This is a genomic window from Pelomonas sp. SE-A7, from assembly GCF_030345705.1.
Taxonomy (GTDB): Bacteria; Pseudomonadota; Gammaproteobacteria; order Burkholderiales; family Burkholderiaceae_C; genus JAUASW01.
Genome location: NZ_JAUASW010000001.1, coordinates 1585643 through 1815816, shown reverse-complemented (window position 1 = coordinate 1815816; position 230174 = coordinate 1585643). Strand labels below are relative to the sequence as shown.

Sequence of the window (230174 nt, the reverse complement as noted above, 5' to 3'; positions counted from 1 at the left end):
ACAAGCTGATGACGATGGGCAACTGGCTGGTGAGCTGCTTGAGTTCAACCGCCAATGGGCAACCCGGCGAAGCCTTCTTTGCCGTTGCGCCGGATGGCACCAAGTATTGGTTCAACTATCTTGTCTATGCCCAAGCTGACACGCTGCAAAAGCCACTATGGAGCGTCTCTCCGGGCTTGAGTTCGTCGACGGCCGACGTGGCGTCGGGTGTCGGCGCGCCGCCAGTAACGCCGCATCTTGTCGGCGACCTTGATTTTCTTGATCGCCGATACGCAGCCATGTTGGTAACGCGAATCGAAGATCGATTCGGGAACTGGGTGAGCTATAGCTACTCGCAAGGACGCGTGACGAGTATCGACGCCAGCGACGGCCGTCACGTGGGCTTTGTGTTCGATGGATCGGGTCGCATCAGCGCGGTAACGGCGGGAACAGGCAACTCGGCACGAACCTGGGCATACAGCTATGCCGGTACCACCCAGGGAACTGCGGCGCTGACGGTCAGTCGGCCAGATGGATCGAGTTGGTGGTACCAAATTCCGATCCTGACGGCTTCCTCGCTGAACGTTCAGTCAGATCCGACCAGCAGCTGCACTTTATCGGCCTACGACTACGACCAGTTCACCGAAGGCAGCATTGTTTCTCCAGCGGGAGCCACGATGACGCTGCGCTTCAATCGCAAACGCTTCGCCCGCTCGTTTGTGCACAAGCAATGCTGGGGTGGAGTGCCCGGTCGGCCCGAGACCGGCTACGCCTTGTATCCACGCGAGTGGTATGCCTGGGCGCTGGACAAGCGCACCATCACAGGGTCCGGGCTGAGCTCGATGAGCTGGACCTATGCCTACGCGCCGCCTGTGTCGAGTTGGTACCAGGATTGCTCGACGCCGAGCAGTTGCGCGAGCACCGTCTGGACAGAGGTCACGAACCCACAGGGGCATCGCCACCGGTCCACCTTCAGCAACAAGTTCGACGAGACAGAAAACAAGCTCCTGCGCGAAGAGATCTATTCGGACACCGGGCAGTTGCTTCGCTCCATCGACCATGGCTATGCCACGGTTGCTGCAGGTGCGCCGAATCCATTCCCCTGGCCGCTGTGGGTCGGCGATGACAAACAAACGCGTGTCAATCCTTTGACTCGAGGTCGCTGGACTCCAAGCAAGCAAACGGTGACTACTCAGGACGGGGTTACTTTCACTCGCACGGTCAATGCGTTCGACAGCTACGCACGGCCAACCAGCGTCACGCGCGCCAGTTCGCTGGGGTACAGCCGCACCGAAATCACCGGCTATGCCGATAGACCCGCCCTGTGGGTGATGGGGCAGCTGGAGAGCACCAGCGTAGGCAGCCTGGTGCCGGTGCTCAATACCTACGAAGCCAGCACGGCCAATCTGCTCAGCACCAAGAGCTTCGGCGTCACGCAAGCCAGCTACGCCTGGAACTCCGACGGTACCCTGGCCAGTCGAACCGACGGGGCCGGGCGCAGCACAACGTTCTCCAACTGGTATCGCGGCTTGCCTAGGTCAATCACCTACCCGACCGGAGCTGCCGAAAGCGCAACGGTCAATGAGCATGGCTGGATCACCAGTGTTACCGACGCCGCCAACTACACGACCAGCTATGGCTACGACGCGCTGGGGCGTCTGACCAGCGTTGTGCCACCCGGCAGTTTCAACACAACGGCATTGAGCTTCAGCGCGGTGGCAGATGCGGAGTACGGCCTGGCGGCCGGACATTGGCGCCAGACCGTCACCCAAGGCCATGCCGTCACCAAGACCTATTTCGATGCGCTCTGGCGCCCGGTGATGACCAGGAGCTACGACGCGAGCAATGAGTCGGCCAGCCGCAAGGTTGCCACCAAGCAGTACGACGCCGACGGTCGTATCCGCTTTCAGAGCTATCCGGCGACTGACATTTCCACCTATGACAGCTTGGTCAATGGGGTGCAGACCAGCTACGACGGATTGGGGAGGACGACAAGCACGACGGCTTCGAGCGAACTGGGAGCGCTGGTCACGAGCACCAGCTACCTGTCGGGATTCCAGACCCAGCAGACCAATCCACGAGGCAAGCTCTCCACTCAGGGCTTCTGGGTGCTGGACGATCCCTCAGGTGCGAAGTTGGCCAGTATCTCTGCGCCGGCGGGCGTGACCATCAGCATCACCCGAGACAGTTTCGGCAAGCCTACGGCGATTGCTCGTTCTGGCACCTACGCCGGCTACAGCAGCAATGTGACGCGACGCTATGTCTACGACTCCGGGCAGCGCCTTTGCAAGACCATTGAGCCCGAAGTTGGATCCACGGTGCAGACCTATGACGCCGCTGGGAACCTTGCCTGGAAAGCTCCGGGACAGAGCTTGCCTGGTACTGCTAATTGCGACGACACGTCAGTCGCTGCGGCCGCCAAGATTAGCTATGGCTATGACAACCTGAATCGCCTCACCAGCGTCAGCTACGGGGACGGCAGCCCCGGTGTCACCCGCAGCTACACCGCAGACGGGTTGCTGCAGAGCATCGCCAGCAACGGCAGCGCATGGACCTACGGATACAACGCGCTGCGCAAGCTCAGCTCCGAGAGCCTGAGCTATGGAGGGCAGACCTACGCCTTTGCGTGGAGCTACGACACACAAGGCAATCTGAGTTCGCTCAGCTATCCCAATGGCAGCACGGTCGCCTACAGCCCCAACGCCTTGGGTGAGGCGCAGGCTGTCTCCGGCCACGCGAGCGGCATCAGCTACCACCCGAATGGCGCCGTGGCTGGATACACCCTCGCCAATGGCGTGGTGCACAGCCTTTCGCTGAACGCTCGCGGCCTGCCGCTCGTCAACAAGCATTCGGGAGTGGTGCAGGATCAGTACACCTACGACGCCAATGGCAATGTCACCGGCATCACAGACCAGTTCGACGGCAGCTTCAGTCGAAGCATGAGCTATGACGACCTGGACCGGCTTAGCGGTACCAGCGCTCCCGGTGTGTGGGGCACGGCGACCTACGCCTACGACACGGTGGACAACCTCAGGTCTGCTGTCGTAGGGGCGCGGGCCAGCACCTTCAACTTCACTTCAAGCAATCAACTGGCCAGCGTCACGACCAATGGCGCGACGACGAGCTACGGCTTCGACGCGCGCGGCAATCTGCTCAGCAAGGGCGGGCAGAGTTTTGGTTTTGATCTGGGCAACCGGCTGACCAGTTCCAGTCTGGGAGGCAGCTACGTCTACGACGGTCATGGCCGTCGAATCAAGGTGGTGAGCAGCGATGGATCAACTCGCTTGCAGATGTACAGCCAGCAGGGCCAATTGCTGTGGGCCACCAGCACCGGCGGTGGCCGGCCGACGAGCACGACAGCGTATATCTACCTTGCTGGCAAACAGATTGCCGAAGTGAACAGCGTGGCCGGCACTCAGTACGTACACGCCGATGCTCTAGGCAGCCCAGTTGCTCGCACCAATGCCGCCCGCACCGTGCTCAACCGTCTCCGGTTCGAGCCCTTTGGCTACGTCGCCGCAGGGACCAAACCAAGTCCTGCTACCAGCGTCATCGGATTCACAGGGCATGTTCAGGATGCGGAGACGGATCTCGTGTACATGCAGCAGCGGTACTACGATCCGATTGCCGGACGGTTCCTCAGTGTTGATCCGGTCGTGACCAACGCGAACTCTGGGAAGAGCTTCGGGCGATATCACTACGCGAATAACAATCCGTATCGGTATGTCGATGACGATGGGCGTGATGCAGTCGGGTTCTTGGTCAAGTTGCTTGATAACGGCGGAAAGATCTTTCTTAAGAAGGTCGATAAGGCCGAAGCTGTAGCGGCCAGAAGGTCCGGTCAAAATGTGCAGGCTGCGACCAAGTCTGACGCCAAGCAAATTGAAATCGCGGCCCGGAATGGGGACAAAGGAGGGGTCATGCAGCACAAGGGGCACGAACTCAAGGATGGCTCGACCGGGGATCCTCATTTCCAGACGGAAGGAGTGGAGGGGCACACGTTCTGGGGCAGTCAGTCGGGTGCTGTATTGCCTGAGCTGTTGGAAGCGTTGCTTATTCCGATCCTTGCCACGCCTACTTCCTTGGCTCCCGGGACACTCTATGGCCCTGGTACCCCATACAAGAATCAGCAGGAGTACGACAAGGCCATGAAAGAGAAGGAAGAGAAGCGCAAGCCAGATGAAGAAAAGAAGCCAAAGCCTGAAGATCAAAAGTAGTGGCTGGATATGACTTGGTTCATGATTCGCATGGAGGGGGAAGGTCTGAAAACGGAGATGCCCGGCGAACTGCCGGTGCTCTGGGGGCTGATCAAGGTTAAGAAGACGATCTCTATTGCTGGGTTCTATGCCACTCGGTATGTAGAGGCCGAAGATGCTGATACTGCGATTGAGCTGGTTCGGACTTCCATCAAGAATGACTTGGCAGAGGCATTGGCGAATAGTGGTGGTTCGAGGGACGGCCTTGTGCTCAAGGTGGATGGCATTGAGACTGTCGCGCCCCAGGACGTCGATGCCAATGCGAAGGGCTTTACCTTCTTTAAGGAGTAACTGACCACGCCCGTGGTCAGCCTCTTGAGTAAAGCTGCCCCGCAATGCGTTGCAAGCCCGCTCGACCCCTTGCGTGGTTGAGCGGGCTTCAGGCAAACTCCGCCTCGCAAAGACAACGAGCTGACGTTTAACTCAGCACACCCCTACGGACCACTGGGGCCCATTGCGGCACTGGTGACTCTGACCAAATGCCGAGCGACCTTCGTGGTCAACCGGCACCGCCGCACCAGTTGATGGTGCGGCCTCTCAACAAGCCCTCGCCAGAGGCGGTCTGACCCGGACGATGCTCCGGGCCTGACGGCAACGCCGGGACAGGTGTGTCCGCAAGGACCAGCCTGCTTCGTCGCTTAGCCGCCAGAGCCGCCGGCTGCGCCGTGGGCTTCTCAATCCGAACCGCTTCGCCGTCGCGCGAGCCGTGCTGACCTGCATGGCCTCGCCGCGCCCGGCCGAGCGCGTTCGTCCCAACGCGCCTTGCGCGCACTTCAGCCCTCGCGCTGACACGGGCTCTGCCGTGGTCCGCGAACCCCTCGGGGTTCGTGCGTTCGCGCGCCGCAGCTCCTGCCTCTCAACCAGACCACGGCCGGCCCCTTGAGGCCCATTCGGCGCTGCCCCTCCAAAGGCGCCTTGGCCGCCGCATGCGCGCTTCTCGCTGCGGCACCGAACAACCCAACAACCGAAGGAATCGAACTTGAACCACTTGCACCACCTCACCCGTCCCAGCGCTGCGGCTTCTCTGCCGCAGGCCTTGCTCGCCACGACCTGGCGGGTCTCGCAAAAGGCATTGGAGAACGACACACCCGACGCAGCCTGCGGCCGCTGGCGGTCGTGTCGAAGACGTAGTCATAGGCCCAGACCATGTTGGCCTTGAAGGGCGTGTGCATGCGCGGCCGCACGGAGGCAATGCGCTTGCGAGGCCGTTTCCTGGGCACCAGCAGGCCCGCCTGTCGCCACAGGCGATGCGTGCGCGACCAACTCAACTCGAAGCCCTTGCGGCGCAGGAACACGCGGATGCGCCGGTAGCCGTAGCGCGGATACAGCGCAGAGAGTTCCTTCATGGCCTCGATCACCGGCGCATCCTTGGCCGGCAGGCGCGGCTCGTAGCTCGGTGTGGAGCGCGGCATGCCGATCAGCCCGCAAGCCCGGCGCAGACTCAGGCCTCGCTCGCGAGCGAAGGCGACCTGAGCACGTCGAGCAAGCGGGCTCACCATTTTTTTGCGTTGATTTCCTTCAGGATCGCGTTGTCCAGCGTGGCCTCGGCCAGCAGCTTCTTGAGCCAGCTGTTCTCCAACTCGAGCGCCTTGAGCTGCTTGACGTCCGCGACTTCAAGCTGGCCGAAGTGCTTGCGCCAGGCGTAGATCGTGGGCTCGCTGACCTTGTGCTTCTTGGCGGCCTCGGCCACCGTGGTGCGGTCCGCTTCGCGCAGGATCGCGACCATCTGCTCTTCCGTGAATCGACACTTCTTCATGGGCTCCTCGTCGGATGGAGCCATCTACTCTTGGAATCAGTGTCTCGAAGAATCCGGGCAGGTCACAACCGGCACCGCCGCACCAGTTGATGGTGCGGCCTATCAACAAGCCTTCGCTAGAGGTGGTCTGACCCTGCCATAGTGCCGGCCCTGACGGCAACGCCGGGACAGGTGCGTCCGCAAGGACCAGCCCCTTCCTCCGCTTAGCCGCCAGTGCCGCCGGCTGCGCCGTGGGCTTCTCAATCCGAACCGCATCGCCGTCGCGCGAGCCGTGCTGACTTAACTGCATGGCCTCGCAGCGCCCAGCCGAGCGTGTTCGTCCCAACGCGTCTTGCTTGCGCTGAAGTCCTCGCCCTTACGCTGGAACCGCCACGGTTCTAGTCTCGTGCTTGCTGCCGGCGGCTATTCAAAAGCCTTCGACTCACCCAGAACTGGCGCCACCCGGTCCTTGTCCGCCAGCAGCGGAGCCACACCGACATCCGGCCACTGGATGCCGATCGCCGGATCATCCCAGCGCACCGCCCCCTCGCTTTGCGGCGAGTAGAAGTCGGTGGTCTTGTAGAGGAAGTCGGCCGATTCGCTCAGCACCAGGAAGCCATGGGCAAAGCCCGGCGGTATCCACATCTGCCGGTGGTTGTCGGCGCTGAGCTCGAAGCCCACCCATTGGCCGAAGCGCGGGCTGGAGCGGCGCAGGTCCACGGCCACGTCGAACACCGCGCCGCTGACCACGCGAACCAGCTTGCCCTGCGCATGGGGCGGCAGCTGGAAGTGCAGGCCGCGCAGCACGCCGCGGCTGGAGCGCGAATGGTTGTCCTGCACAAAGGGCAGGGAGTTGCCTGTGGCGGCATTGAAGGCCTGCTCGTTCCAGCTTTCGGTGAAGAAGCCGCGGGCATCGCCGAACACGCGCGGCTCGATGAGAAAGACCTCGGGCAGGGCAGTCGGTGTGGCTTTGAGGCTCATGGTGCTCTCGGGACTCGTTCAGAACGCGCGCTTCTCGTCCAGCAGGCGCAGCAGGTACTGGCCGTAGCCGTTCTTGGCCAGCGGGCGTGCCAGTGCTTCCAGCTGGCTTGCGTCTATCCAGCCCGAGCGGAAGGCCACCTCCTCGGGACAGGCGACCTTGAGGCCCTGGCGCTTTTCCAGCGTGGCGATGAACTGGCTGGCCTCCAGCAGGCTGTCGTGCGTGCCCGTGTCCAGCCAGGCATAGCCGCGACCCATGATCTCGACCTGCAACTGGTCCTGGCTCAGGTAGCGGGCGTTGACGTCGGTGATCTCCAGCTCGCCGCGGGCGCTGGGCTTGATCGAGGCGGCGATGTCGCAGACCTGCTCGTCATAGAAGTAGAGGCCGGTCACCGCGTAATTGCTCTTGGGCTGCTTGGGCTTTTCTTCGATGGACAGGGCCTGCTGCCGGGCATCGAACTCGACCACGCCATAACGTTCCGGATCGGTGACGTGGTAGGCGAACACCGTCGCGCCGGTGGTCGTGGCGGCGGCATGGCCCAGCAGGCCCTGGAAATCATGGCCATAGAAGATGTTGTCGCCCAGCACCAGGGCCGAGGGCGCACCACCAATGAAATCCTTGCCGAGGATGAAGGCCTGGGCCAGGCCGTCCGGGCTGGGCTGCACGCAATAGCTGATGTTCAAACCCCAGCGCGAGCCGTCGCCCAGCAGGGCCTCGAAGCGCGGCGTGTCCTGCGGCGTGCTGATCAGGAGGATGTCGCGGATGCCGGCCAGCATCAGGGTGCTGAGCGGGTAATAGACCATGGGCTTGTCGTACACCGGCAGCAGCTGCTTGCTCATGGCCAGCGTGGCCGGATGCAGCCGGGTGCCGGAGCCGCCGGCCAGGATGATGCCCTTGCGTGCCTTGCTAGTCATGGCCTGGGTCCTTCAGGGGTGGATTTCGTTGAGCATGCGCTCGACCCCCAGCTGCCAGTACGGCAGCTTGAGGCCGAAGGCGGCCTGCAGTCGGTCGGTCGAGAGCCGCGAGTTGAGCGGGCGGCGGGCCGGCGTCGGGTACTCGCTGGTGGGGATGGCCAGCACCTGGTCGGCCGCCACCTTGATAGGCAGGCCGCGGGCGCGGGCCCATTCGATGACGAAGCAGGCGTACGCATGCCAGCTGGTCTCGCCGCCGGCCACCGCGTGGTAGGTGCCGGCCAGCTCGGGCTGGTCCAGCGTGGCACGGATCATGTGGGCGCTCAGGTCGGCCAGCAGATCGGCGCCGGTGGGTGCGCCGATCTGGTCGGCGATCACCTTCAGCTGCTCGCGCTCAGTGGCCAGGCGCAGCATGGTCTTGGCGAAGTTGCCGCCGCGGGCCGCATAGACCCAGCTGGTGCGCAGGATCAGGTGGCGGCAGCGGCTGGCCCGGATGCCGGCCTCGCCGGCGGCCTTGCCGGCGCCGTAGACGCTCAGGGGACCAATGGCCGAATACTCGTCGCGCGGCGCGCTGCCGCTGCCGTCGAACACGTAGTCGCTGCTGTAATGGACCAGCAGGGCGCCCAGCTGCTGGGCCGCCGAGGCGATCACGCCGACCGAGGCGGCATTGATCTGCTGGGCGATGGCCGGCTCGGACTCGGCCTTGTCCACCGCGGTATAGGCCGCGGCATTGACGATGACTTGCGGCGCCTCGCGCAGGACGCGCGCATGCAGCGACTCGGCATCGGCCAGGTCGCCGCCCTGGTCGCGCCGGTCCAGCGCCACCAGGTTGCCCAGCGGCGCCAGCGCGCGCTGCAGCTCCCAACCGAGCTGGCCGTTCTTGCCGAGCAGCAGAATCTTCATCGATCAGCCGTATTGCTTGCTGAGCCACTCGCGGTAGGAGCCGCTCTGCACATGGGCCACCCAGTCCGGGTTGTCCAGGTACCACTGCACCGTCTTGCGGATGCCGGTCTCGAAAGTCTCGGCCGGGCGCCAGCCCAGTTCGCGCTCGATCTTGCGGGCGTCGATGGCGTAGCGGCGGTCGTGGCCGGGCCTGTCCTTGACGTAGGTGATCAGGCGCTCGTAGGGGCCTTCGCTCGAAGGGCGCAGTTCGTCCAGCAGGCGGCACACCGTCTTGACGATGGCTATGTTGGCCATCTCGTTCCAGCCGCCCACGTTGTAGACCTCGCCGACCCGGCCACCGGCCAGCACGGCGCGGATCGCGGCCGCATGGTCCTTGACGTAGAGCCAGTCGCGGATCTGCTGGCCGTCGCCGTAGACCGGCAGTGGCTTGCCCGCGAGGGCGTTGACGATCATCAGCGGGATCAGCTTCTCGGGGAAGTGATAAGGCCCGTAGTTGTTCGAGCAGTTGGTGGTCAGCACCGGCAGGCCGTAGGTGTGGTGCCAGGCGCGCACCAGGTGGTCGCTGGCGGCCTTGCTGGCCGAGTAGGGACTGTTGGGCTCGTAGGCGTTGGTCTCGGCGAACGGCGGGTCGTCCTTCTTCAAGGAGCCGTAGACCTCGTCGGTCGAGACATGGTGGAAGCGGAAGCCCTGCTGGCCGGCTTGGTCCAGGCCGTTCCAGTAGGCGCGGGCCGCTTCCAGCAGCGTGAACGTGCCTTCCACATTGGTCTTGACGAAGGCGCCGGGGCCGTGGATGGACCGGTCCACATGGCTCTCGGCCGCGAAGTGGACGATGGCGCGGGGCTGGTGCTCGGCCAGCAGCTTGTCGACCAGGGCGCGGTCGCAAATGTCGCCTTGCACGAAGACATGGCGGGCATCGCCCTGCAGCGCCTGCAGGTTCTCGGGGTTGCCGGCATAGGTCAGCACGTCCAGGTTGACGACGGGTTCGTCGCTCTGGGCCAGCCAGTCCAGGACGAAGTTGCTGCCGATGAAGCCGGCGCCGCCGGTGACGAGGATGCTCATGGTGACTTCTCAGCTGCGGCCATAGGTGTCGTCGAAGCGGACGATGTCGTCTTCGCCGAGGTAGGTGCCGGACTGCACCTCGATGATTTCCAGCGGCACCTTGCCGGGGTTGCGCAGCCGGTGCTTCTGGCCCAGCGGGATGTAGGTGCTCTGGTTCTCGCTGATCAGCAAGATCTGGTCGCCGTTGGTGACCTCGGCCGTGCCCGAGACCACGATCCAGTGCTCGGCGCGGTGGTGGTGCATCTGCAGGCTCAGCGAGGCACCGGGCTTGACCATGATGCGCTTGACCTGGAAGCGTTCACCGTGGTCGATGCTGTCGTACCAACCCCAGGGGCGGTGGACCTTGCGTGGCAAGTCCAGCTCGCCGCGGTTCTGTGCATGCAGCTGGCCGACGATGGCCTTGACCTCCTGGCTGCGCGAGCGGTCGGTGACCAGCACCGCATCCGGCGTCTCGACCACGACCACGTCTTCCAGACCGACCACGCTGACCAGGCGGCTGGTCGCATGGACGAAGGTGTTGCGGCTCTGCTTGACGATGGCGTCGCCCACCGAGGCATTGCCCTCGGCGTCCTTGTCGGCCACCAGCCAGACCGCCTCCCAGGCGCCCAGGTCGTTCCAGCCGGCCGACAGGCTCACCATGCGGAGCAGGAAGGCGCTGCCGGGGCAGCGCTCCATCACGGCGTAGTCGATGGACTCGCTGGGCACGGCGGCGAACTGGGCCTTGCCGGGGCGGATGAACTTGGCGTCGGTGCTGCGGGCGGTCCAGGCGGCGCGGGTGGCTTCGAGGATGTCCGGACGGAACTGGCCCAGGGCCGCCAGCCAGGTGCTGGCGCGCAGCACGAACATGCCGGCGTTCCAGCTGTAGTCGCCGCTGTCCAGGTACTTCTGGGCGGTGGCGGCATCAGGCTTCTCGACGAAGGCGGCAACCTTGAGTCCGCTGCCGTCGGCCTCGGCGCGGATGTAGCCGTAGCCGGTCTCGGGCCGCTCGGGCTTGATGCCCAAGATGACGATGGCACCGCCGGCGGCTTCGCGCACCGCCTGCTGCATCGCGGCCTTGAAGGCGGCCGGGTCGGTCAGGGTCTGGTCGGCCGGCGTCACCACCAGCACCGGATCGTCACCGCCTTCGACGGCGGCCAGCGCGGCCAGGGTCACGGCCGGTGCGGTGTTGCGGCCGCAGGGCTCCAAGAGGGCGGCGCCGGGCTCGATGCCGGTCTCGCGCAGCTGGTCCAGCAGCAGGAAGCGGTGCTCCTCATTGCCGACGATCAGTGGCGCCGTGGTGGCGATGTCGGCAGCGCCCAGGTCGGCCAGGCGGCGGGCGGCCTGCTGGAACAGGCTCTCGTTGCCCGACAGCACCAGGAACTGCTTGGGATAGCCGGCGCGCGACAGCGGCCACAGCCGCGTGCCGCTGCCGCCGGCCATGATGACCGGCTGGACCTGGATCGTTTTGACGTTCTTGTCGCTGCTCATGCTCGTCCTATTGTGGGCAGGCGTAGGGCGTTCAATCGCCGGAAAAGCTTTGCCGGCACCTGCCGTCAAAAGCCCTCTTCAGAACCCCTCCGGGTTCTGGCTCTGCCAGCGCCAGCTGTCGCTGCACATGGTCTGGAGGTCGCGGCTGGCGCGCCAGCCCAGCTTGTCGGCGGCCAGCTGCGGGTCGGCCCAGCAGGCGGCCACGTCGCCGGCGCGGCGCGGCGCAAATTCGAAGGGCACGGGCTTGCCGCTGGCCGCCTCGTAGGCGCGCACCACGTCCAGCACGCTGTAGCCCTGGCCGGTGCCCAGGTTGACCGTGATCGACTCATGGCCGCCGAGCAGGAAGCGCAGCGCCGCCACATGGCCCTCGGCCAGGTCGACCACGTGGATGTAGTCGCGCACGCCGGTGCCGTCGGGCGTGTCGTAGTCGTTGCCGAAGACCTTCAGCACGTCCCGGCGGCCCACGGCGACCTGGGCCACGTAGGGCATCAGGTTGTTCGGGATGCCACGCGGGTCCTCGCCGATCTCGCCGCTCTCGTGGGCACCGACCGGGTTGAAGTAGCGCAGGCAGGCGGTCTGCCAGCGCGGGTCGGCGGCGCCAATGTCGCGCAGGATGGTCTCGCCTATCAGCTTGGTCTGGCCGTAGGGGTTGACCGCCGACACCGGCGCGTCCTCGCGCAGCGGCAACTGCTCCGGCGTGCCGTAGACCGTGGCGCTGGAGCTGAAGACGATGCGGCGGCAGCCATGCGAGGCCATGGTCTCGCAGATGGTCAGCAGGCCGCCGAGGTTGTTGCGGTAGTAGTCCAGCGGCTTCTCGGTCGATTCGCCCACGGCCTTGTAGGCGGCGAAATGGACCACGGCCTCGAAGGCATGCTTGGCGAACAGCGCCTGCATGGCCTCGGCATCGCCGACGTCCGCGCATTCGAACTGCGGCTGTTGGTCGGACAACTGGGCGATGCGCGGCAGCACGGCCGGCGAGCTGTTGGAGAAGTCGTCCACGCCGACCACGTCGAAGCCCGCAGCCAGCAGGGCCAGCCAGGTGTGGGAGCCGATGTAGCCGGTGGCGCCAGTCAGGAGGATCTTGGGGTTGCTGCTCATGGGGATGATGCTCGTTGGCGCCCGGGGTGCCCCGGGAGGCTTGCGCGCGGATTCTCTCTCAGCGGCGCTGCCTCGCCGGGGCCTATCTGTGGCAAATCCCCGTCCCGGCGGGCTGCCTACAATGCCCCGATGCCTTTTGATCAATGGTCCCAAGCCCTGGCCCCTGCCGTGCAGGAGCGCCTGGTTCTGCTCATCAACCATGTGCTGTCGCGCGAAAGCGTGGCCACCGAGCGCCTCAAGCCGCAGTCGGGCCGCAGCCTGGTGATCAGCCTCGGCGGCTGGCCGTCGCTGCTGCCCGCGGCGCCCGACCTGGCCCTGCAGGTCACGCCGGCCGGCCTTTTCGAGCGGCTGGATGCGGTGCCGGCCCAGCCCGACCTGCGGGTCGAGCTGGACGCCAGCAATCCGGCCGCCATGGCCCTGGGCGCGTTCAGCGGCGTCAAGCCGCGTGTCACCGTTCAGGGTGACGCGGCCCTGGCCGGCGAGGTCAACTGGCTGATGGCCAATCTGCGCTGGGATATCGCCGACGACCTGGCCAGCCTGGTCGGTCCGCTGGCGGCCCAGCAACTGGCGCGCTTCGGCCAGGCCGCTACTGCGGCACTGAGCCAGCTGGCCGGCGTGGCACAAGGCGCTGCCGGCTTCGGGGCCCGCAAGAACCCATGAGGTACCTGGCCCGGCTGCTGGTCATCGCCTGGACCCTCCGGCGCTTCGGCCTGGACGAGCTGGCCCTGGCGGCCTTCAGCGGCCGGCGCATGCGCTGGCTGCACCGCATCGTGTCCTTCGGCCGCCGCTGGAACGAGCCGCGCGGCGTGCGCCTGCGCCTGGCGCTGGAGCGGCTGGGGCCTATCTTCGTCAAGTTCGGCCAGGTGCTGTCGACCCGGCGCGACCTGCTGCCGGCCGACATCGCCGGCGAGCTGGCCAAGCTGCAGGACAGCGTGCCGCCCTTCGACGCCGCCCGTTCGCGGGCCCTGATCGAACAGGCCTTCGGCCGCCGCATCGAGGAGCTGTTCGCCAGCTTCGAGGACCAGCCGGTGGCCAGCGCTTCCATCGCCCAGGTGCATTTCGCGGTGCTCAAGGACGGCCGCGAGGTGGCGGTCAAGGTGCTGCGGCCCGGCATGCTGGACGTGATCGAGGACGACCTGGCGCTGATGCGGACGCTGGCCGGCTGGGTCGAGCGGCTCTCGGCCGACGGCCGTCGCCTGAAGCCGCGCGAGGTCGTGGCCGAGTTCGACACCTACCTGCACGACGAGCTGGACCTGGTGCGCGAGGCCGCCAATGCCGCCCAGCTGCGCCGCAACATGGACGACCTGCAGCTGGTCATGGTGCCCGAGATGATCTGGGAGCTCTGCACCCAGGACGTCATCGTGATGGAGCGCATGGTCGGCGTGCCGATCTCGCAGATGCAGCGCCTCAGGGAGGCCGGCATCGACATCAAGAAGCTGGCCCGCGATGGCGTCACCATCTTCTTCACCCAGGTGTTCCGTGACGGCTTCTTCCATGCCGACATGCACCCGGGCAACATCCAGGTCAGCCTGGCGCCGGAGACCTTCGGCCGCTACATCGCGCTGGACTTCGGCATCATCGGCACGCTCAGCGAGAACGACAAGGACTACCTGGCGCAGAACTTCGTGGCCTTCTTCCAGCGCGACTACAAGCGCGTGGCCGAGCTGCACATCGAGTCGGGCTGGGTGCCGGCCGACACCCGGGTCGACGAGCTGGAAAGCGCGGTGCGCGCCGTCTGCGAGCCGCACTTCGACCGGCCGCTGAAGGACATCTCGCTGGGCCAGGTGCTGATGCGCCTGTTCCAGGCCTCGCGCCGCTTCAACGTCGAGATCCAGCCCCAGCTGGTGCTGCTGCAGAAGACGCTGCTGAACATCGAGGGCCTGGGCCGCCAGCTCGACCCCGAGCTGGACCTCTGGGCCACGGCCAAGCCCTTCCTGGAGCGCTGGATGGACGAGCAGATCGGCTGGCGCGCCCTGGTCAGCCAGCTGAAGAAGGAAGCGCCGCGCTTTGCCCAGTTCCTGCCCGAGCTGCCGCGGCTGCTGCACGAATCGCTGAAGCGCCAGGCCGGGCCACAGGACGGCGAACTGCTGCGGGCGCTCTTGCTGGAGCAGCGCCGCACCAACCGGCTGCTGCAGACCCTGGTCCTCGTCGGCCTGGGTTTCGTGCTGGGCCTGGTGGCGATGCGGGTCTTCAGCACCCTCTGATTCGAGGGCTGCCCGCCACTGGAGGGCCGCGCGCTTTGCCGCTAGGCTGGCGCCATGCCTGCCCTCCGCATGCTGATCCTGTGGCTAGGCCTGGTCCTTGGCGCGTGGGCAGGTCCGGGCCTGCAGACCCTGCGCTTCGAGCACCTGCAGCCCGAGCAACTGGGCGCGGGCGGCCCTATGCAATGCGCGGTGCAGGACCGGCTGGGCCAGATGTGGCTGGGCACCAGCTCCGGCCTGGTCCGCTACGACGGCCGGCGCGGCAAGCTGTTTCGCAATGACGCGCGCAATGCCAGCTCGCTGAGCCATTCCTGGGTCCAGGCGCTGATGTGGCAGGACGAGCGCGTGCTGCTGGTGGCCACGGCCGATGGCCTCAATGTCTTCGACACCTACACCGAGGCCAACGAGCGCGTGGCGCTGCCGGGTCAGCGGCGCGTGGCCCATCGCGGCCTGCGCGGCTTGCAGCCGGCCACGGAAGGCAAGATCTGGACCCGGACCTACTTCGAGCTGCTGCTGTACGAGCCCAGGCAGCGGCAGTTCACGCCGGTGCCGCTGGAAGGCTTGCAGAAGTTTGGCGGCGAAGCCGGTGCATACCTGGTCGGCCTGGAGTCCGATGGCCAGGGCGGCGTCTGGCTGGTGGCCGGCATCGAGCTGATTCATGTCGATCATCAGGGCCGGATCAGCCAGCGCTGGCCGCTGGCCAGGCCGCCCAAGGGCAGGACCGACGTGGAGGTCATGAGTGTGGACAAGCAAGGCCGGGCCTGGGTTGGTGGCGGGGGCTGGCTGCAATTGATCGACCTGCGTGACGGCCGGCAATTGCCGCTGCCTGAGAACCTGGACCTGGCCGGCAAGTCGGTCCATGCCGTGATGGCCGACGACGAGGACACGGTCTGGATAGGCACCGGCAGCCAAGGTCTGTGGCGCGTGCCTCGCGGCAGTGCGAAGGCGGAGCAGTTCCGCAACCATCCGGCGCAGCCCCGGAGCCTGGTCGCCGATTCGGTCTCGGGCCTTTTCCAGGATCGCAGCGGCGTGCTCTGGGTTGGCAGCTGGAGCGGCCAGGTTTCGCTGGCGGATCTGCGCCAGAAGGGCTGGCGCAGCTACTCCCAGGTGTTCAGCGAGCCCGACACCCTGCCCGACTTCAGCGTGCATGCCATCGAGGTCGAGGATGACAACCATGTCTGGGTCGCTACCTATGGCGGCGGCGTGCTGCGCCTGACCCTGGACACCGGCCAGGCCCAGGCGCTGGACAGCGGTGACCTGCCGCTGGGCTATGCGCAGGCGCTGAGCTGGCAGCCGGGCCGGGGCTTGTGGATTGGTGCCGACACCGGCGCGTACTTGCTACCCGTGGGTGAAACCCGGGTGCGCCTGGCGCCGCTGGGCGAATGGACCGGCAAGCTGAAGGCCGTGCGTCGGGTGAAGCTGGACGGCGCGGGCCAGCTGTGGCTGGGCGGCCGCCATGGCGTCCTCAAGGTGGCGGCCAATGGCGAGGTGCAGGCTTTGCCGGTGCAGGTCGAAGGCGGCAAGGCGACGTTGAGCGAATCCGCCGTGACCGCCTTGCTGCCCGATCGCGAGGGCCGCCTGTGGGTGGGCACCGACCGGGGCTTGCGCCTGCTGGCGGGCGAGCACTTCGTCCAGCCCTTGCTGGCCGACATACCCGGCCTGGACCTCGACCTGTTGAAGGTGCTGGCCTTGGCCCAGGACCGACGGGGCCGGCTCTGGATGGGGACCGAGTTCGGCTTGTTCGAGCTGGTCGCGGCCGCTGGCGGGCGCTGGCGGGCGCGGGCCGTCACCGAGGTGCTGGGCTTGCCGGCTGGCGGGGTCAGCAACCTGCTGGTCGACCAGGACGACGGCCTGTGGTTCGCCAGCGCGGCCGGCCTGGTGCGGCTGGATGCCGAGCGCCGGCAGGCCCGGCATTACGACGGCCTGGCACGGCGCCTGCTGGGTGGCATTCAGGTGCGTGCAGCGGCGCTGGGGTCCCAGGGCCGGCTGTTCTTCGGACAGTCCGGCGTGATCCAGTTCAACCCGGCGGCCTACAGCAGCAATGCGGTGCCGCCGCAGGTGCTGCTGTCCGACCTGCAGGTCTACAACCGCTCGCTGCGCGATGCGAGGCCCGAGGACAAGCCCGACAGCAGCGACCCCTCGGCCCAGAGCCTGGCCGATGTGGGCGTGCAGGGCGTGCTGGAGCGGGCTCAGGCCGTACGGCTCAGCCATCGCGAGGGCATGGTGAGCTTCGACCTGCGGGCCCAGCATTTCTACAGCCCCGGCCAGGTCCGCTACGCCTGGAAGCTGGAAGGCTTCGACCAGCGCTGGATAGAAGGCCGGCCCGGCCAGGGCCTGGCCACTTACACCAACCTGGATGCCGGCAATTTCCGGCTGATGGCCAAGGCGGCCAACCCGGACGGAGTCTGGGGCGAGCCGCGCCAGCTGCTGGAGGTCGAGGTGCTGCCGCCGTGGTGGAAGTCGGCCTGGTTCCGTGGCCTGGTGGGCTTGCTGCTGCTGGCCGGCCTGGTCAGCGCCTGGCAGCTGCGGCTGCGCGGGCTGAAGCGGGAGCAGCTGCGGCTGGAATCCGAAGTGGCGCGGCGCACGGCGGAGGTGCAGGCCCAGCGCCAGCAAATCGCCACGCTCAGCGAGATCGGCCGCGAGCTGACCGCGTCGCTGGACATGGCGGCGATCCAGAACGCGCTGTTCAAGCATGTGGCATCGCTGATGCCGGCCACCACCTTCGGCGTGGGCCTGGTCAATCGGGAGGAGGGCGTGGTGGAGTTCGACTTCATGATCCATCGCGGCCAGGCGATCAAGCCCTACCGCCGCAGCCTTGACGCGGCCGAGCAGCCGGCGGCCCGTTGCGTGCGAGAAGGCCGGCCCCTGCTGATTGGCGAGTTCGAACAGGACATCCGGCTGCTGGATGCCGCGGTGCGCGAGCGTCCGGGCCAGCAGGTCGAGCTGGCCGACGGCAGCAGCGTGCCCAGCGTTGCGCGCTCGGCGATCTATGTGCCCTTGCAGATCAAGGGCGAGACCATGGGCGTGCTGGTCGTGCTGAGCGATCAGGCGCATGCCTTCGACAAGACCCATCTGGACATGCTGCAGACCCTGGGCGCCTACACGGCCGTGGCGCTGGACAACGCCGATGCGTACCACGCGCTGCAGGAGGCGCAGCACCAGCTGGTGGAGCAGCGCAAGCTGGCGGCCATGGGGCATCTGGTGGCGGGCGTGGCGCATGAGCTCAACACGCCGCTGGGCAATGGTCTGCTGGCGGCCAGCACCTTGTTCGAGGATGCCCGCAAGCTGACGCGGGTGCTCAACGAGGGCCAGCTGCGCCGTGCCGACCTGCAGCACTTCGAGCGCTCGCTCGATGCCGGCGAAGAGCTGCTGCTGCGCAGCCTGCACAAGGCCAGCGACCTGGTGAGCAGCTTCAAGCAGCTGGCGGTCGACCCGGTCGACCAGCAGCGCAGTCGCTTCGAGCTGGCGAGTCTGGCCGAGGAGCTGAAAAGCCTGCACCTGGGCGTGCTGGCCGAGAGGGGGCATCGACTACAGCTGGAGGTGCCAGACGGACTGATGCTGGACAGCTATCCGTCCGCCCTGCACCAGGTGCTGAAGCAGTGGCTGGACAACGCGATCGAGCATGGGTTTGGCGACCGCCGTGACGGCCTGTTGCGCCTGGTGGCCGAGCCGCTGGGCGCCGAGCGGCTGCGGCTGCGGCTTGAGGACGATGGCGCCGGCATTGCGCCCGAGGTCATAGGTCGGGTGTTCGATCCCTTCTTCACCACCCGCTTCGGCCGCGGCAGCAACGGCCTGGGCCTGCACCTGGTCTACACCCTGGTCAACTCTTTGTTGGGCGGACAGGTCACGGTCACCAGCGAGCCGGGACAAGGGGCGGTCTTCGAGATACTCTTGCCCCTGGTCGCGCCACGACGCGATTGATACAAGACAAATAACCTTGACGGGGAGCGTCGGTTTCTTGGTCTGGACCCATGCGGCCCTTGCGCTTCCTATTGCTTTGCTGGCTATTTCTTGGCTTGCAGGCACAGGCCGGACCTGGCATGCAAAGCCTGCGCTTCGAGCTCCTCGGCAACGAGAGGCTGGATTCGGCCGGCGTGCTGATCTGCGCGCTGCAGGACGACCTGGGCCAGATGTGGCTGGGCACGACCGGGGGCCTGGTCCGCTACGACGGGCGCCGCGGCTGGCGCTTTCCCCACAATCCGCGGGATCCCGGCTCGCTGAGCCACTCCTGGGTGCAGAGCCTGCTCTGGCAGGACGATGGCCGCCTGCTGGTCGCCACGGTGGATGGGCTCAATCTGTTCGACCCGCGCTCCGAAACCAACGAGCGCCTGGCCTGGCCTGAGGAGCGCCGTCTGCCCGAGCGCTCGGTCAGGCAGCTGCAGCCGGCCGGGCCGGGTCGGGTCTGGGTGCAGACGCCCTGGCAACTGCTGCAGTACGAGATGGCGACACGCCGCTTCACAGCCGTGCCGCTGGAAGGCCTCAATGCCTGGCCCAGGGTGGGCAAGCCGAGGCTTGAGGCCATGCAGTCCGACGGCAAGGGCGGCGTGTGGCTGGTGGCGGGCGCCGACCTCACCCATCTCGACGCCACGGGGCGAGTGCTGCAGCGCTGGCCCCTGGCGGCGCCGCCCACCGGCCAAGCCTGGGTGTCCAGCATGGTCCTCGACAAACGGGGGCGGGCCTGGCTGGGCGGCCCCGGCTGGCTGCGCGTGCTCGACCTGGGTGACGGCCGCGAGCTCGACCTGCCGCAGCGTCTGGGCCTGCCGCAGCGGACCATCCATGCGTTGGGGCTGGACGACGAGGGCTCGATCTGGATAGGCACGGGTGGTGCCGGCGCCTGGCGGGTGAAGCCGGGTGGCGAGAGTGCCGAGGCGTTTCGCAACCACCCGGCCATCGCCACCAGCCTGAACAACGACACGGTCTCGGCCTTCTTCCAGGACCGCAGCGGTGTGCTGTGGATAGGCACCTGGGTCTCCCAGATCTCGCTGGTCGACCTGCGTCAGGGCGGCATGCGCCACTATGCCCGCGTGTTCAGCGAGGCCGACACCTTGCCCAGCAACTTCGTGTTCGGCATGGACCTCGACGATGACCGCCACCTCTGGCTGGGGACCTATGGCAAGGGGGTGGTGCGGCTCGACCTGGAAACGGGCACCGCCGAGCAACCGGATGCCGGCGACCTGCAGGTCGGCTATGTGCAGACGCTGAAGAACGAGCCGGGGCGCGGACTCTGGATTGGCGCCGACACCGGGCTGTACTGGCTGCCCGAAGGCACGCGCAAGATCCGGCCCGCGGCGCTGGGCGAGGCGACCAGCAAGCTCAAGCCCATCGTGAGCCTGGTGCTGGATCCGGCCGGCCGGCTCTGGATAGGGGCCAGCCACGGCATCCATGTGCGGGAGCGCGACGGCCAGGTCCGCGTGCTGCCCAGCCAGGTCGAGGGTGCCAAGGCCACGCTGAGCGAATCCGAGCTGATGTCCATGCTGGTCGATGCCCAGGGCCGGCTGTGGGTCGGCACCAATCGCGGCCTGCGGCTCCTGCAGGGCGAGCGCTTCATCCAGCCGCTGCTGCGCGACGAGGGCGGCCTGGACCTGGAAACCCTGGTCGTCACCTCGCTGAAGCAGGACCGTGGGGGCCGGCTGTGGATGGCCAGCAGTGCCGGCCTGTTCTCGCTGGAGCCGGCCGGGGAGCGCTGGAAGCTGCGGCCATGGAGCGACCTGCCGGGCCAGCCGCCCGGCCGCGTCAGCTACATGCAGCTGGGCCATGACGATGCTTTGTGGTTCGTGAGCACGGGCGGCATCGTCCGCATGGACCCCGAGCGGCGCGAGGTGCAGCGTTTCGGCGGCACGGCCCTGCGCTTCCTGCCGGGCCATTCCGGCCGCGCCTCAGCGCTCGGGGCCGATGGGCGCATCTACTTCGGCCAGCCGGGCGTGCTGGAGATCGACCTGCCGGCGTTCCGACGCAACAGCGCGGCGCCGTCGGTCCTGCTCTCCGACCTGCAGGTCTACAACCGCTCGCTGCGCGAAGCGGACCCGGGTGCCGCGCCGGACGAGGCCGACCCTTCGGCCCGGGTGCTGGCCGACGTGGGCGTGCAAGGCGTGCTGGAGCGGGCCACCAAGCTACGGCTCAGCCATCGCGAAGCCATGGTCAGCTTCGACCTGCGGGCCCAGCATTTCTACGGCAACGCCCAGCTGCGCTATGCCTGGAAGCTGGACGGCTTCGACAAGCGCTGGATCGAGGGCCGGCCGGGCCAGGGCCTGGCGACCTACACCAACCTGGATGCCGGCCACTACCGCTTGCTGGCCAAGGCGGCCAATCCCGATGGCGTCTGGAGCGAGCCGAGGGAGCTGATCGCCGTCGAGGTGCTACCTCCTTGGTGGCGCGCCCCCTGGTTCCGCGCCTTGCTGGCGGTATCGCTGGTCGCCTCGGTCGCGCTGGCCTGGCAGCTGCGGCTGCGCCGGCTCAAGCGCATCCAGCGCGAGCTGGAGGCCGAGGTGGCCAACCGCACCCGGCAGATCGCCACGCTGAGCGAGATCGGCCGCGAGCTGACCGCCTCACTGGACCTGGCGGCCATCCGGCGGGCACTGTTCGAGCATGTGGAGTCGTTGATGCCGGCCACGGTGTTCGGTGTGGGCCTGGTGAACCGGGAAGAGCGGGTGGTGGAGTTCGACTTCATGGTCGAGCGGGGCAAGGCCTTCAAGCCCTACCGGCGCAGCCTGGACGCGCCCGAGCAGCCGGCGGCTCGCTGCGTGGCCACGGGCGAGGCCTTCATATTGCGCGAGTTCGGGCATGACAACCGCGATGTCGATGCTGGCGTGCGCGCCCATGAAGGCCAGCGGCTGCAGCTGGTGGACGGCAGCGAGCCCGCCCAATCGCGTTCAGCGCTCTATGTGCCGTTGAAGATCAAGGGCGAGGTGATTGGCATCCTGAGCGTGCTCAGCGAGCAGCCGGACGCCTACACGCAGACGCATCTGGACATGCTGCAGACCCTGGGCGCCTACACGGCCGTGGCGCTGGACAACGCCGATGCCTACCGGGCGTTGCAGGCGGCGCAGAGCCAGTTGGTCGAGCAGCGAAAGCTGGCCTCGCTGGGCCACCTGGTGGCCGGCGTCGCCCATGAGCTGAACACACCCCTGGGCAACGGCCTGCTGGCGGCGACCACGCTGTGCGAGGACGCCAACCGCCTGGTCGATGGCCTGGCCCAGGGCCAGTTGCGCCGCTCGGAGCTGGAGGGCTTCCGTGAATCGCTGGCCCTGGGCGGCGAGTTGCTGTTGCGCAGCCTGGAGACGGCCAGCCGCCTGGTGGCGAGCTTCAAGCAGCTGGCGGTGGACCAGGCCAGCGAGCAGCGCCGACGCTTCGATCTGGCCGGTCTGGCCGAGGAATTCAAGCAGGCCCGTGTCAGCGGACTGTCCGAATTTGGTCATTCCTTGGAGCTGGTCGTACCGCCGGGACTGGTGCTGGACAGCTTCCCTGGAGGGCTGCGCCAGGTGCTGGAACAGCTGCTGGACAACGCCGTCGAACATGGTCTTGCCGGCCGGCGCGGCGGCCATCTTCGCCTGAGTGCCGAGCCGCTGGGGGCCGAGCGAATCCGCCTGCGCTTTTCGGACGACGGCCAGGGCATGGCCCCCGATGTCATAGGGCGGGTCTTCGATCCCTTCTTCACCACCCGCTTCGGCCGCGGCAGCAACGGCCTGGGCCTGCACCTGGCCTATACCCTGGTGCATTCCATGCTGGGTGGCCAGATCAGCGTGAGCAGCGAACCTGGACAGGGGTCGGTGTTCGAGATCCAGATGCCGCGCGAGGCACCCCGCCGCGATTGAGGGGCTGTGCCGGATTCGCCACTGGAGCAGATGCTGCTTTCTCGCTAGGCTGCGGGCATGCCGTGGTTCCGCCAGCTGTCCTTCCTGCTCTGCTTCTGCGTCCTGCAGGCAGCCCAGGCGGGGTCAGGTCTGCAGAGCCTGCGCTTCGAACGGCTGGGTCCGGATCAGCTGGGCGTCCAGACCTCGGTGGTGGCGGCGCAGCAAGACGCGCGCGGCCTGGTCTGGCTGGGTACGACGGACGGGCTGCTGCGCTACGACGGACGCGCAGGAAAGCTGTTTGCACCAGAGCCTGCCGATCCCAAGACGCTGCGCAATGCCTATGCCCGAACCCTGGTGCTGCTGCCCGGCGAACGCTTGCTGGTGGGCACCGACCTGGGTGTCGACGAGTTCGACCTCAGGACCGAGGTGGCCCGCCACATCGAGATGCCCGAGCCGCGGAGCGGCCGCGGCGCCCGGGTGCTGCGCATGCAGGCGGGCCGGGCCGGCAAGGTCTGGGTACAGCGCAGCAGCGACCTGATGCTGTACGACACCGAGAGCCGCCGGCTCGACCCGGTGGTCTTGCGCGGACTGCAGCCGCTGCGCGCGGGCGAGAGCCCGACGCTGTCCAGCGTGCTGGCCGACGGGCAGGGCGGCGTGTGGCTGGTGGGTGGGCGCGAACTGCTCCACGTGGATGCCGAGCGCGAACTCGTGCAGCGCTGGCCGCTGGGATACTTTGGCGGGCAGGAGGGCGTTCGCAGCCTGGTGGTCGATGCGGCCGGGCGGGCCTGGGTCGGCAGCAACCTCGGCGTGCGGGTGATGGACACGCGCAGCGGCGAAGTGCTGCCGCTGCCCGATCAACTGGGCCTGCCCCGGGCGCCCCTGCACGCCTCGCTGCTCGACAGCAAGGGCACGCTGTGGCTGGGTTTCGGCGACGCGGGGCTCTGGCGCTGGCCGGCCGGCGAGGCCAAGATGCAGGCCCATCGCCACCATCCGGCGCTGCGCGACAGCCTGGCGCAGAACTCGGTGTCTCTGCTGTTCGAGGACCGCAGTGGCGTGATCTGGGCCGGCCACTGGGGCGCCGGCGTGTCGGTGGTCGATCCGCGCAGTGGCGGCTTCCGCAGCTATCGCTCGGTGGTCGGCGATCCTGACAGCCTGGCCAGCGACGGCCTGATGGCGGTTCAGCAGGAGGGCGCCAGCCACGCCTGGGTCGCCAGCTATGGCCAGGGCCTGGACCGGCTCAACCTGGTGGACGGCACGGCCGAGCATGTGCCGGCCAGCCAGCTGCCCATGCGCTATCTGAAGGCCCTGCTGCTGCAGCGGGACCGACTCTGGATAGGCGGCGATGGTGGCCTTTACCTGATGGAGCTGCCGGGCCGCCAGATCCGCCGCATCGACCTGCACGAGACCGCCGGGCCCGGCACGTCCATCGCCTCGCTGCTGGCCGACCGCCAGGGCCGGATCTGGGTTGCCAGTGCCGGCGGCATCTACCGCATCGAGGCCGAGGGCCAGGTCAAGCGCTACCGGGCAGGCAAGAACGGCAGCCTGAGCAACGAGGTGATCGACCACCTGCTGGAGGACCGCGAGGGCCGACTCTGGGCCGGCAGCAAGGCCGGCCTGCAGCTCTACGACCCCGACCTCGATGCCTTCGTGCAGCCGGTGCAGGCCAGCAGCGATGTCATCAAGCCCGGCGAGCTGCCGGTGCTGATGCTGCGCCAGGACCTGGCCGGCCGCCTCTGGATCGGTTCGGCCGTGGGCCTGTACGAGCTGGAGCCGGCGCCGCAGAACCGCTGGCAGCTGCGCTCCTGGCGCGGCCTGGCCGGCATGCCGCGCGGCTGGATACACAGCCTGGAGAACGCGCCCGACGGCGCCCTGTGGTTCGCCAGCGCCGACGGACTGAGCCGGCTGGACCCTGAGCGCCGCAGCCTGCGCCACTATGCGGCGCGGCGCGGCTATTTCGCCGGTGAATTCGCCCAGGGCGGCAGCCAGGCCCTGGACGACGGCAGCCTGCTGTTTTCCGGGGCCGGCCTGCTGCGCTTCAATCCTTCGCAGCTGCAGGACAACCCGCATCCTCCGTCGGTGGTGCTGGCCGACATCCGCATCTTCAACCGCTCGCTGGCCGACAAGCCGACCGACCTGCCGGTGCGCTCGGAGGCGGCCAGCAGCCTGGAGGCACTGGGCATCCAGGGGCCGCTGGCCCAGGCCGGCGCGGTGCGGCTCAGCCATCACGAGACCATGGTCAGCTTCGACCTGCGGGCCCAGCATTTCTACAGCCCGCGCCTGATCCAGTACGCCTGGCGGCTGGAAGGCTTCGATGCCGACTGGATACTCGGCCCGCCGGGCGAGGGCCTGGCCACCTACACCAATCTGGACCCGGGCCGCTACCGGCTGATGGCCAAGGCGGCCAACCCGGACGGCGCCTGGGGCGAGGCGCGCCAGCTGGTCGAGGTGGAGGTGCTGCCGCCCTGGTGGCGCTCCTACGGGTTCCGCGGCCTGCTGGTGGTTCTGCTGCTGCTGACGCCAGCCCTGGTCTGGCAGCTGCGGCTGCGGCGCCTGCAAATGGCCAAGCGGGAGCTGGAGAGCGAGGTCGGCCGCCGCACGGCCGAGGTGCAGGCCCAGCGCCAGCAGATCGCCACGCTGAGCGAGATCGGCCGCGACCTGACCGCCTCGCTGGACCTGGAGCGCATCCAGCGCGCCCTGCTGGAGCATGTGGAAACGCTGATGCCGGCGACGGTGTTCGGCATCGGCCTGGTGGACCGCGAGCGGCGCGTGGTCGATTTCGACTTCATGATCGAGCGCGGCCTGGCCTACCGGCCCTATCAGCGCAGCCTGGACGTGGTGGAGCAGCCGGCGGCCCGCTGCGTGGCCAGCGGCGAGGCGATGCTGGTGCGGGAGTTCGCGCATGACAACCGCCTGCTCGATGAGGGGGTGCGGGGCAGCGAGGGCGAGCGGCTGCTGCTGTCCGACGGCAGCGAGCCCACGCAGGCCCGTTCGGCCCTGTACGTGCCACTCAAGGTCAAGGGCGAGGTGATAGGCATCCTCAGCGTGCTCAGCGACCAGCCGGATGCCTACGACCAGACCCACCTGGACATGCTGCAGACCCTGGGCGCCTATGCCGCTGTGGCCCTGGACAACGCCGAGGCCTACCGCCAGCTCAAGCAGGCCCAGCAGCGCCTCGCGGCCCAGGAAAAGCTGGCCTCGCTGGGCTCCCTGGTGGCCGGCGTGGCCCATGAGATGAACACACCCATTGGCAACAGCCTGCTGGCTGCCAGCACCTTGCGCGACGATGCACGGCGCCTGGCCGAGAGCGCCAGCAGCGGCCAGCTGCGGCGCTCGGACCTGCAGACATTTTGCGAGCAGGCCGCGTTCGGCACCGAGCTGCTGCTGCGCAGCCTGCATGCGGCGGCCGGCCTGATCAGCAGCTTCAAGCAGCTGGCCGTGGACCAGGCGGCCGAGCAGCGCCGCCAGTTCGAGCTGGCGGGCGTCTGCGTGGAGGTCAAGCTCAGCCTGGCCAACCGCATGCACAAGGGGGGGCACGAGCTGCTGCTCGACGTGCCGGAGCATCTGGAGCTGGACAGCTTCCCCGGTCCGCTGGGCCAGGTGCTGAGCAATCTGGTGCTGAACTCGCTGATCCACGGCTTCGACGGCCGTCAGGGCGGCCGCATGCGGCTGCAGGCCGAGGCGCTGGGCGCCGACCGCATCCGGCTGCGCTTCAGCGACGACGGCTCGGGCATTGCGCCGGCCCACCTGGGGCGGGTGTTCGACCCCTTCTTCACCACCCGCATGGGCTCGGGCAGCAATGGCCTGGGCCTGCACCTGAGCTACACCATCGTCAGCTCGCTGCTGGGCGGCCAGTTCACGGTGAGCAGCGAGCCGGGGCAGGGCGCGGTGTTCGAGATCCTGCTGCCGCGCGTGGCGCCCTAGGGCACCCAGAGCCTGGGCCGCGGGGATTTCCCGAGGGCAGCCGGGCCGCAGCGCTCAACGATAATGCGCGCCGTCGTCACCCCGCCTCCGGCCCGCTTCCCTGGGCACCAGACAATGAACATCACGCTGATCGTCTTCGTCGTGCTCTACCTGCTGGGCACCCTGGCCCTGGGTGTCTGGGCCGGTACCCGCATCAAGAACACCAGCGACTTCGCCATCGCCGGCCGCAGCCTGCCGCTGATCATGGTGATCACCACCACCTTCGCCACCTGGTTCGGGGCCGAGACGGTGATGGGTATACCGGCCAAGTTCGTGCAGGGCGGCCTGAATGCCATCGTGGAAGACCCGTTCGGCGCCGGCACCTGCCTGATCCTGGTCGGCGCCTTCTTCGCCACCAAGCTGTACCGCCAGAACCTGCTGACCATCGGCGACTTCTACCGTCAGCGCTACGGCAAGGGCATCGAGGTGTTCTGCTCGTCGGCCATCATCCTGAGTTATCTGGGTTGGGTGGCTGCCCAGATCACCGCCCTGGGCCTGGTGTTCTCGGTGCTGACGCAAGGCGCCATGTCCGAGGAGATGGGCATGATCGTCGGCACGCTGGCCGTGCTGATCTATGTGGTCATCGGCGGCTTCCTGGCCGTGGCCTGGACCGACTTCATCCAGATGATCGTCCTGGTCATCGGCCTGTCGGTCATCGCCTGGTTCTCGGCCGACCTGGCCGGTGGCGCCGGCAAGGTGGTCGAGCTGGCCCAGAGCAAGGAGCTGTTCAAGTTCCTGCCCGAACCCAAGTTCACCGACATGGCCATGTTCATCGGCGCGGCCGTGACCATGATGCTGGGCTCCATCCCGCAGCAGGACGTGTTCCAGCGCGTGATGTCGGCCAAGGACGAGAAGACCGCCCGCAACGGCGCCATGATCGGCGGCCTCAGCTACATCCTGTTCGCCGCCGTGCCCATGTTCATCGTGGCCAGTGCCGTAGTGGTGATGGGCCAGCAGGCGCTGGACATCGCCAAGGACGACTACCAGAAGCTGCTGCCGACCTTCGTGCTGACCAAGATGCCGCTGGTGATGCAGATCCTGTTCTTCGGCGCGCTGCTGTCGGCCATCAAGAGCACCTCGTCGGCCACGCTGCTGGCACCGTCGACCAGCTTCGTCGAGAACATCCTGAAGAACCTGCGGCCCCGCATGGGCGACAAGCAGCAGCTGCTGGCCATGCGCGTGACCATCGTGATCTTCGCCGGCCTGGTGCTGGCCTATGCCATCGCGATGAAGGGCACCTCGATCTACGAGCTGGTCTCCTCGGCCTACCAGATCACCCTGGTCGGCGCCTTCGTGCCCCTGGTGTTCGGTCTCTACTGGAGCCGTGCGACCACCCAGGGCGCGATCTTCTCGCTGGCCGCTGGCATCGGTGTCTGGATCGCCTTCCTGCCCCAGGTCAGCACCTGGGGCGAGCTGTTCCCGGGCCAGCTGGCCGGCCTGCTGGCGGCCATCGTGGCGATGCTGCTTGGCTCGCTGGGCCCGCAGTGGCTGAAGAACCGCCATGAGCACAAGCGGCACGTCGCAGGGCTTCCGGATTGAGACCCCTCGGCCAAGGTGTACCTTGGCCGGTCCCCCGAGGGGACGACAATGCAGGCCGGCCGGACCGTCCTGCATTGTCACGACGGGCCGGCTTGGGAGCGGCCCGGCGCTCGGCCCGGAGGCCTCCCCTATAATTTCGCCTTTTGTTTCAAGGCCTTAGAAGCTCCATGCCGATCTACGCCTACCGCTGCGATGCCTGTGGCCATGCCAAGGACGTGCTGCAGAAAATGTCCGACGCACCGCTGAGCACCTGCCCGGCCTGCGGAGCCGAGTCCTTCTCCAAGCAGATCACCGCCGCCGGCTTCCAGCTCAAGGGCTCGGGCTGGTATGCCACCGACTTCAAGGGCGGCTCGTCCAGCGGCACGGCCTCCGCGGCCCCGGCGGCTGCACCGGCCGAAGCAGCGGCTCCGGCTGCGGCTCCTGCGGCCTGCGGCGGCTCCTGCGCCTGCCACTGATTCAAGAACCGACAAGGCCGCCGTGCGCAAATACCTGATCACCGGACTGCTGGCCTGGCTGCCGTTGGGCGTGACCATCTGGGTGCTGCTGTCGGCGCTCAGCATCGTCAATGGCGTGTTCGGCCTGATGCTCAAGGCCTCCAAGGCCGTCCTGCCCCAGGCCGTCGCTCCCCATGTGGACGAGCTGGCCAACATCCCCGGTCTGGGCCCGCTGATTCTCCTGCTGCTGGTCACGCTGACCGGCGTGCTGGTGGCCAACATCTTCGGTCAATGGCTGCTGGGGCAGTGGGACAAGCTGCTCTACAAGATTCCCATCGTCAAGTCGATCTACAGCTCGGTGAAGCAGGTGTCGGACACCCTGTTCTCGAGCAGCGGCAATGCCTTCCGCGAAGCCGTGCTGGTGCAGTACCCGCATGCCGGCTCCTGGACCATAGGCTTTGTCACCGGCGCGCCGTCCAAGGCCGCGGCGGAGCATTTCGAGGAAGAGCATGTCAGCGTCTACGTGCCGACCACGCCCAACCCGACCTCGGGCTTCTTCCTGATGATGCCCAAGGCCGCGATGCGGCCGCTCGGCATGAGCGTGGACGAGGCGCTCAAGCACATCATCTCCATGGGTGTGGTGGCCCCGGCCAGCGAGACCCAGCAACATCCGCATCCGGGCGAGCCCAATCAGCCCGCCCCATCGAATCCGCGGGGCTGAGCGAACCGAAGCAACGAATCCCGCAAACGCTCAGTCCTGAGGGCTTTCAAAGCAGCCCGCCGCGCCCCGAACGACAAGTCTTGTGGACCCGACTGCCGTGGTCCTTTCCCGAATCTGGAGTGAATCAATCATGCGTACCTGCTATGCCGGCCAAGTCAGCGAGAAGCTGCTCGACCAGACCGTGACCCTGATGGGCTGGGCCCATCGCCGCCGCGACCATGGCGGCGTGATCTTCATCGACCTGCGCGACCGCGAAGGCCTGGTGCAAATCGTCTGCGACCCGGACCGCGCCGAGATGTTCAAGGTGGCCGAGGGCGTGCGCAACGAGTTCTGCCTGAAGATCGTCGGCAAGGTCCGCGCCCGTCCGGCCGGCACCGAGAACAGCAACCTGGTCAGCGGCAAGATCGAGGTGCTGTGCCATGAGATCGAGGTGCTGAACCCCTCGGTCACGCCGCCGTTCCAGCTGGACGACGAGAACCTGTCGGAGACGACGCGCCTGACGCACCGCGTGCTGGACCTGCGCCGTCCCTACATGCAGAACAACCTGATGCTGCGCTACCGCGTGGCCATGGAAGTGCGCAAGTTCCTGGACGAGCAGGGCTTCGTCGACATCGAGACCCCGATGCTGACCAAGAGCACGCCGGAAGGCGCGCGCGACTACCTGGTGCCGAGCCGCGTGCACGATGGCATGTTCTTCGCGCTGCCGCAGTCGCCCCAGCTGTTCAAGCAGCTCTTGATGGTGGCCGGCTTCGACCGCTACTACCAGATCACCAAGTGCTTCCGCGACGAGGACCTGCGCGCCGACCGCCAGCCCGAGTTCACCCAGATCGATATCGAGACCTCGTTCCTGACGGAAGAGGAAATCCGCTCGATGTTCGAAGGCATGATCCGCCACGTCTTCCAGAAGGCCCTGAACGTGGATCTGGGCGAGTACCCGGTGATGAAATACTCGGAAGCCATGCACCGCTTCGGCTCCGACAAGCCCGACCTGCGCGTCAAGCTGGAGTTCACCGAGCTGACCGACGTGATGGCCGACGTGGACTTCAAGGTCTTCTCGGGCCCGGCCACGACGCCTGGTGGCCGCGTGGTCGCCCTGCGCGTGCCCGGCGGCGCCGGCATGAGCCGTGGCGAGATCGACTCCTACACCGAGTTCGTCAAGATCTACGGCGCCAAGGGCCTGGCCTGGATCAAGGTCAACGAGCTGGCCAAGGGCCGCGAAGGCCTGCAGTCGCCCATCGTCAAGAACCTGCATGACGCCGCCGTCAACGAGATCCTGAAGCGCACCGGTGCCCAGGACGGCGACCTGCTGTTCTTCGGCGCCGACAAGGCCAAGGTGGTCAACGACGCCATCGGCGGCCTGCGCCTGAAGGTCGGCCACAGCGAGTTCGGCAAGACCTCGGGCCTGTTCAACGACGTCTGGGCGCCGCTGTGGGTGGTGGACTTCCCGATGTTCGAGCATGACGAGGAGAACAACCGCTGGGCGGCCGTTCACCATCCGTTCACGGCACCGAAGGACGGCCACGAGGACCTGATGACCAGCGACCCGGGCAAGTGCATTGCCAAGGCCTACGACATGGTGCTGAACGGCTGGGAACTGGGCGGCGGTTCGGTGCGTATCCACCGCGCCGAGGTGCAGGCCAAGGTCTTCGAGGCCCTGAACATCAGCCCCGAAGAGCAGCGCATCAAGTTCGGCTTCCTGCTGGACGCCCTGCAGTACGGCGCGCCCCCGCACGGCGGCCTGGCCTTCGGCCTGGACCGCATCGTCACCATGATGACCAAGGCCGAGTCCATCCGCGACGTGATCGCCTTCCCCAAGACCCAGCGCGCCCAGTGCCTGCTGACCGGCGCTCCGAGCAATGTGGACGAGAAGCAGCTGCGCGAGCTGCACATCCGCCTGCGCAACCCCGGTGCGGCCGCTGCCCAGTAAGCAGCCGGGCTGACGACCGGAACAAGGGCGCCTGCGGGCGCCCTTGTCGTTGATGGTGCCGCCTTCGCTATGCTTGCGGCCATTCATCTTCCCCAGACAGGCAGGACCGAGGGCATGAACAGCAGTACAAGGGCGCGCAGCAAACGGGACAGCACACGCTGGGAGCGCGTGCTGATGCGCCATCCGGGCTGGGCCTTGCAGCGGCTGCGCCCGCAGATCCATGCCGCCGACCCGCAGCTGGGCCGGGCCGCCCTGCAGGGCGTGTTCTTCGTGCTGGAACGCTGGGGGCGCGCGGCCGAGCTGCAGGCCGAGCTTCAACAGGCGCTGCAGGATGCACGCTCCCAGCGCGCATTGCCCGAGGCGGCCGATCTGAGCGAGGCCCTGGGCCGGCTGCATTACCAGCGCGGCGACTATGTGCAGGCCTGCCAGGCCTGGAGCCAGAGCCTGGACTGGGGGGCCGACGACAGCCGCGCCGCCTGCCTGGCCCGCATAGGCCTCACCCACCTCTGCTACGCGCTGGGCGACTGGGCCCGCGGCGGCCGCGTGCTGGATCTGGCCGAGCGCCATTACCCGCGCCTGGCCACCGACGCCTACCTGCATGCCAAGGTCGCCCTGAACCGCGCGGTCTCGCTGCGCGCCACACAGGGCCCGCAGGCGGCCTTGCCGCTGCTGGATGAAGCCCTGGCTGCGGCCCGGGCTGTCGGTCATAGGGACTACGAGGCCGAGGCGACCTGGCACCGCGCCCGCTGCGCCCGCGACAGCGGCGAGGCGGCCGAGGCCTTGCAGCTGGCCCAGCAAGGTCAGGCCCTGGCCCAGCGCTGCGGCTACCGCTGGCTGCAGGCGCAGACGCTGATGCTGCAGGCCGAGTTGCAAAGCGGCGATGCGGCCCTGGCGGCGGCCGGCTCGGTGCTGAGCCTGGCCGAGGCCTTGCAATCGCGCTCGCTGCAGGCCCAGGCCCATGGCCGCCTGGCCGAGCTGATGCAGGCGCAAGGCGAGTTCGGCCCCAGCTGGTACCACGCCCAGCAGCGCCAGCAGCTGGAAGGCACCTTGAGCCAGACCGAGCTGCCGGGTCTGCTGGAGGCGCTGATCCGCTTCGACGAGGAACTGCCACCCGGCACGCCGGTCCCGGCCGGGGAACTGGCCGGCCTGCTGCGCCGCGCGCTGGGCGAGCTCGACGGACTGACCCGCCATGTGCGCGGCCTGCCCAGCAGCGAGGTCCATGCCTCCACCCAGGCCGAGCTGCTGCGCACCGCCTCGCGGGTCGAGCACCTGCTCCAGCAAGGCCTTCAGCAGATGGCGTCTTGACTACAGATACCGCTATGCTTCCCGGCATGACGGTAGCTGAGCGTCCGAACTACAAGATTCCCGAGTCGGTCCTGGTCGTGATCCACACGCCGGACCTGCAGGTGCTGATGCTCGAACGGGCCGACCGGCCCGGCTACTGGCAGAGCGTCACCGGCTCGCTGGACGCGCCCGACGAACCGCTGGAGGCCACGGCCCGGCGCGAGGTCTTCGAGGAGACCGGCATAGCTGGCGGCGAGCTGCTGGACTGGCAACTGTCCAATATCTACGAGATCTACCCGGTCTGGCGCCACCGCTATGCGCCGGGCGTGACCCAGAACACCGAGCATGTGTTCGGCCTGCGCGTGCCCTCGGTGCAGGCGGTGCAGCTGGCGCCGCGCGAGCATCTGCAGTACCGCTGGCTGCCCTGGCGCGAGGCAGCCGACCTGTGCTTCTCGCCGTCCAATGCCGAGGCCGTGCTGCAACTGCCCCGCTTCGCAGCCACCGGAGACTAGCGATGAGGCGACCGCATTTCCGCCCGTCTCAGCTGAGTGCGCCCACCAGCATCCTGAGCCCGCATCTGCGCGTCGCCACGTACAACATCCACAAGGGCGTGCGCGGCTTCGGCCGGGCCAAGCGGCTGGAGATCCACAACCTGGGCCTGGGCGTCGAGGCGCTGGACGCCGACCTGGTGTTCCTGCAGGAGGTGAGGCATTTCCACCATGCCGAGGCCCGACAGTTCCAGCGCACCTGGTTCGGCTGGCCCGACCAGGGCCAGGCCGACTTCCTGGCACCCGAGGGCTACGAGGTGGCCTACCGCACGAACGCCGTGACCAAGCATGGCGAGCACGGCAATGCCCTGCTGTCGCGCTGGCCGCTGGGCGAGGTCGGCCACCATGATGTGTCGGACCATCGCTTCGAGCAGCGTGGCCTGCTGCATGTGCCCCTGGTCTGGAACGGCATCGAGGTCCACGCCATCGTGGCCCACCTGGGCCTGATCCACGCCAGCCGCATGCGCCAGGTCGAGCGCCTGGCTGCCTACATCGCCACCGAGGTGCCGCCGCAGCTGCCCCTTGTGGTGGCCGGGGACTTCAATGACTGGGGCGAAAAGCTTGACGTACCGATGCGCGCGGCCGGCCTGCACCGGGCCGTGCCGCCCGACGGCCGCAAACCGCCGGCCACCTTCCCGTCGATAGTGCCGGTGTTCACGCTGGACCGCATCTACATGCGCGGCCTGCACTGCGTGTCCATGCAGGTGCCGCGCGGCCAGGCCTGGCGGCGCATGTCCGACCACCTGCCCCTGGTGGCCGAGCTGGAGCTCGGCGAGCCGTGAGAGATTGGTTGGGACTGACGCCGGATGCCGAGCCGCTGATCCACCGGCATGCCGCCCGCCTGCCCGAGTTCCTCGGCCGCAACGAGGTGCACCTGCTGCGCGGCGGCGACGAGCTGTTCCCGGCCCAGGAGCAGGCCATCGCGGCGGCGCGCCACGAAGTCTGGTTGGCCACCTACATCTTTCACCATGACGCGGCCGGCACGCGCACCGTTGCGGCCTTGCGCGCGGCGGCCGCGCGCGGTGTGCGGGTGAGGGTGGTGGTCGATGGCTTTGGCTCCAAGGCCAGCCTGGACTGGCTGCGCGAGCAACTGGCCGGCAGCGCGGTGGTGCTGGCCGTGTTCCGGCCCATAGACCGCTGGTGGCGCTGGCTGCAGCCGGGCCAGCTGCGGCGGCTGCACCAGAAGCTTTGCGTGGTCGATGGTGTGACCGCCTTCGTAGGCGGCATCAACATCATCGACGACCGGGTCGACCTGAACCACGGCCCTACCGACACGCCGCGCCTGGATTTCGCCGTGGCGCTGCGAGGGCCGGTGGTCGAGCCCATTGAGCAGGCAGCTCGGGCGGTCTGGACCCGCGCCTGGCTGGGGCGCGACTTCGGCGAGGAACTGCAGGCCCTGGTGCGCAGCCCTGAGCCGATGTCGCGGCTGCGCGGCCTGCTGCGCCGCCTGCGCATGCCGCGCGGCAAGCGCCGCGATGGTGCCTGGCAAGACCTGCCCCCGGTCTGCGCCGCCTTCGTGCTGCGCGACAACCTGCGCCAGCGCCGCATGATCGAGCGGGCCTACATAGACGCGATCCGCGCCTCGCGCGAACGGGTCGACCTGATCACGCCGTACTTCTATCCCGGCAATGCCTTCCGGCGCGCGCTGCGCGACGCGGCGCGGCGCGGCGTGCAAGTGCGCCTGCTGCTGCAGGGCAAGGTGGACTACCGCATTGCCGCCATGGCCGCCCATGCGCTCTATGCCGAGCTGCTGGGCCATGGGGTGCAGATCTACGAATACCTGCCGGCCTATCTGCATGCCAAGGTGGCCGTGGTCGACGGCGGCTGGGCCACGGTGGGCAGCTCCAACATCGATCCGCTGTCCCTGCTCCTGAACCTGGAGTCCAACGTCATCGTCCGCGATGCCGGTTTCACCGCGGCGCTGGCGGCCGAGTTCGAGACCGCCATCGGCGAGTCGCGCCGGGTCGGCCATCCGGCCGAGGGCGAGGCCGGCCTGCGCGGCATGCTGCGCCGCGGCCTGGTGGCCTGGATGGCCTATGTCTACCTGAGGGTGGCTGGAGCGACAGGGCGCTACTAAAGCGCGCTGTCGGGGCGCTACTAAAGCGCGCTGTCGGGGCGCTACTAGAGCGCGCTGTCGGGGCGCTACTAAGGCTCGTCAGCGCAGCAACTCCCCAATCTCGAACCTGTACTGCTTGAGCTTGGGATTGAGCGCCTTGCTGTAGGGCCTGAAATCCAGCTGCGGCATGCCCGGGCCGAAGCGGTTCAGGAAGCGCTGGGCTTCGGCCTTGCCGAACAGCATGAACATGGGCCTGACCAGGTCCGTGCCCTCGTCGGCCGCGAAGTCGTGGCCATGGGCCTGGTCGTAGACCATCACCAGGGCCCAGGCACCGGCCAGGAAATGGCCGCCGGCCAGGGCCTTCAGCCGACCGTCGAGCACGGCCTTCATGGCTTCGTTGCTGGTGTTGATGCTGGAGATGCGCCAGTCGCGGACGACCTGCTGGCCGGCGGCTTCGATGGCGTCCATGGCGCCGAAGGCCATCAGGTCGCTGCCGGTCCAGAGTAGCCGGGCCTGCGGATGGCGGGCAAGCAGGCCGCTCATGGCCTCGGCCGCCAGGTCGCGCCGCCAATCGGCAAAGGACTGCTGGACCAGCTCGACCTCCGGGGATTCGGCCACCGCGCGGCGCAGGCCTTCGTTGCGCTGGATGGAGACCGGCGTCGTGCGGTCGCCGCTGATGGCCAACATCTGCAGCTTCTGGCCGCGCGGCGTGCCGCGGTCGGCCAGGGCCTGGCGGATCAGGGCGCGGGCGGTCAGATAGCCGGCGTCCTCGGCCTGCGGCTCCAGGCTGCCCTGCAGCTGGGGCAGGCCCTGGCGGGGTGCCCAGCGCTCGCGCTCGCGGGGCAGCAGGCCGCTGAAGGCCGCAAAGCTCTTGATGCCGGCCGCGCCCAGCACCCGGGCGTTCTCGACCAGGGTGTTCTTCTCGTTGACCAGGATCACGTAGTCCGGCCGCTGGCCCGCCGGGCGGGCCGCGATGTCGCGGGCCAGCTGCAGTGCCCGTTCCGGTTCACGCTCCGCGTAGAGCACCTCCAGCGGGACCGCCAGGCTGTGCGCCGCCGCCTGCATGGCCTGGCTGGCGCCGAGCCAGAAAGGTTCGTCAGAGCGGCCGGGGTTGATGAAGGCGACGGTCTGCGACAGCGCTTCGCCTGTCCATGCGATCAGGTACAGCAGCAATAGCGTGCGGACACGCATGGGTCTTGCCTCCGGGGAACGATGGATCGATTCTGCACGTCTGGCATGCGAGTTGCGTTCACCGGCGTGACAGTCCATGCCACTCAGGGAGAAAGACATGAAGTCCTGGATCGCCAACCTGCAGATCTGGCAGAAGCTGGCCCTGATCGGCCTGCTGGCCCTCTTGATGGCGCTGCCACCGGCGCTGGTCCTGCTGCGCGGCAGCTGGAACGGCCTGGAGCGGGCCCAGGTCCAGGCGCAGGCCCTGGCGCCCATCACCGAATTGCTCAAGCTGCTGCAACAGGTGCAGCGCCACCGGGCCCAGGCCAATCTGCAGCTGGGCGGCGACGGCAGCGTTGCGGACGCGCGGCGCGCGACGTCGGAAGCCGTCGAGAGCGGCTGGCAGCATCTGCAGGACGCGGCGACGGCCCAGGCCGAAGCCAAGGCCCAGGTCGGCAAGCTGCGCGAGCAATGGAACGCCCTGCGCCGGGATGTCGAGGGCGCGGCGATCAAGCCGCCGCAGAGTTTCGCCCGCCACACCGGCCTGGTCGAGGATCTGCTGCAGCTGCAGGAACTGCTGATCGACGGCAGCGGCTTGCAGCGCGACGCCGAAGCGGCCAGCTACCACCTGGTGGCCGCGGCCGCCGTGCCCCTGCCGCGGGCGGCCGAAATGCTGGGCCGGCTGCGCGGGCGCGGCACGCTGCTGCTCAAGCAAGGCGAGGTCAGGCCGGAGGACAAGGCCCTGCTCGGCGCCGTGGCCGAACAGGCGCAGTCGGCCGGTGGCCAGGCCTCGCGCCAGCTGCAGCGGGCCGCCGTCCTGGACAAGGGCCTGGACCGGCTGGCAGCCAACGACGCGGGCACCCTTGCGGGTGGCGTGCTGGGCCTGGCCCGCGAGCAGCTGATCACCGCCGAGACTCCGACGCTGGCGGCGGCCGACTTCTACAAACAGGCGACGGTCGCCATCGACGCGCAGTTCGAGCTGGTGTTCGCCACGCTGGTCGAGGTGGACAAGCGTCTGCAGCAGCGGGTTGCGGCCGAGCGCCGGCAGATCGCCGGCCTGGCCGGCCTCTTGGTCGGAGCCGTGGCACTCGGGCTGTGGCTGATGCTGCTGATCAGCCGCAGCCTGGGTACCAGCGTGGCCGCGGCCCTGCAGGCGGCCGAGGCGCTGGCCCGCGGTGAGCTGGGCAGCGGGGTGCAGGTGCAGTCGCGCGACGAACTGGGGCGCATGGCCGGCGCGCTGGGCGACGCCATGGGGCAGCTGGCCGGCCAGGTGCGCGAGGTGCAGCGATCCAGCGAAGCCGTGGCCCTGGCCTCCAGCGAGATTGCGCAGGGCAATGCCGATCTGTCGGGCCGCATCGAGCAGCAGGCTGCCAACCTGCAGCAGACCGCGGCGTCGCTGGAGCAGATGGGTTCGGCCATTGCCTCGAACGCCCAGCATGCGAGCCAGGCCGATGAGCTGGCTCGCGCCGCCAGTGCCGCGGCCTCGGCCGGCGGCGCGGTGGTAGGGCAGGTCGTGGACACCATGGCCGGCATCAGCCAGCGCTCGCTGAAGATGGCCGACATCATCGGCGTGATCGACGGCATCGCCTTCCAGACCAATATCCTGGCGCTCAATGCCGCGGTCGAGGCGGCGCGCGCCGGCGAACAGGGCCGCGGCTTTGCGGTCGTGGCCGGCGAGGTGCGCAGCCTGGCCCAGCGCAGTGCCCTGGCGGCCAAGGAGATTTCTGCGCTGATCCGCGACAACGGCGAAGGCGTGGCCCAGGGCAGCAGCCTGGTCGGCCAGGCCGGCGCAAGCATGAGCGAGCTGGTCGGCCAGGTGCAGCGGCTCTCGGGCCTGATCCAGGAGATCAACCGGGCCAGCGGCGAGCAGCACCAGGGCATGGACCAGATCAATATTGCGGTCGGCCAGCTCGACGAGATGACACAGCAGAATGCAGCCCTGGTCGAGCAGACGCAGGCCGCCACCGCCAGCCTGGACCTGCAGGCCCAGGCACTGCGTCAGGTCGTTGCGGGCTTCAGCCTGGGGCGCGGCTGATACGACTTGGTGCGCGGTGTGCGCGCATGGTGCGCGCTAGCGTCTGACGTCCTTGCTGCCGTACAAGTAGCGCAACATGGGCTCGACCCGTGAGGCCCAGGCGGCCTCGTCATGGCCGGCGCCGGCCTGCTCCATGTAGCCGAGCGTGCCGCCGGACTGCCAGCCGCGGGCCAGCAGGGCGTCGCGCAGCTGGCGTGCCGCCACCAGGGCACCCGGGCCTTCGTGGTCGCCCATGTCCAGCCATGCCCGGGGCCGTGCCGTGCCGACCGGGGCGGTGGTCCTGACGTCGCGCAGCAGGAACATGTCGTCCCACCAGACCGAGGGCGAGACCACCAGGCCGGCGCCGAAAGTGTCGCCATGGTGCAGCAGCAGCCACATCGAGATCAGGCCGCCCAGCGAGGAGCCGCCGACGGCCGTGCTGGCGGGCTCGGGCCGGGTGCGGTAGCGCTGGTCTATGAAGGGTTTGAGGTCCTCGACCAGGTAGCGGGCATAGCGCGGGCCGCCGCCGCCCTGGCGCTCGTCCTTGTCGCGTCCGCTGCGGGCCGCGGGGATCAGCATCTCGGTGGGCGTGTAGTCGAGGAAGCGGTCGCGGCTGTTGCTGTCGACCGCAACGATGATGACCGGCTCGATGGCACCAGCCAGCACCAGGCGCTGGGCGGTCTCGTCGACCTGCCATTCGGCGCCGGCCGCGTCGGCATCGAACACGTTCTGGCCGTCATGCAGGTAGAGCACCGGATAGCGGCGCTGCGGTTCGCGCTCGTAGCCGGGCGGCAGCCAGACCTGCAGGCCGCGTGGGCTGACATGCGATGAGGCGATGGGAGGCAGGCGGTCGATCTGGCCGGTGCGCTGCGCCGGCAGCTTGGCCGGCTCGGCATTGAAGGCGCGAGCCACCTGCTGCTGCTCGCTGGGGAAGCCGAGCGAATGGTTGCGGCCGTCTTCCCAGCCGTTGTCGGGTGTCGCGCCCGGGCGGTCGATCTTGAACTTGTATTGCAGCGGCTGGCCGCCGAAGGGGATCTGCTCGAACACGACGCCGAGCTTGTAGAGGCCCTGCGCCGCGGGCTTGGCAGGCAAGGTGCGCCCCCAGGACAGCGGGGCGACGCTGCCTCGCAAGCCGACCTGGTCGCGCGCCGGGTCGAAGCGGCCGGCAGCGATCTCGGCGCGCAGATCGATCTCGAAATCGACCCTATGGCCGGCCCAGGCGAGGCCGGGCAGGCTCAGGGCGGCGATACAGGCGAAGGAGGCAAGGATGCGCAGCAGCTTGGACAACAACATCGTGCAGGCAGCCCGGCCGGGCTGGTCTCAGTCAGGGAAGCACGACCATACCCGTTTGTTGGCGGAGCAGGGCGGCCACTTCGCCCGACTGGACCAGGGCGGCGGCATGCTCGATGTCGGGCGCCAGGTAATGGTCGTCCGGCATGGGCGGGCAGGAGCGACGCACCAGGGCATGGGCCTGTTCCAGCACGGCCGAGCTCTGCAGCGGCCGCAGGAACTCGAAGCCCTGGGCGGCGGCCAGCAGCTCGATGGCAATGATGTGGCCGGTGTTGTCAAGCATCGAGCCCAGGCGCCGCGCGGCGAAGGTGGCCATGCTCACATGGTCTTCCTGGTTGGCCGAGGTCGGCAGCGAATCGACGCTGGCCGGATGGGCCAGGCTCTTGTTCTCGCTGGCCAGGGCCGCGGCCGTGACGTGGGCGATCATGAAGCCCGAGTTCAGGCCGGCGTTGGCGGTCAGGAAGGGCGGCAGGCGCGAGACGCCGGTGTCGATCAGCATGGCGATGCGACGCTCGGCAATCGCACCTACTTCGGCGATGGCGCAGGCCAGCGCATCGGCTGCCAGGGCCACGGGCTCGGCGTGGAAGTTGCCGCCGCTGACCATGTAGGGATCGGCGCCCGGCTCGGCGAACACCAGCGGGTTGTCAGTGACCGCATTGGCTTCGCGCAGCAGCACATCGCGCACGTAGCGGGCCTGGTCCAGGCAGGCGCCCATGACCTGGGGCTGGCAGCGCAGGCAGTAGGGGTCCTGCACGCGGTCGTCGCCTTCCTTGTGGCTCTGGCGGATCGCACTGCCGGCCAGCAGCGAGCGGTAGGCTGCTGCCGATTCGATCTGGCCGGGCTGGCCGCGCACCGCATGGATGCCCGGATCGAAGGGGCCGTCGCTGCCGCGCGCGGCGTCCAGGGTCAGCGCGCCGGAGACGATGGCCGTGGCGTAGACGACTTCAAAGCGGATCAGGCCTTCCAGTGCGAGGGCGGTCGAGGTCTGCGTGCCATTGATCAGGGCCAGGCCTTCCTTGGCCTGCAGCTCCAGCGGTTTCAGGCCGGCGGCTTTCAGCACTTCCAGGGCCGGGCGGCGCTGACCATCGACCAGCATCTCGCCTTCGCCCATCAGCGCCAGGCTCATGTGCGACAGCGGCGCCAGGTCGCCCGAGGCGCCCACCGAACCTTGGCAGGGCACAAAGGGAACGAGACCGGCATTGAAGGCGTCGAGGATGGCCTGCACCACCACTTCGCGCACGCCGGAGTAGCCGCGGGCCAGCGAGGCGGCCTTGGTGGCCAGCATCAGTCGAACGACTTCCGGTGCCAGCGGGGCGCCCACGCCGACGCAATGCGAACGGATCAGGTTGCGCTGCAGGGCGGCCAGGTCTTCCTTGCCTATGCGGGTCGAGGCCAGCTTTCCGAAGCCGGTGTTGACGCCATAGACCGGCGCATCGCCGGCCGCAGCGGCCTGCACGACGGCGGCGCTGCGGCGTATGGCTTCTGCCGCGCTGGCATGCAGCTTCAGCTTGACGCCGCCGTTGCGGATCTGGCGCAGCTGGTCCAGGTTCAGCTGGCCGGGGGTGATTTCGAGCATCGTCATTGTTCTTGTCTCTGTGATTACTTGGTCACCATCGGGAGATCCAGGCCCTTGGCCTTGGCGCATTCGACGGCGATGTCATAGCCCGCGTCGGCATGGCGCATCACGCCGGTCGCCGGGTCGTTCCAGAGCACGCGCTTGATGCGCCTGTCGGCCGCCTCGGTGCCGTCGCAGACGATGACCACGCCGCTGTGCTGCGAATAGCCCATGCCCACGCCGCCGCCATGGTGCAGCGAGACCCAGGTGGCGCCGCCGGCGGTGTTCAGCATGGCGTTGAGAAGCGGCCAGTCGGACACGGCGTCCGAACCATCCTTCATGCTTTCCGTCTCGCGGTTCGGGCTGGCGACCGAGCCGCTGTCCAGGTGGTCGCGGCCGATCACGATGGGCGCCTTCAGTTCGCCGCTGCGGACCATCTCGTTGAAGGCCAGGCCGGCCAGGTGGCGCTGGCCCAGGCCCAGCCAGCAGATGCGGGCCGGCAGGCCCTGGAAGGCGATGCGTTCGCCGGCCATGTCCAGCCAACGATGGACACGGGCTTCCTCGGGGAACAGTTCCTTGATCTTGGCGTCGGTCTTGCGGATGTCTTCCGGATCGCCGGACAGGGCCACCCAGCGGAACGGGCCGCGGCCTTCGCAGAACTGCGGGCGCACATAGGCGGGCACGAAGCCGGGGAAGTCGAAGGCGTTCTTGACGCCCTGGTCCAGCGCGACCTGGCGGATGTTGTTGCCGTAGTCGACCGTCGGGATGCCCATGGCCTGGAAGTCCAGCATGGCCTGCACATGGACGGCGCAGCCGCGGGCGGCAGCGGCCTTGAGGTCGGCATGCTGGCTGGCATCGGCCGCGGCGGCGCGCCACTGCTCGACCGTCCAGCCGGCCGGCAGGTAGCCGTTGATCAGGTCATGGGCCGAGGTCTGGTCGGTCACCAGGTCGGGCTTGATGGCCGTGCCGGCCTTGGCGCGCTTGACCAGCTCCGGCAGGATCTCGGCCGCATTGCCCAAGAGGGCGATGGAGATGGCCTTGCCTTCGGCCGTGTACTTGGCGATGCGGGCCAGGGCGTCGTCGAGGTCGGCCGCCTGCTCGTCCACGTAGCGGGTCTTGAGGCGGAAATCGATGCGCGACTGCTGGCATTCGATGTTCAGCGAGCAGGCGCCCGAGAACGTGGCGGCCAGCGGCTGGGCGCCGCCCATGCCGCCCAGGCCGGCGGTGAGGATCCATTTGCCGACCATGGAGCCGCCGTAATGCTGGCGGCCGGCTTCGGCGAAGGTCTCGTAGGTGCCCTGCACGATGCCTTGCGTGCCGATGTAGATCCACGAGCCGGCCGTCATCTGGCCGTACATCATCAGGCCCTTGCGGTCCAGTTCGTTGAAGTGCTCCCAGTTGCCCCAGGCCGGCACCAGGTTGGAGTTGGCCAGCAGCACGCGCGGCGCGTCCGGGTGGGTGGGGAACACGCCGACCGGCTTGCCCGACTGGATCAAAAGGGTCTGGTCGTCTTCCAGCTGCTTCAGCGATTCGAGGATCTGCTCGAAGCAGTCCCAGTTGCGGGCGGCCTTGCCAATGCCGCCGTAGACCACCAGGGCGTCGGGGTTCTCGGCCACGACCGGGTCCAGGTTGTTCTGGATCATGCGGTAGGCGGCCTCGGTCAGCCAGCTCTTGCAAGAGAGCGTGGTGCCGGTGGGCGCGCGGACGGGACGGGGGGCTGCGGACATGGATGCTCTCCTCGGGTTCTGGGCCGAATTCAGGATGGGCGAACTCTAGTTGTCTATACAAGTACAGTCAAGTACGATGCCGGCCATGGCGAGAAAGCTACCGGGCGGGCCTGAACCGCAGTACCTGAAGGTCAAGAACCATCTGCGCGAGGGCATTGCCGCCGGCCGCTGGGTGGCCGGCGATCTGCTGCCCTCGGAGGGCCAACTGGTGGCCCAGTTCGAGGTCAGCCGCATGACGGTCAACCGGGCGCTGCGCGAGTTGCATCAGGAGGGCCTGATCGAGCGGGTCCAGGGCGTGGGTACCTTCGTGGCCCAGCTGCACCGGATCTCGTCCACGCTGACCGTGCGCGACGTGCACGAGGAGATCGCCGAGCGTGGTCACCAGCATGAGGCCCGGGTCCATTCGCTGGCGCGCATCAAGGCCAATGCCGAGCAGGCCGCGGAGTTCGGCCTGAAGGCCGGGGCGGCCCTGTTCCACAGCGTCATCGTGCACCTGGAGAACGGCGTCGCCATCCAGTGCGAGGACCGCCTGGTCAACCCGGCCTGCGCGCCCGACTACCTGGGCCTGGACTTTGCCCAGATCACACCCACCCAGCACCTGCTCGAGGTTGCGCCGCTCTCCGAAGCGCGCTACACCATCGAGGCCACGCTGCCCGACGAGCTGGAGGCCAGGCTGCTGGGCATTGCCCGGCGCGAGCCCTGCCTGGTTGTGCGGCGCACCACCTTCAGCCGCGGGCAGACCGTCACGACGGTGAGGCTGACGCATCCGGGCTCGCGGTACCTGTTAGAGGGGAGTTTTCAGGCATGAGTTGGAGTGTGATTGCAGCGGGCGATGTGACGCCGCAGCGCTGGAAGAACGACGGCGGCTGGACCCGCGAGCTGCTGGCCTGGCCCAATGCCGCGGACTGGACGCTGCGCATCAGCGTGGCCGACATCGAGCGCGACGGGCTGTTCTCGTCCTTCCCCGGCGTGCAGCGCTGGTTCGGCGTGCTCAGCGGGGCCGGCGTGCGGCTGTGGGACTACCAGCTCGGCCCCAGCGAGGAGCTGTTCAGCTTCGACGGTGCGCTGGCACCCGACTGCGAGCTGCTCAAGGGACCGACCCGCGATTTCAATCTGATGCACCGCCGTGCGCTGGGCAAGCTGACGGTCGAAGCGGCGGCAAGCCGCACCATCGCCGGCGGCGACTGGGTGGGCCTGTTCACCGTCGAAGGCGGCGAGCTGGACCATGGCGGGCGCGTGACCAAACTGGCGCCGCTGAGCCTCGCCTGGTGCGAGAAGCCGGCCGCTCAGGCCCTGGCATTCAAGGGCCAGGGGGCGGCCTGGTGGATGGTCTGGAACGAGGCATGACGAGCAAGCAAGTCTGGAACAACGCCCGGCTGGCCACGCTGGCCGGCGACCAGCCCTGGGGCTGGGTGGAGCAGGGCGCGTTGGTGACCGAAGGCGAGCACATCGTCTGGGTCGGCGAGGCTTCGCAATTGCCGGCCGGCCTTGAGGTCGAGGCCGAGCATGACCTGCAGGGCGCCGTCGTCACGCCGGGCCTGATCGACTGCCACACCCACCTGGTCTACGGCGGCCAGCGGGCCCGCGAGTTCGAGCTGCGCCTGCATGGCGCCAGCTACGAGGAGATTGCCCGCAGTGGCGGCGGCATCCGGTCATCGGTCAGCAGCACGCGTGCGGCCAGCGAGGAGCATTTGTTCGCCATGGCTCTGCTTCGTGCTGAGAGCCTCAAGGCCGAGGGCGTGACCACGCTCGAGATCAAGTCGGGTTACGGCCTGTCGTTGGAAGACGAGGCCAAGTGCCTGCGCGTGGCTCGGCGGCTGGGCGAGGAGGCCGATGTCTCGGTGCTCAAGACCTACCTCGGCGCGCATGCGGTGCCGCCGGAGTTCCAGGGCCGGCAGGGCGACTATGTGGAGGCCGTCTGCGCCTGGATGCCCGAGCTGAAGCGCCAGGGCCTGGTCGATGCCGTCGATGCGTTCTGCGAAGGCATTGGCTTCACGCCGGCCGAGACGCGGCGTGTTTTCGAGACGGCGCGCGGCCTGGGCTTGAACGTCAAGCTGCATGCCGAGCAGCTCAGCGACCAGGGCGGGACGCAGCTGGCCTGCGAGTTCGCGGCCCTGTCTTGCGACCACCTGGAGCACCTGAGCCCGGCCGGCATCGCGGCAATGAAGGCCAGCGGCACGGTGGCTGTGCTGCTGCCCGGCGCCTACTACTTCCTGCGCGACACCATGCTGCCGCCGGTGGCTGCGCTTCGCGAGGCTGGCGTGCCCATGGCCGTGTCCACCGATCACAACCCCGGCACGTCGCCCACGCTGTCGCTGCTGCTGATGCTGAACATGGCCTGCACGTTGTTCCGCTTGACGCCCGAGGAGGCGCTGCGAGGCGTCACCGTCAACGCGGCCAAGGCCTTGGGCCTGGCGGACCGCGGCCAGCTGCGCGCGGGCCTGCGGGCCGATTTCTGCGTCTGGGCCGTCGACCATCCGAACGAACTGTCCTACTACTTCGGCCGCAACCCGCTGCTACGGCGAGTGCGCGGCGGCATCGAATCACCATGAACAACTCCGTCTTCACGCTGAAGCAGGGCCGCACGCCGCTCCTCATCAGCATGCCCCACATAGGCACGGCCATTCCCGAGGACCAGCAGCATCGCTACATGCCGCAGGCGCTGCAGAGCGAGGACACGGACTGGTACCTGGACCGGCTCTACGGCGAGCTGGCCGAAGAACTGGGCGCCAGCCTGATCAAGCCGCATTACTCGCGCTACCTGATCGACCTGAACCGGCCGCCCGAGGACACGCCCATGTATCCCGGCGCCTCCAACACCGAGCTGTGCCCGACCCGCTTCTTCACCGGCGAGTCGCTCTACAAGGAGGGCCAGGCGCCCGACGAGCTCGAGAAGCAGCGCCGCCGCCAGGACTACTGGCTGCCCTACCACCGCGCCCTCAATGCCGAGCTGCAGAGGCTCAAGAACTTGCACGGCCATGCGGTGCTTTTCGACGCCCACAGCATCCGCTCGGAGCTGCCGTGGCTGTTCGAAGGCCGCTTGCCCGACCTCAACCTGGGCACGGCCGACGGCAAGTCCTGCGACGCTTCGATCACGGCGCGGCTGGGTGATCTGCTGGCCAGCCAGGCGGACTACACCCAGGTGGTCAACGGCCGCTTCAAGGGCGGCTTCATCACGCGGCACTATGGCCAGCCGGCCCAGGGCCAGCATGCGGTGCAACTGGAGATGTGCCAGTGCTGCTACATGGACGAGACGCCGCCTTTCGCCTATCGGGAAGACCTGGCGAGCCGGGTCCAGCCCTTGCTGAAGCAGATGTTCCAGAGCCTGCTGGCCTGGAAGCCATGAGCGGCGCACGCTACTGGGCGGCCGAGGCCTGGCTGGACGGCCGCTGGCAGCGCGAGGTCCTGCTGGAGGTCGGTGCCGACGGCCATTGGTCGCGCATCACCGCCGGCGTGCCGCTGCCCGAAGGCGCGGTCCAGCTGGAAGGCCCGGTCCTGCCCAGCCTGGTCGATGCCCACAGCCATGCCTTCCAGCGCGCTTTTGCTGGCCTGGCCGAGCGGCGCGACAGCGAGTCGGACGATTTCTGGTCCTGGCGCGACCGCATGTACGGCGTGGCGCTCAGAATCACGCCCGAGCAGCTCAAGTCGATTGGCGCCCAGCTCTACCTGGAACTGCTGCGCGGCGGCTACACCCAGGTCTGCGAGTTCCACTACCTGCAGCACCGCGAGGACGGCACGGCCTACGAGGACGAGCTGGCCATGGCCTGGGCCCTGGCCGAAGCGGCCGAGCAGGTCGGCATGGGCCTCACCCTGCTGCCGGTGCTCTACGCCCATGCCGGCTTCCAGCAGCCCGCGCTGCGGCCCGACCAGCGCCGCTTCGCCACCGATGCCGACTGGATCTGGAATGCCAGAAGCCGCCTCAACGCCGCCGGCCGGCCGCTGCTCAATGCCGGCGTGGCCCTGCATTCGCTGCGCGCCGCCCATGGCGACGACATCCGCAGGCTGCAGGCCCTGGTCGGCGACACCGACCTGCCCATCCACATCCACATCAGCGAGCAGCAGCAGGAGGTGCGCGACTGCCTGGCCGCGACCGGCCAGCGGCCCATGCAGTGGCTGTGCAACGAGCTGCGGCCGGATGCGCGCTGGCAACTGGTCCATGCGACCCACAGCACGCCGGCCGAAATCGAGCAGGTAGCGGCCAGCGGGGCCGGCATCGTGATCTGTCCCGGCACCGAGGCCAACCTGGGCGACGGCCTCTGCGATCTGCCCGGCTGGCTCAAGGCCGGCGTGCCCATCAGCCTGGGCTCGGACAGCCATGTCACGCGCGACTGGGTGGAAGAGCTGCGCTGGCTGGAATACGGCCAGCGCCTGGGCCTGCAGCGCCGCAACGTGGCCTCGGCGCCGGGCGCGCGGCCGTCCAGCGCGGAGCGGCTGTTCGAGGCCGCCCTGGCCGGCAGCGCCGCGCCGGCGGGCTTTTCGGCCTGGGGGCTGCGGGTCGGCGCCCGCGCCGACTTCCTGGTGCTCGATCCCCAGGCCTCGGGCCAGCTGGGTGTGCCTGTCACGCACCGGCTGGACGCCCTGATCTTCGGCGGCCAGGGTCAGGTCTTGCGACAGGTCTTCGTGGCCGGGCACTGCCGGCTGGAGCAGGGCCGGCACGCGGCTCAGGCCAGGGTTTCCGCGGACTTTGATGTGGTCATGCAGACACTGTGGGGTGGTTCAGGCGAATAGCCCTTGTAGTCGGAGCATGCGCGCGCTAGCCTCCCGCCAGGGAGAGTCAGCGTTTCAGGAGATGCATGCCATGCTTTCACTGCGCAACTACACGATCCGAACCCGCCTGTTCGCGCTTGCGGCGCTGGCAATCCTCACCATGGTGCTGATCGGCGGCCAGGGCCTCTACAGCCTCAGCGAGGCCCGCGAGAAATTCACCCACTACAACAACAACGACGTGCAGTCGTTGACCGAGATGGCGGGCGTGCGGGCCGAGGCCGGCAACCTGCGGCGCTACGAGAAGGACCTGCTGATCAACGCCCACGATGCCAAGGCGGTGACCAAGTACCGCAAGGAATGGGGCGAGGCCCATTCGAAGACCAAGGCCGGTCTGGAGCGCATTGCCAAGCTCGATGTGGCACCGGCCATCAAGGACATGCCGCCCAAGGCTCTGCAGCAGCTGGAGAGCTATCGCAGCGGCTTCATCGGCATCATCGACCGGGTGGAAAAGGGCGAGTTCGCCGACACCATGGCAGCCAACAAGGCGCTGGAGCCGCTCAAGGGCTCGATCCGCGAGATGGAGAAGCAGCTGGGGGACATGACCGAGCTGATCGACAAGCATGGCGAGGAAGAGACCGCCAAGCTGGGCGAGCACGAAAAGTCGGTACGCCGTTCGCTGATGTTGGTGATCGCGGCCGGCGTGCTCTGCGTCGGCACCTACACCTTCTTCAATATCCGCTCCATCCTTGAACCGCTCAGCGAGGCCGTGGGCAATGCCGAGCGCATCGCCCAGCACGACCTGAGCGGCGACGTGCATGCGCAGGGGGCCGACGAGACGGCCGCGATGATGCGCGGGGTGCGTGCGATGCAGGATTCACTCAAGGGTGTGGTCAGCGGGGTGCGCGAGGCCACGGACCAGATCAGCACGGCCTCTCGCGAGGTGGCGGTGGGCAGCAACGACCTCAGCCACCGTACCGAGCAGGCCGCCTCCAACCTGGAGGAAACCGCCTCGGCCATGGAGCAGCTGACGGCCAGCGTGACCCACAACGCCGATTCCGCCCGCCAGGCCAACCAGCTGGCCAAGGAGGCTGCCCAGGTGGCGCACCGCGGCGGCCAGGTGGTGGGCGAGGTGGTAGGCACCATGGGCCGCATCAGCGCCAGCAGCAACAAGATCAGCGACATCATCTCGGTGATCGACGGCATTGCCTTCCAGACCAATATCCTGGCGCTGAACGCAGCGGTGGAAGCGGCCCGGGCCGGCGAGCAAGGCCGCGGCTTTGCCGTGGTGGCTGGCGAGGTCCGCACACTGGCCCAGCGCAGCGCCGAGGCGGCCAAGGAGATCAAGGCCCTGATCATGGCCAGCTCAGAGAACGTCGAGAGCGGCGCCGCCCTGGTGGAGCGGGCCGGCCAGACCATGCAGGAGATCGTCGCCTCGATCGAGCGCGTAGGGGGCATCGTGGCCGAGATCAGCAATGCCACGGCCGAGCAGAGCTCAGGCATCAACCAGATCGGCCAGGCGATTGCCAATCTGGACCAGATGACGCAGCAGAACGCCGCCCTGGTCGAAGAATCCGCCGCCGCGGCTCAAAGCCTGCAGCAGCAGGCCGAGGACCTGGCGCGCTCGGTTTCGGTGTTCAAGCTGGCCTGATCGCCGGTGGCGGCAGCCGGCTACAGTGCCGGCATGTCCTCATCCCTTCAGACGCCCGGCACTTTGCTGGGCGTCGACTTTTCCAGCAGCCCCAGCCAGCGCAAGCCGATCTGGCTGGCCCTGGGCGAGCGCCAGGGTGCCGTCCTGCGGCTGCAGTCGCTGCAGCCCTTCGAAACCCTGGAAGCCTTCGTCGCCTGGCTGGCCGAGCCGCGTGAATGGCTGGGCGTGTTCGATCTGCCTTTCGGCCTGCCGCGCGAACTGGTCGAGGCCCTGGACTGGCCCACCGACTGGCTGCCGCTGATGCGCCTGTATGCCGGCCTGAGCCGGGCCGAGATCCGCGATCGTTTTGCCGCATTCTGCGCGGTGCGGCCGGTGGGCTCCAAGTTCGCGCACCGGGTCTGTGACGGGCCGGCCGGTTCCTCGCCCAGCATGAAATGGGTCAACCCGCCAGTGGCCTACATGCTGCACGCGGGCGTGCCGCTGCTGCTGGAGGCAGGCGTCTGCCTGCCCGGTCTGCACGAGCAGGGCGATGCCAGGCGGCGTGCGCTGGAGGGCTATCCCGGCCTGCTGGCCCGCGAGTTCCTCGGCCGGCGCAGCTACAAGAGCGACACCAAGGCCAAGCAGACGCCGGAACGCCTGATCGCCCGCAAGGACCTGGTCGAGGCGCTCGAACAAGGCCGCAGCCGGCTGGGCCTGAGGCTCAAGCTCAGCCATGCCCAGCGGGACGATCTGGTGGCTGATGGCTCGGGCGACAAGCTGGATGCGGTGCTGTGCCTGATGCAGGCAGCCTGGGCTTCGACGCAGCCGCGCTTGGGCCTGCCCGAGAACCTCGATCCCTTGGAGGGCTGGATCACCAGCGCGTGACGGTGACGGCCTAGACCTGGTCGAAGGGCTGGGGTCGGCCGGTCAGGTAGCCCTGGATCAGCTGGAAGCCCAGCTCGCGGCAGACTTGCGCCTCGGCCTCTTCCTCGACGCCTTCGGCCAGCGTGACCGAGCCCAGATCGACGACCAGCTTGACCAGGTCGCGCACCACGCGCAGCTTGCGGTCGCTGGCCTTGTGGATGCCCCGAATCAAGGCCATGTCGAACTTGACGAAGTCGGCCGGCACTTCACCGATCTCGTTCAGCCGGGCCTGGCCAGCGCCGAAGTCGTCATAGGCGAAACGGGCGCCAATGCCCTTGAGCCAGGCGCCCAGCTCGCGCATGCGATCGGTCTCCATCACCGCGGTTTCGTGGATCTCGACCACGAGCTGCAGGCCGGGCCATTGCTTCAGCGTCTCTTCGATGCTGGCGCGGAAGCCGGACTCGAAGGTCTCGTTGGGATGGGTGTTGACGAACAGCGCGACCTCACCGAGCTTGGGCGCCAGCTGACGGATGCCGTGCACGCGGAAGGCCGCGCTGAGCTCGGCCTCCAGGTTCAACTGGGCCGCCAGGCTGAACAAGTGCATGGGCGAGGCCGGCAGATCGGGATGCTGGCTGCGACCCAGCAACTCGTAGGCGAACAGCCCGCTGCCATTGGCATGGACGATGGGCTGGGCGGCGCCCGACATGCCCTGGCCCTGCAGCAGCGCCCGGAAGGGCACTTCCTTGGGCGAGAAGTGTTCACTCAGCGTCGCACCAGGCTGCACCACCACGGTACGCCCATCGTCGTCCGCCGCCAGCGCCGCCGCGGCGCTGCTCAGCACGATGGATTTGAGCCGGAACTCGGCGTTGCCGAAGTGGACGATGTCGTTCTCGTTCAGCAGCCGTGAGCCGTTGATGCGCTCGCGGTTGACGAAGCTGCCATTGGTGCTGTCCAGGTCGGTCAGGCGCAGCTTGCCGGAGACATCGACGTCGATCTCGGCGTGGCGGCGGCTCAGGCTGGTGGAATTGACCACCAGGTCGTTGTCCGATTCACGCCCGATGCGAAACGGCAGCACGCTCACCACGTAGGTGAGCCGGGAACCATCGGCAGTGATGGCCTCAAAGAACCATTGCTTGTGCATGTGAACCCAGGTGCGAAGTCGCAGACCAATGTACCTGATCGGGCGCGCCTGCCGCTACCGGGGTTTACTTGCGCATCAGGGTGCTCTTGCCGTCTGCCGCAGGCAGCGCAAGCTTACTTTCTCATCAGGGTGGACTTGCCGAAGAGGGATTCGATCAGGTCCACCGCCAGCTCGGCGGTCTTGTTGCGTACGTCCAGGGCCGGATTGAGCTCCATCACGTCCAGCGAGCCCATGCGGCCGGTGTCGGCAATCATCTCCATGCACAGCTGGGCTTCGCGGTAGGTCGGGCCGCCGGGAACCGTGGTGCCGACGCCGGGGGCGATGTCGGGGTCCAGGAAGTCCACGTCGAAGCTGACGTGCAGGTGGGTGTTGGCGTCCAGCGTGGCCAGGGCCAGCTCCATGGTGTGGCGCATGCCCATCTCGTCGATGTAGCGCATGTCGAATACCTCGAGCTCCTGCTCGTGGACGAAGCGCTTCTCGCCGGCATCGACGCTTCGAATGCCGATCTGGCGCACCCATTTGGGGCTGATGGCCGGCACCTTGCCGCCAATCTCGATCAGCTCCTGCGGGCCGAAACCGCACAGGCAGGCCACCGGCATGCCGTGGATATTGCCGCTGGGCGTCAGCTGGCTGGTGTTGAAGTCGGCATGGGCATCCAGCCACAGCACGCGCAGCTTCTTGCCGGCCTCGCGGCAGTGGCGGGCTACGGCGCTGATCGAACCCAGCCCCAGGCAGTGATCGCCGCCCAGCAGGATGGGCATGCGGCCCAACTGCAACTCGGCATAGACGGCCTCGTGCACCGCCTTGTTCCAGGCGGTCACCTCGGGCAGGTGCCGGTAGCCGTCCACCGGCGGCAGCCAGGGGTTGTAGGGGCCGGTCAGGTTGCCGCGGTCGACCACGTCCACGCCATGGTCCTGCAGGGTCGGGCCAATGCCGGCCACCCGCAGCGCCTCGGGGCCCATGCTGGCGCCGCGCGCGCCGGCGCCGATGTCGGTGGGTGCGCCAATCAGGGACACGTTTCGGAGGGTGGTCATTCGCTTGCTTCCTTCAATGGGCGTCGGCGTTGTCGCCGCTCAGGTCGTATTCGTTTTCAAGCAGGGCCCAGGCTTCCTCGGCGGTCTCGACGAAGTGAAACAGCTGTTCGTCGCCGGGACTGATCATGCCGGTCTCGACCAGCACTTCGAAATTGATCAGCCGGGTCCAGAACTCGCGGCCGAACATCAGCACCGGGCGGCGCCGGCACTTGCCGGTCTGGATCAGGGTCAGGGCCTCGAACAGCTCGTCCATCGTGCCGTAGCCGCCGGGGAAGGCCACCAGCGCCACCGAACGCATCAAGAAATGCATCTTGCGCAGCGCGAAGTAATGGAAGCGGAAGCACAGCTCCGGCGTGATGTAGGGGTTGGGCGCCTGCTCATGCGGCAGCACGATGTTGAGGCCGATGCTGCGGCCGCCGGCCTCGAAGGCACCTCGGTTGCCCGCTTCCATGATGCCGGGGCCTCCGCCGGTGACCACATAGATCGGATGGGGCTTGTCCTTGGTGGCGCGCGTCACGATGTCGGCAAAGCGGCGTGCTTCCTCGTAGTAGCGGCTCATGGCCAGCTGGGTGCGGGCGCGCGACTGGGCGGCCGTGTCGCCGCCGGCCTCGGCGGCCGCGACGGCGGCCTCGGCCGTGTCCCGCGGCAGGATGCGGGCGCTGCCGAAGATGACCAGGGTGGACTTGATCTGTTGTTCCTGCTGGATCAGTTCGGGCTTGAGCAACTCGAGTTGCATGCGGACCGGCCGAAGCTCCTCACGCAGCAGGAAGTCGTCGTCGACGAAGGCCAGGCGATAGGCACTGATGTCGCCATCGAAGGGTGGCGGCGCGGCTGGCTTCTTGGCCTCTTCCTTGGCGCTGGGGAAGTTGCGGGCGGTGAGCGGGTTGCGCTTCTTCATGGTGTTTCCCGCTCAACAAAGGCGGGCCGTCTGGGGCGTCAGGGCGCCGGGCGGCAGCTTATGACAGTGCCGGCTGGATATTCTTTCGTATTTCTGCCCCGGCGCCCGCAATCATGCGGCGCAAACAGGGCATGCCGGATCGCGCCGGACCCGGATCTCGTTCCATTCCATAGTCCGTGCGTCCAGCATCAGCAGCCGGCCGCGCAGCCCGGTCTCAAGCCCCGCCAACAACTTCAGTCCCTCGGCCGCCTGCAGGCTGCCGATGATGCCGACCAGCGGCGCGAACACGCCCATGGTGGCGCAGCGCTGCTCTTCAAAGCGGCTGTCGGGTGGAAACAGGCAGGCGTAGCAGGGGCAGTCGGCCTGCCGGCTGTCGTAGACGCTGATCTGGCCGTCGAAGCCGGTGGCCGCCGCCGCGACCAGCGGCTTGCGGTGCTTCACGCAGGCCTGATTGACCGCATGGCGGGTGGCGAAGTTGTCGCTGCAGTCGAACACCAGCGAGGCCTGAGCGACGAGCTGGTCCAGCAGCGCGGCATCAGCGCGCTGGGCCAGGGTCTGGACGACGATGCCCGGATTGATGTCGCGGAGACTCTGCGCGGCGGATTCAACCTTGGGCTGGCCGATGCGGTCTTGCCGATGGGCGATCTGGCGCTGCAGGTTGGTCAGGTCCACCGTGTCGTGATCGACGAGCGTGATGTGCCCGACACCGGCCGTGCCAAGGTAGAGCGCCACCGGCGATCCGAGGCCGCCGGCGCCTATGACCAGGGCGCGGGCATCGAGCAGGCCTTGCTGGCCTTCGATGCCGATTTCATCCAGCAGGATATGGCGCGAGTAGCGCAGCAGCTGTTCGTCGTTCATGGGACGGTCAGCATAAAAGCAAAACAGCCCGCCGAGGCGGGCTGTGTTCATCGGCGAACCGAAGCACTCACTCGGTCTTGAGCTCGGCCTTGCGTTCGGTGGCGGTCTTGGAGACCAGCACCGGCTGGCCCTTGAGCCGGTTCAGCGCCTGCAGCAGCGGGAAGTCCTCGGTGCTGCCGAACTCGGGCAGGGGCTTGAACTCGTCGGCCTTGCGGGCGGCTTCGAGCTTGGCGCGGGCTTCCTCGCGGGCCTTCTCACGGGCCTCGTCCTTGGCCTCGGGGCCGTTGGCCAGGTGCTTCTCGAGATCGGCTTCGCGCATGCGCAGCGCGGCGAACACATTGCCCTCGGCGGTCTCGTCCAGCATCACGTCAGGCACGATGCCCTTGGCCTGGATGGAGCGGCCGTTGGGCGTGTAGTAGCGAGCCGTGGTGATCTTGAGCGCGGTTTCGGGGCTGAGCTGGCGCACGGTCTGGACCGAACCTTTGCCGAAGGTCTGGGCGCCCATGATGATGGCGCGCTTGTGGTCCTGCAGGGCGCCGGCCACGATTTCGCTGGCCGAGGCCGAGCCTTCGTTCACCAGCACCACCAGGGGCACGTTCTTCAGCGCAGCCGGCAGCTTGCGCAGCGGGTCGTTGTTGCCGCGGCGCACGTAGTACTCGGGGCTGGCCCGGAAAGTGGCCTTGGACTCCGCCAACTGGCCATTGGTCGAAACCACGTCAACATCCTTGGGCAGGAAGGCTGCAGACAGGGCCACTGCGCCCTCAAGCAGGCCGCCCGGGTCATTGCGCAGGTCCAGAACCAGGCCCTTCAGCTGTGGCTCGTCCTTGTAGATCTCTTCCAGCTTGCGAACGAAGTCATCGACCGTCCGGTCCTGGAACTGGCTCACGCGCAACCAGGCGTAGCCGGGTTCGACCACCTTGGCACGCACGCTCTGGACGCGGATCTCCTCACGGATGATGTTGACCGGGAAGCTGCGGCTCTCGCTCTTGCGGAAGATGGTCAACACCACCTTGGTGGCCGGGTCGCCACGCATGCGCTTCATGGCCTGATCGAGCGTCATGCCCTTGACCGGTGAGTCGTCGATCTTGCTGATCAGGTCGCCGCTCTTGAGGCCGGCGCGGAAGGCCGGCGAGCCTTCGATGGGCGAAACGATCTTGACCAGACCGTCTTCCATGCCGATCTCGATGCCCACACCGACGAACTTGCCGGTCGTGCCTTCACGGAATTCCTTGAAGTTCTTCTTGTCGAAGAACTGCGAATGCGGATCGAGGCCCGAGACCATGCCGGAGATGGCATCGTTGATCAGCTTCTTCTCGTCCACTGGCTCCACGTAGTCGGACTTGACCATGCCGAACACGGCGGCCAGCTGCTGCAGCTCTTCCAGCGGCAGTGGCGACAGGCCGGAGCCGCTGCGTGCGTTGGCCTGCAGCTGCATCGTGGTCAGCGCCCCGGCCACGGCGCCCAGCGCCACCCAGCCTGCGACTTTCAGTTTGGCACCCATGATGCGAGTGTTTCCTATCGAAGAAATCCAGTATTGATGCGGCCTGGCGGGCGACCGCCGGGCTTGTCCCGAGTATAGGCTCTGGGCCTTTTCCCCAGAGCTGCTAAACGCCCGGACAACCCCTCATTTCGGGCATTCCAGTGACAAAGCAGACACCCAAGGCAAGCGGGGCGCAAGTGACTTTTGGCTCTACCTGTTCCCTGGTATTGAGGCCGGGCTGCCGGTCAGCGACCTGTGTGCGGCCTCAGTCGGCCGCGCTGGCCAGGCGAGGGAAGGTGACCACGTGATCGACATTGGCGCGAATGCCGATCCACTCGCCGATCTGGTGGTCGTGGTGCGAAGGCACATGGGCCAGCACCTGTTCGCCGCTCGCGAGGCGCAAGGTGTAGAGGAACTCGGCGCCGCGGAAGACCTTGCGTTCTATGCGCGCCTTTACCGGCGCATCGTCGTCATGGACGATGTCGTCGGCGCGCAGCAGCAGCTCGCATTCGCCCTGCGGATAGGCACAGGGCAAGGGGCATTCGCCGGCATCGACCAGCTCGCCGAGTTCGCCCAGCGCTGTCTGCACACGCGGGCCGTCGCTACCCTGGACGATGCGCGCCGGCGTGAATACGCCATGGCCGATGAAGTCGGCGACGAAGCGGGTGGTCGGTCGGTGGTAGACCGTGTAGGCCTCGTCCCATTGCTCCAGGCGACCCTGGTGCATCACGCCGACCACGTCGCCCACGGCGAAGGCCTCGGCCTGGTCATGGGTGACGAAGAGGGCGGTCGTGCCGCTCTGGTGCAGGATGGCGCGCAGCTCCTGTGAAAGCTTCTCACGCAGGTCCACGTCCAGGCTGGAGAAAGGCTCGTCGAGCAGCAGCAGGCGAGGCGAGGGCGCCAGTGCGCGAGCCAGGGCCACCCGCTGCTGCTGGCCGCCGGACAGCTGGTGCGGGGCCCGCTTCGCGGCATGCCCCAGGCCGACCAGGTCGAGGACTTGGGCCGTTCGCTGCTTGGCCTCGGCGCGCGGCAAGTGGCGCAGGCCGAAACCGATGTTGTCGGCCACGTTCAGATGCGGGAACAGTGCATAGTCCTGGAAGACCATGCCGACGCGCCGCTTCTCGGGCGCTTGATGCAGGCCACCGTCGGCGTCGGCCAGGGTCTCGCCATCGATGCTGATGCGGCCCTCGTGCAGCTTCTCCAGGCCGGCGATGGCCCGCAGCAGCGAGGTCTTGCCACAGCCTGAGGGGCCGATCAGCACGCCGATCTGGCCCCGTGCCAACGCCAGGCTGACGCCGTCTACGGCATGGCGGTTCGAGGGGGCGCCCGGATAGCGCAGGCTGACCTGGTCGAGTGCAAGGAACATGGGGAGCGATTATCGCCGGCCTCTAGAATGCGATTCGTTCGCATTTGGAAATGTCGGCTCGGCCCCAGGGGCGGAGGTCGGCCGTCCGCGATGCCATGTTCCCCGCGTCCTGTTCGTAGTCGATGCCACGTCCCCCCTTTCTGTTGTCGCTCTTGTGCCTGCTGCTGGCAGTCCCGGTGCTGGGCGTGCTGGGTGCCTGGCTGGCCTGGGACGCCAGTGCGATAGCCGTGCTTCAGCACCAGCTGGGCACCGTGCTGCCAGACTATGCCCGCAGCTCACTTTTGCTGTCGCTCAGCGTGGCCGTCGGCGTTGCGTTGCTGGGCGGGGCGACGGCCGCGGCGGTGGCGCTGTTCGAGTTCCCTCTGCGCAGGTTCTTCGAATGGGCTTTGTTGCTGCCCATGGCCATGCCTGCCTATGTGGCGGCCTATGCCTATACCGATCTGCTGCAGTACAGCGGGCCGGTGCAATCGGCCTTGCGCAAGGCTTTCGGCTTGCAGGGCGCACTGTGGCCCGACGTCCGCAGCTTGCCGGGTGCGGTCGTCCTGTTCGTACTCTGCCTTTACCCTTACGTCTACCTGCTGACGCGCACGGCGCTGACCGAGCGCGGCGTGGCCTTGATGGAAGCGGCCCGTTCGCTGGGCGCTGGGACCTGGCGCCGCGTGCGTGAGGTAGCGTTGCCGCTGGCGCGCCCGGCCTTGGCGGCTGGCGTTGCACTGGCGCTGATGGAGACGCTGGCCGATTATGGCGTTGGCTCCTATTTCGGCTTGACCACGTTGACCACCGGTGTCTACAAGGCCTGGCTGGTAATGAACGACCAATTGGCCGCTGCCCAGCTGGCTTCGGTGCTGCTGGTCGTCGTGCTGGTGCTGCTCTGGCTGGAGCGCCGAGCCCAGGCTCGGCTGCGTTTCTCCAGCAGCCGCAGCGGTGCTATGCATGCCAGCGAGGCGCGCCGACTCCCGCTCCGCGGCTTGGCTGCGGTCGGCGCCTTTCTGCTGTGCACTGTGCCGGTGCTGCTCGGCTTCGTCGTGCCGGTCCTGGTATTGCTGGGGCTGCTGCGGGAGGAGGCTCTGCATGCCGAGCTGGGGCTGCCGTTGGAACGCTTCATTGAATGGAGCCTGACCAGTTTGAAGCTGGCAGGCTTGGCCGCGGCGCTGACCGTTGCCTTGGCCTTGGTGCTGGCTAATGCGGCGCGGCAGCAGCAGGGCGCCGGCCGCCGCCAACCGGTGCTGGCGCTGGTGATCCGCATCGTCGGCCTGGGCTACGCCGTGCCCGGCGCCGTGATAGCGGTCGGCATCCTGCTGCCGCTGGGCTGGCTGCAGACACGTTGGCCGCAGCTGAGTCTGCCGGCGGTCATGACCGGCAGCATCGCCGGACTGATGTACGCCTACCTGGTCCGCTTTTCGGGGGTGGCGCTGCAGTCCGTCGAGGCGGGCTACGCGCGCATCACGCCGCATGTCGACGAGACCGCCCGCATGCTGGGCGCGTCGCGGCTGCGTTTGTTCCTGGAACTGCATGCGCCTTTACTGGCTCGTTCAACGCTTGCGGCGGCTCTGCTGGTCTTCGTCGACGTGATGAAGGAGCTGCCGGCGACGCTGGTGCTCCGGCCGTTCAATAGCGACACGCTGGCCGTTGTCGCCTACCAGTTGGCGCGAGACGAGAGGCTGGGCGAAGCGGCGCTGCCCTCGGTGGCCATGGTCGTGGTCGGCCTGGTGCCGGTGCTCATGTTGTCGCGGGCGATGCGTCGCTGAAGGCGCCGCGTCCAGCCCCTACAATCCGGCGCCCTCTCTCCGTAGTTCAATGGATAGAACGGCCGCCTCCTAAGCGGCAAATACAGGTTCGATTCCTGTCGGAGGGACCACGACCGCCCCGGTCGTTTCGCCTGCTCGAGAACTCAGGGTATACTCGCGGGCTTCCCTTGCCGTACCCACGACTTTGACGCTGTGGGGCGGCTTCCACGGGCTCAATCCAGAGTCTGGAATCCACAAGGAGTGTTTATGCGTCACTACGAGATCGTTCTGCTGATCCATCCGGATCAAAGCGAACAGGTTCCGGCCATGCTGGAACGCTACAAGGGCCTGATCACCGCTGGCGGTGGTGCCGTGCATCGCGTCGAGGACTGGGGTCGCCGTCAACTGGCTTACCTGATCCAGAAGCTTGCCAAGGCCCATTACCTGTGCCTGAACATCGAGTGCAGCAAGGAAGTCCTGGCTGAGCTCGAGACGGGCTTCCGTTTCAACGACGCCGTGCTGCGTCACCTGACCGTGGCCAAGGACAAGGCCGAGACCACGCCGTCGGTGATGATGAAGGCCGTTGAGCGCGAAGAGGCCCGCAAGGCCCCGCAAGAAGCCTAAGCTGATTGGGTCGGCACTGGACCATCTCCCCGCCTTCGCGCCGCAATGAACCAGCTGGTTCTGCAAGCGCAACTGCAGGAGTTGGGCCTCGTCAGATACACACCGGCCGGCTTGACCGCCCTGGATCTCACGCTCAAGCATGAATCCCAGGTGATTGAAGCAGGCAGGCCCCGCAAGGTCTCGATGGAGATGCAAGCGGTGGCCATAGGAGAGATCTGCCGGAGCATCCAGGCGCTCGGCGTTGGTGGAAGCGCCCTGTTCAAGGGATTCCTCACCGCCAGGCGCACAGGACGTGGAACCATCTTCCACGTGACTGAACTGGACACCTGATCAGCCCGCCCGTCGTTTTGAAACCGGATTGAATTCAAAGGACATCACTATGCCTCCCGCACGTGGTAAAGGTCGCTTCTCCAAGGACAAGAAGCCCAAGCGCAACCAACAGTCGCTGCTGTTCCGTCGCAAGCGTTTCTGCCGCTTCACCGTCGCCGGTGTCGAGCAGATCGACTACAAGGACGTCGACACCCTGCGCGACTTCATCGCTGAAAACGGCAAGATCACGCCCGCTCGCCTGACCGGCACGCGCGCCTTCTTCCAGCGCCAGCTGACGGTGTGCATCAAGCGCGCCCGCTTCCTGGCTCTGCTGCCGTACAGCGACCAGCACAAGGTCTGAGGAGCCACACAACATGCAAATCATCCTGCTCGACAAGGTTGCCAACCTGGGCAACCTGGGTGACGTCGTCAAGGTCAAGGACGGCTACGCTCGCAACTTCCTGATCCCGACCAAGCGCGCCCGCCGTGCTACCGATGCCGCGATCAAGGAATTCGAAGACAAGCGCGCCGAACTTGAAAAGGCCGCCGCCGAAAAGCTGGCCGCTGCTCAAGCCCTGGGCGAAAGCCTGACCGGCAAGACCGTGCGCATCAGCCAGAAGGCTGGCGTGGACGGCCGTCTGTTCGGCTCGGTCACCAATGCCGACATCGCCGAAGCGCTGGGCAAGCTGGGCTTCGCCATCGCCAAGGCTCAGGTTCGCATGCCGAATGGCCCGCTGAAGGCCGTGGGCGAGTTCCCGGTCCAGGTCGCTCCGCACACCGACGTGGTGGTGGAAGTCTCGGTCCAGGTCGTCGCCGAAGCCGAGTAAATACCGATGCCAGCAGCCCTCAGGGGCTGCAACATCGATGAAAGCCGATGGCCGCGAGGTCGTCGGCTTTTTGCCTTTCAGGGCGGCGCGGTTTCCACCGGACCCCCACAGCCTTTGCACAGAGTTGTCCACAAATGTCTGCGATCTTCTCTCCGTCGTCCTCCGGCTCGAATGATGACGAGGTGTCGCGCCTGAGGGTGCCGCCGCATTCGGTCGAGGCCGAGCAGAGCGTGCTGGGCGGCCTGCTGATAGACAACAGCGCCTGGGACCGTGCCGGCGACTTGCTGACCGACACCGACTTCTACCGCTACGAGCACAAGCAGATCTACACGGCCATAGGCAAGCTGATCAACGCGGGCAAGCCTGCCGACGTGGTGACCGTGTTCGAGGAGCTGACCTCGCTGGCCAAGGCCGAGGAATGCGGTGGCCTGCCTTACCTGAATGCACTCGCCCAGAGCGTGCCCAGCGCTGCCAATCTGCGCCGCTATGCGGAGATCGTTCGCGAGCGCGCCATCTTGCGCAAGCTGGTCTCGACCAGCGACGAAATCGCCACCGCGGCGCTCAACCCGCAGGGCCGGGCCGTCACCCAGATCCTGGACGAGGCCGAGGGCAAGATCTTCCGCATTGGCGAAGAAGGCTCGCGCAGCCGCCAGGGTTTCCAGAGCATGGACCAGTTGGTTGTGCAGCTGATCGACCGGGTCAACGAGCTGGCCGAGAACGGCGCCGAAGATGTGACCGGCGTGCGCACCGGCTTCTACGACCTGGACCGCCAGACCGCCGGCCTGCAACCGGGCGACCTGATCGTGCTGGCCGCCCGTCCGTCGATGGGCAAGACTGCCTTCGCGGTCAACATCGCCGAGAACGTGGCGATCAACGAGGGCCTGCCGGTCGTCATCTACTCGATGGAAATGGGCGCCGCCCAGCTGGCCTTGCGTATGGTCGGCTCCATCGGCCGCATCGACCAGAGCCATCTGCGCACCGGCCGCCTGGCCGACGACGAATGGGGGCGCTTGTCGGAAGCGGTGGACAAGCTCGGCAAGTCCAGCATCTTCATCGACGAAAGCCCGGGCCTTTCGCCCAGCGAAGTGCGAGCCCGTGCGCGCCGCCAGGCCCGCATCTGCGGCCAGCTGGGCCTGATCGTGATCGACTACCTGCAGCTGATGAGCGGCAATGGCACCGGCAGCGAAGAGAACCGCGCCACCGTGCTGGGCGAGATCTCGCGGGGCCTCAAGGCACTGGCCAAGGAGCTGAAATGCCCGGTGATCGCGCTGTCGCAGCTGAACCGCTCGGTGGAGCAGCGGCCCGACAAGCGGCCCATGATGTCCGACCTGCGCGAATCGGGTGCCATCGAGCAGGATGCCGACATCATCATGTTCATCTACCGGGACGAGTACTACAACAAGCCCGACGGTCCGAACCCGACCAAGGAACCCGGCATTGCTGAAATCATCATTGCCAAGCAGCGTAATGGTCCGGTCGGCACGGTGAAGCTGGGCTTCCAGCGCATGCACACCAAGTTCGAGAACCTGGCACCGGGCTACGCCAGCGGCGGCGACGAATACTGAGGGATCGGCACTGGAAAAACGGCGGCATACTGTATAAAAATACAGCATGCCGTTCGATCCCAGTACCAACAAGCGCCGCGGGCAGGCCCAGCCCATCTACCTGAAGCCCGAGTCCGTCAAAGGCCGCGGCAGCGGCTGGGAAATCGCGCACCGCTTCAGCAAAGACGAGCGCGAGCAGTTCGACGACGGCTGGGGCTCGCTGGACCAGGAAGCGGCGCAGGAGCATCTGCCACCGGCTACCCAGATCATCGAGGAGCGGGTCAAGTCCATCCTGTCCAGCAACCAGTCGCCGGACATCGACTTCGACCTGTCCATCAACCCCTACCGGGGCTGCGAACACGTTATGTGACGGAGATATCTGCATTCGACGGAGCTAATGGTGCCACTGGCTCCTGCAACCACAAGACCTAGAACTGGCATGCGCCGAGCTGTACTAAAAGAGACCCACGCGGTCTCTTTTTTTTTACAGCCTGTAATCAAACAAATACTGATGCAGACCTAAAAGGAAGCATAGGTTGTTCGCGCTGTTGCATCCATCACATGTTGAGATGTATAAAAGTTCGCAAGATGAGTGACACGAAAATTAGTGAGCTTGAGCAAGGGTCTGTCGAATTTCCGGAATGGATTAAGGGAAAGGCGACAAAAACAACTTATGGATTCATTCCTGAAGACTTTCCAATTATTTACGATAGGTTGTCCGGAAAGGTATTTCAGCCGGCGCTGTTGTTTCTGGCTGATTGCTATTTGTCGAAGGGTGGAAGGTATGTTGTTAATACGGTTGGTTCATATTGTGATGACATCCTCGACTACGTGCGATTTTGTCGGGAAGTTAATCTCGATTGGTTGGCTGCGACTTGGGAGAATCTAGACGACTACGTGGGGATTATGGAAGGTAATGTTTCTCCTGTAAGAAGGGAACCATACCGTGAGGGAACTGTCACTCGTAGGTTGGTGCCAATTTTGGGGTTGTACAAATGGGCCTCACGAAATCTTTCCCTAGAGATGGAAGTGCTATCCCCAGGGAGTCTTTTCCTGCCCAGGGTTATTGAAAAGGTGTATTCGGAGAATCAGAAGCGGAGGCGTGAAAGCAAACCGGTGGAGGTGAGAGGTGATGCGGCTGAAAATGTCCGCATTCCGAGGGTTTTGCAACGGGCGGAAATGGATTCCCTGTATGCGCGACTCGGTACGGATTCTGAAGTGTTCGATTGCGATAAGCGTACCGAAACATCTGTATTTCGCTTGGCGACATATATATCGCATCAGTCCGGTTTGCGACTATTCGAGGTGGTGGGTCTCAAGGTGGCACAGTTTCAGAAATTCATTGGCACGACGATTCATCCTCTGGAAATGTACCCAATGCATGTGAAGCGAAAGGGCGGTAGAACAAAGCTTCTGCATTTTCATGGAGTACTGGTATCGAAGATTCTTGCGTACGTGCAAAAGGAACGGGAATCGGTGATGAACGGGCAGTTCGAACATGGATACCTACTCGTTAACCAGAGTGGGGCAACTAGCGCGGGTAGGCCAGTTAGTCGGAGAAACATCCAAAGGAGATTCACCAAAGCTTGTATGGACGCCGGATTGGTTATCACTGTTCGAAAAACCCATCCAACAAATGGTGATTGGACGAACTGCCGCGTGGAAATTACAGAAATGGCCCGATTTAGCTTTCACGACCTTCGGCACACATTTGCAGTTTGGGCATATTACGCGATGCGTAGCGCTGGAATCGAAGAGCCATGGAAGGGGATTGCCGACCAGCTTGGTCATGAAGATGTACTGACAACCATCAAGACGTATCTGCAGTGTTGCAGGACGTTTGAATCTTACGTAAGCGACAAGTTCGTCTCGAGCCTGAATGCAATGGCAAGGGTTGGCAGCGCGGAGGCTCGAATTCATTGACTGGAGACAGGTCCGGCCGGGCTTCTCGGAATCCGAAGGCGTCGCGCTACGCGCAACTGACGGACGTTGAGCGAAAGCAAATTGCTAGCCCTCGTGCAAACGTGATTTTGGACGCCCGCTTTCGTGCGTTTCGCGGAAAGCAACATTTAAAAGAATACTTTCTTAAGGCGTTCGGAAATTTTGAGAGCCTTGTGAACGGATTTGTTGCCAAGGATGCACTCTCGGATGGATTCGTCAGCTTGTGCAACTCATGTCACTCCAAACGTGCGTTCGGTGCGGTCTATACAAAGCTGGCTGGTGGGATTATCAAATTCGCGGTGACAAAGGGACTGGAAAAGCTTCCCTTTGACAAGTGGCCGGTTGATTTGGGTGCGCAATTTCGATATTGGCTCGATACCGCCCCAAATGTGGGAGATTCGCCATATCACCCGAATACAGCTAGAAAGTACTATCACATCGTCCCTAGCTTGTTTGCAGCTATTTCAAACGGCGCAGTGCAAAAGAGCACGTTGCCTGATTTTGATTCATTCCCCAATGCATACTCTGGTGCAGAAAAGGCTACAAAAACGACGCAAGCGCTTGGGCTATCCTTCCTTTTGAAGGTGCTAATCGCGGCCAGGTCTGAATTCATTGAAGTCAGCCGCAAGCGTGCATATGCGGACGAACTCTTGTCTGGAGCCGCAATGCTTCCTCTGGACGGAGCAAAAGGGAGCAAGAAGTGGTCGACTTTGGGGGCCGTAATTTGGGCCTTACATCTGAAGTTTGGAAAGAGTGGTTTGCCGCTCTTTACTGAGGTCCGGGAATTCGACAGAACCCTGTCCGATGCAATTACCAGAAAGCACGGAGGATGGCGCACTGTTTCGTTGTACTTCCAGCCTACGGCGGAATCATTGATTCCGCCATTGCTGTTGCTCTACATATATGCGCACGCAAACACTGAGCCATTGAGGGCGCTCAAAATCAAGAACATTGAAAATTTTGACTTGCTCAAGACCGCGAGGATGGCACTTCGTTTTGACAAAAATCGCGCTGGGCCATATAGCAGGAGCTTCGCCATTGACGCCACGGACCCGGCGTCGCCCAGTTCAATTGTTGAACTGATGTCCGCATGGACGTCAAAGATTAGAAAGCAAGCGGGGCCGTTCAAGGACCATCTGTTCATTTTTCCGACTAAAGATGGAGAAATTCGACCGTTTAATACGGCGGAGGACGTTGGAAATTCCTCTGACTCGACGTGGAGTCACCACCTGAAAGAATTCTCGTTGCGCAATGGATTACCTCTGTTCACAGTTTCGGAGCTACGCCAAACTTCTATCGACTTTGGCTGGCAAATCTCCGACGACGATATTCGAGAGATGCTTGCGCTGAAGGGCGGAAAGTCAGAGGCGGTTGCACGCCTCCACTATCAGAGCGACCTCATGAAGGTGCGTGGGCAGTACACGATTGGGCTACTGCAGAGCGGGAGGGTTCGCGAGGTGCGCACTGGTGGAAAGTCCACTCATAGGCGTGCGCCGAAGGACGAGGACCGAGGGTCGGCGACTCCTGGATGCACTTGTGTTGACCCAATGGACTCTCCAATTCCAGGCCAGCGTAAGGACGAACTATGTGCGGCGTTTGGTCGCTGCCCAGGATGCCCTCATGGGTCACCAAATCTGCGTTCACCTTATTCCCTAGCAAGGATGCTTCAGCTTCGCGACGAGTTGCGGAAGGCGAAGATGTATTTGTCAATTGAGCGTTGGCACGGGGTTTATGTCCATGTCGAGGCCGTGGTAAATAAATGGCTTCTCTTATATGGTGATGATATTTGGATTGAGGCCGAGAAGATGCATCTTCCGCCTATTGGAGTGCTGGAGTGAATATGCAACTGAAAGCAATTGCTGTAGAGGCTTTCGCCCCCGAGTATTTCGACGAGTCAAATCCTATTGACTTGGCAGACCGGACGTATTCCTTCTGGCGCAACAAGCGCTGGCGATTCCGTTCTCCAAATCCCGCTAGTAGAGACATCATTCTCGATTGGTGCTTTTCTCTCCCAGATGGAAGTTTTTCCACCGACGCCCAGCATATTTCACTGCTAGAGGGCTTCAAGACCATGACTTGGGGGATGATTACTAATGAACTATTCGGAAAATCGCTGCATGTTCATTCCTTGGGCCCAATCATGGTGGGCAATCGAGAGCTGTTTCGTTGGATGGTCTGGACAGGCCGGTCGTGTTTTTCTGAATTGACGCCCTCTGTTCAGGATGACTATATTTCCGCTTTGCAGGATATTCTTGCCAACAGACAGTCTTTCTATCCAGGGTACGAAGCAGAGGGCTACGGCTTGGGCTTTAATACCGAGGAGCAAACGACAGATTCAATAACACCAGAAGAATCCGAGGACGATGAGTCCTTAAGCGCAGAAGACAATGATTTGGCAGAGCCGGGCCAAAGTTCCGACCTGTCCGAAGAGGCTGCAGAAGACGATGGTTACACCTACGGTCAGCTGAGCAATCGCGTCCGCACACTGTACTTCCTGCATGCTCAGCGGTCCCTATTGGAAAGCCGACGGATTAGGGCCTTTCATCGTCGACCGTTTGGCGACAAAACCTACGGCGAAGTTACGGCGAAGGTTGTTCCTCACGTTATTCGCCGCATTCCAGCGCTCCCAGAGCTCGTGGCAATCCCACTGTTGAATACCGTTGTTGATTGGATTGAGAACAAGGGGCCCATACTTGCAGCTGCCCACCAGAGCTATCACGCGGCGTGCGCGCATGGAGACATGCGACTGAAACGCAAAGCAATCAATGAAATCTGCGCGGCGGGCTTTGACGACCGGAGCCTGAGCAAAGTACCTTGGGGGGAACGCGGCGATGTCCAATGGCAGGACGTCCCTGACGCGCACCGGGTCAGGCTTTCTGCACTGATGTTCCGTGATGCATGCGTCCTCGCCCTGCAATATCTGGTTGGACTGCGAATTTCAGAGGTGTGCTCCGCTAAAACAGAACGCCTGAAGAATAAGGGGCTGCCATCGTGCATCCATAAACGGGAGACCCCAGATGGGCTGTTCGACCTATATTTCTTCAAAGGGCAAATATATAAGGACAACCGAATCCCGTTCCCGCGGGACTGGGTAATAGGTGCCGTGCCTCGAGGCTCAAAAAAGTTGCCTGTTTGTGCGCAGGCAATTACTCACCTGCATACCATTTGGTCTCGGCTTTACGAGGATGAGAAAGAGAACCCGCTGTTCATGCATTTCTCAAACCCTCATAGCATGCCTAGAGACGCGGATGGCGTTGTGGCCGCAAAGGGAACGACTTTGCAGCGAGGTATTCGGCGTTTTGTTCGGTGTTGGGTAGACCTTTCAAGTCTCCCCGATTTTGATGTGCATGGCAACGACCTCCGCCAATATCGCTCTACACGCGGTCAGTGCATTCGTGGGCATCAAGGAAGAAAAACATTTGCAGAATATATATTGCAAGCCCGGGAGTCCGCCGCAGAGGCCCTGACGAGTCATTATGGGCATCTTAATAAGGTAATTCTCTTTCGTGGCTACTTTGAACCATTGCAGCGTCAAAAGTCTGATGTTGAGAATATGCGGCTTCAGGCAACCATCAACTATTTTGTCGCTGGCGCGAATGGTCGTTCCTACTTCGGTAACGTTGCCAGTGCGGTACAAGCGTTCTATAACGAACATGGGCTGACCGGCATTAGGGACCTTGAAACGCTTCGTGGCAAAGTCAAGGATATTGTGGTTTCGCACGGCATTCGTATTTTCTTCGGAGCTCATGGCAATTGCTTGATTTCAGTCCGGCCGACGGAATCGAGATGTCGGGAAGCATCGGGAGGTGCGTCTTGGTGGTTCCAGGCTCCTGACTACATTAGTCAAAACGTCTCGATGTGCACCGGTTGCGGTTGCTTCGCGGCTGACAGTGCTCATTTGCCCTATTGGCGAAATCGAATGGCAAGCTATGAGGCTGCGGCGCAAGACCCCACAAATCGAGTGGCGGTTATCCGATTCGAAACCAGCAAGATTATTGTCAAGGCCATTGAAAGAATATGAGCAACCCTTTGGATGACGCGAAGTCTCTCATTCAGCTGTTTACGCCTAGTGACGAGCGGGAGGAGCGTGTGGCTGCCGAACTTCGAAAGCTTATTGATGCGATGAGTTACACCGAGAGCGCGAAGGTTGTCGAAGGTCCGAAAATTACGATTGCGGAGGTCGCGCGGAAGGCCGAGTTGTCGAGGAATCTAATTAACAGCGAGAAGTGCGAACTTCCAGGTGCCCGGACGTTGATAGTCTCCGTGTGGAAGGTCCTTGCCGACCATAATCTTGAAATCCGATGCTCGTATTTAACGTCGGAGAACAGTCGGTTGCAACGGCTGGTTGACTACCACGTATCGGAAACCGCTGGTCTCGTCTTGAAGCTAGGGGGCGTTGTTGGCTCAGCGATTTCCGCGAAGGCGATGCCCAAGAAGGGCTCCGCGACACCAGAACAAATGATGTCTGGTGCTGATATTTTGCCCATGGGCGTCATTTCTGTCGCGGGCAAGCAACGTGAGTAGATAAATTTTCGCTTTTAAGCTTTGCGCTCATGGAGCTTAGATTTTGATGATGGGGCACGCCGCTGCTTTTATTAAAAGAGCGAGGGGCCCGGAATTGCTTTTAGAAATCTTTACAGCTAGTGGAGTATTCGTTACTGAAATAGTGCCATTGGATTTGTTGTTGCTGCCAGCCATGGTCGATTTGCATGTCCGTGGAATCAACCTTGCGTTGCGCCCTACGGCAATCCCTTTGTGCCAAGAAAGTGAAGGGAGCGGCCGGTCGCAATACGAATGAACTCTTTGGTGCAGCAGCCAGCCTCAGAGAAGCGTTAGAACAACGACCACTGCGAGTCTTCGAGTCGCGGAGGCCTTACGAACTGGCTCGTATCAACAGGCGCTGTAGCGGAGCGCTTCAGACCGTATTTCGAGCACGCGCGCGAAAATCTTTGCGATAGCAGTTGGGCGTAAGGTCCCGACCCCTTCATGCGCGCGAAGAAGTTGGAGTCGTAGTCTTTTCCACCTCGAGCCTGTGAAATCAGGCTCATGACGTGCTTGGCGCGGAGCGGGAAGTGGCCCTCTAGCCACTCTACAAAGAGGTCTAGTACCTCCCTCGGCAATCGCAGCAGAATCATGCTTGCGTAGGTCGCCCCAGCCTCTGCAGAGGCTTTTAGGATGCGTTCCAGCTCTACGTCGTTGATTGTTGGAATCATCGGTGAAACAAACACAGACACCGGGATGCCTGCCCTCGACATCTTCTCTATTGCTCTCAAACGACTCTCTGGACTGCTTGCCCTTGGGTCCATGATGCGTGCAAGGCTCGGCTGTAGAGTGGCAAGAGAAACATTGACTCTGCAGAGACCTCTTTCAGCGGCAGGTGCGAGAAAGTCGATGTCTCGCGTGACAAGGGCATTCTTCGTCGTGACACTGAAAGGAACACGGCGCCGCGTCAGAACTTCAACTATCGCGCGCGTGATTTCCAACTTGCGCTCGATGGGCTGATAAGGGTCTGTGTTCGCGCCGAGCGCAATCAACGCCGGTTCATAGGTCGAGCTATCGAGTTCCTTCTCGAGTAGCTCGGCGGCGTTCATCTTGGCGAAGACCTTGGTCTCAAAGTCAATGCCTGGGGAGAGTCCAACATAGGCGTGAGTCGGTCGGGCGTAGCAGTAGACGCATCCGTGTTCGCACCCCTGAAATGGGTTGATGGACTGCTCGAATGGAATGTCCGGCGAGTTGTTCCTGCTGATGATTTTCTTCGCGCGGCTATGGAAAACTTCCGTTCTGATTGGAAGAGGCACATCTTCAGATTCGTCATTTCCCTCAGGTCGATGCGAGTTGTCGACCTCTCGCGTCCAACGCTCGAATCGCGACCTCGCATTGCTGCCTGCACCTCTCCCTTTGTGGAAGGTGACGGGCACTTCGGGGATGAGTTCTTCGTCCATGGTGCTCCGACAACGGTAGAGTCGCCTATGCCCCGATTGCTTGATGACTGTATGAATATACAGTATCGTTGTGATTCCTTCCACCCAGATTGAAGTGCCTCGTTTCGTGACGCTTCGTGCACCAGTAGCATCGCCCCATGCGTTCTGTTACCTGCAACTATTGCGGGAAACCTGCTGAGCTGGTCCCAGGTCGAACCGTCTATCCGCACCGAACAGACCTGCACGAGCTCTTGCTCTGGCGCTGCGTGCCTTGTGATGCTCAGGTTGGGTGCCATAGAGCGGGCGCGCGGGTCAACGTCGGTGAGGATGTTCTGGTCGACAGCGACGGAACAATACCCTTAGGGCGCCTTGCGAATGCACCGCTTCGCTCAGCACGCGTTCGCGCCCACGACCTTTTTGAGAGGCTGTGGCTCGAGGGACGGAAGACGCGCACACAGGCTTACGGTTGGATGGCTGCGGTGTTGGGTATTCATCCCGACTCGGCACGCTTTGCGTTGCTTGAGGCCGACCAATGTTGGGCGCTGGTCGATGCTATAGAAGCATTGATACATGACGCGCCGACACTGGCGGGAAAAGAAGCTGCGGCCATTCAGCCAGACTTGGCCCCAAGCGTTAATGAGTCGCCCGAAGACCGGCGAGTCGCGATTGCACCGGATTGGCTGGCGAGGGCTGGACTTCGATTTGAAGCTCAAGACGACGGTGAGCATCTCGTCGTTGCATCGCGCGGAACTGTTATCGACTTCTGGCCGCGGACCCAAGTCTGGAAGGCCCGGGGTGCCGACCTTGAACGGCAAGGCCTCCATCCGCTAATCAAGTATTGCAAGGGACTATGAGGCGTCTCGCGAGAGAGGGCCGGCATCGAAGTTCTGAACACGTCCGTAAGTTGCGCGGTCCTGCGCAGCCGTCGCAATCGTGGGCTACTTAGGGGCGGACGAGCACTGCAAGGCTCAGGGGCGGCACGCTTGGCGCTCTGCCTTCCATCAACTTTGCACAAGATTGCGCGTACTTGATGGAAAGTGTTTTGTGATAAGGACTTAGCTGCTTTCCAGCGACTTTGCGAAAATTGTGCGTGGTCGAAGGAATGTCTTGTAAAACAAGGACTTAGGCGCGTTATGTGCCGAAAGTACAATTATTGTTTTCGCAATAATTTTCCATAACGGCAGCCGCGGCACGCTTCGGCGTAGGGAAGCACTTTCCCGTCGACCGCATCGCGCTGTTCGTCGTTTTGTGACGTGGCTACGCATGTGGTCCCTTGCTGGGTAGCACAGAAGCCTTGTGTCGTTCAGCGAGGTCCCAGTACTTTGCAAACAATGCTTCGGCTTGTTCAACCTGCTGTTTGAACTCTTCGATAGTCAAGTAGACGGACTTGTCAGGCTGGTCCGGAGTCATATCGAATTCGAGCGGGACAAACGCAAGCAAAGGAACCCTCGGGAGTGCTGGGCCACTTGGCGACTCTTGGAGCTTGCCTGGGACGCCCCAGCGGCCATGAGCGTAGTCATTTCGAATCGCTCGAACTTTGTGGGCTGACGCGAACCAGTCGCGGAAGTCTTTCAATGCCGATGTTCCAGCGGGTGAGTACAGCTCCACGACCATCTGTTCGAGCATGTCGAGTCGGTCACCCAACCGAGCCTGCCGAGGTTTCAGTAGGTCAGAGACATCGCGGCCGCTGTATGGCCCCATCCAGTTCAGTTGCAGTCCGATGTTGAAATCAAAGGACGCGAGCGCGTGAACCAGCCGACCCAGAAGGCGATGAAATTCATCACAGAACGGGTCGCCAGACTTTGAACGGGTACCTTTGTTGTCGGCCATGCTGCTGGGACCTGCCTAAGCTTATGCGGCCAGTTGATGCTCGTAGTACGGGGTGTCGCGGTCATCTAGCAGGGCATAAAGCGATTTGAGGTCCTTCGCGTCCGGCTGCAGCCATGGCAGCATGTTTTCAGGCTTCAGCGGAACGATGCATCTGTCGTGACCTGCATCGGCGACCTCCGCCGGAGGCTCGTCCGTGATGAACGCGAAGCTCCACATGCCTGGCTGGCCAGGGGCAGTCCAGTGCGAATAAAGGCAGGCGACGACCATGTCGTGAGCCGGCCGCGGCCTGAACTCAAGAATCACGTTTTCCTCAGCTTCTCCTTCGCGAAGCTCTCGGTGTTCCGCCTTGTGCCGCGGTACGTTTTCATAGAACGCACTCACGAGTGCCACGCCATGGGTGCGGCCGAACTGCCCTTTCCAAAAGCCTTCTAGATTGTCCCGGCGTGCGTTGAACGTGCCCGGGTACTTGGTGTCATAGAACTCGGGCTTGCCTACAGGACGGCATTGATAGCGCATCGGGCGCACCACCAGGCGGCCCTCCTCGAAGACCATCACTGGCACGTAATGCTTGGGGAACATCCGGAAGTCGGATTCCCGCAGGTCCGTCCGGTCGAGATTTTTTAGCTTAGCCAGCGCGCGGTCGACCTTGGTGGTCGCGATGCGTTTGCTTTCAAGTGCAGCTTTGGTTTCCTTGGCCGAAAGCTTGCGTTCCGCGTCTGCAAGCCGAGTGCGCTGTGCAAAGACTTCTTCCTGTAGGCGCTTGTGCTCCACTTGTCGGAATTCGTCGATGAGCTGTTTGACCGTGCGCTCGACGTCAGTCTGCGGGTTATCGAATGCGCTCTCCATCGCGCGCGGCATCGTGACGGCGTCTCCCTGAGCCCTTCGAAAAAAGGTCTCGTAGAACTCCTTGATGTCAATCTCTGCGCCGAAGTCGCGTACGTAGGTGCGGTAGTCGGCCCAGACTTGCGCGGAGTAGCACATTCGAAGCTCCTGACCTAATCGGGATATGTGGATTGTGATTCCCTCGGCGAAAGGTCGACTTGCTTGCTTCGCGCCTCGCCCAAGAACTCATCTTGCGTCGATATTGCGCTACGAGTCGTGTGTCGGCCGTTGAAAACGTGCCTTGCAGTCGGTCGCCACCAAAGGCCGGCAGTGAAGACTCGACGCAAGCTCCGGAGGAACAGCCTCCCGTGCGCATCCCCCATTGGAGGGATGCATGTCCTCAGGCATACCCTTGCATCGAAACACTTTGTTGCATGTATTGTGGAGCGCTATACAGGGCACACATCCATGCCAGCCGAGAAAAGCATTGCCGTTAGCTTCCGCGTTTCACCGCGCTTCAAGCACCTGCTGGAGGCAGCAGCGGCACGCGAACGGCGCTCGCAAACAAACATGCTGGAGACACTGCTGTTTGACTACTGCGAGCAACAAGGCATTGCGGCTCTTGACCAACAAGAAGCAAGACCTAGCCGGACCTCAAAGGGAGGGGCCCAAAAATGAACTTCCAAGCGCTGCTGAGCAGCACCCCGACCTCAGTCATCGCGACGGGCGGGATGCTGGTACTCCTGCTTTCCTTCTTCGTGTTGGTCTTCTTCATCCCGGGCGTGCTGCACTGGTTCCGGTTGCGGAGGGTTCAGAGCCAACTTGCGAAGTTGGACGCAAAGACGTCAGTAGCCGAGCTGAAGAAGCTATTCAGCCAAGACAAGCGGCTCGCCCACCTGTGGAAGGAATATCAGGAGTCGCTGCACATCCAGCGCGAGGAGCGCGACGGGCAGATGGTCGTGCGAGCGGTGCGAGCGACCGTTCCCGCGGAGATGCATTTCAATGGCCAGGTCGTCGTCGACAGTCGGCTGCGAACTGAGTTCTTCAAGCACCTACCGGGCCTCTTCACTGGCATCGGCATCATCGGCACGTTCAGCGGCCTCATCGACGGCCTGCGTGCCTTCAAGGTTAGTGAGAATGCGGCGACAGTTCGAACCAGCCTTGAGTCATTGATGCACTCGGTGGGGGAGGCCTTCCTCGTCTCTGCGGCGGCAATCACGGCGGCAATGGTGGTCACGTTCCTGGAAAAGCTCCTGTTGGCGGCGCTTTACCGGAGGACTGACGAGATTGCACACGCAATCGACGCCCGCTTCGAGGCTGGAGCCGGTGAGGAGTACCTCTCCCGCCTCGTCAAGGCCTCGGAGGAGTCAGCCAGCCAGTCCAAGATTCTCAAAGATGCCCTCGTCAAGGAGCTTGGCGACCTGCTGCGCGAGTTGACGACCGCACAGATTAACGCCAGTGCCCAGTCGGCACGTGAGCAGGTCGAGGCGACGCGGCTAGACAACCAGGCACTCGGCAAGACCATTTCCGACAGCATTCAACAAAGCCTCAAGGGCCCGCTCGAGGACATCGCCAGCACCGTCAAGACCGCGAGCGGAGACCAGAGCGCCACTGCAGCGCGCATGCTGCAGGACGTCATGACCAGCTTCAGTCAGAGGCTGAACGACCTGTTCGGCGGTCAGATTTCTGGCCTGAGCGAACTCAATCAACAAACGGCGCGGAGCATCCAAGAAGCGGTCGGCACGCTGCAGACGCTGGTGGCCAACATGGAGGCCTCCAGCCAACGCTCTGCAGACGCGATGGCCGAGCGCATGGCCCAGGCGGTCGAGAAGATGGAGGCGCGCCAGGAGGCAATGAACTCCCAGTCTGCGGCCTTCATAGAACAGATTCGCCAATTGGTGGCCAGTTCGCAATCGGAGACCAACCAGAAGCTGCAAACCACGTTGGAGTCCATTGGCACACAGGTGTCGACCATGCTCACGACGCTCAACGAGTCTCAGGCTCAGGTCTTCGAGAGCAACCGTGCCCGCGAGCAGTCAATGACCGACCGTGCGCGCAGCGCCGTGACGACGATGTCGGATTCGGTGGAAGCCGTGGTCAAGGAACTCGGCGCGGCGACCACACAAATGGCGCAGAGCGTGGCAACGCTGGGCCAGGCGACGACGTCTTCCGTCGACAAGATGAACGCCGGCGCCGAGCTGTTGAACACCGCTTCTCGAAACTTCGCCTCTGCGGGAGAGCGTGTGTCCAATGTGATGGGTCAAGCCGCGAACGTCTCCGCGAAGCTCTCAGAGACGTCGGGGGCCCTCACCAGTGGCTCGACCGCCATGCAAGAGCTGCTGAAAGACTATCGCCTGCAACGCGATGCTGTTGCGCAGCTGGTCACGGAACTCCGCGGAGCGGTGGACGCTGCACGGAGGGAGGCGACCCTGACCGCAGATGTGCTTGCCCGTATCGAGGGCTCGGCCACGCGACTGGGCACCGCACAGAGGATGGCGGACGAGTACCTGGAAGGTGTCAGCAAAGTTCTTGGCGAGGCACATAACTCGTTCGCGACCGAGGTCAAGCGGACCTTGGACAAGGCGAACACGGAGTTCCACACCAAGCTCACCCAAGCTGTAGGGATGCTGCATGCGGCTGTCGGTGAGCTTGAAATCACGCTGGCCTCCATGGGCAATCTCACCCCCGCGCGGAGGTAAGCCATGGTCGGAGCCAAGGTCGTGCTGAAGCGCGGTAATCGTGACGAGGCGGAGAAGCCGTTCTGGATTTCGTTCGCGGACCTGATGACGGCGTTGATGGTGCTTTTTCTGGTCGTCATGGGCGTCGCCTTGCTCGCAGTCACTAAAAACGTTACCGAGCGCGAGAAGAAGGAAGAGCAGCACCGCCAAGACATCGAACGCATCCTCGACCGCTTCGAGGAGGCCGCGAAGCGCCATGAAGGCATCAAGGTGGACCGCAGCCGCAGCGTCATCGACTTCGGCGACCGTGCGCGCTTCGCTCTGGCGAAATTCAATCTCGCGCCTGAGCAGGAGGAGGTTCTTCGACAGTTCGTGCCGGAAATCCTAACGCTGGCGAATGACGACCTGGGTAAGCGTGTACTGAAGCGGGTCGTGGTCGAGGGCTACACGGACAAGACCGGCACGTACCTGAGTAACCTGAACCTCAGCTTGCAGCGAAGCCAGCGGGTGCTCTGCACCATGTTCGCATCTACGGGACCCAGCCTGCTGTCAGAAGGTCAAAAGGAAAACGTGCGCAGGCTTTTCCTCGTTGGGGGGTATTCCTTCAACGCTGCAAAGGACACCGACGAAGAAAGTCGTCGCGTCGAAATGCGGATTGAATTTCTGGGCCTCGACGAGACGAGGCCGGCGTCCCCTACGCAGGCTGCCAACTTCGGGGAGTGTGCGCTGCGATGAACGCACTTGCCCATCTCGCGGCGCTGTTGAGCCCGGCGGTACAGGCCGGGGCTCGAGATATGCCGCCGAGCACTGCCATTGACGCCGTTATCGCTGAGATGGAAGCGAAGTCGAAATCGCGCAGGGGAGGCCATGTCGTCGATGACCACCTGCTCGACGCCGTAAAGCGCTTCTGGCAGAGCCAGGAAATCCAGTCATTCCGGGATGCTTACATGCTGTCCTGGGGGCTATGCCTTCCTCACCAACCGCTAGGCCCCTGCGTCTTGGAGGACCGGCCGCGCTTGCAGAAGGTCTTGGACGGAGTCGACGAATGGCGCGTGAAGCCCAGTGCGTATCGGCGCTGCTACCAGGGCCTGGTCAAGAGCTACTTCACATACGACGCGCTGGCCGAATCCACACCCAGGGCGGGGCGTAACAACTGGCGCCTGCTGCGCGACTACCTGCAGGAGCGAAACGGCCTCATTCGAGACAAGAGCCTCAACCCTGAGTGGGTCGACACCGCCGTGGGCAATCGCCTGCTGTTCGGTGACCAGCCCTGTGAACCTTACGTGGATGCTCTGCTGCGCGGGGACAGCGGCGCCATAGACCACCTGTGCGAGCAACTTGGCATCAATAAGGCCTCTTGGTTCCTTCGAGAACTGGTGTTGGCCCAAGTCAAGGGCGCTACTAGCCTGGGGAACGGGCAATTCCAGGCGCTTCTGCCTCGCCTGTTGGACCTCCTCGCAGCAAACGACGTCTTACGCGACCGCGGCATGGTCATGGTGCTGGACCGCTACGCAAACGTTCCAGGAACCGCGCTGCATCAAGGCCTGCGCGACAAGGCGGTGGCTTGGTGGGGCAATCCTTGGCTGCCGTCCCACGACACGGAATGGGGCGGCGTTACACAAGCTGCCCGCACGATGGTTGCCGACTGGCTGAAGCTGGAGTTCATCGAGACGTTCTTCACCAAGCTCGCGGAAGACGGTCTGGGCGACCCGCGTCGCATGAACTTCTGGAAGCGGTACGTCAAGTCGATTGACCACATCGAGTTCGCATTGGGCTCGACAGCGCGCAACTCGAGGGAGCGCGACATGACCGTCCTTCGCGGGAAGATGAAGGGACTCCTGCGCGCTCTGGACGCCAACGGCACCAACAACGCGTTCATCATGTGGATGGGTCCTTTGGTGGCCGTCGAGTTCAGTGGATTGGGGAACGCGTTCTACGGGTACGACGCACGCCAATCTATCCCCTTCGACACGACGAAGCTGCTTCGGCTCGAAGTGAACGGCTCGAACTCGCTTAAGCACAGGGATAGCAAGAGCATCCTGCGGATGAGCCATAAGGACGGCATCCACAACTGGGACAAGTGGGAGGACATGTTCGCAGCGACCCTGCGGTCGGAGTTCTCCATTGAACCCTCCGCTCCAGCCCCGCGGGCGGTCCGCGCTGCGCCCACCCGACCTGAGGTGACGCCTCCCGCGCCGCAGCCCACTGGTGACCCTCAGCAGTATTCGCGCTCGGCGCTGCAGAAGTTCACCAGGGACCATGGGCTCGAAATCGACGACAAGACGTCGGTTGGTGGGAGCCTCTGGGTTCGAACCGATGCGAGCAACGAACACATCAATGCAGTGCTGACCCGCTGGGGGTTCCGCAACAAGCCTGGCAAGGGCTGGTGGAAATAGGGAGACAAGATGTTCAAGGTGTTCAAGCAGGGGAAGGCAGGGTCGGATGACGCCACGGCGTGGCGGCGTCAATGGTCACCCGCGGGCGTGCTGGTGGCACGCGGTTCGTCGAAGGTTAGTGGTGCCAACATCGACAGCCCGATGCTGACTGGGTTCATGACGCAGCTGGCCGACGATGGCTTGGCTGTCGAGACAGAAGAGGGCTTCCTGCTTGGATGGGATTCGTTGTACTCGGCGCTGGGCCAGCCGAGCTACGCCGCACTCCATGAACTGCTCCAACTTCCGACGTTCATGCAGGCTCGCCCGGCCTTGCGTAGCAGCAACTCTCTGACGGACCGGGACTTCTCCATCGCGATAGCAGGTTGGAGCCTGGACGATGGCGCCGAGTTGGGCGGTGAACTGACTGGGCCGCTGCTTGATGACGGGGCTCGGCAGTCGCTGATGCATCCGCAGCAATGGGCGCTGTTCAAGGAGGTCGTGACATTCGCGCGCCGGCCGGAGACTGAGCGGGATGACCTCGTCCATCGACAGGCATGGGGGCGCATCCGGAAGCTTGCCTTGGCAGCGGATGCGCGCCTCGATGACTTCCTCTATCGGTCAGTCGTTCTGACGCCAGAGAAGCTTCAAATCGGTCTGCGTAGCTCCGACGCAGTGACGGATGACCGGGTCATCGAAATCGAACCCGGCTTCGATGGCGCTCCAGCAGGTTGGCTTGAAGCGTTTGACCGCGCACAGGCTGTCAAGGACCGATACGACGTGGTCACGCCTGAGGGCATCGTCCAGGTGTTGGTCACGCCAAAGGTGCGGACGGTCCTTCAAGAGGTCAAGCGGCTGCCTGGTCGGCGTGTCGCTGGCACCCGAGCGCAGGCCTTTCTGCTGAATCCCTATGCGACGCTTGGCGTTGACGCTGTCGATGTCATCGAAGAAACGCAGTTTGAGCAGGCTCGTGAGGCCGCCGGCCTTGACTACGAGCGCTTCACTCCCGTCTTCGAGCGCGATGCTGCCGGCTACCCAATGCACGTGGGCTTGCTCATCGAAACAGCAGATTCCAGCGGGCCAACCTCGTCTGAGACACAGTGGCTCACGGACGAACAGCTCTCGGATTTCACGAAGGCGCTCTTTCGAGCTGTGACCCTCGACTTCCAGCTGGTGGCCTGGGACGGCTACGACTTGGTCGTGGACGGGAGCGCCGAGCAGCATCTCAAGGACCTGAAGGAGGCGCTTGAGCGTCGGCAGGCCCCGCCGACTTTGGTGTCGTATACCCAGGTTCATGACCTAAGCGGCTATTCGGCACGCATCGAAGGCATTGGCGTTGAGAAGCCGTACTACTCGCCTTACATCGCCAAGAAAAAGGAAGAGGACGGCTGGTTTCCAGAAAACGTCTTGCCGGTAGTCGTTTTCACGCCGAAGCACGGCGGAGAGCCTGTCGCCGTTCCAACCAGCAAGCCCGTCATCGAGAAGCTCAAGAAGGACCTGCAAGCAGCACAAGCTGCAGGGAAGTCTGAGCTGAACGTGTCATGGGTGCCGGACCCGATGTCGGTTGGCGATGCGCAGTTGGTGATTGACACCTTCGAAGAGCTGTTCACCAACATTGAAGCCGGCAAGCCCCTCGACCCGAGCAAAATCCGGCGGCCCGCTAAGGAAGCGCTAGGGCCGAAGAAGCAGCTAGTGTTGCGGGCCAATATCCAGGCGCTCGAATACGAGGAGATGCGTAGGGAAGCCCTGCAGGCCGTGCCAGCGGAGCCGAAGCTGCCAAAAAGCATTCGCCCGGAATATTCGCTGCTCCCCCATCAGCGAGCGGGGCTGGCTTGGATGCAGCATCTGTTCGGCCTGCAGATGGACTATCAGGTCCGCGGTGCGGTCCTTGCCGACGACATGGGCCTGGGCAAAACGTTCCAACTGCTTGCCTTGATGGCATGGCTGCTGGAACGCGACCCGGATATGCCGCCCATGCTCGTGGTGGCGCCTGTCTCGCTGTTGGAGAACTGGGCAGAGGAAGCCGAGAAGTTCTTTGTGCCGGGTGCGTTGCCGCTCCTAACTGCCTACGGGGCTGGTCTCACGGAACTGCGCGTTCCTCGCTCGCAGATTGACCAACGCTTGCTTGCCGAAGACGGGCTGGTCAAGTTCCTGCGGCCGAACTGGGTGGGTGACGCAAAGGTCGTCCTGACCACCTATGAGACGTTGCGCGACCTTGAGTTCTCGTTCGCAGCGCAGAAGTGGTCTTTGATGGTCTGCGACGAGGCCCAGCGCATCAAGAACCCGGCGGCCATGGTGACCCGGGCGGCGAAGAAGCAAAACGTTGCCTTCAAGATTGCGTGTACGGGCACGCCTGTCGAGAACACCCTGGCCGATATGTGGTGTCTCTTCGATTACGTGCAACCTGGGTTGCTCGGAGCGCTGAACGACTTCGGTCAGCGCTACCGCAAGCCCATTGAGGCGAAGACCGATGAGGAGAAGGCGCGAGTCGAAGAGCTGCGGGCAAAGATTGAGCCTCAGATTCTTCGTCGTCTCAAGGCGGAGGTGGCGACTGACCTCCCGCCTAAGGTCATCGTTGAGGACTGCCGCAAGCTCCCGCTGTCGACAGCTCAACGGAATCTCTATGCGAAGGCGATTGAGAGCTTCAAGAAGCGGAACGACCCCACGGCCGCTTCGCCGTTCAAGAATCATCTTGGCCTGCTGCACTACCTGAGACTGGTCTGCACGGACCCACGCCAGCACGGTCTCAGCGTGTTCAAGCCGGAGCCAACCAAACAATACCGCGAGAAGGCGCCCAAGCTCGATTGGCTGCTGAATCAGCTGAAGGTCATCGAGGGCAAGAACGAGAAGGTCATCGTGTTCTGCGAGTTCCGCGAAATTCAGCGGCTGCTTCAGCACTACATCGAGGCCGAGTTTGGCATTCGGCCGGACATCATCAACGGTGACACCAGCGCGTCCTCGAGTCACACGGCTAGCCGGCAAAAGCGCATCAAGGCTTTCCAGACCGCATCAGGATTCGGCGTGCTCATCCTGTCGCCTGTGGCAGTGGGCTTCGGCGTGAACATCCAGGCTGCCAACCACGTCGTGCACTACACCCGAACCTGGAACCCAGCCAAGGAGGACCAGGCTACTGACCGCGCATACCGTATCGGCCAGAAGAAGTCGGTCTACGTCTATTACCCGGTGGTTCACGCAGACGACTTCGTAACCTTCGACGTCAAGCTTGACCACCTGCTCACGTACAAGCGGGGGCTGGCGGAAGACATGCTGAACGGGTCCGGAGACGTCGCGCCTGGCGACTTCAACATCGCCGACGTCGTGCCTGAGGCCGACGCCGCCAACATTGACGAGCGAGTCACGCTGGACATGGCGCTGCGAATGAACTGGCAGCACTTTGAATGCCTTACTGGTGCGTTGTGGCGTCAGAGGGGCTACGACTGCTACCGAACGCCTGGGACCAATGACAACGGAGTTGATGTCGTAGCGCTTCTCGGTGCCCAAGGTCAGCTGATTCAGGCCAAGACCAGCGGGACGGACGGAGCGACGCTCGGCTGGGAGGCGGTCAAAGACGTTGTGACCGGAGAGGCGTTCTACCGGCGCCGACACCCTGGCGTTGCATTCGAAAAGGTCTGCATCACCAATCAGTTCTTCAACCGCCAGGCCCATGAAAACGCGGCACTCAACAGTGTTGAACTGGTCGACCAGACGCATTTGGCAGAGCTGCTCAGTGCGCACACCGTGACCATGCTGGAGGTCGAGCGGATGTTGTTTGCAGAGTGGTCCGCCGAAGTCGCAACTACCTAGACGAGATTTGTCCAACAACGCAAAAAGCGGGAGAAGTCAGTGGAGTGGATTGTCATCATCTTGCTGGTCGCGGGTGCCTGGTACTGGGTCAAAGGTCGGGCTAAGCCGGCGTCATCGCCGCAGCGGACAGCCGCCGCAGAGGTGGCAGCGCCGGAAATTCGTGTCACGTTCACTGCCACGACTACTAGAAGCGGCTCTCGAAGTTCTGAGGTACCCATGGACATGGGCGAACTGAGCAGCACAGGCGAGGGTGCCTGGTTGTTGAATCCCAAATCTCCCTTGCCTCTTACGGTCGTTGGAGCAGACCGAGTGACCGCCGCCCGCCTGAAGGACCTTCTTGGACGAGCCGAGTACTGGACACAGAAGGTGCCTGAGGTGGCGCTGCTTATCGCCCAGCACAACCTTCAATTCAAAGAGTTGGATGCATTCGTTGCTCAACACAAGCGCCGCTTTGACGCAGACGTGGAGCAGAGGATTGCCAGCTCTTCTGAATGGGCAGCCGCTTCGGCGAAGGACCGCGCGGACCTCCGCAGTGAGTTTGAAGATGCGGCAGAGGAGGCGCTGGGCATCTTCGTTGGCCGGGCTGACCTGGGCCTTTTGCTTCACGGGCAACCCGCCGCGTTTGCAGACGACGACGAGCTACTCAAGCTGTTCAATGGTGACGCGACGCTGTACTCGTTCTACTTGTCGCAGCTCGGCCGCGCGAATCCCGTCGTAACCGTGAAGGCTGAGGACTACGGCCGGAAGTCCTGGGAGCAACTGGTTGAAAAGGGGATGGCTCAGCGAGGGAAAGACATCCCTTTGCAGCTCCTGTTGGAGGGGCTGAAGCTCAAGGAGCTGAACGACATCCTCGCCGATGTAGTCGGCAAGCCCCTTGGCCGTAAGGCAAAGGCGGTGGAGGTTGCTGTGGCCCTACCGGACCTCCACGACCGGCTGTCGCAGCGCATCGCTTTTCGCGAGATGTTCCAGGCGCTGCCTCCGGCTGACCTTGATGTCGCGGGCCTTGTAGGGTCGTTTGCATACGCCAGTTCGGTGGCCACTGTGGTGCAGCAAACCTATTTCACGGCTGTTCAGACCCTTGAAGCTATCGAGGAACGCAAGCGGGACTCGGGCATCTACGACGCGTGGGAGATTTCGAACTGGGAGGACCCTCTGCCTGCGTGTGCTGCAGCCGTCTGCAAGAAGTACGACCGCTTGCCTGCGAAGCGCCCGCCGTTTCACGTTGGTTGCAACTGCCGGTTGGCGTGCTCGTTTAAAGACTGAGTGCGCCTGCCACAAAGTAGGGGCGAACAGAAGTGAGCAGATTCTTTGGAGCAGCCTTGGGAACGCTCTTGGACGTTGTGAACTGCTTCGACCGAGTCAAGGCTCGTCGGAGTGATGAAGAATTCACTGCGCGTCACAAGGAGCTTCAGCGAGCGTGCATCTGGGGCACAGCCCTGCTTTTCGCGGTTCTGGGTGCTGCGCTTTTGGCTGGCAGCTTTTTAGCACGTTCAGCGACGTGCTCCGGAATCCGGGGACATTGGAGAGGCTGCGCCCGACTCTGGCCTATGTTGTTCTTGGCGCCTTGGGGCTCTCGTTCGCTTACTGTGCCTATTGCAATTGGCGGCTCAGGAACCTCATCAATGGCAACGACGTAGAAACCTGAGGGTCCTAGGTCTGACGCGAGATGGTCTGCCGGTAGAAAGGGATAGGGTCTATGGGTGTTTCGTTTGAGGCAACGTGCCGGGTCTGCCGGCATTGCTGGCTCCACGCTGAAGGTGGTGGCATGGTATTTGTTCAAATGGTGTGTGGTACATGCGGGTCGACAACGGCGTGGCCCCGATACGCTCCAGACCGCAAGCCGGCTCCTATGTCAAAAGGTGAGCTCCGTGAGTATGTAAAGAGCGGAGGGCAGGAGTGGTCAGCGCAAGGACGGCTATTCACGACCGCGGAGCAGGAGTTGCTGCAACTGTTGTTTTCTCATTGCGGCTGCGGTGGAAATCTGTACCCCGAAGGGCACAAGCGCGCCCGAGTTCGGTGTCCTGAGTGCGCCAGTTCTGAAGTGGAGCGTGGGGACGACGAAGCCTTGTTCGACTAACTGTCGGCGAGCAAGCGCAGCATGCTTCTGTCTGCATTTCCGGTTGCCAAAGACACCTCATCCGTGCGGGGCAAGTGCGCTATGTTGGTATCTGAGGCACGGCCTTGGTGGCTCGTCGTTGCGACGCTGCTTGCAATGCTGTTTCAGGGGTGTTCCACAAAGGTCTCGCAGCGCCAGGCTGTCCCGTCGATTGGTCAGGCGATTACCTGCAAGGCCACTTCGGCGCACCACGACGGCGATACGTTCACTTGCAGTCCAGATGGGAGCTACGGCGCCCCCTTCGTTGTTCGCGTTGCGAGTATCGACGCTCCTGAGGCGGGACAGCCGTACTGGCGTGTGTCACGGACCCGCCTGCGTGAGCTTGCCGCACCTGGCAGTTCCGTCGAATGCTACAAGGTTGACCGGTTCGAGCGACGTGTCTGTCGGCTTAGAACAATTGACGGCCGAGACGCAGCGAACCTGATGCTGTCGGAAGGGCTGGCCTGGTACCTGGAGGACTACGCCGATGAAGACGTCGTGGTTGACCGCGAGCGGTATCGCCATCTGCAAGCGGAGGCTCAAAGGGCGAAACGAGGACTGTGGGCTGAGCCGGCCCCCATGTCTCCAAAGGCCTGCCGACAGCGCAGGCAAGCCGGGCTAAGTTGCCGTTGAATCGAACTTCCAACAACTCGAACAGTGCGATGCTTCATGCTTTGATGGCACATGTACTGTTTTGCGTCGTGACCCTGTCCGGTTTCGTGTGCGTTGGCGAGACGACCTCTTGAAGGACCATCCCGGACTTGATGACGCTGTAGTCGAAGTTTGTCCCAGCGACTGCCTAAAGTTGCGTGCTTTCAGGCGCTTGCCAGTCCGCAGGCTGACCTGCCATGTTATTTGCGCCCCGCCGCACGTACATCCGAGAGTCGTGCGTAAGACTGGTAGGGCAGCCGGCTCGCTCGACCTCCAGCATGACTACGAGCCGGTTATTGTGATGAACCGCTCGGGTTTGAAGCGCAACTGTCGGATAGACGAAGTCGCGCACTTTGGCTCGTAGCGCCCCCATGTATTCCTCAATGACGGTCTCGTTTGCTTCACCGCCGGCCCATTTGGCGACAGCATCAGCGGTGCCGCGAATCTCGCACGAGTCGGACACCCCAAAGTAAATCGTGCCGCCCTCAGTATTCGCGAACGCTACAACCGTCTTCAACACCTGCTGGAGCTTGTCTTTATCCCCGGGCGGCGTTGTGCCGCGAGGCAGGTCCAGAAACTCTTTGAATTCCGTTCGGAGACCCTCGCCGTTGTAGATTTGTTGGAGCATCCCTGGCTCCGCGGTGACTGCCTTCCGCTGGGCTAGCATGGACCTTCCACTGACAGGGTACCGAGTGTCTTCTTTGTGGAAGTCGTAGACGGTACCTTCGTTGTCGACTACCAGGAGTTCTAGCCGTTGGGCGTCGGCAGGTACGTCAAGCGCCGCTCGACCTGAGGTTACCGTCCCTGCGAGATGTTGGAAGTGCCCTCCAGCCCAGCAACACCCAGCCACTGACAATCCCTGCGAGCCCGCGAGGCTCCCTGCGATGCTGACCACAAGGCTGCCTTCAGACCATTCGGCGTTGCCGAAGTAGGCACGCGTCTCGGGCATAAGCACGACGATATGCCCAGTGGAGCTATCCGATGGGCCGTGATATTGCCTTAAGCCAAGCCAATGCCGCGCAGCCTCAAAGGGGTCAGGGTAGTACGGCTCGCCCACCGCAACAAGCCGCTCTTGCTGCGGCACGTTTACGTGTGCGTGAACTTGGATGTCGTACACACGCCCGGCCTGTTCCATCCAGTAGTTTTCTACAGTGGCCTCGGTCACGCAACAACCTGGAGGGCTGGACACCGCGACCGTCTCACCGGCAATGTCCACGCTGCCGTCAGCAGCGCGCAATAGAAAGTTGTGAAGTTGTTCGGTAGTGAGCTGCTGAGAGAACAAGACGGAGCTTCGATAGCGACAGACTTGCTCGGCCGCCTTTTCTCCCTGCATTGGCCGTACAACTACTCCCATAACTGCCCATCGCTGCTGGACGGCGTCCTTAACAAGTACGCCGCGGAGGGAGAACGCGGCGTTCGGACCTGCGGTTTGCAGCTCCGTCATCAGCGAAGCGGGGATGGTGGAAGGGTTGTGAGTAGCTATCAAGGCCTCGTCCCTGGATTTTCCGGGTCAGTCTAGTGCACCATCAATCTTGCTCAGGCTGCTTGGTCGACACATGAAATTTGTCTGAGGACCCAAGCGGTGGACGCGCCCCGAATGCGCCGCCGGAGGATGCCGACAAACGGTCCCGAATTGGCGGGGCTCATCTCAGTTGAGCTGTCCCAGGGGCAGTAGCGACCGGCTCCTTCGGGCCTTGTCTAGCTTTGAGCGCGCCTAGAAGGAGTGGATTTCTCTTAGGCTTTGTAATGGGTATGAACCAGGGGTCCATGTGCTCGATTACTGCTCGCACTTGCTCGACAGAACCGAGGTCGTCGACTGCTCGCCTATTGATGGAGCCGGATGGAGGCGAGAACACAGCTTGTCCAGGGTGAGAGTCCGGAATCAGTCGCCGGACCGCATCTTGACAGGACTTGCGCCCTTCAGTTGAGGCCGCGAGCGGCAGCAGCAGTACACGCCGTTCTTCGCTGAGTGAGATTTCGAAGGCAAGTGACTTCACTGATTCCTCATCACCAATTGCGCCGACAAGGATGACTAGGATGCAAGCAATAGATGGGGCCACTCGCAGAACCTGTTCGTGATTGATGACTGCGAGTAGTTCCGGTTCAAGTGATTCCGCCGCATTCAACAACGCTTCGGCAGCATCTCTCCGTGTGCTGATGTTTCCAGCACTTACGCATATCTTCAATAGCGCGCGCCTAGTTTCCTTCGAACCCTTGGAGGCTACAACGTCAAAGACCATTGGTCGCAGGGCTGGGTCGTCAGTTGTCTGCGCAACCGCGAGCAAAGAGTTGATTTGGGCTTTGGAAAGCCGTGTCGAGACACTCAGTAGCTTTACTGCCCGTCGAGCAATGGGATAGCCATGTCCTTGCTCATACCGAAAGCTGTCTGCCATCCATGTGTCTGCTGCGAGCAGGACTAGAGGAGCTAGGAATTCATCCACTGGTCGGCTCTCTATGGCGTCTAGCAGCGCATCTTTCGTGTACCGACTGCGGTCCTTGGCAAAAGCATCAAGCTCAGACGGCAATGCGGGTGGCGTCCTGTTTGCCAAGCCACCTAGTGCAGCTGCGACGGCCTTTGAGTACCTATGGCTAAGGAACTCCTCTACCAAATCCCAATAACCAACTTCAATTGCAATTGCAACCGCTGCTTGGGCCATCTCACCGCTGCTTGCCACTCTTGAGAGCTCCCGGAGCTCATCCTTGCAGCTGCCAGCGCTTTGACGTACGTGCTGAATCTTCGCAAGCAGTGCTTCTTCGCTCGACGGTGCAATGCTAGCGACTATCAGTAGCGCGTCATTGCTTAGAGAGTCGTGCGTCGGCCATGCTGGATGCAATCGGGCCAGATAAATCTCGGCAAAGGGCATTGGAAGGTGCGAATGCCATGACCGCAAGAGTGTCTGACGCTCAAGTGCTTGTTCATCGTTTGCCAAAGCGGCGCGTGCCAAGTCGTCGAACAGTTCAAGAAGGCGACGATTGTTAGCGACTGCCAGGAGCACTTGCACTACCGCATCAAAGGACTTGGGTCCTGCAAGAAATATGCATTTCGCGGCTTTGCGCCGCGTGGTGGCGCTCGCGCTTCCTACAACGAGCCTTCGCACCAGAGCATGCTCAATGCAAGTGTTCCAAGCGCTTTCCGCAACTTCCCAGAACAAGTCTTCGTCATCACCGTCTGTTGTGCGAGTAGCTAGGCAGGCTAGCTCGTCAGGGGTGACTTGGCTTGGTCGATGCCTCGCCGCATAGAGCCACCATCGCAAGATTTGATTTGCTTTTTCACTCTTGTCGAGGGCGCGCCAGCCTTCGCTGTCTCGGATGGAATTTACGTAGCCCGATAGCCAATCATCAAGCGCGACCCAGGACTCGGCGTCCATCATCGAAAGCTCATTTGCATACTCGTCGCTGTAGTGTCCGTTCTCGACGGCCAGGCTGTCTTCTAGAAGGCTACTTTCCTTTTCTTTTCTCCATAGAACAAGCGCTTCCTCAACAAGCCCACTTGCGCGAGTCGAGTCCTTTAGTGCTTCCGGGAAAATCAAGCGTGATGAAGATAGATAGGAGCCGCTTCTTATGAGTGTTTGCGCGCTCGTTGCAAAGGCGTCCGCCAAGTCGTCGTTGACTGCCCAAAGGTCGGCAACAAACTCTCTGTAGTAGCTTTCTGGCGAGAACGGTAGGACGTCAACGATAAATTTCGAGACAACGAGCCGAGCGTCTTCGTCACCTCTGGCTTTAGAAAGCCAAGTGGCTTCGGGCCGATAAGTGTGCTCGACATCGCCAAACATTGGTATGACCGACCAGCTTGTGAGGAATCGCGCAATGTCGGCGATGAGCGAGTTGGATGAGCCGGATGCCGCAATTAGCTTGAGCGCATCTTCAAAATCAGCGCCCCCGCTTCTCTTGACATGGTCGAGCAGCCAATCATCGACAGCTTGAATCAGGACAGGCGGGAGCTTGAGGTCAATTCCACGTCCTTTCGGCAAGGCTGAAAGAACTCGTGCGACGCCTTCGATGCCCCAGTCCTCACCTGGACTGTGGCAGTCCGTGCCTTGAAGTGCCCGGAATAGGTCGACAAGGCACTTCCTCATGAGGACCCTTGTTTCGGGCGCGAGCATCAGTGACGATAGAGCGGCTTCAACTCTTGGGTGGGCATAGGAAATTACAGAATCAACTTGGCGCAATGAACGGCCAGCGACTAGGAATGCCACGAGCTCTTCAAAGCCAGTCTCGTACACCTCTCTGAGCTCTGCTAGTTCGGTGTGAACGCTACGGAGTGCTTGCCATGTCAGACCTTTGTGGGCTGTAAGCAGCCCCCACAGAATGATTGCCCATCGTTCAGCATTTCGGACGCGTACTTGCGTTTGCAAGGTGGATTCAATAGCGTCGCTGTGTGCTGCGTCAATGGCGCGCCGGACGGCGTCGACTCCCTTCTGGTTGTCTGTGGTCACCATTTGACCGCTCAATGCGTCAAAGAATCGTTGAATCTCGAGCGGGGTAGTGAGCGCACTGAGAACCATCGCGCGATGGTCAACGGCAAGTTCTTGCAACGAGCGAGGTAGCGTCTTCAACCTTCTATCGAAAAGCATTCGATACTGTCTGGCGCCATAGCTACTCGCTTCAATGTTGATTGACCAACTCGCAACCGCTTGCGAAGCCTTTGCGTCGGCTAGCACGTCGCTTCTGCTGGTGACGATGAACATTCGGCTCTCCGTGGCCGCGTGGAGGTGGCTAGGAAGTTGCTCGCGCCAGTGTTCGGTGCCAGGTTCAAACCTATACCGTCCCCACGGGTCATCGAGGTAGAAGATGGCAGGGCCTCCTGCGCGATGAAGCCTTATGTCGCTTGGGCCCTGAACGCGGACGACATCAAGTCCGGGCACCTCCTTGCGCATCGCTTCCTGCAATGCCTCCGCCGTCATTGTTTTTCCGGTACCGGATGAGCCTTTGAGAACAACCGCCTTTCGCTCCTTCAACAAGCGCAGGATTTCGTCCCAATTTGTGGGAGGAACGTACTTGCTCAGCAAAAAAGTTGGCGCGAGGAATCCATCGAAGCGCGTGATTGTTTCCTCAAGGTCCTTGCGTCGCCAAACCCTGGCACCGGCACCAGACATGCGCGCGATTGCTTCATCGTGAAGCGACCGGTAGCAATCCAGCCACCTCGAGTGCGGGACATGGCAAACCTCTTGGAGTAGTTGTTTGACCTTCTCATCTACTCGCTCTTCGTCATGGTTGGCCAGTATGGAGATTCGTCTTGCAACTTCTGGGTCCTTATGGCCGACAAGGACCTTGGGCATGTCAGATTTTGTCGGCCACTGCCCGATGCTGTTGACTTGCAACTGGACCGCTCCAGCGGTTGCCGCGGCGCTCGAAATCAACAAGTAGCGAACGTCCTGGTTTTCGAGGCGCTTGGATGGAGATATCCGCTTGGGGCTGCCCTTCGTAAGCAGCGCCTTGACCAAAGGTACGGTCCACGGTCCGGTACTTTGGCGCTTGACTTGAACAACCAGCTTGTACTTGCTGAGTCCTATCGACGAAGAGACCAGCGGTGGAGTTCCTTCGACTTCGGCTTCGATATCTTCATAGCTTGCCGGTTCCAGTTCGACAGCGTTGGCCGCTTCGGTCTTGATGAGGATGTCTAGAGCAACCCAAACGGAGACCTTTACTTGGTAGAGGAATCCTAGAAGCGGTGCAGCACCGCCGGTGGTCGCGACTTCGTCATCTGGAAGCTTTTTTCCCCCCATGGTCGCTCATCTTCCTTTTGACTTGCAAGACGAGGCCCACAGAATCCATCGCATCGTTGAAATTCGTGCGACCCGTTCAGCTACCTCGACATGCTGATTGATGTATCGGTGAATGTCTGGCTCTATGGGATTTTGGATGGAAATGACCTTGATTCTTTGTTGGGTGACGGTTTGATGTTCATCTAGTGAAAATCACGACTCGGCAAGGTCAAGGTTCCCAGCAATTCCGAAAGGTCTTTCGCGTGCCCGACGATGATGTTCCGGACCTCGCCCTCGCGTTGCCAGCGGCCCTTGACAGCAAGCAGCCTGGCTCCGAGGATTTCACGCCGCTGCCTCTCTAGTACATCCCTCCAAACCACGAGTTGCACATCGCCCGTCTCGTCTTCAAGACTGATGAAAGTGACGCCACTCGCTGTCTCTGGTTGCTGTCGCACAGTCACCATTCCGGCGTAGCGGACAGGTCTTCCGTCGGGGAGGTCGTGCAAGTCGGATGCCGTGCTCAGCTTCATCTCGGACAGCGTTTCGCGAATCAGAGCAAGCGGGTGGCTGCGCAGGGATAGGCCTAGGGCCGCGTGGTCCCACGCAACTTCCTCGGCTTCAGGAGCCGCGTCGAGCTCCAGATACTCTTCTTCGATGCGTGCGTCACGGAGTAGTTCCGGCGTGCCTGTCCAACCTGCGGCATCCCATACCTGCTGCCGGCGGTGACCCGACAAGGCAGTCAGTGCATCGGCCGCGGCCAGCTGCCGCATGTCGAGTGGTGCAAGGCTCGCTCGCCGGGCCAAATCCTCGGCGTCGTCAAAAGGCGCAAGTGCACGTGCCGCCAAAAGGCGCTCGACAGCATCAGCCTTAAGCCCGTCAACCAGTCGCAATCCGAGCCGGACTGCCGGCATGGCCTTTCCATTGAAGGCTTCCAAGGTGCTGTCGCCGAGGCTGTTCATGACGTCAACGGGACGGACCTCGACGTTGTGTGCAATCGCGTCCCGAACTAGTTGCCGGGGGCTATAGAAGCCAAGAGGCTGTGAGTTCAACATTGCGCACAGGAACTCGGCGGGGTGATGGCGCTTGAGCCAGCATGAGGCGTAGACCAGTAGGGCGAATGAAGCCGCATGTGACTCTGGAAAGCCGTAGGAACTGAAGCCCTTGACCTGCTCAAAAATGCCCTGAGCGAACTCCAGCGTGTAGCCGTTAGAGGTCAACCCACCGATGAGCCGCTCCTCGTACTTGCCCAGCCCGCCCTTTCTCTTCCATGCCGCCATGGCGCGGCGAAGACCGTCCGCTTCATCGGGAGTGAAACCTGCCGCGAGGATGGCAATTTGCATGCACTGCTCTTGGAACACCGGCACGCCGAGAGTTCGCCCGAGCGCCTCTTTGAGCGCAGCACTGGGGTAAGTCACCGGTGCCTTGCCCTGGCGGCGCTCCAGGTACGGGTGGACAGCACCGCCTTGGATAGGGCCAGGTCGCACCAATGCGACCTCGACCACCAGGTCGTAGAAGCAGCGGGGCTGCAATCGAGGAAGCATCTGCCGCTGAGCGCGCGACTCGATTTGAAAGACGCCCACGGTGTCCGCCTGGCAAATCATGTCGTAGGTGGATTTGTCCTCCGCCGGAATGTCTTGCATCTCCATCTCGAAACCTTGGCGCTCGCCAATATGGTCAAGCGTCTTGCGGATGGCAGTGAGCATGCCCAATGCCAAGACGTCGACCTTTAGGAGTCCTAGCGCGTCGATGTCGTCTTTGTCCCACTCGATGACCGTGCGGTCCTGCATAGACGCGTTCTCGATTGGGACGATGCGGCTCAACGGACCTTTGGTCAGCACAAAGCCCCCCGTGTGCTGGCTAAGGTGCCGAGGCATACCGATGAGCTGGCCGGTGAGGTCCAAGAGCTGCTGGACAGCCAACGAGTCAGCATCGACGCCAATTTCCGCCAAGCGGTCCTTGTTGATGCCAAGGCCATCGAACCACTGATGAGTCTGCGAGATGGCCTTGACTTGCTCCAAGCTGAAGCCAAGTGCCTTGCCCACGTCCGTGATGGCGCCGCGGGTTCGGTAGGTCGCTACGGCGGCTGTGAGCGCAGCCCGCTTGCGGCCGTACTTGCGATAGAGGAACTGAATGACTTCTTCGCGCCGTTCGTGCTCGAAGTCCACGTCGATGTCCGGCGGCTCATTTCGTTCGCGACTGATGAACCTTTCGACCAGGACAACAGCGCGTGCGGGGTCGACCTCGGTGATACCAAGGCAATAGCAGACCGCGCTGTTGGCAGCACTACCTCGCCCTTGGCAGAGGATGCGCTGGCTCCGCGCGAACGCCACGATGTCGTAGACGGTCAGGAAGTAGTGCTCGTACTTGAGGTCGCTTATCAGCTCGAGCTCATGTTCAATCTGAGCCTGGACTTTGGCGGGAATGCCGTCAGGCCATCGCCGCCCAGCTCCCTCGTAGGAAAGGCGTCGGAGGAATGAACTGGCCGACTCACCCTCAGGAACTACTTCTGATGGGTACTGATAGCGAAGCTCCTCCAACGAAAAATCGCATCGGCTGGCAATGAGCAGGGTCTCGTGAAGCAATGCGAGCTGACCGGCGTATCGGTTGGCCAAGCTAAGCCGGGACCTCAAGCGCCTCTCTGCATTGCCAACTAGGTTGGTGCCGCACTCGGTCAATGGCTTGCACAGGCGAATAGCAGTCATCACGTCGAGCAGAGGCTTTCTCGAGCGCACATGCATCTGGACGTCGCCTGTGGCCACCATCGGAATGGCGGTCAGTTCGCTTGCGTTTGAAAGGCGCTCAAAGACGACCTCGTCGTCCAGAATCTTGAGCTGCTCAACACCGAGCCAGCTACGCCCAATGAAGTTGGAAAGAAGCCACCGCGCGAGGTCGTTGCATTGGTCCTGCGAGCTTTCTCGAGCGGGGACGGCAATCACGAGGCAGTCCTCCAGACGCTCTGGTCGAATCGCATCTATCTGCAGTCGATAAGTGCCTTTGGGGGACTCGCGCCGCAGGGTGGTTATGAACTCGCATAGGTTGCCGTACCCGTTGTGGTTGCAAGCGAGCACCACCATCGTGAAGGGGGCGGCAGCGTCAACACGAAACTGGCTGCCGACGATGAGCTTGAGTCCAACTTCCTTGGCAGCCGTGTGCGCACGAACGACGCCCGCTAGGCTGCAGTAGTCGGTGAGTGCGATGGCCTTGTAGCCAAGCTTCTTTGCTCGTTCGACCAATTCGTCTGGTCTGCTGGCTCCTGTCAAGAAGCTGAAGTTGCTAATGCAACGCAGTTCGGCATAGGGGATGCGTAGGACCTCTTCCATGTCGAGCTCACGAGAACGAGCCGTGCAACCACCAGGCGGAATCGCTTTCGAGACGAGTCTGGTAAATCCAAAGGGGCCCTGCGTGGTCGCTCCAGGCAATCCAATAGTCGCGCACAACCACATGCGACTCGCGCTTGGCCTCGTCGCGATGCCACCAGCCGTCCTCCACCGCATGAGGACCCGCTAGGAGCTTCAACGGACCTTGGTACTGGGGCCGCCCATCGCGGACAGAGAGCCTCAATGGCTCAGCGAGTACGAACGAAGGAGCGGGATAGCGGGAAGGTGGCCCCGGTTTGCGCGGGCGCTTCTCAGATGCGGAGCGCCAAGTGCAAATCCACTCCAGTCGGTTGTCGTCTCCAACAATCGGGCGACAGACTTTCTCGGGCCCAAATCTCGCGGCCAGGCGCTCCTGCAGCATCCCAACCGTCTCGCGCTCAAGGACGGTGTCTGGAAGAAGCGAGGCGCTGACCTCATGAAGCGCGTGGACCTCGGTGGCAGCTAGCTCCAAATCACCAACAGGCGCTAGCAGCGTGACCTTCGACAAATGCTCTGAGAGCAGTCGGAACAGGTGGTCGATGTCTCGCATTGCGACCGCGGTGCGAACAACCAAGCTGCCCCCGGTGCCGGCATCCTTTGAGCGCATGCTGTCGTGCCACCAATGCAGCGTGAAGGCTGTAATGCCGGCATGTCGTGCGGCTAGCCAGCCACACATTTGGAGCAGCATCTTGCGAGCACCGACCAAGAGCTCCGGTGCGTGCTCGACGCGGAAAGGAAGTTCAAGCTTTGTTAGAAAGGATTCCGGTAGCTCGACCCATAGATGGGCTTCAGGCTGGAGGCCATAGGCTTGGTCAAGGGCGCGCAGCAGCGATTTGTCGAACCGCCGTGTGATGCCCGCTCGCGGCAGCCTACGAACATCCCCGAGGGTTCTAGCTCCAGTCCGCAGTAGCACTGGCATATGCGGTAACACCGCGCTCAGTACTTGCATGGGCAGTGGGTCGAGCATCGGCTCGAGCCCTCGCGTCATGCCGTTCTCTATGCCTGCGCGCGCAAAGGCGAGAGCGGCAAGGCTGTTAGGGGCCCACGCGACCTTTACGACACCAAGCTCCGTGGATTCCGCAACAACCCTATCGCGCAGTGCCCGACGGCCTTTGAAGAGGCGCGTACTCGCGTCAACCTCCATCGCGACTGACTCTTCAAGGACAGTGACCCTGGGCGTGAACTGCAGCGCCCAGATAGCCAAAGCTCGAAGGTCGTCATCAATGGGGGACGGCTTGCTGCTGGGGGCCGGGAGTCGAAGTGCGCACCAGAGCATCAGGCACTCGCGACGTGATGCGACTTGGGTATCGAAGTCGCGGGGTCATGATGGCGTTGAGTCCACACGGGATGGACTCAAGGCGAAGCTCTTGCTCGCAGGGCGTGCCTCTGCGCTTCAAGATGCGAATACGGAGCTCCCAATCTTCCGAAAGTTGGGCTTGAAGCCTCAAAGGGGCGGCGGAGGCTTCAGCGGCTGCTCCGGCCGTGCGGAAAAGGAACACCGGCGCATCACATCCGGCCGCAAGGACTTGCAGGCGGCGGACTTGGTCCGCCCGGATTTGCGGAAGCCAGGCCAGAACCGCGCCGCAGGCGTTGCTTTTCACCGCTTGTTCGGTGGCCCAAAGGCGGTCGCCTGGTTTGTCAACATCGACCCAGAGAACGCGCTCAGGGTCGATGCCATCCAGTTGCAGACTGGGCGGGAACGGTCGCCGAGGCGGCCCCACAACGACGATGTCTCGTCCTCGATTGCTGATGGCACGCAAGGCCGGTGATGTGAGGCGCCACTCAAGAAGCGCGAACTGAGCGGTCAAGACCTCGGTCAGCCCTTGGCAGCCCCAGCCGCCGCCCGGCAGTTCCGCATCCAGCTCTGCGAAGCCAGTTGGTGCCACCAATTCAACACCACGGCCCAACTGGTCGCCTCGCCAAAGCGCAGCCTCTACCCCCGGCGGCAACGCGCGAGGTTCCGGCGGGCAAGTTGAATTGATGACTTCCGAGAGTGCCTTGCTCGGCTTGGTCTCGGTAGGAGTTTCGGGGGGCATATCGGACCAATTTACTGTATGTATGTACAGTATACGCATCCGCCATTGTTGTCCAGCGCTTGGTTAGCGACCGTTTGCATGCAGATGCCGTGTAACCAAATGGCCGTATAGAACCTGAAAAAGCAATTCGTACGGCCAATAGCCAAGTCATCGTCGAGGTACGGCGCCTGTTACATTTTGTAAGTGATGGCAATGCTGGGGCTCCGCACCAGCCACTGCTTCCGATTTCCGGCTTCTCTTGCGACTTAGTCATGCAGGGGGGCGTCCCCTAGATACCGAAATGGACGGGGACGTTCGCATGACCAACGGAAAACAACGATGCAGACACAAGAGCCTGACTCGGCCATAGAGGCCCTCGATGTCCGAGCCCTGCTGGCTAGGCTGGCGCGGACAGACTGGCAGAACGACCCGCTTTTCATTCCAGATGAGCAGGTGTTCCGAATGTTCCGCCGCGCTCGCGAGGCTGGAAACGAACACCGGATGGGGATGCTCATCAGGGTGTTGTCACGGCGTCTGCTAAGCCTCGCCACGGGCTTCGCGGTACGCAGCGCTATTTACCCAGGAATCATTGGAAACCTCGACCAAGCCGCGGAAGAGCTCTCTCAGTTTGTCTGGGACTGCTTGGTTAAGCGCCCTGGTGACGCCGCGTATGCCGAGAAGCGGTTCGGACTGCTTTTCAAACTCCGCGCAACTGACTTCCAGCGCCGTTTGTTGGCCAAGAAGCGCAAGCACCAGGAAAGCCTGGATGCCATGGACGTCTCCGACGAGGATGACGACCCCGATAAGACCATTCGCAGGGTCACTGCGCTTCGTCAGCCTGCCACGCCTGCCGACGCCCTGGCCATCAAACAGGAGCACGCCCAGGTTGTTGCCCGCATGCAGGCCGCCATGACCAAGCAAGAGTTTTTCGTCTACACGATGCTCTACGTCGAGGACATGCCGGTCAAGGACATCGCCGTGGCGCTCGGAGTCACACCTCGAACCATCAACACATATAAGAACGCCGCCCTCGACAAGGTCGAAGAGATGCGGAAGGAGTTCACGCAATGACATCGCCCACCCGCAGGCTGTCACTCGAGGAAGTTCTGGACGAGTTCTTCTTCTCCGCTGACAAGCCGTCTCCCACGATGGTTCTTCGCGCCTGCGAAGCTCATCCTGAATATCGCGAGGACATCCTCGAATTCGCGGCCCTTTGGTCGTCGTACGAGGCCTCGCCCGAAGTCGCAGCTGCGGACGTCGCGGACATCTCTGAGGAGTCCGTGTCGCGCCTGCAAAGCTACGTTCTCAATCAAATTCACGAACTCGATGGGAACTCGGTACCGTCCTCTAACGTCGAGGCCACGAAGCGCGCCGTCTCGACCTTGGCTGGCGGCAAGCTGGGTCGGGCTGCGACCGCTGCGGGATTCGCCAGCTCGCTGCTCTTGACCAAGGTGCTTACGACCATCACCAATGTCCCGCCCAGGGTGATTCGGGATTTGGCGAAGCATCTGCACGTGGCGCCGGCAGACCTGCGTCAGTGCATCGGACCACAGTTCGTAGGCGCAAGAAACTACAGCTCAGCCCGTCAGCCGGATGCACCTAGCTTGGAGACCTGGGAAAGTGCAGTCCGTTCTCTACCAGAGAGCGAGGACGAGAAGAAGCGCCTCCTCGGGTTCCAGACGGAGGAGGAGGCCTAGTGACACCTTTTCATCTCGCTCGCGAGGCGGCGAGACAGTTTCGGCATGGCCTCTTTGGGGAGGCTGCCGAAACTGGGATTGCTTCCAAGGCAATCATTGATGCGGCCGCCAGCGAGGATGCTGAGGATTTCCAGATTTCGGACGCCAATCCGTCGGACAAGGCGCTTGGTGGCGCTGATGCCGTGCTGGAGGTCAAGTTCCGTCAGATAGTCGTTCGAAACGATGTATCGACGGGCGAGCGTGCCTTCCTCGTCGCCCATGAATTCGGACACTGGAAGCTCCACAACGATGGACAAGAGGGCTGCCACAAGGTCGTCGACTCGACGCTGAAGCCTGAGGACGCCGACACGTTCGGCGCCCAGAAGGTCGAGGCCTACGGCGCACGGGAGCGTTCCGAGCTGCAAGCCAACATCTTCGCCCGCGAGCTGCTACTGCCCAGGAAAGTGGCCCGAACCTTGTTCCTTGCCGGCAAGACGGCGGAACAGCTCGCAAGTGAACTCGGCCTTCCCTTGGAGCTGGTCCGACAACAACTGCTCGATGGCCTGCTGCTTCCAGAGCCCATGGAAGAGCAGGCCGAGCCGCCCAAGGTCATCACCCCAACGGTAGAGCAGATAGCGGCAGCCCAGTCCAAGGCCAAGACTTCGCTGGTGAAAGCCGGCCCGGGCACCGGCAAGACGGCCACACTGCTGATGCGGGTCCAGCACCTGCTGGAAACAGGCGCGAAGCCAGAGGAGTTGCTGCTGCTCACCTTCTCGAACCGAGCGGCAAGAGAGCTGGTGGACCGGCTGCAGCAGCTGGGCATCGAAAACGCGCACGAAATGTGGGTCGGCACCTTCCACGCGTTCGGGCTGGAGTTCCTGCGAAAGAACTGCGAGCAGTTCGGCCTTAAGTCCCGATTCGGCGTCGCCGACAAGATGGCAGAGATTGCGGTGCTGGAGCCGCACATCTACAGCCTGGGTCTGCAAGCATTCAACCCCTTGGGTGACCCACTCGACTGGTTGAAGACCGCCGTGGAGGCAATCCAGCGAGCGAAGGACGAGCTCGCTGACGCTGCCGCTTACGCTGCAGCCGTGGAGGAATCCGCCGCCGATACGCCGGCCGACCTGCTTGCCAAGCGGCGAGATGTCGCGAAGCTCTATAGCTGCTACGAGGAGAAGGCCGAGGCCAACTCCAGTCTTGTGGACATGGGCGACCTCGTGATGCTGCCTGCGCTCGCGCTGACAAACAACTACGACAGCTTCAAGGCCAGCGTCGGTCGGTTCAAACACATCCTTGTGGACGAGTACCAGGACGTCAACCGGGCCAGCGCCCAGCTCGTGAAGGCTCTTGCAGCCCGTGCGGAAACGCTCTGGGTGGTTGGTGACGCCCGTCAGGCCATCTACCGATTCCGCGGCGCCTCAATGCGCAGCATCGTCAACTTCGGCGACGACTATCTCGACTATCAATCCTTTCCGCTCAACGAGAACCGGCGCAGCTACGAAGAGGTCGTTCGAGTCTTCGAACACTCGGGGCGCGCGACCCACCCGCTGCAGCTCATTCTTCCGCTCGACGATGTAGAGCCCGCCCGGGGTGCGAGCGGCGCGAAGCCTCGCCACGTCAAGTGCGCCACCACGGACATCGTTCGCGGTGAAGTTGCGGCCAACGTTGCCCGTATTCACGGACTCGACGTCGCGTACAGAGACCAAGTCGTACTGGCTAGCACTCACGAAATCTGTGGCGACACGGCTGATGCCCTGAACGCCGCCGGCATACCTGCTCTCCACCTTGGTGACATCTTCCAGCGCTCAGAGGCCAAGGACCTTCTGGCATTGCTGCAGGTCTTCATAGACCGGTCTGGCAGCGGCTTACTGCGCATCTCTCGCTTACCGGGGCTAGAGATGCCTGCTGAGGACCTCGACATCATCCTCACCTGGCTTGACAGCGCTCGACCAGAACCGCTGTCCTGGCTGGATTCGCAGCTGCCCGGTCTCTCGGCCATAGGCACCGCGGCCCTTCTGCGGTGGAAGGCCGTCTTCCAAGGCCTTGCGTCGAAAGACTCGCCCTGGGAGGTCATCTGCACTCTGCTGCTCGACCGAACAAACATCCTCGCGCCGCACATGAGGGGCACCGGAATACTCGATATCACCCGACGCATCGCCCTGTGGCAGCTCATCTATTTCCTGCGCGTGCCCGATGGCGGTCATGCGTACCAGAACGTCGGAAGTTTCATCTCCCGCCTGCGCCGACGCCTGCGTATCGGCGATGACCGCGAGCTACGCGTACCGCCACCGGAGGCCGATAGTCTCGACGCGGTAGCCGTCATGACTATCCACGGCAGCAAGGGGCTCGAGTTCGAGGCGGTCCACCTTGTCGATATTGACGCCAAGCATTTCCGCATGGGCGCTGACCCGGACTTGGTCCCCGAGTCCTTGCTGCAATCACTTCAACACCATGAGAACTTCGAGGAAGAAACTGAAGCATCGAACAAGCTGTACGTCGCACTTTCCCGTGCACGCGAGCATCTCGTCTTGTATGAGAGCCAAGGCGCCTACAAGGCGCAATGCGTGAGCGCAATCGAGCACGCCGCTCACCTTCTCCAGCCTGTTCAAGGGTTCGCGACTGCACCCAAAGCGGTCATCCCCATGGCCAAAGCCACAGGCGGCCATCAGGCTGGGCGCTGCGAATTTCCCGGCTTCATGACCTACATGGTCTGCCCAAGGCGTTACTACTACGACTACGTCAAGAACCTAAGGCCGGCATCGGGTCTGCATCCTGCGGCCCTGATAGAGGGCGCGGTGATGCGCGAGCTTTTCGTTCCCTACGGTGCCGACCCTTCGGTCGCTGCCGATGATGTTGAAAGGACTCTGGCATCGCTGGGGCACGCCTTCAAGGATTCGCTTCCTCACCTGCGTGCGTACGCTGATGGTCTGCTGTCCGCCGGACGCAGACTAATACGTGCACAGCGCGCCGTCATGGCCAAGCCATTTCAGGTCACGTGCGCAGGGTTGCTAATCAACGTGACGGCGCACAATATCTCGAGTTCCGGAGATGCGTACACGATTGACTTCGTCCGCACCAAGCCCTCGGGCAAGCTCGGCCGGCAAAGGTCTTCAATCCGCTGGATGCTGAAATACCTGGCTGCAGCCAACACGAACCTCTCATTCTCCGCGCGCATCCACGTGCTCAGCACCGGGGAAGCGGAGACCATGTGGCCGGACAGCCCCAGGTTCGACAATAAATTCGCCATGGCGGCGGCCGAGGGTCTGCTGGCTGGCAACTTTGAGGCAAAGCCCAATCCCTGGGAGTGCCCGAAGTGCAGGCACTTCCTTCATTGCCCCGCGTAAGCCGCCCTCGTCCTCGTACTTCCGATTTCCAGGCCTTTCTGCGACTTACCCAGCATGAGCAGCGTATCCCGCGCAGCTCACCAAGCTGGAAAAGGAAGCAGCAATGCCCACCCGCGTTTACATCCAGTCGGAGTTCTTCTCTGACATCAAGTTCGTCGAAGTCAACGACGAGGCCACCGTCGCTGAGCTGAAGCACGCTGTCCTGGCGCTGCTGCCGCCCGGCACCGATGCGTCTGACCTGACCCTGTCGGTCGAGGACGATGACGACGACGCCCACGGCCACGCCACCCACGTCAAGCACCTGAAGAAGGAGCACGGCGTGCGGGTCCACCTGCATCGCTGTAAGCATGTGGAGGTGAAGGTGCGCTTCGGTGCCGAGGTCGTGCACCACAAGTTCCGCCCGGCGACCACCGTCGGCCGCGTGCGCCTGTGGGCCGGCGAGAAATTCGGCATGGCGTCGGGCGACATCGCCGAGCACGTCTTGCAGATTACCGGCACGACCGAGCAGCCCGACGTCGACGTGCACATCGGCACGCTGACGAAGTGCCCTCAGTGCGAGGTGACTTTCGACCTGGTGCCCGCGCATCGCATCAACGGCTAAGGGAAAGGTATGGCACCGGACGAGCAATCGCTCCGTGTCGACCTCGTGTCGGCACGCTTTCTCTCGGGCGAGGACCGCAACCGCTGGCAGTTCAAGAAGCTGGAGTGGCCATTCGCCTACATCAGCGTCATCGCCCGCGACCGGCGCGAGTACACGCTGCGCCTGGACTGCAGCGGTTTCCCGGCGACGCCGCCCACGGGCACGTTCTGGGACCTGTCCACGAACGGCAAGCTGACCTTCGACAAGTGGCCCCAAGGCGGCGAGCGACTGCAGCTGGCCTTCAAGCCCGGCTGGAAGAACGGCGATGCGCTCTACATCCCCTGCGACCGCGAAAGCATCGTCGGCCACGACTGCTGGTTCGCACAGTACCCGCAGCTCATCTGGAAGCCCGCCAAGGGCATCAGCCACTACCTGGAGGTCGTCCATGAACTTCTTCAAAGCCGCGACTACGCCTGCGCCCCTGCTTGAGCTGCCGGCCGCGCTCTGGGCGGAGCTGATGGCCCACCTGCGTGCGCAAGGCGCCGGCGTTCGCGAAAGCGGCGCCTTCCTCCTTGGGCGAAAGACCGACGCTGGCCGCGTGGTCCAGCGCTTTGTGCCCTACGAGCAGCTGCAGCCCGACGCGTTTAGCAACGACTACGTTTACTTGAAGGCAGGCAGCTTCGCCAAGCTCTGGGAGGTCTGCCGAGCCACAGGCATGACCGTCGTGGCCGACGTGCACACGCACCCCTTTGGGCCCGGCCAGAGCCGTTCGGACCGAGCGAACCCAATGGTCGCGCTGAAGGGGCACATCGCCCTCATCGTGCCCAGGTTCGCCAAGGGCAACCCACGTCCGCGCGACCTCGGGCTCTATGTCTACCAAGGCAACCATCAGTGGGCGTCGTATTCGGGTTCCGATGTCGGCCGCCTCCTGCGACTTACCGATGCTGGAGTTTTTCAATGACCGAGTTCACCGCTGATTCCATGCATCGGCTGGCCAAGATGGCCCTGGACGCGGGTGAGGTCGCCTCGCCTGAGGAGGCCGTGGCCCTGTTCTCGCGCTACCGGCTGCGCATCCACCTCGGCCACGGTTGGGCCAAGACGCTAGCCGGTCAGGCCTGCTTCCTGACCGCGCTGAACACGGCCGTGCGCGCCTTCCTCGGCGGCGTTGAGGTCTACGGCGACCTGGACGTCACGCTCGACGTCCCTCTGTACCAAGGTCGCAGCGCCCTGGGCATCGCCGAGGAGCTCGGCGCCGCGGTGGTCAACACCGCCACCACCGAGCTGCCCACGCTCGTGCTCGGCGTCGCCCCGGCGAGCGAGCGGCCGGGCTTCTGCGTTCAGCTCGCCTGGGACCACTGGCGCTTCGAGATTGCGCCCGTCGGCGCCAGCGGCGGGCTGACCTGCGCTGACGACAACCCGCTCGCGGGCATCGGCGCAGCGGCGCTGGGCGTCAACGAGGCCTTCATGCACGTCCGCGGCGACCTGGCCGAGGCCGGCCATCGCAGCATCGGCATGTCCCTCTGGAACCCGATGGCCGTCGCCGACTGGCGCCACGACGCGTACAAGGGCCCCGAGCTCGCCTACTTGCCAAAGTCCCTCTGGCTGGTCGGCCTGGGCCACCTCGGTCAGGCCTATGCGTGGGCGCTGGGCATGCTGCCCTACTCGGTCGACGGCCGCCCGCACCTGGTGCTCCAGGACTTCGATAAGGCGGCCAAGTCCAATCTCAGCACCTGCTTGCTGCTGTGGCCGGGCGACCTGCTCAAGCCGAAGGTCCGGGCAGTGGCAAACCGCCTCGAGGCCGCCGGCTTCACCACCGCGCTGGTCGAGCGCCGGTTCGGCGCTGGACATCGTGTCATGGTCGATGAGCCCACCGCGGCGCTCTTCGGCGTCGACAACGTGGCCGCCCGCCGCGACCTCGATACGGCCGAGTTCTCGCTGGTCGTCGAGACCGGGTTGGGCAGCGGGTATCGCGACTTCCGCAACATCCGCCTGCACACCTTCCCAGGTCCGCGCCGCCCGTCCCAAATCTGGACGGCAGAATCCACCGCGCAAACCGCCGCCGAGCTCAACGACACCTACAAGAAGCTGGCCGACGAGCGCAAAGACATCTGCGGCATGACGCTGCTGGCCTCGCGCGCCGTGGCTACGCCGTTCGTTGGCGCGCTCGCGGCCGTGTTGGCCTTGGCCGAGGTGATGCGCCCGCTCCACGGCGGCCTAGTCCATGCTGCCCTGGACGTGCAACTGAAAAGCCTGCGCCATCGCACCAGCGCGATGCCCACCCCATGCCGAGGGCTGCTGCCGGCGTTCATTCAAGCTCAGAAGCTGCCGCCCGGCCACGCCGGAGAGGTCACATGAGCAGGCGCCGCTACAGCCGTCGCCGGCGAGGCAGTCTTTCCTCGGCGGTGGACCACGCTGCGCACATCGCAGTGAGGTTCGGCTCGGTTGGAGCCCTCTGGACTGGCGCGATTGGCTTCGTCGTCTTCTATGCGGCGCTGCCGGCTTGCATGATGGCGTGGACCGCAGAACGCAAAGCCAGCCTCAAGGGGCCTGCCGCCGCGGCCTTCGCGAACTTGCTGGACCAGGTCATGTGGCACCGCTTCATAGCGCCCAGCCAGGGAGCTGGCATCGCCATCTTGCTGGTTTGCTCAGCAATCGCGATTTGGAAGTTCTTCGGCCAGCATGACCTCGATGACAAAAGCGTGACCGCCCTAGGCGCAGTCTCGAAATTCGTCAGCCGGTTGATTGGGCATTGAAAGTGCGGCTCGACTCGCGACTTTGCTGCTGCCAGCGCGCATTGAAGCAGCATCCGCCGCTGAGCATGGTGCTCAAGAAGCGGTGGGAGCCTGGGACTCTTTTGCCCAGTCTTTGAGGAGCTTGTGCAGCTTGCTGGCAAGCGCCTCTGCAAGCGACATTGCCACTCTTTCTTCGTGGCCGACTCTGCTGGACGAAACGAGGAGGCTGGTTTGCTTGATGAGTGTCAGAAGTCGCAGCGCCGAAGCCACAACTTCAGCGCGCGGCTTGTCCAGCAAGACCTCCAATTTCAGAAGCTCGGACAGCTCTGCAATCGCTCGTGCATTTGAAGTTACGGTCTGACCCCTGGCGCCCCGCAGGAGGTCGGGTAGAGAAACCGCGACGCTGTCCAAGTCCTCGATGGTTTTGACGATGTCTTGCAATTTGATGCTCTGCAGGAGGTCGGCCCGATTGCAACCGCTCGTGCGCCGACCGTGGCGCCTAGTAGAAATTGTCGCAGCATCCCCAATACTCTTGGGGCCAGAACGCCACCGCTTCCGCGGCCTCACGATTCGATTGCATTTCGACTCAATCAACGAGACTCAAATACTGCGGCGGCACATGGTCTACAAGCCAAACGTCGTTGTCGCTCAAGAGGAAGACGACTCCTGTCTGGGCAAGGGCGAACGAGGCAACTCTTAGCACCACTGGGGGGCCATGACGCATCCCAACCTTTTTCGCTGATTCGCAGTCTTGCGAGAGGTGTACGTGGTGCCGGCGCATCGGCAGGAGCCCGTGCTTCAGGACGTTTGGGAGGGCGGTAGCTGAAGTGCCGTGAAAGAGGACTGAGGGGGGCTTCTTGGGACGAAGGACCGGACGGACATTCGACACTGAATGCCCCTGGCACGCCCGAATATTTGTGCCGTCGTCCGATAGCACGAATCTTCCCTTGTCGTTCCAAGCAACGACTTGAAAGAGCTGATGGCGAGTAATCGAGATTCCTGACTGGACCATACCCGCCAGCAAGTCATCCACGGGACACCACCCCTGGCTATCAAGGGAGACTCCGGCTGCCTCGGGACGATGCCGTAGGACCCGAGCGAGAAGCTTGCTCAGGCGCACAAGGTCCTCCGAGAGCTCCAAGTCTTACTCCGAAGATTCCGCGACTGCGGGACCCAGTTCGAGTGGCTCCCCCCAAACGGACGGGAGCGCGTTTGCGGTCAAGGCCAGGTCCCCTTGGCGGGGGAAATGTGCAAGGAGTTTTCCTGCCTGCATGAGAATCCGTGGAACATCCAAAGACTCAGGCGACTCGGTTGTCAGCGCGCAAAGAAAAAGTTCAGCGTTGAGTACTGCAAGGGTGCGTTGGGCCGGTGTGGTCATGATTGCCAAGTTCCTTTCTTGAGGTCAATGGACTTTCGCGCGATGACAGCGCGGCGGGCATTTCCTAGGCAAGCGAATCCGCGCGTTGGCGGGATGTGACTCGGCCCTGCTGTCCTCGCCACGAGCTCATTTCAAGGGCAAGTTTGCAATATGCACACTATAGAGGATTTAAGCGGAGCGATGTATTCGAAAAACTGACCGCCTTTCATCAGTTTGGCGCGCATGGCTTCTTCGACAGATTGGGACGCGGTGGTCGGTATTGCCGTCGCTGTTCGACGACGAAAATTGCAATTGACTCAGGAGTCGCTTGCTGAGGTTGCCGGCATTCACCGGAATTACCTCGCCGACGTGGAACGAGGGAAGAAGAGTCCGACACTTAGAGTCTTCTACGACCTTGCAGTCGCGCTTCAGACCACTCCGGACAAACTCGCAAAACAGGCGCTGACTTACCTGGAAGACGAAGAGAAGCGATTCGCCGCTATTGCTGCACTGCCGCCGCGGCGACCGGGACGGCCGCTCAAGGGGAGCGGAGGGGATTCGTAGGCGCTCCGGCCTGACCGAGTTGGACGGTCGCCTCACCCACAACTTGGGCTGTTTGGCACGTTCCAAGGCCAATCTATTTCCCAGCTGAAAAGTGCCTTGCCTCACATGGCGCGGGTGTTTGCATTGATATGGCCCCTCCTTCTAGCGCCTATGCCTCTCTATGGAGTGCAGATTCCTGTGGCATATAAGTATCGGCTGCATCTACTGCTTCGCCAGGCCCACACACAGCTACCTGAACATGTCGCCGGGAATCGACTTCGAGACCCGCATCGTGGCCAAGGTCAACGCGACCGAGAAGTTGCGTGAGGCGCTGGCCAAGCCCGCCTACAGGCCGAAGCTGCTGTGCCTCGGCACAGCCACAGATGCCTACCAACCGGTAGAGCGCGAGCTGCGCATTACGCGCGGCCTCATTGAACTGCTGGCCGAATGCGAGCATCCGTTCTCGCTGGTGACCAAGAGCTCCGGTGTGGAGCGCGACCTGGACCTGATAGCGCCGATGGCGGCCAAGAACATGGTGGCGGTCTACGTCTCGGTCACTACGCTGGACCCGCAGCTGGCCCGCATCCTGGAGCCGCGAGCCGCCGCACCGCATCGCCGCATCCGCACCATCAAGACGCTGGCCGAGGCCGGCGTGCCTGTGGGTGTCAGTGTCTCGCCCATCATTCCCTTCATCAACGAACCTGAGCTCGAGCGCGTGCTGGAGGCGGCGGCCGAGGCCGGCGCCCGCAGCGCCTTCAGCATTCCCTTGCGGCTGCCCTGGGAGGTCGACCCGTTGTTCCAGGACTGGCTGCAGCGCCACTATCCGGACCGCGGAAACCGGGTGATGGCACGCCTGCGAGAAATGCGCGGCGGCCGCGACAACGACCCCAGCTTCGGCAGCCGCATGACGGGCGAGGGCATCTGGGCCCAACTGCTGCGTCAGCGGCTCAACAAGGCCGCCAGCCGGCTCGGCCTGATGCGTGACCGAGAGCCGCTGGACCTGAGTCGCTTTCGGCCGCCGCGGCCGGCCACGTCTCAGGGCGAGTTGTTCTAGCCGGTGAGCCGGTTCAGCGGCAGGCGGCGAACAGGTCCCAGTCGCGCCGGTAGACCTGGGTCTGCACGCCGCTGTAGCCCAGCACCGAGTGGAACAGCTGGTCGTGCGAGAGCGGCTCGTCCAGCTTCCCGGCCAGGCAGTTGCTGCGCAGCTTCAGCGCCCGGCTGCTGGCCTCGGGCAGCCACAGGATCAGGGGCACATGCTTCTGCTCGCGCGGCGCCATCGCATAAGGCAGGCCGTGCAGGTAGAGCTTGTTTTCACCCAGCGATTCGCCGTGGTCCGAGATGTAGAGCATCGCGGTATCGAAGCGGTCGGACTGGGTCTTCAACCATTCGATGCTGTTGGCCAGTATCCAGTCGGCATAAGCAATCGAGTTGTCGTAGGCGTTGACGACCTGCTCGCGCTCGCATTGCTGCAGGGCGTTGGACTTGCACTCGGGCTGGAAGGGCTTGCGGTCCGCCGGTGAGCGCTTGTAGTAAGCCGGGCCATGGCTGCCCATCTGATGCATCACCAGCACCACGCCGCGCGCCACACGCTCGGGGTCGAGCGCAGCCAGGCGCTGATCCAGGCCGTGGAGCAGGGCCGCGTCCAGGCATTCCTGGCCATCGCAGAGTCCGGCCGGCAGGGCGGTTGCGCCGCTGGCAACTTGCGCAGCAAAGGCATTGGGAATGCGGTCGCACAGGCCCTTGCAGCCGGACTGGTTGTCCAACCACAGTACGGCCAGACCGGCGCGCTGCAGCACATCGAGCAGGTTCTCCTGCGGCTGCTTCTGGTCCAGGAAGACCTCGCGTCCGAGGTGCGAGAACATGCAGGGCAGCGAGGCCGCCGTGCTGGTGCCGCAGGAAGAGACATTGCGGAAGCTCTGCACCTGGGCCTTGGCCAGTTCCGGGTTGGTCGGCTTGGCGTAGCCATTGAGCGAGAAATTGGCCGAGCGAGCGGTCTCGCCCACCACCAGCAGCAGCAGCCGCGGCTTGGCCCCCGCCTCTAGGGGCGCCAGCTTTGCGTCGGCGCCAATCACCTCAGGCGGACCCTTGGGCGTTGCGCGCGAGGCGGCGGCCACCGAGCCGAGCGAGTAGTAGAGGTTGACTGGGCTGATCATGTAGCGCAGCGACTTGTGGTTGCGCATGGTCGAGGCCAGGTCGGCGAAGCAGCTCAGCGCCAGGCCCACGGCCAGCACCAGGCCGCCGGCGAAGGCCAGCAGGTTGCGGCCCAGGCGACCGGGCCAGGGATGGGTGAGCAGCTTGCGCCGCCACAGCCAGGCGATGGGCAGCAGGGCCAGCAGGCTCAGGCTGAGCAGCAGTCCGACGCTCAGCAGGTCCCGCACCTCGCGCACATCGGTCTGTATGACGTTGACCACCATGGTCGGGTCGATCACCGTGCCGTAGCTGCCCATGAAATGGGCCAGCGAGGCGGTGCTCAGCAGCATCACGACCAGCGCCGGTTTGATCACGCGAGGCCATGCGAACAGGCTCAGGAGGGCGCCGAGCAGGGCGCTGACCATGCCGGCGAACACGAGCACAAAGATACGCCCGCCGGCATCGGAGAGCTCAGGCAAGGCCAGCATGCGCTGCCAGAGCGGCCAGTTGCCGAACACCCCCATCCACAGTGCACCGAGCCAGGCGACGGTCAGCGGCGAATTTAGGGTGGGCTTGGCAATCAGGCGGAGCAGGGCACGCATGCAGGCAGGGGAGCGGTTGGGCTGGCGCGCATTGTGGCCCAGCGCGCAGGCGCGGGAGCGAACGACCTACGCGCTCAGGCCGCCTTGCGGGTGCGCAGGGCCAGGCCGCCCACGGCCCGCTGGTTGCGCGACAGGGCCGTACCCTGTGGCCGCACCCATTCGGCCTGCAGGTCGTCGATCTGGCGGGCCAGCTCGTTGCCGTCCTCGACCTTGTCGGCATGGCGCTGCAGCACCAGGCTGGCCATGTCGATCAGCTTGGCATTGCGGGTCTGCTCGCCCTGCTCGATCAGCAGGGTCACGCCCATGCGCGGCTCGTGGCGCATCGAATAGCGCATCGCGGTCTCGGCGATGCCAAAGATGCGGGCATGGCAGTTGCGCAACTCGGCGGCCGCGGCGTCGTTGCCCTCGGTCATGGCCACCATCAGTTCGGTGCTGGACTTCGAGACGCAGTAACGCAGGCCCAGGCGAGTGATGGTGGCATCCATCTCCTCGAGCTGGATGTCCTGCGAGGCCAGGCGTACCAGCACGCCGACCAGCAAATGGGCAGCCTCGAGGTCGAACTCGGGCTGCTCGGATTGACGGCTGAGATCGCGGGTCAGGGCCAGCGCCTCGGCCAGTTGCCGGCCGTAGAGGGCCTTGAGGATGCGGAACACCTGCTCGAAGCGGCGCAGTCGCTCACTGTCGTCGCGTTCCATCAATTGCTGCAGGCAGTCGTGCACATAGGCCAGGCCCTTGCCGTCCTTGCGGTCGAAGCGGGCCAGGCCCAGCAGCGTCAGACCCAGGGCGTCGAACAGCTTGGACTTGAGGCCATTGGCCATGGTGCGCTCGAACAGCTTGATGGCCTCTTCACGCTCTCCGGCGTAGAAGGCTAGCGTGGCACAGCGCTGGGTGCGCAGAATGCAGCCGGGCGTCAGGCCGGCGGCCGTGCGATAGGTGCCGAGCGCGGCCTCGATCTCGCCCTGCTCCATCTGGACCCGGCCCATCATGTCGTAGGAGTCGGCATGGTCCGGCATATCGCCTATCAGGACCTCCAGCGTGCGGCGGGCGGCGTTAAGGTTGCCGGCTGCTATCTCGGTGCGGGCCACGCCGAGGCGGGCCCAGGGCATGGTCTTGGCCTCGATGATGGAGTCGTAGAGCTTGCGGGCGTCGGTGTGCCGGTCCAGGCGCAGCAGCAGTTCCGCCCCGATGCGGGCCGCATAGAGCCAGAATGGCGCACGCGCCTCGAAGCGCTTCATGCACAGGTCGGCTGCGAGGTCGAAGGACTCGCTCTCGATCGCCTCGAAGATGTCCTTGAGCACGCGCTTGCGGTAGCGGGCATTGGCCAGGCGCTCGGCCAGCGAGGCCGTGGTGTAGGGCTTGATCAGGTAGGCGTCCAGCGCTGCTTCGGCCGCTTCCGCGACCACCGCGTAGGTGGCTTCGCCGGTCACCATCACGAAGACGGTGGAGTAGGGCAGCAGCTGCTCGCGCCGCAGCTCGTCCAGCAGATGCTGGCCCGACTGCTCGCTGCCTTCGAAGTGGTAGTCGCACAGGACGATGTCGTAGGCCTTGTTCTCCAGCATCACGCGGGCGTCGCGCAGCCGCGTGGTCTGGCGCACATTGCCCACGCCCAGGTCGCGCAGCTGCGCTGCCAACAGGCTGCGCGAGTTGGCATTGGCGTCAATGATCAGGGCGCTGGCCTGCTGGATGCCGTCGTCAAGGATGCGCATGGCAGCAGGGCGCCGAGGGGCGTGCGGGAAGGTTCACCAACGAATCTCTGTTGTCTTGTTCTGCCACTCTAGGCGTTCTTCGCACTTTCAGTATCAAGGGCTGTCCCGGGGACCCGCGTGGCTGGCCGTGAAAAATGGCCGCCAGGGCCGGAAATGAAAAGGCCGCCGGACCTCGCGGTCGGCGGCCTGGCTCGTCAGTCCCGTGTTTACTTGAACAGGTCCTTGACCCGGTCGGTCCAGCTCTTGGCGTTCGGCGAATGGCGGTCGCCGCCCTCCTTGAAGCTCTTGTCCAGCTCTTTCAGCAGCTTGCGCTGGTACTCGGTCAGCTTGACCGGCGTCTCGATGCTGATGTGGCAGTACAGGTCGCCCGGGTAGCTGGACCGCACGCCCTTGATGCCCTTGCCGCGCAGGCGGAAGGTCTTGCCATGCTGGGTGCCCTCGGGCAACTCGATCTCTGCCTTGCCGCCCAGCGACGGCACTTCGATCGTCCCGCCGAGCGCCGCCGTGGTCATGGCCACCGGCATCGTGCAATGCAGGTCGTCGCCGTCGCGCTCGAACAGCTCGTGCTGCTTGATGCGGATCTCGATGTAGAGATCGCCCGGCGGGCCGCCATTGACGCCCGGCTCGCCGTTGCCGGCGGAGCGGATGCGCATGCCCTCATTGATGCCGGCCGGGATCTTGACCTCCAGCGTCTTGCTCTTCTTGATCTTGCCGGCGCCGTTGCAGGCGGTGCAGGGGTCCGGAATGATCTTGCCGCTGCCATGGCAGTGCGGGCAGGTCTGCTGGATGGAGAAGAAGCCCTGGCGCATGTGGACCGTACCCGAACCGCCGCAGGAGCCGCAGCTCTTGGCGCTGGTGCCGGGTTTTGCGCCGCTGCCTTTGCAGGTTTCACAGCCTTCCCAGCTGGGGATGCGGATCTGGGTTTCCTTGCCCTTGGCCGCTTCTTCCAGCGTGATTTCCATGGCGTAGGACAGGTCGTTGCCGCGATAGACCTGCTGGCCACCGCCGCCCCGACGGCCACCGCCACCGCCGCCACCAAAGATGTCGCCGAAGATATCGCCAAAGGCCTCGGCGAATCCACCGAAGCCCTCGGCGCCCGGGCCGCCGCGGAAGCCGCCGGCATTCGGGTCCACGCCCGCATGGCCGTACTGGTCGTAGGCCGCGCGCTTCTGCGCATCGGAGAGCATCTCGTAGGCCTCCTTGGCCTCCTTGAACTTCTCTTCCGCGGCCTTGGCCCCGTCACCCTGGTTGCGGTCGGGGTGATATTTCATGGCCAGCTTGCGGTAGGCCTTCTTGATCTCGTCCTCGTTGGCGGTCTTGGCGACGCCGAGGACTTCGTAGTAGTCACGCTTTGCCATGCTTAGCGGTCCGGTGGTCTAAACGAGAAACCGCGCGAGGCTGTGGAAGCAGCTCCCGCGCGGTGGCTTTCAGCCGGTCTGGGCCTGCTTACTTGCTGTCCTTGACTTCCTTGAACTCGGCGTCGACCACGTTGTCGTCGGCCGGCTTGGCTGCCGCGGCCTGGGCGGCCTGCGCCTGCTCGGCACCGGCGCCAGCCCCAGCGGCAGCACCTGCCGCAGCCTGCGCGGCCTGCGCGTCGGCATAGACCTTCTCGCCCAGCTTCTGGCTGGCGGTCATCAGCGCCTCGGTCTTGGCCTCGATGGCTTCCTTGTCGTCGCCCTTGATGGCTTCTTCCAGGTCCTTGATCGCGGCTTCGATCTTTTCCTTCTCGGCCGCCTCGATCTTGTCGCCATGCTCGCCCAGCGACTTGCGCACGCTGTGGACCATGCCGTCGGCCTGGTTCTTGGCTTGGACCAGCTCGACCTTCTTCTTGTCCTCGACCGCGTTGGCCTCGGCGTCCTTGACCATTTTCTCGATCTCGGCCTCGCTCAGGCCCGAGTTCGCCTTGATGGTGATCTTGTTTTCCTTGCCCGTGCCCTTGTCCTTGGCGCCCACGTGCAGGATGCCGTTGGCGTCGATGTCGAACGAGACCTCGATCTGCGGCGTGCCGCGCGGTGCCGGCGGGATGCCTTCCAGGTTGAACTCACCCAGCGACTTGTTGTGCGTGGCCAGTTCGCGCTCGCCCTGGAACACCTTGATGGTCACGGCCGGCTGGTTGTCGTCGGCGGTGGAGAAGGTCTGGCTGAACTTGGTCGGGATGGTCGTGTTCTTGGCGATCATCTTGGTCATCACGCCGCCCAGGGTCTCGATGCCCAGGGAGAGCGGCGTCACGTCCAGCAGCAGCACGTCCTTGCGCTCGCCGCCCAGCACCTGGCCTTGAATGGCGGCGCCCACGGCCACCGCTTCGTCAGGGTTGACGTCCTTGCGCGGGTCCTTGCCGAAGAACTCCTTGACCTTCTCCTGCACCTTGGGCATGCGGGTCTGGCCGCCGACCAGGATCACGTCGTCGATCTGGGCTGCGGTGACACCGGCGTCCTTGATGGCCGTGCGGCAGGGAGCGATGGTGCGCTCGATCAGCTCTTCCACCAGCGATTCCAGCTTGGCGCGGGTCAGCTTGATGTTCAGATGCTTCGGGCCCGAGGCATCGGCCGTGATGTAGGGCAGGTTGACGTCGGTCTGGGCCGAGTTCGACAGCTCGATCTTGGCCTTCTCGGCGGCTTCCTTCAGGCGCTGCAGGGCCAGCACGTCCTTGGTCAGGTCGACGCCCTGTTCCTTTTTGAACTCGGTGACGATGTGGTCGATGATGCGCTGGTCGAAGTCTTCGCCGCCCAGGAAGGTGTCGCCATTGGTCGACAGCACTTCGAATTGCATCTCGCCGTCCACATCGGCGATCTCGATGATGGAGATGTCGAAGGTGCCGCCGCCCAGGTCATAGACGGCGATCTTGCGGTCGCCCTTGCCATGCTTGTCCAGGCCGAAGGCCAGGGCCGCGGCGGTGGGCTCGTTGATGATGCGCTTGACGTCCAGGCCGGCGATGCGGCCGGCGTCCTTGGTGGCCTGGCGCTGGGCGTCGTTGAAGTAGGCCGGCACCGTGATCACGGCCTCGGTCACTTCCTCGCCCAGGTAGTCCTCGGCCGTCTTCTTCATCTTGCGCAGCACTTCGGCCGAAACCTGCGGGGGTGCCAGCTTCTTGCCCCGCACTTCCACCCAGGCGTCGCCGTTGTCGGCGGCGGCGATGGTGTAGGGCATCAGGTCGATGTCCTTCTGCACTTCCTTCTCGGTGAACTTGCGGCCGATCAGGCGCTTCACCGCGTACAGCGTGTTCTTGGGGTTGGTCACGGCCTGGCGCTTGGCCGAGGCACCGACCAGGACTTCACCGTCTTCCTGGTAGGCAATGATGGACGGCGTCGTGCGAGCGCCTTCGGCGTTCTCGATCACGCGGGTGGTGTTGCCTTCCATGACCGAAACGCACGAGTTGGTCGTGCCCAGGTCAATGCCGATGATCTTTCCCATGTTGTTCTCCTGAACTGAATGCCTGAATGCTTCTGGATTTGTGGATAAGTCGCCGCGCTTCAAGAGGCGGCGACCTGTGAATGCTTATTTGGGCGCGGCCACCGTGATCAGGGCCGGGCGCAGCACGCGGTCGTTGATCAGGAAGCCCTTCTGCAGCACGGCCACGACCGTGTTGGCATCCTGCTCGGCCGGCACCATGGATATGGCCTGGTGCTGGTGCGGATCGAACTTCGTGCCCTGGGCGGGATTGATCTCGACCACCTTGTTGCGCTCCAGCGCGCCAGCCAGCTGGCGGCGCGTGGCATGCACGCCTTCGAGCACGGTCTCGACCTTGGCGTCGGGCATGGCAATGGCGGCTTCCATGCTGTCCATTACCGGCAGCAGGGCTTCGGCGAAGGACTCGATGGCGAACTTGCGGGCCTTGGCCATGTCCTCGTCGGCGCGGCGGCGGGTGTTCTCGACCTCGGCCTTGGCGCGCAGATAGGCGTCCGACATCTCGGCCAGGCGGGCTTGCGCTTCGGCCAGCTGGGCTTCCAGACCGGTGGCGGCGGCCTCGGCGGCCGGCGTTTCTACGGATTCTTGCGGGGGGGTGTTCTCGGTGCTCATCTTCTGGGAGGGCTGCTTTTCGCCGCGGGTGCCGCGGACAACCGGGCCGATATGGGAGCCGGCCGGCCGCTTTCAAGAGGCGGGATTGTCGCATCCAGGCTGGGACAAACCCGGGGCCTGGCTCAGAGATCAGTCGATCTGGGCACTCCAGCGGTCCCAATCGGCCAGCCGGCGGCGGTCCTGCTTGGTCGGACGGCCCTGCTGGATGCTGGCCGCCGGCTCGGGCGCCAGGCGCCGGGCCTCGGCCGCCTTCTCGCGGGCGGTGATGCTTTCGGGCGTCTCTTGGTAGAGCGTCTGGGCTACTGGCGCAGGGCCACGGACCGAGCTGAGGGCCTGGACGACGACCTCGCGCTCGACCTGGCCCTGGCGCAGCCGGATGCGATCGCCCGGGCGTACATCGCGCGCCGGCTTGACGGTCTGGCCGTTGACCTGAACCCGGCCCTTGGCGATCTCCTCGACGGCCAGGGCGCGGGTCTTGTAGAAGCGGGCGGCCCACAGCCACTTGTCGAGGCGCAGGCTGTCCAGCGATTCCCGGGAACTCATGGACGCGATTCTGCTCCGGCGGCCAGCGCACGTTCGCACTGGGCCGGATCTTCCACGGCAGTCGTAGGCCAACCCTGCAGATGCCGTTCGGCCAGCGCGGCCAGGGCCTTCATGCCGGCCGGGCTGTCGTTGAGGCAGGGGATGTAGCGGAAGGCCTGACCGCCAGCCGCCAGGAAGGCCGCGCGGGCCTCCTGGTCGATTTCTTCCAGCGTCTCCAGGCAGTCGGCCGCAAAGCCGGGGCAGATCAGGTCGACCTGCTTGACGCCTTGGCCGGCCAGTTCGATCAGCGTGGGCTCGGTGTAGGGCTCCAGCCACTTGGCCTTGCCGAAGCGGCTCTGGAAGCTGATGCGGTATTGCTGCTGTGACAGGCCCAGCGTCTCGGCCAGCAGGCGGCCGGTCTTCAGGCATTCGCAATGGTAGGGGTCGCCGAGCGCCAGGGTGCGCGCCGGCATACCGTGGAAACTCATCACCAGCATCTCGCCACGGCCCTCGCGCTGCCAATGCGCACGAACGCTCTCGGCCAGCGCAGCGATGTAGAGCGGTTCGTCGTGGTAGCGGTTGACGAAGCGCAGCTCCGGTACGTTGCGGGTGCGCAGCGCCCAGTGGGCGACGGCGTCGATCACGCTGGCCGTGGTGGCACCCGAGTACTGTGGGTAGGCCGGCAGCACCAGTACGCGGGTCGCACCGTCACGCTTGAGGGCATCGAGCTGATCAGCGATGGCGGGACGGCCATACCTCATTGCATGGCGCACCAGCAACTGATGACCGCGCTCGCCCAGGAAGCCCTGCAGGTACTTGGCCTGGCGCTCGGTCCAGACCTGCAGCGGCGAGCCTTCCTTCATCCAGATGCTGGCGTACTTGGCGGCCGACTTGGCCGGCCGCAGCCGCAGGATGATGCCGTGCAGGATCAGGGTCCAGACCAGGCGCGGAATCTCGACCACGCGCGGGTCGGACAGGAATTCCGCCAGATAGCGCCGCGTGGCGGCTACGGTCGGCTCGTCCGGTGTGCCAAGGTTGCAGAACAGCACCGCTGTACGTGGGGCGCTGCCGTGCCGGTAGGCAGGTTCTTTGCTGAAGGCCATGGAACAGGGGAGGGGTCAGCCGCGGCTGCGCGGGCCGGTCAGCGACAGCGGCTCGGTGTCGGCGAAGTGCAGCACTTCGAAGCGCACTATGGGCGCGTTGTCGTCGCTGGGTGGGCCGCCCAGGCCGATGACGCCGCTGCCGTGCAGCGTGCAGTTGCCTCGCTTGAGGCTGAGGATTTCGCCCAGCGGGCCAAAGCGCACGAAGGTGCCGTTGTAGCTGAGGTCGGTCAGCGAGAACACGCCGCCATGCCAGTCGATGCGGGCATGGGAGCGCGAGACGCGACCGTCGGTGATGCAGTAGGTGGCCTGGACGCTGCGGCCCAGCACGATAGGCATGATCGCGGTGTCGAACACCCTGTCCAGGTCCTGCCAGACCAGTCGGATGCCATCCGGCTCGGCGTGCGGCACGATCTCGCCGAACTGGGTGGCGGCCGCATCGCCCTGCTGGTTGGGCTGGTCCTGAACATAGACATGGACCGGCTCGACACGGCCGCGCACGGCAATGCGGTCCAGGCTGCGGAAGCGGTTCTTGCGGGCGGTCGGCAGGCCGGCCAGCACCTCGGCGGTGATCAGGGTCTCGTTGTCGCCGGCATGGTCGATCAGTCGGGCTGCCACGTTGACTGCGTCGCCGAAGCAATCGCCACCCATCTCGACCACCTCGCCCCGGGCCAGCGCGACCTGCAGCTTGAGGCCGCGCAGTGCCGGCGAGGCGCCGCGCTGCTTGCCGCGCGCGACGCGCTCGAGCATTTCATGCATGCGCACCGCCGACTTGACGCCCTCGGCCGGGCCTTCGAACACCGCCATCAGGCCATCGCCCAGCGTCTTGATCAGCTGGCCATTGCACTCGTCCACGGCCTGGGCGATCACGCCGACCGTATGGGTCACCACCGAAGTGGCCTCGGCATTGCCCAGCGATTCGAACAGCCCCGTGCTGCCTCGGAGGTCAGCGAACAGGACGGTGCGTTCCCGGATCTGGGTCATGGGTGGCGGGCGGGGCAGGGTGGCGTGAAATTGTTGGCAGTGTAAAGGCGGCCGGATACAAAAAAGGGCCGGAGAAATCCGGCCCTGGTGCGGCTTGCGCCCTGCGCGCAGCTTGTGCAGTGTCTTGCGTTGCAAGCCACTGCGCAAACTCCGTGTGACCCGTACTCGGGTCACACCGCCTGGCGGCGGCAACCTATTTGGAAACCTGATTACAGGTTGTCCAAATAGGTACGGAGCTTGTCCGAGCGGCTCGGGTGCTTCAGCTTGCGGATCGCCTTGGCTTCGATCTGGCGGATGCGCTCGCGGGTGACGTCGAACTGCTTGCCGACTTCTTCCAGCGTGTGGTCCGTGCTCATCTCGATGCCGAAGCGCATGCGCAGCACCTTGGCTTCGCGCGGGGTCAGCGAGTCGAGGATGTCCTTCACCACGTCACGCAGGCCGGCCTGCATGGCGGCCTCGATGGGCGCCGTGTTGTTGGTGTCCTCGATGAAGTCGCCCAGGTGGGAGTCGTCGTCGTCGCCGATGGGGGTTTCCATCGAGATCGGCTCCTTGGCGATCTTCATGATCTTGCGGATCTTGTCCTCGGGGATCTCCATCTTCTCGGCCAGCGTCGGGGCGTCGGGCTCGTAACCGAACTCCTGCAGATGCTGGCGTGAGATGCGGTTCATCTTGTTGATCGTCTCGATCATGTGAACCGGGATGCGGATCGTGCGGGCCTGGTCGGCGATCGAGCGCGTGATGGCCTGACGGATCCACCAGGTGGCGTAGGTCGAGAACTTGTAGCCGCGGCGGTATTCGAACTTGTCCACCGCCTTCATCAGGCCGATGTTGCCTTCCTGTATCAGGTCCAGGAACTGCAGGCCGCGGTTGGTGTACTTCTTGGCAATGGAGATCACCAGGCGCAGATTGGCCTCGATCATCTCCTTCTTGGCGTCACGCGAGGCCTTCTCGCCCTCGTTCATCTTCTTGTTGATGTCCTTCAGGTCCTCCAGTGGCACGACGGCCTTGGCCTGAATGTCGATCAGCTTCTGCTGCAGTTCCTGCACCGGCGGCAGGTTGCGGCTCAGCACTGTCGAATAGCCCTTGTTGGCGGCGACTTCCTTCTCAGCCCACTTCAGGTTCAGCGCATTGGGCGGGAAGGTCTTGATGAAGTGCTCCTGCGGCATGCCGCACTTGTCCACCACGATCTTGCGCAGCTCGCGTTCGTAACGGCGCACGTCGTCGACCTGAGAGCGCAGGATGTCGCACAGCTTCTCGATGGTCTTGACCGTGAAGCGGATCGTCATCAGCTCGCTGCTGATCGCGTGCTGTGCCTTGTCGTAGGCGGCAGAGCGATAGCCTTCCTTCTCGAAGGCCTTGCGCATCTTCTCGAAGTTGGATTCCAGCGCGTCGAACTTGACCAGGGCAGCGTTCTTCAGCTCTTCCAGCTTCTTGGTCAGGGCCTTGGAGCCGCCGTTGCCGTCGTCGTCGTCTTCCTCGTCGAACTCGTCGAAGTCTTCCTCGGCCACGTAGTCGTCGGCCTCGTCTTCGGCGACGAAGCCATCGACCACTTCGGAGATCTGCTGCTCGCCGGCGCGGATCTTGGCGGCCATCGAAAGAATCTCGGCGATGGTCGTCGGCGAGGCCGAGATGGCCAGCATCATGGCTTGCAGGCCGCCTTCGATGCGCTTGGCAATCTCGATTTCGCCTTCACGGGTCAGCAGTTCCACCGTGCCCATTTCGCGCATGTACATGCGCACCGGGTCGGTCGTGCGGCCGAACTCGGAGTCCACCGTCGACAGCGCGGCTTCAGCGGCTTCTTCGGCTTCCTCTTCGGTCGAGGTGGTGGTCGCGTTGCCCTGGATCAGCAGCGTGGCGGCGTCGGGGGCCTGTTCGTAGACCGCGATGCCCATGTCGTTGAGCATGGAAATGATGGCCTCGAGGATTTCCTCGTTGACCAGCTTCTCGGGCAGGTGATCGTTGATTTCCTGATGCGTCAGGAAGCCACGGGTCTTGCCCATCTTGATCAGCGTCTTCAGCTCGTGGCGACGCTTGGCGGCTTCTTCCTCGGTCAGCGCGGTTTCTTCCAGGCCGAACTCGCGCATCAGTGCGCGCTCCTTGGCGCGCGAGACCTTCATTCGCAGCGGCTTGGCCTTGGGCTTGTCCTCGCCGGACTCTTCGGCTTCGACCTCGGCTTCCGGTTCGCTTTCACCTTCCAGTTCGGCATCAATGTCCGAGAAGTCTTCTTCTTCGGCTTCCGGCTTGGCGCCGGCCTTCTTGGTGGTGGTTTCGGCCTTGGGCTTGCGGCCGCGCTTGGGTTTGTCTTCCGTCGTAGCTGGAGCTGCCTTGGCTGCCTTCTTGGCCGGGGCTGCCGGCTTTTCCGCCTTCACGGCTTTAGCGGGCTTCTCGGCCTTGACCGCGGCGGCGGCCTTCGTCGCCTTGGCGGCGGGCTTCTTGGTCACGAGTTCAGCCTCGGCGGCGGCCTTGGAAGCGGTTTTCTTGGCGGTCATGCAGAAGTTCCTCGGTGCGGGTCGGATTCGGATCTGGAAATGCAGCAGCCACCTGAGTCCCTGACCTTCGCGCGGCAACGAAGGCGGGCCCCCAGGCGGCTTTCAAGCATGCCGGACCGCTAGGCGGTAACGGCATGGGCGCGTGCAAGCTGGCGTGAACGTTTGGAATTGCAGCCGTGGCGGATAAGGGTGGCCTCTGAATATGCCCAGTGTCGCTGGGGGGCCGGGTCCGGCAAACCGACTGCCGTCACTCTTGACGACGCGCGCGAAAACCCTGAATTATCGTCAATTCGGTAGGCAAGGTCAAAAACTAAGGCTTCAAGCGGCGACCTGTGGCGTCTTGAGGGCTCGGATCTGGTCCAGCAATTGCCGGTATCGCACCAAGTCTGGTGTGCCGGACTGTCCACTGGCGAGCAGCTTGGCTTCGGCCTCCAACTGCTCGATCTGAAGCTTGACCATGACTTGGCGGAAGTCGTCCAGCAGCGGCTCATCCGCATGATCCCAGCCACCCAGCGCCTGGGCCTGCTCGAGCAGGCCTTCGTCTTCCAGCGCGGCCTGAATGACCGACCAGGGCCCGGCCCCATGATTGACCAGGAAGCGCTCCAGCCAGGCGACCAGCGGACCATGAGGCTCCGGCAGCTCGTGCAGCAGGGTCTGGTACTCGTGACTGAGCTCTTCCCACCAGGCACTTTGCAGCAGCAGCATGCGCAGGGCGATGTCGGCCTGTGAAGCCGGAGCACGGCGCGGCAGGCGGGGCATGTCGTCGTCAGGGTCGCGCTTCCAGTCCTTGCGCCAGGGCTTGCGCGGAGCGCCGGCCTGCGGCAGCGAGGGCTTGCGCCGTGCCCCGGACGAAGCTTGGGGTGGCAGATGCTCGTCGCCCGTGGATTCGAAGTGATGGCTGTCGTAGTCCGGCGGGGGCTCGTAAGGGCCGGACTGCGGGGCTGGAGCTGCAGCCATGGTCAACTGCCACAGCGACATCAACTCCTGGTCGGGCAACTGGGCGCGGCGGGCCAGTTCACCCAGCAGCTGGCGCTTGAGAAGGCCGTCGGGCAAGGCCTGCCAGAGCGGCTTGGCGCGAGCCAGCATGCGGGCACGTCCTTCGGCGCTGCTCAGGTCACAGCCTTCGGCGCTGGTCTCGACCAGTTGCTTGGACAAAGGCACGGCCGCCTCTATGCAGCGTTCGAAGGCCTCGGCGCCGAGCTCACGCACATAGGAGTCCGGGTCATGCTCGGTCGGCAGGAACAGGAAGCGCACGGTGCGCGTTTCGTTCAAATGTGGCAGCGAAGCCTCCAGCGCGCGCACCGCCGCCCGCCGACCGGCGGCGTCGCCGTCGAAGCTGAAAACCACGGAATCGGTGAAGCGGAACAGCTTCTGCACATGGTCCGGCGTGCAGGCCGTTCCCAGCGTGGCCACGGCGTTGCCGAAGCCGTGCTGTGCCAGGGCGACCACGTCCATGTAGCCCTCGACGACCAGCGCATAGCCGCGTTGGCGGAAAGCTGCCCGGCCCTCGAACAGGCCGTAAAGCTCGCGGCCCTTGTGGAACACCGGGGTCTCCGGCGAGTTGAGGTACTTGGGCTCGCCCTTGTCCAGTACCCGGCCGCCGAAGCCGATGGTCTCGCCCTGCACGTTGCGAATGGGGAACATCACCCGATCGCGGAAGCGGTCGTAGCGCTTGGCTTCGCCGCTGTCGGTCTTCTCGGCCTCGTGCAGGATCACCAGGCCGGACTCGACCAGCAACGGGTCGTCGTAGGAAGGGAAGGCGCTGGCCAGCGTGCGCCAGCCCTCGGGTGAATAGCCCAGGCCGAAGCGGGCGGCGATCTGTCCGCTCAGGCCGCGACTCTTCAAGTAATCGATGGCTCGCGGGCTTTTCTTCAGCTGTGCGCGGTAGTGGCCGGCGGCTTGTTCCAGGGTTTCTGTCAGCGTCGCCAAGCGTTTCTTTTGCTCGGCGGCACGTTCGCGTTCCTGCGGCGTGCGTTCGTCGGTGGGGACCTGCATGCCGGCGCCTTGTGCCAGCTCCTGCACGGCCTCGACGAAGCCCAGGCCGCTGTACTCCATCAGAAAGCTGATGGCATTGCCGTTCACCCCGCAGCCGAAGCAGTGATAGAACTGCTTGGACGGGCTGACCGAGAAGCTCGGCGACTTCTCGCCGTGGAAGGGGCACAGCCCCATCAGGTTGGCGCCACCCTTCTTCAGTTCGACGTGGCGGCCCACCACATCGACGATGTCGGTGCGGGCCAGCAGGTCCTGGATAAAGCCGGGTGGGATCACCCGGTCAGTCTACCGTGACGGGCTGTCGCACCGGCCCCGGCCAGCCGCCGCGGACGAAGCCCTGAACCCAGGCGGCGACCTCCTCGGCCGGCATGGCCGAGGCGATGCCGCTGCCCTGGCCTTCGTCGCAGCCCAGCTTCATCAGCGCCTGAGCATGGGCGGGTGATTCCACACCCTCGGCAATCACGCCGCAACTGAAACTGCGCGCCAGCTTGACCACGCCTTCGACGATGGCGCGGTCCTGCTCATCGGCCAGCATGTTCTGCACGAAGGAGCGATCGATCTTGAGCACGTCGACCGGCAGGCGTTTGAGGTAGGTGAGGTTGGCATAGCCGGTGCCGAAGTCGTCCAGCGCGAAGCGAACACCCAGACGCCGGCAGCGTTGAAGCAGGGCATGGGTGGCGTCGACATCGGCCAGGGCAGCTGATTCCAGCACCTCCAGCATCAGGTGATGGGCGACCAGCGGGTCGTGCCGGCCCAGCAGCTCCTGAAGACGCTGGCCGAAATCGGGGCTCTGCAGATGGCGGGCCGAGACGTTGACGCTGACGTCCAGACGCAGGCCGGCAGCCAGCCATTGGGCCGATTGCTTGAGGGCCTGTTCGATCACCCAGTCGCCGATGCGCACGCCCAGGCCGGTGCCCTCAAGCACCGGAAGGAAATGCGCCGGTGCCAGCAGGCCACGCTCCGGGTGCTGCCAGCGCAACAGGGCTTCCATGCCGAGCACCTTGGCGCGGCGCATGTCGACCTTGGGTTGGTAGTAGAGCCGCAGCTCCTGGGCGTCCAGGGCCTCCTGCATGCGCAGCAGGGCCAGGGCCTGGGCTTCTTTGCGGGCGCGCTTCTCGGTGTCGAAGAACTCGGCGGCATCGCGACCATGGCGCTTGACCCGGTGCAAGGCCTGCGTGGCATGCCGCACCAAGGTCTCGCCGTCGCTCGAATCCAGCGGGTACAAGGTGGCACCAATGCTGGCCGTCAAGGTCAACGGCGCGTTGCTGCCAGGAAGCACATGCGGAGCGCGCAGCACGTTCAGCAGGCGCTCCAGCGCGCGCTGGGCCTCGTCCTGGCTGCGGCAGCGCAGGATCAGCGCGAACTCGTCGCCGTCGAGTCGCGCCATCAGGTCCCGCCATTGCGGCGCGCTGCGCAGCGCGCCTTGCAAGCGCTGGGCTACCTGGTGGATCAGCTGGTCGCCGCCGGCCTGGCCATGCCGTTCGTTGAGCTGGCGGAAGCCATCTAGATCCAGACAGCAGACACAGAGCATGAAGCCCTCGCGCTGGCTGGTCTGCATCGCCTCGTCCAGCAGACGCAGCAGCTCGCGGTGATTCGGAAGGCCGGTCAGCTCGTCCTGGCCGGCCTGCGCGTCGGGGCGACGCTGGCTGCGGCCGTCGGACACGGTCAGCACGTGATAGCGCGGCGGACCGCTGGCCTCGTCGACGGTTGTCAGACTCAGTTGCAGCGCGCAGATATCGCCGTCGCCACGGCGCAATCGGACCAGGCCCCGCCAGAGGCCCAGGCTGCGCAAGGATTCGCGCACTGCGGCCGGATCGTGGCCTGAATCGAGCAGCACCGCGCTGGTCAGCGGCAGGGCAACGCGCTTCAGCAATTGCTCGCGCTCGACCCGCAGGATGTGGCAGTAGCTTGGATTGGCGTCGACCAGCTGCCATTGCGGATCGACCACGGCCAGGCCCTCGTGCAATTGCTGGAACAGATGGGCGCTCAGCCGTTGCCGTTCTTCGGAGCTGCGCTGCCAGGCGACGTCGTGCAGCAGGCAAAGCAGCCGCTGGGCGCGGCCGCGGCCATCGCGTTGCAGCACCTGGGCCTGGAGGCGGAAATCCTGCCAATCGCCCAGCAGGACCCGCAATCTGAACGTGGCTTCGACACGCTGGAGCTCTGGTTTGTGCAGCAGGTCCTGCAACTGGCCCTGGACCGAGCTGCGGTCCAGCGGGTGGATCTTGTCCAACCAGACCTGCCAACTGCGGTCCTCGCCGACCCAGCGTTGCCAGTTGGTAGAAGCCACGGCCGAGGGCGTGCCGCTCAGGTTCCACTCGCAGCAGCCACCGCCGCTCTGATCGAGCAGCTCTTGCCATTGGCTGCTTTCATAGCGGCCGGCACGGGCCCGCCTGGCGAGCCAGGCCAGTGGCAGCAGCAAGGCGATGGTGGCGGTCACACGTCCGGCCAAGTCGGGCCAGGCGGCGCGCAGCAGGGCTGGGCCGTCACCGCCTTGCGAGGCATGCAGTATCAACAGGGCCGTTTGCGTCAGCAGTGCCGCCAATACTCCGCCGAGCAGCAGCCAGGCAATTGAGTCGCGCAGTTTGGTCGAAGCGCCCGGACGAAAAAGTAGGGCCAGCGCCGTCGGCCCGAACAGCTCGGCTACCGCTATTAGCAGCGCATGTTCCGTCGCATATCCCTGCAACAGGGCCAGCGCGAAAGCAGCAAGCAGCAGTGGCGCCAGGCTGCGCAGACCCAGCCAGGTCAGCGCGGCCAGCGCCAATCCAGTGCCGCCCAGAAAGTAATTGGGGCTGGCTTGCAGCAATATCGGCGAGCCCACCAGCAAATAGCCCAGGCCGGCGCCAGCGGGTAACCCGACGGCACGCGAGGCTGCGCGCCGCCAGAACGGCAAGCCGGCAAGGTCGGCTTCGACAGGAGGAGGCAGCAAATCGTCCACGGAGGCGGGCTCGGGCAAGCGGCGATGCTAGCAGCGGGTATTGCCGGGCCACGCAGGGGCTGGGCGCCTGACCTCCAGATGGGTGGCAGCACAAACCCGAGGTGTCAATAAAAAAGCCGCCCAGCGGCGGCTTTCAGAGGTCAGGGCGGGCTTCAGACGTGGAAGTCGTCCAGCTTGGCACCCCCGGCGATGGCGGCTTTCAGCCACTTGGGCTGCAGACCACGACCACTCCAGGTTTCTCCGGTGGCCTTGTTGCGGTATTTCGCCGCAACCTTGCCGGTGCTTTTGCCCGTCTTGGCCGGACGGCTGTTCAGGTCGGCCATCGTCAGCCCATATTCGGACATCAGCGCCTTGACCTTGGCGATGGCATCGCTGCGCTCCTTATCCTTGGTCTCGGCAATTTGTTGGTCAAGCGCGGCGCGTTGCGCCAGCAGGTCTTTCAGCAGTGCCATGGTTGCATTTCCTCGCAGGTTATCAAGGACCAGCCCTCTGGTTTTTGCCGATTATAGGCAGGGGCCTGGTCGGGATTCTGCGGCGAATATACAACGAGCGTGCCGGACGTGCGGTATTACTTGAATCCGACCCGGTCCAGCATTTGCTGGACTTTGGGGAAATTCGCGCCCACCACGGAAATCGGAATGGTTTCGCTCTTGAAACTGCCGAGCGCTTCCAGCGCCGGGTTGGCCGGACGCAGGCCCGGCACCGCCGGCCATTCGTTGTTGCCATTCGCGAAATAGTTCTGGGCCTCGGCGCTCGAGAGATATTCCAGGAACTTGACGGCCGCCTCGCGGTTCTTGGCATGGCGCGCCACGGCGCCGCCGGCGATATTCACATGGGTGCCCCAGCTTTGCTGGTTGGGAAACACCACGCCGATCTTTTCAACGGCCTCGCGGTCATCGGACTTGCCCGAGCGCATCATGCGGGCCAGGTAATAGCTGTTGGTCAGCGCGATCTGGCATTCGCCGCTGGCCACGGCCTTGATCTGGTCGGTATCGCCGCCCTTGGGCGCGCGCGCCATATTGGCGACCATGCCCTTCAGCAGGGTTTCGGTGCGCTCGGCACCCAGGTGCTCGTACAGCGAGCCGAAAAGCGACAGGTTGTAGGGATGCGAGCCGGAGCGGGTGCAGAGCCGGCCATGGTTCTTCGGGTCGGCCAGGTCCTGGTAGGTCTGCACGTCGGCCTTCTTGACCGCCAGCTTGTTGTAGACGACCAGACGGGCACGGGTCGACAGGCCAAACCAGGCAGTGCCGGCCGCCGTGGGCGCGGAGCGCAGCTGGGCCGGGATGCGCTCTTCCAGGACCGCCGACTTGATAGCCAGGAACAGTCCTTCGGACTCGGCCTGCCAGAGGCGGGCGGCATCGACCAGCAGCACCACGTCGGCCGGGCTGGAGGCGCCCTCGCTCTTCAGGCGGGCCAGCAGGCCGGCGTCGTCGGTGTCCACCCGGTTGATCTTGATGCCGGTGGCCTTGGTGAAGTTGGCGTACAGGGCCTCGTCGGTCTGGTAGTGGCGAGCCGAGTAGAGGTTCAGCACCTGGTCCTGGGCAAAGGCCGTGGTGGCCGACAGGGCGAGGGCGGCGGCAGCCAGCAGGCTGCGACGGGCGAAGGACATGGAAACTCCGGGCCGGTTGGGGATGGCCCGGAGTCTAGCCTAAACAAGAATCGTTCTTATTTGATCGAGCTCAGGCCGACGGCGGCACATAGCCTGCCGGCTGCTCGGCGCCATCGCCGAAGAAGAACTGTTCCATCTGGCGGGCCAGATATTGGCGGGCGCGCTGATCAGCGAGGTTCAGACGGTTTTCGTTGACCAGCATGGTCTGGTGCTTCATCCATGCAGCCCAGGCTTCCTTGCTGACGCCTTCATAGATGCGCTTGCCCAGCTCGCCGGGGTAGGGGGCGAAATCCAGGCCTTCGCCTTCCTTCTTCAGATAAACGCATTGAACGGTGCGGGCCATGGCAAAACCTCGAATTCAGTGAGAGAGAACGGCGCGCACTGTAGCGCGCCCTTGAAAGCCCGGGACTCAGCCCAGCTTCTTGACCAGCACCTGCGAGCGCCGGTCCCAGTTGTATTTGCGCTTGCGCTCTTCGGGCAGCCAGTCGGGGTCGACCTGGGCGAAGCCGCGCTTGATGAACCAGTGCATGGTGCGCGTGGTCAGCACGAAGATGCTCGAAAGCCCCATGGCCTTGGCACGCTGCTCGACGCGCTTGAGGATGCGGTCGCCGTCGCCCTGGCCCTGGACGGCCGGCGAGACGGTCAGTGCCGCCATCTCGGCCGTCTTGGCTTCGACGTAGGGGTAGAGCGCCGCGCAGCCGAAGATCACGCCGTCGTGCTCGATCACCGTGTAGAGCTCGATGTCGCGCTCGATCTCGGTACGGTCGCGCTTGACCAGGGTGCCGTCGCGCTCGAAGGGCTCGATCAGGGCGATCACGCCGCCCACGTCGTCGCTGGTGGCCTCGCGCAGGCTCTCCAGCTTCTCGTCCACCACCATGGTGCCGATGCCATCGTGGGTGTAGACCTCCTGCAGCAGCGCGCCGTCCACGTTCAAGGGCAGGATGTGCGAGCGCTCGACGCCGGCCTCGCAAGCCCGCGCGCAATGCTGCAGGTAGAAGGCCACGTCGGTGGGCTGGGTCGGGCGGGGCAGGGCGGCCAGCATGCGCTTGGCATCGGCCAGGGCCAGCTCGGTGTCGATCGCGCTTTCCGGGTCGTCCGGCTTCTCGCGCACGCCCGGCACCTCGCAGACGAACAGCAGCTTGTCGGCCTGCAACGCAATGGCGGCGCTGGTGGCCACGTCTTCCATGGTCAGGTTGAAGGCCTCGCCGGTGGGCGAGAAGCCGAACGGCGAAAGCAGCACGATGGCGCCGGTGTCCAGGGCACGCTGGATGGCCGAGGCGTCCACCTTGCGGACTATGCCGCTGTGCTGGAAGTCGATGCCGTCGACGATGCCAACCGGCCGGGCGGTCAGGAAATTGCCCGAGACCACGCGCACGGTGGCGTTCGCCATTGGCGTGTTGGGCAGGCCCTGCGAGAACGCCGCCTCGATCTCGAAGCGCAACTGGCCGGCCGCCTCCTGGGCGCAGTCCAGGGCGATGGCATCGGTGATGCGCATGCCGTGGCTGTAGCGCGGCTCCTGGCCCTTGGCGCGGAGCTGCTCGTTGACCTGGGGTCGGAAGCCGTGGACCAGCACGATGTGGATGCCCATGGCATGCAGGATGGCCAGGTCCTGGACAAAGGCGTTGAGCTTGCCCGCCTCGACCAGCTCGCCGGTCATGCCGACGACGAAGGTCTCTCCTCGGTACGCATGGATATAGGGCGCGACGGAGCGAAACCAGGGGACGAAGGTATGGGGGAAGACCAGGCTCATGCGCGAATTGTGCCGCAGCGACTTCCCGGACTTGCGGTCGTCACAGGCTAGCGCGAGGATCGGCGCCTCCCCACCCCTCACCAGGAGCGAGACATCATGGATGCAATGAAGACCCACGGCGCTTTCAGCTGGTCCGAACTGATGACACCCAACCCCGGCGCCGCCGCCGAGTTCTACGGCAGCCTGTTCGGCTGGAAGCTGGAAACCATGGACATGCAGGGCGGCAAGTACACCGTGGCCAAGCTGGGCGAGCAGCCCATCGCCGGCATGATGGACAGCACGGCCTGCGGCGAGGGCGCGCCGCCCATGCCCACGGTCTGGGGTTGCTACGTCACCGTGGATAACGTGGACGAGACCATCGCCAAGTGCACGGCCCTGGGCGGCGCGGTGCTGATGCCGCCGATGGACGTGCCCACGGTCGGCCGCATGGCCTGCATCCGCGATCCGCAGGGAGCCACCATCAGCGTGATCACCTACGAGAGCCAGAAGGCCTGAGCGAGCCCGCTCGCGGGGCGCGGATAATCCGCGTCCCGTGAAAGACCAGACTTCCCCACCGCCGCGGCGCGAACCCAGGCCTCAGGGCCCTCGCCGCGAGCCCCGGCCGGCCGGCCGCACTGCGGCCCCGGCCAACCCGCTGCCCCCGATCGAGTTCCCAGAATCGCTGCCGGTATCGAGCCGGCGCGAGGAGATCATGCGGGCTGTGGCCGAACACCAGGTGGTAATCGTCTGCGGCGAGACCGGTTCGGGCAAGACCACGCAGCTGCCCAAGATCGCCCTGGCCCTGGGCCGGGGTCGCGCCAATGGCGGCGGCCTGATCGGCCACACCCAGCCGCGGCGCATCGCCGCCAGCAGCGTGGCCAAGCGCATCGCCGAGGAGCTGAAGACCCCGCTGGGCGAGGTGGTCGGCTACAAGGTCCGCTTCCAGGACCGGCTGCAGAGCGGCGCCTCGGTCAAGCTGATGACGGACGGCATCCTGCTGGCCGAGACGCAGACCGACCCGCTGCTCAAGGCCTACGACACCATCATCATCGACGAGGCCCACGAGCGCAGCCTCAACATCGACTTCCTGCTCGGCTACCTGCGCGAGATCCTGGCTCGCCGGCCCGATCTCAAGGTGATCGTCACCTCGGCCACCATCGATGCCGATCGCTTTGCCAACCACTTCGCCAGCGCCAAGGGGCCTGCGCCGGTCATCATGGTCTCGGGCCGGACCTTCCCGGTCGAGCAGCGCTACCGGCCGTTCGAGGAGAGCCGGGAGCGCGACGTCAATGACGCGATCTGCGACGCGGTGGACGAGCTCTGGCGCTCGGGCTCGGGCGACGTGCTGGTCTTCCTGCCTGGCGAGCGCGAGATCCGCGAGGCGGCCGAGGCGCTGCGCAAGCACCATCCGCCCGGCGTCGAGGTGCTGCCGCTGTTCGCCCGGCTGTCGCAGCAGGAGCAGGACCGCGTGTTCGAGGCCCATGGCCGGCCGCGCATCGTGCTGGCCACCAACGTGGCCGAGACCTCGCTGACGGTGCCGGGCATCCGCTACGTTGTCGACCCCGGCCTGGCGCGTGTCAAGCGCTACAGCTACCGCAACAAGGTCGAGCAGCTGCAGATCGAGCCCATCAGTCAGGCGGCGGCCAACCAGCGCGCCGGCCGCTGCGGCCGCGTGGCCAACGGCATCTGCATACGGCTCTACGAAGAAAAGGAATTCAACGAGCGGCCGCGCTTCACCGACCCCGAGATCCTGCGCAGCTCGCTGGCCGGCGTGATTCTGCGGATGAAGGCCCTGCACCTGGGCACGGTCGAGGACTTTCCCTTCATCGAGCCGCCACCGCGCAAGGCCGTGGCCGATGGCTACCAGCTGCTGGCCGAACTGGGCGCGGTGGACGAGCGCAACGAACTGACCGAGATGGGCCGCGAGCTGTCCAAGCTGCCGCTGGACCCGCGCGTGGGCCGCATGATCCTGGAAGCGCGCCAGCGTGATGCGCTGAGCGAAGTGCTGATCATCGCCAGCGCGCTCTCGGGCCAGGACGTGCGCGACCGGCCGATGGAGCAGCAGCAGGCCGCCGACGAGAAGCACAAGAAGTTCGACGACGAGAAGTCGGAGTTCATGGGCTATCTGAAGCTGTGGAAATGGCTGGGCGAATCGCGTGGCGGCGAGGGCGAGCACAAGCTCAGCAACCGCCGCCATGAGCAGCTGCTGCGCGACAACTTCGTCTCGCCGCGCCGCGTGCGCGAATGGCGCGACATCTACTCGCAGCTGCACACCGTCGTGGCCGAGCAGGGCTGGCGCATGAACGGCGCGGCCGCGACCTACGAGCAGGTTCATCTGTCCATGCTGGCCGGCCTGCTGGGCAATATCGGCCTCAAGGCCGATGACGACGACTGGTACCTGGGCGCGCGCGGCATCAAGTTCTGGCGCCATCCGGGCGCTCACCTGAGCAAGAAGCCAGGGCGATGGATAGTCGCGGCCGAGCTGGTCGATACGACGCGGCTGTTCGGCCGCGGCATCGCCGCCATCGAGCCGCAATGGCTGCCCGGCATCGCCGGCCATCTGCTGAAGACCCAGTTGGCCGAGCCGCACTGGGAGAAGAAGGCGGCCGAGGTGATTGCACTGGAGCGCGCCACGCTGTACGGCATCGTGATCTACAGCGGTCGCCGCGTGAACTTCGGCCGGATCGACCCGGTGGCGGCGCGCGAGATCTTCATCCGCGAATGCCTGGTCAACGGCGACTGGCCGGATGAGATGTTCCGCCGCCTGCCCTTCTTGGCCCACAACCAGAAGCAGGTGGCCAAGGTCGAGGAGCTGGAACACAAGTCGCGGCGCCAGGACGTGCTGGTCGACGAGGAGCTGATCCAAGCCTTCTACGACCAGCAGCTGCCGGCCGAGGTCTGCTCCGGCGCCTCGCTCGAGAAGTGGTACCGGCAGGCCAGCAAGGCCAACCCCAAGCTGCTGATGCTCAGCCGCGAGGAGCTGATGCGCCACGAGGCGGCCGGCATCACCAGCAATGCCTTCCCCAAGACGGTCCGCATGGGCGGGGTGGATTGCAAGGCCGAGTACCTGCACCAGCCGGGCGACGCGCGCGACGGCCTGACGGTGACCGTGCCCATCTATGCGCTTAATCAGGTCAGCGACGAGCGCTGCGAATGGCTGGTACCGGGCATGCTGGAGGCCAAGGTCATGGCCCTGGTCAAGAGCCTGCACCAGAAGCCGCGGGCCCGCCTGGTGCCGTTGCCCGACTATGTGGCCGAGTTCGTGGAGCTGAGCGAGTTTGGCCAGGGCAGCCTGGTCGAGGTGCTCCTGAAGTCGGTGCGCGAGCGCACCCAGCTGGCCATCCAGAAGAACGACTTCAAGCTGGAGCAGCTGCAGCCGCACCTGTTCATGAACTTCCGCATCGTCGACGAGCATGGCCGCCAGCTGGGCCAGGGCCGCAACCTGGCGGCCTTGAAGGCCGAGCTGGGCAGCCAGGCCCGTTCGGCCTTCCAGGCGCTGGCCGCGCTGAAGCTGCCGGCGGCTGCGCCTGCGCTGCCGCCGGTTGCCAAGGGCGGCATTCGAGCCGAGGTGATTGCGCCCAAGGCACCGGTCCGCGACGCCGCCACCGCCTACACGGCCTGGACTTTCGGCGAGCTGCCCGAGCTGATGGAAGTCAAGCGCGGCGCCCAGGCCCTGATCGGCTTTCCGGCCCTGATCGACAAGGGCGCCCATGTCGAGATCGAGGTGTTCGACGAACCCGAGGTCGCGACCGCCAAGCACCGGGTCGGCCTGCGCCGGCTCGTGGCTCTGCAGCTGAAGGAGCCGCTGAAGTACCTTGAGAAGAACATCCCGGATCTGCAGAAGATGGCCGTGGTCTACATGGCCCTGGGCACGGCCGAGGAGCTGCGCGACCAGATCATCGGCCTGGCACTGGACCGTGCTTTCCTGACCGATCCCTTGCCGACCGACGAGTTCGCCTTCAAGCGCTGCATAGAGGAGGGCCGCGCGCGCTTGAACCTGATCGCTCAGGAGGTGGCCCGCCTGGCCCTGCAGATCCTGCTGGACTACCAGGGCGCGGTCCGCAAGCTCAAGGACGCCCGGGCTCCCAAGGACGTGGCCGACGACATCACGGCCCAGCTGCAGCGACTGATTCCCAAGAACTTCGTCGCGGCCACGCCCTGGACCCAGGCCCAGCATTTGCCGCGCTACCTGAAGGCGATCACCGCACGGCTGGACAAGCTGCGCGCCGACTCGGCCCGCGATGCCAAGCTGATGTCGGAGCTGCGCCCGCTGGAGCAGCGCTACCAGCGCCGGGTGGCCGAGCTCAAGGGCCAGCACGACGCCCGCCTGGCCGACTTCCGCTGGCAGCTGGAGGAGCTGCGGGTCAGCCTGTTCGCCCAGGAGCTGAGGACGCCTCAGCCGGTGTCGGTCAAGCGCCTCGAGAAGGTGTGGGCTCAGCTGGCGGGCTGAATTCCTCACGCTATCGAAGCCAGTTCTCTCGATTGCCCTCTGCCTGGCCTCGTTCAAATAGAGCACACTCGAACCAATAGTTACCAACAAGACTTCGCACGTGTCCGAGACCTCCAGCGCTCCCACCGGCAACGGCCAGGCAGCCGCCCCCTTGCGTCGCTTCGGCCGCTTCGAGCTTCGCGCTCTCTTGAACAAGAGCATGCGCAGCATGCTGTGGCTGGTGTTCGACTCCCGCAGCAACCAGGAGATGCTGCTCTGCATGCCGCGCCAGGCGCCCAACAGCCCGGCGGCCATGGAGCATTGGATGAGCATGGCCCAGGCCGGCTCGCGGGTGCAGCATCCCAACCTGGGACATGTGGTCGAGGTCGGCCAGGTCGACCAATGGCCCTATCTGGCCTACGACCGGGCCCTGGGCGAGACCTTGGACGAGCGCCTGACCCGCCAGTGCAACCCGTTGCCGCTCGACGTGGCGCAATGGCTGGGGCAAGCGCTGGAAGGCCTGGCCTTTGCCCATGAAGCTGGCCATGCCCACCGGGACCTTCAGGCGGCCCATGTGGTCATGGACGCGGCTGGCCATGTGCGGGTGCTGGGCCTGGAGGTGGCGCAGGAGGTCTTCCCGGCCAACGTCGATTTCAATGCGGTGAGCCGCCGCGCGGTGCGCGAGTCGGCAGAGGAAGACGTGGTCTGCATGGGCCTGCTGCTGCACCGCTGCCTGGGCGGGCGTCAGGTGCTGGACCTGGCCGACCTGCATGAGATCGTGCAGCGCATGCAACCCCAGGGCATGGAGCTGGTGCGCCTGCCGTTCGAGACCCCGCATCCGATTCCTGCGCCGCTGCGTGCCATCGCGAACCGGGCAACGGCGGCTCAGGAGCGCCAGCGCTATCACAGCGCCAGGGTTTTCCTGCGCGCACTGGACGGCTGGCGCGCAGCGGCCTCGCAGGAACAAGGCGGGCCGGTCGCCACCATGATCGACCGTATTCAGCGCCTGGGCCACCTGCCAAGCACCAGCAGCAAGCTGGTCCACGTGGCCCAGTCCAGCTCCATGCAGGCCACCCACACGAGCGCGGTGGCGGCGATGATCCTGCAGGACATGGCGCTGTCGCTGGAGATGCTGCGCCGGGTCAACAATGCCTTGCGCATGCAGGGCAGCGGCGAGGGCACCGTGCTGAACATGCAGCGGGCCATCGCCATGCTTGGCCTCAATGGCGTCGAGCAGGCGGCCCGTTCGGTCAAGCAGTGGCCGGGCGTGGCGAACGAACAGAACGCCGCGCGCTTGCGCAGCCTGATGCAGAAGGTGCACCGTGCGGGCGAGATCTCTCAGGCCTTGCGGCCTGCCGGCTACGACGGCGACGTGGTCTACCTGATCTGCGTGCTGCAGAACCTGGGCAAGCTGCTGCTGCAGTACCACTTCCCGGACGATGCGCAGCAGATCAAGCAGCTGATGCAGCCCCCGGAGCCCACCGACACCAATCTCAACCCGGCCGGCATGACCGAGCAGGCCGCGGCCTATGCGGTGCTGGGCACCGATCTCGAAACCCTGGGCGCGGGGGTGGCGCGCTACTGGTCGCTGGGCGACGAACTGCTGCATATGATCCGGCGCCAGCCGGCCGACGCGCCGGTCCGGTCGGCCGAGTCTGATGCCGAGCTGCTGCGCCTGACCTGCAGCCTGGCCAATGAGCTGGTCGATGCGCTGTCCGGTCCCGAGGAGAAGCGCAAGGCCGGCGTCGAGCTCGCGACCCGGCGATACGCCCGCGTGCTGAGTCTCGGCCTGCGTGAAGTGATGCAGGCGCTGCAGCCGCCAGCAGCTGCGGGTGGCACCGTCGAGCCGGTGGCCCGCAGCGTCGCGGTGCCCGAGCCGGCGATCAAGGCGTCGGCGTTACGCAGCCGTGCGGCCGAGCCGTTCTCGGGTGGTGGACGATGAACACGACGCGTGGCGGTGGCGGCGTTGACTTCAACCCCGATACGCTGCCTCCGGAGATCGGGCGCTTTCGCCTGTTGCGCCGCCTGGGCGAGGGGGCGCAGGCCACGGTCTGGCTGGCTCATGATCCGCGGCTGGACCGCGACGTCGCGCTCAAGCTGCTGCGACCCGGTACCGACCAGAGCAGCGTCGATCAATGGCTGCACGAGGCCCGCGCGGTCAGCCGCTTGAACCATTCCAACATCGTCCCGGTGTTCGAAGCCGACGTGCAGGACGGCAAGCCCTACCTCGTGTTCGAGTACGTGGCCGGCGAGACCCTCGGCGAGCGCCTGCGCGACAAGGGCCGAATGACCGCGCGCGATGCCGTCGAGATGGTGCTGGGCGTGCTGGATGCGCTGCAGACCGCGCATGCTGCCGGCGTGGTGCATCGTGATCTCAAGCCCAGCAATATCCTGATCGATGCCAAGGGCCGGCCGCGGGTGATGGACTTCGGCATTGCGGCCCGCGTCAGCGATGCCGGAAAGCCGCAGCGCATAGTCGGCACCCCGGGCTACATCTCGCCCGAGGCGGCTCGCGGCGAGGCGCCGGCGCCGGTCATGGATGTGTTCGCAGCGGCGGTGATGCTGGCGGAGATGCTGTCGGGCCTGCGGCTCAACAGCGACCCGGATCCCTGGAAGGCCGTGCGGCGGGTTACGGAACAAGAGTTGCAGCTGCCGACCGGCTTGGCGGCCGACGTGGACGACGCGCTGCGCGCCATCGTGCAGCGTGGCCTGGCCCGCGACGGCAAGTCGCGCTGGCCTACGGCCAAGGCCATGCACGAGGCCCTGGTTGAATGGCTGCATCCCACGGCACAGGCGGCGAGCGATGGCGGCGACATGGCGGCGCTGGAGTTCCTGCTGCGCCGCATGCGGCACAAGAGCGACTTTCCGGCGATGTCGGATTCGATCACGCGCATCCAGCGGCTGACCGCGTCCGAGAACGAAAGCCTTGCCAATCTGTCCAACGAGATCCTCAAGGACGTGGCCCTGACCCACAAGCTGCTTCGCATGGTCAACACCGCGCATTTCAGCCATGCGGGGGGAGGCAGCATCTCCACGGTTTCACGCGCCGCGGCGTTGATAGGCTTTGCTGGCATTCGCAACCTGGCACTGTCTCTGATCGTGCTGGAGCGCATGGAGAACAAGGCCCATGCCCAGCAGTTGCGCGAGGAGTTCCTTCGCTCGCTGATGGCAGCCTCGCTGGCGCGCGAACTGGCGCCCAACTCGCGTGAGAGCGAGGAAGCCTTTCTCTGTGCCATGTTCCAGACCCTGGGGCGATCGCTGACCGAGTTCTATTTCCCCGAGGAAGCGCAGCAGGTGCGGCGCCTGGTGCGCGCCGAGCGCCAGAACAACGCGCCACCGGTCAGCGAGACGACGGCCTCGATCCAGGTGCTGGGCTTGAGCTACGAGCAACTGGGTCTGGGGGTGGCTCGTCAATGGGGGCTGCCCGAGGTGCTGCAGCGTTCGATGCGCCGGCCGGAGGGCGAGCCACCGACCAAGCTGCTCGACAGCCCGGTCGAGCGCCATCGCTGGCTGGCTCGCGCCGCCAACGATGTGGCCGACCTGATCTTGCAGAGTGATCCGGCTGAGGCCCATGCCAAGGTTCGGGCCATGGCCCAGCGCTATGCACGTGCCCTGGGCGTTACGGCCGACGCCTTTGATCAGGCGGCTGACCAAGCGCGCCAGAAACTGTCGCAGCTGGCCGTGGCCATGGACATCCTGCCGGCCAAGAATTCACCGGCCCAGAGGCTGCTGGCGCCGCTGACGCCGGCACCCAGCGACTCGCTGTCGCCGCACCAGCTGCAGGCCACGTTCGAATCGACCCAGGTGATCGAGCCGCCGCAATCGCGCGAGCAGATCGCCCAGGTGCTGGCGGCCGGCATCCAGGACATCACGGATGCCATGGTCGAGAGCGTCAAGCTCAATGAGATCCTGCGCATGGTGCTGGAGACCATGTACCGTGGCCTGGGCTTCCGCCGCGTGGTGTTCTGTCTGCGGGATGCGCGCACCGAAACATTGACCGGCCGCTTCGGCCTGGGCGAGGGCGTCGAGGTCGTCGTCCCTCAGTTCAAGGTTGCCTTGAAGCTATCGGCCGGCAGCTTGCCCGATTTGTTCAGTGCCGTGGCCCTGAAGGGGGCCGACACGCTGATCGCGGACGCCTCGCAGGGCAGCATCGCCGAGCGACTGCCGGCGTGGCACCGCGAACATCTGCGGGCCGGCAGTTTCCTGCTGCTGCCGATGTCGCTCAAGGGCGCGCCCTTTGCGTTGATCTATGCCGACAAGCCCGAGCCCGGCAGCATCGACCTGGGGGAGAAGGAGCTCTCGCTCTTGCGCACGCTCCGCAACCAGGCAGTGATGGCCTTCCGACAGGCCAGTTGAGACCGGCCTGCCGTTGCTTCATGCTCAGTGGCCGCGGTCGTAGCGGTCGTGGTGATTGTGGTGGCGATGGTGGCGCTCCGGCAGGATGATGCAGCCGCTGAGCGAGACAGCCAGCAAGGTGGCGACGATGGCAAGCAGGGTGCGGCGCGGCTTCATGATGCAAGGGCCTCCAGGGCGTTGAACATGAGCTGGCAACGCGGTGCGACGCGCAGACGAGGACCCGCGGCATCGACTCTTACGAAGCGATACATCCGCGGATGCTGAAAGTGAGGGGAGGTTGACGAGCCTTACCCCCGGCACTGGTCACAACGGCTAGGGCTGCTTGGTTCCCCACCTGACCCGGTTGGCCGCGCTTCCATGCGAGGAGGCCCGTCAGCGCGCATTGTAAGCGAGGACTCGAGGTCCTCCCGGCGAGCTCAGCCAACCAGCAGGCCTTGCCGCGTATAGGCCGCGGCCATTGCGTAGGCCAGGGCCAGCACGCCGGCGCCATAGCCCAGGGCCCGCTGGGGATTCAGGCTGAACGCCAGGTGCGAGGCTGCGAAATAGGCCAGCAACGCAATCAGCTTGCCGAGCAGCCAGCCATCGCGCGGAATGCTGTAGTAGAGCGACCCCCAAAGACTCAGGCCGGTGATGATCATCAGCGTGTTGGCGCCGAAGGCAATCAGCATCATTGCGCCGTCCTTGGCCGCACCGTAGCCCAGCTGATAGGCCAGACCACGCACGATGAAGAGGCCCAGCGTGACCCAGGCCATGACGACGTGGATCTTCAGGATCTGTGGATAGAACCAGTCCATGGGGACGGGCTCCCGCTCAGCGCAGCTGCAGGTCGTCGTCGCTGAAACGGATGTTCAGCGGTTCGATCAGCAGCTGCTTGGTGCCGGCTTCCAGCGAGCCGGCCACCCAGGCCTCGATGCCGCAGGCCTTGGAGATTTCGACCGTCTTCTCGGCCTGGTCGGCCGGCACGAAGATCGCGAAGCCGGCGCCCATGTTCAGCGTGGAATAGGCCTCGCGGTCGTCCTGCTTGGCATGCTGCTGCATGAACTTCAGCACCGGCGTCACCGGCGGCACCGTGTGGATGCGGTAGGTGAACTGGCCCGGATGGCGCAGCAGCTTGCGCCAGCCATGGCCGGTGATGTTGGCGCAGTAGTGCGGGGTGATGCCGGCCTTGAACAAGGCCTCGGTGACCGGCGAATACAGCACGGTCGGGGCCAGCAGCGCCTCGCCATACGTGAGGCCAGGTTCAATTTCGGTCAGGTAGCCGTTGGGCAGGCGCTCGACCAGCTTGCGCGCCAGCGAAAGGCCGTTGGCATGGATGCCGCTGGAGGCCAGCAGCACGATGGCATCGCCGGGGCCCAGCTTGTCGCCGACCGACAGGCGCGACTTGGGATTGATCAGGCCGGTGCAGGAGGCGGCCAGGTCGATGCGGCCTTCTTCGACGATGCCGGCTAGGGCCGGCGTCTCGCCGCCCCCCCAGGCCACCTGGCAGGTGTCGCAGGCCTTCTTCCAGCCTTCGACCAGGGCCTGGGCGCGCAGTTTGTCACCGAACCAGTCCGAGCCGCCGGCGGCCCAGTAGGCCTGCACCACCAGCGGCGTGGCGCCGACCGTGATCAGGTCGTTGATGGCCATGGCGATGGTGTCCTGGGCAATGCCGGCGTAGAAGCTCTTGCCGGTCAGCTTGGACATCTCGTCGGCCACAAGGGTCTTGGTGCCCAGGCATTCGACGATGGAGGCCAGGTAGAACGGGCCCACGTCCACCACATAGGCCGACTCGCCGCGCGAGGCCGGCACTTCCGAGAAGCCATGGCCGCCCAGGTGGGCACCGGTGGCAGCGGCCGCACGCTGGGCGGCGATCTTCAGCGGGTCGATCAGGTCGTAATTGACACCGGCTTGCTCGTAGCTGAGGGTGTCTGGCGAGGAGGGGGCATGGGTGCTCATGGCCGGGGATTATCGCCCGGTGACGCCCCGTAGAATGCCGCGCCATGAGCTACCAGGTCCTTGCGCGAAAGTACCGTCCCCATAGTTTCGAGGAACTGCGGGGGCAAGAGCATGTGGTGCAAGCCTTGGCCAACGCGCTGACCCAGCAGCGTCTGCACCATGCCTATCTGTTCACCGGCACCCGCGGCGTCGGCAAGACCACGGTGTCGCGCATCCTGGCCAAGAGCCTGAATTGCACCGGCGCCGATGGCCAGGGCACCATCACGGCCCACCCCTGTGGCGTCTGCGAATCCTGCCGCGACATCGATGCCGGCCGCTTCGTCGACTACGTGGAACTGGATGCCGCCTCCAACCGCGGCGTCGAGGAGATCTCGCAGCTGCTTGACCAGGCGGTCTACAAGCCGGTTGTCGGGCGCTTCAAGGTCTACATGATCGACGAAGTCCACATGCTGTCGAACACCGCGTTCAACGCGATGCTCAAGACGCTGGAGGAGCCGCCCGAGTACCTGAAGTTCGTGCTGGCCACGACCGACCCGCAGAAGGTGCCGGTCACCGTGCTCTCGCGCTGCCTGCAATTCAATCTGCGTCCGATGGCGCCGCAGACCGTGCTGGCCCATCTCACTTCGGTGCTGCAGGCCGAGAGCGTGCCGGCCGAGCCCGGCGCCTTGCGACTGCTGGCCCGCGCGGCCCGCGGTTCGATGCGCGATGCGCTGTCGCTGACCGACCAGGCTATCGCCTTCGGTGCCGGCCAGTTGCAGGAAGCCGGCGTGCGCCAGATGCTGGGCACGGTGGACCGCGGCCATGTGATCGCAATCCTGAACGCCCTGGTCGCCGCCAGCGGCCCCGACGTTGTGGCGCAGGCCGACGCACTGCGCGACCTCGGCCTTTCGGCGGCCGGCACGCTGGAGGACCTGGCCAGTGCCTTGCAGCAGATCGCTGTGGCCCAGGCCGCGCCGGCAGCGCTTGATGATGCCGACCCGGATAGCGCCGAGGCCCGCCGCCTCGCCGCTGCTCTGCCGGCCGATGAAGTGCAGCTGATGTACAGCATGGCCTTGCATGGCCGTGCCGAGCTGGGCCTGGCGCCCGACGAATATGCTGGCCTGCTGATGGTGCTGCTGCGCATGCTGGCCTTCCGTCCCGGTGGCGCTCAGTTGCCGCGCGGCGAGGCTCCGGCTGCCAAGCCCGCGAGCGCACCGCTGTTGCGCAGCACGGCGGCCGTGGCGGCCGTGCCGATCGCAGCACCGGCTGCTGCGCCAGCAGCTGTTCAGCCACCGCGCGTGGCGCCCGCTGTCCAGCCGCTTGCTGCGCCCGTTGTTGCACTCAAGGTCGAAGAGCCCAAGCCGGCAACCCCGCCGGCCGCGCGCCCGGCGCCCGTCGAAAACGACAACAGCCCCAGCGCCCGCCTGCGTCCGCGTCCGGTGGTGCATGCAGAACCTGAGCCCGAGGCCGACGACGGTGAGCCGCCGCCCTGGCTGGATGCGCCCATGGCCGACGACGAAGGCCAGGCCCTCGCGGCCCCGTCATCGTCGGCTCCGCAGGCCTATGCCTCGACCGCCGGCAATGAGCCCGAGCTGCAGCCCACGCCCGAAGGCGAACGCTGGCATGAGCTGGTCAAGACGCTGGGCCTGACGGCCCTGGCCCGCGAGCTGGCCATGCAGGCCCAGTGCCTGGGCGAGCAGGGCGGCAGCTGGCGCTTGCGCGTCGAGCGCGAGTCGCTGCGCCAGGCCGCCCTGGTCGACAAGCTCGAGGCCGCGCTGAGCCAGGCCCTGGGCTCGCCACAGCGCGTGGAGCCCGAAGCCGGCGTCGCCACCGACTCGCCCGCACTGCGCGAGCAGGCCGCCGCACTGGCGCGCCAGCGAGCCGCCGAGCAAATCATTCTTCAGGACCCGGAAGTGCTGCGCCTGATGAGCCAGTACCGCACGGCACGCATCGTGCCCGGGTCGATCAAACCGCTGAATTCCTAGGAGCTACGACCATGATGAAGAACCAACTCGCCGGGCTGATGAAGCAGGCCCAGGCCATGCAGGACAACCTGAAGAAGGCGCAGGACGAACTGGGCATGATCGAGGTCGAGGGCCAGTCCGGCTCCGGCCTGGTCAAGGTGGTGATGACCTGCAAGCACGAGGTCAAGCGCGTCACCATCGATCCCAGCCTGCTGGCCGACGACAAGGACATGCTCGAGGACATGGTGGCCGCCGCCTTCAACGACGGCCTGCGTCGCGCTGAGGAAGTCAGCTCGGCCAAGATGGGCAAGTTGACCGCCGGCATGCCCATGCCCCCCGGCATGAAATTCCCCTTCTGAGGATGGAGCCCCCACGCGAATTGCATTCGCTGCCCCCCGAGGGGGCGCCGGCCTTCCTTGGGGCGGCCCGGCGAAAGGCCGGACTTTGACCTCGCTCGAAGCTCTCATCGAGGCGCTGCGGCGCCTGCCCGGCGTGGGCCAGAAATCGGCTCAGCGCATGGCCTACCACCTGCTGCAGCACGACCGTGAAGGCGCGCAGCAGCTGGCCCAGGCCCTGCAAGGCGCGGCCGCGCATATCGGTCATTGCGGGCGCTGCCACACCTTCAGCGAGACGCAGCTCTGCGGCATCTGCGCCGATGAGCAGCGCGACGGCAAGCTGCTGTGCGTGGTCGAGACACCGGCCGACCAGGCGGCGCTGGAGCGCACCGGTTCCTTCCGCGGCTACTACTTCGTGCTGCTGGGCCGCGTGAGCCCGCTGGACGGCATTGGCGCCCGCCAGATCGGCGCCGAGCAGCTGCTGGAGCGCGCGCAGGACGGCAAGGTGGAGGAGGTCATCCTCGCCACCAGCTTCACCGCCGAGGGCGAGGCCACGGCCCATGTGCTGGGCGAAGCCCTGCGCTCGCGCGGCATGCGCGCCACGCGGCTGGCGCGCGGTGTGCCCATAGGCAGCGAGCTGGAATATGTGGACCTGGGCACCATTGCCCATGCCCTGGTGGACAGACGTTAGGAGATGCGCATGACCCTTGCCCATGGCTGCCTGATCGTGGCCTGCCTGCTGCCGCTGTTCTGCGCCTGGCTGGCCAAGTCCAAGGGCTTCGGCAAGCGCCGCCGCGACGGCGGCTTCGACAACCACAATCCGCGTGCCTGGCTGGCAAGGCTGGATGGCTGGCCTGCCCGCGCCAATGCGGCGCAGGCAAACAGCTTCGAGGCGCTGCCCCTGTTCATCGCCGGCGTGCTCGCCGCCCAGCAGATGGGTGCCGCCCAGGGCCGCATCGACGGCCTGGCCGTGGGCTTCGTGCTGGCCCGGCTGGCCTACATCTTCTTCTATGTCACCGACAAGGCGCTGCTGCGCTCTGCGGTCTGGGCGGTGGGGCTGGTGATCAGCATCGCCCTGTTCCTGATCGCCTGAACGGCGCTGGCCAAGGCCGGCTTCAGCCGGCCTTGGCCGCCACCGGATTGCGGGCCGCGCCCACCTTGGCCGGCCTTTGCACCGGCGCCTTCTTGCTGCTCGCCACGCGTTGCTGCGGCGACGGCGGCAACTGGGCCAGGTAGACGGTCACCAGCTGGCCGGGCTTGAACGTGGCCTTGGTCGAGACCCTGTTCCACTGCGCCACCTGGCTGGCCGGCAGCTTGTAGCGGGCGGCCACCGTGGCCACGCTCTCGCCCTTGCCGGTCTTGTAGCTCAGCTTCTTCAGCGGCGGCACGTCGGGCGCCAGGTTGATGGCGGCGTTGTCGGCCAGGTGCTCGGACACGTCCTGGTCGCGCTTGGCGGTGCGCGGCACCAGCAGGGTGGAGCCGCTCTTGACCAGCATCTTGGGCGGGATCTTGTTGATGTCGCGCAGCTGGGCCTCGGCCATGCCGACCTGCTTGGCGGCATCGGCCGGCTTCATGGTCTTGGGCACGACCCAGGCGGTCCAGCTGGCCAACTGGCCGCGGTGCTCGGCCAGGTTGGTGACGAAGCGGCCGGCATTGTCGAAGGGCAGCAGCAGCTGCGAGGTGCCGTTGCTGAGGATCACCGGCTTGTTCATCTGCGGGTTGAAGGCCTTGAACTCGTCGAGCTCCATCTCCGCCAGCCGAGCGGCCAAGTCCACGTCGATGTCGCGGTCGATCTTGACGCTGAGGAAGTAGGGGTGGTTGGCAATCTTGGGCAGGCTCAGGCTGTAGCGCGCCGGGTCGCCGACGATGTTCTTCACGGCCTGCAGCTTGGGGATGTAGTAGCGAGTCTCGTCGGGCATCTTGAGACTCTCGTAGTCGGTGGCCAGGCCGGCCTTCTCGTTGCGGGCGATGGCCTTGGCCACATTGCCCTGGCCCCAGTTGTAGGCGGCCAGCGCGAGATGCCAATCGCCGAATTTCCTGTGCAGCCGTTCCAGGTAGTCCAGCGCGGCGCGAGTCGAGGCCAGCACGTCGCGGCGGTCGTCGCGGAAGATGTTCTGCTTCAGCGCGAAGTCGCGGCCGGTGGCCGGCATGAACTGCCACATGCCCACGGCCTTGGCGCGCGACTTGGCGTCGGTGACGAAGGCGCTTTCGACGAAGGGCAGCAGGGCCAGCTCGGTGGGCATGCCGCGCTTCTCCAGCTCCTCGACGATGTGGAACAGGTAGCGGCTGCCGCGCTCGGTCATGCGGGCCACGTAATCGGGCCGCTCGCTGTACCAGAACTCGGCGCGGCGCACGCCCTCGTTGTCCAGCTCGGGCATCGCAAAGCCCTGGCGCAGCCGGGCCCAGATGTCGGCATGAACGGCGGGCGCGTCGAGGTCGATCTTGCGTCCTGGGTTGAGGCTGTCTTCCAGCAGCTGGGTGTCGGGCGCCGGCTTGACCACCATGGGAGCCGCAGTGGGCTGCACGACAGGGGCTTCAACGGCGGCAAAGCTGACCACCGGCGTGGCCGCTTGCGGCGGGACGGAGATGGGGATCGGGGCTTGGGTGCTGGCGCAAGCGCTGAGCAGCGTGGCGGCCAGGGCGAGGCAGAGGGGGCGCAGGGCGGGCTTGCTATGGCTTAGGGTCTTGTTCATCCAGCTCATCGGAACTCGTTCTTCCATTGCCGCAGGGTGGCGAACACCGCGACGCGGTCGGCGTCGTCGGCAAGGGGAGGTTGCTGTTGCAATGCACTGGCTCGGACCTCAGGCTCGGTGCAGCGCAGGAAGGGATTGATGCGCCGCTCGGTGCCTATGCTGGACGGCAGCGTGGGCAGCGACTTGGCGCGCTGCGCCTGACACCAATCGACATAGGCGGCCAGATCGGCATTGCCCGGCTCCACCGCCTGGGCGAAGCGCAGGTTCGACAGCGTGTATTCATGGGCGCAGCAGACCCGCGTCTCGGCCGGCAGGGCGATCAGCCTGTCCAGCGACTGCACCATCTGGGCCGGCGTGCCTTCGAACAGCCGGCCGCAGCCGCCCGAGAACAAGGTGTCGCCGCAGAACAGGATGGGCGCGCTGCCGTCGCTGGGCTCGCGCAGCAGGAAGGCGATGTGGCCGGCCGTGTGGCCGGGCACGTCCAGCACCTCGAAGCGCTGGTCCAGCATCTCGACCTGGTCGCCCTCGGCGACCTCGAGGTCGATGCCGGCGATCTGCTCGGCCGCCGGGCCTATCACCGGGCCGTCGAACTGCGAGCGCAGGTCGGCCAGGCCGCCGACATGATCGGCATGGTGATGGGTCACTAGAATGCCCGCGAGCTTGAGGCCCGCCCGGGTCAGCGCCGCTTGCACGGGCGCTGCTTCACCCGGATCGACCACCAGGGCTCGAGAGCCGTCGTGGAGCATCCAGATGTAGTTGTCGGAGAAGGCGGGGAGGGCGACGAGTTTCATGTATGACGCGTGACGCCGCGATTGTAGAGTTGGCCGACTGGCTGCAAACCCCGCCGGGCCGCTATCTGCTGGACTGGGAGCAGCAGCGCCTGGACGCGGCCGTGGTCGACCTGTTCGGCTTTCATGCCTTGCAGCTTGGCCTGCCGGAGCTTGAGGCGCTGCGCGCCAACCGCATGCCGCACCGCTGGCTGGCCCAGGACGCGCTGGGGCAGCAGATCGCCGGCACCACCGTGCTGCGCTGCGACTTCGACGCCCTGCCTTTCGAATCGAACAGCCTGGACCTGATCATGCTGCCGCATGCGCTGGAGCTTTCGCGCGACCCGCACCAGACGCTGCGCGAGGTCGAGCGAGTGCTCAGGCCCGAAGGCCGCGTGGTGATCAACGGTTTCAACCCCGCCAGCCTCTGGGGCTTGCGGCAGAATCTCGGCCGCCTGACGGGTGGCCCGCGCCGACCGCTGTTCATGCCGCGCACCGGCGAGTTCATAGGCTACTGGCGGCTGCGCGACTGGCTGCGCCTGCTCGGCTTCGAGGTCGAGGCTGCCCAGTTCGGCGCCTACCGTCCGCCGCTGAAGAGCGAGCGCTGGCTGGAACGCTGGTCCTGGATAGAACGCATAGGCTCGCGCTGGTGGCCGGTGCTCGGCGCGGTCTATTTCGTCATGGCCACCAAGAAGGTCCACGGCATGCGCCTCGTGGGCCTTGCCAAGCGCAGCAAGCGGGCCGCTGCGCCGCAGACGGCTCCGGCCGTCGCCACCCAACACCGACAGACGACGACGCACCGATGAACGAAACTGTTTCCCCCAAGCCCGCCGCCATGCCCAAGCCGGCGGTCACGATCTACACCGACGGCGCCTGCAAGGGCAATCCCGGCCCCGGCGGCTGGGGCGCCTGGCTCAGCTCGGGCGGCCATGAAAAGGAGTTGTGGGGCGGCGAGGCCGGTACCACCAACAACCGCATGGAGCTGACCGCCCCTATCGAGGCGCTGGCCTCGCTCAAGCGCAGCTGCAAGATCACCATCTATACCGACAGCGAATATGTCCGCAAGGGCATGACCGAATGGATCTCGGGCTGGCAGCGCCGTGGCTGGAAGACCGCCGACGGCAAGCCGGTCAAGAACGTGGAGCTGTGGCAGCGCCTGGACGCGCTGTGCAAGCTGCACGAGGTCGAATGGCGCTGGGTCAAGGGCCATGCCGGCGACCCGGGCAACGAGCGCGCCGATGAACTGGCCAACCGTGGCGTGAGCAGCGCCGGCCGCTGAGCCGCGGCGCCAGACAGCACGGGGGACGGGACTTGAACGAAGAACAAAAGACCAGGGCGCCCAAACACCTGCGGCGCTACACCGACCTGCCGGCCCTGCTGCATCTGCTGAGCAACCAGCAGCTGACCCTGCTGGACCCCAAGACCTGGGACGACAAGAACGACTCGTTCTTCATGTCGGTCTACAAGGAGCGTCGGGCGCTCAAGTCGGTGCTGGCTCTGTGCTTCTCGCAGGCCTCCGAGACCTACCACCACTGGCGTGTGTTCTCCAACGGACCGGCCGGCGTCTGCATCCTGTTCGACCGCGACCAGCTGCTCCTTGACCTTGAGGCCCATCCGGGCATTCAGACCGGCCCCATGGACTACCTCAGCATGACGGCGGCCCGCGGCCGCGAGTTCAGGGTCGAGGAGCTGCCCTTCATCAAGCGCATTGGCTACCGGCCGGAGAACGAGTTCCGCGTGCTCTACACCTCGGCAGACCAGGAGCTGCCGGCACTGGGCGTGCCGGTGCGGCTGTCGTCGATTCGCGGCGTGTCGCTCAGCCCCTGGATGCATTCGGCCCTGTCCAAGTCGGTGGTGCAGGCCATTCGCGCCATCGATGGCTGCGCCAAGCTCAAGGTCTCGCGCTCGACCCTGATCTCCAACGAGCAGTGGAAGGGCTACGCGCTGGGCGCGAGCTGAACGAGCGTGGGCATGGCGACCTGCCGCCTGCAAGCCTTGGCCGAAAGCGGTAGAAACGGGGCTCCTCCACGGGCCTGCGCGACTGCGATGCGACTCACCGGACGCTGCCACTGCGGCAACCTCAGTTTCGAACTGCGCTGGGCCAGCGGGGCGCCGACGCAGATTCCGGCGCGGGCCTGCGGCTGCAGCTTCTGCGTCAAACATGGCGGGGTCTGGACCTCCAGCCCCGGCGGCTCTCTGCGGGTCTGGGTGCGGGACGAGAGCCTGCACCGGCGCTATGCCTTCGGCACCAAGACAGCGGACTTCCATGTCTGCGCCCAATGCGGCGTCGTGCCCGTGGTCAGCAGCCTTATCGAGGGGCGGCGCCTTGCGGTGGTCAGCGTCAACGCGCTGGAAGGTCTGGACCCGGCGTTGCTGAATCGCGGCTCGGCCGACTTCGATGGCGAAGGCCTGGGCGACCGCCTGGCCCGGCGCCAGCGCAACTGGATCGCCGAGGTGGAGTTCCTGGCCGGCTCGCCGCCGGCTCAGTAGTGCTTCAGTAGTGGCGCAGGCCGTTCAGGTCCAGCACCTGGACGCCGCGGCGCTCGACCTGGATCAGCGCCTGCTGCTCCAGCAGCTGCAAGGCCTTGTTGGCGCGCTGGCGCGAGACGCCGGCCATCTGGCCCAGCTCGGCCTGGCGGATGTCGATGAAGCTGCCCGGCTCGGGATAGAGCTCGGGGTTGAAGAAGCCGGCCAGGCAATGGGCGACGCGGGCCGTGGAGTCGAGCAGCCGGTCGTCGCACATGCGGGCGATGAACTGGCCCATGCGAGCGCTCATCAGGACCTGCAGATGGTGGTTGAACGGCAGGCTGGTGGCGCGCAGCCATTCGAAGCTGTCGCGCGGCACTAGGGCCACACGGCAGTCGCGCAGGGCCACGGCGTCGTACTGCCAGCGGCCGCGCTTGATCAGGGTGCCTTCGCCGAACCAGCCGCCGGTGGCGATGCTGGTCAGGCTGGTCTCGCGGCCGTCGGCCGAGCTGACGCTCATCTTGCCGAAGCCGCTGATCAGGCCGCACCAATGCTCGGCCAGCTCGCCGCTGCGGACTATGGCGGAGCCGGCCTCGACCGTGCGCTCGCGTGCATCGCGGAGCACGCGCGCCAGTTCGACCGGGCTCAGGTTGCGACCCCAGATCGACTTGGCGAGCATCTCGTGCAGATCCATGTCAGGCGCGGAAGGATTGCTCGGGCGTCAGCACCTTGCCGAACAGCAGCTTGACCAGCAGCAGCAGCACGCCGGCCGCGGCCACCAGGCCTGCGTGCAGGGCCCAGAACTGCGTGCCGCTCATCTCTTCCAGCAGGCCGGCCAGCCAGCCTACGAAGGTGTTGCCTATGAACAGGTGCAGGTAGTAGATGCCAATCATCAGCCCGCCCAGGCGCAGCGGCGCGGCGCGGGAGTAGAGGGCCAGGCCGACCGGCAGCACGTTGGCGAAGCCCAGGTCGTTGAGCAGGGCGTAGCCCAGGGTCCAGGCCAGGCTGACCTTGCCGCCGCCACCCTCGATCGAGGCCGAGGCCAGCACCAGCAGGGCCGGGGCGCAGGCCGCCATCAGCGAGCCCAGGGCCATCTTGGTCAGCTCGTCCGGCTCGCGGCGGCGCTTGGACCACCAGTGCCAGAACGCCAGCGAGCCGATCATGGTGGCGGTGGCGAAGACCGCATCGATGGCCTGCAGCCAGGTCACCGGCACCTGCCAGCCGAACAGCAGCAGGTCCATGTGCTTCTGCGACCACAGCGGGAAGGCGTTGTTGTATTGCTGGTTGCCGACGATGGACAGCATCAGCACCGGCACCAGGGCGATCAGCAGCAGCAGCTTGGCCCAGTCGTTGCGGGTCATGCGCGGCTTGGGCTCCGCGCTGGCGGCATTGCGGACGCGAGGCTCTTCCGGCGGCAGCCAGCGGCGGCCGGCCAGGTAGACCACCAGGCCTATCAGCATGCCCACGCCGGCGGCGCCGAAGCCCCAGTGCCAGGCCACCTTCTCGCCCAGGGTGCCGCAGACCAGGGGCGCGGCGATGACGGCGACCTGCACCGCGATCATGAAGATCTGGAAGGCGCTGGCGCGGCGCTGGTCGCCCGGCTTGTAGAGCGCACCGACCTGGGCCGCGATATTGCCCTTGAAGCAGCCTACGCCCAGCAGCAGGCAGGCGAGGGCGAGCAGGAAGAACACCTCGAAGGCCATCAGGAAATGGCCCAGCGACATCAGCAAGGCGCCTATGACCACCGTCTTGGTGCGGCCCAGCAGGCGGTCGGCCAGCAGGCCGCCGAACAGCGGGGTCAGGTAGACGAAGCCGGTGTAGAGGCCGAACACCGCCGAGGCCAGCTGCTGGGTGGAGCGTGGGCCGGTGTAGTGCTCGATGGCCGCGCGCAGCGAGTCCATGCCCATCACCTGGCCGATGTTCTCCGGCATGAACAGGTAGTTGCCGAGGTACAGCACCAGCAGGGCCTGCATGCCGTAGTAGGAGAAGCGCTCCCACAGCTCGCAGAAGGCCAGCCAGCCGAGGCCGGCCGGGTGGCCGAGGAAGGCGCGGTCGTCGCGCATGTAGGGGGCCGCGGGCGCGGCGCCAGTGAGGACGGCAGACAAGGGGAATCCTGGCTCGTGGTTCGGAATGGCCGCGACTGTCTCCGAATCGTCCGCGGCTGGCAAGCCGCCTTGCCAGGGGGGAGGGAAAGGCCTGGGTACACTGGCCGCGCCCTGTCTTTTCCTCCTTCTCTACGCCGCCGGCCGTCGCATGCAGAACAACCTTCCGCTGATCCACTGGCATTCCATGTTCATGGGCGTGGCCCTGCTGGCCGCGGCCCGTTCCAAGGACGGCCGCAAGCGCAACGGCGCCTGCATCGCCAGCAGCGACAACAAGATCCTGGGCGTGGGCTACAACGGCCTGCCGCGCGGCTGCAACGACGAGGACGAGTCCTACTGGTCCGACGAGGACGACAACCCGCTGCGCTCGCGCCACAGCTACATCGTCCATGCCGAGGTCAACGCCATCCTCAACTGCGTGGTGCTGCCGCTGACCGACGGCACCATCTACACCACCCAATACCCTTGCCCGCGCTGCGTGCAGTCCATCATCCAGGTGGGCATCAAGCGGGTGGTGTTCCTGGAGAAGAAGCCGCACCAGGTCGCCAGCAATGGCGCCTCGGACAAGATGCTGGTCGATGCCGGGATCGAGGTGCTGAGCCTGGACGCACTGGAACTGGCCGCCGGCCAGTGGTGCCAGAAGCTGGACGACTTCATCCAGGTCACCGGCCCGGCCCTGCACGGCCGGCCGCAGGGCTGAGGGCTTGAGCGGAAACAGCGGGGTCTTAGCCCGCTTATTCGGACTTAAGTTTTGGCGGCGGGCCGCATGATCGCGGCTACAAGCATCAGCCGTTACGAGGTCCGCCCATGTTCATCCCGCTCAACCTGGTTCCCGCCTCGGGCACGCTGTGGCAGGACGAATCGCTGGACCTGGGCAGCCTGATCGCCGGCCCGGTCGCCATGGGTGAACTGGAACATTTCCAGCAGCTGATGGCCGATCAAGGCATCTCGGTGCAGCCCACGCGGATGATCTACGACCGGCTCTATGCCTTCGAGCGCCTGGCCAAGGGCCATGCCAGCGGGCATGACGAGCTGCGCGAGCTGTCGCTGACCCTGTTCGAGAGCTACCAGAGTGCGGGCGAGTGGATCGGTCTGATCCACTGAAGGTCTACTTCAGCAGTTCCTGGTAGTCGCAGCGCAGCAGGCCGCGGCGATGCAGCCGCAGGCGCGCGGCCGAGTACATCTCGGGCAAGAGGTAGGCGAGCAGGCAGGGCAGCAGCCATTGCGGGGCCTCCAGCAGCAGGGCCACGGGCACGCCCAGCAGGCCGATCAGCCAGCCGGTGAGAACCATGTCCCAGGCCTGCAATTCGACTTCGTGACCCCTGGGGTGCAAGCGCAGCCAGCGCTTGATCAGGCTCAGTTGGCGCAGCGTCATGAGGCGCTCCCCGTCAGTTTCGTGTCAGGGTTCTTTATCGCGCGATTGGCCGGGCAATGCCAGGGGCTGACGCGTCTGCACCGGGAAATTTTGTAAGCGACTGGTCGGCTGGTCGGCCTGGGGTGACTTTCGTCATGAGGGCAAGCCATGTGGGGAAACCCTAGGAGCGGTGGTAGGCTGCTCGACTTTGCCGCGGCCCACAAGGCCTGCAGTTCCGCGCCCCAGCGGGCGCCCCATTTGGATTGATCCGATGAAGAAGCTCTCCTCGCTGAGCCTGGCCATCCTGGCCCTGGCTGCCACTGGCGCCGCGCGCGCTGACGAAGGCATGTGGATGCCTTCGCAACTGCCGCAGATCGCCGCGCCGCTGAAGGCCGCCGGCCTGGCCCTGGACCCGGCCAAGCTGAAGGAACTGACCCAATTCCCGATGAACGCCGTGATCAGCCTGGGTGGCTGCACCGCCTCGTTCGTCTCGCCGCAAGGCCTGGTGGTGACCAACCACCACTGCGCCTACGGCAGCATCCAGTACAACTCGCGTCCCGAGCGTGACCTGATCAAGAACGGCTTCCTGGCCGCCACCATGGCCGACGAGCTGCCGGCCGCCCCGGGCAGCCGCGTGTTCGTGACGGTCGACGTCAAGGACGTGACCGACCGCGTGCTCGACGCCAAGACCAGCGCGCTGACCGGCAAGGCCCGTGTCGATGCCATGGAAGCCAACGAGAAGGCCCTGATCGCCGAGTGTGAGAAGGACGCCGGCCACCGCTGCAATGTCTACGGCTTCTACGGCGGCGTGCAGTACCAGCTGATCAAGCAGATGGAAATCCGCGACGTCCGCCTGGTGCATGCACCGGCCGACGGCGTCGGCAAGTTCGGTGGCGACACCGACAACTGGATGTGGCCGCGCCACACCGGCGACTACAGCTTCTACCGCGCCTACGTGGGCCCGGACGGCAAGCCGGCCGACTACAACAAGGACAACAAGCCCTACCAGAGCAAGTCCTACCTGAAGCTGGCCAGCAGCCCGCTGAAGGAAAACGACTTCGTGATGGTCACCGGCTACCCCGGCCGTACCAACCGCTACCGCCTGCCCGCGGAAGTGGACTTCACCTTCAGCTGGCAGCAGCCCACGGTGATCAGCGCCTTCGAGAACCGCCTGGCCATCATCAAGGCCGAGACCGAAGGTCGCAAGGATGCCGAGCTGAAGTACGCCAGCACGGTCGCCGGCCTGAACAACACGATGAAGAACTTCCAGGGCCAGCAGGAGAGCTACATCGGCTCCGACATCCTGGACCGCAAGCAGAAGGGCTATGCCCAGCTGAAGGCCTGGGTCAACGGCGATGCCAAGCGCGCCAAGGAATGGAGTGCCGACTTCGCCACCGCCGAGAAGCTGATCGCCGAGCGCCAGGTCATCGCCAAGGCGGAGACCTTCATGACGCAAGGCCAGCCGACCCTGCTGGGCACGGCCCGCACGCTGCTGCGCCTGGCCGAGGAACAGACCAAGCCGAACGTGGAACGCAAGGCCGGCTTCCAGGAACGCGACCTGAGCCGCATCGCGGCCGGTCTGCAGTCGCTGGAGCGTCGCTACGACGAGAAGGTCGACAAGGCCGTCGCCGCCAGCTTCCTGGCCAAGTACCTGGCCCAGCCGGCTTCCACGCTGAACGCTACCTTCCTGTCGGCCCTGGGCCTCTCGGCGGGCATGAACGAAGCCGCCATCAAGGCTCGCCTGGACGTGCTGTACGCCGGCACCAAGCTGGCTGACGTGAAGGAGCGCATGGGCTGGATGAAGAAGGCCCCGGCCGACTTCAAGGCCAGCGACGACGCCTTCATCAAGGCCGCCGTGGCCCTGTATGCCGACGACGAAGCTCGCGAGAACCGCGACAAGGAACTGGGCGGCCGCGTGCAGCAGGCCTATTCCAGCACCATGAAGGCCCTGATCGCCTACAAGGCCAGCCGCAAGGAGCCGCTGTACCCCGATGCCAACAGCACGCTGCGCGTGAGTTTCGGCAAGGTGACCGGCCGCACGCCGGGCGCCGACGGCAGCAACTGGACGCCGTTCACCACGCTGGCCGGCGTCAGCGCCAAGGCCACGGGCACGGGCGAGTTCAATGCACCGGCCGCTCAGTTGGCTGCCATCAAGGGCAAGCAGTACGACAAGTACGCCGCCAAGGAACTGGGCAATGTGCCGGTCAACTTCCTGGCCACGCTGGACACCACCGGCGGCAACTCCGGCTCGCCGGTGCTGAACAGCAAGGCCGAGCTGGTCGGCCTGCTGTTCGACGGCACGCTGGACGCCGTGATCGCCGACGTGGACTTCAACCCCAAGATGGTCCGCTCCATCGTGCTGGACGCCCGCTACATGCAGTGGCAGATGAAGGTGGTCGACAAGGCCGATCACCTGCTGAAGGAAATGGGCGCGCTGTAATCCAGCGTTCCCCCTGAGCCGGAACGGCCCGCGACAGCGGGCCGTTTTTCATTGGGCGGCTGTCAGCCGGACGCCGGAACGGACTCTGCCCAAGCGCTTCGCCATGCACGATACTGGGGCCCGCTTGTGATCCATCAAGGGGCGTGCGTGGCGACACAGGTTCCAGGCAAGGCAATCACCGCATTCCGTGTGTTGATGGTCGAGGACCAGCAGCAGATGCGGCAGATCATTCGCGAATCGCTGTACCGGCTGGGCATACGCCAGGTCGTGATGACCGCCAATGCCGAGGAAGCGCTCAAGGCGATGCGCGACGGCAGCTACGACCTCGTGCTGTGCGACTACAACCTCGGCGAGGGCGCCGACGGCCAGCAGCTGCTGGAGACGGCGCGCGGCAAGCGTTTCATCAACCCGCTGGCGCCCTGGATCTACATCACGGCCAACTCGCTGCGCAGCGACGTGCTGGCCGCGGGCGACTACCTGCCCGACGGCTACATCCTCAAGCCCTTCACCGACCAGCTGCTGGCCCGCCAGATCGAGACCCTGGCCGCGCGCAAGCAGCTGCTGGCGCCGCTGCTCAAGGCGGTGGATGCGCGCGAGTGGGACAAGGTGCTGGGCGTGGCCGACGACTTCATCCAGCGCACCGACGGTACGCGGGGCGAGGGCTACAAGCAGAAGGCCCAGGCCCTGATGAAGCTGGCCCGCTTCGACGATGCACGCGTCTGCTACGAGCAGGCGCTGGCGCTCAATTCCGAACTCGCCTGGGCCCGTCTCGGCCATGCCCAGGCCCTGCGTGCGCTGGGCAAGGGCGTGCAGTCCGAGACCGTGCTGCAGCAGCTGGTCTATGCCCAGCCCGACTACGCCGCCGCCTACGACCTGCTGCTGGACATGGCCGAGGAACGCGGCGATGCGCCCGGGGCTCTGGAGCTGGCCAAGAAGCTGGCCGAGGTGGCGCCCAATGCCCAGCGCAAGATCAAGCTCGGTGAGCTGGCCCAGGCCAATGGCGATGCCGGCCTGGCGGTCAAGGCGCTGGAGTCGGCCGTCAGCAAGAACCGTCATGCGCTGCAGCGCAGCCACCATGAGGGCATGCTGCTGGCCCAGGCACTGATAGACAGCGGCGATCCGCGCCGCGCGATCACGGTGGCGGCCGAGCAGGCCAAGCAGTTCGGCGACCAGCCTGCCGCCCAGGCCCTGGGCAAGGCGCTGCAGGCGCAGGGCCTGCAGGCCACCGGCCAGGCCGAGAAGGCGGCCGAGCTGATGCAGCAGGCCCAGCTCGGCACCGGCATGGCCCAGCTGCCCGATGCCCACAAGCTGCTGATGGCCCGCTCGGCTCTGGCCACCGGCAACCTGGAGCTGGGACAGGAGTTGATCATGGCCGTGGCCCGCAACAACTCCGACCAGCCGATGATGGTGGCCGCGGCCCTGCAGTCGGCCAAGGGCACGCCGGTCGAGGCGGCCTGCCGCGACGAGGTCGAGCGCGAAGGCCGGCACGTGGAAGAAGCGCTTCAGCAGCTGCAGCAGGCCAAGCGCGGCGACCTGGCGCAAGGCATCGTGGCCGGCGAGGCGGCCCTGGCCCGGGCGCCGGATCACTTCAGCGTGCAGATCGAGCTGTGCACGCTCTACCTGATCGCCATGAACCGCCTGGGCAAGGCCCAGGAGCATGCGACCCGGGCCCGCCAGCTGCTCGACCACCTGGCGGCCAAGTACCCCAACCACGACCGCGTGGCGGCGGCGCGCAAGTTCTTCCGGGAGCGTGTCGGCACATGAGCCACGCACGGCCGTTCCGAAGTGGCTCGCTCCCGCCTGGCGGGACAGGCCGCAGGCCTCAGGGTGCCCCATGATGAATGAGGCGCTCTGCGCGGCGGTGGTCCACGATTTGAAGAACCGGCTGACCCTGCTGAGCGATTCGCTGCAGCGGATGGAGCACCAGCTGGACAAGCATGCGGCCCAGGCGCTCGCACGTTCGGCGCTCAGCCAGGCCCAGCACCTGACGCACCAGATGAGCGGCCTGCTTGTGGCTCAGCGCAGCGCCAGCGGCAAGCGCCTGCCGGTGCATCTGGAAGAGGCCTCGCCGCAGGAGCTGATGCAGGAGCTGGTCGACGACGGAAGGCTGCTGGCGGCTGGCCGCCTGGAGCTGCGCCTGGCCGAGCCGGCGCGCGAGTTGCCCGAGGTCTGGATCTGCGACCGCCAGCTCCTGCGCCTGGCGCTGGACTCGGCCCTCTACAACGCCTTGCACTACGCCCGTCAGCACATAGACCTGGGCCTGGACCTGGCCGAGGACGGCATGCTCTGCTTCAGTGTGGCCGACGACGGCCCTGGCCTCGATGCGCCGGCCAGCCCCACGGCCAGTGGCCTGGGTCTGCAGGTCTGCGCGGCCGTGGCCCTGGCCCATCGCAACCGCGGCCGTCAGGGCCGCAGCCGGCTGATGGCGCGGCCCGGCGGCGGCGCCTTGTTCGAGCTGGCAATTCCCTGAGCTGCAGCGGCCTCAGGCCAGTTCGATCCGGTAGCCGGCCACGAAGGCGCGGCCGGCCGGCAACTGGATGGCCGAGGGCTTGGCCAGCAGTTCCAGCGGGGCCTGCGCATCGTCTTCAATGCCGTACCAGGGCGCTATGCAGACCGCGTCATGGCGGCTCCACAGGCCCAGGTGGGGCGCGCCACCGGTCAGCAGCGAAAGGCGCCGGCCGCGCCGCGCATGCACCAGGTCCAGCCTTTGCGAATTGATGTGCTTGAAGGCCAGCCGGCCGCTGGCGAACTGGGGTGAGCCCAGCTGCAGGCTCTGCGGCGGGCTGAAGGCGAAAGGCTGAGGCAGGGCCGACAACAGCGGGCCGTCCTGCCGGTAGGCCTCGGGCGCTTCGGCTGCGTCGAAGGCCAGCGACCAGTCCTGCAGCGACTCGCCCTCGGCCAGAGGCAGGGTGAACACCGGCTGCGAACCCAGACCAAAGGCCAGTCGTTCCAGGCCGCGGTTGTGGACCCGGTAGTCCACCTTCAGGCCCCGGGCCTGCAGCGCATAGGCCACGCGCAGCTCGAACTCGAAGGGATAGCACTCGCGCGTGTGGGCATCGGCCCGCAAGGCCAGCACCAGGCTGTGAGGTGTGTGCTCGACCAGGCGGAAATCGCAATGCGCGGCAAAGCCGTCCTGAGGCAAGGCATGGAAGCTACCGCCGTGGCGTATGCCGTCCTCGCGCAGCCGGCCCACATTGGGGAACTGCAGGATGGCGCGGCCGGGCTCGGCGGCCTGCAGGAATTCCTCGCCGGCGCGCCGCAGGCTGCGCAACTCGGCGCCGCGGACGCCCACCGTCGCGCTCATCGATCCCAGGCTCAGCTCATGCAGCATGGGCCCAGTTTCGCAATGCCGGCGCCCGCGTCCGGCCGGGAAATCCCGCGGTCGCTGTCCCCGCTTCGCGGGGGGCAATAAGCCCAGGTTCTGGTCTAGCAATGGTATTCATGGCTTGGCGGCTTGGCCGGCGGCTAGACTCGTGGCGCTGGGTAGCTTGGCGGATTGGTCCGCCAACCGCCGGCCCAAGCTGGGCCATAACCAAACCAATGAACGGCGCGGAGCCTGCCGCTCCGCCGGGAGACAGCCATGATCATGGACCGTGGCCAGAAGCGCGAGCAGCTCAAGCGCCGCCTGCTCGAGCTGATTGAACAGAACGGCGAGGGCGGCCGGCTGCCGCCGGAGCGCGAGCTGAGCGAACGCTTCGACGTGGCGCGCGAAACCCTGCGCCGCTGCCTGCGCGAACTGGAGCTGGACGGGCTGCTGCAGCGCCGCCAGGGCGCCGGCACCTTCGTGTCCGGCCAGCCGGTGGTCAAGCAGCCGCAGCTGCTTTCGTTCTCGGAAGAAATGCGCGAACGCGGCCTGGTGCCGACCAGCGAGTTGCTGGGTTGCCGCACCATCGCGGCCGGCGCCAAGCTGGCCCACAAGCTCAAGGTCATACCCGGCACGGCCGTGGTCGAGATGCGCCGGCTGCGCCTGGCCAGCGACGAGCCGATGGCGCTGGAGACCGTCTACCTGATCCAGGCCAAGGTGCCCGGCTTCGATGCCGCCAGCCTGGCGACCAGCTCGCTGTACGAGCTGCTGTCGCAGCGCTTCGGCCTGCCGCTGCGGGCGGCGAGCCAGCAGATCCAGGCCACGGTGCTGAACGAGGAGGAGGCCGACCTGCTGGGCGTGGCGCCGTTCTCGCCTTCGCTGCTGATCGAGCGGCTTTCGCATGCCGGTTCAGGCGAGGTGGTCGAGTACGCCAAGAGCCTTTATCGCGCCGACCGCTATCGCTTCGAGATCAATGTGATGCGCCCCATCAGCGGCCCGCTGCTCGCCGAGCTGGGTGATCTCGATGACGAGGACGAGGACCAATGAGCGAACTGCAACGCCGCCAGCTGCTGATGGCCCTCGGCGCTTGGGGCGCGGGCAGCCTGGCGGGCGCCGCCGATGGCAAGGACGAGGCCGCCGAGCTGCGCCAGGCCCTGCAGGCGCTGCAGGCCGATCCGGCCAATCCCTTGCCCGGCCTGGCCGTGCTGTGCGTGCGCCGCGGCGAGGTGGTCTTCGAGGCCCAGTTCGGCGAGCGCGTGGTCGCTGCCGAGGGCCGGCCCGGCCTGCCGGTGACGCCGGATACGCTGTTCCGCATCGCCTCGGTGACCAAGCTGGTCGTCGCGCTGGGCGTGATGCGCCTGGTCGAGGCCGGCCGGCTCAGCCTGGACGAGGACGTGTCCGAGCGCCTGGGCTTCCGGTTCCGGAATCCGCGCTTCCCCGACATTCCGATCACGCTGCGCCTGCTGCTCAGCCACCGCGCCGGCCTGACCGACGAGGGCGGCATCTTCTTCGAGTTGCCTAACTCATTGGAGGCGCTCCTTGGTCCGCAGGGAAGCATTGGCGCCAAGGCCTGGGCGAGCTGGGCGCCGGGCGGCCATTTCCAGTACACCAACCTGAACTACGGCGTGATCGCCTCGGTGATGGAGCAGGCGGCCGGGCAGCGCTTCGACCGCCTGATCCAGCAATGGGTGCTGGGCCCGCTGGGCGCGGCCGGGGGCTTCGATGCAGCCTCGCTGCCGCCCGAGCAACTGGCCCAGCTGGCCACGCTCTATCGCAAGCAGGTCGAGGGCCAGCCCTGGAAGACCGAAGGCCCCTGGGTGCCGCAGACCGACGATTTCAGCCGCGAGCCGCCCAAGCCGCTCAAGGGCCTGGCTGACTACAAGCTGGGCAGCAATGGCACGCTGTTCGGTCCGCAGGGCCGGCTGCGCATCAGCGTGCGCGGCATGGGCGCCATCCTGCAGATGCTGCTGGCCGGCGGGCAGCATCGCGGCCAGGCCTTCCTGTCGCCCGCCAGCATTGCCGCGCTTTGCACCGAGCAGTGGCGCTACGACGCCAAGACAGCCAACGGCAACACCTGGGACGGCATCTACCAGGCCTGGGGCGTGGGACTGCAGCACTACCTAGACCGCAGCCTCGACGGCCGCGGCGACCGGCTCTATCCCGGGCTTGAGGCCTGGGGTCATTGCGGCTTCGCCTGGGGCCTGCGCTCGGGCCTGATGTTCGATGCCGGACGCGGCAACGGAATCGCCTATGCCATCTCGGGCACCGGCGCCGACCCGGACCTGCACCGGGCGCGCGAGTCCAGCTTCCCCGGCTTCGAGGAAAAGCTGCATCGGCTGCTGTGGGGCCATCTGATGAAGGCTCAGGCATGAGCCGGCGCCTGGCCGGCCTGCTGCTCGTCCTGTGGCTCGCCGGCTGCGCCAGCATTCCAGCGCCTTACCAGGGCCACGCCAAGGGCCTGGACTATGCGCGCATCACGCCTTTCCCCGAAAGCGTGGTCCACGCGCTGAGGGTGGATTTGCAAACGCTTCAAGTCAGCGTCTCTCCGCCCGCTGAAAAAGGCCTGCCGCTGGACCAGATGGCCAGCAGCGCCGGGGCGCTGGCGAGCATCAACGTCTCCTACTTCAACAAGGAATTCCAGGTGCGCGGCCTGACGGTCAGCAATGGCGAGGCCTGGGCGCCGGTGTTCGAGGTGGCCAGAAGCCCGCTGCTGGCCTGCGATGCGGCACAGCGCTGCGAGGTCGTGCTGCAGCCGCCGGCCCAAATGAAGCCTGAATGGAGCAATGTGGTGGCCGGCACGCCCTGGCTGCTGGACCATGGCAGGCGGCGCACGGCCGAGGACGACGAGCGCTGCGGCAGCCACTGCAAGTCCACCCATCCGCGCACCGCCGTGGGCCTGGACGCCAGTGGCCGCTACCTGATCATTGCGCTGGCCGAAGGCCGGCGTCCGCCGGTGCTGGGGCTCAGCCTGGTGCAGATGTCGGCCGTGATGGCCCAGCTCGGCGCGGTCGATGCGATCAACCTGGACGGCGGCGGCTCCAGCACCCTGCTGATGGACGGTCGCTCGGTGATGCAGCGGCCGTTCAATGAGCCGGCCTTGCGCAAGGTGGCCAACGCCCTGCATATCCGGGCGCGGCCCTGAGCTGGCGGCTCAGGAACCAGCCCAGCGCTGTTCGGCCTTGGCCAGCGAAGCCGGGCTGCTCTTGGCCAGCGAGTGCGAAGTGCCGGCCTGGAGCCGGAAGATCGCCACCGCCTCCAGCAGCCTGGCCGCCTGGGCCTTGAGGCTTTCGCTGGCGGCTGCGCTTTCCTCGACCAGGGCGGCGTTCTGCTGAGTGGCCTTGTCCAGCTGGCTGACCGCCTCGCCGACCTGGGCGATGCCCGAGCTCTGCTCGGTGCTGGCGCTGCTGATCTCGCCGACGATGTCGGCCACGCGCTGCACCGAGGCCACGATGTCGACCATGGTCCTGCCGGCGCGATCGACCAGCTGCGTGCCGTTCTGCACCCGCTCGACCGAGTCGCTGATCAGCGACTTGATCTCCTTGGCCGCCTCGGCACTGCGCTGGGCCAGCGTGCGCACCTCGCCGGCCACGACCGCGAAGCCGCGGCCCTGCTCACCGGCGCGGGCCGCCTCCACCGCGGCATTCAGTGCCAGGATATTGGTCTGGAAGGCAATGCCGTCGATGGTGGCGATGATGTCGGAGATGCGGCGCGAGCTGTCCTCGATGCCGCGCATGGTGCTGACCACCTCGCCCACCACCTGGCCGCCGCTGCGCGCCACCTCGCTGGCGCTCTGGGCCAGCTGATTGGCCTGCTGGGCGCTGTCGGCGTTCTGGCGCACGGTAGCGCCGAGCTGCTCCATGGTGGCCGAGGTCTGCTCCAGCGAACTGGCCTGCTCCTCGGTGCGGGCCGACAGGTCCACCGTGCCCTGCGCGATCTGGGCGCTGGCCGAGGCCACCGATTCGGCGCCGCCGCGCACCGTGCCTACCGTCGCCGCCAGGGCCTGCTGCATGCGCTGCAGCGCGGCCAGCAGCCGGGCGGTCTCGTCGCTGCCATCGAAAGTGATCTGCTGGCTGAGGTCGCCGTCAGCCACGCTGTCGGCCACACGCACCGCCTGTGCCAGCGGCGTGGTGATCATGCGTATCAGGGCCAGCGCCATGACGACGGCCAGGGCCACGGCGCCGACCGAGACCACGACCAGCCAGGTCACGGCCGAGGCGAAGGCCTGCTCGGCATGCAGGCTGGAGGCATCGGCGCCCTTGGCGTTGAAGTCCACCAGGTCCTGCAGCGTCTTGCTGGCCTGCAGATAGGCCTGGCGTGCCTCGCCGCCCTGGATCGCCCGGCCTTCGTCCAGATTGCCGGCGCGCACTGCGGCCACCGCCTTGCCGGCCAGCTCCTGGTAGCGGGCCCATTGGCCGTTGAAGCTCTCGTAAAGGCGTTTCTCTTCGTCCTCGTTGATCAGCGACCTGTAGTCGGTCGAGGCGACCCGCATCTCGTCCTGGGCCTTGGCCATGTTGGCCTCGGCCGTCCGGGCCTGCTCGGGCGTCGTGGCCGCCATGGTCTGCAGCAGGCCGATGCGGTAGTCCGAGGCGCTGGCATCCATCACGCCGGCCAGGCGCACGGCCGGCAGCCAGTTGCCGCTGATCTGGCGCGAGTCGGCCTGCACCAGATGCAGGCGGCTGTAGGCAAACAAGGCCAACAGCATCAGCAGGCCTACCAGCACGGCGAACGCACCGCCCAGCTTGCGGGCGATGCTCAGGTTCTTCAATGACGGCATGTCGACTCCCTGACGAACGAAGAGGGCAGGGCCATCCTCGGGGCAGCCAGCCCGTCGCGCAAGTCAGCGTGTTGCAAACAGGCGCTGTGCGCGCATCAGCTGCAGCTCGCCCCCCAGCGTCACGTTGCGCAGCGGGCCCGCCACCAGCAGGTGTGCCACCCTCTGGCGGCGGGCCTCGCCGCGGTCCGCGTAGAGCAGGGCCCAGCCGGTGATGCCGCCGCGCGGCAGCTCCTGGCTGACGCCTGTTTGCGTGACAAACCAGGCCGGGTCGGCGATGCCGGCGGCCGTGCGTTCGACCAGCCGGTCCAGTCGCGCGCCCTGCAGCGAATACCAGTCCTCGCCGCGACGAGCGGCCAGTTCGGCTATCAGCACCAGGGGCGCCAGCGCGTAGTTGTGATACGCCAGTGCCTTGCCGGCGCGGGCCATTTCCTGCGGCAGGCTGCCGTCGTCGCGGATGTCGGACAAGGCCTCCTCGAACAGGCGGCGGGCCTGGTCGCGCAGGGCGGCATCCTCGCTGACTTCGGCCGTGGCCATCACCGCCAGGCCGACCCAGTAGACATGGTTGTTGCGTGCTGCCTTGCTGTGGCCGATGTGGTCCAGCGCGGCCTTGGCCACCTCGCGCAGCCAGGCCGCGATCTGATTGTGCTGGGCTTCCGAGGCCTGCGGCCTCAGCTTCAGATATGCCAGGCTCAGCGAGGCCAGCGTCCATTTGCGCAGGTACTGGGCCTGGCTGGTGGCGATCTGGCCCAGCATGGCGCGGCCCTCGGCCCAGGCCTGCAACCACTGCAGGGCGCAGGCGCCGGCCGCCGCAGCTTCGGGCCCGCCGGCCAGGACCAGGTCGGCGCGGCGGCTGACCTGGTCGGCGAAATCGGTGAAGGGCTTGGCCGCGGCTTCGTTGCGGGCCTTCAGCACCGGATCGACGATCGAGTAGTTCTTGTCGGTGTAGTAGCCATTTCCCTGCATGTCGCCCAGCGCGGCCGGCGGCGCGGGGCAGGGTGCAGACTGGGCCGGAGCTGCGAACAGCAGGCAGGCCAGCATGGGCGCTAGGGTCAGCTTGGGCATGGCCGCGGCACTCTACACTGGCCCGCCATGCCCAGCTCCACGCCGCTCGCATTCCGTCTGCTCTGGCTGCTGGCCGGCTTCACGGCGCTGGCGACCGGCATCGTGGGCATCTTCGTGCCACTGCTGCCGACCACGCCCTTCGTGCTGCTGGCTGCCTTCTGCTTTGCCCGCGGCAGCACGCGCTGCGAGGCCTGGATCCTCAACCATCGGCGCTTCGGCCCCATGGTGCACAACTGGCGCGAGCGCCGCGCGATTCCCTTGCGGGCCAAGCAGCTGGCCTGGGGGATGATGACCCTGGGCTGCGCCATGGCCGCCTGGCGCTTGCCCCTGGCCTGGGCCTGGCTGCCGGCCGCGATCTGCCTGTGCGTGGCGGTCTGGATGTACCGCCTGCCCAGCCGCTGAGGCGAGCCGAGCAGGGGCCGGGATAATCGAGGCCATGGATTCCAAGCAAGCTTTCTCCACCCTGCCGCTGTCTGCCGCGATGCAGGCCAACCTGGTCCAGCTGGGCTTCACCGAGATGACGGCGATCCAGGCCCTGAGCCTGCCGCCCGCGCTGGCGGGCCGCGACCTGATCGCCCAGGCCCAGACCGGCAGCGGCAAGACCGTGGCCTTCGGCCTGGCGCTGATGCACAGGCTGGATGCCGCCGTGCTCAGGCCGCAGTCGCTGGTGTTGTGCCCCACGCGCGAGCTGGCCGACCAGGTGGCCGAGGTGCTGCGCCAGCTGGCCCGCGCGGCCGACAACATCAAGGTGCTGACGCTGTGCGGCGGCGTGCCCATGCGCAACCAGATCGCCAGCCTGCAGTTCGGTGCCCATGTGCTGGTCGGCACGCCGGGGCGCATCCTCGACCATCTGCAGCGCGGCACGCTGGACCTGGCGGCGCTCAATACCCTGGTGCTGGACGAGGCCGACCGCATGCTGGACATGGGCTTCGTCGACGACATCGCTGCCGTGGCCAAGGCCGCCCCCAAGAACCGCCAGACCTTGCTGTTCTCGGCCACCTGGCCCGAGGGCGTGGCCGGCCTGGCCGGCCGCTTCCTGCGCGATCCGCAGACGGTCAAGGCCGAGGCCGCCGCCGCGCCGCGCCAGATCCGCCAGCTCAACTACGAAGTGGCCGAGATCGAGCGGCTGGATGCGGTCTCGCGCGTGCTCTTGCATTACCGCCCGTCGCGCACGATTGCCTTCTGCAACACCCGCCAGCAATGCCGTGACCTGGTGGCCGTGCTGCAGGCCCAGGGCATCGTGGCCCTGGCCTTGCACGGTGAGCTGGAGCAGCGCGAGCGAGACCAGGTGCTGATCCAGTTCGAGGGCAGCAGCTGCTCGGTGCTGGTGGCCACCGACGTGGCGGCGCGCGGCCTGGACATCGCCGAGCTGGAATGCGTGATCAACGTCGACATCGCCGCTGATGCCGAGAGCCATGTGCATCGCATTGGCCGCACCGGCCGCGCCGGCGCCGAGGGCCTGGCCCTGAACCTGGCCAGCGTGGACGAGATGGGCCGCATAGGCCGCATCGAGCAGCTGCTGGGTCAGGAGCTGAAGTGGCAGCCACTCGCCTCGCTGCAGCCGGCCTCCAAGGAGCCGCTGCTGCCGGCCATGGACACCTTGCAGATCCTGGGCGGCAAGAAGGACAAGATCCGCCGCGGCGACATCCTGGGCGCGCTGACCGGCGAGGCCGGCTTCGAAGGCGCGCAGATCGGCAAGATCCACGTCACCGATTTCCACAGCTATGTGGCGGTGAAGCGCGAGCTGGCGCCGGAAGTCGTGCGTCGGCTTTCGGCCGGCAAGCTCAAGGGCCGCAAGGTCAAGGTGCGACGGCTGGCCGATCTGGCACCCCTCGACTGAAGGGGGCTCGGTCCCCCGGGCTCGGGGTTGAATCGTTGCAGGGGGACAAAGCTGCGTCTTATTGCACGCTGGCTTTTGCGAATGCCTCCTACGCTTGATCACAAGAGGCACTGATTGCCCAGAGGGGCCCATCATGGAAAGCACGTCGGTCAAGGGACTTTCGATTCACGCCGCAGGCCACTACGAGCTGCGCTTCCAGTCGCTCTATCACGCGGGACGGGCCCTGGCCTTTCCCTGTGACGAGCAAGGCCATGTGCCGCTGGACGACCTCAGCCCGCGGGCGTTGGAGAACTATCTGTTCGCCCGTGCCGTGGTCGGCGACGAATACGCCTCGCCGGTGGTGCAGGCGTGCGCTGACTGAATCTGACTGAAGTCATCGGGTGAGGTCCGCATGGCCGCGGGGCGGGTCTGCCCTTAGCATGCGGCATGCGCAAACACCCGACCCTCCGACCGCTGCTGCTGGCCGCCATGCTGGCCGCCGCCGGCCTCCCCTCCGCCGCTGCTGCAGCCCCCGCGGAACCCGAACTGACCCTGGATCGCATCTTTGCCGATCCGCCGCTGACAGGCCGCATGCCGCGTGCCGCCAGCGTTTCGCCGGCCGGCCAGTGGCTGACCTTCTTGCGTCCTTCGGAGAGCGACAGCGAGGTCATGGAGCTGTGGGGCCAGCCGCTGCCCGCCGGCAAGCCGCGCCGCCTGCTCGCCATGTCGGACCTGATTGGCCAGGCCAAGGCGCAACTGACCGAGGCCGAGAAGATGGCCCTGGAACGCCGCCGCATCAGCGGCAGCGGCATCCTCTCGTACCAGTGGTGCGGCGAGGACGACAAGCGCCTCTTGGTGCCCATGTCCGGCGCGCTGTACGCCGTGGAGCTGAGCGGCGAGGCCGCGCCCAAGTCGCGCAAGCTGACCGAAGGCGGCGGCGAGCCCGCCCGCGAGCCGCAGTGCGACAAGGCCGGCCGCCAGGTCGCCTTCGTGCAAGGTGGCGACCTCTATGTGCAGTCGCTGGCCGAGGGCGCTGCCAAGCGCCTGACCCAGACCGGCAGCAAGACCGTGAGCACCGGCCTCGCGGAGTTCATCGCCGAGGAAGAACTGGACCGCCACAAGGGCTTCTGGTGGTCGCCCGACGGCCAGTCGCTGCTGGCCATCGAGGTGGACGAGAGCCCGGTGCCCATCAAGGTCCGTGCCCAGATCTTTGCCGACCGCACGGCCATGACCGAGCAGCGCTATCCCGGCGCCGGCCAGCCCAATGCCAAGACCCGCGCCCTGCGCATCGACCTGGCCGACGGCCGCATCACCCCGCTGCCGCTGCCCAGCGAGGCCGAGTACATCGCCCGCGCCGGCTGGTTTGCCGACGGCAAGCCCTGGCTGCAGTGGCTGACCCGCGACCAGACCCGCCTGGACCTGGTCGAGTTCAACGGCAACGCCGCCCGCACCGTGCTGTCCGAGCGCGATCCGGCCTGGGTCGAGCTGCACAACGACCTGCGCGAGCTGCCGGCCCACAAGCTCTCGGGCCAACCGGCCCTGCTGTGGTCCAGCGAGCGCAGCGGCCGCCGCCAGCTGTGGCTGCTGGACCGCGTCAGCGGCGCTATCAAGCAGCTGACCCAGCAGGCCGAGACGGTTACCAACGTGGTCTGCGCCGCCGGCCAGCGCATCGTGTTCGCAGGCGCCACCGAGCGTGGCCGCGGCCAGGAGCTGTTCGAGACCGACCTGAACGGCAAGACCCGGATGATCGAGACCGGCCAGCCGCGCCGCTGGCGTTCGGCCTCGGGCGACGGCGCCTGCAAGAGCCTCTTGATGAGCGAATCGAGCTGGGGCGTCCCGGCCACCAGCCGGGTGGTCTCGCTGGACGGCAAGGCCGCGCCCATCGCCGTCGAAGGCGGCGTGCCGGATCCGATGCTGGCCCGCCTGGTGCCGCAGCAGCAGGTGCTGGACATCATCTCGGCCGACGGCAAGACGCCGCTCAACGCCACCTACTCGCCGCCGCTCAAGCCCAGCGCCACGGGCAAGAACCCGGTGATCGTGCAGGCCTATGGCGGCCCGCATGGCGCTTCGGTCGGCTGGCGCTTTTCGGGCGGCATGCTGATGGAAGCCTACTGGCAGCGCCTGGGCTTTGGCGTGATGACGGTGGACACCCGCGGCATGGCCCATCGCGACCGCGACTTCACACATGCGCATTACCGCGCCATCGGCAAGATCGAGGTGGCCGACCTGTTCGCCGCCGTGCGCCAGCTGCCCAAGCTGGTGCCCAGCGTGGACCCGGCCCGCATAGGCTTCACCGGCTGGTCCTACGGCGGCTTCCTGGCCGCGCGTTCGATGATGGACGAGGACACGCCGTTCGCCGCCGCCTATGCCGGCGCGCCGCCGACCGACTGGACGCTGTACGACACGGCCTACACCGAGCGCTACCTGGGCGTGGACACGCAGGGCGGCAAGGCCCCGGCCTATGCCGAGGCCAACCTGATCCCGCGCGCCAAGTTCCTCAGCAAGCCGCTGATGCTGGTGCATGGCACGGCCGACGACAACGTGTTGTTCGAGAACTCGCTGAAGCTGATCGAGGCCCTGCAGAACGAAGGCAAGATCTTCGAGACCACGATCTACCCGGGCAAGGCCCATGGCATCGCCGGCCGCAAGTCGCGCCTGCATGCGGCCCGCAACCAGACGGACTTCTTCGTCCGCCACCTGAAGCCCTGATCGGCATTCGCTGATCATTGAAACGGCGCCCGAGGGCGCCGTTTTTCATTCTTGTTAGGCCTCGCCCAGCCGCTCGACCAGGAACTCCACGGCCGCCCGCACCTTGGGGATGCGGTAGCGGGTCTGCAGGTAGAGCAGGTAGATGCCAAGGTCGCCGCCGCGTCCCACCGACACCGGCTGGTCCAGGGCCACACGCACGAGCTCGCCGCGCTCCAGCGCGGTCTTCAAGCCCCATTCCGACAGCAGGACCAGGCCCTGATGCCGGCAGGCCATGGCGATCAGGCTGGCGCCGTCGTTGCTGATGAAGGCCGGCGCAATGGCGATCTCGTGCCAGCCGTCCTCCTCATCGCGCCCCTGCCACTTGATCACGGCGCTGGGGCCGCGGTACATCAGCGCCCGGTGCTTCTCCAGGTCCTGCAGCGTGCGCGGCGTGCCCATGCGTTTCAGGTATTTGCGCGAGGCCGCCAGCACGAAGCGGTTCGGGTCCAGCTTGCGGGCGACGACCCGGTCCTGCGGCTGGCGGCCACCGCGGATCGCGATGTCGATCTGGTCGCGGCCCAGGTCCACCAGGGCGTCGCTGAGGTGCACGTCCAGCACGATTTCCGGATAGCGCTCGCCGAAGTCCTGCAGGGCCGGCATCAGCAAGGCCTGGCCATAGCCGGGCATGGCGCTGATGCGCAGCGTGCCGCCGGGCTTGCTGCTGCGCTGGCCGACCAGTTCGTCCGCATCCTTCAGCTGGGCCAGGCCGGGCCGCACCTGCTCCAGGTATTGCGCGCCCAGCTCGGTCAGCCGCACGGTCCGGGTGGTGCGGTGCAGGAGCTGCACGCCAAGGGCCGATTCCAGGTCGGCGATGCGGCGCGAGATCGAGGAGGCCGGCACGCCGAAGGCGCGGGCCGCGCGCGAGAAGCTCAGGCCGTCGGCCACGGCCAGCAGGTATTGCAGTGCGCGCAGCTTGTCCATGCGGGGTCTCTCGTCGGGTGATCTTTGTCGTAAAGGCAAAAGAATTTGCCGAATACGACGGATTCTGCTCCGAGAAGGGTTTGCCTAGCATTCGGTCATCGCAGCAACAACGCCGAAGCCGGCACGAAGGAAGCCCCATGACAAGCATGCTCAAAGCCCTGTACAGCGAACGCGGCCCGGTGCCGCAGGCCGTGATCGAGGCCGTGCCCTTCGAGCGCCCGCAGCTGGCCCCGGGCCAGGCCCTGGTGGCCGTGCTGGCCGCGCCCATCAACCCCAGCGACGTGCTGACCCTGACCGGCCAGTACGGCCTGCTGCCGCCGCTGCCGGCGGTGGGCGGTAGCGAGGGCGTGGGCCGTGTCGTCGAGCTGGGCCCGGACACCCAAGGCCCGGCCATTGGCCAGACCGTGCTGCTGCCCGCCGGCTCCGGCACCTGGACCACCCACCTGGTCGCCCCGGCCGCGCGCCTGATCCCGCTGCCCAATGGCGCGGACCCCAAGCAGCTGGCCATGCTGACCGTCAACCCGCCGACCGCCTCGCTGCTGCTCAGCGACTTCGCCACGCTGCAGCCGGGCGACTGGGTGATTCAGAACAGCGCCAATTCGGGCGTGGGCAGCTATGTGGTGCAGCTGGCCAAGCTGCGTGGCCTGAAGACGGTCAACATCGTGCGCCGCGACTCGGCCGTGGCCGGTGTGCAGGCCCAGGGTGGGGACGTGGTTCTGGTGGATGGCGACGATCTGGCCGATCGCGTCAAGGCGGCCACCAACGGTGCGCCCATCAAGCTGGGCATTGATGCCGTCGGCGGCAAGGCCACGATGCGGCTGGCCGCCACGCTGGCGGAGAGCGCCGTGGTCGTCAACTACGGCGCCCTGAGCGGCGAGCCCTGCATAGTCTCGCCGCGCGAGCTGGTGTTCCGCGACGTGACCCTGAAGGGCTTCTGGCTGGCGCGCTGGTACCGCGTGACGCCGCAGGCGCAGCAGGCAGCGCTGCTGGGCGAGCTGGCCGGCCTGATCGCCGCCGGCAAGCTGAGTGCGCCGGTGCAGGCCACCTATGACGTGGCCCAGATCAAGGAAGCGGTCGCGGCGGCTGCGTCCGGCGAACGCCAGGGCAAGATCCTGGTCGTGCCGAACGCGCTCTGATCTGCCTTATTTGCCGAAGCTGTCGCGCAGGCCGGTGATCTTGTTGAACACCGGCTTGCCGGCCTGGTGATCGATGCGGTCGGCCACGAAGTAGCCGTGGCGCTCGAACTGGAACTTCGTGTCCGCAGCCACCGAGGCCAGCGAAGGTTCCAGATAGGCCGTCACTATCTTCTTGCTGCCCGGGTTCAGGACCTCGAGGAAATCGCGGCCGCCGGCATCGGGCTGCTCTTCGGTGAACAAGCGGTCGTAGAGGCGTACTTCGGCGGCGATGGCTTCATGCACGCCGACCCAGGTGATCACGCCCTTGACCTTGATCGCATCGGCGCCCGGCGTGCCGCTCTTGGTGTCGGGCACGATGCTGGCCAGCACGGCCGTGATGTTGCCCGCCTCGTCCTTCTCGCAGCCGGTGCACTCGATCACGTGGCCGTACTTCAGGCGGGTCTTGTTGCCGGGGAACAGACGCTGGTAGCCCTTGACCGGCACCTCCATGAAGTCCTCGCGCTCAATCCAGAGCTCGGGGCCGAAGCTGAAGGCGCGGGCGCCCAGCTCGGGCTGGTGCGGATGCACCGGCGCGCTGCAGGCATCAAGGTGGTCGAGGCTGCCGAAGATCTCGGCGTAGTTCGTCAGCTTGAGCTTGAGCGGCTCCAGCACGGCGCAGGCGCGGGCCGCCTTGGCATCGAGGTCGGCGCGCAGATAGCCGTCCAGCACCGAGTAGTCCAGCCAGGCATTGGTCTTGGTCACGCCGGTGGACTCGACCATGGCGCGCACAGCCTCGGGCGTGTAGCCGCGGCGGCGCATGCCGACCAGGGTGGGCATGCGCGGGTCGTCCCAGCCATTCACATGCTTCTCGTCCACCAGCTGCTTGAGCTTGCGCTTGCTGGTGACCACGTAGCTGAGGTTGAAGCGGCCGAACTCGTATTGGTGCGGCAGCGGGCGGGCCAGCAGGCCGCCATCGGCGAGCGCGTTCAGGAGCCAGTCGTAGAACGGGCGCTGGTCTTCGAACTCCAGTGTGCACAGGCTGTGCGTGATGCGCTCCAGCGCGTCCTCGATCGGATGCGCGAAGGTGTACATCGGATAGATGCACCACTGGTCGCCGGTGTTGTGGTGGGTGGCGCGGCGGATGCGGTACAGGGCAGGGTCACGCATATTGATGTTGGGCGAGGCCATGTCGATCCTGGCGCGCAGGATCATGGCGCCGTCGGCATGCTTGCCGTCGCGCATCTCGCGGAAGCGGGCCAGGTTCTCAGCCGGCATGCGGGCGCGGAAGGGGCTGTCCTTGCCCGGCGTGGTGAAGTCGCCGCGGTTGGCGCGCATCTCTTCCGGCGTCTGCTCGTCCACATAGGCCAGGCCCTGCTCGATCAGGTACTCGGCCGCGCGGTACATGAAGTCGAAGTAGTTGCTGGCGAAGAACAGGTGCGAGGTGCCGCCGGTGTCCCAATCCCAGCCCAGCCAGGCGACCATTTCCTTGATCGCGTCGACGTATTCCTGCTCTTCCTTCTCCGGATTGGTGTCGTCGAAGCGCAGGTGGCAAATACCACCGTAGTCACGCGCCAGGCCGAAGTTCAGGCAGATGCTCTTGGCATGGCCGATGTGCAGGTAGCCGTTGGGCTCGGGCGGGAAGCGGGTGCGGATCCTGGCCGGGTCGAGCTGGCCGGCCTCGTGGTGCGCCGCGTCGCCGGGCGTGCCGGCGAACTTGCGGCCCTGGGTCAAGCCGGCTTCCAGATCGCGCTCGATGATGGCGCGCAGGAAATTGTTGGACTTGAGGGCCTCGTTGGCGTCGGGATGGGAGTTGGGCGCGGACATCGGCTATGGAAGCACGGCGCTGGAGGCCGTGTCATGGAAAGTCGGAACGCGCGATTTTATCGGTGCCGATCAGCGGCCGGGCGCGGCGGCCTGGCCGGGCCCCGGCTGGGTCCTGAGCAGCTTCTTCTTCAGGAGGCCGTCGGCATCGAACTTCAGCTGCAATTCCAGGCCGCGGATCTGCTCGTAGCTGACGAAATCATGCGGCGAGAGTTGCGAGGACAGGCTGCGCGCCTGGTCGGGCACGAACAGATGCCAGATCTGCTGGCCGTCGTCGAAGCTCATGATGCGGGCCTTGGGCAGCCAGGCGCGGGCCTGCTCGATGCGGGTCTGGCCGGGCACCAGGCGCTCGGCCATGGCCTGCAGATCCTGGGCGGCGGCCAGTCGCGCGGCCGGCGTGGCCGGCGCGTCGGCATCGGCGCGGGTCGGGATCAAGCTGCAGCCAGCCAGCAGCGAGCAGAGCAGCAGCCAGCCGTACCAGGCGGGAATCCAGCGGCGGCTCATCGGGCCTGCTCCTGTTCGTCGTCGTATTCGATCTCCACCCGGGTCTCGTTGGACCAGCTCATGTCGTGCAAGGGCAGACGGATCATGTGCTGGCGCAGATGGCTGGGCCAGTCGAGCGAGCCGGCGATCGCCTGGTTGCCGGTGGCGTCGCCGCTGCCGTGCAGGAACACATAGGGCAGGGGCCAGCGGCGCGGGCCATCCACCAGGGCGACGGCCCAGACCGGCTTGTCGAGCAAGATGCTGTTGTAGGCGCCCGAGAGCTGGCCGCTGCATTCCGTGTCGCCGCCGACCTGTCCGGTGACCGCCCTCATCATCCAGCGCACCGGAGCGGTCGCCACCGCCAGCACCGGCGGCAGGCCTCGGGCCAGGCCGGATGTCCAGGACAGCTTGCATTGCAGCCTCAGGTCGCCGAGGCGCCGCACGTTGGACGGCAGGCCGGGCGTTCGCACATCGGGCCGCCAGGCCGCCTTGCCGTCGCGCAGCAGGCTGCGGACCTCGGTGTCGCCGGGCAGGTCCAGCCAGGCCGGATCCCAGGCGAAGCGCTGCAGCTCGTCGATTTCAATCGGGCGTGGGCCCTGCGGCGTCTGCAAGGCCAGCTGCAGCCGCTCGGCATCGCTGGCGCGCTGGCGGGGCATGACCTTGAAGCGCAGTTCCGCGTTGGGCGCCCAGCTGGCCTTGAGTCGCTCGAAGTCGGCCAGGGCCTGGGCAAACTGGCTCAGGGTCTTGCGCTCGCGCTCGGCGGTCGAAACGCCCTGGACGCTGACGCTGCCCAGCGTCTCGGTCGGCTTGCCCTGGGTGGGCGGCGAGCCCTGCTGAGCCGCAGCTGCCAGGCTCAGCAGGCTGGCGCAGGCGGCCAGCCCGATTCGCAGGCGCGGGCTCATGGGGCCAAAGGGTACGGCTCGCTGGAGGATTGGAAGAACATGGCTCGAGCTGGATGTGTCATCACGGTGGCGCTGCGCAGGCCGCGGGGCCTGGAAGCGGGCGCCAGTATGCCAGTCGGTCCTTGCATCAGCGCTGCTGACGGCGCTTGATGGCCTCGACTTCCTTGTCCATCAGGTGCTGGCGCAGGTCGCCACCCTGCAGCGAGATGAAGGTCACCAGGCCGTGGATGGCGAGGCCGATGCCCCAGGGGATCATGGGGATGAAATGCCAGCGGTGGTGGCCGAAGCTGCCGTTGCTCCAGTCGCCCATGTTGTTGAGCGCATAGAGCCCCAGGTTGACGACCACATAGACCAGGGCATGGGTGTAGAAGCCCATCTTCTGGTCCACGCGGCGCTTGGCCAGCTTCTGGATCTCGTCGTCGGCGCCGGTGCCGGCATTGTTCATGTCGCTCATGGCTTGCTGCTCCTGTTGGGAATGGAGCGGATTCTGCAGGCGGATCGCCTCGCCGACCCCGGCCTTGTGATGAATCGACAGCCGAGGGCGCCAGAAGCGAGGGCAGGGCGCGGGTGGCGGTGGCCAGCGCGCACCTGCCGACCCAAGCCCGCGCGCTGGCCGCGACCTTGCCGAATGGCTGTCACCCGGTCGCGCCGTCCTGCAGTTCGCGGCCGACAAAGTCCAGAAAGGCCGTGACCTTTCTGGGCACGAAGCGCTGGTGCGCCATGACGCCGAAGACATTCAAGGGCCTGGGGCGGTGTGCCGGCAACTGCTCCACCAATTGGCCGCTGGCGAGCAGGTCGTCCACCACGAAGGCGGGCGCCAGCGTGATGCCCAGGCCGGCCAGCAGCATCTCGCGCAGCAGCACGCTGTTGTTGACCCGGCAAAAGCCCCGCACCGACAGGGCAACGCCACCGCTGAAAGGCCATTCAACCGGGCCGCCATCCTGTGAATAGACCAGGCAGGCGTGGTCGGCGAGGTCCTGCGGCTGGCGCAGCGGCGGGCCACCGTCCACATAGGTCGGCGAGGCCAACAGCAGGCGCTGCACCTGGCCCAGTCGCCGCGCCACCAGGCTCGAATCGGGCAGTTGCGTGGCGATGCGGATCGCGCAATCAAAGCCCTCCTGGACCAGGTCGACGTAACGGTCGTTCAGCACCAGGTCCAGTTCGATCTCCGGATGGCGGCGCATGAAGGCCGGCAGCCGTGCGGCCAGCCAGGCGATGGCGAACGAGGTCGGCAGCGACACCTTGAGCCGCCCGACCGGCGCACCGGCACCGCTGTGCACCGCTTCGATAGCGACGTCCAGTTCGTCCAGGATGCGCACCGCATCGGCATAGAAGGCCGCGCCCTCGCTGCTGATGCTGACCTTGCGCGTGGTCCGGTTCAGCAGTCGCACGCCCAGGTCGGCCTCCAGCTGGGCCACCAGCTTGCTGATGCTGCTGCCGGTGGTCTCCAGGCTGCGCGCCGCAGCACCGAAGGATTGCAGCTCGACGACGCGGCGAAAGGCTTGCAGGGCGGGCAGGCTGGGACGCTTCATGGCTTTTGATTCCGATCTGGAAGCTATCAATTTCCAATCGACGAGTATCGATTCCTGATCGGAATTTATAGAGTCTCGCCATCTTCACCACAAGCTGGCTGCGGGCCAGAAGGAGCGCGACATGAACGAATCCTGGATCAAGCGCCTGCTGCTGGTTGCGGCCGCCTGGAACATCACCGGCGGCGCCAGCTCGCTGCTGGCTCCGGCCAATCACTTCGAGCAGATGTACTCGGTGGCGCCGGCCGCCAACGATGCGCTGCTGAATTACTTCTATCAATGCACCTGGATCAACGTGCTGGCCTGGGGCCTGGCCTATCTGCTGGCCGCGCTCTGGCGGCCTTCGCGTCCGGCGGTGCTGGTCGCGGGCGGCATCGGCAAGGCGGTCTACTTCCTGGCCTGTGTGGGCCTGTACCTGTCCGGTGCCGGCAAGCCACTGGTCATGGTGTTCGGAGTCGGTGACCTCTTGATGGCCGCGCTGTTCGGCTGGGCACTGCTGTCGACCCGGAGCGAGATCGATCGATCGACCGCAGGCCTGAACGCCAAGCTGGCTCGTTAGGAATCGAGGTCTCCGGAGCCGCCGGTCAATTCCACCAGGAAGCATCTTCATGCACGCTCCAGTCTCCCGGCTCGGCCTGATGTTTGCCGCGCTGCTGGCGCTGTTCGTCGGCCCGGCTGTGGCCGGCAGCCTCGACGAAGCCAACGAGCAGACGCGCCAGCTGCTGCGCAAGACCATGCAGGAGCGGCGCATCCCGGGCCTGCAGATCGCCGTGGTCCAGGACGACCGCCTGGTGCTGTCCGAGGCCTATGGTCTGTCGCAGGTCGAGAACAAGGTGGCGGCCACGACGCAGACGCTTTTCCCGCTCAATTCGGCCACCAAGTCCTTCACCGGCGTCGCCGTGATGCAGCTGGCCGAGGCCGGGCAGGTGGACCTTCAGGCGCCGCTGTCACGCTACCTGGATGATCTGCCGCCGGCCTGGCAGCAGGTCCGCGTGCGGCAGCTGCTGGCCCACACCTCGGGCCTGCCCGACATCGTCGACGAGCCGGGCCCCGTGACCGGCGCGACCGAGGCCGACATGTGGAAGGCGGTGAAGCAGCGTCCGGTTCTTGCCCCGGCCGGCGAGTGTTTTGCCTACAACCAGACCAACTATGGCCTGCTGGCCCAGATCATCGTCAAGCAGGGTGGCAAGCCCTACGAGCGCTTCATGGCCGAGCGTCAGTTCGCCGTGGCCGGCATGCGGCAGGCAAGCTTTGGCGACAGCTACGACCTGCTGCCCAATGCGGCCACGATCTACAGCTATTTCCCGCGCCGGACGCTGGCGCAGGACGATGGCAACCGCCTGTCGCGCTGGATCTACGACATCCCCTACAGCCTGAATGCCGGCGGCGGTCTGCAGACCACGGCCGAGGACGTGGCGCGCTGGCTGTTGGCGCTCTCGACCGGGCGGCTGATCAAGCCGGCCAGTGTCCAGGCCATGTGGCAGCCGGAGCGTCTGAACGACGGCAGCAGCGGTCCCTGGTCGGCCGGCTGGCCGGTGCTGGCCACCACGCCGCAGCGGCAGCTGGCTGGCATTGGCGGCAACCGCTCGGCCTTCATCGTCTACCCGGACCAGCGCCTCGCCATCGTGGTGCTGACCAACCTGGTGGGCGGCAATCCGGAGCGCTTCATTCCTCAGATCGCGGCGCTGTACAAGGCCTCGGACCGCCAGCGATAGGCGCCTTGAATCGGGCACTTGCCGCTAGGATGGCCGACCGCCTGTTCATATGGAGGTCGAAATGCTGCGCTGGCTCCTGCCCTTTGCCCTGGTGCTCGCCTCGCTGTCTCTGGCCGCCGAGCCGCCGGGCGACGTCGAGCAGATCCGCGCCAAGCGCCTGGCCTACAACGATGCCATCGCGGAGCGGCGCATCGAAGGCTTCGCCGCCGTGCTCGCACCCGACATGGTGGAGGTGACCAGCAACGGCACCGTCACCCGCGGGGTCAAGGACATGGCCCAGGGCTATGCGGACCAGGAGTTCAAGAATCCCGACTTCGTCCGCTATGAGCGCCTGCCGGCCTCCATCGAGATCAGCCCCAACCAGCAGGTCGCGGTGGAACGGGGACGTTGGCGCGCCCTCAACCGCCAAGGCATGACGCGCAGCGGTGTCTACCAGGCGGGCTGGGTCCGCGCCGCCGATGGCTGGCGCATCAAGACCGAGGCCTATGTGTCCTTGCCCTAGGAGCCAGGGGAGCGAGTCCAGGCCGGGCCTCAGGGGCGGCGGCTGTTCCGCTGCCGCTCCCTCAACATGAAGAGATAAAGGCCTTCGACCTTCTCGCGGGCCCAGGGTGTCTTGCGCAGTAGCTTGAGGCTGGACTTGATGCTGGGCTCGAAGGCGAAGCAGCGCAGCGGAATGCGCTCGTCGAGTCCGGCCCAGCCGTATTCCTCGACCAGGGCGGTGAGGATGGCCTCCAGCGTCAGGCCGTGCAGCGGATTGCGGGGCTGGGCGGGCGGCGGGGCGGTTTCGGTCATGCGGCCATTGTCGTGGCTGACGCTTCAGGTTTGCGTTTGCGCCCGAACAGGCCCGGCAAGGTCCGTCTTTTCGGCCGGCCGGCGGCGGCCCCGGGGCTTACCCTCGAGCCCCGCCTCTCCGTGCCTTCACCACCATGGACCTGCAAAGCCTGCTCTCCCTGAGCGCCCGATCCGACAGCTCGCTGACGCAAGCCGATTCGGGCAAGAAGGCGGTGACCACAACGGACCAACTGGCCAAGCTGTCGCCGGCGCTGGCCAAGGCACGCGACCGCGTGGTGGCGCAGGAGCAATCCACTGCCACCTCGCTGTCGACCTTGGGCCGCTACAAGGCGGCGCTGGCTGCACTGGGTACGAGCAGCGGAGCGCTGGCCAAGCTGGGCGGGGCCAGCTCGGCGGCGAGTATCCAATCCGCGCTGCAGACCTTCGTTGCGGACTACAACGCCGCGATGGCCGGCGCCCGCCAATCGGCCGGTGCCGGCGCGGGCGCCGACCTCGGCACCTCGAACCTGCTGAGCGATCTGCGCCGTGCGCTGGCCACCACGCCTCGCGTGGGCTCGACCAGCCTGCGCTCGCTGGGGCTGGCCACACAGGCGGACGGCAGCCTGAAGCTGGATGCCAAGGTGCTGAAGTCGGCGCTGGCTTCGGCCTCGGCCGACGGCGCCAGCGTGCTGTCACAGCTGGGCGCCACGGTGGGCAAGGCGGTCGATGCGGGCCTCAGTGGCACGGGCCGGCTCAGCTCGGCCATGAGCAGCCTGGACGGCCGCCTGGCGGCTTTGAAGAAGCAGGAGAATGCGCTGCTGGCGGCGGCCGAAAAGATGGCGGTGGCCCCGACCGATCCCAGCAGCGCCGCCGTTGCCAAGGCCTTGCAGCAGGCCTATCAGACCGGTCAGTAGGCATCAAGGAATCTCGGCATGGCTCCGGCGCTCTACGGCCACCCTTTTTCTTCCTACACGCAAAAGGTGCTGATCGCGCTTTACGAGAACGGCACGCCTTTCGAGTTCCGCTGCCTGAGCCCGGACCATCCCCAGCACCTGGCGGACTGGCAGCGGCTCTGGCCGCTGGGCAAATTCCCCTTGCTGCTGGATGGCGAGCGCAGCGTGGTCGAGACCAGCATCGTCATCGAATACCTGCAGCAGGCCCACGCCGGGCCGGTGCGCCTGCTACCTGAGGCGGCCGACGAGTTGCTGGAGGTCCGCTTCATGGACCGCTGCTTCGACCTGCATGTGATGAGCCCGATACAGCATGCGGTGGGCGGCGCGCTGTCTGGCAACGAAATCCAGCGGGACGAGGCGCGTGCCTTTGCCGCCCAGAAGCTCGAGATGGCCTATGGCTGGCTGGAGCAGCACCTGGCCGGCCGCGAATGGGCCTCCGGTGGCGGCTTCAGCCTGGCCGATTGCGCGGCGGCGCCGTCGCTGTTCTATGCCGACTGGACCCACCGCATCAGCGAGATCTATCCGGTGCTGCGGGCCTACCGGGCGCGGTTGCTGGCGCGGCCTTCGGTGGCGCGCGCCGTCGATGAGGCCCGGCCCTACCGCCCGCTGTTTCCGCTCGGAGCGCCGGGCCGCGACTGACCGTGGCTAGAGGCCCTTGAACAGATGGGCGTACATGCGGCTGACGCCCAGCCGGTCCTTGGAGCCGCGCAAATGCAGGGTCAGCTTGCCGGCCTCGTCGCGTACCGCGCGTTCGATGGCATCCGAGCGCACGACCAGGCTGCGGTGGATCTGCCAGAAGCGTTGCTGATCCAGCTGTGGCAGCAGTTCGCGCAACGAGACACGCACCAGGTGCTCGCGGGTCTCGCCTTCGACCACCACGCGCACGTACTTGTCGGCCGCCTCGAAGTAGAGCACCTGCTCGACCGGCACCATCAGGATCTGGTTGCCCACGGCGACCTGCAGCAGGCGCAGCGGAGCGGCCGGCGCGGCCGCGGCCGCGGCCACCGGGCCGCCATTGCCAAGCAAACCGCGCAGCTGCTGGACCGCCGCCTGCAACGCATCGGGCTGCGGCGCCAGCGAGGCCTTGAGCCGATCGACCGTTTGCGCCAGCCGCTCGGGCTGGACCGGCTTGAGCACATAGTCCACCGCGGCATGCTCGAAGGCCTGCAGCGCGTACTGGTCGTAGGCGGTGACGAAGACCAGCTTGGGAAAGGGCGTGCCTTCGGGCCAGTCCTCGGCCATGGCCGCCGCGGCTTCGAGGCCGCTCATGCCGGGCATGCGGATATCCAGGAAGCAGACCTGAGGCCTGTGGGCCAGGGCGGCATCTACTGCCGCCTGGCCATGAGCCGCCTGGGCCACGATCTGCAGCTCGGGCCAGAGGCGGGCCAGCTCCTGGCGCAGGTTCTCGGCCAGCAGGGCCTCGTCTTCGGCGATCAGCGCGGTGGGTAGGTTCATGGCATCGGAATCGAAAGTGTGACCAGGGTGCCGCCGCCCTCGGCCGGTGCAATCGCCAGCGTGGCGGCTTCTCCATAGCGGGTTGTGAGCCGCTCGCGGACCTGTTGCAGGCCGAAGCCCGTGCCTTCGACGGACGGCGCGGCGGCTGGCGTCGACAGGCCGGCGCCGCCATCGCGCACGCTCAGCAGCAAGACCTGGCCCTCACGGCGTGCACTGATCACCAGGTCGCCACCTTCCACATGCGGTTCCAGTCCATGCTTGATCGCGTTTTCCACCAGCGGCTGCAAGAGCAGCGGCGGAATGTCGATGGCGGCGAGTTCGTCGGGCAGCTCGAAATGCGGGCGCAGACGGCTGCCCATGCGCACCTGCATCAGGGCCAGGTAGTCGGAGAGTCGGGCGAACTCGGCCGACAGCGGATGGCTGCCGCTGCGCGAGGCCTGCAGCGTGGCGCGCAGGAAGGCGATCAACTGGTCCAGCATGGCCTGGGCGCGCACCGGGTCCATGCCTATGAGCACGCGCAGGTTCGCCAGGGTGTTGAACAGCATGTGGGGTTCCAGCTGCGATTCGAGCAGGCGCAGCCGGGTTTCGGCCGCGATTCGCGCGGCCTGCTGCACTTCCATTCGCGCCGCTTCCAGGCGGGCCCGACCGATGAAGAAAGTGGTGATGGCTGCCCCCGGGACTATCGCGATGAACAGCATGGCAAGTGCCCGGCGCGGATCGGTCTGAAACATGCCGGGACCGTTGATGTCGGTCATCCAGCGGGCCAGGGCGGTACCGACTTCAAAGCCGAGCACCGTGCCGAACAACAGCGTGCCGGCCTCGTACCACCAGCCTTCAGCCTGGAGCCCCAGTCCCTGCTTCACCAGCCATTCGGTGGAGCGTCGGATCAGCTGGGTGAACATTGAGCAGCAGGTGGCGATGGACAGGCAGAACACCAGCGTGGCGACGATGGGCTGATGGAGCACCAGGACCAGGCCCACGGTGACGGCGCCGCCGGTGATCAGGATGATGGCCAGCTGGATCAGGGCCCAGCGCAGCCAGTCGCGCCGGCTGCGCTGCTTCCAGGACTGGCTGGTGACGGGGCTCATCAGGCGTAGGCCGGGGCGGCGCGGCGGGCGCTGCCGAGGATGTTGAGCGAACGGCCCAGGAAGGCGCCGCTGAGCAGGCCGAACAGGGCACTGAAGCCGCTGGCGATGGCGGTCTGGCCGGCGTAGTCCGGATGGAAGGCCAGACTCATGCCCAGCGCGAACTTGGCGCTGAAGATGGTCAGCATCAGGGCCAGCGGCAGCCAGCTGCCGGGCACGCGGAACAGGCCGGTCGCACGTTCAAAGCGGGCGGCACCGGGCCAGCCGCTGTAGCGAAGCAGGGCCACGCTGCTTGCCAGGCCAGCGGCCCAGGACAGCAAGGGGGCCGGGTTCAGGCCAAAGGAGTTCTGCACGCCCCAGGCGCCGTAGATCAGCCAGATAGCCGGCAGCAGCATCAGGCGGTTGCGGCTCATCAGCTGTTCGCGGCTGAGCCGCAAGCCCATGAAAAGCAGGAAGGCCAGCAGTGCCCAGACCCAGACGGGGACATGGAACAGGATTTGGATCAGTGTTTGCATGGCGGTCGGGACTTGGGGTTGCGATGGACCGGACTGTGAAGGCCGGTCCGCCGCGTCGCCATGCCGCCGCGACGGTACGCCCGGAGCCGGCGCGAAATGCAGCTCCAGGGCGCGAAAAGACGGGGCTTCAACGACGCCGCTTGGCACCGCCACCGCCCAGCATGCTGCCCAGCACGCCGCGGATGATCTCGCGGCCCACGGCCGAGCCCATGGAGCGCAGGGCCGACTTGGCGGCCGTCTCGGCCAGGCCTTCGTGGCGGCCGCCGCGCGGGCCGGTGCTGCCAAACAGCACGTCCTTGAGCCCGCCCAGCATGCCGCCACCCTCATCGGTCGGAGCCGGCGCAGGTGCTGGCTCCTGCTGCTGCGGCATCGGCGTGGGAGCCGGTCCGGCCGGCTGGCCGGCCGCCGGTGGCGTGGCCACGCCCTTGAGCTTCTCGTACGCCGATTCGCGGTCCAGGGCCTTGTCGTAGATGCCGGCCACCAGCGAGTTCTGGATCAAGGCCTGGCGCTGGGTCGGCTGTATCGGCCCGATCTGGCTGCCCGGCGGTAGCACGAAGACCCGCTCGGTCACGCTGGGTCGGCCTTTTTCGTCCAGCAGGCTGACCAGGGCCTCGCCCACGGCCAGCTCGGTGATCGCGGTTTCGATGTCGAGGCCGGGCTTGGCCCGCATGGTCTCGGCCGCGGCCTTGACCGCCTTCTGGTCGCGCGGCGTGAAGGCGCGCAGCGCATGCTGGACCCGGTTGCCCAACTGGCCCAGCACCGAGTCGGGAATGTCCAGCGGGTTCTGGGTCACGAAATAGACGCCCACGCCCTTGGAGCGCACCAGGCGCACCACCAGCTCGATGCGCTCGACCAGGGCCGGCGCCGCATCCTTGAACAGCAGGTGGGCCTCGTCGAAGAAGAACACCAGCTTGGGCTTGTCCTGGTCGCCCACCTCGGGCAGGGTCTCGAACAGCTCGCTCAGCATCCACAGCAGGAAGCTGGCGTAGAGCCGAGGCGAGGCCAGCAGCTTGTCGGCCGCCAGGATGTTGATCACGCCCTGGCCGGTCTCGGTCTGCATCAGGTCGGCGATGTTGAGCATGGGCTCGCCGAAGAACTTGTCGCCGCCCTGGGCGTCGATCTGCAGGAGTCCGCGCTGGATGGCGCCAATGCTGGCGGCCGAGACATTGCCGTATTCGGTGGTGAACTGGGACGCGTTGTCGCCCACATGCTGGAGCATGGCGCGCAGGTCCTTGAGGTCCAGCAGCAAGAGGCCGTTGTCGTCGGCGATCTTGAACACCAGCTGCAGCACGCCGGCCTGGGTCTCGTTCAGCGCCAGCATGCGCGCCAGCAGCAGCGGGCCCATGTCAGAGACGGTGGCCCGCACCGGATGGCCCTGTTCGCCGAACACGTCCCACAGCGTGGTGGGGCAGCGCAGGGCGGTGGGGGCGTCGATGCCGCGCTCCTTGAGCACGGCCAGCAGCTTCTCGGACGGTGCGCCGGTCTGCGAGATGCCGGTCAGGTCGCCCTTGACGTCGGCCATGAAGACCGGCACGCCGAGCTGGCTGAAGGACTCGGCCAGCTTCTGCAGGCTGATGGTCTTGCCGGTGCCAGTGGCGCCGGTGATCAGGCCATGTCGGTTGGCCAACTGCGGCAGCAGCAGGCATTCGGTCTCGCCATGGCGGGCGAGCAGGATGGGATCGGCCATCGGGGCTCCAGGTCGGGCGGCATTAAAATCGCAGTCTATCCAACAACATTCCGGGCCAGGAGCAAGCCAAGATGGCAGGTCATTCGAAGTGGGCGAACATCCAGCACCGCAAGGGCCGGCAGGACGAGAAGCGCGGCAAGATCTGGACTCGCGTCATCCGTGAAATCACGGTGGCGGCGCGCCAGGGTGGCCCGGACATCAGCGCCAATCCCAGATTGCGCCTGGCCATCGACAAGGCCAAGGCGGCCAATATGCCGGCCGACCGCATCAAGTACAACGTGGACAAGGCCTCGGGCAACCTGGAAGGCCTGACCTACGAGGAAATCCGCTACGAGGGCTACGGCATTGGCGGTGCGGCCATCATGATCGACACCATGACCGACAACCGCGTGCGCACCGTGGCCGAGATCCGCCACGCGTTCAGCAAGTACGGCGGCAGCATGGGCACGGACGGCTCGGTGGCCTTTCAGTTCAAGCATTGCGGCCAGCTGGTATTCGCACCCGGCGCCTCGGAAGACAAGATCATGGAGATCGCGCTGGACCATGGCGCCGAGGACGTGGTCACCGACGAGGACGGTGCCATCGAGGTGCTGACCCCGCCGGCCGAATTCGAGAAGGTCAAGCAGGCGCTGGAGGCCGCCGGCCTCGTGCCCGAGCTGGCCGAAGTCATCATGCGGCCCGAGAACACCATCGAGCTGGCCGGCGAAGATGCCGAGCGCATGCAGAAGCTGCTCGACGTCTTCGAGGACCTGGACGACACCCAGGCCGTCTATCACAACGCTAGCTTGCCCGCATGAAAGTCCTAGTCATTGGCAACGGCGGGCGCGAGCATGCGCTGGCCTGGAAACTCTCGCAGAGCCAGCGTGTCTCGCAGGTCTTCGTGGCGCCCGGCAACGGCGGCACGGCGCATGACCAGCGCTTCCGCAATGTGCCCATCAGCGACGTGAAGGCCCTGGCCGATTTCGCCGCGGAAAAGAAGATCGCGCTGACCGTGGTCGGCCCCGAGGCCTGGCTGGCGCAAGGCGTGGTCGACGAGTTCCGTGCCCGCGGCCTGCGCATCTTCGGCCCGACCAAGGCGGCGGCCCAGCTCGAATCGAGCAAGGCCTTCGCCAAGGACTTCATGAAGCGCCACGGCATCCCGACCGCGGCCTACGAGAACTTCACCGATGCTGCCGCCGCCCACGCCTATGTGGACGCGCAGGGGGCGCCCATCGTCATCAAGGCCGACGGCCTGGCGGCAGGCAAGGGCGTGGTCGTGGCGATGACGCTGGCCGAGGCCCACGAGGCCATCGACTGGATCCTGGCGGACAACAAGCTGGGCGTTGTCCACAACGAGGGCGGTGCCCGCGTCGTGATCGAGCAGTTCCTCGAAGGCGAGGAAGCCAGCTTCATCGTGCTGTGCGACGGCAAGAATGTGGTCTCGCTGGCCACCAGCCAGGACCACAAGCGCCTGCTGGACGGCGACCAGGGCCCGAACACCGGCGGCATGGGCGCCTACTCGCCGGCCCCGGTGGTGACGCCCAATGTCCACGCCAAGGTGATGCACGAGATCATCCATCCGACCGTGGCCGGCATGGCCCGCGACGGCATCCCGTTCACCGGCTTCCTCTATGCCGGGCTGATGATCGATGCCGAGGGCAATCCGCGCACGGTCGAGTTCAACACCCGCATGGGCGACCCCGAGACCCAGCCCATCATGATGCGCTTCAAGAGCGATCTGCTCGAGGTATTGCTCCATGCAACGGACGGCACGCTGGACCAGGTCGAACTGCAGTGGGACCGCCGCGTGGCGCTGGGCGTGGTGCTGGCGGCCGAGGGCTATCCGCTGACGCCGCGCAAGGGCGATGCGGTCACCGGGCTGCCGGCCGAGTCGGAGGACGCGATGGTGTTCCAGGCCGGCACGGCCGAGCAGGACGGCCAGCTGGTCACCAGCGGTGGCCGCGTGCTCTGCGTCACGGCGCTGGGCGAATCGGTCAAGGTGGCCCAGCACCGTGCCTACGAGGCTCTGGGTTCCATCCAGTTCGCCGGCAAGCAATACCGCCAGGACATAGGCCACCGGGCGGTCAAGCGTTGAGCGCCGAATCGCTGCCCCGCCTGATCCCGGGCCGTGCCGAATTCAAGGCGCCGGGCAGCGCCCTGGCGCGCGGCCTTCTGCGCCTGGCCGGCTGGACGCTGCGCTACGACGGCTTGTCCGGCGGGCAGGGCGTGATCATGGTGTATCCGCACACCTCGAACTGGGACTTCATCCTGGGCATCCTGGTCAAGTGGGCCTTCGGCATCCAGGCGCGCTGGTGGGGCAAGGACAGCCTGTTCAAGGTGCCGCTGCTCGGCCCCTGGTGCCGGCGCATTGGCGGCATTCCGGTGGACCGGGCGAACGCCAGCGGCCTGGTCGGCAACACCGCCGACCAGATGAAGGCGGCGCGCACGCGCGGCGAGCTGTTCTGGCTGGCCGTGGCACCCGAGGGCACGCGCTCGCTGACCACCGGCTGGCGCTCGGGCTCCTACCATGTGGCGGTGCAGGCCGGCGCGCCGGTGGGCCTGGCGTACTTCGACTTCGCGACGCGCACCGTGGGCCTGACTCATTTCGTCGAGCTGAGTGGCGAGCCGGAGCGTGACTTCGCGCTGTTCGCCCAGCTGCTGGCGCCCTACAAGGGCAAGCGCCCCGAGCTGGCCGGCCCGGTCAAGCTGCGGACCTGAGCAAGAACAAGCATGGACACGCAAGCAGTACGCGACTACCTGCTGGGCCTGCAGGGCCGCATCATCGATGCGCTGCAGGCGGCCGATGGCGGCGAATTCATCAGCGACGGCTGGCAGCGCGAGCCGGGCGGCCGCCTGGAGGGCGACGGCCTGTCGCGCCTGATCGAGGGCGGCTCGGTGTTCGAGCGCGGCGGCTGCAATTTCTCCCATGTACGGGGCCGGGTCTTGCCGCCTTCGGCCACCCAGCACCGGCCGGAGCTGGCGGGCTCGCCTTTCGAGGCCATGGGCGTCTCCCTGGTCATCCATCCGCAGAACCCCTTCGTGCCGACGGTGCACATGAACGTGCGCATGTTCGCCGCGCTGCCGGCTGACCGCGAGCCGGTGGTCTGGTTCGGCGGCGGCATGGATCTGACGCCGTACTACGGCTTCGAGCGCGATGCCCAGCATTTCCACCGAAGCTGCCGCGAGGCGCTGGCGCCGCATGGCGCCGAGCTCTATCCGCGCTTCAAGGCCTGGTGCGACGAGTACTTCTTCCTGAAGCACCGCAACGAGCCGCGCGGTGTGGGCGGCATCTTCTTCGACGACTATGCGGAGGGCGGCTTCGACGCTGCTTTCGCAACCCTGCGTTCGGTGGGGGATGCCTTTCTGCCGGCCTATCTGCCCATCGTCGAGCGCCGCCAGGGCTATGCCTATGGCGAGCGCGAGCGCGACTTCCAGGCCTACCGCCGCGGCCGCTACGTGGAGTTCAATCTGGTGTTCGACCGCGGCACGCTGTTCGGCCTGCAGTCGGGCGGGCGCACCGAATCCATCCTGATGTCCATGCCACCGCAGGTGAAGTGGCGCTATGACTGGAAGCCGGAGGAGGGCACGCCCGAGGCGCGGCTGTACAGCGACTTCCTGCGGCCACGCGACTGGGCCGACGAACCGGCCACCCATCTATGGCTGTAGACCAGGCCTCCCGTGTGGGCCTGTTCGGCGGCAGCTTCGATCCGCCGCATGAGGCCCACCGGGCCCTGGCCCTTTGTGCGCTTGAAGAGCTGGGCCTGGACCGCGTGGTCTGGCTGCCAGCCGGCCAGCCCTGGCAGAAGGCAGGCCGGCAGCTGGCGCCGGCCGCCCACCGGCGTGCCATGGTGGAACTGTTGATCGAGGGCGAACCGCGCTTCGAGATCGACGACAGCGAGCTGCGGCGCGCAGGCGCCAGCTACACGGTGGACACGCTGCGCGAACGGGCGGTGAGCCACCCGGGCGAGCAGCTGTTCCTGATCATCGGCCAGGACCAGTACGCGAGGCTGCACACCTGGCGTGACTGGCCCGAGATCCTGAACCGCGCCACCCTGGCTGTGGCGGCGCGCTCGGGCGATGCCATCCTGGCCTCGCCCGAACTGCAGGCGACAGCCCACAAGATGCTGCCGCTGGCCCTGCCGGCGCTGCAGCATTCATCGACCGAAGTGCGCGCCAGAGCGGCGCGCCACGAGGACCTCCGCCCCATAGTGGGCAACGCGGTCGCGGGGTATATTGCCCGGCACCGGCTTTACGAGAAGAGTGAGTACTGAATGGACATTCGCAAGCTGCAACGCGCCATCGTCGATGGTCTGGAAGACGTGAAGGCCCAGAACATCCAGGTCTTCAACACCGAGCATCTGTCGCCGCTGTTCGAGCGGGTCATCATCGCCTCGGGCACCAGCAACCGTCAGACCAAGGCGCTGGCTTCCAGCGTGCGCGAAACCGTCAAGGGCCGGGGCATGCAGGTCATGCGCTGCGAGGGCGAGGACAACGGCGAATGGATCATCGTCGACTGCGGCGCCGCCGTGGTCCATGTGATGCAGCCGGCCATCCGCGAGTACTACCACCTCGAGGAAATCTGGGGCGGCAAGCCGGTCAAGCTGAAGCTGGGCGACGGCGAGGTCAGGCTGGTCAAGGCCTCGGAGCCCATGGACGACGACGAGGACGAGGCGCCGGCCAAGAGCAAGAAGGCCAGCAAGGCCGTCAAGGCGCCAGCCAAGAAGGCTGCGCCCTCCAAGCCCGCCAGCAAGGTGACCGGCACCAAGGCGCCGGCTGCCAAGAGCCCGGCCAAGAAGGCCGCGCCCGCTGCCAAGAAGCCAAGCCCTGCCGGCAAGAAGGCCGCGCCCGCCAAGAAGGCCGCCACCCGTACCGTTGGCACCAAGGCCGCCAAGCCGGTCAAGACCATCACGGTCGGCGCGGCCAAGAAGTCGGCACCGGCCAAGAAGGCCGCGATCGCCAAGCCGGTTGCTCGCAAGGCTGCCGCCAAGCCCGCTGCCAGGCCTGCTGCCAAGAAGGCCGCGCCCGCCAAGAAGACGGCGCGCTAAGCCTTCGCCATGCGGCTCTGGCTTGTTGCCGTCGGCCAGCGCCAGCCGGCCTGGGCCGACACGGCCTACGAGGACTTCGCCAAGCGCTTTCCGCCCGAGCTCCGGCTGGAGCTGAAAGCGGTCAAGGCGGAGCCGCGCGGCGCCGGCAAGTCGGTGGAGCAGATGATGGCGGCCGAGGCCGCCCGCATCGAGGCCGCGCTTCCCAAAGGCGTGCGCCGCATCATCCTGGATGAGCGCGGCGAGCGCCGCACGACCATGCAATTGGCCGAGCGGCTCAAGCTCTGGATGGGCGAGGGCCGCGATGCCGCCCTGGTGATAGGCGGGCCCGATGGCCTGCATCCCGACTTCAAGGCCACGGCCGACGAGACGCTGCGCATCTCGGACCTGACCCTGCCTCACGCTTTCGCCCGCGTGCTGCTGGCCGAAGGCCTTTATCGCGCCTGGACCGTGATGGTCAACCATCCCTACCACCGAGAATGAGCGCCTTGCCGTCCTTCGAATTCATCTACCTGGCCTCGCAGAGCCCGCGCCGCCGCCAGCTGCTGGAGCAGATTGGCATGAAGCTGGAGTTGCTGCTGCCAGGGCCGGAAGAAGATGCCGAGGCGCTTGAAGAAGTGATTGCAGGCGAAAAGCCTGAGGCCTATGTGGAACGGGTGACCCAGGCCAAGCTGGATGCGGCCCTGGTCCGCCTGGGCCGCCGTGACTTGAAGCCGGCACCGGTGCTTTGCTCGGACACCACCGTGGCCCTGGGCGACCGCATCCTCGGCAAGCCGGCCGATGCGGACGATGCGCTGGCCACGCTGGAGAGCCTGGCCGGCCGCCGCCATCGCGTGATCACGGCCGTGGCCGTGGGCCTGGGCGAGCGGCGCCTGACGCGGCTGAGCGTTTCAGAGGTCGAGTTCGCGCCGGTTTCGCGCGAGCGCCTGCAGCGCTATGTAGACAGCGGCCAGCCCTTCGGCAAGGCCGGGTCCTATGCGATACAGAGCGATGCCGCGGTCTGGATCACGCACATCGCCGGTAGCTATTCGGGCATCATGGGCCTGCCGCTCCACGAGACGGCGGTGCTGTTGCAGCAATGGGGATTCGAGGTCTGAACCGGACATGGAAGACATCCTGATCAACTGGTCGCCGCAGGAAACGCGGGTGGCCATCGTCGAGAACGGCTCGGTGCAGGAGCTGCACATAGAGCGCACGCTGGAACGCGGCCTGGTCGGCAACATCTATTCGGGCAAGGTCGCGCGGGTGCTGCCCGGCATGCAATCGGCCTTCATAGACATTGGCCTGGAGCGTGCCGCCTTCCTGCATGTGGCCGACCTGCACGTCAACGGCAGCCGGCCCCACCACGCCGAGAGTGGCACGGCCGTGCCCATCGAGCGCCTGGTGTTCGAAGGCCAGGCGCTGACGGTGCAGGTGATCAAGGACCCGATAGGCACCAAGGGTGCGCGCCTGTCCAGCCAGATCAGCATCGCCGGCCGCATGCTGGTCTTCCTGCCGCAGGACAACCACATCGGCATCTCGCAGAAGATCGGCTCGGCCGAGACCCGCGAGCAGCTGCGCGCCCGCATGCAGGCCCTGGTGGGCAGCCCGGAAGAGGGCGGAGGTGGCGGCTTCATCCTGCGCACCAATGCCGAGGACGCCAGCGACGAGGAACTGGGCGCCGACATTGCCTACCTGCGCAAGACCTGGGCCACCATCCGCGAGCGTTCGTTCCGCTCGCCGCCGGGCACGCTCCTGCACCAGGACCTGAGTCTGGTCGAGCGGGTGCTGCGCGACCTGACCACCGAGCGCACGGGCTCCATCCGCATCGATTCGAAGATGCAGTTCGACGTGCTGCAGGGCTTCGGCGAGACCTTCATGCCGGCGGCCACCGAGAAGCTGGAGCATTACCGCGGCGAGCGGCCGATCTTCGACCTCTGCAACATCGACACCGAGCTGGACAAGGCTCTGGCCCGGCGCGTCGACCTGAAGTCGGGCGGCTACCTGATCGTCGACCAGACCGAGGCGATGACGACCATCGACGTCAACACCGGTGGCTTCGTCGGTGCCCGCAATTTCGACGACACCATCTTCAAGACCAACCTGGAGGCGGCCGGCGCCATCGCGCGCCAGCTGCGGCTGCGCAACCTGGGCGGCATCATCATCGTCGACTTCATCGACATGACCCGCGAGGAGCACAAGAACGCGGTGCTCAGCGAGTTCCGCAAGCAGCTCAGCCGCGACCGCACCAAGGTGACGGTGGGTGGCTTCACCCAGCTTGGCCTGGTGGAGATGACACGCAAGCGCACCCGCGAGTCGCTGGCCCGCATGCTCTGCGAGCCCTGCCCGACCTGCGAGGGCCGCGGCCAGGTCAAGACGGCGCGCTCGGTCTGCTACGACATCATGCGGGAGATCCTGCGCGAGGCCCGCCAGTTCTCGCCTCGGGAGTTCCGCGTGGTGGCGGCGGCCAACGTCGTGGAGATGCTGCTCGACGAAGAGAGCCAGCATCTGGCCGGCCTGTCGGACTTCATCGGCAAGCCGATTTCGCTGTCGGCCGAGCCGACCAACCAGACCGAGCACTACGACATCGTCCTGCTCTGACCGGGGTATTACCGATAGCGGTGCGACGGCCACCGCACAAAATCCGCCGCTTCCCCTGAGAGGAGGCGAGGCGATGGAGCAGTTGGCGATCGAGACGCGCGGACTGCGCAAGCGCTTTGGCAGCGTGCAGGCGGTGGACGGGCTGGACTTGCAGGTGCGGCGCGGCGAGGTGTTCGGCCTGCTGGGCCCCAATGGTGCCGGCAAGACCACGAGCATGGAGATGCTCGAAGGCATCAGCACGCCGGACGAGGGCGAGCTGAAGCTGCTGGGGCTGGACTGGCGCAAGGACGGTGCGGCGATACGGCCGCGCATCGGCGTGCAGTTCCAGATCACCGAACTGGACGACCGCATCAAGGTGCGCGAGGCGCTGGAGCTGTTCAGCAGCTACTACGCCCGGCCGCGTCCGGTGGCCGAGATGCTGGCCCAGGTCAGCCTGCAGGAGCAGGCCGAGTCCTTCCAGAGCAAGCTCAGTGGTGGCCAGCGCCAGCGCCTGGCCCTGGCCTTGGCGCTGATCCACAACCCGGAGCTGGTGTTCCTGGACGAGCCGACCACCGGCCTGGATCCACAGGCCCGCCAAGGCCTGTGGGACATGGTGCGCCAGCTCAAGGCCGAGGGCCGCACCGTGCTGCTGACCACGCACTACATGGAAGAAGCCGAGACCCTTTGCGACCGCGTGGGCATCATGGACCGCGGCCGCCTGCTCGAGGTCGGCACGCCGCGCGAACTGATTGCCGCACTGAAGCGCAGCGACTTTGCCGAGATCGAATTCGCAGCCGGCTCGCAGGCCGGGCCGCAGGCGCTGGCGGCGCGCACCGGTCTGGCCATCGAGGCCAAGGCGGGCCATTGGGAGGTGGCGCTGAGCTCTACCCAGCGCGACTTGCGGGCCCTGCTGGATGGCCTGGAGGCCGAGGGTCTGCCCATGAGCCGCCTGCATCTGCGCAAGTCCAGCCTGGAAGACGTCTTCCTCCATCACACCGGCCGCAGCCTGAGGGACTGAGAGATGAACGCGAGCTTCTTGTCGAGGATGTTCTGGCGCCAGTTGCAGATGGGCCTGCGCCTTTACCTGCGCGAGCCGCAGGCCCTGTTCTGGTTCGCCGGCTTTCCGATCGCGATGCTGATCGTGCTGGGCCTGGTGTTCGGCGGGCCGGCCAAGCCGCAGCCGCTGGTCTGGGCCCATGCGGCCGACGAGGGTCCCGATGTGCTGCTGCTGGAGAAGGCCTTGAGCGAGCGCGGGCTCAAGCTGGAGCGCATGGAGGTCGAAGCGGCCGAGCTCCGCTGGCGCCAGGGCAAGCTGGTGGCCCTGCTGGAAGGCGAGGCCGGCGCGCCCCGGCTGCGCATCAACAGCTACTTCGGCGGCCAGGGCATGCAGGTCGAGGCCTTGCTGCAGCAGGCGGCCCTGGCGGTGCAGGCAAGGCGCACCGGCGTCGAGCCGCCGGCTCCCGTGCCCGTGGACCTGCTCAGCCCGGGCGGTCAGCGCGAGGGCAATTACGTGGCCTTCCTGCTGCCCGGCCTGCTGGGCCTGAACCTGATGATGATGGGCGTGTTCGGCGCCACCATGACCGATGTGGCCCTGCGCGAGAAGGGCCACTACAAGCGGCTCTCAGCCACGCCGCTGCCGCGCTGGGTGTTCATGGGGGCCCAGGTGGTCGAGCGCATCGTCGTACTCTTCGTCGGCTCGGCCCTGCTGCTCCTGACCGGCTACCTGGCCTTCGGGCTGAGCAGCCGCGGCAGCCTGGTGGCCCTGTTCCTGCTGATGGCCCTGGGTGCGACCTGCTTCATCAGCCTGGGCTATGTGCTCGCCAGCCTGGCCCGCAATGTGGAGTCGGCCAATGGGCTGGCGAATCTGGTCTCCATGCCGCTGATGCTGCTGTCGGGCGTCTACTTCTCGCTGGATGCCGCGCCGAGCTGGCTGCAGGCCGCCATGTCCTGGCTGCCGCTGATGCCTTTGCTCGACGCGATGCGAGCGGTCTACAACGACGGCGCCACGCTGGCCAGCCAGACCGGGCCGCTGGCAATCATGGGTGGCTGGGCGCTGCTGTTGTTCGCAAGCGCTACAAGGCGTTTCCAATGGCGCTGAGGGCCGTGCGGCGGCTGAGGCAGAATGCTGCCCCGGATGTCTGATCGACGGCAGGCCGCCGGCCTGTCGCCCTTGTCATTGCAAATCCGCGAATGTCCGACCTGAATCCTGAAATGCGCGGCCTGAATCGCCGCCACCTGCTGGCCGCCGCGGCCGCCTCTGTTCCGCTAATCGCCCAGGCGCAGTTCCGGGTCGAGATTGCCGGCGTGGGCACGGCGCAGCTGCCGATTTCCATTCCCAACTTCCGCGATGAAGGCCTGGCCGGCCAGGCCATTGCGGCCATCGTGCGCGCCGACCTGGAGCGCAGTGGCCAGTTCCGCGTGGTCGAGGCCAATGTGCCGCTGAGCGAGACCAGCCAGCCGGCCTTCGGCGAATGGCGCCAGCGCAATGTGGACGCGCTGGCCGGCGGCTCGGTGACGCGCCTGGCCGATGGCCGGGTCGATGTGCGCTTCAAGCTCTGGGACGTGGTCAAGGGCTCGGACCTGGGCGGCGAGAGCCAGGCCATCGTGGTCGAGGATGCCCGTCTTGCGGCGCACCGCATCGCTGACGCCATCTACGAAAAGCTGACCGGCGAGAAGGGCGTGTTCGCCACCCGCATGGCCTACGTCAGCAAGGTCGGCAACAAGTTCACGCTGTGGATCGCCGACGCCGACGGCGAGGGCGCACGGGACGCGCTCAACAGCAGCGAATCCATCATGTCCCCGGCCTGGTCGCCCGATGGCCGCGAGGTGATCTACGTGTCCTTCGAAGGCCGCAAGGCCTCGATCTGGGCGCAGAGCCTGCAGACCGGCGCCCGCCGCCAGGTTGCCAACTTCCGCGGCACCAACAGCGCGCCGACCTATTCGCCGGACGGCCAGCAGATCGCGATGACGCTGTCGCGCGAGGGCGGCTCGCAGCTGTTCATCATGAACCGCGACGGCAGCAATGTTCGCCGACTGACCACCAGCTCGGCCATCGACACCGAACCGGTGTTCTCGCCGGACGGCAAGAGCCTCTACTTCGTCAGCGACCGCGGTGGCGCGCCCCAGATCTACCGCATGTCGACCGGCGGCGGCGGGGTCGAGCGTGTCACCTTCACTGGCTCGTACAACATCAGCCCGGCGCTCAGCCCCGATGGTCGCACCATGGCATTCGTGACGCGGGTCAATGGCAATTTCAAGCTGGCCGTGATGGACATGGCCAGTGGCGCGGTGAACCAGATCACCGACACGCTGGATGATGAAAGCCCCAGCTTCTCGCCCAACGGCAGGCTGATCGTCTATGCGACCCGCGCCAACGGACGAGAAGTGCTGATGACCACCACGCTGGACGGCAAAATCAAGGCCAAGCTCGCCGCCGGTCAGCGAGACATGCGCGAACCCATCTGGGGGCCGTTCGGTCGTTGAAGGAACGCCGTCCCCACCGTCCCAACAAGTTCAACGACGAACGCTTTTCTATCAAGGAGCGAAACCAATGAAGAAGCAAAGCCAAATCCTGTTCTCCCTGCTCGCCGCCGCCGCCCTGGTGGGTTGCAGCTCGCCGGTCAAGCTGGACGAGCCCGCAAAGGTGGAAGACCGCACGCCGCCTCCGCCGGTGAGCAAGCCGGCCCAGCCCGAACCCAAGCCCATGGCCGACTCGGCCGTGAAGCGCGTCGACATCGACGCCGAGCAGACCGCTGCCGTGTCGGACAAGCGCGTCGTCTACTTCGACTTCGACAGCTATGTGGTCAAGGACGAGTACCGTGGCGTGGTCGAGGCCCATGCCAAGCGTCTGGGCATCAGCAAGGCCGTGCGCCTGAACCTGGAAGGCCATGCCGACGAACGCGGCGGCCGCGAGTACAACCTGGCCCTGGGCCAGAAGCGCGCCGAGGCCGTGGCCAAGTCGCTGAGCCTGCTGGGCGTGGCGGCTGAGCGCTACGAGCCGGTGTCGTTCGGCAAGGAACGTCCGGCCGTCCAGGGCAGCACCGAAGAGGCCTGGGCCAAGAACCGCCGCGTCGAACTGCAGGACAAGAAGTGATGAACGCGCGCGCCTCGATGCTGGCGGTCGCTCTGGCCGCGATGGCAAGCCTGTTCGGCAGCCTGTCGTCGGCCCAGGCGGGCGTCTTTGACGACGACGAGGCGCGCAAGGCGATTGTCGACCTGCGCACCCAGGTCAAGCAGAACGACGAGGCGAGCAAGGCCCGCGTCGATCAGCTGGCGGGCCAGATGAATGACCTGCTGCTGCCCCTGCGTCGCAGCATCCTGGACCTGAACGGCCAGATCGAGGCGCTGCGCGCCGATGTCGCCAAGCTGCGCGGCCAGAACGAGCAGCTGGCCCGCGACCTGACCGACGCCCAGCGCAAGCTGACCGACCAGGTGCTGGCGCTGGAATCGCGCCTGCGTCCGCTGGAGCCGCAGAAAGTCTCGCTGGACGGCAAGGACTTCCAGGTCGATCCGGAAGAGCGTCGCCAGTACGAGGCCGCCACCGGCCTGGTGCGCCGCGGCGACTTCGCCGAGGCCGATGCTGCGCTGCAGGCCTTCCTGCGCCGCTATTCGGCCAGCGGCTATGCCGACTCGGTGCGCTTCTCGCTGGGCATCGCCCAGTACGGCAACCGCAACTGCAAGGACGCGATCACCAGCTTCAAGGCCTTCATCGCCTCGGCCAAGGACCATCCGCGTGCGCCCGACGCCGCGCTGACCCTGGCCAACTGCCAGGCCGACCTGAAGGACGTCAAGGCGGCCAAGCGCAGCCTCGAAGAGCTGATCAAGACCTACCCGGGCACCGAGCAGGCCAAGGCCGCCAAGGAGCGGCTGACCTCGCTGAAGTAGATAGCCTCGCTGTCATCCCCGACCCCGCCGGCCTTGGGCCCGCGGGGTTTTCTTTTGCCCTCCCTACAATCGCGGCCCATGCAGGACCTCGATATCAATGCCATCCAGCAGCAGGTGCTCTGGGCCTCGTTCGCCCTGGCCGTGCTTTTCGGTGCCGTCGCGCAGCGCAGCCATTTCTGCACCATGGGCGCGGTGTCAGACATCGTCAACATCGGTGACTGGAGCCGCATGCGCATGTGGGCCTTGGCGGCGGGCGTGGTCATGCTGGGCTTCAATGCCATGGTGGCCCTGGGCTGGGTGGATGCGGCCAAGACCGCCTATGCAGCGCCGCGGTTGCTGTGGCTGTCGTCCATCGTCGGCGGACTGATGTTCGGCTTCGGCATGGTCCTGGCCTCAGGCTGCGGCAGCAAGACCCTGGTCCGCATCGGCGCCGGCAATCTGAAGTCGCTGTTCGTCTTCTTCGTGATGGGTGTGGCGGCCTTTGCCACGCTCAAGGGCATCACGGCGGTGTTGCGGGTCGAGACGGTCGAGAAGGTGTCCGTGACCTTGGCAACCGGCCAGGATCTGCCCAGCCTGCTCGCCGCGCCGCTGGGCCTGGCCAAGCCCAAGGCGGCAGCCTGGATTGGCGGCCTGCTCGGCGGTGGACTGCTGCTCTGGGCGCTTTGGAAGCCCGAGGGCCGCAGCCTCGACAACCTGCTGGGCGGCCTGGGCTGCGGCGCGGCCGTGGCCGGCATCTGGTGGGTCAGCGGTCGCCTGGGCTATGTGGCCGAGGATCCGAACACGCTGCAGGAAGTCTTCGTGGGCAGCAGCAACCGCGACCGCATGGAGGGCATGAGCTTCGTCGCCCCCATGGCCTACAGCATCGACTGGCTGGTGTTCTTCAGCGACAAGAGCAAGGTCCTGGGCCTGGCCATCGTCAACACACTGGGCGTGGTCGTCGGTGCCGGCGCCTGGGCCCTGGTCACGCGCAGCTTCCGTTGGGAGGGCTTCCGCGGTGTCGAGGACACGGCCAACCATCTGGTCGGCGCGCTGCTGATGGGCATTGGCGGCGTGGTAGCCCTGGGTTGCACGGTGGGGCAGGGCCTGTCCGGCCTCTCGACCCTGAGCCTGGGCAGCTTCATCGCGTTGGCCTCCATCATCGGCGGTGCGGTGCTGGCCCTGCGCTACCAGACCTGGCGCGTCGAGCGTTCGATCTGAATGAGCGTGACTGACTACGACGCCGAGCGCCGTTTCGGCGGCCTGCGCCGGCTCTATGGCGACGAGCGCTACCAATGGTTGCGTGAGGCGCATTTCGCCGTGGTCGGGCTGGGCGGCGTCGGCTCCTGGGCGGTGGAGGCGCTGGCCCGTTCGGGCGTGGCGGCGCTGACCCTGATCGACCTGGACCAGGTGGCCGAATCCAATATCAACCGCCAGGTCCAGGCGCTGGGCGAGACCGTGGGCATGTCCAAGGTCGAGGCCCTGCGGCGACGCATCCTGGACATCAATCCGGCCTGCCGGATCAGCCTGGTTGAGGAGTTCGTCGAGGAAGCGAACTGGCCTGGCCTGCTGGCTGGCGAAACACCCGATGGCCTGATCGACGCCTGCGACCAGATCCGGGCCAAGGCCTGCCTTGCGGACTGGGCGCTGCGGGAAAAGGTCGATTTCGTCACCGTCGGCGCGGCCGGCGGCAAGCGGGCGCCGCACCTGATCGAGATCGAGGACCTGGCGCTGACAACACATGACCCCCTGCTGGCCTCGCTGCGCCAGCGTATGCGCAAGCACTACGGCGCGGCGCGCCAGGGCAGGATCGGGGTGCGCTGCGTGTTCTCGCGCGAGGCGGTCCACCGGCCCGTGTCCGACGACGGCTCGGCCTGCCCCGTCGATGGCAGCCTCAATTGCGCCGGCTACGGATCCTCGGTCACCGTGACCGCCAGTTTCGGCATGGCCGCCGCTGCCGAACTGATCGAGTGCTACCTCCAGGACCAGGCCAAGAAAATTCTTGCGGGTCGGGTCTGAACTGCCCTATAATGTGAGGCTCTGCTGATGGGGGTTGTTAGCTCAGTCGGTAGAGCAGCGGACTTTTAATCCGTTGGTCGCAGGTTCGAATCCTGCACAACCCACCAGTCATGTGGTTTCGTGGGTCCTTAGCTCAGTTGGTAGAGCAGCGGACTCTTAATCCGTTGGTCGAAGGTTCGAATCCTTCAGGGCCCACCACGAAACTCTCAGGCACACAGCCTGGGTCCTTAGCTCAGTTGGTAGAGCAGCGGACTCTTAATCCGTTGGTCGAAGGTTCGAATCCTTCAGGGCCCACCAGAATTCCAGGGGACTCGTCGCAAGACGAGTCCCCTTGTCGTTTCAGCGCTGGCGCTAGCATCGCACCCATGAAGCTGTACCTGCTGTTCCTGCTGATGGCCTCGGCCACCGTGCTGAGCCCCGGCCCCGGGGTCTTGATGACGCTGAGCAATGCGCTGCGCAGCGGTTGGCGCGCAAGCCTGCCGGGCATCCTCGGCATTGCCAGCGGGGCCACCATCGTGGCCGCGATCTCGGCCACCAGCCTGGGCCTGCTGCTGGCCAGCTCGGCTCTGGCCTTCACGCTGATCAAGATCCTCGGCGCCCTCTACCTGGTCTGGCTGGGCCTCAAGCTGTGGCGCTCACCCGGCCTGGCGCTCGACGAAGCGGCCGACCTGCGTCCGCCGCGCTCGGCCGGCGCGCTGTTCCTCGAATCGCTGACGCTGCAGTTCACCAATCCCAAGGCGATCTTCTTCTTCCTGTCGGTGCTGCCGCAGTTCATAGACCATGATCGTCCGCACACGCCGCAGTTTGCGCTGCTGGTGCTGAGCTACGCGGTGCTGGTCATCCTGATCCACAGCGGCTATGCGCTGTGCGCCCAACGGGCGCGGCATTGGCTCAAGTCGCCGCGCGGTGGACGCACTCTGAACCGCATCGGTGGCGGGACCTTCATGGCCTTCGGCGGCCTGCTGGCTTTGTCCAGGAACTAAACTCCGCGCCCTATGACCGCACCGACCGAAGCCTCCCTGCTCCAAGCCCTGCAAGCCGTTGTCGATCCCAACACCGGGCAGGACTTCGTCTCCACCAGGCAGCTGAAGAAGCTGCGCATCGAGGGTGACCAGGTGGCCTTCGAGGTCGAGCTGGGCTACCCGGCGGCCAGCCAGATCCCGGCGCTGCGCAAGGCCCTGGTCGACGCGGCCCGCACCGTGCCAGGTGTTGCCAACGTCAGCGTGGAGCTGCACAGCAAGATCATTGCCCACGCGGTGCAGCGCGGCGTGCAGTTGCTGGCCGGCGTCAAAAACATCGTGGCCGTGGCCTCGGGCAAGGGCGGTGTCGGCAAGAGCACGACGGCCGCCAATCTGGCGCTGGCCCTGGCGGCGGAAGGCGCCCGTGTCGGCATCCTGGACGCCGACATCTACGGCCCCAGCCAGCCCCTGATGATGGGCATCAGCGGCCGGCCTGAGAGCCAGGACGGCCAGATGATGGAGCCCCTGGTCAGCCACGGCATCCAGCTGATGTCCATAGGCTTCCTGGTGGCCGAGGACCAGGCCATGATCTGGCGCGGTCCCATGGCCACGCAGGCGCTGGACCAGCTGCTGCGCCAGACCCGCTGGCAGGACCTGGACTACCTGATCATCGACATGCCGCCCGGCACTGGCGACATCCAATTGACGCTATCGCAGCGCGTGCCGGTGACCGGCGCCGTGATCGTGACCACGCCGCAGGACATCGCCCTGATCGACGCCAAGAAGGGCCTCAAGATGTTCGAGAAGGTGGGCGTGCCCATCCTGGGCATCGTCGAGAACATGGCGGTCCATGTCTGCACGAACTGCGGCCATGCCGAGCACATCTTCGGCGCCGACGGCGGCAGGAAGATGGCCGAGGCCTATGGCGTGGACTACCTCGGCGCCTTGCCGCTGGCCATGTCCATCCGCGAGCAGGCCGATGCCGGCAAGCCCAGCGTGGCGGCCGAGCCCGAGGGCGAGGTGGCCGGCCTGTACAAGGCCCTGGCGCGCCAGGTGGCGATCAAGATCGCCAAGCAGGCCAAGGACTATTCGTCCAAGTTCCCCAGCATCTCCATCTCCAAGACAACCTAAGGGTTGTTACCAGGGCTTCCTGCGCCCGGCATCGCCGGGCAGGGCGCGCTTGCGCTATGGACAAGCGTCCTGCTTTGTGACGGAATCGACGGCAGTGTCGCGTGACGGCCGGCTGATCACAAAGCAGGAGACGAACCCCATGGACATGAACCGGAGGCAGTTCTTCCGGGTGAGTGGCGCCGGGCTGGCCGCATCCAGCCTCGCCGCGCTGGGCTTCTCGCCCACGGCCGCCCTGGCCGAAACGCGCAATTTCAAACTCGCCCGTACCACCGAAACCCGCAGCACCTGTCCGTATTGCTCGGTCAGCTGCGGCCTGATCATGTACACGCTGGGCGACAAGGCGAAGAACGTCAAGTCGACCATCATCCACGTCGAGGGCGACCCGGACCACCCGGTCAACCGCGGCACGCTGTGCCCCAAGGGCGCGGGCGTGCTGGACATGATCCAGAGCCCCAACCGCGTCAAGTATCCGCAGGTACGCGAAGCCGGCTCGGCCGACTGGAAGCGCATCTCCTGGGATGAGGCGCTGACCCGCGTGGCCAAGCACCTGAAGGCTGATCGCGACGCCAACCTGGTCAAGGCCAACGACAAGGGCGTCACGGTCAACCGCTGGAACACCACGGGCTTCCTGATCAGTTCCGCTTCCTCCAACGAATCCGGTTATCTGAGCGTCAAGATCGCTCGCGGCCTGGGGATCGTCTCCCTGGACACGCAAGCACGCATCTGACACGCACCGACGGTGTCCAGTCTGGGCCCGACTTTCGGTCGCGGAGCGATGACCAACTCGTGGACGGATATCAAGAACGCTGATCTGGTCCTGATCATGGGCGGCAATGCCGCCGAGGCCCACCCCTGCGGCTTCAAGTGGGTGGTGGAGGCGATGCAGCAGCGCAAGGCCAAGCTGGTCGTGGTCGACCCGCGCTTCACGCGCTCGGCGGCCGTGGCCGACTACTACGCGCCGCTGCGCGTGGGCACCGACATCGCCTTCCTGGGCGGCGTCATCAACTACATGCTGAGCAACGGCAAGGTCCACCTGGACTACGTCAAGCTCAACACCGACGCCAGCTTCCTCACCAAGCCCGACTACAAGTTCGAGGACGGCTTCTTCAGCGGCTACAACGCCGACAAGCGCAGCTATGACAAGGCCAGCTGGGGCTATCAGCTGGGCGAGGACGGCTACGTCAAGGTGGACGACACGCTGCAGGACCCGCAGTGCGTCTTCCAGCAGATGAAGAAGCACTACGCCCGCTACACGCCCGAGCAGGTCAGCAAGATCACCGGCACGCCCAAGGACCAGTTCCTCAAGGTGGCCGAGCTGATTGCGGGCACAGCCACGCCGGACAAGGTGATGACGATCTGCTATGCCCTGGGCTGGACCCAGCACTCGGTCGGCTCGCAGAACATCCGCACCATGGCCATGATCCAGCTGCTGCTGGGCAATATGGGCCGGCCGGGCGGCGGCATCAATGCACTGCGCGGCCATGCCAACGTGCAGGGCATCACCGACATGTGCGCCTACTCCGAGGTGCTGTCGGGCTACTTGAGCGCACCCACTGACGCGGACGTGGACCGCGAGACCTATCTGAAGAGCCGGACCGGCAAGCCGCTGCGCCCCAACCAGATGGCGTTCACGCAGAACTTCCCGAAGTGGCACACCAGCCTGATGAAGGCCTACTACGGCGCGGCCGCGACCAAGGACAACGACTTCGCCTACGACTGGCTGCCCAAGCGCGACACCGGCTACGACGTGCTGGCCCTGTTCGAGCGCATGCACCAAGGCAAGATGAACGGCTTCCTCTGCCAGGGCTTCAACCCGCTGGCCGCGGTGCCGAACAAGAAGAAGCTGTCGGCCGCCTTCGCCAAGCTGAAGTACCTGGTCATCATGGATCCGCTGGAAACCGAAACCAGCGAGTTCTGGAAGAACTACGGCCCGCTGAACGACGTCGATCCGGCCAAGATCGCGACCGAGGTGTTCCGCTTTCCGACCAGCTGCTTCGCCGAGGAGACCGGCTCCTTCACCAACTCCAGCCGCGTGATCAGCTGGAAGGAGAGGGCGGTCGAGCCGCCGGGCGAGGCCAAGACCGACTCGGAAATCATGGCCCGGCTCTTCGTCAAGCTGCGCGCCATGTACGCCAAGGACGGTGGCGCCTTGCCCGAGCCGATCGCGGCCCTGGCCTGGCCCTACATCAATGCCAACGTACCCAACCCGGCCGAGGTGCTGCGCGAGATCAACGGCAAGGCCCTGGCCGACTTGATGCCACCACCGCCCGCGCCGCAACTGGACGCGAAGGGCAAGCCCATCCCGGTGCCCGCAACGGCGCCGGGTGCGGCGCCGCCGCAGCCCATCCTCAAGGCCGGCGAGCAGCTCCCGGGCTTTGCGGTGCTGCGTGACGACGGCTCGACCAGCTGCGGCAACTGGATCTACGCCGGCTGCTGGAGCCAGGCGGGCAACCTGACCGCGCGACGCGACACCTCCGATCCCACGGGACTGGGTGTGTTCCAGAACTGGGGCTTCTCCTGGCCGGCCAACCGCCGCATCCTCTACAACCGCGCCAGCGCGGACAAGGACGGCAAGCCCTGGGATCCCAGCCGCAAGTACCTGGCCTGGAACGGCACGAGCTGGGCCGGCGGGGCCGACATCCCCGACATGCGGCCCGATGCGGCGCCGGAGCAGGGCGTGGGCGCCTTCATCATGAACCCCGAGGGCGTGGCACGGCTGCATGCCGTGGGCATGAGCGAAGGTCCCTTCCCCGAGCACTACGAGCCCTTCGAGACGCCGGTGGGCGTCAACCTGATGTGCCCGACCAACCCCAAGGCCGTGTCCAATCCGGCTGCCCGGGTGTTCAAGGGCGACCTCGAGGCCTTCGGCAAGAAGGAGGAGTTCCCTTACGCGGCCACCACCTACCGCCTGACCGAGCACCAGCATTTCTGGACCAAGCACGCCCGCAGCAATGCCATCGTCCAGCCATCGCCCTTCGTCGAGATCGGCGAGGAGCTGGCCAAGGAGAAGGGCATCAGGCAGGGCGACAAGGTCAAGGTGCGCAGCAACCGCGGCGAGGTGATCGCGGCCTGTGTGGTGACCAAGCGCATGCGCGCGCTCGAGGTCAACGGCAAGAAGGTCCATCACGTCGGCATCCCCATCCACTGGGGTTTCAAGGGCGTGACGAACAACGGCTACCTGGCGAATGCGCTGACCCCCTACGTGGGCGACGCGAACTCGCAGACGCCGGAGTTCAAGGCCTTCCTCGTCAACATCGAAAAGGTGTAGGTCATGAGCAGTCTTCAAAGCCAAGACGTCGTGGCCCGCTCCGCCACGACGACGCCCAGCCCCTCGGTGCGCTCCACGCCCCAGGTGGCCAAGCTGATCGACGAGAGCAAATGCATAGGCTGCAAGGCCTGCCAGGTCGCTTGCATGAACTGGAACGACCTGCGCGACGAGGTCGGCGACAACATCGGCGTCTACGACAACCCCTCGGACCTCACGCCGAGTTCCTGGACGGTGATGCGCTTCTTCGAGGTCGAGCCCAAGGAGGGCAGCCTCGAATGGCTGATCCGCAAGGACGGCTGCATGCACTGCGAGGACCCGGGCTGCCTCAAGGCCTGCCCGTCGCCGGGCGCCATCGTCAAGTACGCCAACGGCATCGTCGACTTCATCTCCGAGAACTGCATAGGCTGCGGCTACTGCGTCTCGGGCTGCCCCTTCGACGTGCCGCGCATCAGCAAGAAGGACAACAAGGCCTACAAGTGCACGCTGTGCTCCGACCGGGTCGGTGTGGGCCTGGAACCGGCCTGCGTCAAGACCTGTCCCACCGGGGCGATCAGCTTCGGCACCAAGGAAGACATGGTGGCCTACGGCGACAAGCGCGCCGGCGAGCTGAAGGAGCGCGGCTTCCAGAACGCCGGGCTCTACAACCCGGCCGGCGTCGGCGGCACGCATGTGATGTATGTGCTCAAGCATGCCGACCAGCCGGGCCTCGAAGGCCTGCCGGCCAACCCCAGCATCAGTCCCATGGTGTCGCTGTGGAAGGGCGTGGCCAAGCCGTTGGCCGTGGCCGCCATGGTCGGCGCGGCGGTGGCGGGCTTCTTCCACTACATGAAGGTGGGTCCGGTCGAGTCGGAAGCCGATGAGAAGGAGCCGTCATGAGCAAGTACCTCAAGCGCTACGAAGACGGCGACCGCATGAACCACTGGCTGGTGGCCCTGCTGTTCGTGCTGGCCGGGCTGTCGGGCCTGGCCTTCTTCCACCCGGGCCTGTTCTTCTTGTCCAACCTGTTCGGCGGCGGCGCCTGGACGCGCATCCTGCATCCCTTCATCGGGCTGGCCATGGTGCTGTGCTTCGTGCCCATGTTCCGCAAGCTGCGCGCACACAACCGCATGACCGAGGCCGACCGCGAATGGCGCGCCAAGATGGGCGAGATGCTGCGCGGCAACAAGGAAGGCATGCCGCCGGTGGGCCGCTACAACGCCGGCCAGAAGCTGGTGTTCTGGGCCATGGTCTGGAGCCTGCTGGTGCTGATCGTCACCGGCTTCATGTTCTGGCGTCCATGGTTCGCCCACCTGCTGCCGATCGACCTGGTGCGCGCGGCGGCCCTGCTGCATGCTGTGGCGGCCACGGTGCTGATCCTGTCCCTCATCGTCCACGTCTATGCGGCGATCTGGGTCAGGGGTACGCTGCGGGCGATGACCCGGGGCACGGTCACCGAGGCCTGGGCCAAGAAGAACCATCCGCTCTGGCATGCCGAGATGACCGGCAAGGGCGGCAAGTAGCTTCAGTTGCAAGTTCAGCAAGGAGTGCGATGACGCTGGGAACGCAGGCGACCATCAAGCTGATGTCGCCCGAGGAGATCGCCGCGGGCGCCGGTGGCGCGCCTGTCCAGGAGTTGCGCCTGCCCGAGGTGGCCACGCTGTTCGCCGAGCGTTCGCTGCGCCTGCGCCAGCTTGCAGCGGGCCATGCGATGCGGGACTACCTGATCTTCATCGCCGACCTGTCGCAGGCCCAGCATGCCGTGCTGCAAAGGCTGGGCGAGCTGCCTCTGCCCACGCCCTCCGAAATCGCCGCCGCCCGCGCCGTCGGCCGGCCGCCGCTGCCGGCTGCCGATTGGCCGCGGGACCCGGCCTGGCAGGCCGCGCTGCGGGACATCGTTGACGAGCTCGCGCCGCGCGCGCCCGCCGCCACACAAGCCACACTGCAGGCCCTGCGCGAGGCCGATGCGGATTGGCTGGAGACCCAGGCCGACTGCCTGCTGAACGGCGTGATGCTGGGCCTTGACCTGGCGGCCGCGCCGCTGGTGGCCGCGGCCCTGCAGGTCTACTGGACTCGGCTGGTGACAGCCACCGCCTCGCGCTTTGACCAACCCGGCCAGCTGGCCTTTGCGCGCATCGAGGACGAGACGCTCTGCCCCTGCTGCGGCAGCCGGCCCACGGCCAGCATCACCCGCCAGATCGGTGACGTGGCCGGCCAGCGCTACCTGCACTGCTCGCTGTGCGCGGCCGAGTGGCACATGGTCCGCATCCAGTGCCCGCATTGCCTTTCGGGCCTGAAGCTGGCCTATGAATCGCTGGAGGCCATTGAAGGCACGGTCGGCCCGGCCTCGCCTTCGGCCGTGCAGGCCGAGACCTGTGGCGACTGCGGCCATTACCTGAAGATCGTCCACACCGAGCGCGACCCCTTCGTCGAGCCGGCGGCCGACGACCTGGCCAGCCTGACGCTGGACCTGCTGCTGTCCGAGACCGGGCTGCGCCGCCATGGCCTCAATCTGATGCTGCTGTTCGGCGAGCCCGAACCACCTCCTGACAGCCCACCCTCAGGGAGATCCTGATGTCCCAGTCCCGAGAGTCCGTGGTTCACGGCTCGAAGGCGGCCCCCAAGGATCTGCCCTCGACCGACAAGCTTCTGCGCCTCAGCGAGCCGCTGCTCGCCGAGCATGGCCACAGCCTGGTGGCCGCCGAGGCACGTGCCCTGCTTGACCGGCTGCGGGTGCGCGCCGTTGCCGGCGAGCTGTCGCAGGAGGCCGTCAAACCCGAGCGCCTGCAGGCGCTGCTGGCCGAGCGGGTCGCTGCGCGCCTGAAGCCGCGCATGCAGGCCGTGCTCAACCTGACGGGCACGGTCATCCACACCAACCTAGGCCGCTCGCTGCTGGCCGATGCGGCCTTGCAAGACCTGCCGCGCCTGATGGCCGGGCCGAACAACCTCGAATTCGACCTGGCCTCGGGTGGCCGTGGCGACCGCGACTCGCTGGTCGAAGGCCTGTTGTGCGAACTGACCGGTGCCGAGGCCGCCACCGTGGTCAACAACAATGCCGCCGCCGTGCTGCTGGCGATTGCGGCCTTGGCGCGGGGCCGGGAGGTCATCCTCTCGCGCGGCGAGCTGGTGGAGATAGGTGGCGCCTTCCGCATGCCCGACGTGATGGCCAGCGCGGGCGCGCGCCTGGTCGAGGTCGGCACGACCAACCGCACCCATGCGCGCGACTACGCCGGTGCCATCAGCCCCGAAACGGCGATGCTGATGAAGGTCCACACCAGCAACTACCAGGTCCAGGGCTTCACGGCCGCGGTGGAGGAGGCCGAGCTGGCCAAGATCGCGCACGCCCATGACCTGCCGCTGGTGACCGACCTGGGCAGCGGCGCCCTGGTCGATCTCTCGCAATGGGGCCTGCCGCGCGAGCCGCTGCCGCAGGACATGCTGGCCGCCGGCTGCGATGTGGTCACGTTCAGCGGCGACAAGTTGCTGGGCGGGCCGCAGGCCGGCCTGATCGTCGGCAAGCGCGAGTTCATAGAGCGCATCCGCAAGTTCCCCATGAAGCGGGCGCTGCGCATGAGCAAGCTGCCGCTGGCCGCGCTGGAGGCCACGCTGCGGCTCTATCTGCGGCCCGAAAGGCTTACCGAAGACCTGCCCACGCTGCGCCTGCTGACCCGGCCGCTGGAAGCCATACGCAACCAGGCCGAGCAGCTGCAGCCGCTGCTGGCCGCGGCCCTGGCGCCGCGCTACACGGTGCTGGTCCGCGAGATGCTGGGCCAGATCGGCTCGGGCTCGCTGCCGGTGGCACGCCTGCCTTCGGCCGGCCTGGTGATCGCGCCGGTGGCGAGCAAGGGCATAGGCACGGCGCTGGAGCGCTTGGCCGAAGCGCTGCGTGCCTTGCCGCTGCCGGTCATCGCCCGCATTGCCGAAGACCAGCTGTGGCTGGACCTGCGCTGCCTGGACCGTGCCGATCATCAGGCGGCCTTCATCGGCCAGTTGTCTGCGCTGCAGGAGGCTCTGGCATGAGGCGCCGCGATTTGCTTTTGGCGAGCCCGGGATTGCTCGGTGCGGCAGGGGCTCAAGCCCAGGCCGTCGAGCGCCCTTGGCCCAAGGGCCAGGCCACGCCGCCGCTGCAGCTCAAGACCCATCCCGAGGGCCAGCCCTGGTCGCTGGCCGCGCAGCGCGGCAAGGCCGTGTTGCTGAACTTCTGGGCCAGCTGGTGCGAGCCCTGCCGGGCCGAGCTGCCCTCGCTGGAATTGCTGGACACGGCCCTGGGACCGCAGGGCCTGCTGGTGGTGGCGGTGAACTACCGCGAGACCGATGCAGCGCTGAAACGCTTCCTCGACCAGACCTCGGTGGGCCTGCCGGTGCTGCGCGACGTGGATGGCCTGGCTTCGCGGGCCTTCGGCGTGCGGGTGTTTCCGACCACGCTGCTGGTGGATCGCCAGGGCCGGGCCCGCGCCAGCATGGTGGGCGAATGCGACTGGAACGGTTCCGAAATGCGCCATTGGCTGGCGCGCTATCTCAAGGCTTGAGTGGAACAAGGAGTGTGAGCATGTCTATGCAACGCAGAACCCTGATCGCGGGCGCCAGCGCCGCGGCGCTGCTGGCCCCGTGGCAGATGAGCTGGGCCCAGGAGCGCCGCTTCGCCCCGCAGCCCAGTCCGGGTTGGCGGGCCTTCGAGCTGACCCTGACCGTCAGCGTGGCCGACCCGCAGGGCACGAGCAAGCTCTGGCTGCCGCTGCCCGACCTGGAGACCGACTTCCAGCGCACGCTGGGACACAGCTGGACCGGCAATGCCGGCGTGGCCCGGGTCGTGGCCGACCCGGCCCGCGACACGCGCATGCTCTACGCCGAGTTCTCCGAGCTGGTCAAAGACCCCACGCTCAGCGTCACGACGCGGCTGCAGACCCGCAACCGCTTCGTCGACTGGGGCCAGCGCCGCAGCGTCAGCGAGGACCCCGAGGTGCTGCGCGCGGCGCTGGCGGCCACCGAGTTGCTGCCGCTGGACGGCATAGTCCGCAAGACCGCGCTGGAGATCACGCGCCACGCAAAGTCGGACCTCGACAAGGCCCGCGCCATCTACGACTGGGTGGTGAGCAATGCCCACCGCGAACCCAAGGTGCGCGGCTGCGGCGTAGGCGACATCAAGGCCATGCTGGAGACCGGCAACCTGGGCGGCAAATGCGCCGACCTGAATGCGATCTTCGTCGGCCTGAACCGTGCGGTCGGCGTGCCGGCCCGCGACATCTACGGCCTGCGCGTGGCGCCTTCGGCCTTCGGCTACAAGGAACTGGGCGCCAACTCGGCAGCGCTCAAGGGAGCCCAGCATTGCCGGGCCGAGGTCTTCCTGAAGCAGCATGGCTGGGTGGCCATGGACCCGGCCGACGTACTCAAGGTCGCGCGTCAGGAAACCACGGACTGGATCAAGGACCGCCGCCATCCGGTGGTCGCGCCGGTGGACAAGGCCTTGTTCGGCAGCTGGGAGGGCAACTGGGTCGGCTACAACCGCGCCCATGACCTGATGCTGCCCGGCAGCGCCGGCAAGGCCTCGCTGCCCTTCCTGATGTACCCGCAGGGCGAGAACCGCAGCGGCCGCTTCGACGAGCTGGCGCCGGACAACTTCAAGTACGTGATTTCCGCAAAGGAAGTCCAGGCTTGAAGCCATGATCGGCGGCCAATGATTGTCGGAACTGCAGGTCATATCGACCACGGCAAGACCACGCTGGTGAGGGCGCTCACCGGCGTGGACACCGACCGCCTGCCCGAGGAGAAGAAGCGCGGCATCAGCATCGAGCTCGGCTATGCCTTTCTAGCTGCGCCGGATGGCTCGCGCATTGGCTTCATCGACGTGCCCGGCCATGAGCGCCTGGTCCACACCATGCTGGCCGGCGCCACCGGCATCGACTACGCACTGCTGCTGGTTGCTGCCGACGACGGCGTGATGCCGCAGACCCGCGAGCACCTGGCGGTGCTGAGCCTGCTGGGCCTGGCGCGCGGCGCCGTCGTGATCACCAAATGCGACCGGGCCGATGCCACGCGCATCGCCACGCTGCGGCTGGAGATTGCCGAGCTGCTGGCTGGCACGCCGCTGGCCTCGGCCCCGGTGATCGAGGTCGCCGCGACGGCAGGGCAGGGCATTGCGGAGCTTCGCCAGCTGCTGTTCGATGCCGCGGCCCAGCCTGGCCAGCGAGCTGACGATGGCCGGGCCTTTCGCCTGGCCATAGACCGCGCCTTCAGCCTCAATGGCGTCGGCACGGTCGTGACCGGGACCATCCACTCGGGCTCGGTCCGCATCGGCGATGAACTGCTGCTGACGCCGAATCTGCGCGTCCACAAGCCGCTGCGTGTGCGCAGCCTGCATGCGCAGAATGCGGCGGTCGAGCAGGCCGGCGCGGGCCAGCGCTGCGCGGTCGCCCTGGTCGGCCTGGCCAAGGACGAGGTGACCCGCGGCCAGTGGCTGGTCGCGCCCTCGGTGGCCTTGTCCACGAGCCGGCTCGATGCGCGGCTGCAGCTCTGGCCGGCCGAGGCCCGGGCGCTGAAGTCGGGCGCCTCGGTCCATGTGCACCTGGGCGCCAAGGCCGTCACCGGCACGGTGGCCGTGCTCGATGCCGAGCAGCTGGAGCCGGGCGGCCAGGCCCTCGTCCAGTTGCTCTTGCATGAGCCTGTCGGCGCCTGGCGCGGTGACCGCGTGGTGCTGCGCGACGCCAGTGCCAGCCGCACGTTGGCCGGGGGCGTGGTGCTGGATCCGTTTGCACCGACCCGCTACCGGCGCACGACCGAGCGCCTGGCCGAGTTGCGGGCGCTGGAGCTGGTGACGCCAGAGCAGAGACTGACGGCCCTGCTGGATGCTGCGCCGTTGGGCCTGGATCTCGGTCGCTTCGCCGCGGCCGAGGGCGTGGCCGAGCTGCGAGCGCCGTGCGGTGCCTTGCTGGCTCATGAGGGTGAGCAGCGTTGGGCCTGGGCCGGGCCGGCAGCAGACGCTCTGGTGCAGCGCCTGATGCAATTGCTGGCCGATTACCACCAGCGCCAGCCCGAGGAACTGGGCCCGGATGCCGGCCGACTGCGCCGCCTGGTCGCGCCGCGCCTGGCCGAGCCCTTGTGGCGTGCGCTGCTGGCGCGCGAACGGTCGGCTGGTCGCCTGGCGCTGCGCGGCGCCTTCGTCCATTTGCCGGCGCATGGCGTGCAGCTCTCCAGCAGCGAGCAGCGCATCGCGCAGAAGGTTGCGCCGCGCCTGGCCGAGGCCGGCTTCGAAGGCTGCTGGGCCCGCGACCTGGCCCGTGACTGCGGCGAGAGCGAGGCGCTGATGCGCACCGTGCTGGCGCGCCTGGCCCAGCAGGGCGAACTGCACCAGGTGGTGAAAGACCTGTTCTATGCGCCGGTCCAGATGCATAAGCTGGCAGCCATTGCCCGTGGCATTGCCGCGGCCGAGCAGGGCCAGGTGCTGGCGGCCGGCTTTCGCGACGGCACGGGCCTGGGCCGCAAGCGGGCGATCCAGATCCTGGAATATTTCGACCGGGTGGGCCTGTTGCGCCGGGTCGGTGATCTGCACAAGCTGAGGCTGGACTCGCGGCTGTTCATGGCCGAGGAGCAGGCCGCCTGATGATCTGTATTGCAAGGAGTTCCATGGAGGAGAGACGACACCGGTGTGTCGGCCGGGCTTCAAACCCGGTGGGTGGCGCCATGCGTCGCCGGGCAGGTTCGACTCCTGTTCTCTTCCGCCAATCGAGGTGCCGGGTATGTTGACCGCCGGTGCCACGCTGCCTGAGCATCTGTGGGTGCTGGTCGAGCACCAGACCTGGGCCGAGCTGGGGCCCGACGGCACGGCGCGGGTCGGCATCACGGCCCTGGGCCTGAAGGCCTCGGGCGAGCTCTACATGTGCCGACCCAAGCCGGTGGGCCAGGAGCTGGAGCAGGGGCGGTCCATGGCGGTGGTCGAGCTGGCCAAGTCCATCGTCTCGGTCAAGTCGCCGCTGTCGGGCCGGGTGCTGCGCATCAATGAGCGCCTGGCCGAACAGCCCGAACTGGTGTTCCGCGATCCCTATGGCGAGGGCTGGCTGCTGGAGCTCCAGCCCACGCGCTGGGACGAGGACCAGGCGGCCCTGGTCAAGGCCTCGGAGTCAATGGCTGCGATGGAGCATTACGCATGGCTGAACCAGCTGCGGTGACCGGCCTGGCCCTCTTGCTCTGGCAGGTCGACCCGCATGACCAGGCACGCCTGACCACGCCCTTCTTCCATGCCGCCGCGGCCGCGGCCATGGACCTGCAGGTCGAGATCTTCTTCAGCGCCCGTTCGGTGCTGTTGCTCAAGCCCGGCGTGGCCGCATCGCTGCGGGCTTCGCAGCAGCATGACAAGACCGTGCTGCAGGCCATGCAGGAGGCCGTGGCCCAGGGCGCCAAGCTGCTGGCCTGCAGCGATGCGCTGGCCGCGCAAGGCCTGTCGCGCGAAGGCCTGATCCCCGAATGCTCGGGCCATGGGGGCGCCGTACAGTTCATGGACCGCCTCGCCGATCCGGCTTGGCGCTGCCTGGTTTTCTGAGATGACGACGAACGACGACGCCCTGTCCGCCCTGTTGAGCCGCTATTCGGTCGGCCCCAAGCACCTGGTCGAACCCGGCCCCAGCGATCAGCAATTGGCCCTGATGGTCGAAGCCGCGCTGCGCGCGCCGGACCATGGCGAGCTGCTGCCCTACCGTTTCAAGGCCGTGCGTGGCGAAGCACGCCAGCGCATGGCCGAGCTGTTCGCCGCCGCCGCACGCGCCGCCGGCAAGGACGAGGCCGGCGCAGCACTGGACGCTGAGCGGGCGTTGCGGCCGCCGGTCAGCGTGGCCGTGGTCGCGCGGCTGGACATGGGCCACCCCCAGGTGCCGGTGCATGAGCAATGGGCGGCAATTGGCGGGGCGCTCGCCAATTTCCTTAACGCCGCACACTTGCTGGGTTATGCAGGCAAGATGCTCAGCGGCGCCAAGGTGCGCGATCCGGCCGTCGTGGCGGCATTCTGCGAGCCGGGCGAAATCCTGCTGGGCTGGATCGCCTTGGGAACGCCTTCGCGCCGGCCCTCGGGGCCTTCGCGCAAGAGCGGGGTCGAGACGGCGCTGCAGATCTGGCCCGGCTGAGCGGGCCTCAGAGTCTCAGCGGCGTAGCCAGGTCTGGCAGGCGGCGTCGGTGGCGGCGCCGGGCCGCACCGTCAGCGTCGGCAGGCGGTCGGTGCTGCCGTCCACCGGCAGGTACTTGATCTCGCGGTCACCGGCCTCAGTCTTGACCTTGATCTCGATGGGCTTGGCGACTTCGTTGCCGAAGATGGACCAGCCCTTGAGCTCCATGCCGTCGCGCAGCCCGGCCTTGTGGGCGGGGCCGTCGACGATCACGCCCTGGACCTTGTAGGCGCCCGAAGTCAGCGAGGCCATGTCGAAGCCCGGCACCCAGCGCGGCACCTCGTCCCAGCGCAGGGCGAAGCAGGGGCCGGCCAGGCCTTCGTCCAGCTCGAAGCTGCGACCCTCGACCACATGGGCCTGCACCTGTTCGCGCGGCCGCGGGCCCAGCGCCGCCGTCAGCGCCTTCAGCACGCGCTCATGGGCAGGCTCGGCACCGCGAGCCTGCTGCTCCGGCAACATCAGGCCGCGCAGCAAGGCATCCAGGCCGGTCGGGTCCTTGGCGCGCAGCTCGCGGTCCCAGCCCATGGCCAGGATCTCGCCACGCGAATACATCTGGCGGCCGGCATCGCGGTCGCTGAAGAAGCGCGGCGCAATGCTCTCGGCCGTGGCATTGCGGGCCGGCGAGCGCCAGTGGCCGCGCAGCGCGCGGGTCAGCAGCTCGGCATAGCGGTCCAGCGTCCACAGGCCGCCGGCCAGCAGCAATCGGTGGGTGTAGTAGTCGGTCAGCCCCTCGGACAGCCAGTAGTGGCGAGCAGCCGCCTCCGGCGTGTTGCCGTCGTGGCCGCCCAGGCGGTGGGGCAGCCACTGGTGCAGGTTCTCGTGGCCGATCAGGAAATCGAAGCTGTCGTTGTTCGGCCCGAAGTCGCTGCTGACATGCAGCACGGCCGCCTGGTGGACCAGGGTGCCGCCGTTGTTGCCGCGGCTGTTGTTGGGTGTGCGCACCACGCTTTGGCGCGGCGAGCTGGCATCGCCCCAGAAGCGCCGGTGCGCATCCAGCAGCCGGGCGACCTGGTCGGCGAAGGCCGCATCGCCCAGCGACTGCGGGCCACGGCTCGCGGTGACCACCGGGCCGCTGGCGAGCTGCCGCTCGACCACGCGCCATCCGGGGCCGCCGGCATAGAAGGCATGGCGGAGCAGGGCATGCGTGCCTTGCAGGGAGGCCTCTGCCTGAGCCTGGACCTTGCCGTCGAAATGGCTGCCCAGCAGCGGCCCCGTCAGGTTTGAGCGCTGGACCAGGCTCAGGCACATGCGGCCGGCGCGCTTGTCGTCCCAGGCCTCGACGCTGGGCAGCACGCCGTAGCCGAAGAACTGGAACCAGTCGGCGCCTATCTGGGTGCGGTAGAGCTGGTCCTGGTTCTGGGTCTTGCCATCGTCCGGGTCGGCCAGGGCGGCGCGCACCTGGTAGCCGACCCTGACCTGGCCCTCGGGGCCATGCTCGACCTTCCAGCGGTGAATGTCCTCGCCGGGCAGCAGCTTCACACCCGCGGCCTGGTCGCCCGCCGGGCTCAGCGAGGCGCCAAAGTCCTTGATGCCGGCCCAGCCGTTCGACAGCCGCAGCCAGCTCTCGCGCCGGCCTTCGGCCGCGAAGCTCAGTTCCACGTCCAGCCGGCGGGGCTGGGTGTCGTAGCGGGGCGTGACCCGGTAGTGCAGGTCGCAGGCGGCTTCTTCGGCCCGGGCAGCGCCCGCGAGCAGGAGCAGGCAGGCGGCGGCGGAGAGGATTTGGGGGCGTGACATGGCCCGGCATGCTAGCCGCGCCGCCGGGCCATACGAAAAGATTGCGGGCCCGGTCGGGGACCCGTGGCTTCAAAGAGTCAGGGTTTCAGGTCCAGCACCACCTCGCCCGAGACCGGATCGGTCACGCCCAGGCCGTTGCCCAGGTCTTCCAGCTCAGCGCGGAAGCTGTCCAGCAGGCTGATCATCTGGCTGCGGGCGGCGGCCAGGCTGGCGAAGTCGTCCCATTCACCGACCAGGCAGAAGTCGCGCTCGCCGGTCTGCACCATGCTGCCGCGGCGGAAGCCCTTGAAGGTCGGGTCGGCCTTGCGATGGGCATCGAGGAAGGCCTGCTGCCGGCCCGGCTTGACGCGGAAGCGAACGATGTTGAAAGCGCTCATGGATCACTCCTCGTGGTGCGGCGTCCGAAGGGGCGCCGTCAGGCGGTAGTCGCGCTGCCGTAGAAGTTCTTACTCGCAGGCAGCATTGCCTTCAAGCGACGTTGCCGGTCTTGCTGGCGCGCCAGGCGTCAATGGCAGGTCTGAGTGTCGCGTAGCGGGCCAGGCTCTCGGCCGGCCAATGATGCTCGCGCCTGTAGAACTCGTCCAGCAGGGGCTTGGCGTCGGACAGCTTGAGCCAGGGCTGCTTGGTCTTGGTGAAGATGTGGATGTCGGGTGGGCAGCGGTCGGGTTCGTCCAGCGTGCCCACGCGTACAAAGGCCATCAGCGGGCCGGCGCCGCCATAGTGGCTGTAGAGCGCGACCCGGCAGTGTGGGCAACGGGCGATCTGCTGGCCGGCGCCGCTGGCCGAGGGCGTGTCCACCAGCTCCGGTGCCTCGCCCAGCAGCTGCAGCCGCTCGGTCTCGATCATCGCGTTCAGCGCAAAGGCCGAGCCGCTTTCGCGCTGGCACCAGCGGCAATGGCAGCAGTGGACGAACAACGGCGCCACGAGGAGCCGGTAACGGACGCGGCGGCAGTCACAACCGCCTTCGAAGCTCTCTTCGGCCATGCAGGTCTCCTGCAGATGCGAGCGGCCATCCTACGCTCGCGGAGGGCTCAGAGCCGACGCCTCTGGGCACAGGCTTCGACCAGCTTGGCGAAGCGGCGTTCGCGGGTCTTGGCCTGCTTGGCGCTGCTCAGCCACCACAGCATGCGCTGGCGGTGGCTGGGCGGCAGTTTCTCGAAGAAGGCCCAGGCCGGCTTGTCGCGCCTGAACTGCCTGAGCTCGGCTGCCGTGAAGTCGCCATGCTCCTCCTGTTCGAACGCATAGACGCGCGAGCGTCGCTCGATGCGGCGGGCAAAGGCGGCTTCGCCGGCGAGCCTCATCCGGCCTTCGTTGCGCAGCACCTCGACCCGAGCGATGTTGACCGCGCTCCAGATCGAACCGGGCTTGCGCGGCGTGAAGCGGATCTTGTAGTGCTCCTCGTCTATGCGGTGGCGCACGCCGTCTATCCAGCCCACGCACAAGGCCTCGTCCACCGACTCCGGCCAGCTGAGCCCCGAGCGGCCAGTGCCGCGCTTGACGAAGCCCACCGTCACCTCGGTGGCCTGGTCGGCATGCTCGGCCAGCCAGTCGCGCCAGGCGGCGGGCGAGGGGAAGAAGATCGGCTCGGCCACGACGAGCCTCAGGGCTTGACCGTGGAGAAGGCACCTTCGCGGATCATGGTGGCCAGCGCCTGGCGTAGCACGGCCATGGTGTCGCGCGAGAGCTGCAGGTGGCAGGCGACGTAGGTCTCGATCAGGCCGAAGCGCAAGACCACGCGCGGATGCGGCTCGGGCAGGTGTTGCAATTCCTTGGCGACCACATAGCCGTTGGCGGCCCAGAGGTCGATGCGCCTGGCCATCAGCTTGCGCACATTGGTGGCGTCGTCGGCCACTTCTTCCAGATGCATGCCCGAGGCCTGCAGCTGCCGCGCGGCGACCGAGTTGCGGATCACGCCCAGGGTCATCTCGCGGGCCTCGGCCAAGCTCGCCAGCTTGCGGTTGTCGTCCGGCCGGGCGACCAGCACCAGCTCGGCCCGCGAGATCGGTCCGGCCCATTGGTACTGCGCTTCGCGCTCGGGCGAGCGGCCCAGGCCGACGAAGCAGGTGCCGGGGCGAGTGGCCGTGTCCAGCAGGGCGCGCGGCGCTATGGTCCATTCGAAGCGGGGCTCGTCCAACCCGGCCAGCTGGGCCATGCGCCGCATGCGGTCTATGCCGGGGCCGCTGAAGCCGCTGCTCGCGTCCTTGATGAAGACGCCGGGCGTCTCGGCCACCAGCAGGATCAGCGGCTCGGCCGCCTGGCAGGACAGGATGCCCAGCCAGGCCAGCAGGAGCATTGCGATGGGGCGTATCACCTCAGCCCCAGGGCCTGGACCAGCTCGTCGGGACCATAAGGCCGGCCCCGCTGCGGCTGCTGGCGTACCAGCTCGCAGACGCGGGTGTTCAGCGGCGCCGCGCAGCCATGGCGTTCGGCCAGGCGCACCACCTCGCCGCAGAGCGCGTCGATCTCCGTGGGTCGCCCGAGCAGCAGGTCGTCGGCCATGCTGGAGCGGGCCTTGGCGTCGATCTGCAGCATGCGCTTGGCCAGGCGCTGGAACAGCCAGGTCGGCAGGCGCAGCAGCAGGGGTACGCGCTGCGGCGGCAGAGCGGCCAGCTGGGCGGGCGCTATGCCGGCGGCCTTTAGGGCCTGCAGCGCCTCCTGCTGCAGCGCGGCCAGGCAGCGGCGGTAGCCGCGTTGCAGGAGCTGCTCGCGCAGCGGCTTGCCGGACAGCGCATTGACCGGGTTGTTCAGGTTCAGGAGCAGCTTGCCCCACTGCACGCCGCGAAGATCGGGCAGCAGCTTGAAGCCCACGCCCTGGGCCGAGAAGGCGGCCCGCAGCGGTTCGAGGGCGGCATGCTGTTCGGCCATCAGGGCGCCGGCCGTGCCGCGATGGAAATGTCCGGCGCCGAGCTCGGCGATGTTGAACGGCACCATGCCTGCGAGCCATTGCAGGCCCGGGGCGGCGGCCCTTCCACGCTCGGCATTGCCGATGCCGTTCTGCATGCTGACCACGGGCGTGCCCGCCGGCAGGGCGGCGGCCAGTTCAGCGGCGGCGGTTTCGGTAGCGCCGCTCTTGACGCAGAGCAGGACCAGGCTCGGCTCGATGCCTGCCGGAATCGACTCATGGATCTGCAGTTCGCGCGCCGGCACACGCAGGTCGCGGCCATTCAGATCGCTGAGCCTAAGGCCCTGTTCGCGCAACGCGGCGGTGATGCGGGGGCGGCCCACGAAGACCACGCCCAGGCCCTGGGCCGCCAGCAGGCCGCCCAGGTAGCAGCCGACCGAGCCGGCGCCCATCACGAGCACCGGCCCCGGGGTGGGGGCGCTCACGTGGCCGGGTGGGCCAGGTCGCGCAGATGCGTGGGGCCGACGCGGCGCTCGATCTCGGCCAGCAGCTCGCGGCCCCAGCCCAGGGCGAACAGCCATTCGCCGACCACGAACATCGGGCCGACCAGCAGGCCGACCATGTCGTCCACGAAGGCCGGCTTGCGGCCTTCGTAGTAGTGGCCGACGAACTGGATCACCCAGCCGACGATGAAGCTGCCCAGGCCCCAGGCCAGCCAGGCCGCCACCGAGCCCTCGGCCAGTGGCGTGGCCAGCGCCATCAGCAAGGCATTGACGGCCACCGTGGCCAGGCCCAGCGTGAACTCTCCGCGGGTCAGGTACCAGAGCGCGCTGACAGCGCACAGGGCCCAGGCGCCGTTCAGCGCGATGCCGCCGATCGAGAACTGGAGGCGGGCCAGCAGCACGCCGATGGCGAACACGATCAGCGGGATGCCGACGAAATGGGTGGCGATGTTGCGACGGTCGCGGTGGTAGGCCGCGTATTGGGTCATCAGCTCAAGGGCGGGGCGGAAGGGGCTGGCCATGGGAGTCTCCTTCGAAGCTTTGTGGACTGCTTGTCTGCAATGTTCGGATGCTAGTTCAGCAGCTTGATGCCTCGCTGTCAAAAAACCGACAAGGGCGCCGCGGGAAACCCTGAGGCGGGCGCTGCTCAGCGGCCGGCGGGCACCGGCGAAGGCCCGTTCAGCGCGCGCTTCTCCCACTTGAGCTGCAGGCGGCCCAGCTCGCCGCTCTGCTGCAACTGCTCGAAGCCGCGGTCAAAGGCTTCCATGGCCGCCCGCGTCTGCTTGTGCCTGGGATTGAAGGCCACATAGCCGGGATAGCTGCCGAAATCGCAGAGCAGCCGCAGCGGGGTCTTCACCCGGGCCTCGTGCAGCAGGTAGTCGATGCGCTTGACCTCGTCCGTGGTCAGCAGGGCGCCCTCGACCCGGCCGGCCGCCAGCATCCTCAGCCCGGTGGCTTCAGACATCACGACCTGGGGTTTGAGCCGTCCCGTGGCGAGCAGGCGGTTGATCTGCTCGGTGTACTCATAGCCATGGGTGCTGGCCACCCGCATCGGCTTTTCGATCGGATCGCAGCTGGCCTTGGGCGCGCCGGCTTCCACGTAGAGCTGGTGGCGGGGCGCGATCACCGGGTTGCGCGGGAACAGCAGCTTGCCGGCCAGCTCGGCGTCCTGGCTGGTCGTGAAGCAACCCGCCAGCTCGCCGCGCAAGGCCATGACCTTGCAGCGGGCATAGGGCAGGACTTCCAGCTTCAGCTTCCAGCCCTGGCTGGCGTAGATGGTCCTGACCAGCTCGTTGACGTAGCCGCTGCCGTCGGCGAAGGACCAGGGTGCGGCATCGTCCTCGGCACCCAGCACCAGCTCGGGGATGGCGTTCTCGCCGCGGGCCGCGCCCAGGGCGATGCCCAGCAGCAAGGGCAGCAGCAGGCGAAGCGGCCGCCTCATCCTCACATCAGGGCCTCGAAGGGCAGCACGTCCAGCAGCTCGCCGGCCGCCACGTCGCCCTGTTCGTGGGCCAGCAGGATCAGGCCATTGGCGCGGCTCATGCTGGAAAGGATGCCCGAGCCCTGTTCGCCCGTGGTCCGGACCTGCCAGCCACCGTCCGCGGAGCGGCTGACGATGCCGCGCTGGTATTCGGTGCGGCCGGGCTTCTTGCGAAGGGCCTGCAGGCTGGTGGCGCGCAGCAGAGGCAGCGGTTCGACCTGGGCGCCGGCCAGGCGCAAGAGCGCTTCGCGGACCAGGGCATAGAAGGTCACCATCACCGCCACCGGATTGCCCGGCAGGCCGAACAGCAGGGCCTGGCTGCCGTCCGGCCGCGGCAGGCGGCCCACGGCGGCCGGCCGGCCGGGCCGCATGGCCAGCTTCCAGAACGTCATGTCGCCCAGCTCGGCCAGCACCTGCTTGGTGTGGTCGGCTTCGCCGACGCTGACCCCGCCCGAGCTGATCAGCACCTGTGCCTGTTCGGCGCCCGCGCGAATGGCCGCGCGCAGCGCCTCGGGTCTGTCGGGCACCAGACCCAGGTCGATCGGCTCCACACAGCCCAGCCGCTGGAGCAGGGCGATCAGCGTGTAGCGGTTGCTGTCGTAGATCTGTCCGGGCTGCAGCAACTGGCCCGGCGCTGCCAGCTCGTTGCCGGTGGACAGCAGGGCCACCTTGAGCCGCGGAAACACGCGAGCCTGGACCTGGCCCAGCGAGGCAAGCAGGCCTACGTCGGGTGGCCTCAGCAGCCGGCCGGCGGCCAGCGCGACCTGGCCTCGGGCCAGATCCTCGCCGGCCCGGCGGCGGTTGGCCCCGGGCCTGATCAGGCCGGGGGCGATATGGACGTGGCCATCTTCGACGCGGACCATTTCCTGCGGCACGACGGTGTCCAGCCCGGCCGGCATGGCGGCGCCGGTCATGATGCGCTGGCAACTGCCTGGCGGCACGGCGTCTGCCGCCTTTGAGCCGGCCAGGCTGGTGCCGGCCATGCGAAGCCGCGTCTCGCGGCCCTCGGCCAATTCGCTGCCGCGCAGCGCATAGCCATCCATCGCCGAGTTGTCCTGCGGCGGCACGTCGAAGGGACAGACGAGGTCTTCGGCCAGCACCCGGCCCAGCAATTGCTGCAGCGGCAGGGTCTCAAGCTCGCCGCCAGGTCCGGCCGGCAGCAGCCGCGCGATGAACTCGCGCGCCTGGTCCAGGTGCAGGGCCTCGGGGTCGTAGCCGGCCAGTTGCTGGGCGATCTCGTGCAGGCTCACGGCTGCTGCCGCAGGACGCGGCTCATCTGGTCCTTGGTCACGTAGCGGCCGTCGCCGAGCTTGATTGCCCGCTCCAGACGTCCGTAGCGGCGGAATCCGCAGCGCTCGTAAAGGGCGACCGCCGAGCTGTTGCTGGCGCTGACGCTGAGCGTGACCATCTCGAGCGCCGGTTCGGCCTCCAGCATCTGCAGCGCCTGCTCCAGCAGCGCGCGGCCCAGGCCCATGCCCTGCATCTCGGGCGAAACCATCATGCCGACGATATGGGCGATGTGGCGCACCTTGGCCCGGGGGTCGAATTCGGCACTGATGGCCCCCACCATGTGCTCGCCCAGCCAGGCGGTCAGCGTGAACAGGTTGTGGCCGCCGGCCACCAGGCCCAGGCGGCTCCGGTAGCTCTCGGCGCTGCGCGAGCGTTCGCTTTCGGCATCGGAGGTGAAGGCCTCCTCGAAGCGCTCCAGCATGCTGTCGCGCAGCTGCTTGTATTGCCGCAGGTCATCCTCGCGCATCACGCGCAGCAGGCAGGACAGGCGATCCGGTGCGGGCTTGCTCATCAGCCTCCGATGTAATGCATCTCGACCTTGCGGGCTTCGCCACCGAAGGCCACGCCGCTGGCGCGCAGCTGCGAATAGCGGTCGTGTCGGCCGCGCCAGATTGCTGCCAGCGTGCCGGCGATCCGGCCATCGTCGGCGCCGCCCCGCATGAGACTGCGCAGGTCATGGCCGGCATGGGCGAACAGGCAGAGGTAGAGCCGGCCCTCGGTGGACAGCCGGGCGCGGTTGCAGTCGCCGCAGAAGGCCTGGGTGACGCTGGAGATCAGCCCGATCTCGCCACCGCCGTCGGCATGGCCCCAACGCTCGGCAGTCTCGCCCGGCGCGCTGGGTTCCAGCGGCTCCAGCTGGAACTCGTGCTGCAGCCGGGCCAGCAGCTCGCGAGAAGGCAGCACCTCGTCCATGCGCCAGCCATTGGTGGCACCCACGTCCATGTATTCGATGAAACGCAGCGCGATGCCGGTGCCGTGGAAATGCCGGGCCATGGGCAGGACCTCGTGGTCGTTGAGGCCGCGCTTGACCACCATGTTGACCTTGATGGGCGCCAGGCCCGCGGCCTTGGCCACCTCGATGCCGTTCAGCACCTCGGCTACCGGGAACCCGACGTCGTTCATGCGCTGGAAGATGGCGTCATCCAGCGCGTCCAGGCTGACCGTGATGCGCTGCAGGCCGGCATCCTTGAGCGCACGGGCCTTGCGGGCCAGCAGCGAGCCATTGGTGGTCAGCGTCAGGTCGAGCAGCTGACCCTCGGGCGTGCGCAGGGTGGCCAGCATCTCGACCAGGCGTTCGATGTTCTTGCGCAGCAGCGGCTCGCCGCCGGTCAGGCGTATCTTCTGCACGCCCTGGGCGACGAAGACGCGGGCCAGCCGCGTGATCTCCTCGAAGCTCAGCAGCTCGGCATGCGGCAGGAAGTGGTGCTGGGCATCGAACACTTCCTTGGGCATGCAGTAGCTGCAGCGAAAGTTGCAGCGGTCGGTGACCGAGATGCGCAGGTCGCGCAGCGGCCGGCCGAGCGCATCCAGCAACAGCCCGCTGTCCGCGGCCACCGGGGCCGGCAAGGGCAGGGCGGGCTGACGCTGATCGACCAGGGGGATGACGCGTTCGGACATGGTGCCGATTGTGCCCTCGAGCCGGCCCCGTCGATCCGAACCGGGCCATCGGTCCCAGGCCTTGACTCCGGCAGCGCGATACTGAGCGGACTTTGAAGAAAGGCGAGGGGATGGCAATGAGGGGGTGGAAACGGTGGACCGGACCGCTGGCGGCCTGCCTGGTGCTGATCGTCGGCCCGGCGGCTGCAGCCGAGGTTCAGCAGGGCGGGCCAAGAGCCCGCATCGGTGGACACGAGCTGTCCTGGGAGTGCCGAGGCACCGGAGCCACGACCGTGCTGCTGGTCGAGGGCATGGGGCTGGACGCGCGGGCGACCTTCCGGAATACCTTCCGCAACTTCGAGGCCGACGGCGTGCAGGTGTGCCTGTATGACCGCGCCGGGGTTGGCAGCAGCAGCCCCTTGCAGCAGGCCCGGCCGCTGAAGGCCTTGAGCGACGAGCTGGTCGCGCTGGCAGCGGACCGGCAGTGGGGTCAGCTGGTGCTGGTCGCCCACTCGTTCGGCGGCCTGGTGGCGCGCTCGGTCGCGCTCGATCATCCCGGCCTGGTGCGTGGCATCGTCTTCGTCGACGCGGTCCACGAGTCCTGGCTCGACGGCCTGCGTCAGGCCCTGAGTCCGACCGGTTGGCGCACGATGGAATCCATCATCCGCTGGGAGAAGGATCAGCATTCCCATGAGGACTTCGTCGAGGCGGTGCAGTCGCTGACGGCCCGCCGCAAGCCGCTGACCTTGCCGGTCACCGTGCTCAGCCGTGGCTTGCCCCACACGCAGATCCGCCAGGCCCGGATGAGCTATGCCGACGTCGATGCCTACAACGCGACCTGGGATGTGGCCCAGGCACGGCTGGCCCAGGAGTCGAGCGACATGCGGCAGGTGCGAATGCGCCATGCCTCGCATCTCTTCGACGAGCAGGATCCCTGGCTCGTCATCGACGAGATCAAGGCCCTGCTGAAGCGCGTCGAGCCACGGCGCACTGAAGGGCGCTGAGCCTCGTCACCGGGTCGGCTTGCCGCCCGGCTTCCAGGCCGGCACGTAGTCGCTGTTGGCCAGCCAGCGGGCCGGTTCGATCAGCGACTGGATGGCCGCGGTCATGAAGGGAATGTCCAGGTGGGCGATGTCGTCGCTGGCCTGGTGGTAGGTCGGGTTGGTGGCCCAGCCCGAGACCGTGTGGGCCACGATGCCCATCAGGGCCAGCTGGTAGTTGTCGGAGCGCTGGAAGAAATTCTGCTCCGGGTAGGGATCGGCCGTGATCTGGAAGCCGCGGGCCTTGAGGGTCTCGCCGAAGTCCGAGCGCTCGAAGCCGGTCATCATCAGCGTGCGCGGCGGCAGCTTGGGGTCCTGGGCGCCGATCATCTCGAACTCCAGGTTGGCCACGATGTCCTTGAGCGGGATCGGCGGGTTCTCGGCGAAGTAGCGCGCGCCGTAGAGGCCGATTTCCTCGGCGCCGTAGCAGACGAAGAGGATGGAGCGCTTTGGCTGCGTGCCGGCCGCGAAGGCGCGGGCCAGCTCCAGCACGGCGGTCACGCCCGAGGCGTTGTCGTTGGCGCCGTACATGATGGTCCCGTCGGGGCGCATGCCCAGGTGGTCCAGGTGGGCCGAGAACAGCAGCACGCCGGCCTTGGGATCGCTGCCCTGCAGAAAGCCGATGGCATTGGTGGTGACGACCTTGTCCTCGACCACCGGTGGCGGCTCCAGCTGCACGCTCTGGCCGGCGGAACTGGCCAGGCGCTCGAACAGCGGGCCGGGCACGGCCAGCACCGTGGTGCGAGTCCGGCCGCCGCTGTCTCGCAGCAGGCGCGGCTGGCCGCCCATCTGGGCGAACAGCCGCTTGACCTCGTCGCTCTCGCGCAGGATCAGCAGCTTGACGCCCTGGCGGCTGGCCGCCGAATACCAGCCCATGGTCGGGGCCGGGCCCTTGACCAGCACGACTTCATCATTGCCGAGGGCCTTGGGATCCTCGGAAGCGGCGACGACCAGCTTGCCGGCCACCGGCTGGCCGTTGGAGGTGATCAGGGTCAGGCCCTGGGCCTCGGTCGAGCCGGCGAACGTCAGCTTGGCATTGCCTTCCAGGCGCGGCTGCGGAATCACGGCGGTCTGCAGGTAACCGCCCTTCATGCCGGGCACGGGCTTGATGCCGAAGCTCTCGAACTGCGAGGCCACGTAGACCGCGGCAATGGTCTCGTCGCGGCTGGCGCTCTTGCGGCCCTGCAGGGCGTCCGAGGCCAGGAAGTTCTCATGGGCGCTGACCCATTGCTGCTTGACCGTCCATGGCGCGGAGGTCTGGGCCGAGGCGGCTAGGCTCAGTGCCGTCAGGCCGAGGAGGCTCCAATGTCGAAGAAATCGCACAGTCCGTCCCTTCATCATCAACTGCTGGTTGGATCGAGGTCGCGGATTATGGGCGCAGCAGCGCACGAGGGAGTTTCCCAAGGGCGCATGCCGCAGGGTCGCTGCTAGCATCGCTCGCGAGAGAGGCGGCACGGGAGGTGCTGTTGAGATTCGTTCGACCCCCTGGCATCAGCGAGCGCTGGTTTCGGCGCCTGGTGGTGGCTTTCGTGGTGCTGGCTGGTGTCCTGGCGACGCTGTCGGTGACCCTGCATCTGCGTTCCCTGGAGCAGGAGAGCGCGGCCAATGACGCCCAGGTGGATGCGGGCGAGATCGCGCGCGGCATTCAGCGCCGTGTCAATGCGCATGGCGAAGTCCTCTACGGGCTGGCGGGCCTGTTCAATACCGGACTGAGCATCGATCGCGAGGCGTTTCGTCGCTACGTGGAGCGCTGGCAGCCCAGACAGCGACTGCCGGGCTTTCAGGCCATCCAGTACGTGCGCGCGATCCGGGCCGGCGAGCGCCAGGCCTTTGTCGCCGAGCAGCGGGCGGACCGCAGCCTGCCGCCCGAGCTGGCGGCGCGCTTCGACATCCGGCCGCCCGGCGATGACGAGGCCTATGCAATCCAGTACACCGAACCCATTGCCGGCAATGAGGCGGCCTTGGGCCTGGACCTGCGCTCGCGCCCCAGCCACCGGTCGACCATGGAGCACGCCCGTGACCAGGCTCGGCTGCTGGCAACCGAGCGCGTGGCGCTGGTTCAGGATCCCAGTGGCGCGCCGGCGTTTGTGATGCGCCTGCCGGTCTATCGCCACGGTCCGGTACCGGCGGACGTGGCCGGACGGCGTGCAGCCTTGCAGGGCTTTGTGGCCGTCGTCTACAGGGTCGGCGACCTGGTGGAAGGGCTGCTCGATGCCACGGTGACCGAACGGGTTCGCATCGTGGTCCACGACGCCGGCCTGGACGACGAACGCAGCATGGACTGGCTGCCGGCGCCGGCCAATCTGATGTACGACAGCGATCCGGCAGCCGGCAACCCCGCTCGCGCGCTGGAGGAGCCGCGGATGATTCGGCGCGTGGTCGACGTCGGCGGGCGGAGCTGGTTCGTCTACATCGTTCCGCGCGCCAAGGCCTACCAGGGAGAAATGACTGCCGTGGTCGTCGCCGGCGGCGGCGGAGCCCTGGTCACCATGCTGACCGCTGTGCTGGCCGCGGCCTGGCTGGCATCCCGCGACAACGCCAAGCGGCTTGGGCGTTTGACCCAGGAGCAGCAGGCCGTCTTCGACAACGCGCTGAGCGGCATCGTCCATGTGCGTGGCCGACTGCTGCATCGATGCAATGAGAAATTCGCCGCCATCCTGGGCTACAAGGCGCACGAACTGGCAGACCGGCCGTCGGAGCAGCTGTTCGAGTCGGCGGCTGCGCAGCAGCGCTTCATGGCCGAGGCGCGCGAGCGGCACCAGAACGAGCAGGCGCTGGAATTCGAACTTGCCCTGAGGGCCAAGACGGGAGCGCTGGTCTGCTGCTCCATCCATGGGCGCATGCTGGGCAATGGTGATTCTCGCGACTCGATCTGGGTCATAGACGACCTGACCGAGCAGCGCGCCAACGCGGCTCGCGTGGCCGAACAGAACCTGGCCATCGCCCATGCCAACGCCGAGCTGCAGGCCAACCTGGACCGCCTGCTGCTGCAGCAGCGGCATGTGGAGCTGCTGGCGCGGATGAGCAACACGCTGCAGGTGTGCCAGTCGGCGCAGGAGGTGGCCCAGGTGGCCTCCACCGACTGTGCCGAACTGTTCGAGGGACTGGGCGGATCGCTCTACCTGCTGGACGCTGAATCAGGCCAGCTGAGTCTTGCACGACAGTGGGGCGGCGCTGCTGCGGGGCCGACCGAGGTGTCCGCGCAGGATTGCTGGGCCTTGCGCCGTTCGCGTCCGTACTGGAGTGCGGCCGGAGGCCTGCGCTGCCGCCATGTCGGTTGTGACGCGCCGTACGCCTGCCTGCCTCTGACGGCCATGAACGAGTTGCTGGGCTTGCTGTGCTTGCAGGCACCTGCCGGCGTCGAGCTGCCCTCGGAACAAGGCCTCGCGAGCGCCACCGCCGAGCAACTGGCGCTGACCTTGGCCAATGTGCGCATGCGAGAGCGCCTGCGCGACCAGGCGGTAAGAGACAAGCTGACCGGCCTCTTCAATCGACGCTATCTCGACGAGAGCCTGCAACGTGAGCTGGCCCGGGCCCGCCGCCTGAAGCGCGCGCTGGCCGTGATCCTGATCGACGTCGACCATTTCAAGAGCTTCAACGATCAGCACGGACACGAGTTTGGTGACCAGGTGCTGGCTGCCGTCGGCCGCTGCATGGCCAGGCAGACGCGCGCGTCCGACCTGGCCTGCCGCTATGGGGGCGAGGAGTTCGTCCTGCTGATGCCCGAGGCCGACCTGTCGGCTGCGCAGCAGCGGGCAGAAGCGCTGCGCGTGGCCATGGAGGCGCTGGTGTTGCAGGGGCCAGGCAAGGGCCGGCTTCAGGTCACGGCCTCGTTCGGCGTGGCTGTCTTCAAGGGCGAGGACCAGGGGGCCGCCGAACTGCTCGCGCGGGCCGATGCCGCGCTCTACAGGGCCAAGCACGAAGGGCGCAATCGAGTCTGCTGGGACCCGGCCTGAAGCCGGGTTTCAACGCTTGGTGGCCACCAGGGGCTTGAGCTCCTTGGCGATCTGCAGCCGCGGCCGGTCGGCCTCGGGCTCGGCCAGCGGCTGGACCTCGGTCAGCGAGGCGTGGCAGCGCCGGGTCAGCTGCTGGTAGGTCTGGGTGCCGGCCAGCTTCCAGCCGATCTCTTCCTCGCTCAGCTCGCGAACCAGCTTGGCCGGCACGCCCGCGATCAGCGAGCGCTCGGGCAGCTTGAGTCCGGCCCGCACGAAGGCGCTGGCGGCGACGATTGAATACGCGCCGACCTCGGCCTCGTCCATCACCACGGCATTCATGCCGACCAGGGCATCGTGCCGCACCACGCAGCCGTGCAGCACGGCGCCATGGCCTATGTGGCCGTTGGTCTCGACCACGGTCTCGGATTCGGGGAAGCCATGGATCACGCAGCAGTCCTGTACGTTGCCGCCCTCGTGGATGACGATGCGGCCGAAGTCGCCGCGCAGCGAGGCGCAGGGGCCTATGTAGACGCCGGGGCCGACGATGACGTCGCCTATCAGCACGGCGGTCGGATGCACGTGGCTGCTGGGATGGACGACCGGCGTCACGCCGTCGATGGCATAGCAGGGCATTGCGAATTCCTCGGGTTTCTACGGGGGTGTGGCGACGCGCTTCGCACTTGCGCCAGGTCAAGTCGGACCTTACGATCTACCGACCGGTCGGTCAAGAGTGTTGATCGGCCGCAAGACTTCTTCCGGAGACTCCATGTCTGAACCTGGTTCGGCAAGCGCCTTGATGATCCGTGACGAGGGCGCCGTGCGCCTGATCACGCTGAACCGGCCGGCGGCACTGAATGCCTTCACTGCCGCCATGCTGGCCGAACTGCGCCAGGCCCTGGCCGATGCCGCCGAAGACGCGGGCGTGAAGGCCGTGCTGATCACCGGCGAGGGCCGGGCGTTCTCGGCCGGCCAGGACCTGGCCGATCCCATGGTGGCACCGGATCCCACCGGCAAGCCCAGGGACATCTCGCGCCAGCTCGACGAGTACTACATCCCGCTGGCCCTGCAGCTGCGCGCCATGCCGATTCCTACGGTCGCCGCGGTCAATGGCGTGGCCGCCGGGGCCGGTGCCAACCTGGCCCTGGGCTGCGACATCGTGCTGGCCGGCGAGGGCGCCAGCTTCATCCAGGCCTTCGCCAAGATCGGCCTGATCCCGGACTGCGGCGGCACCTGGCTGCTGCCGCGACTGGTCGGCCGCGCGAAGGCATTGCAGCTGGCCCTGCTGGGCGACAAGCTCAAGGCCGCCGAGGCCGTCAGCCTGGGCCTGATCGCCCGCGCCGTGCCCGATGCCGAGCTGATGAGCGAGGCCCTGGCGACGGCCCAGAAGCTGGCTGCCATGCCCAGCCGTGCTCTGGCCGAGACCCGCCGCCTGATCGACCAGGCGATGACCCTCGACTTCGAGGACGCGCTGCGGGTCGAGGCCCTGACGCAAGGCGAGCTGGGCTTTGCCCACGACTACAGCGAGGGCGTGCGCGCCTTCATGGAAAAGCGCGCTCCTGAATTCAAGGACCGTTGAACATGGATGCACAGCAAATCGCCGAGCGCGTCCGCGACGCCATGTTCGCCAACGACCGGGCCAGCAAGGGCCTGGGCATGGAGATCGTCGCCATCTCGCCGGGTGCTGCCACGCTGACCATGACGGTGCGCGAGGACATGCTCAACGGCCTGGACATCTGCCACGGCGGCCTGATCACCACGCTGGCCGATTCGGCCTTTGCCTTCGCCTGCAATGCCTACAACGAGATGACCGTGGCCTCGGGCTTCGACGTCAGCATCGTGGCGCCGGGCAGGCTGGGCGACGTGCTCACCGCCAAGGCCGAGGAAGTGCAGCTGTCCGGCCGCACCGGCGTCTACGACATCCGCGTGCGCAACCAGCGCGACGAATTGATAGCCCTGTTCCGCGGCCGGTCCTACCGGTTGAAGGGCAAACCCGTGGTCCGCATCGAGGAGTAAGAACGATGCCCGTGAAGCACCCCGCGCCAGGCGACCTGGAGCCGATCGAGAAGGCCAGCAAGGACGAGTTGCAGGCCCTGCAGCTGCAGCGCCTTCGCTGGACGCTGCAGCATGCCTACGACAACGTGCCGCACTACCAGGCGGCCTTCGATGCCAAGGGTGTCCATCCGGCCGACCTGAAGTCGCTTGCGGACCTGGCCAAGTTTCCTTTCACGACCAAGAAGGACCTGCGCGATAACTACCCGTTCGGCATGTTCGCCGTGCCGCGCGAGAAGGTGGCCCGCATCCACGCCAGCTCTGGAACGACCGGCAAGCCCACCGTGGTGGGCTACACCCAGTCCGACATCGACACCTGGGCCCACCTGGTGGCCCGCTCGATCCGCGCCTCGGGCGGCCGGCCCGGCGACATCGTCCACGTGGCCTATGGCTACGGCCTGTTCACCGGCGGACTGGGCGCGCATTACGGCGCCGAGCGCGCTGGCTGCACCGTCATCCCCATGTCGGGCGGCCAGACCGAGAAGCAGGTGCAGCTGATCCAGGACTTCAGGCCCGACATCATCATGGTCACGCCCAGCTACATGCAGGTGATCATCGAAGAGTTCGAGCGCCAGGGCCTGGACCCGCGCCAGATGTCGGTCAAGGTCGGCATCTTCGGCGCCGAGCCCTGGACCGAGGCCATGCGCCGCGAGATCGAGGCCAAGGCCGGCATCGACGCGGTGGACATCTACGGCCTCTCCGAAGTGATGGGCCCGGGCGTGGCCAACGAGTGCATAGAGTCCAAGGACGGACCGGTGATCTGGGAGGACCATTTCTATCCCGAGATCATCGACCCCGAGACCGGCGTCGTGCTGCCCGACGGGGCCGAAGGCGAGCTGGTCTTCACCTCGCTGAGCAAGCAGGCCCTGCCCATCATCCGCTACCGCACCCGCGACCTGACCCGCCTGCTGCCGCCCACGTCGCGCAGCATGCGCCGCATGGGCAAGATCGTCGGCCGCAGCGACGACATGCTGATCATCCGCGGCGTCAACCTGTTCCCGACGCAGATCGAGGAGCTGGTGCTGGCGGAATCGCAGCTGTCGGGCCAGTACCAGATCGTGGTCAGCCGCGATGGCAATCTGGATGAAGTGGAAGTGCGCTGCGAGCTGCAGCCCGCCGCCGCGGGTGCCGATGTCGGCGCGGTGGCCAAGTCGCTGCAGCACCGCATCAAGACCTTGATCGGCGTCAGCACCAAGGTGGTGGTCGGTGCGCCAGACTCGATCGAGCGGACGCTCGTCGGCAAGGCCCGGCGTGTGATCGACAAGAGACCCAAGTAAGGAGTACGGACATGTACACCCAAGCCATGAGCGTCGGTCCACAAGACCAGGCGAGCAAGGTCCGCAGCGCCGAAGACGCGCAACGCGAGGAAGCCTTCGAGGCCCGCATCGCGGCCGGCGATTTCATCGAGGCCAAGGACTGGATGCCCGAGCACTACCGCAAGACGCTCGTGCGCCAGATCAGCCAGCATGCGCATTCCGAGTGCGTGGGCATGCTGCCCGAGGGCAACTGGATCACCCGCGCGCCGACGCTGAAGCGCAAGGCCATTCTGCTGGCCAAGGTGCAGGACGAAGCCGGCCACGGGCTTTATCTTTATTCGGCCGCCGAGACGCTAGGCACCAGCCGTGACCAGATGCTGGACGCGCTGCACACCGGCAAGGCCAAGTACAGCTCGATCTTCAACTACCCGACGACGACCTGGGCCGACATAGGCGTGATCGGCTGGCTGGTGGATGGCGCGGCCATCATGAACCAGGTGCCGCTGTGCCGCTGCTCCTACGCGCCCTATGCGCGGGCCATGATCCGCGTCTGCCGCGAAGAGAGCTTCCATCAGCGCCAGGGCTATGAGTCGCTGCTGGTGATCATGAAAGAAGGCACGCCCGAGCAGAAGGCCATGGTGCAGGACGCCGTGAACCGCTGGTGGTGGCCCTCGCTGATGATGTTCGGCCCGGCCGACAAGGACTCGCCGAACTCCGAGCAGTCCATGCGCTGGGGCATCAAGCGCATCTCCAATGACGACCTGCGCCAGAAGTTCGTCGACGCCACCATCCCGCAGGCCGAGATCCTCGGCGTGACCGTGCCGGACCCCGACCTGAAGTGGAACGCCGAGCGCGACTCCTACGACTTCGGCGCCATCGACTGGGCCGAGTTCTGGCGTGTGGTCAATGGCGACGGCCCGATGAACCGCGAACGCCTCGGCGCCCGGGTCAAGGCCTGGGAAGACGGTGCCTGGGTGCGTGAGGCCGCACTCGCCCACGCCCGCAAGCAAGCTACCAAGGAACAAGCAGCATGAGCACGACCAACACCACGCAGAACGAATGGCCGCTGTGGGAGGTCTTTGTCCGCAACAAGGCGGGCCTGGACCACAAGCATTGCGGCAGCCTGCATGCGGCTGACTCCAAGATGGCCTTGCAGATGGCCCGCGATGTCTACACCCGCCGCCAGGAAGGCACGAGCATCTGGGTCGTGCTCTCGAGCCAGATCGTGGCCAGCGACCCGGGCGAGAAGGGCATGTTCTTCGACCCGATGGAAGACAAGGTCTACCGCCATCCGACCTTCTACGAGCTGCCCGACGCTCTGAATCACATGTGAGCGCGCGATGAGTCAGCAAAGCATCAAGGTCGGCAACACGCCGGCCGTCCAATACCTGCTCCGCATTGGCGACAGCTGCCTGGTCCTTGCCCAGCGCATCAGCGAATGGTGCGGCCATGCGCCCATCCTGGAAGAGGACATCGCGCTGTCCAACATCGCGCTGGACCTGCTCGGCCAGGCGCGCGGTCTGCTCACGCATGCCGCCAAGCTCGACGGCCAGGGCCATGACGAAGACCAGCTCGCCTTTCTGCGCGACGAGCGCCAGTACCTGAATCCGGTGCTGATGGAACTGCCGCGCGGCGACTTCGCGTTCACGCAGCTGCGCAATTTCGGCGTCGCCACCTGGCTGCTGCTGCTGTGGCGCCGGCTGGAGACCTCCTCGGATGCCGAGGTGGCGGCCATCGCCGGCAAGGCGGTCAAGGAAGCGGCCTACCACCAGCAGCATGCGGCCGACTGGGTCGTGCGCCTGGGCGATGGAACGGACGAATCGCTGCGGCGCATGCAGGCCGCACTGGCCACGCTCTGGCCTTACTTCAACGAGCTCTTCGATGCCGATGCGGTGGATGCTGCTGCGGCCGCGCAAGGCCTCGGCCCGGCCTGGTCCGACCTGAAGGACGACTGGCGTGCCGCGTTTGCCGAGATCCTGCAAGAGGCACAGCTGGCTGTTCCGAAGGACAGCGGCTTCCGCAGCGAAGGCAAGGTCGGCATGCACAGCGAGCACATGGGTCATCTGCTGACCACCTTGCAGTACCTGCAGCGCAGCTACCCCGGAGGCAAGTGGTAATGAGCCCGCTGCCGCTGGCCAATACCTGCGGACGGCTGGAAGCCGCCTGGGAGGTGCTGCGCCAGATTCCCGACCCCGAGGTGCCGGTGATCACGCTGGCCGAGTTGGGCATAGTCCGCGACCTGCGCGAGACGGCGGGCGGCCTGGAGGTCGTGCTGACACCCACGTACTCCGGCTGCCCCGCCACCGAGCTGATCCAGGACGATGTGCGCGCCGCGCTGGCCGCCTTCGGCGAGATCGAGATCGTGATGCAGCGCGCGCCCGCCTGGACCACGGACTGGATCAGCGAAGAAGGACGGCAGAAGCTGAAGGACTACGGAATCGCGCCGCCCGGGCCGGCCAGCGGCCCGCAGCCTATCCGCCTCGTGCATCGCGCCGCGCTGACCCAGCTGGCCTGCCCGCGCTGCGGCTCGGAGCACACCGAGAAGCTCTCGGCCTTCGGTTCCACGGCCTGCAAGGCGCTGTACCGCTGCCTTAGCTGCCGCGAGCCCTTTGAACATTTCAAACCGATCTGACCATGAGCCTGCACTTCCATCCGCTCAAAGTCCTCGAAGTCCGGCCTGATACCGACGAGGCCGTCATCGTCTCGTTCGCCGTGCCGCCCGAGCTGGCCGAGACCTTCCGCTTCACGCAGGGGCAATACCTGACCCTGCGCGCCGATGTGGATGGCCAGGACCTGCGCCGCTCGTACTCGATCTGCGCCGGCGTCGATGATGGCGAGCTGCGCGTGGGCGTGCGCAAGGTCGATGGCGGCCGCTTCTCGACCTGGATCAACGAGCAGCTGAAGGCCGGCGATGAGGTCCAGGTCTTTCCGCCGCAGGGCCGTTTCGGCCAGTCGCGCGAGGGCGTGGCCGGGCGCCATCATGTCGGCATTGCCGCCGGCTCGGGCATCACGCCCATCCTCTCCATCATGAAGACCGTGCTGGCGCGCGAGCCCGGCAGCCGCTTCACCCTGATCTATGGCAACCGCCGCCCGGCCACGACCATGTTCAAGGAAGAGATCGAGGACCTGAAGAACCGCTACCTCACCCGCGTGGCCCTGCACCATGTGTTCTCGCGCGAAGC

Annotated in this window: 197 protein-coding genes, 5 tRNA genes, 1 other RNA gene and 1 pseudogene (2 of these 204 running past the window's edge); 125 read left to right on the top strand and 79 right to left on the bottom strand. The window is 66.0% G+C overall.

Translation table 11 applies throughout. The annotated features are described in order from the left end of the window. Together QT382_RS08140 and QT382_RS08135 are read left to right on the top strand one after the other, a co-directional pair. Positions 1–4196 carry the 3' portion of an RHS repeat domain-containing protein gene (locus QT382_RS08140; RefSeq protein WP_289253532.1) on the top strand. The gene continues 703 nt to the left of window position 1, outside the view, so 4196 of the gene's 4899 nt are visible here — the last part of the coding sequence; its start codon lies beyond the left edge, outside the window; the stop codon is at positions 4194–4196. A 9-nt stretch (positions 4197–4205) separates the two neighbouring features. Next, the gene (locus QT382_RS08135) at positions 4206–4526 is read left to right on the top strand and encodes a hypothetical protein (protein WP_289253531.1); all 321 of its coding nucleotides are present in this window, start codon (positions 4206–4208) and stop codon (positions 4524–4526) included. 800 nt (positions 4527–5326) lie between these two features. On the opposite strand, the pseudogene QT382_RS08130 reads toward QT382_RS08135, so the two are convergent. From QT382_RS08130 to galE, 7 genes and pseudogenes are all read right to left on the bottom strand, one after another. Next, positions 5327–5991, bottom strand: a pseudogene (locus QT382_RS08130) (transposase); the annotation flags it as partial. Between the two features lie 402 nt (positions 5992–6393). Further along, positions 6394–6951: a dTDP-4-dehydrorhamnose 3,5-epimerase gene (gene rfbC / locus QT382_RS08125; protein ID WP_289253530.1), complete on the bottom strand. Its 558-nt coding sequence runs from the start codon at positions 6949–6951 to the stop codon at positions 6394–6396. Between the two features lie 18 nt (positions 6952–6969). Further along, positions 6970–7863, bottom strand: a complete 894-nt coding sequence (gene rfbA / locus QT382_RS08120) for a glucose-1-phosphate thymidylyltransferase RfbA (RefSeq protein ID WP_289253529.1) — start codon at positions 7861–7863, stop codon at positions 6970–6972. 12 nt (positions 7864–7875) lie between these two features. Beyond that, positions 7876–8763 carry a dTDP-4-dehydrorhamnose reductase gene (gene rfbD / locus QT382_RS08115; RefSeq protein WP_289253528.1) on the bottom strand — a complete coding sequence of 296 codons (888 nt, stop codon included), beginning with the start codon at positions 8761–8763 and terminating at the stop codon, positions 7876–7878. Between the two features lie 3 nt (positions 8764–8766). Continuing rightward, the gene (gene rfbB / locus QT382_RS08110; RefSeq protein WP_289253527.1) at positions 8767–9822 is read right to left on the bottom strand and encodes a dTDP-glucose 4,6-dehydratase; all 1056 of its coding nucleotides are present in this window, start codon (positions 9820–9822) and stop codon (positions 8767–8769) included. A 9-nt stretch (positions 9823–9831) separates the two neighbouring features. Next, positions 9832–11289, bottom strand: coding sequence for a mannose-1-phosphate guanylyltransferase/mannose-6-phosphate isomerase (locus tag QT382_RS08105; RefSeq protein WP_289253526.1), 1458 nt, complete (start codon positions 11287–11289; stop codon positions 9832–9834). 78 nt (positions 11290–11367) lie between these two features. Further along, positions 11368–12387 (bottom strand): UDP-glucose 4-epimerase GalE, encoded by a 1020-nt coding sequence (galE, locus tag QT382_RS08100; protein WP_289253525.1) that lies wholly within the window; start codon positions 12385–12387, stop codon positions 11368–11370. Between the two features lie 129 nt (positions 12388–12516). Here galE and QT382_RS08095 point away from each other — a divergent pair, with 129 nt between their 5' ends. The 13 genes from QT382_RS08095 to clsB all read left to right on the top strand — a co-directional run bounded on the left by QT382_RS08095 (position 12517) and on the right by clsB (position 34868). Further along, a complete protein-coding gene (locus tag QT382_RS08095) occupies positions 12517–13047 on the top strand; it encodes a hypothetical protein (protein WP_289253524.1) in 531 nt (176 codons plus the stop codon). Further along, entirely contained in the window at positions 13044–14591 is a 1548-nt protein-coding gene (gene ubiB / locus QT382_RS08090; RefSeq protein ID WP_289253523.1) for a ubiquinone biosynthesis regulatory protein kinase UbiB, read from the top strand. Before QT382_RS08095 ends, ubiB begins: the two co-directional genes overlap by 4 nt. A 54-nt stretch (positions 14592–14645) precedes the next feature. Continuing rightward, complete coding sequence (locus QT382_RS08085) at positions 14646–18509, top strand: two-component regulator propeller domain-containing protein (RefSeq protein ID WP_289253522.1); 3864 nt, start codon at positions 14646–14648, stop codon at positions 18507–18509. A 119-nt stretch (positions 18510–18628) separates the two neighbouring features. Continuing rightward, entirely contained in the window at positions 18629–22399 is a 3771-nt protein-coding gene (locus QT382_RS08080) for a two-component regulator propeller domain-containing protein (protein ID WP_289253521.1), read from the top strand. Between the two features lie 57 nt (positions 22400–22456). Then, the gene (locus QT382_RS08075; protein ID WP_289253520.1) at positions 22457–26299 is read left to right on the top strand and encodes an ATP-binding protein; all 3843 of its coding nucleotides are present in this window, start codon (positions 22457–22459) and stop codon (positions 26297–26299) included. A gap of 114 nt (positions 26300–26413) precedes the next feature. Then, positions 26414–27877, top strand: a complete 1464-nt coding sequence (locus QT382_RS08070; RefSeq protein WP_289253519.1) for a high affinity choline transporter 1 — start codon at positions 26414–26416, stop codon at positions 27875–27877. 167 nt (positions 27878–28044) lie between these two features. Next, entirely contained in the window at positions 28045–28332 is a 288-nt protein-coding gene (locus QT382_RS08065) for an FmdB family zinc ribbon protein (protein ID WP_289253518.1), read from the top strand. 22 nt (positions 28333–28354) lie between these two features. Then, positions 28355–29032 carry a DUF502 domain-containing protein gene (locus QT382_RS08060; RefSeq protein WP_289253517.1) on the top strand — a complete coding sequence of 226 codons (678 nt, stop codon included), beginning with the start codon at positions 28355–28357 and terminating at the stop codon, positions 29030–29032. 130 nt (positions 29033–29162) lie between these two features. Next, positions 29163–30959, top strand: coding sequence for an aspartate--tRNA ligase (aspS, locus tag QT382_RS08055; RefSeq protein WP_289253516.1), 1797 nt, complete (start codon positions 29163–29165; stop codon positions 30957–30959). A 114-nt stretch (positions 30960–31073) separates the two neighbouring features. Beyond that, entirely contained in the window at positions 31074–32264 is a 1191-nt protein-coding gene (locus tag QT382_RS08050; RefSeq protein WP_289253515.1) for a tetratricopeptide repeat protein, read from the top strand. A gap of 26 nt (positions 32265–32290) precedes the next feature. Further along, positions 32291–32755, top strand: coding sequence for a dihydroneopterin triphosphate diphosphatase (gene nudB / locus QT382_RS08045; protein ID WP_289253514.1), 465 nt, complete (start codon positions 32291–32293; stop codon positions 32753–32755). A 2-nt stretch (positions 32756–32757) separates the two neighbouring features. Beyond that, complete coding sequence (locus QT382_RS08040; protein ID WP_289253513.1) at positions 32758–33573, top strand: endonuclease/exonuclease/phosphatase family protein; 816 nt, start codon at positions 32758–32760, stop codon at positions 33571–33573. 8 nt (positions 33574–33581) lie between these two features. Continuing rightward, entirely contained in the window at positions 33582–34868 is a 1287-nt protein-coding gene (clsB, locus tag QT382_RS08035) for a cardiolipin synthase ClsB (RefSeq protein ID WP_289253512.1), read from the top strand. A gap of 78 nt (positions 34869–34946) precedes the next feature. Here the strand turns inward: clsB and QT382_RS08030 are convergent, their stop codons facing one another. Then, a complete protein-coding gene (locus QT382_RS08030) occupies positions 34947–36038 on the bottom strand; it encodes an ABC transporter substrate-binding protein (RefSeq protein ID WP_289253511.1) in 1092 nt (363 codons plus the stop codon). Positions 36039–36135: 97 nt separating this feature from the next. Here QT382_RS08030 and QT382_RS08025 point away from each other — a divergent pair, with 97 nt between their 5' ends. After that, positions 36136–38052 carry a methyl-accepting chemotaxis protein gene (locus tag QT382_RS08025; RefSeq protein ID WP_289253510.1) on the top strand — a complete coding sequence of 639 codons (1917 nt, stop codon included), beginning with the start codon at positions 36136–36138 and terminating at the stop codon, positions 38050–38052. A gap of 36 nt (positions 38053–38088) precedes the next feature. Here the strand turns inward: QT382_RS08025 and QT382_RS08020 are convergent, their stop codons facing one another. The 3 genes from QT382_RS08020 to hutU are packed head-to-tail and all read right to left on the bottom strand — an operon-like array spanning position 38089 to position 42603. Further along, a complete protein-coding gene (locus tag QT382_RS08020) occupies positions 38089–39324 on the bottom strand; it encodes an alpha/beta hydrolase (RefSeq protein ID WP_289253509.1) in 1236 nt (411 codons plus the stop codon). Between the two features lie 31 nt (positions 39325–39355). Continuing rightward, positions 39356–40903: a histidine ammonia-lyase gene (hutH, locus tag QT382_RS08015; protein ID WP_289253508.1), complete on the bottom strand. Its 1548-nt coding sequence runs from the start codon at positions 40901–40903 to the stop codon at positions 39356–39358. A 17-nt stretch (positions 40904–40920) separates the two neighbouring features. Beyond that, complete coding sequence (gene hutU / locus QT382_RS08010; protein WP_289253507.1) at positions 40921–42603, bottom strand: urocanate hydratase; 1683 nt, start codon at positions 42601–42603, stop codon at positions 40921–40923. Between the two features lie 76 nt (positions 42604–42679). Here hutU and hutC point away from each other — a divergent pair, with 76 nt between their 5' ends. The 7 genes from hutC (at position 42680) to QT382_RS07975 (ending at position 49822) form a co-directional block, all read left to right on the top strand. Continuing rightward, on the top strand, positions 42680–43411 hold the full coding sequence (gene hutC, locus QT382_RS08005) for a histidine utilization transcriptional repressor HutC (RefSeq protein ID WP_502929848.1): 732 nt from the start codon (positions 42680–42682) through the stop codon (positions 43409–43411). Further along, the gene (locus QT382_RS08000) at positions 43408–43950 is read left to right on the top strand and encodes a HutD/Ves family protein (RefSeq protein ID WP_289253505.1); all 543 of its coding nucleotides are present in this window, start codon (positions 43408–43410) and stop codon (positions 43948–43950) included. Before hutC ends, QT382_RS08000 begins: the two co-directional genes overlap by 4 nt. After that, entirely contained in the window at positions 43947–45155 is a 1209-nt protein-coding gene (gene hutI / locus QT382_RS07995; RefSeq protein ID WP_289253504.1) for an imidazolonepropionase, read from the top strand. The genes QT382_RS08000 and hutI overlap by 4 nt, the downstream gene beginning before the upstream one ends. After that, complete coding sequence (hutG, locus tag QT382_RS07990; RefSeq protein WP_289253503.1) at positions 45152–45949, top strand: N-formylglutamate deformylase; 798 nt, start codon at positions 45152–45154, stop codon at positions 45947–45949. The genes hutI and hutG overlap by 4 nt, the downstream gene beginning before the upstream one ends. Further along, complete coding sequence (locus tag QT382_RS07985) at positions 45946–47331, top strand: formimidoylglutamate deiminase (protein WP_289253502.1); 1386 nt, start codon at positions 45946–45948, stop codon at positions 47329–47331. Before hutG ends, QT382_RS07985 begins: the two co-directional genes overlap by 4 nt. 70 nt (positions 47332–47401) lie before the next feature. After that, positions 47402–48958 carry a methyl-accepting chemotaxis protein gene (locus QT382_RS07980; protein WP_289253501.1) on the top strand — a complete coding sequence of 519 codons (1557 nt, stop codon included), beginning with the start codon at positions 47402–47404 and terminating at the stop codon, positions 48956–48958. 33 nt (positions 48959–48991) lie between these two features. Continuing rightward, positions 48992–49822, top strand: coding sequence for a DUF429 domain-containing protein (locus QT382_RS07975; protein WP_289253500.1), 831 nt, complete (start codon positions 48992–48994; stop codon positions 49820–49822). A 10-nt stretch (positions 49823–49832) separates the two neighbouring features. Here the strand turns inward: QT382_RS07975 and QT382_RS07970 are convergent, their stop codons facing one another. The 6 genes from QT382_RS07970 to QT382_RS07945 form a co-directional block, all read right to left on the bottom strand. Then, complete coding sequence (locus QT382_RS07970) at positions 49833–50942, bottom strand: EAL domain-containing protein (protein ID WP_289253499.1); 1110 nt, start codon at positions 50940–50942, stop codon at positions 49833–49835. Between the two features lie 113 nt (positions 50943–51055). Then, the gene (gene rocF, locus QT382_RS07965; RefSeq protein WP_289253498.1) at positions 51056–51976 is read right to left on the bottom strand and encodes an arginase; all 921 of its coding nucleotides are present in this window, start codon (positions 51974–51976) and stop codon (positions 51056–51058) included. 13 nt (positions 51977–51989) lie between these two features. Beyond that, positions 51990–52874 (bottom strand): LOG family protein, encoded by an 885-nt coding sequence (locus QT382_RS07960; RefSeq protein WP_289253497.1) that lies wholly within the window; start codon positions 52872–52874, stop codon positions 51990–51992. A gap of 111 nt (positions 52875–52985) precedes the next feature. Further along, positions 52986–53732 (bottom strand): HesA/MoeB/ThiF family protein, encoded by a 747-nt coding sequence (locus QT382_RS07955; protein WP_289253496.1) that lies wholly within the window; start codon positions 53730–53732, stop codon positions 52986–52988. Positions 53733–53799: 67 nt separating this feature from the next. Next, positions 53800–55233, bottom strand: a complete 1434-nt coding sequence (locus tag QT382_RS07950; protein WP_289253495.1) for a S41 family peptidase — start codon at positions 55231–55233, stop codon at positions 53800–53802. 244 nt (positions 55234–55477) lie between these two features. Next, entirely contained in the window at positions 55478–56578 is a 1101-nt protein-coding gene (locus tag QT382_RS07945) for an ABC transporter ATP-binding protein (protein WP_289253494.1), read from the bottom strand. Positions 56579–56700: 122 nt separating this feature from the next. Here QT382_RS07945 and QT382_RS07940 point away from each other — a divergent pair, with 122 nt between their 5' ends. The 12 genes from QT382_RS07940 to QT382_RS07885 all read left to right on the top strand — a co-directional run bounded on the left by QT382_RS07940 (position 56701) and on the right by QT382_RS07885 (position 68074). Beyond that, complete coding sequence (locus QT382_RS07940) at positions 56701–58326, top strand: ABC transporter permease (protein ID WP_289253493.1); 1626 nt, start codon at positions 56701–56703, stop codon at positions 58324–58326. Positions 58327–58361: 35 nt separating this feature from the next. Then, positions 58362–58436, top strand: a tRNA-Arg gene (locus tag QT382_RS07935). Between the two features lie 136 nt (positions 58437–58572). Further along, complete coding sequence (gene rpsF / locus QT382_RS07930) at positions 58573–58929, top strand: 30S ribosomal protein S6 (RefSeq protein ID WP_289253492.1); 357 nt, start codon at positions 58573–58575, stop codon at positions 58927–58929. 45 nt (positions 58930–58974) lie between these two features. Continuing rightward, the gene (gene priB / locus QT382_RS07925) at positions 58975–59259 is read left to right on the top strand and encodes a primosomal replication protein N (RefSeq protein ID WP_289253491.1); all 285 of its coding nucleotides are present in this window, start codon (positions 58975–58977) and stop codon (positions 59257–59259) included. A 49-nt stretch (positions 59260–59308) separates the two neighbouring features. After that, positions 59309–59599, top strand: coding sequence for a 30S ribosomal protein S18 (rpsR, locus tag QT382_RS07920; RefSeq protein ID WP_289253490.1), 291 nt, complete (start codon positions 59309–59311; stop codon positions 59597–59599). 13 nt (positions 59600–59612) lie between these two features. Beyond that, positions 59613–60065: a 50S ribosomal protein L9 gene (gene rplI, locus QT382_RS07915; protein ID WP_289253489.1), complete on the top strand. Its 453-nt coding sequence runs from the start codon at positions 59613–59615 to the stop codon at positions 60063–60065. A 134-nt stretch (positions 60066–60199) separates the two neighbouring features. Continuing rightward, positions 60200–61630: a replicative DNA helicase gene (dnaB, locus tag QT382_RS07910; RefSeq protein ID WP_289253488.1), complete on the top strand. Its 1431-nt coding sequence runs from the start codon at positions 60200–60202 to the stop codon at positions 61628–61630. A gap of 46 nt (positions 61631–61676) precedes the next feature. Beyond that, a complete protein-coding gene (locus QT382_RS07905; RefSeq protein WP_289253487.1) occupies positions 61677–61979 on the top strand; it encodes a hypothetical protein in 303 nt (100 codons plus the stop codon). 218 nt (positions 61980–62197) lie between these two features. After that, on the top strand, positions 62198–63532 hold the full coding sequence (locus QT382_RS07900; protein WP_289253486.1) for a tyrosine-type recombinase/integrase: 1335 nt from the start codon (positions 62198–62200) through the stop codon (positions 63530–63532). Between the two features lie 101 nt (positions 63533–63633). Beyond that, positions 63634–65388: a hypothetical protein gene (locus QT382_RS07895; RefSeq protein ID WP_289253485.1), complete on the top strand. Its 1755-nt coding sequence runs from the start codon at positions 63634–63636 to the stop codon at positions 65386–65388. A 2-nt stretch (positions 65389–65390) separates the two neighbouring features. Next, on the top strand, positions 65391–67571 hold the full coding sequence (locus QT382_RS07890; RefSeq protein WP_289253484.1) for a hypothetical protein: 2181 nt from the start codon (positions 65391–65393) through the stop codon (positions 67569–67571). Continuing rightward, a complete protein-coding gene (locus tag QT382_RS07885; protein WP_289253483.1) occupies positions 67568–68074 on the top strand; it encodes a hypothetical protein in 507 nt (168 codons plus the stop codon). Before QT382_RS07890 ends, QT382_RS07885 begins: the two co-directional genes overlap by 4 nt. A 308-nt stretch (positions 68075–68382) precedes the next feature. Here the strand turns inward: QT382_RS07885 and QT382_RS07880 are convergent, their stop codons facing one another. Continuing rightward, positions 68383–69492 carry a PA0069 family radical SAM protein gene (locus tag QT382_RS07880; RefSeq protein ID WP_289253482.1) on the bottom strand — a complete coding sequence of 370 codons (1110 nt, stop codon included), beginning with the start codon at positions 69490–69492 and terminating at the stop codon, positions 68383–68385. Between the two features lie 137 nt (positions 69493–69629). On the opposite strand from QT382_RS07880, the gene QT382_RS21060 reads away from it, so the two are divergent. Beyond that, complete coding sequence (locus QT382_RS21060) at positions 69630–70325, top strand: zinc-finger-containing protein (RefSeq protein ID WP_353957263.1); 696 nt, start codon at positions 69630–69632, stop codon at positions 70323–70325. A gap of 403 nt (positions 70326–70728) precedes the next feature. Here the strand turns inward: QT382_RS21060 and QT382_RS07875 are convergent, their stop codons facing one another. Both QT382_RS07875 and QT382_RS07870 read right to left on the bottom strand, forming a co-directional pair. Further along, a complete protein-coding gene (locus QT382_RS07875; protein WP_289253481.1) occupies positions 70729–71301 on the bottom strand; it encodes a hypothetical protein in 573 nt (190 codons plus the stop codon). Between the two features lie 21 nt (positions 71302–71322). Next, on the bottom strand, positions 71323–72282 hold the full coding sequence (locus tag QT382_RS07870; RefSeq protein WP_289253480.1) for an SOS response-associated peptidase family protein: 960 nt from the start codon (positions 72280–72282) through the stop codon (positions 71323–71325). 515 nt (positions 72283–72797) lie between these two features. On the opposite strand from QT382_RS07870, the gene zorA reads away from it, so the two are divergent. The 6 genes from zorA (at position 72798) to QT382_RS21055 (ending at position 83705) form a co-directional block, all read left to right on the top strand. Then, positions 72798–74822 carry an anti-phage ZorAB system protein ZorA gene (gene zorA, locus QT382_RS07865; RefSeq protein WP_289253479.1) on the top strand — a complete coding sequence of 675 codons (2025 nt, stop codon included), beginning with the start codon at positions 72798–72800 and terminating at the stop codon, positions 74820–74822. Between the two features lie 3 nt (positions 74823–74825). Continuing rightward, entirely contained in the window at positions 74826–75536 is a 711-nt protein-coding gene (locus tag QT382_RS07860) for an OmpA/MotB family protein (RefSeq protein ID WP_289253478.1), read from the top strand. After that, positions 75533–77197 carry an EH signature domain-containing protein gene (locus tag QT382_RS07855; protein WP_289253477.1) on the top strand — a complete coding sequence of 555 codons (1665 nt, stop codon included), beginning with the start codon at positions 75533–75535 and terminating at the stop codon, positions 77195–77197. Before QT382_RS07860 ends, QT382_RS07855 begins: the two co-directional genes overlap by 4 nt. 9 nt (positions 77198–77206) lie before the next feature. Beyond that, entirely contained in the window at positions 77207–80977 is a 3771-nt protein-coding gene (locus tag QT382_RS07850; RefSeq protein WP_289253476.1) for an SNF2-related protein, read from the top strand. 216 nt (positions 80978–81193) lie between these two features. After that, positions 81194–82240: a hypothetical protein gene (locus QT382_RS07845; protein ID WP_289253475.1), complete on the top strand. Its 1047-nt coding sequence runs from the start codon at positions 81194–81196 to the stop codon at positions 82238–82240. 835 nt (positions 82241–83075) lie between these two features. Next, on the top strand, positions 83076–83705 hold the full coding sequence (locus tag QT382_RS21055; protein ID WP_353957262.1) for a thermonuclease family protein: 630 nt from the start codon (positions 83076–83078) through the stop codon (positions 83703–83705). A gap of 166 nt (positions 83706–83871) precedes the next feature. On the opposite strand, the gene QT382_RS07840 is transcribed toward QT382_RS21055, so the two are convergent. The 5 genes from QT382_RS07840 to imuA form a co-directional block, all read right to left on the bottom strand. Beyond that, positions 83872–85167, bottom strand: a complete 1296-nt coding sequence (locus tag QT382_RS07840) for an AlbA family DNA-binding domain-containing protein (RefSeq protein WP_289253474.1) — start codon at positions 85165–85167, stop codon at positions 83872–83874. Between the two features lie 199 nt (positions 85168–85366). Then, positions 85367–89449 carry an nSTAND3 domain-containing NTPase gene (locus QT382_RS07835; RefSeq protein ID WP_289253473.1) on the bottom strand — a complete coding sequence of 1361 codons (4083 nt, stop codon included), beginning with the start codon at positions 89447–89449 and terminating at the stop codon, positions 85367–85369. A 182-nt stretch (positions 89450–89631) separates the two neighbouring features. Further along, positions 89632–92748: an error-prone DNA polymerase gene (locus QT382_RS07830; RefSeq protein WP_289253472.1), complete on the bottom strand. Its 3117-nt coding sequence runs from the start codon at positions 92746–92748 to the stop codon at positions 89632–89634. A 7-nt stretch (positions 92749–92755) separates the two neighbouring features. Then, positions 92756–93772 (bottom strand): DNA polymerase Y subunit UmuC family protein, encoded by a 1017-nt coding sequence (locus QT382_RS07825; RefSeq protein ID WP_353957261.1) that lies wholly within the window; start codon positions 93770–93772, stop codon positions 92756–92758. A gap of 232 nt (positions 93773–94004) precedes the next feature. Then, complete coding sequence (gene imuA / locus QT382_RS21050) at positions 94005–94820, bottom strand: translesion DNA synthesis-associated protein ImuA (RefSeq protein ID WP_353957260.1); 816 nt, start codon at positions 94818–94820, stop codon at positions 94005–94007. A 318-nt stretch (positions 94821–95138) separates the two neighbouring features. On the opposite strand from imuA, the gene QT382_RS07820 reads away from it, so the two are divergent. The 8 genes from QT382_RS07820 (at position 95139) to QT382_RS07785 (ending at position 103152) form a co-directional block, all read left to right on the top strand. Further along, positions 95139–95870 carry a sigma-70 region 4 domain-containing protein gene (locus QT382_RS07820; RefSeq protein WP_289253470.1) on the top strand — a complete coding sequence of 244 codons (732 nt, stop codon included), beginning with the start codon at positions 95139–95141 and terminating at the stop codon, positions 95868–95870. Then, complete coding sequence (locus tag QT382_RS07815) at positions 95867–96496, top strand: hypothetical protein (RefSeq protein WP_289253469.1); 630 nt, start codon at positions 95867–95869, stop codon at positions 96494–96496. The genes QT382_RS07820 and QT382_RS07815 overlap by 4 nt, the downstream gene beginning before the upstream one ends. Beyond that, entirely contained in the window at positions 96496–99819 is a 3324-nt protein-coding gene (locus QT382_RS07810; RefSeq protein WP_289253468.1) for a UvrD-helicase domain-containing protein, read from the top strand. Before QT382_RS07815 ends, QT382_RS07810 begins: the two co-directional genes overlap by 1 nt. A gap of 103 nt (positions 99820–99922) precedes the next feature. Continuing rightward, positions 99923–100420: a hypothetical protein gene (locus QT382_RS07805; RefSeq protein ID WP_289253467.1), complete on the top strand. Its 498-nt coding sequence runs from the start codon at positions 99923–99925 to the stop codon at positions 100418–100420. 9 nt (positions 100421–100429) lie between these two features. Beyond that, entirely contained in the window at positions 100430–100888 is a 459-nt protein-coding gene (locus QT382_RS07800; RefSeq protein WP_289253466.1) for a DUF7665 family protein, read from the top strand. Then, complete coding sequence (locus QT382_RS07795; protein WP_289253465.1) at positions 100845–101360, top strand: M67 family metallopeptidase; 516 nt, start codon at positions 100845–100847, stop codon at positions 101358–101360. The genes QT382_RS07800 and QT382_RS07795 overlap by 44 nt, the downstream gene beginning before the upstream one ends. After that, on the top strand, positions 101357–102754 hold the full coding sequence (locus tag QT382_RS07790; protein ID WP_289253464.1) for a BilD N-terminal domain-containing protein: 1398 nt from the start codon (positions 101357–101359) through the stop codon (positions 102752–102754). The genes QT382_RS07795 and QT382_RS07790 overlap by 4 nt, the downstream gene beginning before the upstream one ends. Beyond that, complete coding sequence (locus QT382_RS07785; RefSeq protein WP_289253463.1) at positions 102751–103152, top strand: hypothetical protein; 402 nt, start codon at positions 102751–102753, stop codon at positions 103150–103152. Before QT382_RS07790 ends, QT382_RS07785 begins: the two co-directional genes overlap by 4 nt. 72 nt (positions 103153–103224) lie before the next feature. Here QT382_RS07785 and QT382_RS07780 read toward each other — a convergent pair whose 3' ends face one another. From QT382_RS07780 to QT382_RS21045, 3 genes are all read right to left on the bottom strand, one after another. Further along, positions 103225–103572, bottom strand: a complete 348-nt coding sequence (locus QT382_RS07780; RefSeq protein WP_289253462.1) for a hypothetical protein — start codon at positions 103570–103572, stop codon at positions 103225–103227. A 145-nt stretch (positions 103573–103717) separates the two neighbouring features. After that, the gene (locus tag QT382_RS07775) at positions 103718–104251 is read right to left on the bottom strand and encodes an RNA 2'-phosphotransferase (RefSeq protein WP_289253461.1); all 534 of its coding nucleotides are present in this window, start codon (positions 104249–104251) and stop codon (positions 103718–103720) included. Between the two features lie 24 nt (positions 104252–104275). Further along, positions 104276–104509 (bottom strand): BPSL0761 family protein, encoded by a 234-nt coding sequence (locus QT382_RS21045; RefSeq protein ID WP_353957274.1) that lies wholly within the window; start codon positions 104507–104509, stop codon positions 104276–104278. 222 nt (positions 104510–104731) lie between these two features. Here QT382_RS21045 and QT382_RS07770 point away from each other — a divergent pair, with 222 nt between their 5' ends. Further along, positions 104732–105052 (top strand): helix-turn-helix domain-containing protein, encoded by a 321-nt coding sequence (locus QT382_RS07770; RefSeq protein WP_289253460.1) that lies wholly within the window; start codon positions 104732–104734, stop codon positions 105050–105052. A 160-nt stretch (positions 105053–105212) separates the two neighbouring features. Then, on the top strand, positions 105213–106085 hold the full coding sequence (locus QT382_RS07765; protein ID WP_289253459.1) for a PA0069 family radical SAM protein: 873 nt from the start codon (positions 105213–105215) through the stop codon (positions 106083–106085). A 13-nt stretch (positions 106086–106098) separates the two neighbouring features. On the opposite strand, the gene QT382_RS07760 is transcribed toward QT382_RS07765, so the two are convergent. From QT382_RS07760 to argA, 15 genes are all read right to left on the bottom strand, one after another. Next, on the bottom strand, positions 106099–107763 hold the full coding sequence (locus QT382_RS07760) for a phosphoethanolamine transferase (protein WP_289253458.1): 1665 nt from the start codon (positions 107761–107763) through the stop codon (positions 106099–106101). Between the two features lie 74 nt (positions 107764–107837). Further along, positions 107838–109469, bottom strand: a complete 1632-nt coding sequence (locus QT382_RS07755) for a response regulator (protein WP_289253457.1) — start codon at positions 109467–109469, stop codon at positions 107838–107840. Between the two features lie 206 nt (positions 109470–109675). After that, positions 109676–110827 (bottom strand): molecular chaperone DnaJ, encoded by a 1152-nt coding sequence (dnaJ, locus tag QT382_RS07750; RefSeq protein WP_289253456.1) that lies wholly within the window; start codon positions 110825–110827, stop codon positions 109676–109678. Positions 110828–110915: 88 nt separating this feature from the next. Further along, on the bottom strand, positions 110916–112880 hold the full coding sequence (dnaK, locus tag QT382_RS07745; RefSeq protein ID WP_289253455.1) for a molecular chaperone DnaK: 1965 nt from the start codon (positions 112878–112880) through the stop codon (positions 110916–110918). Positions 112881–112964: 84 nt separating this feature from the next. Next, complete coding sequence (grpE, locus tag QT382_RS07740; protein ID WP_289254710.1) at positions 112965–113537, bottom strand: nucleotide exchange factor GrpE; 573 nt, start codon at positions 113535–113537, stop codon at positions 112965–112967. A 78-nt stretch (positions 113538–113615) separates the two neighbouring features. After that, complete coding sequence (locus QT382_RS07735) at positions 113616–114029, bottom strand: RNA-binding S4 domain-containing protein (RefSeq protein WP_289253454.1); 414 nt, start codon at positions 114027–114029, stop codon at positions 113616–113618. Further along, complete coding sequence (hemH, locus tag QT382_RS07730) at positions 114026–115111, bottom strand: ferrochelatase (protein WP_289253453.1); 1086 nt, start codon at positions 115109–115111, stop codon at positions 114026–114028. Before hemH ends, QT382_RS07735 begins: the two co-directional genes overlap by 4 nt. A 15-nt stretch (positions 115112–115126) precedes the next feature. Next, the gene (locus QT382_RS07725; protein WP_289253452.1) at positions 115127–116092 is read right to left on the bottom strand and encodes an adenylate/guanylate cyclase domain-containing protein; all 966 of its coding nucleotides are present in this window, start codon (positions 116090–116092) and stop codon (positions 115127–115129) included. Positions 116093–116301: 209 nt separating this feature from the next. Continuing rightward, positions 116302–118581, bottom strand: a complete 2280-nt coding sequence (gene rpoD, locus QT382_RS07720) for an RNA polymerase sigma factor RpoD (protein ID WP_289253451.1) — start codon at positions 118579–118581, stop codon at positions 116302–116304. A gap of 318 nt (positions 118582–118899) precedes the next feature. Continuing rightward, on the bottom strand, positions 118900–120849 hold the full coding sequence (gene dnaG / locus QT382_RS07715) for a DNA primase (RefSeq protein WP_289253450.1): 1950 nt from the start codon (positions 120847–120849) through the stop codon (positions 118900–118902). A gap of 4 nt (positions 120850–120853) precedes the next feature. Next, the gene (locus tag QT382_RS07710) at positions 120854–123508 is read right to left on the bottom strand and encodes a putative bifunctional diguanylate cyclase/phosphodiesterase (RefSeq protein ID WP_289253449.1); all 2655 of its coding nucleotides are present in this window, start codon (positions 123506–123508) and stop codon (positions 120854–120856) included. Between the two features lie 152 nt (positions 123509–123660). Beyond that, on the bottom strand, positions 123661–123960 hold the full coding sequence (locus tag QT382_RS07705) for an H-NS histone family protein (protein ID WP_289253448.1): 300 nt from the start codon (positions 123958–123960) through the stop codon (positions 123661–123663). Between the two features lie 116 nt (positions 123961–124076). Further along, complete coding sequence (locus QT382_RS07700; RefSeq protein WP_289253447.1) at positions 124077–125117, bottom strand: extracellular solute-binding protein; 1041 nt, start codon at positions 125115–125117, stop codon at positions 124077–124079. A gap of 70 nt (positions 125118–125187) precedes the next feature. After that, on the bottom strand, positions 125188–125460 hold the full coding sequence (locus QT382_RS07695) for an oxidative damage protection protein (protein WP_289253446.1): 273 nt from the start codon (positions 125458–125460) through the stop codon (positions 125188–125190). Positions 125461–125526: 66 nt separating this feature from the next. Continuing rightward, the gene (gene argA, locus QT382_RS07690; RefSeq protein WP_289253445.1) at positions 125527–126867 is read right to left on the bottom strand and encodes an amino-acid N-acetyltransferase; all 1341 of its coding nucleotides are present in this window, start codon (positions 126865–126867) and stop codon (positions 125527–125529) included. 96 nt (positions 126868–126963) lie between these two features. Here argA and QT382_RS07685 point away from each other — a divergent pair, with 96 nt between their 5' ends. The 4 genes from QT382_RS07685 (at position 126964) to QT382_RS07670 (ending at position 135631) form a co-directional block, all read left to right on the top strand. Continuing rightward, entirely contained in the window at positions 126964–127362 is a 399-nt protein-coding gene (locus QT382_RS07685) for a VOC family protein (protein ID WP_289253444.1), read from the top strand. Positions 127363–127399: 37 nt separating this feature from the next. After that, positions 127400–131296, top strand: coding sequence for an ATP-dependent RNA helicase HrpA (hrpA, locus tag QT382_RS07680; protein WP_289253443.1), 3897 nt, complete (start codon positions 127400–127402; stop codon positions 131294–131296). Positions 131297–131396: 100 nt separating this feature from the next. Continuing rightward, positions 131397–133217, top strand: coding sequence for a serine/threonine protein kinase (locus QT382_RS07675; protein WP_289253442.1), 1821 nt, complete (start codon positions 131397–131399; stop codon positions 133215–133217). Continuing rightward, positions 133214–135631 (top strand): serine/threonine protein kinase, encoded by a 2418-nt coding sequence (locus tag QT382_RS07670; protein ID WP_289253441.1) that lies wholly within the window; start codon positions 133214–133216, stop codon positions 135629–135631. Before QT382_RS07675 ends, QT382_RS07670 begins: the two co-directional genes overlap by 4 nt. Positions 135632–135655: 24 nt before the next feature. Here the strand turns inward: QT382_RS07670 and QT382_RS07665 are convergent, their stop codons facing one another. The 4 genes from QT382_RS07665 to QT382_RS07650 all read right to left on the bottom strand — a co-directional run bounded on the left by QT382_RS07665 (position 135656) and on the right by QT382_RS07650 (position 137566). Further along, on the bottom strand, positions 135656–135787 hold the full coding sequence (locus QT382_RS07665; RefSeq protein ID WP_289253440.1) for a hypothetical protein: 132 nt from the start codon (positions 135785–135787) through the stop codon (positions 135656–135658). A 120-nt stretch (positions 135788–135907) separates the two neighbouring features. Further along, positions 135908–136005: signal recognition particle sRNA small type (gene ffs, locus QT382_RS07660), an RNA gene on the bottom strand. Between the two features lie 42 nt (positions 136006–136047). Next, the gene (locus QT382_RS07655; RefSeq protein ID WP_289253439.1) at positions 136048–136425 is read right to left on the bottom strand and encodes a SirB2 family protein; all 378 of its coding nucleotides are present in this window, start codon (positions 136423–136425) and stop codon (positions 136048–136050) included. Between the two features lie 16 nt (positions 136426–136441). After that, positions 136442–137566 (bottom strand): AIR synthase-related protein, encoded by a 1125-nt coding sequence (locus QT382_RS07650; RefSeq protein ID WP_289253438.1) that lies wholly within the window; start codon positions 137564–137566, stop codon positions 136442–136444. Between the two features lie 44 nt (positions 137567–137610). Between QT382_RS07650 and dnaX the strand changes: the two genes are divergently transcribed. From dnaX to QT382_RS07630, 4 genes are all read left to right on the top strand, one after another. Beyond that, positions 137611–139530, top strand: a complete 1920-nt coding sequence (gene dnaX, locus QT382_RS07645; RefSeq protein WP_289253437.1) for a DNA polymerase III subunit gamma/tau — start codon at positions 137611–137613, stop codon at positions 139528–139530. Between the two features lie 11 nt (positions 139531–139541). After that, entirely contained in the window at positions 139542–139868 is a 327-nt protein-coding gene (locus QT382_RS07640) for a YbaB/EbfC family nucleoid-associated protein (protein WP_289253436.1), read from the top strand. A gap of 85 nt (positions 139869–139953) precedes the next feature. Next, positions 139954–140535, top strand: a complete 582-nt coding sequence (recR, locus tag QT382_RS07635) for a recombination mediator RecR (protein ID WP_289253435.1) — start codon at positions 139954–139956, stop codon at positions 140533–140535. Positions 140536–140544: 9 nt separating this feature from the next. Further along, on the top strand, positions 140545–140937 hold the full coding sequence (locus QT382_RS07630) for an MAPEG family protein (RefSeq protein WP_502929842.1): 393 nt from the start codon (positions 140545–140547) through the stop codon (positions 140935–140937). A 22-nt stretch (positions 140938–140959) separates the two neighbouring features. Here QT382_RS07630 and QT382_RS07625 read toward each other — a convergent pair whose 3' ends face one another. Further along, positions 140960–142537, bottom strand: coding sequence for a transglycosylase SLT domain-containing protein (locus tag QT382_RS07625; RefSeq protein WP_289253433.1), 1578 nt, complete (start codon positions 142535–142537; stop codon positions 140960–140962). A gap of 5 nt (positions 142538–142542) precedes the next feature. Next, positions 142543–143328: a hydroxyacylglutathione hydrolase gene (gene gloB / locus QT382_RS07620; protein WP_289253432.1), complete on the bottom strand. Its 786-nt coding sequence runs from the start codon at positions 143326–143328 to the stop codon at positions 142543–142545. A gap of 2 nt (positions 143329–143330) precedes the next feature. Between gloB and QT382_RS07615 the strand changes: the two genes are divergently transcribed. The 4 genes from QT382_RS07615 (at position 143331) to QT382_RS07600 (ending at position 145794) form a co-directional block, all read left to right on the top strand. Further along, positions 143331–144110 (top strand): class I SAM-dependent methyltransferase, encoded by a 780-nt coding sequence (locus QT382_RS07615; RefSeq protein WP_289253431.1) that lies wholly within the window; start codon positions 143331–143333, stop codon positions 144108–144110. A gap of 29 nt (positions 144111–144139) precedes the next feature. Next, positions 144140–144583, top strand: a complete 444-nt coding sequence (gene rnhA / locus QT382_RS07610) for a ribonuclease HI (RefSeq protein ID WP_289253430.1) — start codon at positions 144140–144142, stop codon at positions 144581–144583. A 32-nt stretch (positions 144584–144615) separates the two neighbouring features. Next, entirely contained in the window at positions 144616–145263 is a 648-nt protein-coding gene (locus QT382_RS07605; protein ID WP_289253429.1) for a DUF2971 domain-containing protein, read from the top strand. A gap of 87 nt (positions 145264–145350) precedes the next feature. After that, positions 145351–145794, top strand: coding sequence for a GFA family protein (locus QT382_RS07600; RefSeq protein ID WP_289253428.1), 444 nt, complete (start codon positions 145351–145353; stop codon positions 145792–145794). A gap of 4 nt (positions 145795–145798) precedes the next feature. Here the strand turns inward: QT382_RS07600 and QT382_RS07595 are convergent, their stop codons facing one another. Both QT382_RS07595 and QT382_RS07590 read right to left on the bottom strand, forming a co-directional pair. Further along, complete coding sequence (locus QT382_RS07595) at positions 145799–146464, bottom strand: Crp/Fnr family transcriptional regulator (RefSeq protein WP_289253427.1); 666 nt, start codon at positions 146462–146464, stop codon at positions 145799–145801. A 1-nt stretch (position 146465) separates the two neighbouring features. After that, positions 146466–147875, bottom strand: coding sequence for a peptide MFS transporter (locus QT382_RS07590; RefSeq protein WP_289253426.1), 1410 nt, complete (start codon positions 147873–147875; stop codon positions 146466–146468). A 148-nt stretch (positions 147876–148023) separates the two neighbouring features. On the opposite strand from QT382_RS07590, the gene QT382_RS07585 reads away from it, so the two are divergent. Together QT382_RS07585 and QT382_RS07580 are read left to right on the top strand one after the other, a co-directional pair. Continuing rightward, on the top strand, positions 148024–148572 hold the full coding sequence (locus QT382_RS07585) for a deoxycytidylate deaminase (protein WP_289253425.1): 549 nt from the start codon (positions 148024–148026) through the stop codon (positions 148570–148572). Between the two features lie 107 nt (positions 148573–148679). Continuing rightward, positions 148680–148976, top strand: coding sequence for a hypothetical protein (locus QT382_RS07580; RefSeq protein ID WP_289253424.1), 297 nt, complete (start codon positions 148680–148682; stop codon positions 148974–148976). A gap of 4 nt (positions 148977–148980) precedes the next feature. On the opposite strand, the gene QT382_RS07575 is transcribed toward QT382_RS07580, so the two are convergent. After that, positions 148981–149247 carry a hypothetical protein gene (locus QT382_RS07575; protein WP_289253423.1) on the bottom strand — a complete coding sequence of 89 codons (267 nt, stop codon included), beginning with the start codon at positions 149245–149247 and terminating at the stop codon, positions 148981–148983. Positions 149248–149497: 250 nt separating this feature from the next. On the opposite strand from QT382_RS07575, the gene QT382_RS07570 reads away from it, so the two are divergent. The 3 genes from QT382_RS07570 (at position 149498) to QT382_RS07560 (ending at position 154136) form a co-directional block, all read left to right on the top strand. Further along, positions 149498–151666: a S46 family peptidase gene (locus QT382_RS07570; protein WP_289253422.1), complete on the top strand. Its 2169-nt coding sequence runs from the start codon at positions 149498–149500 to the stop codon at positions 151664–151666. A gap of 195 nt (positions 151667–151861) precedes the next feature. Next, on the top strand, positions 151862–153430 hold the full coding sequence (locus QT382_RS07565) for a response regulator (RefSeq protein ID WP_289253421.1): 1569 nt from the start codon (positions 151862–151864) through the stop codon (positions 153428–153430). Between the two features lie 73 nt (positions 153431–153503). Next, positions 153504–154136 (top strand): sensor histidine kinase, encoded by a 633-nt coding sequence (locus QT382_RS07560; protein ID WP_289253420.1) that lies wholly within the window; start codon positions 153504–153506, stop codon positions 154134–154136. Positions 154137–154148: 12 nt separating this feature from the next. Here QT382_RS07560 and QT382_RS07555 read toward each other — a convergent pair whose 3' ends face one another. Then, complete coding sequence (locus tag QT382_RS07555) at positions 154149–154997, bottom strand: aldose epimerase family protein (RefSeq protein ID WP_289253419.1); 849 nt, start codon at positions 154995–154997, stop codon at positions 154149–154151. A 249-nt stretch (positions 154998–155246) separates the two neighbouring features. Between QT382_RS07555 and QT382_RS07550 the strand changes: the two genes are divergently transcribed. The 3 genes from QT382_RS07550 to QT382_RS07540 are packed head-to-tail and all read left to right on the top strand — an operon-like array spanning position 155247 to position 158112. Next, entirely contained in the window at positions 155247–156017 is a 771-nt protein-coding gene (locus QT382_RS07550) for a GntR family transcriptional regulator (RefSeq protein WP_289253418.1), read from the top strand. Next, a complete protein-coding gene (locus QT382_RS07545; RefSeq protein WP_289253417.1) occupies positions 156014–157342 on the top strand; it encodes a serine hydrolase domain-containing protein in 1329 nt (442 codons plus the stop codon). The genes QT382_RS07550 and QT382_RS07545 overlap by 4 nt, the downstream gene beginning before the upstream one ends. Further along, positions 157339–158112, top strand: a complete 774-nt coding sequence (locus QT382_RS07540) for a phosphodiester glycosidase family protein (protein ID WP_289253416.1) — start codon at positions 157339–157341, stop codon at positions 158110–158112. Before QT382_RS07545 ends, QT382_RS07540 begins: the two co-directional genes overlap by 4 nt. 9 nt (positions 158113–158121) lie before the next feature. Here QT382_RS07540 and QT382_RS07535 read toward each other — a convergent pair whose 3' ends face one another. Continuing rightward, a complete protein-coding gene (locus QT382_RS07535) occupies positions 158122–159744 on the bottom strand; it encodes a methyl-accepting chemotaxis protein (protein WP_289253415.1) in 1623 nt (540 codons plus the stop codon). A gap of 63 nt (positions 159745–159807) precedes the next feature. Next, positions 159808–160806, bottom strand: a complete 999-nt coding sequence (locus tag QT382_RS07530; protein WP_289253414.1) for an alginate lyase family protein — start codon at positions 160804–160806, stop codon at positions 159808–159810. 27 nt (positions 160807–160833) lie between these two features. On the opposite strand from QT382_RS07530, the gene QT382_RS07525 reads away from it, so the two are divergent. The 4 genes from QT382_RS07525 to QT382_RS07510 all read left to right on the top strand — a co-directional run bounded on the left by QT382_RS07525 (position 160834) and on the right by QT382_RS07510 (position 165334). After that, positions 160834–161208: a YbaN family protein gene (locus QT382_RS07525; protein WP_289253413.1), complete on the top strand. Its 375-nt coding sequence runs from the start codon at positions 160834–160836 to the stop codon at positions 161206–161208. Positions 161209–161242: 34 nt separating this feature from the next. Further along, on the top strand, positions 161243–162646 hold the full coding sequence (gene dbpA / locus QT382_RS07520) for an ATP-dependent RNA helicase DbpA (RefSeq protein ID WP_289253412.1): 1404 nt from the start codon (positions 161243–161245) through the stop codon (positions 162644–162646). Between the two features lie 133 nt (positions 162647–162779). Continuing rightward, positions 162780–163007, top strand: coding sequence for a hypothetical protein (locus tag QT382_RS07515; RefSeq protein ID WP_289253411.1), 228 nt, complete (start codon positions 162780–162782; stop codon positions 163005–163007). Positions 163008–163072: 65 nt separating this feature from the next. Further along, positions 163073–165334 (top strand): S9 family peptidase, encoded by a 2262-nt coding sequence (locus tag QT382_RS07510; RefSeq protein WP_289253410.1) that lies wholly within the window; start codon positions 163073–163075, stop codon positions 165332–165334. 54 nt (positions 165335–165388) lie between these two features. Here QT382_RS07510 and QT382_RS07505 read toward each other — a convergent pair whose 3' ends face one another. Next, positions 165389–166294, bottom strand: coding sequence for a LysR family transcriptional regulator (locus QT382_RS07505; protein ID WP_289253409.1), 906 nt, complete (start codon positions 166292–166294; stop codon positions 165389–165391). A 146-nt stretch (positions 166295–166440) separates the two neighbouring features. Between QT382_RS07505 and QT382_RS07500 the strand changes: the two genes are divergently transcribed. Next, positions 166441–167430, top strand: a complete 990-nt coding sequence (locus tag QT382_RS07500) for a zinc-dependent alcohol dehydrogenase family protein (protein WP_289253408.1) — start codon at positions 166441–166443, stop codon at positions 167428–167430. Between the two features lie 6 nt (positions 167431–167436). Here QT382_RS07500 and QT382_RS07495 read toward each other — a convergent pair whose 3' ends face one another. The 5 genes from QT382_RS07495 to QT382_RS07475 form a co-directional block, all read right to left on the bottom strand. Further along, positions 167437–169233: a glutamine--tRNA ligase/YqeY domain fusion protein gene (locus QT382_RS07495; RefSeq protein WP_289253407.1), complete on the bottom strand. Its 1797-nt coding sequence runs from the start codon at positions 169231–169233 to the stop codon at positions 167437–167439. A gap of 69 nt (positions 169234–169302) precedes the next feature. Next, the gene (locus tag QT382_RS07490; protein WP_289253406.1) at positions 169303–169734 is read right to left on the bottom strand and encodes a hypothetical protein; all 432 of its coding nucleotides are present in this window, start codon (positions 169732–169734) and stop codon (positions 169303–169305) included. Next, complete coding sequence (locus QT382_RS07485) at positions 169731–170615, bottom strand: hypothetical protein (protein WP_289253405.1); 885 nt, start codon at positions 170613–170615, stop codon at positions 169731–169733. Before QT382_RS07485 ends, QT382_RS07490 begins: the two co-directional genes overlap by 4 nt. Before the next feature lie 127 nt (positions 170616–170742). Further along, positions 170743–171069, bottom strand: a complete 327-nt coding sequence (locus tag QT382_RS07480; protein WP_289253404.1) for a 2TM domain-containing protein — start codon at positions 171067–171069, stop codon at positions 170743–170745. Positions 171070–171250: 181 nt separating this feature from the next. Then, positions 171251–172147: a LysR family transcriptional regulator gene (locus QT382_RS07475; protein ID WP_289253403.1), complete on the bottom strand. Its 897-nt coding sequence runs from the start codon at positions 172145–172147 to the stop codon at positions 171251–171253. 121 nt (positions 172148–172268) lie between these two features. Here QT382_RS07475 and QT382_RS07470 point away from each other — a divergent pair, with 121 nt between their 5' ends. The 3 genes from QT382_RS07470 (at position 172269) to QT382_RS07460 (ending at position 174361) form a co-directional block, all read left to right on the top strand. Next, positions 172269–172703, top strand: coding sequence for a hypothetical protein (locus QT382_RS07470; protein ID WP_289253402.1), 435 nt, complete (start codon positions 172269–172271; stop codon positions 172701–172703). A gap of 49 nt (positions 172704–172752) precedes the next feature. Further along, positions 172753–173859: a serine hydrolase domain-containing protein gene (locus QT382_RS07465; protein WP_289253401.1), complete on the top strand. Its 1107-nt coding sequence runs from the start codon at positions 172753–172755 to the stop codon at positions 173857–173859. A 61-nt stretch (positions 173860–173920) separates the two neighbouring features. Continuing rightward, positions 173921–174361 carry a nuclear transport factor 2 family protein gene (locus QT382_RS07460; RefSeq protein ID WP_289253400.1) on the top strand — a complete coding sequence of 147 codons (441 nt, stop codon included), beginning with the start codon at positions 173921–173923 and terminating at the stop codon, positions 174359–174361. A gap of 29 nt (positions 174362–174390) precedes the next feature. On the opposite strand, the gene QT382_RS07455 is transcribed toward QT382_RS07460, so the two are convergent. Further along, positions 174391–174651 (bottom strand): VF530 family protein, encoded by a 261-nt coding sequence (locus QT382_RS07455; protein ID WP_289253399.1) that lies wholly within the window; start codon positions 174649–174651, stop codon positions 174391–174393. Between the two features lie 134 nt (positions 174652–174785). On the opposite strand from QT382_RS07455, the gene QT382_RS07450 reads away from it, so the two are divergent. Continuing rightward, entirely contained in the window at positions 174786–175544 is a 759-nt protein-coding gene (locus tag QT382_RS07450; RefSeq protein WP_289253398.1) for a flagellar filament capping protein FliD, read from the top strand. An 18-nt stretch (positions 175545–175562) separates the two neighbouring features. Further along, positions 175563–176222, top strand: coding sequence for a glutathione S-transferase family protein (locus tag QT382_RS07445; RefSeq protein ID WP_289253397.1), 660 nt, complete (start codon positions 175563–175565; stop codon positions 176220–176222). A 6-nt stretch (positions 176223–176228) separates the two neighbouring features. On the opposite strand, the gene QT382_RS07440 is transcribed toward QT382_RS07445, so the two are convergent. The 4 genes from QT382_RS07440 to QT382_RS07425 form a co-directional block, all read right to left on the bottom strand. Continuing rightward, the gene (locus QT382_RS07440; protein ID WP_289253396.1) at positions 176229–177038 is read right to left on the bottom strand and encodes a LytR/AlgR family response regulator transcription factor; all 810 of its coding nucleotides are present in this window, start codon (positions 177036–177038) and stop codon (positions 176229–176231) included. Continuing rightward, on the bottom strand, positions 177035–178126 hold the full coding sequence (locus QT382_RS07435; protein WP_289253395.1) for a sensor histidine kinase: 1092 nt from the start codon (positions 178124–178126) through the stop codon (positions 177035–177037). Before QT382_RS07435 ends, QT382_RS07440 begins: the two co-directional genes overlap by 4 nt. Continuing rightward, entirely contained in the window at positions 178126–178638 is a 513-nt protein-coding gene (locus QT382_RS07430) for a DUF6622 family protein (protein WP_289253394.1), read from the bottom strand. Before QT382_RS07430 ends, QT382_RS07435 begins: the two co-directional genes overlap by 1 nt. Before the next feature lie 127 nt (positions 178639–178765). After that, on the bottom strand, positions 178766–180325 hold the full coding sequence (locus QT382_RS07425; protein WP_289253393.1) for a helicase HerA-like domain-containing protein: 1560 nt from the start codon (positions 180323–180325) through the stop codon (positions 178766–178768). A 71-nt stretch (positions 180326–180396) separates the two neighbouring features. Here QT382_RS07425 and QT382_RS07420 point away from each other — a divergent pair, with 71 nt between their 5' ends. From QT382_RS07420 to QT382_RS07260, 33 genes are all read left to right on the top strand, one after another. Then, entirely contained in the window at positions 180397–181122 is a 726-nt protein-coding gene (locus QT382_RS07420; protein ID WP_289253392.1) for a YebC/PmpR family DNA-binding transcriptional regulator, read from the top strand. Continuing rightward, entirely contained in the window at positions 181119–182399 is a 1281-nt protein-coding gene (gene purD / locus QT382_RS07415) for a phosphoribosylamine--glycine ligase (protein ID WP_289253391.1), read from the top strand. Before QT382_RS07420 ends, purD begins: the two co-directional genes overlap by 4 nt. Then, positions 182396–183022, top strand: a complete 627-nt coding sequence (locus tag QT382_RS07410; RefSeq protein WP_289253390.1) for a 1-acyl-sn-glycerol-3-phosphate acyltransferase — start codon at positions 182396–182398, stop codon at positions 183020–183022. The genes purD and QT382_RS07410 overlap by 4 nt, the downstream gene beginning before the upstream one ends. Positions 183023–183034: 12 nt before the next feature. Then, on the top strand, positions 183035–183970 hold the full coding sequence (gene hemF / locus QT382_RS07405; RefSeq protein ID WP_289253389.1) for an oxygen-dependent coproporphyrinogen oxidase: 936 nt from the start codon (positions 183035–183037) through the stop codon (positions 183968–183970). Then, positions 183961–184575, top strand: a complete 615-nt coding sequence (nadD, locus tag QT382_RS07400; protein ID WP_289253388.1) for a nicotinate-nucleotide adenylyltransferase — start codon at positions 183961–183963, stop codon at positions 184573–184575. Before hemF ends, nadD begins: the two co-directional genes overlap by 10 nt. Continuing rightward, positions 184576–185349: a ribosome silencing factor gene (gene rsfS, locus QT382_RS07395; protein WP_289253387.1), complete on the top strand. Its 774-nt coding sequence runs from the start codon at positions 184576–184578 to the stop codon at positions 185347–185349. Positions 185350–185358: 9 nt separating this feature from the next. Further along, positions 185359–185829: a 23S rRNA (pseudouridine(1915)-N(3))-methyltransferase RlmH gene (gene rlmH, locus QT382_RS07390; protein ID WP_289253386.1), complete on the top strand. Its 471-nt coding sequence runs from the start codon at positions 185359–185361 to the stop codon at positions 185827–185829. Next, on the top strand, positions 185826–186443 hold the full coding sequence (locus QT382_RS07385; RefSeq protein ID WP_289253385.1) for a Maf family protein: 618 nt from the start codon (positions 185826–185828) through the stop codon (positions 186441–186443). The genes rlmH and QT382_RS07385 overlap by 4 nt, the downstream gene beginning before the upstream one ends. 7 nt (positions 186444–186450) lie before the next feature. Next, positions 186451–187926 (top strand): ribonuclease G, encoded by a 1476-nt coding sequence (rng, locus tag QT382_RS07380; RefSeq protein WP_289253384.1) that lies wholly within the window; start codon positions 186451–186453, stop codon positions 187924–187926. A 73-nt stretch (positions 187927–187999) separates the two neighbouring features. Further along, entirely contained in the window at positions 188000–188923 is a 924-nt protein-coding gene (locus QT382_RS07375; RefSeq protein ID WP_289253383.1) for an ABC transporter ATP-binding protein, read from the top strand. A gap of 3 nt (positions 188924–188926) precedes the next feature. Continuing rightward, a complete protein-coding gene (locus QT382_RS07370) occupies positions 188927–190003 on the top strand; it encodes an ABC transporter permease (protein ID WP_289253382.1) in 1077 nt (358 codons plus the stop codon). A gap of 113 nt (positions 190004–190116) precedes the next feature. Beyond that, positions 190117–191388: a Tol-Pal system beta propeller repeat protein TolB gene (gene tolB, locus QT382_RS07365; protein ID WP_289253381.1), complete on the top strand. Its 1272-nt coding sequence runs from the start codon at positions 190117–190119 to the stop codon at positions 191386–191388. A gap of 67 nt (positions 191389–191455) precedes the next feature. Then, positions 191456–191998 (top strand): peptidoglycan-associated lipoprotein Pal, encoded by a 543-nt coding sequence (gene pal / locus QT382_RS07360; RefSeq protein ID WP_289253380.1) that lies wholly within the window; start codon positions 191456–191458, stop codon positions 191996–191998. Further along, complete coding sequence (gene ybgF / locus QT382_RS07355) at positions 191998–192789, top strand: tol-pal system protein YbgF (RefSeq protein ID WP_289253379.1); 792 nt, start codon at positions 191998–192000, stop codon at positions 192787–192789. Before pal ends, ybgF begins: the two co-directional genes overlap by 1 nt. Positions 192790–192867: 78 nt before the next feature. Next, positions 192868–193986: a YeeE/YedE family protein gene (locus QT382_RS07350; protein WP_289253378.1), complete on the top strand. Its 1119-nt coding sequence runs from the start codon at positions 192868–192870 to the stop codon at positions 193984–193986. Beyond that, a complete protein-coding gene (locus QT382_RS07345; RefSeq protein WP_289253377.1) occupies positions 193987–194784 on the top strand; it encodes a tRNA threonylcarbamoyladenosine dehydratase in 798 nt (265 codons plus the stop codon). Between the two features lie 31 nt (positions 194785–194815). Beyond that, positions 194816–194891 (top strand) — tRNA-Lys (locus QT382_RS07340). 15 nt (positions 194892–194906) lie between these two features. Next, positions 194907–194982: transfer RNA gene (locus QT382_RS07335), tRNA-Lys, on the top strand. A gap of 23 nt (positions 194983–195005) precedes the next feature. Beyond that, a tRNA-Lys gene (locus QT382_RS07330) sits at positions 195006–195081 on the top strand. Between the two features lie 68 nt (positions 195082–195149). After that, the gene (locus QT382_RS07325) at positions 195150–195767 is read left to right on the top strand and encodes a LysE family translocator (protein ID WP_289253376.1); all 618 of its coding nucleotides are present in this window, start codon (positions 195150–195152) and stop codon (positions 195765–195767) included. 12 nt (positions 195768–195779) lie between these two features. Continuing rightward, positions 195780–196874 (top strand): iron-sulfur cluster carrier protein ApbC, encoded by a 1095-nt coding sequence (gene apbC / locus QT382_RS07320; protein WP_289253375.1) that lies wholly within the window; start codon positions 195780–195782, stop codon positions 196872–196874. A gap of 139 nt (positions 196875–197013) precedes the next feature. Beyond that, the gene (fdnG, locus tag QT382_RS07315) at positions 197014–200142 is read left to right on the top strand and encodes a formate dehydrogenase-N subunit alpha (protein WP_289253374.1); all 3129 of its coding nucleotides are present in this window, start codon (positions 197014–197016) and stop codon (positions 200140–200142) included. A gap of 3 nt (positions 200143–200145) precedes the next feature. Then, positions 200146–201018: a formate dehydrogenase subunit beta gene (fdxH, locus tag QT382_RS07310; RefSeq protein ID WP_289253373.1), complete on the top strand. Its 873-nt coding sequence runs from the start codon at positions 200146–200148 to the stop codon at positions 201016–201018. Further along, a complete protein-coding gene (locus tag QT382_RS07305) occupies positions 201015–201641 on the top strand; it encodes a formate dehydrogenase subunit gamma (protein ID WP_289253372.1) in 627 nt (208 codons plus the stop codon). The genes fdxH and QT382_RS07305 overlap by 4 nt, the downstream gene beginning before the upstream one ends. Before the next feature lie 29 nt (positions 201642–201670). After that, complete coding sequence (gene fdhE / locus QT382_RS07300; protein ID WP_289253371.1) at positions 201671–202693, top strand: formate dehydrogenase accessory protein FdhE; 1023 nt, start codon at positions 201671–201673, stop codon at positions 202691–202693. Further along, positions 202693–204138: an L-seryl-tRNA(Sec) selenium transferase gene (gene selA, locus QT382_RS07295; protein WP_289253370.1), complete on the top strand. Its 1446-nt coding sequence runs from the start codon at positions 202693–202695 to the stop codon at positions 204136–204138. The genes fdhE and selA overlap by 1 nt, the downstream gene beginning before the upstream one ends. Further along, positions 204135–204647, top strand: coding sequence for a TlpA family protein disulfide reductase (locus QT382_RS07290; protein ID WP_289253369.1), 513 nt, complete (start codon positions 204135–204137; stop codon positions 204645–204647). Before selA ends, QT382_RS07290 begins: the two co-directional genes overlap by 4 nt. A gap of 20 nt (positions 204648–204667) precedes the next feature. Continuing rightward, positions 204668–205774: a transglutaminase-like domain-containing protein gene (locus tag QT382_RS07285; protein WP_289253368.1), complete on the top strand. Its 1107-nt coding sequence runs from the start codon at positions 204668–204670 to the stop codon at positions 205772–205774. 18 nt (positions 205775–205792) lie between these two features. Continuing rightward, positions 205793–207715: a selenocysteine-specific translation elongation factor gene (gene selB / locus QT382_RS07280; RefSeq protein ID WP_289253367.1), complete on the top strand. Its 1923-nt coding sequence runs from the start codon at positions 205793–205795 to the stop codon at positions 207713–207715. A gap of 25 nt (positions 207716–207740) precedes the next feature. Then, a tRNA-Sec gene (locus QT382_RS07275) sits at positions 207741–207836 on the top strand. A gap of 15 nt (positions 207837–207851) precedes the next feature. Continuing rightward, positions 207852–208280 (top strand): glycine cleavage system protein H, encoded by a 429-nt coding sequence (locus QT382_RS07270; RefSeq protein WP_289253366.1) that lies wholly within the window; start codon positions 207852–207854, stop codon positions 208278–208280. Next, the gene (locus QT382_RS07265) at positions 208259–208651 is read left to right on the top strand and encodes a DsrE family protein (RefSeq protein ID WP_289253365.1); all 393 of its coding nucleotides are present in this window, start codon (positions 208259–208261) and stop codon (positions 208649–208651) included. The genes QT382_RS07270 and QT382_RS07265 overlap by 22 nt, the downstream gene beginning before the upstream one ends. Before the next feature lies 1 nt (position 208652). Next, a complete protein-coding gene (locus QT382_RS07260; protein WP_289253364.1) occupies positions 208653–209228 on the top strand; it encodes a nitroreductase family protein in 576 nt (191 codons plus the stop codon). 15 nt (positions 209229–209243) lie between these two features. Here QT382_RS07260 and QT382_RS07255 read toward each other — a convergent pair whose 3' ends face one another. From QT382_RS07255 to moaA, 11 genes are all read right to left on the bottom strand, one after another. Further along, positions 209244–211001: a M61 family metallopeptidase gene (locus QT382_RS07255; RefSeq protein ID WP_289253363.1), complete on the bottom strand. Its 1758-nt coding sequence runs from the start codon at positions 210999–211001 to the stop codon at positions 209244–209246. Between the two features lie 77 nt (positions 211002–211078). Next, positions 211079–211378: an antibiotic biosynthesis monooxygenase family protein gene (locus QT382_RS07250; protein WP_289253362.1), complete on the bottom strand. Its 300-nt coding sequence runs from the start codon at positions 211376–211378 to the stop codon at positions 211079–211081. A 91-nt stretch (positions 211379–211469) separates the two neighbouring features. Then, positions 211470–211985 carry a GFA family protein gene (locus tag QT382_RS07245; protein ID WP_289253361.1) on the bottom strand — a complete coding sequence of 172 codons (516 nt, stop codon included), beginning with the start codon at positions 211983–211985 and terminating at the stop codon, positions 211470–211472. A 47-nt stretch (positions 211986–212032) separates the two neighbouring features. Next, on the bottom strand, positions 212033–212593 hold the full coding sequence (locus QT382_RS07240) for a YdeI/OmpD-associated family protein (RefSeq protein WP_289253360.1): 561 nt from the start codon (positions 212591–212593) through the stop codon (positions 212033–212035). A gap of 8 nt (positions 212594–212601) precedes the next feature. Beyond that, positions 212602–213294 carry a substrate-binding periplasmic protein gene (locus QT382_RS07235; protein ID WP_289253359.1) on the bottom strand — a complete coding sequence of 231 codons (693 nt, stop codon included), beginning with the start codon at positions 213292–213294 and terminating at the stop codon, positions 212602–212604. A 14-nt stretch (positions 213295–213308) separates the two neighbouring features. Next, positions 213309–214328, bottom strand: coding sequence for a 2-dehydropantoate 2-reductase (locus QT382_RS07230; RefSeq protein WP_502929839.1), 1020 nt, complete (start codon positions 214326–214328; stop codon positions 213309–213311). After that, on the bottom strand, positions 214325–214867 hold the full coding sequence (locus tag QT382_RS07225; protein WP_289253358.1) for an Mpo1 family 2-hydroxy fatty acid dioxygenase: 543 nt from the start codon (positions 214865–214867) through the stop codon (positions 214325–214327). The genes QT382_RS07230 and QT382_RS07225 overlap by 4 nt, the downstream gene beginning before the upstream one ends. Positions 214868–214992: 125 nt before the next feature. Beyond that, positions 214993–215787 carry a substrate-binding periplasmic protein gene (locus QT382_RS07220; RefSeq protein WP_289253357.1) on the bottom strand — a complete coding sequence of 265 codons (795 nt, stop codon included), beginning with the start codon at positions 215785–215787 and terminating at the stop codon, positions 214993–214995. 2 nt (positions 215788–215789) lie between these two features. Next, positions 215790–217076, bottom strand: a complete 1287-nt coding sequence (gene moeA / locus QT382_RS07215) for a molybdopterin molybdotransferase MoeA (protein WP_289253356.1) — start codon at positions 217074–217076, stop codon at positions 215790–215792. Continuing rightward, positions 217073–217627: a GNAT family N-acetyltransferase gene (locus tag QT382_RS07210; protein WP_289253355.1), complete on the bottom strand. Its 555-nt coding sequence runs from the start codon at positions 217625–217627 to the stop codon at positions 217073–217075. Before QT382_RS07210 ends, moeA begins: the two co-directional genes overlap by 4 nt. Further along, on the bottom strand, positions 217627–218733 hold the full coding sequence (moaA, locus tag QT382_RS07205) for a GTP 3',8-cyclase MoaA (protein WP_289253354.1): 1107 nt from the start codon (positions 218731–218733) through the stop codon (positions 217627–217629). The genes QT382_RS07210 and moaA overlap by 1 nt, the downstream gene beginning before the upstream one ends. A gap of 116 nt (positions 218734–218849) precedes the next feature. Here moaA and QT382_RS07200 point away from each other — a divergent pair, with 116 nt between their 5' ends. Continuing rightward, the gene (locus tag QT382_RS07200; protein WP_289253353.1) at positions 218850–219716 is read left to right on the top strand and encodes an alpha/beta fold hydrolase; all 867 of its coding nucleotides are present in this window, start codon (positions 218850–218852) and stop codon (positions 219714–219716) included. 6 nt (positions 219717–219722) lie between these two features. Here QT382_RS07200 and QT382_RS07195 read toward each other — a convergent pair whose 3' ends face one another. Next, a complete protein-coding gene (locus tag QT382_RS07195) occupies positions 219723–221075 on the bottom strand; it encodes a M28 family metallopeptidase (protein WP_289253352.1) in 1353 nt (450 codons plus the stop codon). Positions 221076–221218: 143 nt separating this feature from the next. On the opposite strand from QT382_RS07195, the gene QT382_RS07190 reads away from it, so the two are divergent. After that, a complete protein-coding gene (locus tag QT382_RS07190) occupies positions 221219–223708 on the top strand; it encodes a diguanylate cyclase (RefSeq protein WP_289253351.1) in 2490 nt (829 codons plus the stop codon). Positions 223709–223717: 9 nt separating this feature from the next. On the opposite strand, the gene QT382_RS07185 is transcribed toward QT382_RS07190, so the two are convergent. Beyond that, a complete protein-coding gene (locus QT382_RS07185; RefSeq protein ID WP_289253350.1) occupies positions 223718–224320 on the bottom strand; it encodes a phenylacetic acid degradation protein PaaY in 603 nt (200 codons plus the stop codon). 133 nt (positions 224321–224453) lie between these two features. Here QT382_RS07185 and QT382_RS07180 point away from each other — a divergent pair, with 133 nt between their 5' ends. The 8 genes in view from QT382_RS07180 to paaE are tightly spaced (at most 11 nt apart) and all read left to right on the top strand, a layout consistent with a single transcriptional unit that may run on beyond the window. Continuing rightward, positions 224454–225263: an enoyl-CoA hydratase-related protein gene (locus tag QT382_RS07180; RefSeq protein ID WP_289253349.1), complete on the top strand. Its 810-nt coding sequence runs from the start codon at positions 224454–224456 to the stop codon at positions 225261–225263. A 2-nt stretch (positions 225264–225265) separates the two neighbouring features. Beyond that, positions 225266–225700, top strand: coding sequence for a hydroxyphenylacetyl-CoA thioesterase PaaI (gene paaI / locus QT382_RS07175; protein ID WP_289253348.1), 435 nt, complete (start codon positions 225266–225268; stop codon positions 225698–225700). A 5-nt stretch (positions 225701–225705) separates the two neighbouring features. Then, a complete protein-coding gene (paaK, locus tag QT382_RS07170; RefSeq protein WP_289253347.1) occupies positions 225706–227013 on the top strand; it encodes a phenylacetate--CoA ligase PaaK in 1308 nt (435 codons plus the stop codon). 11 nt (positions 227014–227024) lie between these two features. Continuing rightward, positions 227025–228026: a 1,2-phenylacetyl-CoA epoxidase subunit PaaA gene (gene paaA, locus QT382_RS07165; RefSeq protein ID WP_289253346.1), complete on the top strand. Its 1002-nt coding sequence runs from the start codon at positions 227025–227027 to the stop codon at positions 228024–228026. Beyond that, positions 228023–228325 carry a 1,2-phenylacetyl-CoA epoxidase subunit PaaB gene (gene paaB / locus QT382_RS07160; RefSeq protein ID WP_289253345.1) on the top strand — a complete coding sequence of 101 codons (303 nt, stop codon included), beginning with the start codon at positions 228023–228025 and terminating at the stop codon, positions 228323–228325. Before paaA ends, paaB begins: the two co-directional genes overlap by 4 nt. Positions 228326–228332: 7 nt before the next feature. After that, positions 228333–229109 carry a 1,2-phenylacetyl-CoA epoxidase subunit PaaC gene (paaC, locus tag QT382_RS07155; protein WP_289253344.1) on the top strand — a complete coding sequence of 259 codons (777 nt, stop codon included), beginning with the start codon at positions 228333–228335 and terminating at the stop codon, positions 229107–229109. Next, entirely contained in the window at positions 229109–229624 is a 516-nt protein-coding gene (paaD, locus tag QT382_RS07150) for a 1,2-phenylacetyl-CoA epoxidase subunit PaaD (RefSeq protein WP_289253343.1), read from the top strand. Before paaC ends, paaD begins: the two co-directional genes overlap by 1 nt. A gap of 2 nt (positions 229625–229626) precedes the next feature. Next, positions 229627–230174 carry the 5' portion of a 1,2-phenylacetyl-CoA epoxidase subunit PaaE gene (gene paaE / locus QT382_RS07145; RefSeq protein WP_289253342.1) on the top strand. The gene runs 532 nt beyond the window's last position, so 548 of the gene's 1080 nt are visible here — the first part of the coding sequence; the start codon lies at positions 229627–229629; the stop codon falls past the right edge of the window.

Coding starts and splice junctions, on each gene's coding strand:
- QT382_RS08135 (WP_289253531.1), top strand. CDS start 4,206: ATGACTTGGTTCATGATTCGCATGGAGGGGGAAGGTCTGAAAACGGAG.
- rfbC (WP_289253530.1), bottom strand. CDS start 6,951: ATGAGCCTCAAAGCCACACCGACTGCCCTGCCCGAGGTCTTTCTCATC.
- rfbA (WP_289253529.1), bottom strand. CDS start 7,863: ATGACTAGCAAGGCACGCAAGGGCATCATCCTGGCCGGCGGCTCCGGC.
- rfbD (WP_289253528.1), bottom strand. CDS start 8,763: ATGAAGATTCTGCTGCTCGGCAAGAACGGCCAGCTCGGTTGGGAGCTG.
- rfbB (WP_289253527.1), bottom strand. CDS start 9,822: ATGAGCATCCTCGTCACCGGCGGCGCCGGCTTCATCGGCAGCAACTTC.
- QT382_RS08105 (WP_289253526.1), bottom strand. CDS start 11,289: ATGAGCAGCGACAAGAACGTCAAAACGATCCAGGTCCAGCCGGTCATC.
- galE (WP_289253525.1), bottom strand. CDS start 12,387: ATGAGCAGCAACCCCAAGATCCTCCTGACTGGCGCCACCGGCTACATC.
- QT382_RS08095 (WP_289253524.1), top strand. CDS start 12,517: ATGCCTTTTGATCAATGGTCCCAAGCCCTGGCCCCTGCCGTGCAGGAG.
- ubiB (WP_289253523.1), top strand. CDS start 13,044: ATGAGGTACCTGGCCCGGCTGCTGGTCATCGCCTGGACCCTCCGGCGC.
- QT382_RS08085 (WP_289253522.1), top strand. CDS start 14,646: ATGCCTGCCCTCCGCATGCTGATCCTGTGGCTAGGCCTGGTCCTTGGC.
- QT382_RS08080 (WP_289253521.1), top strand. CDS start 18,629: ATGCAAAGCCTGCGCTTCGAGCTCCTCGGCAACGAGAGGCTGGATTCG.
- QT382_RS08075 (WP_289253520.1), top strand. CDS start 22,457: ATGCCGTGGTTCCGCCAGCTGTCCTTCCTGCTCTGCTTCTGCGTCCTG.
- QT382_RS08070 (WP_289253519.1), top strand. CDS start 26,414: ATGAACATCACGCTGATCGTCTTCGTCGTGCTCTACCTGCTGGGCACC.
- QT382_RS08065 (WP_289253518.1), top strand. CDS start 28,045: ATGCCGATCTACGCCTACCGCTGCGATGCCTGTGGCCATGCCAAGGAC.
- aspS (WP_289253516.1), top strand. CDS start 29,163: ATGCGTACCTGCTATGCCGGCCAAGTCAGCGAGAAGCTGCTCGACCAG.
- QT382_RS08050 (WP_289253515.1), top strand. CDS start 31,074: ATGAACAGCAGTACAAGGGCGCGCAGCAAACGGGACAGCACACGCTGG.
- nudB (WP_289253514.1), top strand. CDS start 32,291: ATGACGGTAGCTGAGCGTCCGAACTACAAGATTCCCGAGTCGGTCCTG.
- QT382_RS08040 (WP_289253513.1), top strand. CDS start 32,758: ATGAGGCGACCGCATTTCCGCCCGTCTCAGCTGAGTGCGCCCACCAGC.
- QT382_RS08030 (WP_289253511.1), bottom strand. CDS start 36,038: ATGCGTGTCCGCACGCTATTGCTGCTGTACCTGATCGCATGGACAGGC.
- QT382_RS08025 (WP_289253510.1), top strand. CDS start 36,136: ATGAAGTCCTGGATCGCCAACCTGCAGATCTGGCAGAAGCTGGCCCTG.
- QT382_RS08020 (WP_289253509.1), bottom strand. CDS start 39,324: ATGTTGTTGTCCAAGCTGCTGCGCATCCTTGCCTCCTTCGCCTGTATC.
- hutH (WP_289253508.1), bottom strand. CDS start 40,903: ATGACGATGCTCGAAATCACCCCCGGCCAGCTGAACCTGGACCAGCTG.
- hutU (WP_289253507.1), bottom strand. CDS start 42,603: ATGTCCGCAGCCCCCCGTCCCGTCCGCGCGCCCACCGGCACCACGCTC.
- hutC (WP_502929848.1), top strand. CDS start 42,680: ATGCCGGCCATGGCGAGAAAGCTACCGGGCGGGCCTGAACCGCAGTAC.
- QT382_RS08000 (WP_289253505.1), top strand. CDS start 43,408: ATGAGTTGGAGTGTGATTGCAGCGGGCGATGTGACGCCGCAGCGCTGG.
- hutI (WP_289253504.1), top strand. CDS start 43,947: ATGACGAGCAAGCAAGTCTGGAACAACGCCCGGCTGGCCACGCTGGCC.
- hutG (WP_289253503.1), top strand. CDS start 45,152: ATGAACAACTCCGTCTTCACGCTGAAGCAGGGCCGCACGCCGCTCCTC.
- QT382_RS07985 (WP_289253502.1), top strand. CDS start 45,946: ATGAGCGGCGCACGCTACTGGGCGGCCGAGGCCTGGCTGGACGGCCGC.
- QT382_RS07980 (WP_289253501.1), top strand. CDS start 47,402: ATGCTTTCACTGCGCAACTACACGATCCGAACCCGCCTGTTCGCGCTT.
- QT382_RS07975 (WP_289253500.1), top strand. CDS start 48,992: ATGTCCTCATCCCTTCAGACGCCCGGCACTTTGCTGGGCGTCGACTTT.
- QT382_RS07970 (WP_289253499.1), bottom strand. CDS start 50,942: ATGCACAAGCAATGGTTCTTTGAGGCCATCACTGCCGATGGTTCCCGG.
- rocF (WP_289253498.1), bottom strand. CDS start 51,976: ATGACCACCCTCCGAAACGTGTCCCTGATTGGCGCACCCACCGACATC.
- QT382_RS07960 (WP_289253497.1), bottom strand. CDS start 52,874: ATGAAGAAGCGCAACCCGCTCACCGCCCGCAACTTCCCCAGCGCCAAG.
- QT382_RS07955 (WP_289253496.1), bottom strand. CDS start 53,732: ATGAACGACGAACAGCTGCTGCGCTACTCGCGCCATATCCTGCTGGAT.
- QT382_RS07950 (WP_289253495.1), bottom strand. CDS start 55,233: ATGGGTGCCAAACTGAAAGTCGCAGGCTGGGTGGCGCTGGGCGCCGTG.
- QT382_RS07945 (WP_289253494.1), bottom strand. CDS start 56,578: ATGTTCCTTGCACTCGACCAGGTCAGCCTGCGCTATCCGGGCGCCCCC.
- QT382_RS07940 (WP_289253493.1), top strand. CDS start 56,701: ATGCCACGTCCCCCCTTTCTGTTGTCGCTCTTGTGCCTGCTGCTGGCA.
- rpsF (WP_289253492.1), top strand. CDS start 58,573: ATGCGTCACTACGAGATCGTTCTGCTGATCCATCCGGATCAAAGCGAA.
- priB (WP_289253491.1), top strand. CDS start 58,975: ATGAACCAGCTGGTTCTGCAAGCGCAACTGCAGGAGTTGGGCCTCGTC.
- rpsR (WP_289253490.1), top strand. CDS start 59,309: ATGCCTCCCGCACGTGGTAAAGGTCGCTTCTCCAAGGACAAGAAGCCC.
- rplI (WP_289253489.1), top strand. CDS start 59,613: ATGCAAATCATCCTGCTCGACAAGGTTGCCAACCTGGGCAACCTGGGT.
- dnaB (WP_289253488.1), top strand. CDS start 60,200: ATGTCTGCGATCTTCTCTCCGTCGTCCTCCGGCTCGAATGATGACGAG.
- QT382_RS07905 (WP_289253487.1), top strand. CDS start 61,677: ATGCCGTTCGATCCCAGTACCAACAAGCGCCGCGGGCAGGCCCAGCCC.
- QT382_RS07900 (WP_289253486.1), top strand. CDS start 62,198: ATGAGTGACACGAAAATTAGTGAGCTTGAGCAAGGGTCTGTCGAATTT.
- QT382_RS07890 (WP_289253484.1), top strand. CDS start 65,391: ATGCAACTGAAAGCAATTGCTGTAGAGGCTTTCGCCCCCGAGTATTTC.
- QT382_RS07885 (WP_289253483.1), top strand. CDS start 67,568: ATGAGCAACCCTTTGGATGACGCGAAGTCTCTCATTCAGCTGTTTACG.
- QT382_RS07880 (WP_289253482.1), bottom strand. CDS start 69,492: ATGGACGAAGAACTCATCCCCGAAGTGCCCGTCACCTTCCACAAAGGG.
- QT382_RS21060 (WP_353957263.1), top strand. CDS start 69,630: ATGCGTTCTGTTACCTGCAACTATTGCGGGAAACCTGCTGAGCTGGTC.
- QT382_RS07875 (WP_289253481.1), bottom strand. CDS start 71,301: ATGGCCGACAACAAAGGTACCCGTTCAAAGTCTGGCGACCCGTTCTGT.
- QT382_RS07870 (WP_289253480.1), bottom strand. CDS start 72,282: ATGTGCTACTCCGCGCAAGTCTGGGCCGACTACCGCACCTACGTACGC.
- zorA (WP_289253479.1), top strand. CDS start 72,798: ATGAACTTCCAAGCGCTGCTGAGCAGCACCCCGACCTCAGTCATCGCG.
- QT382_RS07860 (WP_289253478.1), top strand. CDS start 74,826: ATGGTCGGAGCCAAGGTCGTGCTGAAGCGCGGTAATCGTGACGAGGCG.
- QT382_RS07855 (WP_289253477.1), top strand. CDS start 75,533: ATGAACGCACTTGCCCATCTCGCGGCGCTGTTGAGCCCGGCGGTACAG.
- QT382_RS07850 (WP_289253476.1), top strand. CDS start 77,207: ATGTTCAAGGTGTTCAAGCAGGGGAAGGCAGGGTCGGATGACGCCACG.
- QT382_RS07845 (WP_289253475.1), top strand. CDS start 81,194: ATGGACATGGGCGAACTGAGCAGCACAGGCGAGGGTGCCTGGTTGTTG.
- QT382_RS21055 (WP_353957262.1), top strand. CDS start 83,076: ATGCTTCTGTCTGCATTTCCGGTTGCCAAAGACACCTCATCCGTGCGG.
- QT382_RS07840 (WP_289253474.1), bottom strand. CDS start 85,167: ATGACGGAGCTGCAAACCGCAGGTCCGAACGCCGCGTTCTCCCTCCGC.
- QT382_RS07835 (WP_289253473.1), bottom strand. CDS start 89,449: ATGGGGGGAAAAAAGCTTCCAGATGACGAAGTCGCGACCACCGGCGGT.
- QT382_RS07830 (WP_289253472.1), bottom strand. CDS start 92,748: ATGGAAGAGGTCCTACGCATCCCCTATGCCGAACTGCGTTGCATTAGC.
- QT382_RS07825 (WP_353957261.1), bottom strand. CDS start 93,772: ATGACGCGAGGGCTCGAGCCGATGCTCGACCCACTGCCCATGCAAGTA.
- imuA (WP_353957260.1), bottom strand. CDS start 94,820: ATGCCCCCCGAAACTCCTACCGAGACCAAGCCGAGCAAGGCACTCTCG.
- QT382_RS07820 (WP_289253470.1), top strand. CDS start 95,139: ATGCAGACACAAGAGCCTGACTCGGCCATAGAGGCCCTCGATGTCCGA.
- QT382_RS07815 (WP_289253469.1), top strand. CDS start 95,867: ATGACATCGCCCACCCGCAGGCTGTCACTCGAGGAAGTTCTGGACGAG.
- QT382_RS07805 (WP_289253467.1), top strand. CDS start 99,923: ATGCCCACCCGCGTTTACATCCAGTCGGAGTTCTTCTCTGACATCAAG.
- QT382_RS07800 (WP_289253466.1), top strand. CDS start 100,430: ATGGCACCGGACGAGCAATCGCTCCGTGTCGACCTCGTGTCGGCACGC.
- QT382_RS07795 (WP_289253465.1), top strand. CDS start 100,845: ATGAACTTCTTCAAAGCCGCGACTACGCCTGCGCCCCTGCTTGAGCTG.
- QT382_RS07790 (WP_289253464.1), top strand. CDS start 101,357: ATGACCGAGTTCACCGCTGATTCCATGCATCGGCTGGCCAAGATGGCC.
- QT382_RS07785 (WP_289253463.1), top strand. CDS start 102,751: ATGAGCAGGCGCCGCTACAGCCGTCGCCGGCGAGGCAGTCTTTCCTCG.
- QT382_RS21045 (WP_353957274.1), bottom strand. CDS start 104,509: ATGACCACACCGGCCCAACGCACCCTTGCAGTACTCAACGCTGAACTT.
- QT382_RS07770 (WP_289253460.1), top strand. CDS start 104,732: ATGGCTTCTTCGACAGATTGGGACGCGGTGGTCGGTATTGCCGTCGCT.
- QT382_RS07765 (WP_289253459.1), top strand. CDS start 105,213: ATGGAGTGCAGATTCCTGTGGCATATAAGTATCGGCTGCATCTACTGC.
- QT382_RS07760 (WP_289253458.1), bottom strand. CDS start 107,763: ATGCGTGCCCTGCTCCGCCTGATTGCCAAGCCCACCCTAAATTCGCCG.
- QT382_RS07755 (WP_289253457.1), bottom strand. CDS start 109,469: ATGCGCATCCTTGACGACGGCATCCAGCAGGCCAGCGCCCTGATCATT.
- dnaJ (WP_289253456.1), bottom strand. CDS start 110,827: ATGGCAAAGCGTGACTACTACGAAGTCCTCGGCGTCGCCAAGACCGCC.
- dnaK (WP_289253455.1), bottom strand. CDS start 112,880: ATGGGAAAGATCATCGGCATTGACCTGGGCACGACCAACTCGTGCGTT.
- QT382_RS07735 (WP_289253454.1), bottom strand. CDS start 114,029: ATGAGTTCCCGGGAATCGCTGGACAGCCTGCGCCTCGACAAGTGGCTG.
- hemH (WP_289253453.1), bottom strand. CDS start 115,111: ATGGCCTTCAGCAAAGAACCTGCCTACCGGCACGGCAGCGCCCCACGT.
- QT382_RS07725 (WP_289253452.1), bottom strand. CDS start 116,092: ATGACCCAGATCCGGGAACGCACCGTCCTGTTCGCTGACCTCCGAGGC.
- rpoD (WP_289253451.1), bottom strand. CDS start 118,581: ATGACCGCCAAGAAAACCGCTTCCAAGGCCGCCGCCGAGGCTGAACTC.
- QT382_RS07705 (WP_289253448.1), bottom strand. CDS start 123,960: ATGGCACTGCTGAAAGACCTGCTGGCGCAACGCGCCGCGCTTGACCAA.
- QT382_RS07700 (WP_289253447.1), bottom strand. CDS start 125,117: ATGTCCTTCGCCCGTCGCAGCCTGCTGGCTGCCGCCGCCCTCGCCCTG.
- QT382_RS07695 (WP_289253446.1), bottom strand. CDS start 125,460: ATGGCCCGCACCGTTCAATGCGTTTATCTGAAGAAGGAAGGCGAAGGC.
- argA (WP_289253445.1), bottom strand. CDS start 126,867: ATGAGCCTGGTCTTCCCCCATACCTTCGTCCCCTGGTTTCGCTCCGTC.
- QT382_RS07685 (WP_289253444.1), top strand. CDS start 126,964: ATGGATGCAATGAAGACCCACGGCGCTTTCAGCTGGTCCGAACTGATG.
- QT382_RS07670 (WP_289253441.1), top strand. CDS start 133,214: ATGAACACGACGCGTGGCGGTGGCGGCGTTGACTTCAACCCCGATACG.
- QT382_RS07665 (WP_289253440.1), bottom strand. CDS start 135,787: ATGAAGCCGCGCCGCACCCTGCTTGCCATCGTCGCCACCTTGCTGGCT.
- QT382_RS07655 (WP_289253439.1), bottom strand. CDS start 136,425: ATGGACTGGTTCTATCCACAGATCCTGAAGATCCACGTCGTCATGGCC.
- QT382_RS07650 (WP_289253438.1), bottom strand. CDS start 137,566: ATGAGCACCCATGCCCCCTCCTCGCCAGACACCCTCAGCTACGAGCAA.
- dnaX (WP_289253437.1), top strand. CDS start 137,611: ATGAGCTACCAGGTCCTTGCGCGAAAGTACCGTCCCCATAGTTTCGAG.
- QT382_RS07640 (WP_289253436.1), top strand. CDS start 139,542: ATGATGAAGAACCAACTCGCCGGGCTGATGAAGCAGGCCCAGGCCATG.
- QT382_RS07630 (WP_502929842.1), top strand. CDS start 140,545: ATGACCCTTGCCCATGGCTGCCTGATCGTGGCCTGCCTGCTGCCGCTG.
- QT382_RS07625 (WP_289253433.1), bottom strand. CDS start 142,537: ATGAACAAGACCCTAAGCCATAGCAAGCCCGCCCTGCGCCCCCTCTGC.
- gloB (WP_289253432.1), bottom strand. CDS start 143,328: ATGAAACTCGTCGCCCTCCCCGCCTTCTCCGACAACTACATCTGGATG.
- QT382_RS07615 (WP_289253431.1), top strand. CDS start 143,331: ATGACGCGTGACGCCGCGATTGTAGAGTTGGCCGACTGGCTGCAAACC.
- rnhA (WP_289253430.1), top strand. CDS start 144,140: ATGCCCAAGCCGGCGGTCACGATCTACACCGACGGCGCCTGCAAGGGC.
- QT382_RS07600 (WP_289253428.1), top strand. CDS start 145,351: ATGCGACTCACCGGACGCTGCCACTGCGGCAACCTCAGTTTCGAACTG.
- QT382_RS07595 (WP_289253427.1), bottom strand. CDS start 146,464: ATGGATCTGCACGAGATGCTCGCCAAGTCGATCTGGGGTCGCAACCTG.
- QT382_RS07585 (WP_289253425.1), top strand. CDS start 148,024: ATGCAGAACAACCTTCCGCTGATCCACTGGCATTCCATGTTCATGGGC.
- QT382_RS07580 (WP_289253424.1), top strand. CDS start 148,680: ATGTTCATCCCGCTCAACCTGGTTCCCGCCTCGGGCACGCTGTGGCAG.
- QT382_RS07575 (WP_289253423.1), bottom strand. CDS start 149,247: ATGACGCTGCGCCAACTGAGCCTGATCAAGCGCTGGCTGCGCTTGCAC.
- QT382_RS07570 (WP_289253422.1), top strand. CDS start 149,498: ATGAAGAAGCTCTCCTCGCTGAGCCTGGCCATCCTGGCCCTGGCTGCC.
- QT382_RS07565 (WP_289253421.1), top strand. CDS start 151,862: ATGGTCGAGGACCAGCAGCAGATGCGGCAGATCATTCGCGAATCGCTG.
- QT382_RS07560 (WP_289253420.1), top strand. CDS start 153,504: ATGAATGAGGCGCTCTGCGCGGCGGTGGTCCACGATTTGAAGAACCGG.
- QT382_RS07555 (WP_289253419.1), bottom strand. CDS start 154,997: ATGCTGCATGAGCTGAGCCTGGGATCGATGAGCGCGACGGTGGGCGTC.
- QT382_RS07550 (WP_289253418.1), top strand. CDS start 155,247: ATGATCATGGACCGTGGCCAGAAGCGCGAGCAGCTCAAGCGCCGCCTG.
- QT382_RS07545 (WP_289253417.1), top strand. CDS start 156,014: ATGAGCGAACTGCAACGCCGCCAGCTGCTGATGGCCCTCGGCGCTTGG.
- QT382_RS07540 (WP_289253416.1), top strand. CDS start 157,339: ATGAGCCGGCGCCTGGCCGGCCTGCTGCTCGTCCTGTGGCTCGCCGGC.
- QT382_RS07535 (WP_289253415.1), bottom strand. CDS start 159,744: ATGCCGTCATTGAAGAACCTGAGCATCGCCCGCAAGCTGGGCGGTGCG.
- QT382_RS07530 (WP_289253414.1), bottom strand. CDS start 160,806: ATGCCCAAGCTGACCCTAGCGCCCATGCTGGCCTGCCTGCTGTTCGCA.
- QT382_RS07525 (WP_289253413.1), top strand. CDS start 160,834: ATGCCCAGCTCCACGCCGCTCGCATTCCGTCTGCTCTGGCTGCTGGCC.
- dbpA (WP_289253412.1), top strand. CDS start 161,243: ATGGATTCCAAGCAAGCTTTCTCCACCCTGCCGCTGTCTGCCGCGATG.
- QT382_RS07515 (WP_289253411.1), top strand. CDS start 162,780: ATGGAAAGCACGTCGGTCAAGGGACTTTCGATTCACGCCGCAGGCCAC.
- QT382_RS07510 (WP_289253410.1), top strand. CDS start 163,073: ATGCGCAAACACCCGACCCTCCGACCGCTGCTGCTGGCCGCCATGCTG.
- QT382_RS07505 (WP_289253409.1), bottom strand. CDS start 166,294: ATGGACAAGCTGCGCGCACTGCAATACCTGCTGGCCGTGGCCGACGGC.
- QT382_RS07500 (WP_289253408.1), top strand. CDS start 166,441: ATGCTCAAAGCCCTGTACAGCGAACGCGGCCCGGTGCCGCAGGCCGTG.
- QT382_RS07495 (WP_289253407.1), bottom strand. CDS start 169,233: ATGTCCGCGCCCAACTCCCATCCCGACGCCAACGAGGCCCTCAAGTCC.
- QT382_RS07490 (WP_289253406.1), bottom strand. CDS start 169,734: ATGAGCCGCCGCTGGATTCCCGCCTGGTACGGCTGGCTGCTGCTCTGC.
- QT382_RS07485 (WP_289253405.1), bottom strand. CDS start 170,615: ATGAGCCCGCGCCTGCGAATCGGGCTGGCCGCCTGCGCCAGCCTGCTG.
- QT382_RS07480 (WP_289253404.1), bottom strand. CDS start 171,069: ATGAGCGACATGAACAATGCCGGCACCGGCGCCGACGACGAGATCCAG.
- QT382_RS07475 (WP_289253403.1), bottom strand. CDS start 172,147: ATGAAGCGTCCCAGCCTGCCCGCCCTGCAAGCCTTTCGCCGCGTCGTC.
- QT382_RS07470 (WP_289253402.1), top strand. CDS start 172,269: ATGAACGAATCCTGGATCAAGCGCCTGCTGCTGGTTGCGGCCGCCTGG.
- QT382_RS07465 (WP_289253401.1), top strand. CDS start 172,753: ATGCACGCTCCAGTCTCCCGGCTCGGCCTGATGTTTGCCGCGCTGCTG.
- QT382_RS07460 (WP_289253400.1), top strand. CDS start 173,921: ATGCTGCGCTGGCTCCTGCCCTTTGCCCTGGTGCTCGCCTCGCTGTCT.
- QT382_RS07455 (WP_289253399.1), bottom strand. CDS start 174,651: ATGACCGAAACCGCCCCGCCGCCCGCCCAGCCCCGCAATCCGCTGCAC.
- QT382_RS07450 (WP_289253398.1), top strand. CDS start 174,786: ATGGACCTGCAAAGCCTGCTCTCCCTGAGCGCCCGATCCGACAGCTCG.
- QT382_RS07445 (WP_289253397.1), top strand. CDS start 175,563: ATGGCTCCGGCGCTCTACGGCCACCCTTTTTCTTCCTACACGCAAAAG.
- QT382_RS07440 (WP_289253396.1), bottom strand. CDS start 177,038: ATGAACCTACCCACCGCGCTGATCGCCGAAGACGAGGCCCTGCTGGCC.
- QT382_RS07435 (WP_289253395.1), bottom strand. CDS start 178,126: ATGAGCCCCGTCACCAGCCAGTCCTGGAAGCAGCGCAGCCGGCGCGAC.
- QT382_RS07430 (WP_289253394.1), bottom strand. CDS start 178,638: ATGCAAACACTGATCCAAATCCTGTTCCATGTCCCCGTCTGGGTCTGG.
- QT382_RS07425 (WP_289253393.1), bottom strand. CDS start 180,325: ATGGCCGATCCCATCCTGCTCGCCCGCCATGGCGAGACCGAATGCCTG.
- QT382_RS07420 (WP_289253392.1), top strand. CDS start 180,397: ATGGCAGGTCATTCGAAGTGGGCGAACATCCAGCACCGCAAGGGCCGG.
- purD (WP_289253391.1), top strand. CDS start 181,119: ATGAAAGTCCTAGTCATTGGCAACGGCGGGCGCGAGCATGCGCTGGCC.
- hemF (WP_289253389.1), top strand. CDS start 183,035: ATGGACACGCAAGCAGTACGCGACTACCTGCTGGGCCTGCAGGGCCGC.
- nadD (WP_289253388.1), top strand. CDS start 183,961: ATGGCTGTAGACCAGGCCTCCCGTGTGGGCCTGTTCGGCGGCAGCTTC.
- rsfS (WP_289253387.1), top strand. CDS start 184,576: ATGGACATTCGCAAGCTGCAACGCGCCATCGTCGATGGTCTGGAAGAC.
- rlmH (WP_289253386.1), top strand. CDS start 185,359: ATGCGGCTCTGGCTTGTTGCCGTCGGCCAGCGCCAGCCGGCCTGGGCC.
- QT382_RS07385 (WP_289253385.1), top strand. CDS start 185,826: ATGAGCGCCTTGCCGTCCTTCGAATTCATCTACCTGGCCTCGCAGAGC.
- rng (WP_289253384.1), top strand. CDS start 186,451: ATGGAAGACATCCTGATCAACTGGTCGCCGCAGGAAACGCGGGTGGCC.
- QT382_RS07375 (WP_289253383.1), top strand. CDS start 188,000: ATGGAGCAGTTGGCGATCGAGACGCGCGGACTGCGCAAGCGCTTTGGC.
- QT382_RS07370 (WP_289253382.1), top strand. CDS start 188,927: ATGAACGCGAGCTTCTTGTCGAGGATGTTCTGGCGCCAGTTGCAGATG.
- tolB (WP_289253381.1), top strand. CDS start 190,117: ATGCGCGGCCTGAATCGCCGCCACCTGCTGGCCGCCGCGGCCGCCTCT.
- pal (WP_289253380.1), top strand. CDS start 191,456: ATGAAGAAGCAAAGCCAAATCCTGTTCTCCCTGCTCGCCGCCGCCGCC.
- ybgF (WP_289253379.1), top strand. CDS start 191,998: ATGAACGCGCGCGCCTCGATGCTGGCGGTCGCTCTGGCCGCGATGGCA.
- QT382_RS07350 (WP_289253378.1), top strand. CDS start 192,868: ATGCAGGACCTCGATATCAATGCCATCCAGCAGCAGGTGCTCTGGGCC.
- QT382_RS07345 (WP_289253377.1), top strand. CDS start 193,987: ATGAGCGTGACTGACTACGACGCCGAGCGCCGTTTCGGCGGCCTGCGC.
- QT382_RS07325 (WP_289253376.1), top strand. CDS start 195,150: ATGAAGCTGTACCTGCTGTTCCTGCTGATGGCCTCGGCCACCGTGCTG.
- apbC (WP_289253375.1), top strand. CDS start 195,780: ATGACCGCACCGACCGAAGCCTCCCTGCTCCAAGCCCTGCAAGCCGTT.
- fdxH (WP_289253373.1), top strand. CDS start 200,146: ATGAGCAGTCTTCAAAGCCAAGACGTCGTGGCCCGCTCCGCCACGACG.
- QT382_RS07305 (WP_289253372.1), top strand. CDS start 201,015: ATGAGCAAGTACCTCAAGCGCTACGAAGACGGCGACCGCATGAACCAC.
- fdhE (WP_289253371.1), top strand. CDS start 201,671: ATGACGCTGGGAACGCAGGCGACCATCAAGCTGATGTCGCCCGAGGAG.
- selA (WP_289253370.1), top strand. CDS start 202,693: ATGTCCCAGTCCCGAGAGTCCGTGGTTCACGGCTCGAAGGCGGCCCCC.
- QT382_RS07290 (WP_289253369.1), top strand. CDS start 204,135: ATGAGGCGCCGCGATTTGCTTTTGGCGAGCCCGGGATTGCTCGGTGCG.
- QT382_RS07285 (WP_289253368.1), top strand. CDS start 204,668: ATGTCTATGCAACGCAGAACCCTGATCGCGGGCGCCAGCGCCGCGGCG.
- selB (WP_289253367.1), top strand. CDS start 205,793: ATGATTGTCGGAACTGCAGGTCATATCGACCACGGCAAGACCACGCTG.
- QT382_RS07270 (WP_289253366.1), top strand. CDS start 207,852: ATGTTGACCGCCGGTGCCACGCTGCCTGAGCATCTGTGGGTGCTGGTC.
- QT382_RS07265 (WP_289253365.1), top strand. CDS start 208,259: ATGGCTGAACCAGCTGCGGTGACCGGCCTGGCCCTCTTGCTCTGGCAG.
- QT382_RS07260 (WP_289253364.1), top strand. CDS start 208,653: ATGACGACGAACGACGACGCCCTGTCCGCCCTGTTGAGCCGCTATTCG.
- QT382_RS07255 (WP_289253363.1), bottom strand. CDS start 211,001: ATGTCACGCCCCCAAATCCTCTCCGCCGCCGCCTGCCTGCTCCTGCTC.
- QT382_RS07250 (WP_289253362.1), bottom strand. CDS start 211,378: ATGAGCGCTTTCAACATCGTTCGCTTCCGCGTCAAGCCGGGCCGGCAG.
- QT382_RS07245 (WP_289253361.1), bottom strand. CDS start 211,985: ATGGCCGAAGAGAGCTTCGAAGGCGGTTGTGACTGCCGCCGCGTCCGT.
- QT382_RS07235 (WP_289253359.1), bottom strand. CDS start 213,294: ATGCTCCTGCTGGCCTGGCTGGGCATCCTGTCCTGCCAGGCGGCCGAG.
- QT382_RS07225 (WP_289253358.1), bottom strand. CDS start 214,867: ATGGCCAGCCCCTTCCGCCCCGCCCTTGAGCTGATGACCCAATACGCG.
- QT382_RS07220 (WP_289253357.1), bottom strand. CDS start 215,787: ATGAGGCGGCCGCTTCGCCTGCTGCTGCCCTTGCTGCTGGGCATCGCC.
- QT382_RS07210 (WP_289253355.1), bottom strand. CDS start 217,627: ATGAGCAAGCCCGCACCGGATCGCCTGTCCTGCCTGCTGCGCGTGATG.
- moaA (WP_289253354.1), bottom strand. CDS start 218,733: ATGTCCGAACGCGTCATCCCCCTGGTCGATCAGCGTCAGCCCGCCCTG.
- QT382_RS07200 (WP_289253353.1), top strand. CDS start 218,850: ATGAGGGGGTGGAAACGGTGGACCGGACCGCTGGCGGCCTGCCTGGTG.
- QT382_RS07185 (WP_289253350.1), bottom strand. CDS start 224,320: ATGCCCTGCTATGCCATCGACGGCGTGACGCCGGTCGTCCATCCCAGC.
- QT382_RS07180 (WP_289253349.1), top strand. CDS start 224,454: ATGTCTGAACCTGGTTCGGCAAGCGCCTTGATGATCCGTGACGAGGGC.
- paaI (WP_289253348.1), top strand. CDS start 225,266: ATGGATGCACAGCAAATCGCCGAGCGCGTCCGCGACGCCATGTTCGCC.
- paaK (WP_289253347.1), top strand. CDS start 225,706: ATGCCCGTGAAGCACCCCGCGCCAGGCGACCTGGAGCCGATCGAGAAG.
- paaA (WP_289253346.1), top strand. CDS start 227,025: ATGTACACCCAAGCCATGAGCGTCGGTCCACAAGACCAGGCGAGCAAG.
- paaB (WP_289253345.1), top strand. CDS start 228,023: ATGAGCACGACCAACACCACGCAGAACGAATGGCCGCTGTGGGAGGTC.
- paaC (WP_289253344.1), top strand. CDS start 228,333: ATGAGTCAGCAAAGCATCAAGGTCGGCAACACGCCGGCCGTCCAATAC.
- paaD (WP_289253343.1), top strand. CDS start 229,109: ATGAGCCCGCTGCCGCTGGCCAATACCTGCGGACGGCTGGAAGCCGCC.